This window comes from Tepidisphaeraceae bacterium (assembly GCA_035998445.1).
Lineage (GTDB): Bacteria > Planctomycetota > Phycisphaerae > Tepidisphaerales > Tepidisphaeraceae > DASYHQ01.
The window spans coordinates 455,518-671,121 of sequence record DASYHQ010000018.1; the positions used below are offsets into that span (position 1 = coordinate 455,518).

The window sequence follows — 215,604 nt, forward strand, 5'->3', positions numbered from 1 at the left end:
ACGGCCAGGAACAAGCCGCCGGCAAATCCTTCGCCGGCACCATTGCGGTGACTGGCAGCGGCGATCGTAGCACGATCGACATCGGCATCACCCGCGCGTACCCCGCCGAGGCCAGTTGCGAGCGGTGCCTGCGCCAAATCGCGATTGATAAGCGCTCGGGACGCATCGACATCACCGATCAACTCACCCTCGCCCCCACCGCGACGACCGCTGAGTCGGCGGTGGTGACGGAGATGCCGGTGACGCTGATCGACGGTCACGCGTTTGTCACCAGCGGCAAGAACACGCTGCGCGTCTCCCCGCTACCAGCGACGATTATCCGCGAGATCCAACGGCTGCCGTTCAACCACCACAACGGCTCGCCGGGCGAACTGTTCCGAATCGTGCTGGAGCCGAAGGCGTTCGATCACGAACTGACGATCGGTTGCTGGGTTGAACTGGCAGCGCCTTAGTGGATCGCCTGCACCGTGGCATGGGCGTCTCGCCCATGCATGAGGATTGGAACGGAAAGCATTATTAACTGGTTGCTGCGCCGGCCATGCGGCGGCCACAAATTCGATCTTATAACCTCATCACATGCATGGGCGAGACGCCCATGCCACGGTCAGGCCACGCCAATTTTCACACTCTCACATCGACAAAACGAGATGCGACTCGCGGTAAATCCGGCCGCCGAGATATCCCGCGCTCCGCTCACCGTTGATCCCGCTATCCTGCTGATGCGATCCGCATAGAAACTGCACCGAACTCGTGTATAGGCAGCGGATCGGTATAATCCCGCGGACCAACCCATCGCCTTAACCGGCGACATGCAGATGTCCGCAGCGCTCAGCAGCCACGATATCGGATCCACGCCATGGCCATTCGCGTTGCACTGAACCACAAGACACGCTACCGGTACAAGAACAACGTCTGGCTGTCACCGCACGTCGTACGGCTGCACCCGGCGCCGCACACGCGCACGCCGATCGTCAGCTATTCGCTGAAAGTGACGCCCGGCGACCACTTCCTGAACTGGCTGCAGGACCCCTACAGCAACCGGCTGGCGCGACTGGTCTTCCCAAAGCAGACGCGCGAGTTCGCGATCGAGGTCGACCTGGTCGCCGAGTTGACGGTCATCAACCCGTTCGACTTCTTTCTCGAGCCGTACGCGGAGACGTTTCCCTTCACGTACGACGCGATGCTGCAGAAGGAGCTGGCGTCCTATCTACATGTCGACCCCGTGTCGCCAAAGCTCGCGTGCCTGCTCAAGCAGGCACGCCAGGCTGAGATGCGCACCGTCGACTACCTCGTCAGCCTGAACGCGTTGGTTCAGCAGACCGTGAAGTACACGATTCGGCTTGAGCCGGGCATTCAGACGCCAGAGGAAACGCTGGCGCTGGGCACCGGTTCGTGCCGCGATAGCGCGTGGCTGCTGGTGCAGTTGCTGCGCAACCTTGGTTTGGCGGCCCGCTTCGTATCGGGCTACCTGATCCAGCTGGCGCCGGACGTGAAATCACTGGACGGCCCGAGTGGCACGGAAGTCGACTTCACCGATCTGCACGCCTGGACTGAAGTCTACCTGCCGGGCGCCGGCTGGGTCGGCCTGGACGCGACGAGCGGATTAATGACCGGCGAAGGCCACATCCCGCTCGCCTGCAGCGCCGACCCGCTCTCGGCCGCGGCCATCACAGGTTTTATTACGGTCGATAAGGACACGACGATCGCCGAGCTTGAGCAGTTGCCCGATGCCACCTACGGCAAGTTGGAGGACGACGCGGGCGATACGTTTGAGTTCGCGATGACCGTCACGCGCATCCACGAAGACCCGCGCGTTACCAAGCCCTACACCGACGAGCAGTGGGCCGAGATCGAATCGCTCGGCCATCAGGTGGACGCCGACCTGAAGCGCAACGACGTACGGCTGACCATGGGTGGTGAGCCGACGTTCGTGTCCATCGACGACATGGACGGCCCCGAGTGGAACAGTGACGCCCTTGGCCCCATGAAGTACAAGCGCGGCGATGAGCTCGTCCGGCGCTTGCGCGACCGCTTCGCGCCGGGTGGCTTCCTGCATCACGGGCAGGGCAAGTGGTATCCGGGTGAATCGCTGCCGAGATGGGCGTTCGGGTTGTACTGGCGCAAGGACGGCCAACCCATTTGGACCGATACGTCGCTGGTGGCGGACGAAACGAAGGACAACCGGTTGACGGAGAACGACGCCCGCGCGTTCATCATCGCGCTGGCCGAGCGGTTAAACGTCGACCCGCGGTTTGCGCTGCCGGGGTACGAGGACGTCTGGTACTACCTGTGGAAGGAACGCCGGCTGCCGGTGAACGTCGACCCGTTCAACAGCAAGCTGGAGAACAAGCAAGACCGCGAGCGTCTGGCGAAGGTATTCGAGCAGGGGCTGGATAAGGTGATCGGCTACACCCTGCCGTTGCGACGCGACCGCTATACCGACGGCACCGGCGTCTGGACGAGCGGCGCGTGGTTCTTTCGGCCGGAGCGCATGTACCTTATTCCCGGCGACTCACCGATGGGATACCGGCTGCCGCTCGATTCGATCCCGTGGGTGTCGAAGACCGACTACCCGTACGTGCACGAGATGGACCCATGGGCCGACCGCGCCCCGTTGCCCAGTCGCGAGGCCTTTGAAAAGCAGCAGTACCTCGTGGGCTCGCCTGAGCCGCGCCATCCGAGCGGCTACTTGGAGCAGACGCTCGAACCGGAATATACGATCGGCGACCGCGACGAGATGAACGCGGTGGACGCGTTCGGCTACAACGCCGGTGCCGACACACGTGGTCGCAGCACGGGGCCCGGCCGAGGTCCGACGGCAACGCCACCGTTGCCGCCGTTGGACCCGTCGTTCCGCTCGCGCACCGACGAGCCGAGCCAGCGGCCAGCGCCGGGCCAGTCGGCGCCGTGGATCGTCCGCACCGCGCTCTGCACGCAGGTGCGCAACGGTGTGCTGCGCGTCTTCATGCCGCCGGTGCGACATCTTGAAGATTACCTCGAGTTGGTGACCGCGCTCGAAGACACCGCCCGCGAGTTGAAGTTGCCGATTCTGGTCGAAGGCTATACGCCGCCGTACGACCCGCGCGTGAACGTGATCAAGGTGACGCCCGACCCGGGCGTCATCGAGGTGAACACGCATCCCGTGGAATCGTGGGACGACCTCGTGCGCAACACGACGGCGTTGTACGAGGAGGCTCGCCTGACGCGCCTTGGCACGGAAAAGTTCATGCTGGATGGCCGCCATACCGGCACGGGGGGTGGCAATCACATCGTGGTGGGCGCATCGCGGCCGTCCGACTCCCCTTTCCTGCGCCGGCCGGACTTGCTGAAGAGCCTCGTAGGTTATTGGCACAACCACCCGTCGCTGTCGTACCTGTTCAGCGGCACGTTCGTCGGGCCGACCAGCCAGGCGCCGCGTGTCGACGAGGCGCGCAACGATCAGGTGTACGAGTTGGAGATCGCGTTCAAGGAAACCCGCCGCCGCGATGGTGACATTCCACCGTGGCTGGTCGATCGCCTCTTCCGCCACCTGTTGATCGACGCCACCGGCAACGCGCACCGGGCGGAGTTCTGCATCGATAAGCTCTACACCCCCGAAGGTGGCGCCGGCCGGCTTGGGTTGCTGGAGATGCGGGCTTTCGAGATGCCGCCGCACGCACGCATGAGCCTCACGCAGCACCTGCTGCTGCGAGCGCTCATCGCTCGCGTCTGGGCCCAGCCGTACGAGGCGCCGTTGGTGCGCTGGCGCACGGAGATCCACGACCGCTTCCTGCTGCCACATTTCGTCCGTCAGGATCTGGAAGACGTGATCGCCGACACGAACGCGTTCGGCTACGGCCTGAAGCCCGAGTGGTTCAACGCCCACTTCGAGTTCCGCTTCCCGCACTACGGCAACATCCAGAAGCGCGGTGTCGACGTTGAACTGCGCCAGGCGATCGAACCGTGGAACGTGCTCGGCGAAGAACCGGGCGGTGGTGGCACGGTGCGCTTCGTCGATTCGTCGCTGGAGCGTCTGCAGGTCTTCGTGAAGGGCATGACCGACCCGCGGCACGCGGTTACCGTCAATGGCGTGCGCGTCCCGCTGCACCCGACGGGCGTGAACGGGCAGTTCGTGGCCGGCGTGCGCTACCGCGCGTGGCGGCCACCGGAATGCCTGCACCCGACGATCGGCGTCCACTCGCCGCTCGTGTTTGACCTGGTGGACACCTGGGCGGGCCGGTCGATTGGTGGCGGCACGTACCACGTCTCGCATCCCGGCGGGCGCAGCTACGACACGTTCCCAGTGAACGCCTACGAGGCCGAGAGCCGCCGGATCGCGCGGTTCTTCAACTTCGGCCACACGCCGGGGCCCATGACGGTCGGTGAGCCGCGCGTCAGCAAGGAGTTCCCGTTCACGCTGGATCTGCGGACCGTTTGATCGGCCTAAGAGATTGCACCGGTCGCTGGGTATACTTGGCACGGCGTCCGCATTACCGTGGCATGGGCGTCTCGCCCATGCGTCGGCCCGGAGCGGTTGACACGATTTGCGACGGAAGTTGAATCGACGGCGCCAGCAGAAAATCTTGCTTCGAGTCCTGCTGAAGTGCATGGGCGAGCCGCCCATGCCACGGTAAGAGCAGTCGCGACCACAACGAACGAGGTTGTTTTATTGACGTTGTCCGAACAAGCCACCCTCGCCAAGCCCGCACCCGAGGTCGCCCACAGCTTTACCGAGGCCTACGCCGCCATCGCGGATGTGCCCGACGAGATGATGGAGCGCGACGGTTCGCTGCGCGCCCACTGGTGGCCGTTGGTCAACGGGTTGAACGATTTGGGCCCCGACGAACTCCCCCGCCGATGGGAACAGGCCCGGCGGTTGATTCGCGACAACGGTGTCACGCATAACGTCTACGGTGACCCCGACGGCATGGAACGGCCGTGGAGCCTCGACTTCGTCCCGCTCGTCGTGTCAGCGGCCGAGTGGCAGAGCGTCGGCAAGGCGCTCGACCAACGTGCCCGCCTGCTGGACATGCTGTTGGCCGACCTGTACGGCCGCGCGCGTGTCGTCACCGAAGGCCTGCTGCCAGCCGAAGTGGTCTACGCCAACCGATCGTTCCTGCGCCCCTGCCATGGCCTCGACCTGCCGCACAGCCGCCGGCTGCACCTGTACGGGGCCGACCTCGCCCGCGGGGCCGATGGACGGTTTCAAGTGCTAAGCGATCGCACGCAGGCGCCGTCCGGCGCGGGCTATGCGTTGGAAAGCCGCATCGTGCTGTCGCGCGTGCTGCCGACCGTCTTCCGTCAATGCAACGTGCAACGGCTGGCGCCGTTCTTCGTGGCCCTGCGTCAGACGCTCGCCTCGCTGGCGCCGGCCAACCGCGAGAACCCGCGCGTGGTCGTGCTGACGCCCGGGCCGTACAACGAGACGTACTTCGAGCATGCCTACCTGGCCCGTTACCTCGGTTACACGCTCGTGCAGGGCAACGATCTGACCGTGCGCGACGCGAAGGTCTTCCTCAAAACGCTCGGCGGCCTGCAGCGCATCGACGTGATCCTTCGCCGGGTTGACGACGATTACTGCGACCCACTCGAACTGTTCGCCCGCAGCTACCTCGGCGTACCCGGCCTGCTGGAAGCCGTGCGCGAGGGCACCGTGGCGATCGCAAACGCGCTGGGCAGTGGCATCCTGCAGGGCCCGGCGTTCCTGCCGTTCCTGCCGGCCCTTTCGCGGCGGTTGCTGGGTGAAGACCTGGCGATGCCGTCGGTGCAAACCTGGTGGTGCGGTGACGCGGCGTCGCGGTCGCACGTGCTGGCCAACTTGAACCGCCTGGTCATCAAGAACGCCTTCCCCGTGCGCGGCAACGACCCCCTATTCGGCCAATCGCTGACGCAGGCGGAACTGGAACAACTGGCGACGCGCATCAACGCACGGCCGACCGACTTCGTCGCACAGGAACAGGTGACCGGTGGCACGGCGCCGGCGCTGTCGCGCGGCAAGGTCGAACCCCGCCGGTTCGTCCTTCGCGCGTTCCTCGCTGCCACGGGTGACAACTACACGATCATGCATGGCGGGCTGACGCGCATCACTGAGTCGCCCGATTCCGTCGTTGTATCCCTTCAGAAAGGAGGCGGCAGCAAGGACACGTGGGTGCTGGCCGACGGCCCGGTCAGCGAGGTGACGCTGCTGCCGTCGACGTCGGCGCCGATCGAGCTCAGCCGCGGTGGCAGCGCGCTGCCGAGCCGCGTCGCCGACGACCTGTTCTGGCTCGGCCGATACATGCAGCGGGCGGAATCGACCGTGCGCATCGCCCGCTGCGCGTTCAACCGCTTCGCCGACCAGAGCGGCGCCGAGAGCGCCCGCACCGCCGCCGTGCTGGCCCGCGAGGTGCTCGGCCGCGCGCCCGACCGCCACGAGACCGGCGACCGCGACCTGCTCATCGGCGTCTTCGGGCGCAACCAGCGCTACAGCCTGCGATCGACCGTCGAAGGGGTGGACGGCCTGGCCCGCGTGCTGCGCGATCGCATCTCGATCGACGCGTGGCGCATCCTGCAGGACATCGAGCACGACGTCGAATCGTTCGATCCCGACCTCGATGCGCCCTACGCCAGCGTGCTGGAAATGCTCAACAAGCTCGTGGTGAACATCGCTGCCTTCGGCGGGCTGGCGATGGACTCGATGACGCGCGGGCAGGCGTGGCGCTTCCTGGACCTCGGCCATCGCATCGAGCGCGCGACGCTCGTCACGCGGCTGCTGCACACGACGATGACCGACGCGCACGCCGGCAGCGCCTCGCTGCTGGACGCTGTTTTGGAAATCACCGACAGCACGCTCACCTACCGCCGGCGATACCTGACGCAGTTGGAAGTGGCGCCGGTGGTCGACCTGCTGCTGGCCGACGCCGATAACCCCCGGGCCGTGGCGTTCCAGGTGGTGGCCATCCAGGATCACCTGAGCCACCTGCCGCGCGAGTCGACGCATCCGAACCGCGAGCCCGACCGCCAGGCGGCGGTTAAACTGCGCACGACGCTTCAGCTGGCCGACGTGCAGCAGATCTGCCAGCCCGTCGACGGCAACCGGCCGGCGCTGGCCACGCTGCTGAATGAGACGACCGACGCGCTGGCCACCATCTCGCAGCGCGTCGGGCAGATCTACTTCAGTCATGCGCAAGTGCCGCGACACCTCATGGCGCCGGCGCAGAAGGAGGGGCCGTGAAGTACCGCGTCTCCCACGTCACCGAATATGGCTACGGCGAGGTCGTGCCGCTCAGCCACAACGTGCTTCACCTGAAGCCGCGCGACACGTGGCTGCAATCGACCCTGTCGAACACAATCGAGGTCGAGCCCGAACCGGCGGTGCTGCGGGAACGGCAGGACTTCTTCGGCAACCACGTGACGTGGCTGGCGATCCAGGAACCGCACAGCCGCCTGCGCGTCGCCAGCATTAGCGAGGTGGACGTGGTGAAGTTCGGCCTGCCTGCCGGCTACGACGGTGGCGGTCCATGGGATGCCGTGCCTGCGGCGCTAACGGACGGTCGCCGCGATGCCTACGCGCTGGACGCCGTGCAGTACACCTACGACTCGCCTTACATTCCGCGCAGCGCGGAACTGGCCGATTACGCCAAGGCCAGCTTCCTGAACGGCCGGCCGTTGTTGGAGTGCGTTACGGAGCTGACGAATCGGATCTACAAGGAGTTCACGTTCGACTCGAGCGCGACGTGCATCGGCACGCCGGTCGTCGACGTGCTGCGGCACCGCCATGGCGTGTGCCAGGACTTCGCGCACCTTCAGATCGGCATGCTGCGATCGCTGGGCTTGGCGGCCCGGTACGTCAGCGGCTACATCGTGACGAACCCCTCGCCCGGGCGCGAACGAATGGTGGGATCGGACGCGTCGCACGCATGGCTGAGCGTTTTCTTCCCGCGCTTCGGCTGGATCGACTTCGACCCCACCAACGGCTGCCTGCCCAGCGACGAGCACGTCACCGTCGCCTGGGCGCGCGACTACGACGACCTGAGCCCCGTCAAAGGCGTCATCATCGGCGGCCAGCGCCACTCGTTACGTGTGGGGGTGGATGTGATCCCGATCGTCGAGCCGACGCCGGCGACCCACGCAGACGCCGCGGCCACCACCGATGCCGTGGCGCGGGGAGCGTGAGCCACTACAGCGTATCACCTTCAATCGTAGCGACGTTGAGCCGCGGGCTTGCCCGCGATGGATTGCTTCCGAAACAATCGCGCGCAAGCCCGCGGCTAAACGTGCTACGCTGGGTCTCGCTTACGCGTAATGCGCAGACTGGAAGGGGCTGCTGATCAACTGCGTGCAATTGATCTTCACAGCGCCCTCGCTGGTGGTGCACATGCCTTGGCCGATGATCTGGTTGCGGCGCTTGGCGCTGACGATCTCGAAATCGTTCCCGAGGAACGCGCGCCAGTCCGTCTTGCCCTCGTAGGTCGTCGACCCGTTGGCACCGGCCATCAGGCGGGCGATCTCGGGTTTCTCCAGCGTGCTCTGGGGATCAAAATCGAAGACGTAGTGCCATTCCCCCTCGTGCTTCACGACCTGGGCGTTCCACAGCACGAGGTACTTCCCGCCGCTCACCCGCAGATTATTGGCCCCAGCGGATCGCATGACACTCCACGGCTTCAACGGCGTGGCCGACTTCTTGTAAACGTGTACCATGCCCGAAACATACGACGCGTTTTTCGCTCCGGGAGCGCAGAAACCGCCCACCTGGCCTAAGAAATTTCGAATTTGATTCAAGTTGTAAGGATTGTTCGGCCGAGGCGGTTGGGTGCGGTTGGGAGGACGCCCGGCAAATTGCGGAGTTCGCTACCGGTGTCTGCAATGTAGGTCCAACCGTGGCATGGGCGCCTCGCCCATGAGTGTGATGTGGCCGGAAGAGCTTCTTGTGACCAGTTGCGCAGTCGAAGTGGATAGTCACGAAAACGAGCTTCACGTCTGATTGACCGCCCTAGGCAAGGCGTCCATGCCACGGCGAGACCGGCCGGACGTTCTACTGCTGGCGAAGGGGGAACTGGCTGGAACCCACGCGCAGAGTGGTAATGACCACCTTGTCGCCCGCCTCGTTGCCGGCGCTCTTCAGAATTTCCTGTCGGCGGCTGTTGTCGATGATCGTCCAGTCGCTGCCGAGCCACTTGCGCCAGTCGGCGCCGTCGGGGTAGCGCGTGGCGGTGGTCGCCGAGCCGGTGAAGATCTGGGCCAGTTCAGTGATCTCCAGCGAGTCGCGGTTGTCGAACTCGAACACGTAGTGCCACTGGTCATCCTTGCGGACGACGTCGGCGTTCCAGAGGACGAGGTAGCGTTGCTTCACGTCCGGCGCGATGTTGTTGCGCCCGCCGTGACGCATGACGTCCCAGGGATGCATCGGGGAATCCGAACGCTTGTAGACGTACAGCATAGTTTCAATGTACCACGAAAGTTGACCCGAAGTCGCCCGGGATTGGTCGCTTGTAACAGGATCGGCATTCCGAGCGTTCAAAACGCATGAAATTCACCGGCCTCAACGATGGCGTCGCCTACAATGCCGACATGGACATCGTAACCGGCATTACCGGCGCCAGCGGCGCGCTCTACGCCCAGCGATTCATTCAAGGCTTGGTGGCGGCGGGTGTCAACGTGCACCTGGTCGTTTCCCCCTACGGCCGGCGGTTGCTGCACGATGAAATGGGCATGGAGACGCTCGACCTGACCGAGCTGGCCGGAACGCCGAACCACGCGATCACGCTCTACAACTACAACGACGTGGGCGCCAAGCTCGCCAGTGGCAGCTTTCTGCACGATGGGATGGTAATCGTGCCCGCCAGCAGCAACACGCTTGCCGAGGTCGCGCACGGCCTGGGCGACAACCTGATCAGCCGCGCCGCCGCCGTCACCTTGAAGGAACGCCGCAAGCTGGTGATCGCGCACCGCGAGATGCCGCTGTCACCGATCGACATCAACAATTACAAGACGCTGAGCGACGCCGGCGCCATCGTCTGCCCCGCCAACCCCGGGTTCTATCTCAACCCCACGACGGTCGGCGAGGTGGTCGATTTCGTCGCCGGCAAGCTGCTGGATCTGATTGGCGTCAAGCACGCGTTCGACACGCGCTGGGACCCGAAGAACATGCGCCCGCCGGTAAAGCGTGGCGAAGTCGTGTGATCGCCTGGTTGCCTTGCCCGGCAAGCCACGACATCACCGCTTCGTCATCGCCAGCGTCGTGCGGATTTCCCGTACCATCTCGGCTTCGCGCGCATTCACGAACGCCATCGCGCGGGCGACCTTGGCGCGGGACAGTTGGGGGTCGTCGTCGATGCGGCGCAGCGCATCCACCATTCGGCTGGCGGGCTCGGCGTCGATGTCGATCAGCCACTCGGGCAGGCCGATGTCGCGAAACATCCACGCCTTCAGGCCGTGCCGACGGCTAAACGTGTGAAGGATCGGCGTTCCCGCGGCCAGCGCGATGATGCACGAGTGCGGCTCGGCCGACACCACGCAGGCGGCCCGCGCGTAGACCGATGCCGCTTCCTCCACGGTCCAGAACGTGTCGCGGTGCACGACCTGCGCCTGCACGTCGGCCGGCAACCGGTCGAGCAACAGGCGCTTGGCGGCGCTGATCTCCTTATCCACCTCCGGCGCCAGCAGCACCTTGCCCCGCCCGTCGCGCACCCAAGCCTCGATGATCGTGCGCAGCTGCGCCGCCCAATGCTCGTCCTGCTCCACGTGCGCCGCCGTCGGCACGCCGGGGTTCAGTGGGTCGCCGTTCCCTGACTTCCCGAGCTTGGGCGTGTTCGTGCGGATGGTGACGGTGATGAACCGGCCCGTTTCGAGACCGTGATGCGCCAGAAATGCGCCGGCGGTGGCTTCGTCGCGCACGTCGATGCCGAAGCAACCGTCGGGGCCGAACTCAAGCGCGCCCGGCTGCGCGCCGGCGCGGCGCAGGTAGGCAAGAGATTCGTTATCGCGACAGAAGATGAACCGGGCTTGCGACAGCAGCGCGATGCGTTCGGCCTCGTCGCCCGGCTGAAAGGCATCAAACGATTGTCCGAACAAGCCGAACGGCAAACCCCGGCCGACACAGGCGCGCAGCAGATCATCGGGACCTGGCCAGAAGCCGGTGAAGAGCATGCCGGAGTTCATCACGAACAGGTCGGCATCGTCGAAGGCCCGCTGTAGTTCGGGATCGGTGGCTCGGCCATTTGCATCCATGTCACCGCTGACGATCGGCACGTTCAGAAACCGCCGCTGCAGCATCGCCGTCACCGCAGGGCTGGTCACCGCGAGCCAAAGCGTGACGCGCGCCTCGGGCAGGTTTTCAGCGAGGTATCGCAACGTGCCGGGCGTATGGCCGACGTCGCCAATGTTGGAGGTCGCCCACCCGCTCCGCAGCAGGATCGAGTTTCGTGACGAAGCGGGATCGGCAGATGCGGCCATGAAATCGAGCCCCGGTTAAAGCGAGCATGTCACATTCGCGACGCCGGCCCGTTATACCCCGTATTCCCCCCACCGTCGCGACACCAGCGCTTTCGTCGTCGCGTCCATCCCCAGTTCCGCCGGCCACGGGCGCACCTTGCTGCCGTAGCCCTCGACCGGCAGTTTCACCGTCGCATCAAACCCGATCTTGCCGCCCACCCCCAGTTCGACGCTGGCGTGATCTAAAATGTCCACCGGTCCGCGTACGTTCTCAATATCTCGACTCGGGTCGACGTTGGCGAACAGGTGGAACAGCACGGCGTCCACATCGTGCACGTCCACATGTTCATCCACCACGATGATGAACTTCGTGAAGCTCATCTGCCCCGCGCCCCAGATCGCGTGCATCACCCGGCGGGCCTGGTACGGGTATTCCTTCTTAATCTTCACGAACACGCAGTTGTGAAACGTGCCCGCCATGGGCAGCGAGTAATCGATGATGTCCGGCACCAGCATCTTCAACAGCGGCAGGAAGACGCGCTCGGTCGCCTTGCCGAGGTAGTAGTCCTCCATCGGCGGCTTGCCGACGATGGTGGTCGGGTAGATCGGGTTCTTGCGCGTGGTGATTGCCGTGACGTGAAACGCCGGGTAGCGGTCGGCCAAACTGTAGAAACCGGTGTGGTCGCCGAACGGACCTTCGAGCAAAGTCTGGTGCGGGTCGACGTAGCCTTCGATCACGATCTCCGCGTTGGCCGGCACCTCGAGATCGATCGTCTTGCACTTCACCAGTTCGATGCCGCTGCCGTTCAGGAAGCCGGCGAAGAGCAGTTCAGACACGTTCGGGGGCAGTGGCGCCGTGGCGGCGTAGGGCAGGATGCTTTCGCCCCCGAGCACGATCGCAAGCGGCATCTTTTCGCCGCGTGCTTTCCAGGCGCGGAAGTGTTTGGCGCCGTCGTGGTGCATGTGCCAGTGCATGGCCGCCAGGCGCGGGCCGTGCATTTGAACGCGGTACATGCCGATGTTGCGGTGCGTGCTCTCCGGGTCGCGCGTGTAGATGCCCGCCAGCGTGATGTATCGCCCCGTGCCGGTCTGCGTCTTCACCGCCTCCGCCGCCGCTGCCGGGTCGAACACCTGCCCGCTGCGCAAGTCGCCATCCAATGGCCAGCACTGGATAATCGGCAACCGCGTGAGGTCCGCCCGCTCCCCTTCGTACACCACTTGCTGGCAAATCCCGCTCTTCACCGACTTCGGCGGAATGCTTGCCAGCTTTAAGAAGTCCAGCCCCTTCTTCATCTTCTCCATGAGCCCCGTCGGCACCTCGGGCTTAATCAGGTTCTGCACCCGATCCGCCAGCTCATCCAGCGAGTTCGTCCCCATCGCCCGGCAGACGCGCCAGTAGCTGCCGAACGTGTTGATGGCGACGGGGATGTCCGACCCCGCGACGTTCTCAAACAGCAGCGCCTTCCCACCCAGGCTGGCGGCGGCGCTCTTGTCCCGCTCGTTGTGCGGCTTGGCCGACGGCGACTTCCCGACACGATCGGTGACCTCGGCGATCTCCAGAATCGGGCTGACCTTCGTCTTCACCCGCGCCAGTTCGCCGTTGGATTCAAGGTCGGAGATGAAATCGGAGAAAGTTGCGCTCGGCATTGACCCAATCCTAGGCGCGGGCGGTGCGGCGAACAATGGATTCGGGCAGCTGGTAACAAGCGTCACCAGCCGTGCATTGGCAACGCCCCAGGTGGAGCGCTATCAGCCCCCGACCGGAAACCAGTCCTCGATGGCTGTCCGGAGCGCGTTACCCCATCGGTCGACGTGATCCGGCGACGGTGGCTCGTCGCCTGCCGGGTCCCCTGATCTGTCGATCATGCCCAGAAAAGCGACCGCCGGTCGTCGATCGTGGAAGCGCACCAAGATTCGCTCATCCCCCTCGATGAGCAACTGCGTGCTACGAGCGTCCAAGCTCGGGGGAAAGTACAGCAAGACGGATAACGGGAGCGGGTCGGTTGAGGCGAGGTTGCTACCGGTCGTGCCGGCTAACCGCTTGTGCCCATGGGTGATTAGATGAGTCACCGTCGGCGCGAGGTCCGCGTGCGTGGTTGGCGTGGTAATCCGTCGCGGCCCAAGGGTGCCACCAGTTAGGAAGCACGGTGTTGCACACTGCGCTTCCGAGGGCTTGCTCCCGTGAAACAGCGCGCCATCGTCCCAAAGGGATTCACCGTGATCACCCGTGACGATGACGATCGTCTTAGTCAGGTCGATCGAATCGATGAGGTCAGCAATCACGTCATCGATGAATGCCACCGCATTGAGGTACCGGTTGTTCAAGAGCTCTTGATGTTCGTCCCGCCGCAGTTTCAGCAACAGCGATTGACGGTCAGAAATCACCGGCCGGTGTCGCTCGTACGCGGGCGGGTACAGGTACGGGTAGTGAGTACTTGCAATGAAGAGGTTGACGAACTGCGGCGACGTGGCCGTCCAAAGTTGCTCACGCGTTGCAGCTGCAACATCGCGATCGAGTTGCGGCCATTCCAGATCTCCCAAGTGCCACTCCTTCTTGCCTACCTGCTCAACTCGATCGAACGTTAGCCCTACCTTGATGTACTCGTCCATCCGCGCGAACTTTTCGTGCCGCATGCCCGACCGATACGTTCGCTCGTAGCCCCACGTGCGCAAGGCATTCATCCACGGCGAGGGTGCCCCCGCATTCAACGTCGCGTCGAAGAACAGCGAAGCACGACCATAGAGAAGCGTGAACAGCCCCATGTGCGACAAGTTCGACCCGGCATAGTGACGGTCCAATCGCCAGCCACGATCGGCGATCGCCGACAGACGGGGCATGTGCTGGGGCGTCAGCATGTCGTGACGCCAGCTCTCTACCGTGATGAGAAGCACGTGGGGCGGCGCGACATCCCCGGGTAACGGGCCGACCGTTTCCAGAAGCGGAGGCACGCTCAGCATGGGGAACACGCGCTCCGCCTCTGCCTTTGTGGCGTTAGTGAATGCAAGGCCGAATGGACTGTACTGCATCCGTGATTGCGCGTGCTCCACGTAGACAGGAGCCAAGGAAGCCATCGCCTCATCGAAGTGGGCGGGCCGTACTGATGTCACGAAGGCGACTGCCAACCGAACCACGAATAATGCAGCCGCCAAAGTTATGATGGTGGTGACGAGTCCACGACGATAGGCCGGACGGGCGTATCGCGTGACCGCCCGCGTCATACCAAAACAGAGCAGCACTACCAAGATGGCCAAGGCGATAGCTTGGACCACCGCGATTGCGAGTTCTCGCAGCAGTTCCCGCGTGCCACCCGCCCATTCGCCGACGTCCGGCTGCGTGAGCAAGGTGGCATACGTCATCACGCTGCGGCCGGTCAGCGTTTTGATCCGCACATCGATCCCGAACCAAAGCAGGTAAAGCGACAATCCGGCCACTAGAAATGTCAAGGCAGTACGCCGCCGATGTAACCCGAATAATATGCCGCAGAGAATCATCAGCGGAACAAGACGCACGATCGCGTCGCAGGCGAGACTGGCGATCGCCAACAAGCTACCGCTCATCGATAAGTGGGGCAGTCTCAGGTTGTTGGCAACATGTTCGATGTGCCAGTGCGCGCCCACCGTCGCCACCAACAGCACTACCACAACAACTGCAACAATGTCATGTTTCGCTGCCCGGATAGCGGCGAGCAGCTTGTGGAACGCAAAATAAACTTGGCCCTTGGACAGAACAGGTATCCTATTCCGCAGATCGTCGGCCACAACGCGTACCCCAGTAAAGCAAAAGACCCCGAATCCCTCGACTAGTCGAGGTTCGGGGTCTTTCTTATGCGGCTGAGAGGAGTTGAACCTCCACTCGGTTACCCGAACTAGAACCTGAATCTAGCGCGTCTGCCAATTCCGCCACAGCCGCGGCAGTTGGAGGGACGAAGATAATCGATTCGTTAAAAGTGTCAAGGCGGCGGTAGGCAACGCCTGCGTCTACTTCGCCGGGGCCATCGTCTTGAACAGATCGGCGTTGCACTTGGTCTTCTGCAAAGCGTCGATCAGCGATTTCGTGGCCTGAGCGGGCGGCATGTTCATCAAATGCCGGCGGATCGTGCGGGTGGCGGCCAGGGTGCGCTCGTCGAGCAGCTTTTCCTCCTTGCGGGTGCCGCTGGAGGAGACGTCGATGGCGGGGAAGATCCGCTGGTCCGACAGCTTGCGGTCCAGCGTCAGTTCCATGTTGCCGGTGCCCTTGAACTCCTCGAAGATCACCTTGTCCATGGCGCTGCCGGTGTCGACAAGGCAGGTCGCGATGATCGTCAGGCTGCCGCCGTTCTCGATCTTGCGGGCGGCGCCGAAGAGCTTCTTGGGGATTTCCAAGGCGCGATTGTCGAGCCCGCCCGTCATGGTGCGACCGCCCTGCCGACCGCCGCTGTTGAACGCCCGGCCAAGGCGCGTCAGCGAATCCAGCAGCACGACGACGTCGTGGCCAAATTCCACCTGGCGCTTGCAGCGTTCGATGACCAGCTGGGCCAAGTCGAGGTGCTTCTCGATTGAATTGTCGTTGCTGGAAGCGTAGACGGTGCCCGGCACGTTGCGCTTCATGTCCGTCACCTCTTCCGGCCGTTCGTCGACCAGAAGCAGCATCAACTGCACGTTCGGGTAGTTGGCCGCGATGCCACGGGCGATGTTCTGCAGCAAAATCGTCTTGCCCGTGCGCGGCGGCGCGACGATCAGACCCCGCTGGCCGAAGCCGATAGGGGTCAGGATGTCGATTGCGCGCGTCGTCACCTCGTCGGCGGAGTGTTCGAGCTTCAGCTGGGGCTCGGGGTCGAGCGCGGTGGAATCGTAGATGCCGATCTTGTCGTGCCACTCGTCGACCGGGCGGTTCTCGATCGCTTCGATCTTGCTGAGCGCCCGCCCGCGCGGCGTGCCCTTCAGCAGCAGGCCCGGCTTCAGGCGTAAATCGCGAATCACGTTGCGCGGCACCACGTAGTTGCCCTTGGCGGGGCGCAATGGGAAGGCCGGGTCGCGAAGCTCGCCATCGCGGCGGTCGTCGACGACGGACAACAGGCCTTCCACGACGGATGACGAGACGGCGGACGGTTGAGTGGTCTGCATGAAGCGGTACTCTTGCGGAAACGGGAATCTGCGGCGCGTGGTGGCGACCCCCGATGAGGACGCTACGATAGTCGCAGCACAGCGCTATCGCCAATCACCGCCATTTACATGGACGCCGGAGGACAAATGGACCTGCTCGCCAAGCTAACCGAAGACATGAAGGCCGCGATGAAGTCGGGGCAGAAGGACCGGTTGTCGGTCATTCGTATGCTTCTCGCGGACGTCAAGATCATCGACCTCTCCCCCAAGCCGATCACGCCCGAGCAGGCCGTAGAAGCATACGCCAAGAAGCTGCGCAAGAGCAAGGACGAGTACGAAAAGATCGGCCGGACCGAAGAGGCCGCCAAAATCGCTACAGAAATCACCGTAGTCGAGGAATACCTGCCCAAGCGAGCCGACGCCGCCCAAACCGAACAGCTGGTCGACACCTTCCTGGCCGCCAATAGCTTCACCGAAAAGCAGGTCGGCCAGGCGATGGGCGCGTTCATGAAGCAGCACGGCACCGCGGTTGACCCGGAAATTGTCAACCCGATCATCCGGCAGAAACTGGCCGGCAAGTGAATCCCTCCGGCCCCTCTCCCGGTACTCCGGGGGAGGCTGGGTGGGGGTGATTCGAATGGGCAAGGCCCCAAACCCGAACGACCAATCAATGACCAAGCCCCAATGCCAAACAAATGACCAATTCCCAATGACCCATGAAGGCCGCGGCATCCGCTTGGTCATTGGGCATTGGAATTTTGTTGGTCATTGGGGCTTGGTCATTTGATCGATTACAGTCGCACCTTCAACACGGAGCTACCAACAATGTCCGAATCCAACCTCCCCACCGTCGGTTCGAAAGCTCCAGATTTCACGACATCCTCCAGCACCGGCAAGCCGATCTCCCTCTCCGATTACGCCGGCAAGCAGGCGGTCGTGTTGTATTTTTACCCCCGTGCCGACACCCCCGGCTGCACGAAGGAGGCCTGCGGGTTCCGCGATGCGCTGGCGGACTACGACAAGGCGAAGATCGCCGTCTTCGGCATCAGCCCCGATCCGGAAAAGGACGTGACGAAGTTCGCCGAGAAGTTCCACCTGAACTTCCCCCTGCTGGCGGACGAAGATCACGCCATCACTGAAAAGTACGGCGTGTGGGGCGAGAAGAGCATGTACGGCAAGAAGTACATGGGCGCCAACCGCACCACCTTCGTCATCGATAAGGCCGGCAACATCGCCCACGTCTTCGAGAGGGTGAAGCCCGAAGGGCACGATCAGGAAGTGCTGACCTGGCTGAAGGAACATCTTTCGATCTAAATCCTGCTTTTTCGTTTGCTATTGTCTCGATTTGCGGGCGAGCTTTCGTATAGTGGTGCGGTCCGGGTGTCATGCCCGTCTTAAACGCAAACGAACAGACCGAATCAGGAGTCATCATCATGGCCAAGAAAGAACCCGCAAAGAAGCCCGCCGCCGCCGCCAAGGCCGCCCCCAAGAGCACCAAGGCCAGCACGACGACCGTGCGCAACACGGCCGTCCCCAAGGCCCCCAAGGCCAAGTCCGCCGTCGCCGTCGCCGCCAGCACCACCGCTGCCACGATCGCGCCGACGTACGACCAGATCTGCAAGCGCGCCTACGAGCTCTACACCGCCGGCACCCCCGGCACCGAAGCCGACCACTGGTTCCAGGCCGAGCGCGAGCTGAGCCAGGGCGTGTAAGACGCCTCGTCCAGCGACAGTTGTAATCCTGAGAGGGTGTAAAGAAGATTGCCGCGTCCGCTCCGACCGTGGCATGGGCGTCTCGCCCATGCATGTCGCGAGGCCAGAAGACTGGATTAACGTCTGCGGCCTGGTCGGCGCAGCGGCCCACAAATGTCGCATTCCGTGCCAGTCCACAAGCATGGGCGAGACGCCCATGCCACGGTAAAGGCGAGCGAGAGTGTGCTCTCCCACACCCTTTCAGGATGACAATCGAGCTTGGGGCGAGCGTCCTACAAAGTTAGCAGCGCGTTCAGGGGAATCACCCATACCGCTTCCTTGTTGAACGGCGGATCGTTTCGCCGATGTCTACCGCATGGCCGGCGCAGGTGAACCTGCGGTTGTGGTCGCGATGCGCCACCCGTGGCCGGCCATGGAGCCTTCGCGTCCACCGGGTCACCGGTGACCGTCCGCCTCACGGTTGTGCCCGCTTCCTTTGCGTTCTCGGCCGATTTCGGGAGAATGCCTCTGCCCGACCCCGACGACCGCGTCGCAGATCGGGCCAAACGCGCTGATGTGGTACTTCGCCTACGGGTCCAACCTCAATAGCCGAGCCGTCGCGGAGTGGTGCCGACATTTCGGGTACCGTCCGCCGTCGCTTAAGCCCGGCCGGCCGGCGGTCCTGGACAACTACCGCCTCAGCTTCCCCATCTACAGCGACTACTACGGTGGCGGCATCGCCGACATCGTCTACGACCCCGGCAAGTACGTCGCCGGCGCCGTCTTCGAGATCACCGACGCCGACGCCAAAATCCTCGACCAGAAGATCGACCGCCGCCTCGAAGGCGACCGCGAGGTCGGCCTCTACCAGCGCATCGAGATCAAGGTCGCCCTCCTCGGCAAGCCTGACAAGATCACCGCCATGACCTACCAGGGCGTGAGCGTCGAACGCTACCACATCCCGCCGACCAAGCATTACATGGACCTGGTCATCCAAGGGGCTTATGGGTTTGGCTTATCGATGATGTGGATCGCGTATTTGCAGAGCTTCAGCACCCAGGTGGGACGAAAGCCCAGACCGCCTGTGTAGGCGCAAGTCAGCAAAACTGCCGTCCCGGCCATTCGTCGAAGCGAAGACGTGGGCTGAAGTTCACCTTACGGGATTGGCACGTCGGGCGCTGTCCGTGGTGAACCCATGCAAGTTCCGTATGATGCGAACAGAGGTTCGTTTCTTCGGGTGAATCAGGATCAGGAGCCGCATGAAGTACTTAGCGATCACGTTGCTTGGATTTGGTTTAGTAGCCTTGTTCGCGTTCTACCTTGGGGCGATCAAGGGCGAGATCAAGTGGGACGCCGACAAGCCGCTCACCGGCCAGCAAGCCCGCACGGTCGGCATCATCAGCCTCATCGTGGGCCTCATCATGATCGCGGCTGGCGGTTTCCTGGCGATGCGCGTTCTTGGCGCATAAGTTTGTACTTTTGCACACCGCTGCCGGAGGCACCGCCCGTCAATCCGCGGGCCACCGGCGACTGTTGCACTCGATCTGACACCTCCCTCCAAAACCGCCGCGCCGCGGCGTCAAATTCCCTTACAAGCCCTTCCGGCGCCCACGGCCAAACGTCTGCGGCATTGAAGTTATGGCCCGTCGCCTCAGGGTAGATCACCCATTAGAATCGCCTCGGCGGGACGTGCGGGACGTCCGATCCAAGTCGAAGGGAGCGACGTGATGAGCGCGGGCAAGAAGGAACGCGACCGGATCAAGCGGCGGACGAAGCAGCAGCAGTTGCGCAAGGCGCGCCAGCGCAGCCCGCTGGACGGGCTGCGGCCGGGCGAGGGGACGCTGCGGATGTACATGCAGAAGGATTGGAAGCCGTACCGACAGGCCTCGATCTTCGCGGTGCGCGAGGTGAAGGGAAGACGGATCACCGTCGGCTTCCTCGTCGACCAGGGCGTGGCCGGGCTGAAGGACGCCTGGATGATGACCGACGTGACGACGGCCGAGTTCAACGACATCCTGCGGCAGGCGGGCGAGATCACGCCCATCGGCCCGTGCGACCCCGACGCCGCCCGCGCGTTGATCGCCGGCGCGATCCGCTTCGCGACGCAGTACGGGTTTCGCCTGCCGGCCAACCTGGACAAGGCACTGAAGGTGATCGACGGCGTCGGCGACTGGCGGCAGGCGGACGTGTCCGAGTTCGTTCCCGAGTTCGCCGGATCGATGCGCGACCTGCGGGCACGCTGCATCGGTGAGTCGCCCGAGTCGTTCCTGTCGCGCGACGACGTGACGTTCATCATCGACAACGCCGCCCCGAGCCTGATCGACGAGGAAGCGGAGTACGCCGACGACGCCGACGAGCTGGACGCGGTGAAAGAGATGGTCAAAGCGATGCGGGCGATGAACGACGCGATGGTCGCCTCGGTCGAGCGGTGGTGCGACGAGACCGGCCAGACGCCCCACCCGCAACTGGCCGACGCGGTGAACCTGAAGTTGATGGCGGCGTTCGACCAACTTCGGCAAATGCCCCCACCGGCGGAGGAGGAAGCGTTCGATCCCGACGCCATCCCGTTTCCCGACCCCACTCCCGCGCTCGAGCGAGAGCTAATGAACATCGCCGAACCCGAGCGCCCGGCCCTGCGCGCGGCGCTCGAGCAAATCCGCCAATTCAACGAGGCGAACCCCGAGCCTTTCGACATGGACGGGGACGGGGAAACGGCCCCGTGGGATCGGAACTGAAAGTGCTTTCAAGAAACAACCGTGCCACCGGCGGCTTGCCTGCCCGTGTCCTCGTGATGCAGAGACTTGCACGGGTGGCGCACGGATGGTGGCGCCCGCCAAGGAAACAAGAGCGAGTTAACCATGCGACTATCGAAGATTCTTCTTGCCGCCATCGTCGGCGCTATCTCAGTGGTTCCGCAACAGCTGGCGGTCGCGCAGGCGCCGACGTCGCAACCAACGACGTCCGCCGTCGTGTACGAGACGCCCGAAGCGGTCGTTCTTGCCGCTCGGAATGCGAATAAGACGGGCGACCACGTGGCCGAGATCGATTGCTATAGTCCGGCAGGTCACGCGGCCATCGCCCGGGTGCTCATGTGGATGATCGCGTCGCCGCCGACGACGCAGTCGGCCACGCAACCGATCAACCCCGACCGAGCGGCGTTCGAGGCAAGGCATGGCCTTGATCGCCGGGCACAGAAGCCGGGCGAATCGCGTGACGACTTCGCCAAGCGCCTCGTGGATGAACTCCCCGACAAGCGCGCGTTCCTGCTCGACTTCATGACTAAACAGCCCCCCCGCCGCCGCCCGACCAGTCAGCCCGCCGGACCGCTGCAACTGCAGGACGTGACGATCGACCCTTCCGGCACCACCGCCACCGCAAAGCTGGTCCGCAAGGGCCGCGACGGGTCGACGATGTCGCAGGAGGTCAAGTTCGAGAAGATCGACGGCTCCTGGCGCATCGCAACGATGATGATGTACTGAACCCGCTGGGTGCCATAGGCGGTGCGCCGCCCGTGTCCCCGTGGCACGGGTTTTCAACCCGTGTCTTCGCTGCAGAACACGGGATGCAAACCCGTGCCACTTCAAACTGACCCACTACCGGCAGCCGAGTGCCACGGGCGGTACGCCGCCCGTGTCTTCGATCTGAGCTCGGAACACGGCGGTCACCCCACCCGCTTCGCCACCACCTGCAGATGCCCCGCCCTCGCGGCGGACGCGGGATCTTTCGCCAACGTCGCCTCCAGCTTTAACAGCCGTTCCACGGCGTTCTCGGCTTGCAGTAAAAACTTATTGGAACGCACCGGGATGATCGGCTTTCCCGCGACCGTGATCACCTCGAACCCGGCGTGCTCGAAGAGTTTGCGCAAACTCGTCGGCGTGAACATTGTCAGTTCGAAGCGTTCTTCCTTGGCGGCCGTCAGCCAGCGGGTTTTGCCGGTTTGGATGAAGTCTTCCAACGCAGTCAGGTTGCCGCGTTCGACGAAGTGGTCGACGGCGGCGAGCTTGCTGTCGGCGGTGGCGATGACGTGGCCGCCGGGGGCGCAGATGCGGAACATCTCGCGGGCGGCGCGGACGGGGTCGGTGCAGATGGACAGGGGGTCGCCCATCGCCAGGGTCAGGCCGAAGGTGTCGCTGGGCAGCTCTGGCATGTCGACGATGTCGGCGACGGCGAGGGTGGCCTTCTTCGCCCGCGCGGGGGGCATGTCGGCCAGCTTCAGGCGCGTCTGCTCGATCATGGCGGCGGCGTGGTCGGCGAAGGTGGTGGCGTAGCCGCTCTTCAACAGCTTCAGGCCCCACTTGCCGGTGCCACAGCCTAGGTCGCAGCACTGGGTGGCGAGGTCGCGCGGCAGATAGGGTTTGACCATCCGCCAGGTCAGCTCATCGTGGAACGCCCAGTAGGGGTCGTCGTAAATCGCGTCGTACTGCCGGGCGACGCGGTCGTGGTATTTGCGGGAGGGATCGCGGGCCATAGTAGCTGTCGGTTGTACGGGGAAGGGATGGGAGATGACAAGGTGAGGGGGTGTCTTACGTTCTCTGGGCCATTGAATCTTAAAATGAAATCCCAAGCCCCAATGACCAACAAATGACCAAGCACCAAATCCCAATCGGAAATGCGTGCTCGGTGTCTGCCTTTGTGGGCTCGGTGTCCTCTGTGGTTCAATCGCTTTGATTCACTGAACCCGCCTGCATCGATAGGATACCGCCCAACAGGAGAGACCATGACCGACGAGGGCAGCGTTCAACGGCACAAACTATCGCACGCGGTCGCGGAGCTGCCGTCGTGGAAGAAACGCCTGCTGGCGCTGGCGATGATGGCGGCGTTGATCGGCGGTGGCGCGCAACTGGCGACGATGTTTACGGCCACGCAGCGGTCGGTCACCGAGACGCCGCCGCCGGCGCGGGTGGAGGCGTCGGAGCGGATGCCAGATGGGGCGTCGGGGTTTCTGAATGGGCAGCCGAGTTCGGGCTCACGAACAGAAGTTGTTCACACTGTCGACATCGACGAGGTTGAACTGTCCCACACCGAACGCATCGCGGGCTGGATGTTCCGCGTGGGCTTAGCGGTGTTCGTGGGCGTGATCGTGGGGACGGTCTTCCGCATGTTCATCAAGACGATGGCCGCGTTGGCGGCGATCATCGTGACGGCGATCGTGGTGCTGTCGTACTTCAAGGTGATCAACGTCGACTTCACCACGATGAAGGACAACTACGACTCGGTCGCGGGGTGGGCGCAATCGCAGGCGGTGAAACTAAAGGACCTCGTGCTGGCCGCCCTGCCATCGACGACGTCGGCGGCGATTGGGTTTTTCCTGGGGTTCAAGCGGTGAGGTGCACGGGATAACGGGACGGAGTTCCATCCGGTCCCTCTCGCGGTACGCCGGGAGAGGCTAGGTGAGGGTGATTTCGATCTGCCGACGACACTCGGAGGGACGAATCACCCTCACCTAACCTCTCCCATGAGTATGTGGGAGAGGGGACAGGAGGAGTCACTCCCCCTCCCTCTCCCGTCCTCCGCGTCTCCGCGGTTCATCCGCCTCCCCCTGCCCGCATTGTTCAGTTCGAATGGAATTGCATTGATTCCAACCCCGCCACCTTTATAATTTGCCTCCATTCCCTCGCGGGTGAAGGTGGGTGAAGCGCCATCGTTATCCGTAAGTGAACGGCACACGAACGCGTCCCAAGAGCGCAAAATGGCCCTGAACCAGCCAGGCTCCACCGGGACGCTATGATTCCGACAGCGATAAATCTCACCCGCCGCGGGGTGAGACCAAGCGATGTGGACCTTCCGGGCTGACTTTCGGAAGCACCGGTGGGTGCGCCATCGCCCGGTGATCCTCGTAAGTTTTACCCCACCGCCAGCGCGTAAGTCCGCGTGTGGCGTGGAGATGCAACATGAGCAACGCAAACGAGCAGCAGTGGTTGAGCGACCTGTCGGCCTGGCAACAGCGGGTGCAGACGGGTGAACTGATGTACGACGACGCCGTCGGTCACGACGCGTGCGGCATCGGTGGCATCGCGGCCAAAGACGGCAAACCCACGCGCCTCATCATCGAACAAGCCCTCGAAGCCCTCGTCTCGCTCGAACACCGTGGCGGCATCTTTGGGGAAAGCGGCGACGGCGCGGGCATCCTGCTCCAAATCCCACGCAAGCTGTTCGATCGCGAGATAGGGAAGCTCAGCAAGGTGTCGCTAAAGGCGGACGACAAGCTCGTCGTCGGTACGTTCTTCGTGCCGTTCGAGCCCAAGAACCTGATGACCGAGCTGAAGGCGTTCGTCGCCAGCGAGATGCGCGACGCCCCCGTCGAGCTGCTCTGCTGGCGCGAGGTGCCGACCCAGCCGGACAAGATCGGCCCTGAAAGCCGCGCCAGCATGCCGCAGATCTGGCAGCTGTTCCTGAAGGCCAACATCGCCGACAGCGATCTGGAATACTGGACCTACCGGTTCCGCATTCGGCTGGAGAAGGGCTTCCTCGACCGCAAGTGGACGGGCGTGTACATCCCCAGCCTTAGCCATCACATGGTCTCCTACAAGGGCCTGCTGACCAACCCGCAGCTGATCGCGTTCTACGACGATCTGCGCGACCCGGAGTTGGAAACGGGCATGTGCATCTTCCATCGCCGGTTCAGCACGAACACGTTTCCGAACTGGGCGCTGGCGCAGCCGTTTCGCATGCTGGCGCACAACGGTGAGATCAACACGGTTTCCGGCAACCGGCAGGCGGTGCGGGCGTTTGCGCCGCAGATCATTCCGGACATTGATCGTGAACACGCCCTGGCCGCCGGCATGAGCGACAGCGCGTCGCTCGACCAATGGCTGGAACACCTGGTGCGCCACGATCATTCCGCGCTGCGCGCCTTGCGCATCAGCGTTCCGCCCAGTTGGAACAGCGAACCGGAAAAGTGGGACAAGGGCGCCCACGACTTGTTCACTTACTACACCCGCGCCTATGGCACCCTGTGCGCCTGGGACGGCCCCGCCGGCCTGATGAGCACCGACGGCCGGTATCTGATCGCCGGCGTCGACCGCATGGGCCTGCGCCCGGTGCGCTGGTCGATCGACACGAAGGGCAATTTGTTCGTGTCGAGCGAATCGGGCACGTTCGGGCACAAGCCCAACGAGATCGTGCTGCAGGGCCAGCTTCAGCCAGGCGAGATGATCGCGCTGGACACAAAGACCGGCGAGTTCATCGACTCCAAGGCGTTCGTCGCCAAGGTGGTCGAAGAGGCCGAGGCCGAGCTGGGCCCCATCGACGAGTTGAACGCCAGCCAGATCCTCGTCCCCACGGCCTTCGGTTACAGCGAAATCGCCAGCGCCCACTCGGGCGATCTGGAGGAAAAGAGCGGCCTGGAACTGAACCAGCTGCTGATCGCGCACGGCTGGGACCTGGACCGCGTGCAGTTCGTGAAGGACATGGCCCAGCACGGTAAGGAGCCTCTTGGCTCCATGGGCTTCGACCGCGTGCTGTCGGTGCTGTCGAACGAACATTTGACGCTGTTCAAGTACTTCCAGCAGATCTTCGCGGAAGTCACCAACCCGCCGATCGACCCGTACCGCGAAGGCGCCGCGATGGACCTGACGGCCTACATCGGTCGTCGGCCGCGCCGTCGCAGCGAAAAGAACACGCTGCCCCCCCGGCAGGCGGAGCTGAGCATCCCGGTCCTAACCGATGCGCAGGTCGACGAGTTGATGCAGATGGAAGTGCTCGGCCCGGCGGTGGTGCCGGCGGTGTACGACCTGAACAAGGGCGTCGAAGGCTTCAAGGCCGCGGTGGAAGAGTTGAAGAGTCGCGTCGAGCAGGCCGTGAAGGCCGGCAACAGCGTGATCTTCCTGAGCGACCGCACCGCCTTCATCGAGAGCGCCGATGGCTCCGTTCCCGCCCCCCTGCCCGCGATCATCGCGCTGGCGGTGGCCGATGGGCACCTGAAGAAGCTGGCGCTGCGCGACCGCTGTTCGCTGGTCGTGCAGTCGGGCGAGGTGCAGGAGGGCCACGACGTCTGCGTGCTGCTCGGCTTCGGCGCCGATGCGGTCCATCCGTACAACATCCTGCGCCTGGCGTACGAGGGCGTGATCTACCGCGACAAGGAACTGAAGCAGGACGTCAACATCACGCCCGAAGAGGCGGTGGAGAACGTCTACCATGCCCTCGACGACATCCTGAAGAAGGTGTACTCGAAGATGGGCATCACCACGACCAACGGCTACCGCGACGCGCGGCTGTTCGAGGCCGTGGGCCTTGGCGCCGACATCGCCGAGCTGATCGGCCCGGTCGTCACCCGCATGGGTGGCATCGGCATCGCCGAGCTGATCGAGGACAACAAGGACCGCTGGAAGCGTGCGACCGAACTGCGCGAGCTGCGCAAGAGCATGGACTATCGGATGTTCAACCCGATCGTCCGCAAGGCCATGCAGGCGGCGTACGAGACGGGCTCGCAGGACAAGTTCGAGAAGTTCGCCGACCTGGTCAACAGCCGCCCCGCCACGCTGCCGCGCGATCTGATGCGCGTGCGCTTCGACGAGGCCGCGCAGTTGATCGGCCCCGAACTGCAACCGACCGAGGTGGAAAGCGCCGCCGAGATCATCTCCAAGCGCTTCCGCGGCGCCGCGATGAGCCACGGCGCCCTCACCCGCGAGGCCGTCGAGTGCATCGCCATCGCGATGAACGAGCTGAACGCCCGCAGCAACAGCGGTGAGGGTGGCGAGGACCGCAGCCGTAACAAGGGTGGTGAGAAGGTCCACGCGCGCAGCCCCACCCGGCAGATCGCTTCGGGTCGGTTCGGTGTGGATAGCGAGTACCTCGTGAACGCCGACGAGATCCAGATCAAGATCGCTCAGGGCGCCAAGCCCGGTGAGGGTGGTCAGTTGATGGGCAAGAAGGTGACGGTCGAGATCGCCAAGAACCGGCACGCCAAGCCGGGAACGGACCTCATCTCACCGCCGCCCCACCACGACATCTACTCGATCGAGGATCTGGCGCAGCTGATCTACGACGTGAAGTCGATCAAGCCGAGCCTAGAGGTGTCGGTGAAGCTGGTGGCCGTCCACAACATCGGCACGATCGCCGTGGGCGTGGCCAAGGCCGGCGCCGACATCATCGAGATCGATGGCATGTCCGGCGGCACCGGCGCGGCGCTGGCATCCTCGAAGGAACACACTGGTCTGCCCGTCGAAATGGGTCTGGTGGAAGTCCACCAGGCGCTGACGATCAACGGCATGCGGCACGCGGTGAAGCTGGCGGTGGGCGGTGGCAACAAGACCGGGTTGGACATCATTCGCATGGCCATCATGGGTGGCGAGATGTTCGTGTTCGGTCAGACGCTGATGGTGGCCGAGGGGTGCGTGATGTGCCGCACCTGCCACATCCCACGCTGCCCGACGGGCGTCGCCGGCTATCAGGGCCCATTCAAGGGTGAGGTTGAGCACGTTAAGAACTACCTCATTCAGGTCGCGACGGACGCCAACAAGCTGCTGGCCAAGCTGGGCGCCAAGCGGCTGGACGACATCGTCGGCCGGACCGAACTGCTGTCGAAGATCGACAAGCCCGGCCGCGCCGGGAAGCTCGACTTCAGCCGCATGCTCGTCAACATGCCCAAGAGCCAGGCTCCGAGCTGGGGCCATACGGGTGAGATCGCCCGGCGAACCGTGCAGATGAAGACCGAGAGCCTTAACGCCAAGCTGGCCGTCGCGTGCGGCGACGCGATCGAGACGGGCAAGGACCTTCAGCTGTCGTTCGCGATCACCAATTACGACCGCTCGGTCGGCGCCCGCATCGCCGGCATGATCGCAGAGCGATGGAAGCTGGAAGGCATGCCCAATGCCGGTCTAATCAGCCTGAAGTTCCGCGGTCACGCCGGGCAGAGCTTTGGCGTCTGGACGATGACCGGCATGGAACTGACGCTGATCGGCACCGCGCAGGACGGTGTCGGCAAGGGCCAGTGCGGCGGCATCATCGTCGTCCGCCCTGATCCCGATTCCGCGTTCGACCGCGAGTGGTCGAGCGTGGTCGGCAACAACGTCTGCTTCGGCGCCACGGGTGGCCGCTGCTACATCGGTGGCCGGGCCGGTCAACGATTGGGCATCCGCAACAGTGGCGCGACGATCGTCGCCGAGGGCGCGGGCAAGTACGCCTGCGAGTACATGACCGAGGGCCGCGTGGTCATCCTGGGCCGCACCGACAACGAGATCGGTTCCGGCATGACCGGTGGCGAGGCGATCCTGTACGACCCCGAGGACAACGCCCCCCGCCGGGTGCACAGCAAGAGCGTGTCGTTCACGTCGATGACCTACCAGGACTTCCAGTGGCTGCGCCCGCTGCTTGGCGAGTACGCGACGATGACCGACAGCGAACGAGCCAAGCAGATCCTGGCCAACTGGAGCGAGTGCCGCCGGCACTTCAAGAAGCTGATCCCGATCGCTGAAGCGCGCAAGCTGGAAAGCTTCGTGACCAGCGGGGCGAACGCGGGGTAAGTTTTTAGGGCTGACCGAAGAGAGAGAGAACCACGAAGGCACGAAGACACGAAGCGGGCCACGAAGGAGATCGATTAGTCGATTTGCCTTCGTGGCCTGCGTGTTTTCAGCAATTCAACCTCACCATGCTCTTCCCGTAGCATGGGCGTCCCGCCCATGGCCCGTCAGCAGGATGAGAATCAAGATGAGTTGCCGGGGGCTTCATCTCGTTCACTGCTCTAACACCGCCTTCCGCTTCGGCCGCACCCATGGGCGAGACGCCCATGCTACGGGAAGCGCGGACGCGACGAATCGCGACGGGTGTTGCGCCAGACCGACGTTGATCGCGCAGCGCGAGCGTAGAAGTGGATAGTGTGCTCTTTGACAACCGAATAGCTGACGTGCGAGCCGTCGTGGATCGTCATCGCCATCACCCGATGGTGCACAATGGTGCATAATGGTGCACGAACTCGCGTTTTGCCTTACCCAGACCGCCGCAAGGAGAACGCCGGCCACTCTTCTTCGCGGTTTTTCGCCCTCCTTCGCGACTTCGCGTTCTCTTCCACGTCGCACATTGCGCGAGGAGAGATCCGTCCGCGTACCTCAAGCCACCAATGGTGAAACCCCCACCCGTCCCGTAGAATCCGGCCGCGCGAAACCGAAAGATCGAACAGCGAAAGGACCGACATCGTGACCGTACCCGCCAAGCGCCCGCTCGTGTTTATCGTTCGTGATGGCTGGGGGATGAACCCCGACCCCACGCGCAACGTGACGAATGCCGTCCATCTGGCAAACCACCCCGTGCACGACCGCATGCTGGCCGAGTACCCGCACGCATTGGTCGCCACCAGCGGGTTCGACGTGGGCCTGCCCGAAGGCACGATGGGCAACAGCGAGGTGGGGCACCAGAACATCGGCGCGGGGCGCATCGTGGATCAGGAATCGGTGCGCATCACCAAGCAGGTCCGCAACGGCGAGTTCCTCAGCAACCCGCAGATGAACGCGGCCGTCGACAACGCGCTGGCCAGCAACAGCGATCTGCACATCTTCGGCATCGTCAGCGACGCCGGTGTCCATGGGCTGCTGGAACACCTCTACGGCGTGCTGCGGCTCTGCAAGTCGCGCGGGCTGGAACGCGTCTACCTCCACGCCTTCACCGATGGTCGTGATACACCGCCGAACAAGGGCCTGGAGTTCATCCGGCAGACCGAAGTGGCGATGAGCGAGATCGGCGTCGGCCGGATTGCCTCGGTCAGTGGTCGCTATTACGCGATGGACCGCGACAACCGCTGGCCACGCGTCGAGACCGCCTACCGCGCCATCGCGTTCGCCGACGCGCCGAAGTACCCGTCGGCCACCGCGGTCGTGCAGGATTACTACGCCAACCCCACCGCCAGCAACATGACCGGCGACGAGTTCGTCACGCCGTCGGTCGTCGTCGACGCCAATGGTAAACCCCTGGCAACCGTGAAGGACGGCGACAGCGTCGTCTTCTACAACTACCGTGGCGACCGCCCGCGCGAGTTGACCAAGGCCTTCGTCCTTGAAAATTTCGACGGCTTCGACCGTGGCCCGAAACTGCGCCTGCACTTCGTCACCATGACGGCGTACGAGACTGGCCTGCCCGTCCACGTCGCCTACGCCAAGCCGCCGAAGATGACCAACATCCTCGGCGAGTACATCAGCAACCTGGGCCTGCGGCAGTTCCGCTGCGCCGAGACCGAGAAGTTCCCGCACGTCACGTTCTTCTTCAACGACTACCGCGAGTCGCCGTTCCCGGGCGAGGACCGCCAGATCGTGCCGTCGCCCACCGTCAGCACGTACGACCAGATGCCCGAGATGAGCGCCTACGGCATTGCCGACGAAACGGTCCGGCGGATCGAGTCGGGCCTGTACGACCTGCTGGTGGTGAACTTTGCCAACTGTGACATGGTCGGCCACACGGGTGTGCTGCCGGCCGCGGTGCGGGCGGTGGAACACACCGACCTCGTCGTCGGCCGATTGCTGGAGGCCGTGCAGCGCGTCGGTGGCGTTGCGATCGTCGGCGCCGACCACGGCAACGCCGAGCAGATGGCCGACCCCGAGACCGGCCTGCCCCACACCGCCCACACGACCTTCCCGGTCGAATACTTCCTGATCGACGACCGCCTGAAGGGCATGCGGATGACCGAAGGCGGCCGTCTTGCCGACCTGGCCCCCACCGCGCTGGAGATGATGGGCCTGCCCATCCCCGCGGAGATGACCGGGCGGTCGCTGATCAGCCGATAGCCGCTGCTGCTGGACAACTTCGCCTACGAAACCAGCCGGCCGGCCGCGCGTTCAAGCGTGGCCGGCCGATCTCGTTCATTCGTTCTGGCATCTTCGAGAAGACGAAATCCCAAGCCCAAATGACGAACCAATGACCAAGCACCAGATTGCAATCGGAAGGACTTGCCGCTCTGCGTCTGCCTCTGTGTTCTCAGTGTCCTCTGTGGTTCAACCTCTTCTTCGCGCCACCTTTCGCGACTCCATCGCGCTCTTCGCTTCTAACGCTTCTGTCTTATGCATTGGATACGGGGGGAGAACGGGGGGAGAGACAGGCAGGAATGCCTGTCCTACAGAAGAGGACCAACCGACTCGGAGCGACATCGCTCCGAAAAATCTCGCGACACCCATTGAATTCAACAGGCGCTTTGTCGTACGTTCGCATCAGGCGCGCATCGCAACGCATCGCGCGACCCCATCGAACGTCGCTCGCGAAATCAGGTGTTTTCGCTTTGGCCGCATCGCAAGTCACGCGAAACGTGTCACAGTCATTTCGAAAAACGCACTCACAACGAAAAAATTTAATTGACTGTAAAATTAGCGCCACGTAGATTTGACGATCAGGAAAGGAGGTGACGTTTAACCATGGCAATGAAGAAGACCGCTAAGAAGGCCACGAAGAAGGCGACCAAGAAGACGACGAAGAAGACTACGAAGAAGAAGTAGTCCTTCGCGGAGGGCCCAACCGGTCCTCCTGCTGGAGCGCGTGGCACTTAGAAGTCTCCGGCGTCTTTCAGGTTTAATCGAACCCGTCACCCTTAACCGTTTTGGACCCGGCTCCAACTTGGGTCACGAAACAACAGAAGCCTTCCGCCTGCCACGGCGGAAGGTTTCTTTTTTTTGCCTACTAATTCTGCGAATCGCCCTCCCACTCGATTTCCATCCTGTGATACTGTCGCCGTACCTAATCGAAAGGAACTGCGATGATCGAGAACGTACCCACCCGACGCGACGTACTGACCAAGGCCGTCCCCGCACTGGCGCTGGCCGGCATCATGGCAAATGCCTCCGGCGTGCTGGCCCAGGCCGATGGTCAGGCTGGCGGCGCTCCGGAAGTCGACGTGCCGCGCGGCGGATCACCCATCGCCAACGCCATCGGCGCCGGCTACAAGGACGGCAAGTACACCCTGCCGCCACTCCCGTACCCGTACGAGGCGCTCGAGCCGCACATCGATCGCCAGACGATGCAGCTGCACCACGACGCGCACCACCAGGGTTACGTCGACGGCTTGAACAAGGCCCTGGCCTCGGTAGCAGAACTGCAGGCGGGTGGCGATGTGGATACGGCCAAGCTGGAAGGACTGCAGCGCAACGTCAGCTTCAACGCCGGTGGGCATATCCTGCACACCGTCTTCTGGGCGACCATGGCCCCCAACACCGGTGGCGACCCCGCCGCCGGATCGGCGATTGCCGACGCGATCAACAAGCAGTTCGGTTCGATCCAGGCCTTCAAGAGCTATTACTCCAGCGTCGCTGGTGGCGTGAAGGGCAGTGGCTGGGCGATCCTGGCCTACGAACCGGTCGGCGACACGCTCGTCGTCACCCAGTCGGGCGATCAGGACCTGCGCATGGTTCCCGGCGCCGCTCCCCTGCTGCCGTTGGACGTGTGGGAACACGCCTATTACCTGAAGTATCAGAACAAGCGTGCCGACTACATCAAGGCGTGGTGGAACGTGGTCAACTGGCCCGCAGTGGACGCCGCGTACGTCGCGACGAGGAAGATGTACGGAAGATAGGCAGGGTCCGAGCGGCTGAAGGCGGTGGCGAAATCGCTGACGGTCTCGGCGATAATGCCCATCATCGACCCTCGTCATCCTGAGGTATTGCGAAGGATCTCTGCTGTCTCCGTGGAAGACGAAGAGATCCTTCGGAGTACCTCAGGATGACGAGTACGCTTGGGGCGCGTTCTTCGTATTGGCCCGAGTTTGGTCCTTGGCCCACACCGCGCATCGAAGGTTACCCATGGACGAGATCGTCGTTCAATCGTGGGCGGAACTGCACGATCGTCTGTTCGCCGACGCGTGGCGCGAGCCGTTGGGTCGGTTTCGATCCAGCCTTGCGTTCCGGGGTCGGCAGGACGTCAGGGAATCGCTGCGCACCGGCTTGGTGCGCCTGGGATCGCAGGCGCCAAAGCAGGAGTTGCACATCATCCGCAACTTCCGCAAGTACGCCCACCGCGACGCCTCGGTCAACGATTTGATCTGGAACTGGCTGTCGCTCGGCCAGCATCATGGGTTGCCCACGCGATTGCTCGACTGGACGTTCTCGCCCTACGTCGCGCTTCACTTTGCGACGGAGAACCTGGAACTGTTCGACCGTGACGGCTGCGTGTGGTGCGTGGACTACATCAAGGCCCACACGCTGCTGCCACCGGCACTAAAGGATCTGCTGTCGCACGAGGGGTCGGACGTCTTCACGACCGAGATGCTGCACCGCGCCGCCCCCACGCTCGGCGACTTCGACGGCTTGGCCGACCCCAGCAACCCGTTCGTCTGCTTCTTCGAGCCCCCCAGCCTCGATGACCGCATCGTCAACCAGTTTGCGATGTTCAGCGTGCTGTCGAACCCCACCTACTTGCTGCAGGACTGGCTGGCAAACCGCCCGGAACTCGGCTTTCGGCTGGTGATCCCGAAGGAATTGAAGTGGGAGGTTCGCGACAAGCTCGACCAAGCGAACATCACCGAACGTGTGCTGTTCCCGGGCCTCGATGGCCTAAGCCGGTGGCTGAAACGGTATTACACCCCACGGCATGCCGCCGAGAACCTCGATCCCGCGCTGGCCGAGAACGGCACGGCGTCACCAAAGATGTAATCCGGCTTTGTACCCAGCGAGAGACGAGGAAGTTAACTCGTCATCCTGAGAGAGTGTTTAGGAACACCGTCGGGCTCGCTCGTCACCGCTCCATGGGCGTCCCGCCCATGGAGCCGCGGTACCCCGCGATGTCGGACCGTACTCGGCCCGAGCTAACGAGCGCAAGCGATCTGCTCCTCGGGCTTTTCAGCAATTTCTTCGCTGACGCGATTGCTGATTCGGATGGCGTACCATCCGACGTGTCGGCGTACCGACACCATGGGCTCTGGCGCCCATGCTACGAGAAGCGCAGGCCCTTCCGTCTTAATAAACACCCTCTGAGGTACTCCGAAGGACCTCTTCGTCTTGCGCGATGTCGTACGGCGCAATGCGCCGGATCGCTCTGAAGACTTGCTGAAGGCGGACCGCATCCGCTCGGCCCGTGGCATGGGCGTCTCGCCCATGATCGTGGGCGGCAGGAAGACAAGATTTGCAACAGTGACTCGGTCGGCGCGCCAGCCCACAAATTACATTCTGCATTCCAGTCCACGCGCATGGGCGAGGCGCCCATGCCGCGGGAAGGCAGTCGCGACCTTATTGCTTAACACCTTTCGAGCTGACGATCCTTCCAGACGCGCGGCACCCCTTCACTTCCCAGTCGAGTCCTTCGTCTTATCCCCCGCCTCCGGGGCATTGCGAACGTCGTCCTTGGCTCCGCCCCCGGTCGGCGTACCCCGGCGGGCGTTGCGATCCTCGGTTTCGCCGGCCTCCGGGGCGCGGGTGACCGTATCCTTCTTGTCGTCCGATGCGTTGTTCTGTGCCATTTGAAGCTCCTTTGCCTGCACTGTAGTGGCGACCGCTGGCCGGTGGGAACCCCCGATCTTGCCTGATCGTCGCGATCGTTTACCCGGTACGGACCACCCGCGTTCGGGCGAAACAATCTCCTATTGCCGCCATCCCGAACCCCCCTATAATCGTGCGCGACAGCCGACCTGTAAGGAGAATCGTTTTCATCATGGCCCACATCATTGCCCAGCCCTGCATTGGCACGAAGGACACCGCCTGCGTCGCGGTCTGCCCGGTCGATTGCATCCACCCTACGAAGGACAGCCCGAACTTCGAGGCGGCCGACATGCTTTACATCGACCCCGACGTCTGCATCGACTGCGGCCTGTGCGTCGACGAATGCCCCGTGCAGGCGATCTTCCCCCAGGAAGACCTCCCGGCCGAGTGGGCCGAGTTCATCGAGAAGAACGCGGCGTACTTCAAGAAGTGATCGCCAACCACTCGCCTCCAGTTCAATACCCAGGAACCGTATGAAAATGATGATTCCCGCGTTCGCGATGACCCTGCTGCTTTCGGTGACCGCCCTGACGTTCGCCGAGGACAAGCCCGCCACCCAACCGGCGGCTGCGCCGGTCAACAAGTTCTGCCCGATCCAGACCGAAAACCCGGTCGACCCCGACGTGACCACCGACTGGAACGGTAAGAAGGTCGCCTTCTGCTGCGCCGGCTGCATCGACGAGTTCAAGAAAGACCCGGAAAAGTACGCCGAGAAGATGAAGTAACCTCAGCGGTACAACTCGAAAGCAAACGGAACCCGATGGCCCCACCGGCCATCGGGTTCTTCGTTTATCCATGGAATCGGTTTGACCTTATACCCCCCGGGGGTATAATGATGATGTAGATGGAGGCCGCAATGAAGACGACATCCCGATCCTCGGTTGAAAAGCGATTGAACCGTATCGCCGGCCAAGTGGCCGGGCTGCAGAAGATGGTCGCCGAGGATCGTTACTGCATGGATGTGCTCACCCAACTGGCGGCCATCCGATCGGCGTTGGATGCGATGGGCGTAGAATTGCTGGCCAACCATCTCGAGACGTGCGTGGCGGGCTGTGCCGGTGCGCATCCGGAGTCGAAGAAGCGCACCCCCGAAGAACTGTCGGCCGAGGTGCGGCAGTTGCTCATCCGCTTCTTATAAGCGCTTTCGTTCAACGGCGAGATCCTCTCGCCCTTCCTTCGATTAGAAAGGACATCCCCATGACCAAGACCTTCACCACCCCCGGCATGAACTGCGGCAAGTGCGCCGCTCGCATCACGACCGCCCTCACCACCAAGCCCGGCGTTGCCGAGGTGAAGACCGACGTGCCGACCAAGCAGGTCCACGTCACCTTCAGTGAGCGCGAGATCTCCACCGGTCAGATCGCTACGGCACTGGCCGAGGCAGGCTACCCAGCCAACGAGTAGCAGCCGACGATTGAAGGCGCGACGTTTCGTTCTCGAAGGATCGTCACCATGAGTTCCCAAAGCACGCTCGCCCCAACGGAACCCCAGAGCGCTGACGCCGACGTTTGCGAGATCGGCATCGCGGTTAACGGAATGGACTGCGCCAGCTGTGTGTCGCACGTGCAGCACGCGATCGACAAGGTGCCGGGCGTGCGATCTGCGAACGTGAACCTCGCCCGTGGTCGGGCGGCGGTTTCCTACGACCCCAAGCTGACCGACGCGTCGAACATCGCCGATGCCATCACGAAGTCCGGCTATTCCGCGACGCCGGAAGACCCCGCGTCCGACGCCGCCCAGGCTGAGCACGAGCGGTTGGAACGGCAGGCCCACCACGCCAGTGGCTGGCGCCGCCGGGCAATCGTCGGCACGCTGCTCTGGCTCCCGGTCGAAGCGACGCACATGGCAATGTACTTTTGGCCCGCGGATCCTCATGCGGCCCACCGCGGTGGCGCGCCGGCGCACCTGTGGCTGGAGTACGTCGCCGCCATCACCAGCACGATCGCGATCACCTACGTGGGGTCCAGCTTCTTCCGCAGCGCCTGGGGCGCTCTGAAACGGCGCACGAGCAACATGGACACGCTCATCAGCATGGGCGCGTCGGTCGCGTACGTCTACAGCATGGTCAGCCTCATCGGCTACCTCAGTGGCGCGTTCGGTACGCTGCCGCACCTGTACTTCGTCGAAGCGACCGGTCTGCTGGCCCTCATCAGCCTCGGCCACTGGCTGGAGGCCCGCGCCCGGCAGTCGGCCGGCAGTTCGATTCGCGAACTGCTCGATCTGGCGCCGGCCAAGGCGCTGAAGCTTGTGGACCTTCAACCCGTGGAGGTAGCCGTCGCCGACCTGTCCATCGGCGACCACGTCCTCGTTCGCCCTGGCGACAAGGTGCCGATCGACGGCGTCGTAACCGCTGGCCGGGCGAGCGTGGACGAATCGATGCTGACGGGTGAGCCGTTACCGGTCGCCCGTGCCGTTGGCGATAAAGTCATCGGCGGCACGGTCAACCGCGACGGTCGGCTGACCGTACGCGTCACCCAGATTGGTTCGCAGACGGCGCTGGCGCAGATCGTGAAGCTCGTCGAGCACGCGCAGTCCAGCAAGCCCCCCGTGCAGCACCTGGCCGACCGCATCAGCGCGATCTTCGTGCCGAGCGTGCTGGTGATCGCGCTGATCACCGGAGTCGGCTGGTACGTTTACGGCACGGTGCAGGGCCATGAATCGGCCGTCCTTTGGGCGAACCTTGCCAAGGCGGTCTGCAGCGTGCTGATCATTGCCTGCCCCTGTGCTCTCGGGCTCGCGGTGCCGGCGGCACTGATGGTCGGCACCGGCATGGGCGCCAAGCGCGGCATTCTCGTGCGCGACATCGACGGCCTGCAAGCCGCTGAGAAGCTCGACGTGGTCGTGCTGGACAAGACTGGCACCGTCACCGCCGGCCGCCCGGCGGTGAGCGAAATCCTAGGGGCTGGTGGCGCCTCGGCAGATGACGTTCTGCGATACGCCGCCGCCGCCGAGCAGTTCAGCGCCCATCCCGTTGCCACCGCGATCGTGGAAGCCGCCAAGGCGCGCAAGTTGACCATCGCCGAGCCCACCGATTTTGCCAGCGAGCCTGGCGCCGGTGTGACGGCGACGCTGGACGGCCAGTGTCTGTTCGTCGGGTCCGCAGCATTGCTCGAATCGCACGGCATCGCGCTCCCTCCCGCCGCCGGGAACGACCCGCGCACGATCGTGCACGTCGGCGTGCAGGATGCGCGCGCCACGACCGGCCGCCACGTCGGCACCATTTTGATCGTCGACCCCGTGAAGCCCGACAGCATCGCCGCCATTAGTGCGTTGCACGCGATGGGGCTGCGGACCGTTATGCTCACCGGCGACAACGAGGCCACCGCCCGCGCGATCGCGCAGCAGGCCGGCATCGACACCGTTCATGCCAACGTCAAACCCGCCGGCAAAGCCGCGCAGATCGCCCTGCTTCAAAATCCGAACTCCGCAATCCGCACTCCGAAATCTCAAAAGGTCGCCATGGTCGGCGACGGCATCAACGACGCCGGCGCGCTCGCCGCGGCCGACCTCGGCATCGCGATCGGCACCGGGTCGGACATCGCCAAAGAAGCCGGCGATATCGTGCTGGTCAGTGGCAGTTTGCGCGGTGTTGCGCAGGCGGTGCGACTGTCGCGCGCCACGATGCGCACGATCCGCCAGAACCTGTTCCTGGCCTTCATCTACAACGTGCTGGCGATCCCGTTGGCGGCGTTCGGCTTCCTGAACCCGTTGATCGCTGCTGGCGCCATGGCGCTGTCGGACGTGACGGTGATCGGCAACGCGTTATGGTTACGTAGGGCCAAGATCGACGAGGATGCAGCGCCGTCGGCTCCATCGAGTAAAGCGTGATGACCGATAGTGGGAATCGAAGACCGTGCCGCTAAGGCGGCAAGGCCGGTGCTGGCGCGGGAGCGAGCGCGGACGACACGATCAAGGATTTAACGACCGTCCTTCTCCCGCTATCTCCGCGTGCTCCGCGTCGCTGCGGTTGCATTTCCTTCCGTGAACGCTCGCGACCCGCGCAAAGAACCTTACGTCCACTTCACCATTTCTTCCCGTTTCGCGCTTGACGCTGCCAGACGCCCTCGCTTCAATACCGCCACTTTCACCGGCCACGGGAGAAGCGGTGAGAGGAGAACCGGCGTTGACAGCGACGCCGGGTTCGGGTTCAACTCTCCAGCCGCACGGCCTCGTTGTGCCGTGCGGTGTGACCCACGGCCCCTCAGGGAAGACGCTCATGACAACCGCACTGCACTGTGCCGACTTCGCCGCCCTGCCCGACTACCTCCGCCAGGCAGTGGCTTCCACGCTCTCGGGCCTGATCGCCCCGGCCCGCCCCCTTGGCTTCCTCGACGACGACGCGCTTCCCTCGGCCGCCAAGCGCAAGGCCAAGGATGAGGACGCGGAAGACGAAGAAGACGAGGATGAGGACGACGAGGACGAAGAAGACGAGGATGAAGACGACCTCGATGAGGACGAGGACGACGCCGACCTCGACGACGATGAGGACGAAGACGAGGATGAGGACGAAGACGAGGACGACGACGAGTTCGACGACGACGAGTCCGACGACTTCGACGATGACGATGACGACGACGATGATGACGATGACGAATTCGAAGAAGAAGACTGATCGTCACGCGTAACGCGATCGATCCCAGCAGCAATCCAACGAGGGACGCCGCATGGCGTCCCTCGTTTCGTTTGACGATTTGCGGTTGAATGCGACGCCGCGTCGCGTTTGATCATCGGGAAGAATATCCGCGAAGGAGCGTAGCGCCCGCATAGGCGTAGCACGGGCGGCCCGCCCGTGGAGCCGCGGTACCCCGCGGTGTCGGACGGTACGCCGTCCGAAGTAAAGAGCGCAAGCGACTCCTACTCGGTGTAATCAGAAAGTGGGTTCGCTGGCGCGATGGCTGATTCGGATGGAGTACCATCCGACGCGTCGGTGTACCGACGCACATGGGCGGGCCGCCCATGCTACGGTGGCTCGTTCGACGCTTGGCCGCCCGCCGTTTACCCCTCCTGCACCCGCCCCTGTCGTCTGGCCTTAACGTCCCCGCGATTTCGCTTCGCTTCCACCCGCCGACGTTTGGCGGCCCGCGAGGGCTTAGTCTTCTTCCGGACCTTCGGCTCGTGCATCGCCTCGACGATCAAATCGCGCAGCCGGCCAACAACGGCCTCGCGGTTGCCCTCTTGCGAGCGGTGCTCGTCGGAGGCGATGTGAACGAAATCGTCCGCCGTCAGGCGCTTTCCCGCGATCTGCCGCAGCCTGCCCGCAGCCCGTTCGGTCAGACCGGTGATCGCGCTGACGGCGACCCACAGTTCGGCCTTCGTGTTAACCTTGTTGACGTTCTGCCCGCCGGGCCCCGAACCGCGCGCATACTGCCACCGCACGGCCGCCGGCACCACGGTGACGCGCCCCACCGCGATCAGCGGTTCGACGCCGGGCGAGGTTGGCAGATCGGCGCTCATGGGTGGGTCGTGGGCATCGTGCCGGGCAATAGTGCCGGCCCGGTGGCGCCGATGCCAGCGGCGTCGTCGGCGCCCGGACCTTCGTCGACGTCGGCGGCATCATCTTCGTGAGCTTCGGCGAGGGCCGCGGCGGCGACGGCATTGGCGGCGGCGGTGACGGCGTTGAACCGCGCGATGTTCAGGTCCGCCGCCTTGCGGTCTTCCCGGAACTGCCGCACGTGTCGCGTGACCGTCGCCAGGAAGATCACGATCAGCAGGATCATGAGGTTCACGCGCATCCACTGCACCGGCCGCGCCGGTGGCGTGGCGCCGGTGGTCAGGCTGAACGCGATCAGCACCGCCAGCGTGCCGGTGCTGGCGTGCGCCACCCACCACCAGTCGGCCCGCATTGCCGCGCTGCCGTTGTCCACCACGGGTCGCGTGCTGGCCTCGGCCATCTGCACCGCGGTGGGCAGGGTCGTGCCCGAGGCGCGGTAGCTGCCCCAGTGGTCGACCGTGGAGGCGATGCCCGTCAGGATCAGCACGACGCCGCTCGTCCAGACGATCGACCGGAACATCCACCGGGCTCGCCCGAACACCAGTAGTTGCTGCTCGCTCTTGAGCTCGCCGATCGCCACCGGCACCACCATCTCATAAAACAGCGTTCCACCGACCAGCAGGGTGGTACAGACGATGTGCAGGTAGCGGTTGATCAGGAAGAAGAGGTTGTCCCAGAGATCGAGCATTAGATAATGGTGTACCACGGCAGGCGCGACGGTGGCAACCCGCGACCCTTTGCATTGAACGCAGGCATCGACTAAATTACTGGACTTTCCCAGGTTCGGACGCGAGCGCGGCCCGCCGGGTTGTACATTGAAACTTGAAGGATCTGTCATGGCCGAAGAAAACACCGCCGTCGCCGAACAGGAAACCGACGCCTACGAGTACGCGATCAAGGTCGAGGACGCCGGTCCGGCGACGAAGAAGGTCTCGGTCGAAATCCCTCGTGAGCGCATCGACACCAAGCTGGCCGAGCAATACAAGGAACTGCGCACCCAGGCCGCCATCCCCGGCTTCCGCCCCGGTCGCGCCCCCGCGAAGCTGATCGAGAAGAAGTTCGCCAGCGACGTGAAGGACCAGGTCCGCCGCACGTTGATCAGCGAGAGCTACCAGCAGGCCATCGAGAAGAACAACCTTCAGGTCCTCGGCGAGCCCGAGATCGAAGATGCCGAGAAGCTGGAGATCACCGACGGCAACGGCCTGAACTACACGTTCAGCGTCGAGGTTCAGCCAGAGATCACGCTGCCCGAACTGAAGGGCATCAAGGTCAAGAAGCCCAAGATCGAGATTAAGGACGAAAACGTCGAACAGGCCATGACCAACCTGCGCGAGCAGCAGGGCGCGCTGGTGCCGGTCGAGGATCGCGGCGTACAGGCCAAGGACTACGTCACCGCCGACGTCCACGTGAAGGTGGGCGACGAGGTGATCGACCATGGCCATGATAGCCAGATCGTCGTGCGCCCCGGCCGCATCGCGGGCATCCAGATCGCCGATCTCGATAAGCAGCTGGAAGGCACCAAGGCCGGCGAGACCAAGACGATCACCGTGACCGCCCCCGACACCCACCCGAACGAGAAGATCAAGGGCAAGGAAGTGGCGATCGAGGTGATGGTCAAGGACATCAAGAAGCTGGAGGCCGCCGAGATCAACCAGGAGTTCCTGGAAGGCCTGGGCTTCGAGAACGAGCAGGAGCTGCGCGACGCGCTGCGTGAGCAGATGGTCGAGCGCATCAACTTCGACGTTCAGCAGAGCCAGCGCGAGCAGGTCAGCAAGTACCTGAGCGAGAACGTGAACTTCGAGCTGCCCGCCAAGCTGAGCGACAAGCAGGCCGACCGCGTGGTTCAACGCCGCGCGATGGACCTGATGCAGCGTGGCGTGCCGCAGGAGAAGATCATCGAAAACATCGAACAGCTCCGCGGCGGCGCCAAGGACGAAGCTGCCCGTGAACTGAAACTGTTCTTCATCCTCCAGAAGATCGCCACCGACCAGAACGTGGACGTGGACGAGGCCGAACTGAACGGCCGCATCGCTATGCTGGCCGCCCAGCGCGGCGAGCGCCCCGAGAAGATGAAGCAGCAGATGAGCAAGGACGGCTCGCTGTCGAACCTGTACGTCACCATGCGTGAACAGAAGGCCATCGACACGATCCTCGCCACCGCCGAGATCGAAGAGGTCGAGGTGGGCAAGGAAGAGGAAGCGGCCAAAGCCGAGTAAGCAGGCGAGCTGGCGATTGGATTTAGCGCCAAGATCGCCAAGGACATCAAGAGCGCCAAGGAATACAGAGACAGAGGATAGAAGCTGGAGGATCGAGGCGCGACAGCGCCTTCTGTATCCTTCACCTTCTATCCTCTTTTCTTTCTCCCCTTGGCGTGCTTGGCAACTTGGCGGTCTTGGCGCGCAAACGGAACTACGATGAGCGCGACGAAGATTCAGGCCCCCAAAGGAACGACCGACCTTCTCCCGCAAGACGCCCCCAGGTGGCACTTCGTCGAGCGCATCGCGCGCGAGACGGCCGCGCTGTACCACTACGGTGAGATCCGCACGCCGATCTTCGAGTACACCGACTTGTTCCACCGCGGCGTGGGCGAGACGAGCGACGTGGTGTCGAAGGAGACCTACACCTTCACCGATCGCGATGGGTCCTCTATCACCCTTCGCCCCGAAGGCACCGCTGGCGTCGTGCGGGCGGTGATCGAGAACGGGTTGCTGAACGATCAGGGTGCCCGCGCGAAGGTCTACTACATCGGCCCCAACTTCCGGCACGAACGGCCGCAGAAGGGCCGCTATCGCCAGCACCACCAGTTCGGGGTTGAAGCGTTCGGCGTGCCCGACCCGGAACAGGACGTCGAGTGCATTCAACTGCAGATGGAGTTCTACAGCCGCTGCGGGCTGAAGGATTTGTCGCTGCGCGTGAACAGCTTGGGTGATGCCGAGAGCAAGGCGCGGTATCGCGAAGCACTCGTGTCCTTCATCGGCCCGAAGGCGGCGACGCTGAGTGAAGACTCGCAGCGGCGCCTGACGACGAACCCGCTGCGCATTCTTGACAGCAAGGACCCGCGCGACGTGGAGGCCGTAAAGGGCGCCCCGCCGGCGGTCGATTCGCTGTCGGAGAAGTCGCGGAAGCACTTCGATCGGGTGACCGCCCTGCTGTCGGCCATGAGTTTGCCGTACACGGTTGATGGCGCACTCGTGCGCGGGTTCGACTACTACACCGACACGCTCTGGGAAGTAACCGCCGGCGGGCTGGGGTCGCAGAATGCCGTCGGTGGTGGCGGGCGGTACGACAACCTTGTCGAACAGCTTGGCGGCCGGCCGACGCCCGGCGTGGGATTCGGCAGTGGCCTGGAACGGTTGCTGATCGCGCTGGAAGCCCAGCAGGCCGCCCTGCCGAGCACGGATCGCCCGCTCGTCTGGCTCGCCCAGCACGGCGACGCGGCGAAGGATCATAACCTGAAGCTGCTGGCCGAGCTGCGGGCCGCGAACGTCGCTGCGGACATGGATTTGTCTGGCCGTGGGATGAAGGGCCAGCTAAAGCTCGCCGACCGCGAGAAGGCGGCGTTCTGCGTCGTCGTTGGCGATGACGAGCTTGTTAATGGAACGGTGATGCTGAAGGACCTGAAGGCCAGTCAGCAGAGTGCAGTGGCACGCGGGGAGATTGTTTCGAAACTGCGCGAACGGTTGGGCAACGTCTGATGGATCGAGCGTCTAAGAAAGCGTTTGTCATTTCGAAGGGAGCGGTAGCGACCTGAGGGATCTCCATTGACTGGGAGTCGCTAAGTAGCTCGAGATCCCTCGGGTCGCCAGGGCTCCCATCGGGATGACAGCGTATTCTGCGCCCGCTATAGCGGAATCGAAAATGCTCTAGGCACGCTGCGCCGAGGCGTGGGCGTCTCGCCCTTGCTGGTGAGCAGGACTTGAATGCGAATCACTTGCTTGCCGCTTCGGCCGCTCCGTCCGATCCAAATCTAATCTTCTGGCCTAACTGCATGCATGGGCGGGACGCCCATGCCACGGCGGCTACTTCCGATACTGGGCGTACTGGGCCATCACCCAATCCTTAGCTATGGCGAAGTGTTGGACGGTCCAGTCCCACGCGATCTGCCGTTCCGCGGGGAACTGCATGGCGGCGACGACGAGGCCCGCGATCAGCAGCAGGAGCGCCAGCGCGAACCATGGGAACCGCCGGGTGGACCGTTGCTCGGTCAGGAACTCGGCAACGGGCGTAAACCTCATGTGGAACGCCGCCTCGATGTCCGACGGGGACATGAGGGCGGTCGACGCGCTGCCGTTGGAGTGCGCCACGCCATTACCGTTCATGGTCGCGGGCCCGGCAGTTGAGACGTAGCTGGCGCCGTTGGTACCGCGATCTTCCACCACGCTGCTCGAGCCGTTCGAGGCGGCCCCATTCCCATTCGGGTGGCCGTTCACCTCGTACGACGTCTTTGTGGCGGCGGCGGCGGCATCGGGCTCGTCTTCCGGCTCGGCCAGTTGCGGCGTCACCTCGATGATCGGCTCGATCACCACGCGCGTCGCCTCGCGCACCGGCGCCGCGGCACGCGGTTCGTCCAGCACGACCTCGGCGTCGACCATGTCGGGCACGTTCTGCGATTCACTGGCCGCGATCGCGGTGGAACCATTCGTTCGGGCCGCCCCACCGGGCGTCGCCGCCGCTTCCAGCAGCAAATCGGGCTGGGCCGGCGGCTCCTGGATCTTGCCGCAATGCGGGCAGAGGTGCGATTCGGTCGAGATGTCGAACCCGCAGGAGTAGCAGAGGCCGAACTCGCGCGAGAGCCCCTTCACGTGGGCGGCGTAGCGCCAGAACTGGTGCGTGGTCGGGCCGCGCACGATCGACCGGGCGGTGACCTGACCCTTGCGGATGAAGGCCAGCAGCACGTCGAACTTCATTCCCGGGGCCGCGGGATTGCGCGACTGCATGACGTACCACGGCCCGATGCGCCCGCGCGTGACCCGGCGGGTCTGCGGGGTGTTCATCATCGTGCACTTGCCGCACGGCTCGATCGCCGAGTCGTTCAACGTCCCGCAAAACGGACAGACATGGCGCGCCTTGGGCGTGCTGCTGGCACCAGTTCGCGGCGCATCGCTTACCCTACTCATTTACACTGTTCCTTGGATGAACCTGAGGTCGTCAATCGTCTAATGATCATCTATCGCTTTATGCCCGTGGCTCCCCGACGTATATGCCAGCGGTAGTGGCAGGTTATCGCCCCGCCACGATAGGGTCCATCGTTATCTCCTCCCTTAGAATTAAAATTTATTGGAGTTAGTGGACACCATACGCCGACAACAGGTTATCGGACGCTATTCTGGCAGGTTCTGCGCTACGGTTGGCGATTGGGGTGGTTTGCCGCGGGCAGACCAGCGGGGTACGATTCCCAGCCCGATGTCTTCCGCGACTCTTCCGATCCTGCTGTCCGAAAAGGCTCGCCGTACGCGCGAGCAGCCGATCAGCTACCTGATTACCACAGCGCTGCGGAACCCCCATTTGATCAATTTTGCGGCTGGGCTCGTTGATGCCTCTACGTTACCGGTTGCCGAGACCCGCGCCATCACCGGGCGCATTCTGTCCGACACCACACGCGGCCGTAGCGCCCTGCAGTACGACACCACCGCAGGCCTGTCCACCCTGCGGGCCGCGGCCCTCGAACACATGGCCGCCATGGAAGGCAAGGCCGCCAGCGCAATGGGTCTGACGAGCGACGATCTGCTGGTAACGACCGGGTCGCAGCAGGCGTTATACCTCGTGGGCGATGCCCTAATTGACCTCGGCGATATCGTAATTGCCGCTAATCCGAGCTATTTCGTCTACAGCGGCACGCTATCGTCGCTTGGCGCGAAGGTGATGACGGTCCCGATGGACGCCGACGGCATGAACGTCGACGCCGTCGAGGCTTTGCTGACGCGCCTGGAAGCCGATGGCCGAATTGCCAAGGTCAAGCTGATTTACTGCACCAGCTACTTTCAGAACCCCACCGGTCTCACCCTGTCGGCGGAGCGTCGGCCCCGGTTGTACGAGTTGGCCAAACGGTTCAGCAAGCGGCATCGGATTCTGATTCTAGAAGACGCCGCCTATCGCGAATTGGTTTATGACGGCGACGCCCTGCCGTCGATCAAGTCGTATGACACGGACAACCGGCACGTGGTGATCAGCCACACGTTCAGCAAGCCGTTTGCGCCGGGGCTGAAGCTCGGCTACAGCGCGATGCCGCACGACCTGCTGCACGCCGTCGCCCAGCAGAAGGGCAACCACGACTTCGGCTCGGCCAACCTCACGCAGCACATCGCGCTCGAATCGCTGCGCGACGGCAGCTACCTGGCCCACGGTCACACGCTGCGCGACGCCTACCGCAAGAAGCGCGACGCCATGACCGGCGCCCTCGACCGCTACCTGCCCAAGGCCGCCGGCCTGCATCGCACGCACCCGCACGGTGGGCTGTACGTCTGGCTGACGCTACCCGTTGGCATCAACACCAGCCGCGACAGCGACTTCTTCAGAACCGCCGTCGAGCGCGGCGTGCTGTACGTGCCCGGCGACTATTGCTTCCAACCCGACGAGGCCGGCCACACCCCCACCAACCACCTTCGCCTTAGCTTCGGCCAAGTGCCGATCGACCAGATCGATCCCGGCATCAAGATCCTGGCGGACGTGATCGCAGGCGCACTGTCTTCCAATCCGCAGTCGGCGGAGCCGTCCCGATGAGCCGTACCCTCTTCTGGTACATCTTTGCCGACCTGTTCAAAGTCTTCATGATGACCAGCGGCGCGCTGGCGGGCATCATGAGCTTTGGCGGCATGCTGCGCCCGCTGATGCAGGGTGGGCTGGACGCGGCGCAGGTCGTCACCATCCTGGGCTACCTAAGCCCCGCGATGACCGCCTACAGCTTTCCGATCGCGGCGCTCTTCGCCTGCACGGTGGTCTACGGCCGGTTGAGCGCCGACAACGAAGTGGTCGCCGCCCGCGCCGGCGGCGTCAGCCACGGTGCGCTGGCGGTGCCGGCAATCGTGCTGGGGCTGGTGGTGGCGATCACCAGTCTGCTCTTCCTCTACTTCCTCGTGCCGAACTTCACGCTGAAGGTCGAGCGGGTGATCAAGTCGAACATCGCGCAGATCGTCGCCAGCCAGATCGAGCGCAACCACCAGTTGGAGGTCTCCAAGGACGTCGCCGTCTACGCGCAGGAAGCAATCGTGCTGCCGCAGGCCGACGAGGGACGCGAGCAGCGCTTGCGGCTGATCGGCCCGATGATCGTGCGCTACGGCATCGCCCCGCACGACCCGAAGCTGCGCGTGCCCATCGAGTTCTTCACGGCCAAGCAGGCGACCGTGTACATCAAGCAGTTCGAGGACGACGACCAGGTGCAGTTCAGCTTTACGCTCGACGAGGGCATGCGCCTGCCGCGCGTGGCCGCGGGGCAGGTGCTGGCGGGCATTGGCGCGACGCAGTTCGGGCCGATCATTCAGCCCCCCATGATCAAGGAGAACACGAAGTTCATGGTGCTGGAGGACCTGAAGCGCCAGTACGAGAAGCCCTGGACGAGCCGGCGGGTGCGCGAGACGCTCAATGGTTTCATCAGCGAAGATCAACAGATCGCGATGGCCAAACTGATCGAGACGCAGCTCAGCGCGACCGGCCGTGTGGCGTTCAACGGTGAGACCGAGTCGTACGAGCTGGCCGGCATGAACGGCACCGTCGTCATCAACCGCGGGGCGGATCTGGTCCTCTCCTCGCCGCCCGACCAGTCGGCGATCACGCTGCGGCAGACCAGCGGTGCCCCCGAACCCTTGTCGGCGACGGCCCGGTCCCTCCGCGTGCGGTCGTGGCCGTTGTCGGACGGGAAGTCGATGCTGATCGACATGCGCCTCAGCGATCTATCGCTCACGATTGGCAACGACACGTCGCCCGGCAACGAGCTGTCGCGCACCGTGGTCGTACCGATGCCGGCAGAGGTGAAGGCGATCGAACAGAACCGCTCGCGCCCCGACCTGTACGCCGGTCAGGATGCGGCCGCGACGCGCAATCAAAAGATCCTCGGCCGCAGCCTCGTCGTGTTGCGCCACGACATCATCGCGGAGCTGAACAGCCGGGCCGCCTTTGCGGTAAGCTGCCTCGTGCTGGTGATCGTCGGCTGCGCGATGGGCATGATCTTCAAGAGCGGCAACTTCCTAACCGCCTTCGCGATCAGCTTCATCCCGGCGTTGCTCTGCATCACGCTCATCATCGCCGGCCAGCGCACCGCCGGTAACGTCTCGTGGACGTTCTGGGAAGCGGGCGAGTCGCTCCGCACCGGCATCATCCTGATCTGGACCGGCGTCAGCCTCACCTTCCTGCTCGGTGCGGGCATGTTGTGGAGATTGCAGCGAACTTGAAGAAATGCCGAATGCCCATTGCCGAATTCCGAAATGGAAGACGAGATGGCAGCGGCATAGACAAGCATTCGGCATTCGGCATTCGGCATTCGGCATTCGGCATTCGGCATTCGGCATTCGGCATTCGGCATTCGGCATTCGGCATTCGGCATTCGGCATTCGGCATTGCTCTATGAAGCTCCTCGACCGATACGTCATCTCCTCGTTCCTGAAGAACTACGCGATCGCGCTGATCGTGCTGATCGGGCTGTACATCGTGCTGGACATGGTGTTCAACCTCGACGTGCTGACGAACGTGAAGACCGACGACGCCGCCGGTGGCGTGCAGTCGCTGTTCGCTGTGCTAAGCGAGATCGGGTCGTTCTACTTCCACAAGGCGTTCGTCTTCTTCGTGCAGCTGTCGGGCGTCATCCCCGTGGTGGCGGCGGCGTTCACGCTGATGCGGTTGGCGCGCTTCAACGAGCTGACGGCCGTCATGGCGGCGGGCATGCCGTTGCAGCGCATCGCGCTGCCGGTCGTGTTGATCGGGGTCGTCGTGAACATCGTCGTGCTGCCGATCAACCAGGAACTGGTCATCCCGCGCATGATCCCCCAGCTGATGCGCGACGTCGACGATCTGTCGAAGTCGACCCGCGGCTCGTTCACGGTGACCGGCATCAAGGACGACGACGCCCGCGTGCTGAACATCGGCCGGTACACGCCCGGCTCGCCCGGCACGCCACCGCGGATGGAGTACGTGTCGGTGCTGGAGTACGACGCGCAGCTGCGCGTCGTCGCCCACCTCGCCGCCGACGAGGCCGTGTGGGACGAGCGAACGCAGGAATGGTCGCTGATCAACGGCCGGCGGTTGAGCGGCATTCGCCCGGAGGACAACGACCCGGTCGAACAGCTGATCGACACGTACAAGGGCAGCGTCACCCCGCAGGAACTGGCGATGTACCGCCGCGGCGGCTACATCGATCTGCTGTCGACGTCGCAGATCAACGAGATGCTGCAGCGGCCCAACAGCTTCGGCGCCGCCAGCTTGCAGCGCGTGCGGCACATGCGGTTTACGCAGCCCTTAACGAACATCATCCTGCTGCTGCTGGCGATCCCCTGCATCCTCACCCGCGAGCCCGGCCGCCTGAAGCACGCCGCGGGGCTCTGCTTGGCGATGACCGGCCTGTGCATGGGCAGCGTCTTCCTGTTCCAACAGCTGGCGAACCAAAACCTGCTCGGCCCCGACTGGACCGACAAGTGGCCGGCGTTAATGGCTTGGCTACCCATCCTCATCTGGGGCCCGATCGCGGTGTGGTTACTGGATCGTGTGAAGACGTAGGGGAAGTGCGGAATGTTGGAGTTCCCTCTCCCGGTGCGGCGGAAGAGCGTGAGTCGACGTTTGACGGATCCCGCGCCAAGGTCGAAGGATGTCATCCCGAAGGGAGTGGAAGCGACCTGAGGGATCTCGATGGGCAAGAACCGTCCCCTGTGCCGATCCCTCGGGTCGCTTCCGCTCCCCTCGGGATGACAGGTTGGCCCCTCCCGAAGTACCCGGAGAGGGGCAGAAACAGAATCCGTCTTTCTCATTTGGCATTTCCCACGATCGAATCGTAAATCATTCCTGTCAGGTTAAACGCATCCGACCGAACGCGTCTTGTAGGGACACGCGGCGGAAAGCCTGACGCGGAAGCCGCTTCTAGACACGGCGACTTTCGTGACGCTCCCCTTCCATTTTCTGGCGATGCCGGCCGGGCCCCAAAGCCCGGCCGGCATTTTTTTCGCGTCAACCTTTTGGCGTTGGCGGCGTCTAACTGGGAGTGAACGAGGATTGAACCACCGAAGGACCGCCCAGTGACGAAGTCGTCGCTCCGGTCCCTCTCCCGGTACTCCGGGAGAGGCTAGGTGAGGGTGATTTGTTCTCGCGAGAGTTGTCAGCAGTTCGAAATCACCCTCACCCTAACACTCTCCCGGCGTACCGGGAGAGGGGACAAGGCTCGCCAGCTTCTCTCTTGGCGTCCCTGGCGGGTAAACTCGTTCAACCAGACATTCAAAAGCCGGAGACCTTCATGAATCGCATCGCGCTTGCCTTGGCCGTGTCGCTCGCCGTCCCGATGTTCACCTTTGCTCAGCAGGAGCAGCCCGCCCCGGCCGCTACCAACAACGCTGCGGACGATGGCGTTGCCGACACCGGCTTCGCCCTCACCATCTACAGCAGCGCCGACCCCGCGACGTTCGATCCGCAGGAACTGGCCCGCCAGCAGGTGCAGAACCCGTACGGCAACTTCCCCAACCAACTGCCCGGCTACGGCGTGGTGCGCGAGGTGCGCAAGGTCAACATCGACAAGGACGGCACCATCCGCTTCAGCGACGTCGCCAGTGGCATCGACCCCACCACCGTTACCTTCGAATCACTCACCGATCCGAACGGCACCAGCGTGCTCGAACAGAACTACGAGTACGATGTCGTCAGCGGGAACAAGCTGATGGAGAAGTACCTGGGGAAAGAGGTGACGATCGTCAAGCGCGCCAGCGGCAACGAGGGCGTCACCACCGTCACCGGCAGGCTGCTGTCATCCGACGGGGCCACGGTCGTCCTGCAGAGCGCAGAAGGCGTGCAGGTCATCAGCCGCAGCGACATCACCACCGTCACGCTCGCCGACGCCGCCAACCTTATCACCAAGCCAACGCTCGTCTGGAAGCTGGACGCCGACAAGGGCGGTGAACACTTGGCAAAGGTGACGTACCAGACCGACGGCATCACCTGGCGAGCCGACTACAGCATCATCATGAACGCCAACGACACCGCCGCCGACGTGGGGGCGTGGGTGACGATTCTGAACCAGTCGGGCGCCAACTATCCCGACGCGAAGCTGAAACTGGTCGCCGGTGACGTGCAGCGCGTGCAGCCGCAGCAGGAGCTTTACGGCGGCATGCCGCGTGCGATGGCGATGGCCGATGCGAAGCGTGCGGATATGGGCTTCCAAGAAAAATCCTTCTTCGAATACCACCTGTACACGCTCGGCCGCCCGACGTCGCTCGGAAACAACTCGACCAAGCAGATCGAGCTGTTCCCATCAAAGAAGAACGTGCCGGTGAACAAGACGTTCGTCTACTACGGCCTGCCCGAGCAGATGCGCTACTGGATCAGCCCCGAGCCCAACCGCGACCGCAACCTGGGCACGCAGACGAACAAGAAGGTCGACGTCTACCTTCAGACGACCAACAGCGAGCAGAACGGCATGGGCATTCCCCTGCCCGCCGGCCGGATTCGCGTCTACAAGGCCGACGACGCCGACGGCAGCATGGAGTTCGTTGGTGAGGACGTCATCCAGCACACACCCAAGGACGAAAAGGTCCTCGTAAAGCTCGGCAGCGCCTTCGACATCGTTGGCGAGCGTAAGCAGACCGACTTCCAGGTCGACCGGAACGACCACTGGATCGAAGAGGAATTCGAGATCACGCTGCGCAACCACAAGAAGGAACCGGTTGACGTGATCGTGAAGGAGAACCTCTTCCGCTGGGCGACGTGGGAGATCATCAAGAACAGCGACGACTTCGAGAAGCAGGACAGCCGCACGGTTCACTTCCCGGTACGCGTCGAACCGGACGGCGAGAAGAAGGTGACGTATCGGGTTCGGTATACGTGGTAGGACCGAGGGAGGCACGAAGACGCGAAGGAGAACGGCACACAATTGTCATCCCGAGCGGAGCCTAGAGATGAGCGGACAAAGCCCTGTCGCCTCGCGCACTTGTCATCCCGATCGGAGCCTAAGGCGACTGAGGGATCTCGAAACCCGGGCGATTCTCGGTTTGGGAGATCCCTCAGGTCGGCAAGCCTCCCATCGGGATGACAATTGGTACGGTGCAGATTCCGGAAATCGCCCTCACCTAACCTCTCCCGGCACCTGCGGGAGAGAGACCGGAACCACGGCCCGAAGATGGCCGTCTTCTTCGCGGTCCTTCGCGTCCGCCCTTCGCGACCTTCGCGTGCTCTTTCCTTAGCCCAATTCATGCAACGGCATCCGTCGACGCCTCAGATTACCCATCTTGCCACCATCTCAACGTTGAGCTCGGCTTATATGGCGAAAGCGAAATGGATTACTCAACAACCCGCTCATTTTCCCGTATACTCTCGACCGTGAACCATCCTGAACTTCGTCCTTCTCGCGGCAGATCGCGGGGCGCTTCGCTCGTCGAGGTGACCGTCGTCGTCGGCATCATTGCGCTCCTCATCGGCATCCTTATCCCCACGGCCCAGGCGGTACGGCATCAGTCGTTCATCACGCAATGCGCGTCGCACCTGCAGCAGCTGGGTGGCGCGATGACGATGTACATCAACGAGAACCGCTCGCTGCCGCGCACGACCTATTCGCAGGGCATGCCGCTAACGGCCGGCACCGGCATTGAATCGACTGACCCGTTCGGTGTGGACGGCCCGCGCCCCAACGACGTGACGGCGTCCATCCACCTGCTTCGCCGGACGCAGAAGCTGCCCGCGACCATCTTCGTCTGCCCGTTCAGCGACGCCGAGCGCGCGATCCCGGACAAAATCGACGCACGGTTGCAATCGAACTTCAGCAACTACCGCCAGAACCTGGGCTACAGCTTCGCCGTCCCCTATCCGGACCACGGCCCGTCGCCCCGGCCGTCGCGGTTGCTGACCAAGAGCTACATCCTCGCCGCCGACATCAACCCCGGCTTCGCGGGCGCCGACGACAACGCGGCGCTGGCGACGATCGAATCGCCCGCCCGCATTGCCACGATGGCCAACAGCGCCAACCACGCCAAGGACGGCCAGAACGTCCTCTACGGCGACGGTCACGTCGACTGGGTCACCACCGCCTTTGCCGGCCCGCTGGAAGACAACATCTTCACCAACCGCCGGAACGAAACGTGGTCGGGCCCGATCGATGACCTCGACGTGATGCTGCTGCCGACGGACGATTAGGGGAATTGCCGATTTTCGATTTGCGATTTGCGATTCGCGATTGAAGGCGTTGGTCGATCGCACTCCGCCGCGTTTTCAATCGCAAATTGGCAATCGAAAATCGCAGATCCATGAAAGACCTTCTCCTCAAACTTTGCCGCCGCGAGGACCTGACGCGTGACGAGGCGCGGAACGCGTTCCTTCACCTGATGTCGGGCGAGGCGACGGAGGCCCAGATCGGTGGCATGCTGATCGGGCTGGCGGCCAAGGGGACGACGGTCGATGAACTCGTCGGCGCGGCGACGGTGATGCGCGAAAAGTCGGTGCCGATCGATTGCGCGACCGGTGACGTCATCCTGGACACCTGCGGCACCGGTGGGTCGAAGCTGCGGGCGACCGGGCTGTTCAACATCTCCACCACCGCCGCCCTCATCGCGGCGGCGGCGGGGGTGAAGGTTGTGAAGCACGGGAACCGATCGGCGAGTTCCAAGTCCGGGTCGGCGGACGTGCTGGAGAAGCTGGGCGTCGTGCTGGAACGCACGCCGGGCCAATTGGCGACCTGCCTGGAGAAAGCCAACATCTGCTTCGCGTTCGCCCGCAGTCATCATCCGGCCATGAAGCACGTCGCCGGCGCCCGCACCAGCCTTGGCGTGCCGACGATCTTCAACATGCTTGGGCCGCTCTCGAACCCCGCCAAGGCGCGCCATCAGCTGCTTGGTGTGTTCTCTCCAGAACTGACCGACCGCTTCGCGCAGGTATTGCGCGAGCTGGGCAGCGACCGGGCCTGGGTCGTTCACGCCGAAGACGGGCTGGACGAGCTATCGACGCTCGGTCCGACGCGCGTCGCGGAGCTGCGCGACGGCCAGGTGAAGAGTTGGACGCTCGACCCGGCAGCGGTCGGTTTGCCCTACGGCCGACTGTCCGACCTTCAGGTTAACGGCGTCGACGAGTCCGCCGATGCCATCCGCCGGATCTTGGACGGTGAGACCGGCCCCCGACGCGACATCGCCCTACTGAACGCCGGCGCCGCCTTGGTGGTCGCCGGGAAAGCCACCGACATCCGCGCGGGGATCGCCACCGCGGGGATCGCCATCGATTCCGGTCGCGCCCGCGCCACGTTGGACGCCTTGGTCGGCGCGTCCAACGATCAACTTTAGAAAATGACGGACCTTCCCGTCACCCCGTTTAGCCGCGAGCTTGCTCGCGATGGGTTCGTCACCAATCGCGAGCAAGCTCGCGGCTAGAGCGTTGAACGTCTGGTCCCCTCTCCCGGTACGCCGGGAGAGGGGACCAGACAGGCTTCACTCGGGTCGTTCAACTGTTAGACATCCGGGACGTTTTCGTTCTTGCCCCCAAGTGTTCTGGAGAAGCGGTCTCCAAACCCAAACGCTTCGCTTATCCGTCGCAAATCGAAGGTCGGTTGGATCGGGGCGCCACGCTAGGGGTGGTGTGTTACCGAAAAATTTGCCATATCGCTGGACGCCGCGATACGGTAACAAGTGGAATGTCGGGCGCTCGGTTCCCGTGCTCGCGAAAGGTACGCAGATGCAAAACAACTCCTCGCCAGTCAGCAGCAGCGCCACCCGGCGGGTCGATCTGCACTGCCATTCCAGCGCCAGCAACAAGCCCGCGGAAGCCATGCTCGGGGCCATTAAGTGCCCCGAATGCTATAGCTCGCCCGTCGAGGTCCACAACCAGGCCAAGGCGCGCGGCATGCACTTCGTCGCCCTCACCGATCACGATTCCCTCGACGGCGTACAGCAGATCGTCCACCTCGGTGACGTGCTCATGGGCGAGGAGATGACCACCTGGTTCCCCGAGGACAACTGCAAGCTCCACCTGCTCGTCTACGGCATCGGCCCGGCCCAGCACGAAGCGCTTCAGGCGATGGCGAGGAACATCTACGACGTCGCGACCTATATCGAAGCCAATCAGATCGCCCATTCGGTCGCGCACCCTCTGTACCGCCAAAACGATCGGCTGGAACGCTGGCACCTCGAACGGCTGCTGTTGCTGTTCAAGGGTTTCGAATGCCTGAACGGCGCCCACAGTTCGCTGCACCGGGAGGCGTTCGAGCCGGTGCTGGACAGCCTGACCGAAGCGCACATCCAGCGACTGGCCGACAAACACAACTTGCCGGCAAAGTGGCCCCAGCCGTGGGTGAAGTCGCGCACGGCCGGCAGCGACGATCACGGCCTGCTGAACATCGGCCGGGCCTGGACCGAGTTCCCCGAGGGCACGCAAACCGTCGCCGACGTGCTGCAGTGCCTGCGCGAGGGCCGCTGCGCCCCCGGTGGTGAGGCGGGCAGCAGTCCGAAGCTCGCCCACACGTTCTACAGCGTGGCCGTGCGGTACTACGGGCGCTCGCTGCTCGAGCCCAGCGGTGGCACACCAAACCTGGCGGCGTCGCTATTGCAGACCTTCGCCGGTGAACGCCGCATGCCCGGCAAGGCCGAGATGGCCTCGCTGGTGATGCGCGGCAAGATCAAAAAGTGGAAAGGCGACCTCGCCAACCGCCTGCGGTTGAACCGGCCGGAAGTCGCCCAGCCTGCCCCCGCGCCGATTGTGCAGGACGCGAACGCGATTCAGCCGTCCGTCGGGCCGTCTTCCACGCCCGCGACCACCGACCCCAACAGCAGCACGAAGCTGCTTCAACGCCTGTTCCTCAACAGCGCCCGCGAGCGTCTGAGCGATCATCCCGACCTGCGCGACGCCTTGGCCAAGGGCCTGCCACCGCTCGGCGAGCACGTGCCGATGTTCGACTTCGTGAACGCCGTCAATCGCGACGTGTCGCGCGGCATTGCCGACTACATCAGCACGTCGCTCGACAAGGCGAGCTTCTCCGGGCTGTTCGAGGGCATCGGCGCGATCGCGGCGCAGCAGTTCGTGTTGTCGCCGTACTACTTCGCGCTGTTCCACCAGAACAAGGAACGGCACCTGCTGCGCGAGATCACCGGCCGCACCGCGTGCAAGTCGGCCGACCAACTGAAGATCGGCCTGTTCACCGACACGCTCGACGAGACCAACGGCGTCGCCCGCTTCATCCGCGACATGGCCGCCAAGGCACAAGCCCGCGGCCTGCAACTGCACGTTCACACGAGCGCCAACGACACCCACTACCACGTGCCCGGCCGGCGCAACTTCAAGCCGTTGCTGTCGCGACCCATGCCCTGTTACGAGTCGCTATCGCTCAACCTGCCGCCCTTCCTGGAAGTGATGGAATGGGCCGACCGCCAGCAGTTCGACGCGATCCACGTCTCCACGCCGGGCCCGATGGGCCTCTGCGGCTGGATCGTCGCCAAGATGCTGCGCGTGCCGTTGCTCGGGACCTACCACACCGACTTCCCCGCGTACGTCGAACGCCTGACCGGCGACCACCGTGTGACCGAGGGGGCGACCACCTACATGCAGTGGATGTACCGAAGCATGGCCGGCGTGTTCACGCGATCGAAGGCCTACCGCTTCAAGCTGCAGGACCTGGGCATTGCCGACGACAAAGTGCTGGCGTTGCCCGCGGCCATCAACACCGACACGTTCAACCCCGCCGGGCGCGACATCAACGTCTGGGCCGACCTGAACGTCACGCAACCGAAGCAACTGCTGTACGTCGGCCGGATCAGCAAGGAGAAGAACCTGCCGCTGCTGGCCGAGGCGTTCAAGCGTCTCTGCGCCACCCGCAACGACACGGCCCTGGTGATTGCCGGCGACGGACCGTATCTGGACGAGATGAAGCAGGAACTGATCGGCCTGCCCGTGCGGTTCCTCGGCAGCTGCGACGACGCCAAGCTCGTGCCGCTTTACTCGTCGGCCGATCTGTTCATCTTCCCCTCCCGCACCGACACGCTCGGCCAGGTGGTGATGGAAGCCCAGGCCTGCGGCCTGCCGACGATCGTCAGCAATGAAGGCGGCCCGAAGGAATCGATCGAGGACGGCGTGACGGGTGTTGTGGTTGCCAGCGACGACGCGAACCGTTGGTGCCAGACGATCGACGAATTGCTGACCGACGACGCCCGCCGCTCGCGCATGGCCCGGGCGACGGTTGCCCGCACGAACCGCTTCTCGCTCGACACGACGCTGGACGCCTTCTGGGCCGCCCATGCGACGGCCGTCAGCAACTGCGCCAGCCATCCCGATGTCGCCCACGACTTGCCGCACGTCGGCGGTACCTTGGCAACGGGACTGTAAGACTGTTGAGACGACAGACACCGGCACCGGCGACCACCCCTGACCGCGGTGCCGCCCGACGCGGTCTTCTGTAGGACAGGCATTCCTGCCTGTCTCTCCCCCCGTCTGCCTCTCCCCCCGTATTCGCTCTGTGGCACAGGCATTCTTGCCTGTGTCTCTTTTATTCTTCGCTTCCGGCGGGACGGACATTCTTGTTTGTCTCTCTTTCGCGTTGCGCTTCCATCAATAGAGAAGAGACGCGAAGGCACGAAGGCGCGAAGTGTTCGCGAAGGGGATCTTTGCGACTCAGTGCCGCGACGGCGGTTTGGGTAAGCGGAAAGCTGAATTCGTGCACCATTATGCACCATTTTGCACCATCGGGTGGTTGAGTTGGACGAAGCGCTGGCTCGACAGTCCGCTATTTGATTGTCAAAGAACGCGCTCTCTATCTCTACGCCCGCGCTGCGCGATTCAGGCGTGATTGGCGCAACAACCACGGCCTTTCTTCGCGTCCGTCTTCGCGTCTTCGCGCCTCTTTTCTGCTGATGGAGGCGCGACGCAAAGAGAGACAGACAAGAATGTCCGTCCCACCCAATGCAAAACCGAAGGCAGAAAGAGACACAGGCAGGAATGCCTGTGCCACAGATGAGAAGCAGAAGAAATTCGGGGGGAGATAAGACGGGGGGAGAGACAGGCAGGAATGCCTGTCCTACAGAAGATTGGAAGTCCGAATCGGGCTCGCCACCCCCGTCCCCGGCTTTCGCGGCTACGCCGCGGCTTCTTCCAGCATGTCGGCGTCAGCCTCGGCGATCGCAAGGTCGTCGGCATCGGGAAGGTCCTGCGACATGGCGGACGACTCCGTCGCGGCTTCTTCCTTGAACATCTGTTGCTGTTGCAGGCGCTTCATCCGGCGCGCTCCCGCGCCGTTGAACAACACGTTCTCGGCCCCCAGCAGGCGGTCCAGGTCATCCTTCAGATTCTTCGACGGCCGGACGGCCAGTTCCTTCAGCCAGACCACCACGCGGCCCTTGGCGGTGGGCACCTGCAGGTAGACCTTCATCGGGCCCTTGTGGGCGGCCAGGATGGGCTTCAGTTGCGCCAGCGTGTCCGGGGCGTGCTTAACAGGATCGATCTTCAGGCCGATGTCGGTCGTGAGCTTGCCGATGGCATCCTTCACGGGCGTCACTTCGTTGATCATAAGGCTCGGGGTCTCGCGCTTGCGGTCGACCTTGCCCTTCACGAAGACGATCGCCTCGGCCGACACGGCATCGGGGTAGACGCGGATGATCTCGGCGAACGTCTCGGCGAACATCGTGCCGTCGATCTGGCCGTCCATGTCTTCCAGCGTGATCATCGCCATCGGCATGCCGGCGCTGCGGCCGTTCTTGGTGACGACCTTCTTCACGCGGTTGATCATGCCGCCGATCATCACCTCGGTGCCTTCCGGCAGGTTCATCGCTTCCTTGGTGCTGGCGGTGCTGTAACGCTCCAGCGCGGTCTGGTGTTCGGTGAGGGGATGGCTGGTGATGTAGAAGCCGAGCAGTTCCTTCTCGAACTTCAGCAGATCGGCGCTTTGCAGATCTTCGATATCCGGCAGCGCATCGCCCAGCGCATTGGCACTCTGCCCCGCGCTGGCCGCGGGCGCGCCGAACATCGCCATCTGGCCATTGCGGCGGTCGGCCTGCGCGCCGGCGCCGGCCTCGTACGCCGGCTCCAGTGCCGCCAGCAACTGCGCGCGGTTGCCGCGCAGCGAACCGAACGCGCCGCACTTCACCAGCGCTTCCACCGTGCCGCGTTGCACGGTGCGGGCGTCGACGCGGTCGCAGAAGTCGTACAGCCCGCTGAACGGGCCCTTCTCCTTGCGGTTGGCAACGATGGCCTCCACGGCCTTGGCGCCCACCCCGCGCACCGCGGCCATGCCGAAGCGAATGACGCCCTCGGTCGGTGGCTTGCCGGTGGCAGCGGTCTTCGGAAGCTTCTTGCCCTTGGGGCCTTCCTTTTCCACGTAGACCGGCGTGAAGTCCATCGCCGACACGTTCACGTCCGGCGGCAGCACCTTGATGCCCTTCGTGCCGTCCGCCAGCGTCATCCGGCGGCATTCCTCGATGTACTCGACCATCTTTTCCGTGCTGCCGATTTCGTACGTCAGCAGCGCGGCCATGTATTCCACCGGGTGGTACGTCTTCAGGTACGCCGTCTGGAACGCCACCACGGCGTAGCGCGTGCTGTGGCTCTTGTTGAAGCCGTACCCGCCGAACTTCAGGATGTGCTCGAAGATCTGCTCGGCCTGTTCCTTGGTGATGCCCTTGGCGATGCAGCCCTTGAGGAACTCGGGCTTAAACTTCGCGATGACGTCGGTCATCTTCTTGCTGATCGCCTTGATCAGCTTATACGCGGCCGACAGCTCGATGCCGCCCAGCTCGTTGAAGATCTGCATGACCTGTTCCTGGTAGACCATGATGCCGTAGGTCTCGCTCAGGAGCTTGTCCATGATCGGGTGGACGTTCGGCACGGGCTCGCGGCCGTGCTTGCGGTTGCAGTAGCTGGGGATCAGTTCCATCGGGCCCGGGCGATAGAGCGCGTTGGCGGCGATGAGGTCTTCGAGGCGGTCGGGGGCCATCTTCATCAGAAGGTCCTGCATGCCGCCCGATTCGAACTGGAACACGCCGCGCGTCTCACCGCGGCAGAAGAGGTCGAGCACCTTGCGGTCGGTGATGTCGATCTTCTCGATGTCGAAGTCGTCCGGCAGCCGGCCGTTCTCCTTGGCCAGCTTCACCGCCCGCGTGATGACCGACAACGTGCGCAGGCCCAGGAAGTCCATCTTCAGCAAACCGCACTTCTCAGCGATCGGGCCTTCGAACTGCGTGAGGATGTTGTCGTCGGAATCCTTGTACAGCGGCACCAGCTCGTCGAGCGGCATGTCGGCAATGATGACGCCGGCCGCGTGCATGCCGGCGTTGCGGCAGAGGCCTTCGAGCTGCTTGGCGAGGTCCATCACCTGGTTGATCACCGGGTTGCTGTTGACCAGTTCGCGCAGCTCGGGCACGTCCTTGATCGCCTTTTCCAGCGTCATGCCGGGCGTGCCGGGGATGAGCTTCGTCAGCTTGTCGATGTCCGCCAGCGGCACGCCCATCACGCGGCCAACGTCCTTGCACGCCGCCTTGGCCGCGAGGGTGCCGAAGGTGATGATCTGGGCGACGTGGCCGTACTTGTTGCGCACGTAATCGATCACGCGCCCGCGGCCGTCCTGGCAGATGTCGATATCGATATCGGGCATTTCCTTACGGCTGGGGTCCATGAACCGCTCGAACAGCAGCCCGTACGTCAACGGATCGACGTTGCACAGCCCCAGCAGGTATCCCACCATCGTCCCGACACCGCTACCGCGGGCGCCGACCGGAATGCCGTTGTCGCGCGCGTAGTTGCAGAAGTCCCAGACGATCAGGAAGTAGCTGCAGAAGTTTTTGCTGATGATGACGGTCAGCTCTTTTTCCAGCCGATCGCGCACGGCCTGAGAGACGTCGGTGGTGCCGTAGCGCCACAGCAGGCCATCTTCGCAGAGCTGGCGGAGGTAAAGTTCGTCGTCGGATTTGGTCGGAGTGGCGAGGGCACCATCGATGCCGTCTTGCATGGCCGTGGCATGGGCGTCTCGCCCATGCGGGTCAGCAGGCAAAGAAATTCCATTTGTGGCAGCGGCTTGATCGGTCGGATCGGCTAAAACAACGCCTTCCGCGCCGGCCACATGCATGGGCGAGACGCCCATGCCACGGTTGCGCAGCTTCTCCGTCGGCACCTTGTAGACCGGGGCGTACTGCTTCGTGAAGTCCAGCTCCACGTTGCACATCTGGGCGATGCGCACCGTGTTGTCCATCGCGCCGGGGAACTGGCCGATCGCGGCCTGCATTTCGTCGGCGCTCTTCAGGTACAGTTCGGTCGGGTACTTGAGCCGGTTCTCGTCGTTCAACAGACGGCCCATGCTGATGCAGCAGAGCACGTCGTGCGCGTGATGGTCTTCCTTCTTCAGGAAGTGGACGTCGTTCGTTCCCACCAGCCCCACGCCGAGCTTATTGGCGACCTCGACCAGTTCGGGATTGACCTGGTCCTGTTCCTTGATGTGCTTCTGAACTTCAATGAAGAAGCGATCGGGCGCGAAGATCTTCGCGTACGTCTCGGCCGCCTCTTTGGCGAACTTCCAGTCGCGGCGCTTCAGCAGTGCGCTGGCGACCTCGCCACCCAAACAGGCGCTGGTGCCGATCAGGCCACGGCTGTGTTCCTTCAGAATCTCTTTGTCGATGCGCGGCTTGTAATAGAACCCCTCGCGATACGCCCGGCTGCTGAGCCGGATGAGGTTCTTGTACCCCTCGAAATTCTCGGCCAGCAGCAGCAGGTGGTACGCCGTCTCACCCGCGTTGCCACTGCGGTCATCGCGGGCGCCGGGGGCGATGTAGGCCTCCATGCCGATGATCGGCTTGATGCCTTCCTTCCTGCAGTCGTTGTAGAACTCGATCACGCCGAACATGTTGCCATGGTCGGTGATGGCCAGGCTGTCCATCCCCAGCTCTTTGGCGCGCTTGGCGAGCTTCGACGTCTTGCAGGCCCCGTCGAGCAGCGAGTAATGCGTGTGAACGTGCAGGTGACAGAACTTCGAGCTCATGCGGCCATCCGTGGTGTACAACGTCTTCGTCCCACCCACACGCAACTCCAGCGCAGGCGAACGGTTGCCAATCGAGTTATCACGCGTCCTTGAGACGTCCCTGAGCAGAGCGGCCGAGAGGAACGACACGACCGCGGGCGACGCCATCCTTGGCCCATGCCCAAGGTGCGTTATAGCAGGTGAACGGTTACCGAACAACGGGGGATCGAATCCGCGACAACACACACGCGCAGGATCCAGCAAATCCGGCCAGCGATTGCGGGTCCCCACTCCCGATCGTATCTCGCGTGAGAACGAGGGACGGCGACGCCGGGAAACATTCCCTTGGCGGCGTTGACGCGAATGCGCGCCTCCAGAACGCCGTCCGTCAGCTTCAGCCTTCCCGCCTTCACACCAGCGGAATCAGCGCTGAAGTCGGCACGGTTTGCTTGCTCATCGTCGGGCTGGACCATAGCAGGCGCATGATGGCGTGGCCCGTGCTTTCCATGTAGTCGATGCGGATGTCGTTCTCGATGCCGGCGGCCAGCGCGATGGTGGCCGAGCGTTCTCGCACGGAGCCGTTGGTCCAGAGGTCGATCAGCAGCTTGCCGTTGATCCAGAGGCGCACGCGATCGTCGGCCTGCGTGTGGAACGTGTAGGTCTGCGACGTCGGCGCGACGATCTTGCCGACCCAGCGCACGGCGAACGTGTCGCCGCCGATGTCGGGGGCGGGCGAGTTGTAGCCCCAATTGAAGTTCACGGTGGAATCGAGGCGCGTGATGCTCTTCCCGGTGAAGTCGGCGTTGTCGTAGTAGGTGGCCTGCAAGCCACTGGGGCGGAGCACCGACGGCGTCAGCCGGCTGCTGGGGACCGCCTGCTTCGACTGCGACGAGCTGGACCAGAGCAGTCGCATCACCGCGTGGCCGGTGTTCTCCACGTAATCCACGCGAATGGGATAGGCGACGCCGGCGGTAAGCGCGATGGTGGCCGAGCGTTCGCGTACGGGGCCGTCGGTGGAGAGGTCGATGAGCAGCCTGTTGTTCACCCACAGGCGCACGCGGTCGTCGGACTGCGTATAGAAGGTGTACGTCTGCGAGTACTGCGGCGTCACCTGGCCCGTCCAGCGCACGCTGAACGTGTCGGCGGCGATGGGCGCCATCGGCGCGCCGCGGTCCCAGTCGAAGTTGACGGCAGCATCGAGCCGCGACGCGGACGTGCCGGTGAAGTCAGGATTGTTGTAGTACGTCGCGTGCAGCCCGGACGTCGCGGCCGCGTACGTGGCGGTGTAGGTCGTATTGGCCGTGGGCATGGTGATGTTATGCGTGGCCGCCCCACCGTCGGACCATCCGGTGAACCGGTACGTGACGCCGTTCAGCGTTTGCGTCTCGGGCGCGCCGAGTTGCCGCAGCATGCCACTGACGGCCTGCTGCGTGACGGGGGACTTGATCGGCTGCCCATCGAGCGCCAGCGAGAGGCCGGGCACGCTCGTCTGAAGCGACAGGTTGACCTTGCGCGGCTGAAGGTCGCGCGTGGTGGTGTGGGTGAGGCCACCGGAATCGGTCACGGTAAGCGTGATGCGGTAGAAGACGTTCGTCTCGGTGTGGCCGGTGTTGGGAATGGTGAACGTGCCGCTGGTAACGCCGGTGCGCGTGGCGACGAACGGGTGCGTGTGCGAGTCGTGGTGCAGATCGACCCGCCACGCGAAGCGCGACGCGCGCAGCGCGCCGTCCTGCGAATCCGTCGCGCGTCCGTTGAAGGAGAACGTCTGCCCACCATTGTAAATCGTGCCGGCGGCCGGCGAGGTGATGGTGCCGATCGGTGCGGTGTTGCTGGTGACGGTCAGCGTGGCGGCGTTGCTGCCGGTGGTGCCGAAGGCGTTGGTGACGAACGCGCGGAAGACGGCGTTGTTGTCGGACGTGCTAGTCGCGTTGATCGTGTAGCTGCTGCCGGTGGCGTTGGGAATGGTGACATTGTTGCGCGTCCAACGGTACGACAGTGTACCGGGCCCGGAAGCGCCGACCGTGAAGGTGACGGGCTTTCCACTCGTCACCGTCTGGCTCTGCGGCTGCGTCGTGACGCTCGGCGGTTGCGAGGGCGCGTAGTTCACGCGCACCACGCGCCCGCCGTTGCCGCGTTCGAGGTAGTACAGCGAGCCGTTGTCGCCCACCGCCAGCGCGATGGGGGACGCCAGACCCGTGGCGAACTCTTGGACGGTCGGCGCGCTGCCACCCAGGTCCAACCGGCGCACGTAGCCTGCGACGTAGTCGGTGAAGAAGAAGTCACCGACGTTGTGGCTGGGGAACGCGACCGTCTGCGGATTGTAGAACGCCGCCCCGGCGATCGCGGCGCCGTTGAACGTGCTGCCGATGTAGTGCGGGTAGGCGAACAGGGGCGACTCGTAGGACGCGTCGTTCGTCGGCCCTTCGGTGCCGGGCCAGCCGTAATTGGCGCCTGCGGCGCCGAGGTTGATCTCCTCCCACGATTGCTGTCCGACATCATTGATGAACATCTTGCCGGTGCCGGGCTGCACGCCGAACGAGAAGGGGTTGCGCAGGCCCAGCGCCCAGATGGCCCGGTTGTTGCCGGTGGTTTGGTTGTAGAACGGGTTGTCGGTCGGAATGGTGCCGTCGCGGTTCAGGCGCAGCATCTTGCCGTGCAGGTTGCTAAGCGACTGCGCCTCGATCGGACGATTGTTCTCACCCACGGCCACGTACAGCTTGCCGTCGGCCCCGAAGTTTATCGCCCCACCGTTGTGGTTGCCGGCGCTCAGCGGGTCCAGTTCCAGCAGGATCGTCTCGCTGCCGGGCACCGCGACGTTGCCGTTGGCGGTGAAGCGCGACAGGCGGTTGTGCGTGTTGGGCGTGGAGGCGGTGTAGTAGACGTAGACGTGCTGGTTCGATTCGAAGTCCGGATCGAACGCGACGCCCAGCAGCCCGCGCTCGCTGTACGCGACTGTGGGAACGGTTACGAACGGCGTCGACAGCAGCGCGCCGCCAGCGGTGATGACCTTCAGCGCCCCGCCTTGTTCGGCGACGAACAGCCGGCCATCGGGGGCGAACTGCATGGCGGTGGGCTTCTCGAGCCCGGTCGCCACCAGTTCTTCCGTGAAGCCTGCAGGCACGCTGGCGAGCAACGTGCGGCCTTCAAGCGTCTCGACCGCAAAGGAGGGGCGCCGGTACGACATAGGTTGGTTTTCCGTAGGAGTGAAACGGTGCGGAGCAATCGTACCGCCGGGCGACGGTTACACAAATTTCCGTTCCTCATACCAAACTCATCCAGCGAGCGCCGTTGCCAGCTGCTTCGTGGTCGGCCCTGGTCGATCGTCGCCGATCGCCGACCGCTCGATGCGGCAGACGGGCATGACGTCCATCATGCTGTTGGTCAGAAAGACCTCATCGGCGGCCAGCAGCGCGTTCACGTCGATTGCGGCGGTCTTCACGGTGATGCCCTGCGCACGGGCGGTGTCGATGACGGCCTGCCGCGTGATGCCCGGCAGCACGCAGCTGCGCGGGTATGGCGTGGCGGCGTCGATCGCTTCGTCCCGCATGTCAGCAGGTGTAGGGGGCGTGATCAGCACGCGGTCCTTCACGATGAAGACGTTGGAGATGCTGCCGGACTGCAGGTAGTTGTGGACGTCGAACCAGAGCGCCTCGCCCGCCGACCGCACGTTGGCCGATCGCAGCGCGGCCAGGCGGCTGAGGTAGTTCAGCGTCTTGTGGCCCGCCTGCACGTCGTAAGGATTGAGCTTCTGATCGTCGATGAGGACGACCGTCATGCCGCGCTCGTACAACACCTGCAGGTACGGCGCCTGTTCGGCGGCGGTGAAGAACACGGTGGGCGATAAACCGTCGCCGGCCGTCGCGGCACTGCCCCGCGTAACGGTGAGCCGCATGCGGGCGTCGGTGAGACCGTTTTGCGCCAGCAATTCCCCCGCGATCGCGATTAGCGCCGCATCGTCGTACGGCAGCGGAATCGCAAGGGCCTCACAAGACTGCCTCAAGCGCGCCAAATGTTGCGGCAGCCGCACGACCGCCCCACCGACGGCCTTCATCGTGGTGAACACACCGGCGGCGTGCAGCAGGCCGGTATCGCGGATCGGCACGTGGGCGGTGGCATCGGAAACGTAGGCGTCGTTGATCCAGACAATGCTCATGGGCGAGGAGTATAGCGATTGATCCTAAATGCAAAGGGCCAAACCACGATGCCAAAGAAAACCCCAAGCCCCGATGCCAAACAAATGACCAAACACCAAATCCCAATCGGAGGGTTCTTCTCTCCGTGTCTGCGTCTGTGTTCTCAGTGTCCTCTGTGGTCCAAACTCTTCTTCGCGCCACCTTCGCGCAATCTTCGCGCTCTTCGCGTCTAACTCTTCTACGAGCCCGTTATTCAGGTTGCCGCGGCTCACCGTCCATGTCGACCTGGCCCTCGTCTTCCACCTCGATATGCATCAGGCTATCGGCGGCGGCGTCGGGGTCGTCGTTGAAGTCGGGTTGGACCTCGTCGTCGATCACGTTCAGATCGGGCTCGCCGGTGGCATCAGCATCGGTCGCGGCAATGGATTCGGCGTTCTCCTCAGCTTCCACGTTGCCGTCGACGAGGCTGGGGGGCACCTTCGATTTGTCGATGCCCTGGTCGCCGAGATAGCGGTTGCCGGCGCCGCGCATCACGTTCTCGCTGTTGGGGTCGAATAGGCCTTGCGTCATGACGTCTCCCAATCCTGAAAGAGTGAAGGAAATGCGCTGGCCGTCCGCTTCGTGATCGGTGCCATCGCACGTACAATCGTGGCCGGCCAACACGTGCAATCTTAGCCGCTTATGACCGATCTCACCACGTTCTTTTCCGGCAAGCACACCTCTCCCTGGCAGGAGCGGCTGGCGTTCGTCATCAGCATGATGAAGGACATCAGCAGCCAAGCGGACGCCAAATCGCTAGTGGCCGCCTACAGCCGCTATATGAACCAGGTGATGCCGATCGACCGCCGGCTATCGCTGTCGCGCCGCGGCTTGCCGCACGGTTCGGTGCGCATCACGCGATCGAGCACGTGGACCGACGAGATCGACCCCTGGGGCAGTGACGCGCGGCTGCCGATATTCACGTCCGGCCTGCTCAGCGAGATGATCTACCGCGACGGCCCGACCGTCATTAACGACCTTCAACTGGACCCGAACGATCCGGCGTGCGAATACCTGGAAGGCATGGGCTCGCTGACGGCGTTGCCGTTGTACGACCAGGGCGAGGCGCTGAACATGGTGGTGTCGCTGCGCCGGGCGCGCGACACGTTTACGCCCGACACGCTGCCCGAATACGTGTGGACCGCCAACCTGTTTGGCCGGGCCACGCACAACCTGGTGCTGGGCGACGAGGTGCGCAAGGCGTACGACGCCATCGACCGCGAACTGCAAACGGTGGCGGCCGTGCAGCACTCGCTGTTGCCACAGGAACTGCCCAAGCTGGCGACGCTGGAGATCGCCGCCCACTACGTCACCAGCCGCTGGGCGGGTGGCGACTACTACGACTTCTTCCCGATCGACGCGCACCGCTGTGGCATTTTAATCGCCGATGTCAGTGGTCATCGCACCCCGGCGGCGGTGTTCATGGCGGTCACGCACTCGCTCGCGCACACCGCGCCCGACCCCGCCGACCCCGACGCGTTCCTGCGGCACATCAACCGCGGCTTGTGCCGGCACTACACGCGCGAGACCGGCCGGTTCGTCACCGCGTTCTACGGCGTGTACGACGACGACGCCCGCACGATCACCTTCGCCAACGCCGGTCACCCCCCGCCGCACGTGCGGCGGTCGAGCGCCAACGTCTTCGAACTCGATGGCAACAGCGGCATCCCACTCGGCATCCTGGACGACGAGACCTATGCCGTCGACACCGTCCACCTCTGCGAAGGCGACCTCGTCGTGCTCTACACCGACGGCGTCACCGAGACCCGCAACGGCGCCGACGAACTCTTCGGCACCGAACGCCTCGACGTCGCCATGATGCAGGCCGAGTCCACCCCCCCGCTGATGCTGGCCGCCGTGCTGGGCGCGATGGACGCCTTCCGGGCTGGCGTAACGCACATGGACGACGTCACCCTGCTCGCCGCCCGCGTGCGGTAGAGCGCGAGGGACCGGCTCCTCTTTCTTCTGTAGGACAGACATTCCTGTCTGTGTCTCTTTACTCTTCCTCCTGGTGGGACGGATATTCTTGTCTGTCTCGATCTTTCTGCGCAACAAATGCGAACACGAAGGTCACGAAGGGAGAGCACGAAGACCACGAAGAAGACCGGTGACCCTTACCTGCGGCGGTCTGGGTAAGGCAACACGCGAATCCATGCACCATTTTGCACCATTGTGCACCATCGGTTGATGGCGAACGGACTTAGACTGGCTCGCGCGTCGTCTATTCGGTTGTCAAAGAGCTCACTATCCATCTCTACGCCCGCGCTGCGCGGAAGAGATGGTGTCGGCGCAACGCGCTTCGGATTCTTCGTGTCCTCCTTCATACCTTCGCGCCTTCGTGGCTCCCCTCTTTGATCGCGGCTAGCACCACGTGGCAGACAAGAATGTCCGTCCCACAGGGAGAGACAGGCCCGAATGCCTGTCCTACAGCAGACGCCCCCCGGCGGCGGCGGCGCGGTTACTGGTCTTTTAGGATCACGGCCTGCATTACCAGTTGGATGAACTCGCCGCGGTAGCCGTTCTTGTCCTCGCCCTTGGCGCTCGTGGCGATCTTCAGCACATGGCCGAGCGTGGCGTCGCCCTTGTGCGGCGAGTCGCGCAGAACCATCCCGAACGCCGCCACCGCGGTGGCGAACTTGAAGTCGGTCGACGCCGTGGCGAACGCGTGGCCGGCGTCGGTTACCGGGAACTGCAGCAGCTTGCTCGTGCCCTGCTCCAGCGGCGCATCGGGGGCCTTGTAACGCAGCTTCAGTGTCAGCAACTCATCACCCCCCGCGACCGGCTTGGACGCGTCCACCTGCGGTTGATACTTCAGCGGATCGACCCCCGGCAGCGTCGTCGGTGGCTTCACGCCGACCGGTACCACCTCGTACAGCGCCGTCACCGTATGACCCGCGCCGATCTCGCCGGCGTCCTTCTTGTCGTCGTTGAAATCCTCCTTGGCCAGCATGCGGTTCTCGTAGCCAATCAAGCGGTACGAATCCACCTTCGCCGGGTTGAACTCGACCTGGATCTTCACGTCCTTGGCGATGGTGACGAGCGTGCCGTTCATCTGCTCGACGAGCGTCTTCTTCGCCTCGGCCAGCGTGTCGATGTAGGCGTAGTTGCCATTGCCCTTGTCGGCCAGCTTCTCCATCGTCGAATCCTTCACGTTCCCCATGCCGTACCCGAGCACGGAGAGGAAGACGCCAGATTTCGCCTTCTCCTCGATCATGCGAGTAAGGTCGCCCTCGTTGGTGACGCCAACGTTGAAGTCACCATCGGTGCAGAGGATGACGCGGTTGACGCCGTTCTTGATGAACGCGCTGGCCGCCTGCTCGTACGCCAGCGTGATGCCCGCGGCCCCGTTGGTGCTGCCGCCGGCCTCCAGGCGATCGATGGCGGCGAGGATGGCGTCACGGCCGGCAGACGCCTCGGCCGGCAACCGTTTCACTTCGTCAAGAAAGTCCGATTCGACCTGCTTCTGGTTCGCAGGTTGGCCGTTGATAGTGACGATCTTCGGCTGGTATTTCTCGTTCCACAACCGATTCGCGCGGTCGATAACCGATCCGTCAGTCTTCGTCCCCACCGTCGTCGGTGGCAACACCAACCCACTGCTGCCCGCGTACACCGCGATCGTCACCTTGTCCTGTGCGTTCAGTTCGCGAACGAGCATCTTCATGCTCTCCTTCAGCAACGGCAGCTTGTTTTGCGATTGCATCGAGCCCGAGACGTCGATCAGAAAGACAAGGTTCTTCGGCGTCTCCTTGATGGCCTTGTCCTGCGACGCATCCTTGCCGCGCAGCGCCACCCGGACGAGCCGATGGGCCGGGTTCCACGGCGTCGCTGCGATTTCGACGTTCGCCGCGAACGGTGCATCGCCGTCGGGCTGCGGGTAGTCGTACGGGAAGTAGTTCACCAACTCCTCAATCCGCACCGCATCCGCCGGCGGCAGTTGCCCGTCGTTCAGGAACCGCCTGACGTTCGAGTACGACGCGGTGTCGACGTCGATCGAAAACGTCGATAGCGGGTTCTGCGCCGCGGCTAAGAACGGGTGGTCGTGAATGCGGGCGTAGGACTCGGTGTTGAACGAGCCATCATGGCGAACTGTCTCTTTCAGCCCATCTGCAATCCATCCGTTCGGTGGGCTCTCTAGCCGAAACATCTCGTCCGCTGCAATTGCCATTCTCGGATGCTGGTTTACGCTGAATTTGCTATCCGAGGGATTGGGTCGACCCGCGGCCAGCGCCGGTGGCGGACCTGCAGAGGCCAGCGACGGACGCCACGCAAGCTGCTGCGGCTGCTGCTGCCCGCTATTCCCCGGATTCGGGATGCCGCCTACTTCCGCACCTTCGACAACTCCAGCCAGAGTTTGACCACCCAACAAAAGCGTCGAGTCATCCGACACGTTCGCTTGAGTTTGCACATCGGTTCGCACGCCCCGCTGCGGAGGGGGGGCACCTACCGCCATGCCAGTGTTCGGCACCGCGCCTGGCTCTCGGGCCGCAGGGGCGGCGGCGATCTCCCCCTCCCGTGTGATAACCATGTTGCTAGGTGGAGCGCCGAGTGAATACGCAGGCTGCTGATGCGCCAGATACGAATGTCCGTTGGGGGCACGCTGTTCGTTGTACGTCATCACCGAAACCGCCACCGTCGCCGCCAGGACGATGCTGGCGGCGGCGGCGATTGTGGTGGGCCGGCGGTAGAAGGCGGGCCGCCCCTTGTTGGCCCCGCCCGTTACCGTCGTGGTTGCATTCAGGATCGCCGCCCGTTGCGGGAGCGTGAGGGAGGTCGCGGGCTCGACGGCCAACGCGGCCTGCAGTTCCACGGCGGTGGCGCGGATGGCGGTGACGGTGTCACGGGCGGCCGGGTTGGATTCCAGGTACGCCTCGACCTTCGCGGTGGCTTCGGGCGAGAGCTCGCCAAGGGCGTAGGCGGTCAGGGTGGCGTCGTCGATTTCGTGTGACATGGGGATGTCCTTGTTCTTCCGTGGCATGGGCGTCTCGCCAATGCGTGCGGTAAGGCGGATAGTTCCGTTTCTAAGTGCCGCTGGGTCATCGTGGTTCGGCACCAATCAAGTCTCTCGTTCCAATCCAAAAGCATGGGCGAGACGCCCATGCCACGGTTGGACCTAAGTCACGCACTTCTCGCGGATCGTTTTCAAACCGGTGCTGATCAGAAAACCGACGTTCGATTCGCTGAGCTGCGTGACCGCGGCGATCTCGCGGTAGCTGAGGCCGTGCTGGAACTTTAAGCGGATCGCTTCCTGCTGGTTCGGTGGCAGCGTCGCCAGCAGTCGAACGATGCCGGCGGTCGATTCGGACCGTTCGGCCGACTCGGGGGGCTCCGGCACGGTGCTCGTGAACTCGGCGACCGCGGCGTCATCCAGTTGCGTCATCCGACCCTCCTTGCGTTTGGCGTCCAATGCCTTGTTGCGGCAGACGGTGTAGAGCCACGCCTGCAAATTGCCGTTGAGCTCGTGCGGGCGGCTGCGGCACAGCTGCAGGAACGTCTCCTGCACCACCTCGCGGGCATTCTCGACCCGCCCGACGATCCGCAGGGCGTACGCGATCAGCGGCCGCTCGTAGCGGTCGATTGTGTCGCGCAGGCCGGGGGCGTCGTCGGGTGGGGTTGGTGTCATTGCATGGGCTCGCCGGTTGCGTCTGCAGGTATAACGGACGAGCGTGGGATTCCTTAGTTTCGAATTATTTCACTGTAGAGGCGCGCGTGTGGTGGGTTCATCCGTGCGGCAGGCAAACGCATGTCATCCCGAAGGCAGCGGTAGCGACCTGAGAGGTCTCAAACGACGGAAGCTCCAGTTCGTGGGAGATCCCTCGGGTCGCTACAGCTCCCCTCCGGATGACTACAGCGCGCAGTTGCATCCTCGAGCCGACGAGCCACTGCAGCACATAGAAGCCAGTTGACGGGCATGCTATACTCTGCCACTTACGTTATTTCAGACGTTGACAGGAGCTTGCTACATGCCCGGTATGACGATGACGGAAAAGATCCTCGCGAAGCACGCGGGGAAAGGCCATGTGACCCCCGGTGACAACATCTGGGTAGACGTGGACGTGCTGATGACCCACGACGTCTGCGGGCCGGGCACCATCGGCATTTTCCACGAGAAGTTCGGCCGTGAGGCGAAGGTTTGGGACAAGGACCGCGTGGTGGTCATCCCCGATCACTACATCTTCACCGCCGACCAGAAGTGCCATCGTAACATCCAGATCCTTCGCGACTTCACGAAGGAACAGGGTCTGAAATACTACTACGACCCCGAGTTCGTGAAGGCCGAGGGCATGCCCACGCCCTACCGCGACCCGACCAAAACGAGCTACAAGGGCGTCTGCCACAAGGCCCTGCCGGAAGAGGGCCACGTGCGCCCCGGTGAGATCATGCTGGGCACCGACAGCCACACCTGCACCGCCGGGGCGTTCGGCATGTTCGCGTCGGGTGTCGGTAATACCGATGCTGCGTTCACGCTTGGCACCGGAAAGACCTGGCTGAAGGTGCCGCCGACGATGAAGTTCACCTTCAACGGGCAGATCCCCCCCTACCTGACGGCCAAGGACCTCATCCTGGCGGTGATCGGGCAGATCGGGGTCGACGGCGCCACCTACCGCACGATGTACTTCGCCGGCGACGGCATCAGCAGCCTGACGCTCGAAGACCGCATGACGCTGACCAACATGGCCATCGAGGCCGGTGGCAAGAACGGCGTGTGCGACGTCGACGAGAAGACGCTGCGCTATGTTCGCGCCCGGTCGAACCGCCCGAACTGGGAAGTGTTCACCGACGACAAGGATGCCAGTTACTTCGCCGAGTACGAATGGGACCTGAGCACCATGGAACCCATGGTCGCCAAGCCCCACAGCCCCGACAACAAGGACACGGCCTACAACTGCCGTTCGGTGAAGCTGGACCGCGCCTACATCGGCAGCTGCACCGGTGGCAAGATCACCGACATGATCTTCGCGGCCAACCTGCTGAAGGGGCACACCGTCAAGATCCCGACGTTCGTCGTCCCCGGCAGCACCGAGGTGCACGCCGACATGCAGCGCCTGAACCTGCGCGGCGTGCCGAAGGACACCAACGAAAAGAGCATCGAGGACGTCCTGAACGACGCCAACTGCCTGATCGGCCCCAGCGGTTGCGCCGCCTGCCTTGGCGGGCCCAGCGACACGTTCGGGCGATTGAACCAGGCCGAGGTCTGCATCAGCACGACCAACCGCAATTTCCCCGGCCGCATGGGCAGCACGAAGAGCGCGGTCTACCTGGCGTCGCCACTGACGGTGGCCGCGAGTGCATTGACGGGCTACGTCACCGATCCGCGCGAGTACGTGAGCGCCCCGATCGAGACCGGCATGGCTGGCGTGATGTAGATCGCACCGGCATTTGAAACAGACGCCTGCGGTTCCGCTGAAGAGCTGGGCCGCAGGCGTTTTTCTTGCGCGGCACGTCACGGCCGCGCCCGCGTTGCTCGCTTGCGGCTTGGCTTTCCCGCACGTACCTTCCCCGCACCATGCAGATCGACACCAGCGACATCAAGCAACAGTTCACGAAAGCCTTCGGCACCGAAGGCGGACGCGTCCACGTCTTACGCTCCCCCGGTCGGGTCAACCTGATCGGCGAGCACACCGACTACAACGATGGCTTCGTCTTCCCGATGGCGATCGAGCCGCACGTGTTGTTCGCGTTTCGGGCGCGTACGGATGGGCTGGTCCGCATGGTCAGCACCGTCTACCCCGACCAGTTCGTCGAGTTCTCGGTGAACGAGCCAATCGAGCGCGGCGAACCCAAGTGGTCGAACTACCTCCGTGGCGCCGCGGCCGAGCTGGTGAAGGCGGGCATTCCGCTGGTCGGCATGGATCTGCTGCTCGACAACACCCTGCCCATGGGTGGCGGGCTCTCCAGCAGCGCTGCCTTGGAAGTCGGCACGGCCCGTGCCCTGCTGGCGCTTGCGGGGCTGGAGATGGACGAGACGCGCATCGCGCTGCTGGCCCAAAAGGCCGAACACGAGTTTGCGCTCGTGCCCTGCGGCATTATGGACCAGACGATCGTCACCAGCGGCCGGGCGGGCCACGCGATGCTGCTGGACTGCCGCGACAACTCCAAGACGTTCATCCCGCTGGACTCGAACGAGCTGCGCGTCGTCATCGTCAACAGCATGGTCAAGCACGAGCTGTCCGGCGGTGAATACGCCGAGCGCCGCCATCAGTGCGAGGAGGGCGTCGCGTTCTTCCAGAAGATCGACCCGAACGTGAAGGCGCTTCGCGACGTGACGATGAAGCAGGTCGAGGACGCCAAGGGCCAGCTGCGCGACGTCGTCTTCCGCCGATGCCGGCACGTGGTGGGTGAGAACGCCCGCGCGACCCGCTACGCGACGCTGCTGTCGACCAAGGGATACGAACAGGCCGGCGAGCTGATGGTGCAGAGCCACAACTCGCTGCGCGACGACTACAACGTATCGACGCCGGAACTGGACCTGCTGGTGGTGGAATCGATGAAGGTCAAGGGCGTCTACGGCGCCCGCATGACCGGTGGTGGCTTCGGTGGCTGCATCGTCGCGCTCGTTCAGCCGCGGGCCGTGCAGGCGTTGACCGACCACCTGAACAAGGTCTACCCCGAGAAGGTCGGCGAGCAACCCGGCATCTACGTCACCACCGCGACCAACGGCACCGAGTTGATCGAGTAGCATCGATCTCCACCTGTTACACTTCCATTGTCCGTGAACGAAAACCGTCACCCATCCAAAGAAGGGGAACGCACTCATGGCCCAACCGCAAACCGACCGCTTCTCGCACGACCGCTACCTCATCCGCCAGAAGGTCTTCAAACTCTTCGGCGAGGCATTTCACGTCTACGACGCGGCCGACAACGTCGTGCTGTACTCGAAGATGAAGGCCTTCAAGCTAAAGGAGGATCTGCGCCTCTACACGAACGAGGACATGAAGACCGAGGTGCTGCGCATACAGGCCAAGTCGATCATCGACTTCCGCGCCGGCTACGAGGTGTACGACTCGCTCGCCGGCCAGCGGGTGGGCTCGCTGCGCCGTCACGGGTTCAAGAGCATGATTCGCGACGAGTGGTCGGTGATGGACGCGAACGAAAACGTGATCGCGACCGTTCGCGAGGACAGCCAGATCCTGGCGCTGATCCGCCGGTTCATCGAGGCGGCCTCGATGTTCCTGCCGCAGAAGTACCACATGGAGATGAACGGCCAGACCGTCGTCACCTACCATCAAAACTTCAACCCGTTCGTGAAGAAGCTCGAGGTGCACGTGATCGACCCGCAGTGCAAGCTGGACCGCCGGCTGGCGCTGGCGACCGGCATCCTGCTGAGCGCGATCGAGGGGCGCGAGGGGTAACAGCGGAGCGCCTGACCCATGCACACCCCATCCGCCGAGCGATTCGCGGAGCAACAAGGATGGCGGCGGCGGTTCGTGCGGACGAACGCGGTAGCGCTGCACTGCGTGGAGGCGGGCGACCCGATTGCGCAGCGCGTCGTGGTGCTGCTGCATGGATTTCCCGAGTTCTGGTACGCCTGGCGGCGGCAAATCCAACCACTGGCGGACGCTGGGCTGCGGGTGCTTGCCCCAGACCTCCGCGGCTACAACCTGTCCGACAAGCCACCCCGTGTGCGGGACTATACGATCGCGCAGCTGGTCGGCGACATCGCCGGACTGATCCGTAACACCGGCGGTTCGCGCGTCACCCTCGTCGGCCACGACTGGGGCGGCATCATCGCCTGGCACGTCGCGATGCGGCACCCGCAGTTGCTGCATCGACTCGCGATCCTGAACGCCCCCCACCCTACCGCCTTCCAACGGGAACTGCGCCAGCGGCCGAGCCAGTGGCTGCGGTCGGCGTACGTGCTGTTCTTTCAACTGCCATGGCTGCCGGAGGCGCTGCTGCGCGCCGGTGACTGGCACGTGCTCCGCCGAATGCTGCGGGTTGATCCAGTCGTGCCTTATGCCTTCCGCCGGCAGGATGTGACCCGCTACGTCACCGCCTTCGCCCGGCCGCGGGCACTGGCATCGACGCTGAACTACTACCGTGCCCTGTCGCGCAAGCCCGATGAAATGTTTCGCGCCCAGCGAATCGACGTGCCCACTCTGGTGCTATGGGGCGAGCAGGATCGGTATTTGAATTCGTCGCTGACGGACGACCTGTATCTATGGGTCCCCAGCGTTCGCATGGAACGGCTGCCCGACGCCTCGCACTGGCTTCACCACGAACGGCCAGCCCGTGTGACGGCGCGGCTGCTTGAATGGATGCAGTAAGGCGCACAAGCTGCGCCACCGACGCGTCGCGGCGTCGATCCGACCGTGGCATGGGCGTCCCGCCCATGCCTGTGGATTGGAATGCAAGATTGAATTACGGCCGGGCTGCGCCGACCAGGCGGCAGCCACCAATTCTAGCTTTTGACCTTACCGCATGCATGGGCGAGACGCCCATGCCACGGTAGGAGCGGACGCGGCACTGGTCTTCAACACCTTCTCAGGTACTCCGGAAGATCTCTTCTGTCCCGAAGCGGAATACTGGGGGAGATCCTTCCGAGTACCTCAGGATGACGAGGCTAGAAGCTGTTGCGCTGAAGTACATCGTCCCGGAAAAGAAAGTAGGGCAGGCACGGAGGCCTGCCCCTACAGAAGCTATTGGAAGTCGAGAATGTTTACCGCATGATCGTCGCCGAGCGCTCGGCGCCGACGCTGACCATCTTGATCGGCGCCCCCACGAGCGTCTCCAACCGCTTCACATACGTCTGGGCCTCAGGCGGCAGTTCCTCCCACCGGCGGCAGCCGCTGATGTTGCCGCGCCAGCCGGGCAGGGTTTCGTAGATCGGTTCGACTTCCGCCAGCGTGTCCATGTCGGCGCGGAAGTAGTCCAACCGCTGGCCGCGGCACTTGTAGCCGGTGCAGATTTGCAGGTGATCGAGGCCGCTGAGCACGTCCAACAGCGTTAACGCGATGTGCGTGACGCCGCAGAGGTCGACGCTGTACTTCACCGCCATCGCGTCGAACCAACCGCAACGCCGCGGGCGGCGGGTGGTCGTGCCGTACTCGTTGCCGCGCTCGCGGATGTAGTTGCCTGTGTCATTGGCCTGTTCCGTCGGGAACGGCCCGCCACCCACACGCGTGCTGTAGGCCTTCATGATGCCGTAGAAGTTCTGCACGGTCTTCGGTGGCGCGCCGCTGCCGGTGTACAGGCCCAGCGCACTGCACGAACTGCTGGTAACGTACGGGTACGTACCGTGATCGATGTCCAGCAGCACGGCGTGGGCGCCTTCGAACACGATGCGCTTGCCCGCCTTGGCGTACTGTTGCAGCAGGTGACCGACGTCGTCCACGTACGGCAGCAACCGCCGGCCGTAGTCGCGGTAGGTCTCGAAGATTTCCTGCCACTTCAACGGTGGCGCGTCGTACAGCACCTTGAGCACCTTGTTGCGCTCGTCGACGACGCGGTTCACCCGCTCCTTCAGCTGTTCCTCATGCTGAAGATCAGCCACGCGGATCGCGGTAGCACGTTGCATTTTGTCGGCGTAGGTCGGGCCAATGCCGCGCTTTGTGGTGCCAATGCCCTTGTCCCCGGCGGCGCCTTCGCGGGCAGCGTCCTCGGCCATGTGGTAGGGCATGACCAGGTGCGCCTTGTAGCTGATCTTCAGCGTGTCGGGCGTGATGACGATGCCGCGGCCGGTGAACTCGTCGATCTCGCGCAGCAGCACCGCGGGGTCCAAAACCACACCGTTACCGACGAGGTTGATCACGCCCGGACGGAAGATGCCGACCGGCAGCAGGTGGGTGGCGTACTTCTCGTTGCCGATGCGCACGGTGTGCCCGGCGTTGGCCCCGCCGCAATAGCGGACGACGACCTCGGCGTTCTCGGTGAGGAAATCGACGATCTTCCCCTTGCCCTCGTCGCCCCACTGCAAGCCGACGACGCAGGTATTGCCTTCCAATTGCGGTGTCACGGAGCTGCCTTTCAGGTGTGTGCGGGTCAAAGGGTGGAGCGTATTTTGATGCCGCAAGGGTGTCAAGAAGGGGGAAGGAAAGTGGTTAGCCGCCCGTGGGCAGTCGGTAGTGGAACGGGCACACCGTTCCCGTCCTAACGGCCCCCTCTCCACTGTCCACAGCCCACTCCTCCCTGCCCTTGCTGTTTTTCGCTGCGTCGCTATACTTTCCCCTCCCTTTGATCGACGGAGTAAGTTTATGGCAATCGAAGCAACCCCCGGCCAGACGGTTCGGGTAACCATCAGCAAGCACGTGAAGCGCGACGCGGCCCGCAAGACGCTCGAGCGCCTGTTCATGCAGGACCGCGCCGTGGCCCGCCCCCTGGAAGTGCGCAGCAAGAACTTCAAGGAACTGCCGAAGCGTCGCGGTGGCCAGATCTGGACGAAGCGTCCGAACAAGATCCACCCGATCCTCAGCCAAGGCGCCGCCGCCACGATCCTCGCGACCCCGCAGAGCATCAAGGACCTGGGCAGCGTTGAGGACTTCGTCCAAGTGACGTCGGCCTAAGTTCTGGCCAGCTAGTCATTTAAAACGATTCAACCGGGGACGTAAGCCATTGGCTTGCGTCCCCGCTTTGCATGGTTCACCCGCCTCGGAGATTCGATCATGGCCGACCTTCACCTTCTGTCACCGAAGGGCTTTCGGGCCGCCGGTGTGTACGCGGGAATTAAGCGGAAGCAGACGCCGGACGTCGGCCTGCTGATCGCCGATGCCCCAGCGGCCGCGGCGGCGGTCTTCACCACCAATAAGGTCTTTGCCGCCCCGGTGAAGATCGGGCGCCAGCACGTGGCCGGGGGTCGCTTGCGCGGCGTGGTCATCAACAGTGGCAACGCCAACGCTTGCACGGGTCGACAAGGGGAGCGGGATGCGCTGGCGATGTGTCGGCAGGCGGCAGCATTAGTCGGGTGCGAACCGACCGAACTGCTGCCGTCGTCCACCGGCATCATCGGTCACATGCTGCCGATGGAGAAGGTGTCGGCGGGCATCGCCGACGTGGCAACCAAGCTCGGCGATAGCCAGCAGCATGCGCTCGATTTCGCCGCAGCCATTTTGACTACCGATACCAAGCGCAAGGCTGCGGCTACGACTGTGAAGATCGGCCGGCAGACGATCACCCTTGCGGGCGTCTGCAAGGGGGCCGGAATGATCGGCCCACGCATGGCGCCGGCCACGGCAGCGGAGATGCGCGGCAACAGCCCGCTCGGCCCGACGCGCACGCGCAACCTGAAGGGCCGGCACGCGACGATGCTCGCCTATCTCACGACCGATGCGAAAATCGCGCCGCGGCTGCTGCAAACGCTGATGACCGGTGCCAGCGACGTTAGCTTTAACGCCGTCACGATCGACGACCACACCAGCACTAACGACACTGCCCTGCTGCTCGCCAGCGGTGCCAGTGGCACATCGATCGCGTCGCCCGCGGACGTGAAGAAGTTCCAAGCCGCGCTGCTGGAGGTGACGCAGTCGCTCGCTTACCAGATCGCCGCGGATGGTGAGGGCGCGACGAAGGTGGTCGTCATCCGCATCAGCAAGGCTGCGAACGAAGCCGCCGCCAAGACGATCGCCCGCGCGATCGCCAACAGCCCGCTGGTGAAGTGCGCGATGCACGGCAACGACCCCAACTGGGGCCGCATCGTCAGCGCCGCCGGTTTGTGCGGCGCGCCGTTCGACCCGGACAAGAGCCTGCTGAAGCTGCAGGGCACGACGGTCTTCAAGGGCGGCCGCCCCATCCCATTCAACGACGCCGCCGTTAGCAAATCCTTGGCAGTCGCAGAGGTGACGATCGACCTCTCCTGCGGCCTGGGCACCGCCGAGACGACGCTGTGGACGTGCGATCTGTCGAAGGAATACGTGACGATCAACGCCGACTATCACACGTGATCCCCTCCCGTACCACGGGCGGCCCGCCCGTGTTCTTCGCGTGACCGTGGCATGGGCGTCTCGCCCCTGCGTGTGGCTGGGACGAGTATATTGATTTGTGGCGGACGACTTCGACGAAAACGGTCTGCAACAAACAACATCTTCCAGCCTCACCACCGTCCTGGGCGAGACGCCCATGCGACGTGCGGACATGGGCGGGCCGCCCGTGGTACGGCGAGCCCTCGGCCGTGCGAATCTGATACAATCCCAACCGATGACGTCGCCGGAACCAACCGTGCCGTACCCGCCACCGTTCTGGTGGACGAAGCGGCTGGCGGTCGCGGCGGTCGTGATCTTGATCGCGATCGGCATCACCCGCTACTGGTGGGGCCGCGTCGCCGAGCGGCGGTTCAACGAGATGGTGGCCGCCGCCCACGCGCGCGGCGAGCCAATCTTGGTCGACGATTTCCAATTGCCCGCAGTGCCGGACGAGCGCAACGCCGCCTTCTACTTCAGGCGCGCCGCAGCGGCCACGAGTACGACGGTCGACTCGCCATCGATGAGCGCTCTCGAGTTCCCCGACTACCTCCCCTACCGCGACGTCTGGCACACGATGGCCGACAAGGCGATCGCCGCCAACGCCGCGGTTTATCCCGATTTGCGCCGCGGGCGCGAGTTGCGCGAGTTCGACTGGGGCGTGAAGTGGGCGACGCCGATGATCAATGGCGTGATGGGGTTTGGATTTAACGACAAGCGGCACTTGGCAAACCTGGCCGGCGACACGGCACTGCGGAAGCATTTCCTCGGCGATGATGCGGAGGGCCTGGAACTGGTTGCCGATACGCTCGCGTTGAGCAACGCCGTCGCGCAGCCCCCTACGCTGGTCAACTATCTGGTCGGCGTGGGCATCGAAGCGCTTGCGGTCGATCGGGTGCAGAAGATGGCTGGCGGGCTGACGGTCGCCGGGGCCGCTCACCCCTCCACTCTTCCCTCCGCGCGTCCCGCGACCCGACAGCAAGTGCAGGCGATGATCGCCGACTTGCTGAACGATGCCGCCTCGGTTGGCACGAAGCGCAACGGCTTCATCGGTGAACGTGCGATGCAGGTCGATTCGATCCTCTTGCTCAGCAGCGAATCGATGTTGCTACGCCCAATGTATGTTCTGGATGCGGAATGGACCGGCCGGAAGAACGACCGCTATATCAAAGCCACCGCCGCGACCCATTGGACCGCGGCGAAGAACATCATGGGGATCGAGCGGCCCCGCGATCCGTTTGATCTGTCGCGCGTCGCCAGCAACATGTTCAGCGGACCGTTGGATCGCGCAGTACTGACAGGCTTTCGCGTTCTCGTCGATCGCAGGATCGCTGCAATTGCCCTGGCGATGCGTTTGTACTGGCTGGACCACGGGCGGTATCCCGACACGCTCGACGCGCTGGTACCCGCGTACCTGCCAGCGGTGCCGATCGATCCGTTTTCACCCGCAGGCGAACCGTTCCAGTACATCCTCGCGGCCAACGGCACGCGTCCGATCGCTTATAGCGTGGGCGAGAACGGCATCGACGACACGCCCGACGAATCGGTCCTGCCACCGTTCACCGCCTGGGGTTGGCAATCCACCAACCTTGCGTTCAACGCCCCGCGGAACCGGAAGCCGTTCGACCAGTACCGCGATTTGTCACGATGGATGCCCGCGACGCCTCCGCCAAACTACCTGCCACCGGCAGAATTGAAAGACCCAGAAATGGGTATAAACGTGTCTGACTAGCGAACGCTTCGGTGCGATCGCTATTTCAAGCTCGCGATCACCAGCTTGAAGAATCCCACCACCGCGGGCAGGACGATTAGCGACAGCACGGCGACCACGATCCACCCGGTTGGCAGGAACAGCCCCGCCAGCAGAAGCGCGCCGCCGGTGGGCTGCGTCGCCCAGCGCAGGATTCTCAACGTACCAAGCCACCATTTAAACAGGATCGCCACCAGCATCAACGCGCCCAGAACAGTGAGGAAGCCGATGACGGCTTGGAGGTCGCTGTTGAAGCTCTGCGGATCCATTGAGATCAACAGCAGTACGATCGCGAGGACCAATACGGGGAAGAAGAGTAGCGCCAGCGGCGCCGCCGCGTAGCAACTCAAAGCGACGGCGCGGTTCTGTTGTTGGACCGACAATCGATCTGGACGAAACAAGTAGCTGGCCACTCCCGTGCAGCCGATCAGCATCACCAGCACGTAGATCGGCGCCAGCAGCCACACCAGCCACCCCGCGGCGACCGGTAGAAGCAAGTCCATCCACGGCGACAACGTCTGCGAGGACGGGTTGCCGAATAGATCGATGTCGAAATCGATCTGGAACGGCGCGGACAACCGCTCGATCGCGTCCGCACCCCACCAGACAACGCCTACCGTCGACAGCAGAATCAGCAGGACCACCACCACCGTCAACGCGCGGAAACGTACGGCGTCGGCATACAGCACGGGCTTGGCCACCTCGCGACCCACTTCGGCTGGTCGGCGGACGACCATCCACACCGTACGCACGTAGGCCCGCACTAAACCGGTCTCACGGCGGTGCGTCCACGGAATAAGTGAGATGCCCGACGTCGTGCGGTCGATCGGTTGGCCGCATTCGGGACAGCGGTCGCTCGTGGTGCCGCGGAGGTCGTAGCCGCAATGGGGACAGAGCAGGTCGAACTGGGTCGGAACGATCGGTGGCGACGTGCTCATAAAGCGGTAGTGTCGCTGCGAGGATACCCGCGACGCAAGACGGGCGCGGGAGGACGTTGCCGTGACATGGCCGGATCGCCCAACCTTGTGATCGAAACGAAGATTTTGTTTGCTGCGGGCTTCGTCCTGAGTCAGCTGAACAAAAACTAGCTTTCCGTCCTACTGACGTGCATGGGCTAGACGCCCATGCCACGGCCAACGCGAAGATACGGGCGGGCCGCCCGTGGTACGGCGGGCGCATGAAGAACGCTTGCGGCTTGGCGTCTCCGTCCCATCTAAGGGCCGAATAGACAACCAAACCGCAAGCGTTAGTTTGAACTGCGTTGCGCGTCATCGCGATGAACGATGAAGTGCGAAATTTACTTCAGCAGATCGTCCAGCAGCTTGTCGACGGCGACGTCCATCTTCTCGGGCGTCTCATAGTTGCCTGCCGCGATGGCGGCCTTCATCTCGGCGACCTTATCGACGCGGATGTCATTCTGCTTGGCGGCCTTCAGCAGGCCCGACAGGCCCGACAGCTCCAACCGGTCCGTCGCCGGCTTGGGGGCGGCGGCGTCGGTGCCGATGGTTTTGCGGATGGGGTTGTTGGTGATCTGGTTGACCGGGTTGCTACCGCCGAGACCGTTGATGCTGCTCATGATCTAATGCTCCACCGGCCCTTGGCGAGGGCCGTCACTACGACTTCCGGGCTGGCGATTCCATCGCCGCTCGCCCCACTGTCCCGGCCGCCACCAGGTCAGGTCGAACGCGCTGTTTCGACACTTTTACTATCGACGCACACTTTGCCGAATCTTGAACGACATGAATGGGGCTAAAAAATTCGTAACTGCCTCCGATTACACGTCTTGCGAGACTAGAAGCATTGAACCGCGCAAAAACTTCTCAAGTGACCGCGATTTCTGCCGACATCCATTTACCCCATCTTACCATAATCGCACTTCGCGTCACAAAGGATTTACGTCACCGTCGGCGATCAGATTCCTATCGGACGTGTGATGTCCTCAACGTACGACATTTCGTCCAGCCAAGATCGCTTCAACCAGACGGGCCGTCATGGCGGGGTTTCGGTAAATCATGGGCAGCAGGAAGCGCAAATTCTGCTGGGGACCCTGCAGGTAAAGCCCGAGGTTGGTCCGCCAGCAAGCACGGTAACGGTCGAGCGCATCCTGCAGCAATGGTTGGCCCAAAGCCTCTGTGAGCACCTCGGCGGCGTGGGCGGCGGACCAACAGCACGGATAGGCCTCTTCCAGGCACGCGCTGACAAATCCGCCGGCGGGGCCGATCAACAGGGTGCGGTCGGCGACGCTGTCGTGCGACAGCGCCCCGGTGACGGGCATCAAGGACGACGCGATCACCGCGGCCGCTGGATCGATGGCGTCCAGCACCTGATGGTCCGCCAGCACGCGGCTCCATTCGTGTACGCTCGGACTCGGGCTGCGCTCGGGCGCTTCCGGCGGTTGTTCGACGATCAGGTGATACGCGTCGTCCGTCGACAGCAACCAGGCCCACTGCAGCGTGCCGTGCAAGTCGAGCGACATCGACACGATCGAACCCTCCGCATCACCGCTACTGCTACTGCCGCGCTTGCGCTTACGCGGCAGCTCGGCATAGCACACCCGGCGTTGGACGCCCTGCTCCCAGTTGGCGGAAATGCCGAGGCATCGCTTGTCGCGCGCGGGCAGTTCGCCACCCACGACTAGCGCGCAGGCACGCTTGGCGACGCCGTCGATCGACAGTTGCACGCCCTGCGGATCCGGCCGATGCACCTCGAGCGTCGCGGGCGTCAGCAGTGTCACGCCCGCCTGCTCGGCGAGCTGGCGAACGGTCTGCGTGAGGTCGCCGATGCGCGCGACGTACGCGAGCGGTTCGTCGGCGACGTGCTGGCTCGACGTCGCCGGATCATCGCTCAGGAACCGCATGCCGTGCACGGGCACGAGGGGTTGAGCATCGCGCCAGCGCGCTAGGGATTTATGCAGTTCAAAGAGCTTTGGATTAACGAGTACCGCGCGGTTCGGCGTGGCGTCGGTCGGAATGGTGACATGCTGCACGCGCGCGACGCCGCCCTGCTTCAACAGCAGCGCGGCGACGTAGGTGCAGGGATGGTCGCCGAGCACCATCACGTCGCAATCGCGCGCGAGTTCCACCATACCGCCCATCATACCAATCCAATGCATCGATCGCGACGCGAGAAGCGACGGAACACAACCGAACCCTGCGGCACGACAGTTGCTTTAGGAACAACATCTACAACTGCCCCTCAGGGGCAAGGAGCAAGTCATGGTTCGCGCAATTTTGCTGATGGGCGTCTGTGCGTTGTTCGCGGCCGGAACGGTCGGCTGCAAGGGCGGCGTCGAGGTCGACCCGGACATGGTCTCGCACGTCGCGCTGTAACGGCGAACGTGTTCGACTCTATCTAATGTTGTAAAAAGACCGACGTGTCGTGGCTCCGCAAGCGCAAAGTTGTATCGCGTCTGCGGGTGCTACGGTACGTCGGCTTTTTCTGTTGCGCACTTGGGGAGAGTTTAGGTGAGAGTGATTTCGGACGGCAGGACCGCCCTTGAATGAGCACGAAAGGTCATAAATGGCGGAGCGAATTTGCCTCTTTTTCTTATTCGTGATTTTTCGTGCGCATTCGTGGGCGACGCCTTTACGGATAGCCCGCGCTTAGGGGCCGATCTAATCACCCTCACCTGACCTCTCCCGGAGTAACGGGAGAGGGACCGGAGGCGGTCGGTCCGACTGAATGACGCGCCGTCGAACGACGCCCGTTGTATTTCCCGTTGAACGCCGATAGCGTCCGCCGATATATGCAGCCGCCGGCGTGGCCCAGTGCGATCCTCTTCGACTTCGACGGCGTTATCGTCAACAGCGAGCCGCTGCACTTCCTTGCGCTCAACGAAGTGCTGTCGCAGCATCGCATCGGTCTGTCCGAAGCCCAGTACTACGACGAATTGCTCGGCCTGACGGACCGCGATGCCGTACGTCGCATCTTCGAACTGCATGGCCGCCCCCTGGAGCCCAAGACGTTTCTGGCCGTGCTGGCGCGCAAGAGCCGCGCGATGATGGACCTGATCGAACAGCGGCGCTTCAGCGCGCTGCGCGGCGCCGAGCCGTTCATCCGCGGGCTGTGGCGCAACTATCCACTTGCGATCTGTTCGGGCGCGTTGCGCGACGAGATCGACGCCATGCTGCTCGGCGTGTCGCTGCGCGACTGCTTCGACGTCATCGTGTCGGCCGAGGACGTCACCGTCGGTAAGCCCGACCCTTCCGGTTACCTGCAGGCGATGGACCAGCTCGGCCAACGCCACCATCGCAAGTTCAAGCCGGCCGACTGCCTGATTGTGGAAGACGCCCCCAGCGTAGTTCGATCGGTGAAGGCCGCGGGTTTCTCCGTGCTGGCCGTCACCACCAGTTCCCCCGCAGCCAAGCTGGCGGACGCGGATTACGTCGTGCATTCCCTAGAGCCTGCGGTGGTGCTTGAGCAGTTGCCGGGACTGCGGATCACGATGTGATGGTTCTGGTCCCTCTCCCGGTACTCCGGGAGAGGTTAGGTGAGGGTGCCTTTTGAACTGCCGACGACTTCAGCAGTTCGAAATCACCCTCACCCAGCCTCTCCCGGGGTACCGGGAGAGGGGCCGGAGCACGCCTAACGAACCGGCGGCAATGATCCCGATGAATCCGGACTCTTGAACGCGCGCCACGTCGCCAGGCCGGTGCGATGGCCGGTCAACGGCGCGGTGGTCGGCTCGGCGGCTTCACGGGCGATGGCGTCGATGACGGCTTGCAACTCCTCGTCCGGCAACCACCCCGCAGCCAGAATGTCCGCCTCGGTCGTCACCCGGCCGCGGTCGGCGTTGTGGGTGGCGTACAAGCTGTCGAAGATCAGCCGCGTGCCCGGCGGTGGCGTGGTGATGGTCTGCACGTTCAGGTCGCGCACGCGCGTGCCATCGATCGGGCTGACATCCAGGAAGTAGAAGATGCCCGGGTGCGACGCCATGACGAGCGGGTGCGCGCCCTCTCGGATGGCGGGCTCGTCGAGCCGTGTCGCGACGGCGCGGGCGGTGCGCCAGTTGTCGTCGAGCTTCAACGGCAGCACGGTGTAGACGAACGCGTTCATGAAGACCGGCACCAGGCACGCCACCCCTGCCCACGTGTAGACGCGGCGCATCTGCAGCCGATCGCTCGCCCACGCCCAACCGCGGGCGGATAGCACGCCCCAGAACCCTGCCATCGTCAGCAGGTAGCGCAACTCACCGTTGCTGGCCATCAACCCGCGCCAGTAGAGCAGGCTGTGAACGATTAGGATCGACAGCGGGATCGCGGCAATCAGCAGGTCGCAGCGATGGCGATGGTCTGCGAAGAAGGCACGCAACCCGTCGCACCCGCGCAACACCACACTTCCGCACAGCACGATGCCCGCGACCGTCGCGGGAAACAGCATGGGTGAGACGACGGCCGGCAGCGCCGCGACGAAGTGCAGCAAATAGCCCGGCGCGTACGTGCTGGCGGCGGCGTAGGGCCAATGGTCGGGCAGCCATCGCCACCACGCCTCCTGCCTTCCGAACAGTTCCCAGCCAACGTGGTTCCACAACACCATGCCCACCGGCAACAACAGCACGGTCGCCCACCGTCGATGCAGCAGCAGTGCCGCCAGCGCCATCACCATGAAGCCGAAGCCTTCGGGCCGGCTCAGCGGCATGAAGGCGACGATCAGCGTCATCACGACGAACCGCCTGGCTTGGTACGCGAGAAACGCCGCCCCCACCAGCAGCGCGAACGGCAGTTCCGTCAGCTCCGAGAACGAATGCGTGAAGACCATCGGCTGCGCGAGCGTGAAGATCAGCGCCAGCGCCGGCCACCGATACCCCTGCCGTCGCGCGATCCCCATCGCCACGATCGCCACCGCCAGCGCCAGCACCAGGCTTGCCAGCCGTGTACCCGTGCGACCCATCAGCGCCGCCGGCAACGCGTAGTACGCCGTGCAGATCGGCCGGCCCCACACGTCCACCAACCGGTACGGCTCGGCCAATGCGAACCGCGAGTACAAGTAATGCAGGCACGCATCCGCCTCCAGGAAGGCTTCGGATGCGAAACCGGTCGCGATCGACAAGGCCGCGAAGAGCGCAATCGCTATGACGACGGGCAATCGGTCGATCACAGACGAAGTTGGCGGCGGCAGCAGGGAAGCGTCGGGCATTGGGCGGGATTATGGTTGGTTGAGATGAAAAGGAAACGGAGGGGCAGCGGAAATCCCGGGCTTCGGCGTTGAACAGAACCCAAGCCTCACGAATACGAGGGGAGATCTTTCGGAGTACCTCAGAGTGTGTCAAAGAGCACACTCGCGTCCGCCTTTCACGTGGCATGGGCGTCTCGCCCATGCGTGTGGACTGGAATAGGAAATGCCATTTGCGGGCGACTGCGCTGACCAAGCCGCAGGCTCTAAATCGAGTCTTCAGGCCTCACGACACGCATGGGCGAGACGCCCATGCCACGGTCGGAGTGGACGCGGCACTCTTCTTCAATACCCTCTCAGGATGACGAACCGCGCGACACGCTCGCCAAGCAACTAAACAGGTGCTTCGCTTCTCCGTGTCTGCCTCTGTGCTCTCTGTGTCCTCTGTGGTTCAACTTCTTCTTCGCCTCCCCTTCGCGGCTTCGCGCCTTCGCGTCTCCTCTACCCCTCCCCACTCCCCGGCGACACGTTCGCCTGGAACGACAGCTGCTCCAACTGCACCGCCAAATCCACCGCGTTCAGCGCCACGGTCGGCGGGACGGTGATCGTGGCCGGGGCGAAGTTCAGGATGCCGTGGATGCCGGATTCGACCAGTTGGTCCGCCACGTCCTGCGCCACGTCGCCCGGCACGGCCAATATCGCCAGCCGGATGTTTAACCGCCCCACCGTCTCCCGCAGTTCAGATAGTGGCTGAATGATCAGATCGTCGTGCGTCTTCCCCACCTTGGCCGCATCTGCGTCGAAGATGGCGACGAGCCTAAAACCCTTGTTGTTGAACCCCCGGTACGACGCCAGCGCCCGGCCGAGGTTGCCGAAGCCCACCAGCATCACGTTCCAGGTCTTGTCCGTCCCCAGGATGTGCTTCACCTGCACGATGAGGTCGTCCACCCGATAACCAATGCCGGGATGCCCGAACTGCCCGAAGTAGGCCAGATCTTTTCGGACCTGGGCATCGGTCAGGCCCAAACTTTCCCCGAGTTGCTTGCTGGAGATGGTGCGCCGGTCCTTGCGCCCGAAGGCCTCCAGTTGGCGCAGGTACAGACTAAGCCGGCGGATGGCGGGGTTCGGGATTCCTTCCGGCGATCGGGGCGACTCCATGCAGCTCCTATATATAGTGGCGGTCGGTCCGATTATTTCCGCATTACCCGTCCGGAACAAGGCGCACGCCACGACACTTTTACGCGGCGAGCCCTGCGCACGGAAGGCTTTTAACGCGAGATCAGTCAAGAAACGTGCCTCTATGAGCACTGCGGAAGCTTCTGCGCATCGTTTGGAAGCTTCTGCACGCCGTTTGGACGCGTCCGCGCGGGGTTTGGACGCGTCCGCGCGAGGTTTGGACGCGTCCGCGCGCAGTTCGGACGCGTCCGCAGGCCGTTTCGAAGCTTCGGCGCACCCCGCGGAAGCTTCCGCCCGCCGTGCCGAACCTCTGGCGGCACCCGCCGAAGCTCTGGCAGCCCGCGCCGAAGGTTATTCAGATCGTGGGGAAGCGCCCTCAGGCCGTGAGGATATTGCTGCCGATCTCAGAGGGTGTTAAAGAACGACGCCGAGCTCGGTTTTCACCGTAGCATGGGCGGCTCGCCCATGGCGTCGGTACGCCGACGCGTCGGATGGTCCGCCATCCGAATCAGCCATCGCGCCAGCGAAGGAACGGCCTGAACTCTCTCAAGAGCGGATCGCTTGCGCTCGTTACTTCGGGCCGAGTACGGCCCGACACCGCGGGGTACCGCGGCTCCACGGGCGGGCCGCCCGTGCCACGTGGAGCGAACACGAGCAGGTTCTTTAACACCCTCTCACGAATGCCTCCTCAGTCGCCGCCGCCGGGGGAAGCGATCGCGCGCAAACGTGCGGGGGCGACCGCCCCAAGCGGTCGGCGCGATGTCGTGCAGCTATCGGACCTTAGCGAACATAAACCCCGTCGGTGGGCCGAGGAAATCTTGACACCCTGCGCCCCCACGGTTACGGTGCCGAATGACACTTAGATAGCGGCGGACAATAGTCGGTAGGGCCGGCTGCACGAGGCTGGCGGCAACGCATCCATCACACCCCGGAGATACGCCTGATGAAAGCGCGCCTGGTAGCATTGGTTCTGACGGGCGCGATGACATCGGCTTCAATTACGCTGGCGCAACCCGCGCCCGCCCCCGGTGGCGCCGCCGCCGCCGCTGCGGTGTCGATTCCCCGCGCTGCCCGCGGCGCCGAGTCCGCCGCCGGGGTGTCGCAACACAATGCCGCCATCAACGCGTTCATCGCCGCCAACGTGAAGGCGTTGATGGGCGACGACGCCAAGGCCCGGTCCGATGCGCGCGACGCGATTATCGCCGAGGCCCCCACCAATGGCGCGACTCCGATCTACCTGCGCACGTACGCCGGCGCGCTCGAAGCCGCGCTGCTGCCAACCCTGGCCAACGCATCACCCGTGGCGAAGCTGAACCTGGCGATCACCGTCGCCCGCGTCGCCGAGCGCGCCAACAACACGCAACTGGCGGGCATCACGCGGCAGCTATTGAAGGACCCATCCGACGCGATCGTGCTTTGGGGCATGAAGGCCGCCCAGTCGATCGTGCCGGTGCTGGCCGCCACGCCGCTGGACACGAACCTGCCGTTGATCGGCGAGGTGGTGGCGTCGGCCAAGGCGCACAACACGTCGTACATCATCGATGAAGCCTACATGGCGGTGAACCTGTCGAAGAGCGGCAACACGACGAAGGCGATGGTCACTGCCGTCCTGCCGCACATGCAGGACCTGTTGGCGCACCGCGTCGGGCTGTACGCCAACGGCGTGCCCCCCCTGCCCGCTGCCGAGAACCGCGCAACGGCGTTCCTCGTCCATAGTAGCGTTTGGTCGCAGATGGATGAGGCCCAGAAGCTGACGGCGCTGCAGACCATGGTCGACCTGCTGAATGCTGCGTCGCGGCAGTACGCTGCCCAGCAGCAGGCGCGTGGCGAGCTGTCGCCATTGCTCAAGCTGACCGGTAGCGCGTTTCAGGTGGTGGCGTCGAACGTCGGGAACGAACCCATGCGCCGCGCGGCCCAAGCGGTATCGAGCATCAACCCGTCCAACGCGCCAACGCAGGTGAACGCCGCCGTCTCCGAACTGCTTACCGCTACCACCGCCGTCCCCGCCTTCAACAAGCTGAAGATCAGCGGCAGCGCCAACGCCGCCACCCAGCCCGCCGCGACGGCGCTGAGCGGGAACGAGTAAGCTACGCGGGCTCACCAATCGCGCAGGGTTGGCCTTCTCTTCTGTAGGACAGGCATTCCTGCCTGTCTCTCCCCCGTCTGCATCTCTCCCCGTATTTCTTCTTCTGTCTTCTGTGGCACAGGCATTCTTGCCAGTGTCTCTTCGTCTTTGCCTTCTCGGGCGGGGCGGGACATTCTTGTCTGCCACGCGGCGCTAGCCACGATCGACTAGCGGAAGAGACGCGAAGGCGCGAAGGGGAACGCGAAGAAGAGGTTGAACCACAGAGGACACCGAGAGCACAGAGGCAGGCGCAGAGCAGAAATTCTCCGGCTTGACTGAGATTTGGTGCTTGGTTGCTTGTTTGGCATTGGGGCTTGGGATTTCGCTCTCACGAGTTCCAAGGACCCACCCCCACACCGCGGTTGCTTTCCCACGCGTACCCCCGATAATTCGCCCTTCCCCCGCGGGCCGCACTGCGGGGACTGGAGAGCACACGCATGATCCGAGTCGGCATTGTTGGCGTCAGTGGGTACGGCGGCGGCGAGGTGCTGCGTCTGGCGCTGACGCACCCGCAGTTCGAGGTCGTCTACGTCGCCGGCGAGGGCAGCGCGGGCTCGCGGCTAGTCGAGAAGTTTCCCGGCATCGGCAAACTCGGCGACCTGGTGATTCAGAAGTGGGACCCCGCCGCCCTACCACCGCTGAACGTGCTGTTCGCGTCGCTGCCATCGGGTGAAAGCTCCGCGGCGTTGGCGGCGGTGCCGGCGGGCGTGAAGATCGTCGACATTGGCGGCGACCATCGCTTCCTGGACGGCTGGACCTACGGCCTGGCCGACGTGTGGCCCGACCAGATCCGCAACGCCACCCGCGTCGCCAACCCCGGTTGCTATCCCGCGGCGTCGCTGGCGGCGCTGTCGCCGTTGGTCGCAAATGGGCTCATCGACCCCGCGAGCATCATCATCGACGCCAAGACCGGTGTGAGCGGCGCCGGCCGGGGTGGTGGCAGCACGTTCGGTTACGCCGAGGTGAACGAGGACGTCTCCCCGTACGGCCTGCTGAAGCACGTGCACGTGCCCGAGATGACCAAGGCCCTTACGCAGATCGGCAACGCCGCCGCGACGCTCGTCTTCACGCCCCACCTGCTCCCCATGACGCGCGGCATCCTGGCCACCTGCTACGGGCGCGGCACCGCGACCACCGAGCAGTGCCTCGACGCGGCCCGCAAGTTCTACGAGGGCCGGCCCTTCGTGCGGGTGATCGACCGGGCGCCGCACTCGAAGTGGGCGACGGGCTCGAACCTGGCCTACGTTTCGTACGCCGCCGATCCGGCGCGCAACATCGTCATTGCGATGGCGGCGATCGACAACCTCGGTAAGGGCGCCGCGGGTCAGGCCGTGCAGAACGCCAACCTGATGATGGGGTTGCCCGAGACGGCTGGCCTTGAGAGCGCGCCGTTGTGGCCATAGGGATTGTTGAGCAGGTTGGAAGAGCAACTGGCCTCTGAAGTGGCCAGTCCGGCGATGGAATAGTGCGTCGCTAGCCGTTCATGAAGTTGAACACGTGTGGAGCAACGGAATGCAGTCGTCCCCTCAATCGATCATGGAAGCACTCGAGCCGCGCCGTCTGATGGCGGCCACGGTTGAGGGGCTGCGCGTGCTGATCATCACCGCCGACGACACGCCGACCACGGTCGACATCAACGTCGTGAGCCGGACGACCTTTACGCTGACGATCGACGGTGGCGCGCCGGTCGACTATTCGCTGCGCCGCGTGCGCGGCGTGCGGTTCTTCGGTGGCGCCGGGGACGACGTCTTCCGCATCAATTCCCTGGCCACCGACCCCGCCAATGGCATCCGCCGCGCCGTGCTGTTCAACCGCAAGGCGGTCATCTGGGGCGGCGACGGCAACGACACGATCTACGACGGGTACGGCAACTCGCGCATCAACGGTGGGCTCGGCAACGACACGATCTACGGGGGCGGTGGGTCGGACAACATCGTCGGCTCGGCCGGTGACGACATCATCTTCGGTGGCCCGCGCGACACCGAGCCCAGCCTGCGCGACGGCAATGACGTGATCTTCGGTGGCTCCGGCAACGATACGATCGATGGTGGCCGTGGCAACGACGTGATGTTCGGCCAGGACGGGGACGACATCCTCATCGGCAGCACCAGCCGCGACGCGCTCTACGGCAACGCCGGCAACGACACGCTGATCGGCGGCCCCGATCGCGACATCCTCTATGCCGGTGGCCAGGACGGCGACATCCTCCAAGACGTCCAGGATCGCGACCGTGCGAACCGCGGTGAGCTGAAAGGCATGACGCTCTACCTGTCCCGCATCGTCCGCGCCTACGTGCCGGCCGCCATGCAGGCCGACGCCCGCCTGTAGGCGGAGCGCTGATCTTCGCTAGAACGACCTATCCGAGCGCGTTCATTGCCTTCCGAGGGTTTGAAAGAAGATTGAGCAGCGTCCGCTGCGACCGTGGCATGGGCGTCTCGCCCATGCATGTCATAAGGCCGGAAGGCGAAATTCATTTCAGCGGTTCGGTCAGCGCGTTACCCAACAAATTGAATCTCCCATTCCCGTCCACACGCATGGGCGAGAGACGCCCATGCCACGGAAAGACGGCCGCGAGAGTTCACAGCCCTGGTCTCTGACCTCAGTGCCGAGCGATACTTTGATTTGATCGTCGAACGTGCAGCCCGCCGTCACTTCGCCTTTTCATCCAGCCCGATCGATGTGGCAGCCCCGATTGCCTTTAGCGCCTCTTTCACCGGTTCCGCGGCCAGCGGCTTTTCCAACAGCGATGCGACGTTCGTCGCGCCGGTGCCGTTGGTCGGGTCGACCGAAAGCTTGGCCGTCGCCGTGGGCACGTGAAGTTTGCCATCGACAAGCGCCACGACCCCGGCCGGCGGTTCGGGCAGCGCGGCGGTCCAGCGGTCCACGCCCGTTGCGGGGTCAAGCGCGACTAGCTTTCCACCGGTATAGATCGCGTTGTTCCCCGTGACGGCGATCAGGTTCGGTGGGTCCATCTCCGTGCGCGTCCAGAGCACCTTGCCGGTCAACGAGTCCAGCCCAAAGGTGGCCGGCGTGTCGAGCGGCGCCACCACCAGCGCATTGCCCGAGCGGCCGAGACCGGCGGCGTAGCGCTGCACCTGTAGCGGGTGCACCGGGGGCGTCGCGTACTGCCGGCTGCGCAGTTGGTTGCGAAAGCGCTGCACCTCACCGTCGTCGGCTTCGTTGACGGTGTATGGCCGCGCCCAGAGAAACCGGCCGTTGAACCGGTCGAGCGCGAAGACGTGACCCACGCCCGGCGCGACGAACAGCGCATCGCCCGATACGAAGGGCGCACTCTGGTGCCAGTGATGCTCCAGTGGCCGACGGTTGCCGCTGCGGGCGGTATCGGTGACGTTGCCCAGTGGGGCCAGCCACAGCGAACGGCCACTGGTGATGTCGATGCAGGCGACCATCAACGTCGTGAGCATACCGTTCGTCTGCACCCCCGGCGCGTAGACGTAGCGCCCGACGATCGTCGCCGGGCCAACGAAGCGCACGCCATCGTGGGCGCTGTCGCCGTTCGACTGCCACACCGTGCGGCCATCACTGGCGCGAATCGCGCGCAGCATGCCGGGCAGGTCGGCGGTCGCGGGCGTGTTGACGACCATGATCTGCGCCGTGCCCATACCGCTCAGCACCGCAGGTGACAGGACCGGACCCCGGCCCGCCCCACCTGGAAGTGGCGCGCCGGCGGCGATGTCGTCGGGCTCGCCCCAGGTGTTCGTCCAGAGCACGGCGTCGCCCTTCAGCGCCACGACACCAGCAGGCCCACTGATGAACGTCGTGTCGCCGACGGTTACCGGTAGCACGCGGGCCAGTTGCAGCTTCTTCGGATCACCGAACCAAGGCGTCGCGACCGCAACAGGCGTCGCCGTCGCCGCGGGCTGCTTGCCCGATGCGCCCGATTGGCGAGGGTCGTTGGACCAACCGGCCTGCCTGGCCATGTCGTAGAACGCGTCGGCATTTGCCGGATCGCCCCACGCCAGCGCTCGATCTCCGACAAGCGCCAGGGCGGCGCCCATATCGGCAGTGAGCGGCACCGCGCGGATGCGGGCGTACAACTCCAACGGTGACGCCGTCCCCCCCTCGGCCGCCGCCCGAACCGCCGGCAGCACCGCGAACGATGGGCCGTCGAGGTTCCTGTTCGGATCCACCGTGCTCATCAACGCGGTCCGTTGCTCGGCCGGCAGGCCGTACAACCACCCCGCCATTGATTGCACTGACCCATCTTCCTGATGCACGATGCCCCCACCGGAACCTGCCCAAAGGTCGTTCAGCCGGGCGACGGCCCCGGCGCTGGCGTCCTGAGCCTCCAGCGACAGCACCGCGATCTGATTCATCAGGCCCGGCGTCTCCTCGACCGGATCGAAGCCGGCAAAGGTGGAAGTGGACGCGTTGGCGCTGATGACGCTGGCAATGATGGCAAAGCGGAACGTGCGCTTCATCGGGTGCTGCTTCCTTGTTGAATGCTGATGCGAACGATCAACCAGACCTATGACAGTACCCGTTTCGTCGGCATCGGTTGAATGACGTCGATGCGCCGCGAAACAGAAATGCCCCGGGAGTTAGTCCCAGGGCATTCCAGGTCAATGAATTTAACCGTCGCGCGACGCGATCAAGTCCTACCGCCCACGGCGACGGTCCAGCGCCATGCGGCGCCAGCGGGTGGGCGTCTGGCCCGTGGCCTGCTTGAACCGGCTGGTGAAGTGGCTCTGATGCGCAAATCCACCGTCGGCGGCGATCGTCGCGAGGTCCTTCGACCCGGCCAGCAGTTCCTTCTTCGCGTCGGCGATCTGGCAGTCGAGCATGTAGTGCTTCGGCGTCAGGCCCAGCAAGTCGCTGAACCGGCGATGGAAGTGGAACGGGCTCAGGTGCACCGTCTTGGCGGTATCGACCAAGGTCGGGCTCTTGCGGAACTCGTTGTACATGAAGCGCAGCGCCGGGATGAGCCGAGACAACTCGGGATCGGCCACCACGTCGGCGGTGCGAAGCGAGGCCAGTTCGGTCGGTTCCGGTTGGGCAAAGAAGCCCACGAACCGCCCGCCACCCAACGCGGGATAGTTGTTATACGTAACAGCGCGATACGTCAGGGAATCACCGTCGGCGTCGGTCACCAGGATGCGATCGCCAACGATGTCGTCAGTCGTCGCCTGCGCCAACCGGTTGATGGCCAAGTGGGCCATGCGCGCCCGCGACTCCTGGTCAAACTGGGAAGGCTGGCTGAACTCCAGTGGGACCCCGTCGGCGTTAAATAGCGCAAGACGCAGGCCGTTTTCCGGAATCTCGGTCAGCTCAACCGTCGCCATCCGCTCGACGCGGGTACCGGCGGCCAACTCGTCGAGGCGGCCCGCAAACTCAGCAAGGCACTCGAGTTCCTCTTCGGTGAATGGTCCCTCTTCTGAACGGTAAATGTGCAGCGCCCCGGGATACCCCACCAGCAACGGCGCCTGCAGCGGCAGGATCGCGACGTGGCGGAAGGCGAGTGGCGTCATGAACGCCGTGCTGAAGTCGTCGGACTCGGCCGAGCGAACGACCGTCTCACGCGTGCGCATCGCCTGCCAAGTGTAAACGTCCACCCGCTGCCCCGCGCGGTCGTACGTCCGCTGGACGGCCTCGTTAAGGCGTTGGGGCTGAATGATTTGCAGCGTGCCGCGCAACAGCGTTGCCACGACGAACGCCTCGGTGAACGAGACGCTTCGACGCAAGTGGTCGAACAGTTGACGGTACGAAACCTGATCGGGCTTGGTCGACTCAAGGTACTGAATAGCTTGCACGGGGCGACAGCGTGTGATTAGCGAAGTCATGATTATTGAATTACGAACCTATTCGGGCCTGAAAATGCTTTTATGCCTAACTACTTTGTAGGCACTAAGAAACTTGCATCAAGTGACGGAGACAAATTAGACAACATTACAATAAAGCCCCCGTCTTCACATCTTGATGCACTGCACTAAATGATAGGCATGATGCAACGTACAAAGTCGCCATATATCTGAAAAAGTTAACCTATAGCTGAGCTCGCCTTCAACGCGCTCGGGCATTACGCGAACGCCTAAGATAGATTCAAATAAAACTACGGCAATACCAAGCCTGTAGCTTTGCTGCATCATTTTTCGAGCTTGGCAGCCACGCAGTGTTGCACGAACGCCACATGCTGAATAATCGGTTTTCTAGGGATGTTGGGAACAGGGCGAATCCACCCATGCTCGGCACATTTGGCGGTACACTTTACCGGCCAAAGCCACGGCACGTAAATTGTTACTGCCGAGCGGAGGGTTTTATGCTCAACTCAACTCTTAGCCCGCTGTTCTGGGACAAGAAGCTCCGCATCGCTGTGCTCACGCTCGCGACCTTCGCCGCTTTGTGCTAAGTCGCCACCCGCAGGCGCCTGTTACGCCACCCACTGGTAATGGCAAGCTGGGTCGGGACGGGCCGCGCCTTACCCCCTGCCGGCTTTAGTCTTTGACAGCCCCTTTTCCCTTCTGCTCGGCCTTGCCTTCCGGACTTAACCCGAAGATATGGAACTGGTGCGACAGCGGGTCAAACCCATGTTGGGCGCAGATCTCGTCGCGCAGCGCCTTGAGCCGATCGCTGCTGAACTCGATCACTCGCCCCGTGGCGACGCAGATCAGGTAGTCGTGCGTCTGCCGACCGACGATCACCTCGTAGTAGCTCTGCTTGTTGTCGAAGAAAACCTGCTTCAGGATGCCGGCGTCCTGCAGGTGGCTGAGCGTACGGTACACGGTCGCCCGGCTCACATCGTGGCCGAGGCCCTTTAGATCGTCGGCCAACTGATCGGCCTCGAATAGGCCGGTCCGCCGTAGGACGGTGTCGAGCATGGCGGCGCGCTCGGGGGTAAACTTGAGCTTCTGCCCGTGCAGGTATCGCCGAAAGAGCGCGCAGACCGGTTCGTACGGCAGCGCTTCCTGTCGGGGCGTCCGCATCTTCGGAAGATTGGGCAGAATGTGGGGTGCGTTGGCCATGACGACAAAGTGTAGGCGTGCGTCGACATTGCAGCAAACCGCGCGGGATGCGGACGCGCCTGCACGACCGGGAAAGCGATTCGGTCGTCTCGTGGCGGGGGCGTCTCGCCATGCATGCGGGCTGAAATGAAAGATGCGTTTGGTTGGCTGCAGCGCCGAACAGGCGACAAGTCACAAGATCAATCTTCTGGCCTCACAGCATGCGTAAGCGAGCCGCTCTCGCCAAAATCGAAGTTTCAACGCACGTCATCCCAACAAAAAAGCCGTCCCTGATTTCAGGGACGGCTTTCGGTTCTGTCGATCTCGATTGCTCGCTTACCGATTCGCCGGCTCGGGCTCCGGCCGCGGGGTCGCGGGGGCGATGGTCGGGCCGGTGGTGCCGCGCGGGGCGACCGGCAGGTTGGCGACGGGGTTAACCGACTGGCCCGGCCGGGGCGCAACGGGCAGGTTGGCAACAGGGTTGGCCGATTGCCCGGGCCGTGGGGCAACCGGGGCATTCACCTGACCCGGGCGCGGCGGCAGGTTCAACCCGCTGCCCGTGCCACTGAACCCACCACGCGCCGCCTGCGGGGCCGTGCCGGTGTTCACCACCGGGGGCTTGGCGCCGGGGGCCTTGTGGTCCGGCTGCAGCACAAGCGTCATCCGGCGCCCTTCCATCTTGGCGTCGCGCTCGATCTTGCTCACCGGCCAGAGTTCCGTCTTGATCTTCGTGAAGATGTCGCGGCCCAGGTCGATGTGCGCCATCTCGCGCCCGCGGAACTGCAGTGTGAACTGCACCTTGTTCCCTTCCTTCAGGAACTCGCGGGCGTGGTTGATCTTGATCATCAAATCGTGGTCGCCGATCTTCACCGTCTTGAACTTCAGCTCCTTCAGCTGACCGGCCTTCGAGCTGGCGCGCGACTTGTCTTCCTTCTTCTGCTGCTGGTAGCGCCACTTCCCGTAATCCATGATGCGGCAGACGGGTGGACGCGCGGTCGGGGCGACCTCGACAAGGTCCAGACCCGCCTCGTTCGCCATTCGCAACGCGTCGGCGGTCGAGACGATGCCAACCTGTTCTTCTTTGTCGTTGATCAGGCGAATCGGCGAAATGCGGATCTGGTGGTTGTGTCGGAATTGGGTAGAAATGGCGAAGCTCTCCTAAGGGCAGTCAGTTTGGCCTAAAAGCGGCCCGCATGACCGAACATCGGCACACGCGACTCATTCTAGGCACAAATGCACCTAGCGGACGGCCCCGTGGGACGCCCGTGTCAAATTAAATATGCTCCCGGGTTCGGAAAAGTTCAAGGTTAATTTCCGGTTCCTGCCGATTTGCACAAACTTTCTGCGTAAAGCGACCAGCTTCCGACCATTTTCGACGCCCTGCCGGAACGACCTTTGCACCTCGTGCGAGCCAAAGGAGTTTCCCATGCATCCTGCCCAACTCAGCTATGAATTGCGGAACGAGACGAGCCCCGACTTGACGCGTCGCCGATGGATCATCGGGCTGTCGTTGCTGGGGGTCGCGGCCGGAAAGATCGTCGGCGCCTACCAGACCGGCATCCTCAGGCGGTTGCCCGACCTGCCCTTCTGGCCGTTCGATTCCAATCGCGTGAACGCCTCCGACTACGCCTACAGCCGCGGCCAGATGCCCGACGGGTTGCCGATGATCGTGAACCTCGGCATCACCGCCTGCCTCGCCGGTGCCGGTGGGAAGTACCGCGCCGAAGATAACCCTGCGTTGCCCATCGCCACCACCGCCAAGGCAATTGCTGACCTCGCGGTCACTGCAAAGCTCGGGCAGGAGGAATGGCGTGAGAACAAGGCCCTGTGCGCCTACTGCCAAGCCGCTACTGTGGCGTCGGCCGCGGTGCTGGTGTTGTCGTTGCCGGAGACGATTCGGGCGCTGAAGTCGATCACCGGTCCGAAACCAGCGCAACCGGCGCGGCGTACGGTTCGCGCCATCGTCGGCCGCACCCGAGCTATGATGAACGCTTAACACCCCAAGATTGGCGGCACGCTCTTCCCGTGGCTGGGCGTCTCGCCCATGCCACGGGAAGAGCCGATTTGGTCGGACCTCACCATTTCTGATGCACCTGCCCGCGCACGTGGCGATCATAGATCTGCTCGATCGCCTTCATTTGTAGATCCGACAGAGCGGGTAGATCGCTCGCCGATACGTTGTCGTCGACCTGGTCCGCCCGCTTGGCGCCGGGGATCGCGCAGCTGACCGCCTCGTGCATCAGGATCCACCGCAGCGCGAACGCTGCCATCGAAACGCCGGGCGGCAGGAGCGACTTCAACTCCTCCACCGCGGCAAGGGCCGCGTCGAAGTCCTCCAGGCCGCTGAACGTTTCGCCGACGTCGAACGCCTTCCCATGGCGGTTGAAGTTGCGGTGATCGTCGCGGGCGAACTGCGTATCGCGCGTGATCTTGCCGGTCAGTAAGCCGCTGGCCAACGGCACGCGTGCCAGAATGCCCACGTTCCGCCGTTGCGCTTCCCCGAAGAACAGTTCCACCGGCCGAAGGCGGAAGGCGTTGAAGATGATCTGCACGCTGGCGACGATGTCGTAGTTGATCGCCTTCAGCGCTTCCTCCACCTTCTCCACGCTAACGCCCCAGTGCCGCACCTTCCCCTTGCGCGTGATGTCGGCCAGCCCATCAAACAGGGCAGGATCGTAATAGACGGCCGTCGGTGGGCAGTGCAGTTGCACGAGGTCGAGACAGTCCGTCTGCAGGTTCTGCAAGCTGCGGTCGACGAACGCCTCGATGTTCGCCGGCGTGTACCCCGCTGGCACGTGCGGGTTCAGCCGCCGACCGGCCTTGGTGGCGACCTTGAACTGGCCGGGGCGTTCCTTGGCCAGCTTGGCGATCAACCGTTCGCTATGACCGTCGCCATAGACGTCGGCGGTGTCGATGAAGTTCACGCCAAGGTCGAGCGCGCGGCGCATCGCGTTCAGCGACTCGTCGTCGTTAACGCTGCCCCACGAGCCGCCCACGGCCCAGGCGCCGAAGGAGATCGTCGAAACGGAATAACCGGTCCTGCCAAGCGTGCGATACTGCATGCGCGGCATGGTACAGCGATGCCGGCGGGTTGTCGTTGGCGCACTTGTTCAAGTCACGCAAGCACATCGTCATCCTGAGAGGGTTTAGGAACACGTTCGCGTTCGCCTTTCGCGTGGCATGGGCGTCTCGCCCATGCCTGTGGACTGGAACGGGAAGTTCCATTTGCGGGCGACTGCGCTGACCAGGCCGCAGACGCTAATCGTGTCCTCCGCCCTCACGACACGCATGGGCGAGACGCCCATGCCACGGTCGGCGCTGACACCGCCGTGTTCGCAAAGATGACGGCTTATAAGCAGTCGAGCGCTCACCTCCAAGAATCCTAAACCCCCGCGCGCGGGCGACCTGTAAGTTGGTCCATGTCGACCACGCCTTGGCCGCGCTTGCCGGAGGTGGCCAGCAACAGGCCGCCCACCACCGCCGCCAGCACCGACGCCGCTAAGATTCCCACCTTTGCGGCCGTCAGTCGCTCTGCGGACGCGGGGAAGGCCAGGTTCGCCACCAGCAGTGACATCGTGAAGCCGATGCCGCACAGCACCGCGACCCCGGTCAGGTGCCGGACCGTACCACCGGTCGGCATCGACGCGATGCCCATCTTGATTGCGATCCACGACGCCACCAGCACGCCCAGCGGCTTACCCACGAACAGGCCGACCAGAATGCCCCACATCACCGGACTGCCGAACGCCGCCGTCCCACCACTACGCAAATCGACGCCGGCATTGGCCAGGGCGAACAACGGCACGATGATGAAGTTCACCGGCCTCAGCAGCGCGTGCTCGACGCGCGCCAGCGGGGTCTGCACGGCCTGCGAGGCCTCCTCCATCGCCAGCAGCGAGTGGCTCTGATCGTCGGTAATGACGTCGGGCGCGGTGTCCACCTCGCGCTCGAAGGTCGCCAGGTGTTGCCGTACGTAGTCGACGTACGGCCGTTCTTCCGTCTGGCGCGTCGCCGGGATCGTGAAGGCCAGCAGCACACCGGCGATCGTCGCGTGGATGCCGCTGTAGAGCGTCGCCGCCCACATGCCCAGGCCCAGCAGAATGTAAGGCAACGGTCGATGCACGCGTAGCAGATTTAGCGCCACCAGTGCCGCGAGGAACCCACCGGCAACCCCCAGCGCGCCGGTGTTGATGTCACCGGTGTAGAAGAACGCGATCACCATCACGGCCCCAAGATCGTCGACGATCGCGACGGCCAGCAGGAAGATCTTCACCGACGTGCTGACCGACTTCCCCACCAGCGCCAGCACGCCGATCGCAAACGCGATGTCGGTCGCCATCGGCACGCCCCACCCGTGCGAACCCTCCCCACCGGCGTTGAACGCCAGGTAAAGCCCCGCCGGCACCACCATGCCCCCGATGGCCGCCACGAGCGGCAGCGTGGCGCTGCGGATGGAGGCCAGTTCGCCGATCACCAGTTCGCGTTTGATTTCCAGCCCCACCAGCAGGAAGAAGATGACCATCAGGCCGTCGTTCACCCAGTGTTCCAGCGATAGCGCGTGCTTGTAATCGCCGAACGTGATCGCGAGCTTCGTGTGCCAGAAGTGCTGGTACCCATCGCCCCACTGCGAGTTGGCCCAGAACAGCGCCACGATCGCCCCGATGATCAGCAAGATGCCACCGGCCGACTCGGCCGAGAGAAACCGGTCGATCGGGCGCAACAACGGGGCCAACTTCGACTTGACGATGGGGCTCTGAGGTGCTTCCATGCGGCGCAATATACTCGGATCGCTCGATACCGTAAGTGGCGGAAGATCGCGCCAAGGACGCCAAGATGCCAACTGCGCCAAGGCGATCCGCTTTCACGCAAAAACCGCTTAGCCCAATTTCCGAACCATGCCCGTCCTTCCTCGCTTGGCGCACTTGGCCACCTGGCGAACTTGGCGCGCGACAGATGCCGCGCCGCAAATCGCAGGCAGAAGCTCGGGCCAACGGTCCATCTCGCGACGGCGCCGGTTGCCCGGTATAGTGGCCCGCCCTTGCGAAAGAACGTCGCCATTCTCGGGTCTACGGGGTCGATCGGTTGCAACGCGTTGCAGGTGGTCGAACACCTTGGCTTGCCATGGCGGGCGAGCGCGATCAGTGGGCATCGGCAGCCGGAAAAACTGCTGGAACACGCGAAACGCCACCGGCCGGACGTCGTCGTTGTTACGGACGATTCGTGTCCCGCCAGTTGCCTGACGCAGTTGCGCCAGCACGCCGACGAAGTGCTGATCGGCGGCGCGGCCCTCGTGGAGGTCGTCCAGCGGCCCGACGTGGATATCGTTTTATCAGCAGTCGTCGGCGCCGCGGGATTGCCGGCGACCCTCGCGGCGGTGCGGGCGGGTAAGACGCTGGCGCTGGCGAATAAGGAATCGCTCGTGGTGGGTGGCAGCGTGGTCATCCCCGCGGCCAAAGCGTCGGGCGCGACCGTGCTGCCGGTCGACTCGGAGCACTCGGCGATCTTCCAGGCGATGCTGGCCGGTCGGGCCGGTGAAGTGAAGCGCGTCATCCTGACCGCCAGTGGTGGGCCGTTCCGCACTGCAACAATCGATGAGTTGAAGCGTGCTACGTATGCCGACGCGCTCAACCATCCCACCTGGCGAATGGGGAACAAGGTCAGCATCGACTCGGCCACGATGTTCAACAAAGGCCTGGAGTTGATCGAGGCCTGTTGGCTGTTCGACTTGCCCGCGGAGAAGATCGAGATCGTCGTTCACCCGGAATCGATCGTGCATTCAATGGTGGAGTTCATCGACGGCTCGACGCTCGCCCAACTGTCTCCCCCCGACATGCGCACCCCCATCCAGTACGCCTTGACCTACCCCGACCGGCGCACCGGACTCGGCCGGCCGATGGATTTGGCGCGCCCGTTCAGCCTGAACTTCGAGCCGCCCGACCCCGTACGGTTTCCAGCCATAGGCCTGGCATACGAGGTGGCACGGCTCGGCGGGACCGCCGGCGCGGTGTTCAACGCTGCCAATGAGGCCGCCGTTACCGCATTTGCCGCCGGTCGGATCACCTTTCCGCAGATTTCCGAACTGGTTGGGCTTACAATTCAGTCGCACCGGGTTCAGCCGAATCCGACAATAGACGATCTGCTCGAGACGGATCGATGGGCCCGGTCCGACGTGGACGCGCGGGTCGCAAAGCTGTCGTAGGCGGATCGACCGTCACGACCTGTACTTACGAAAGTTCGCCTCATGGATGCATTCTTCGCGTGGCTTCAGACGCCGTTGAACTGGCTGTTGCTTGGACTGGGTTTCGGCTTCGTCATCTTCTGGCACGAGCTGGGCCACTTCCTGGCCGCCAAGTACGTCGGCATTAAGGTCGAGCAGTTCGCGGTCGGCTTCGGTCAACCGTTGCTGGCGTGGCGCAAGGGCCTGGGCCTGCGCTTCGGCTTTGCCGGTACCAATCGCGACTACGAGCACGCCCTGAAGACCCACCTCGCCAAGACGCATAGTGACGCCGTGCAGCTGAAGGAACCGAAAGAGTTTTCGGAGATCGAGTTCAGCAAGGCCGCGCAGGAACTGGGCATCAGCGAGACCGAGTACCGCTTGAACTGGATCCCGCTGGGTGGCTACGTGAAGATGCTCGGCCAGGACGACATGAAGCCCGGCCAGCAGGTTGAAGACCCCCGCGCCTACAACCGCAAGAGCGTCGGCGCCCGCATGCTGGTCGTGGTGGCCGGCGTCATCATGAACATCATCCTGGCGGCGATCGGGTTCATGATCGTCTTCCTCGTCGGCTTCAACTCGCCGCCCGCCGTCGTTGGCGCAGTGCAACCCGGTTCACCGGCGCAACAGGCTGGATTAACGCCGGGCGACCGTATCTTGACCTTGGACGGTACGTATCAACACGATTTTACCAAGGTCCAGCTCAACACCGCGCTGGCCGACCCCACCAAGCCTAACCCGCTCACCTACCGTGCCCCCGACGGCACCGAACACACCGCAGAGATCGCACCGGCACGCAGCGAGAAGACCGGCGTCGACTTCCTGCTGCTCGGCATCGAGGCCCCCACCGAACTGCGCGGCCAGAACCCGCGCAGGTTCAACAGGGACAAGGCTGCCCGCGCCGCGTTCGAAGCGTTGCCGGCGCACTACAAGCACGTTCGTCCCGGTGACGTAATCACCGCGATCAACGGTAAGTCCGTCAACGCGACCAACCTCGACGACCTCTCCACTGCGGCCATCGAGGCCAAGGTGCGGGACGTGGCCGCGCTTAACACCGCGCTGCAGCAGTCCGGTGGTAAGCCGGTCGAGCTGACGATCCGCAGCGAAGAGGGCCAGATGCGCACCGAGCAACTGGTGCCCATCCTGCCCGAACCGTTCGTGGGCAACCTGCACATGTACGGCGTGCAGATGCGCCCGAGCATCGTCAGCGTGCCCGAAGATTCGCCCGTGGCCGGTAAGCTGATGGAGCGGGACGTCGTGCTGGCGGTGGGCGTGGGCAACGACCTGCGGCCCAACCCGTCGCAGCAGACCTTCCGCGACATCGTCGCCGACGCAGGCGCCAACGATCAGAAGATCACCGTCCGCGTGCTGCGCGACGGCAAGGAAGTCGAAGTGGCCGGCATCGAGCCGTCGTACCCCATCGGTAACGGCAGGCGTGGCCTGGGCGTAGGCCTGAACTACGCACAGGACGTGCCGATGACCAGCGAGCCCGTCGCCAACAGCACCGGCGCCACGCTACCGGCCGGCACGACGATCCAGACCGTCAACGGCCAACCCGTCGCCAACTGGCGCGACATCCGCGAGGCCCTTCGCAACGTGAAGGCTGGTCAGACCGTCGCGATCACCGGTGAGGTGGACGGCAAGCCCGTCGAGCAGACGCTTACCCCGACGGCCGAGGACGTGAAGCAGGTCGAAAACCTGCGGTACATTCACAACCTCCAACTGCACGAGATGCGCCAACCGCGCGAGACGAGCAACCCGCTCGTGGCGGCCGCCTGGGGCGTGGGTGAGACGCGCGACGCGGTGCTGCAGGTCTACCTGACCGTGAAACGCATGGTGCAGGGCAGCGTGAGCTACAAGAACGTCAGCGGACCGGTCGGCATCTTCGCCGCCGGCTACCGGTTCGCCGACCGCGGCACGGTCTGGCTGATCTGGTTCCTGTCGATCATCAGCGCCAACCTGGCCGTGATGAACTTCCTGCCCATCCCGATCGTGGACGGCGGCCTGTTCACGTTCCTGGTGATCGAGAAGATCAAGGGCAAACCGGTGTCGCCGCGCGTGCAGGCGGTGGCGCAGGTCGTTGGCCTGGCGATCCTGCTCAGCGTCTTCCTCCTGGCGACCTACCAGGACATCACCCGCCTGCCGATCTTCATGCGGTAACCCGCCTGAACGGCAGCGTACGCTCGAAAAAGTTGGGCCGGTGCGCTTCGCGTCATCCGCGATTCGCACCGGCCCTTCTTCTTGCGCAAGACTTGCAGTTCACCTCTTCTGTAGGACAGGCATTCCTGCCTGTCTCTCCCCCCGTCCGCCTCTCCCCCCGTATTTCAATCAAGAAGAGTTAGCCACGAAGGTGCGCGAAGGTGGCGCGAAGAAGAGGTTGAACCACAGAGGACACAGAGAGCACAGAGAGCACAGAGAGCACAGATGCAGACACGGAGAAACGAGGCAGCTGTTCACTTGGCGAGCGTGTCGCGCAGTTCGTTATCCTGAGGTACTCCGAAGGATCTTCCCTCGTATTTTTGCTTCGGATAGAAGAGATCCTCCGAAATATCTCAGCATGACGATCTACTTTATTGGGATTTGGTGCTTGGTCATTTGTTTGGCATTGGGGCTTGGGATTTAGGATCTGTCCCTTCCTCCCCCCGAACAACAAACGGCATCCCCACCACTTCCCCTTCCCGCATCTCCCCCTCCGCCGGCAGTCTCAATTTGGTCCCGAGGGCAAAGTGCGGCTTCTTCACGTACGCCATGCAGATCGCCACGCCACCCAGCAGCGGTGAGACGGTGCTGCTCGTTACCGCGCCCACCGCGTTGTCGGCGGCGTCCAGTACCGGGCTGCCGGCGATGGGGAGCGCATCGGACGGCATGCGAATGCCCACCAGCTGCTTCGCCATCGCGTTGCGCGCGTGCATGCGGGCGACGATCTCCTGACCGACGTAGCACTTCGAGTAGTTCAACGCCCGGGCGGCCTGCCCCGTCTCGGCGGGCAGGATGCCGGCGCCGGGATTGGCTGGCTCGGCGGCGGTCTCGGCATCCGCGGGGTTCAGCTTGGCGCCCGGGCGATCCGGCGCGGCGCTGGGCATGTCGATGTCGAGCAACGGTCGCCCCGCCTCGATGCGGGCCGCGTTGTACGCCGCCCAGCCGATCGGGCGCAGCAGGTGCTTGCCGGTGTCGGTGAAACCGAGGCGTTCGATCAGCGTCGTCCAGAGCGCGGGTGCGTGTTCGATGGGAACCAACAGTTGGTAACCCGGCACGCCACAGGCGTCGTCGCGGAAGATGGTCACTGCAATGCCGAACAGGCTGACCCGCGAAACCGCCAGCGGCGACTCGAGCCTGAAGCGCGAGCCGGTCGCGTGGCGAAGCACCTCTTCGCTCTTCGGGCCGTGCAGCGCGATGCTGTGCAGGTGCCCCACCTGCGAGGTCATCTTCACCTTCTCGACGAACAGGTATTTGTCCCACGTCGACCGCAGCAGTTCGACCTTGCGGATGTCAGTCTCGACCAGCGTGCGCTCGCCGTCGTCCAGGATGTTCATGTCCGCGACGATCCGGCCGCGCAGGTTCAGGAAGAACGCGTACACGCCACTGCCAGCCGGCATCGGCTTTTTGCTGGACGTATCCCACGTCACGTTCGAGACGAGGTTGTTCAGGAACGACAGCCGGTCGACGCCGGTCAGTTCCAGCACGCCGCGCTGGGGCAGGTCCATCAGCCCGCACCCTTCGTGGATCGCCCCATATTCGCGCCCGGGATGACCGAAGGTGGTCACGATTTCCAGCGCGTCGTAGGCCTGCGTTTCGGCGTCGGCCCGTTGGTGCAGTGGCAGCAAGGGGTTGGGAAATAACGTGGGCTCTGCCATGGGATTACCGTTCTAAACGCCTGTGCCGAATGTAACGCCGGCACCGATGGCTGGGTTGTAACTTCTGGTGGCGGCGCGCCTATCATGTATGTGGACCACCCGCCGACGCCGGATTAACTTCTTGGTGCCGACCGACGCTTTGGGGTAATCCTAAGCGTTCGGCGAGACAAAAGCAGGTGTGGTCGCAAACGTGAGACAGAGAAACGAATGAACGAACCAACACCCAAACCGCAACGGCGAACCGAACGCGGTCCGACGAAGGACATCGCCCCCGTCATCAAGGGGTGGGACTACGAGCCGGGCACCATCAACGTGCGCAAAGTGAGCGGCGTCGATGGCGTGCCCAAGCTTCAGCTTCGCCTGGACCTTGGCCTCTTACAGATGGAACTCACCGGCCGCCCCGACGGCGCCCGGCCGCACGGTCACGAATCGCTTCTGGAGTACTACGAGACCAAGCTCGGCGAGTACCGCACCAAGGCCGGTACCGAACTGGGCTTCCACCTCACCGGGTCGCAATGCCAGTCGCTTCGCGAAGAGGCGGCGATGTACTACCACCGTTACCTGAGCCTCTTCGTCCTGGAAGAATACCCCAGTGTGGTGCGCGACACCGACCGCAACCTGCGCGTGCTCGACATGTGCCGCCGGTTCGCCCAGAGCGAGGCGGACCGGGTGGTGATGGAGCAGTACCGCCCGTACATCACGATGATGAACGCGCGGGCTCGTGCGTCGATCCTGTTCAAGGATGAGAAGTACGCCGACGCGCTTGAGGCGATTCGCGCCGGCTTGAAGGCGATCAAGAAGTTCTTCCGCCGGTTCGGGCAGTTGGAGGCGTACAAGCACGCGAACGAGGTGCTGGTGCTGAAGCGTTTCGCCCGCGACATCAAGAAGAAGCTCCCGGTCGACCCGATCGAGTTGCTCCAGCGCAAGCTGGACAAGGCGATCGCCGCCGAGCGCTACGAGGACGCCGCCAAACTGCGCGACGAGCTGACTTCGCTGCAACAGCAACGCCCGGCAGGTGATGAGACCGCGGCGATATAGAATGTCCGGCTAATTAGAACGACGAAATTAAGGCCTGCTCGACGAACGTCGAGCAGGCCTTTCTCGTGGCATGGGCGTCTCGCCCATGCATATTGGTTGGAATGGGAAATTAGATTGGTGGCAGACTGCGTTGACCAAGCAAATAGCCAAAAATTGAATTGATCCGCCTCCTCACATGCATAGTCGAGACGCCCATGCCACGGTCAGAGCATCTACCCCCGCATCACCGGCAGCGCCAGGCGGTCGTTGCGCACCTTGCCCCAGCCGCTGCCAAGTTCACCGATGGGGTCGGGGGGTTTGATGTTGACCTTGGCGTTCTTCAGCGTCGCCTCGCCGCGCTCGACCTTGGCAGCGAACTTGCGCACCTCGTCGAACAGCGCATCGAGGATCTTGTCCTCGCTCACCGTGGCCACCTGTTCGCCTTGCACGTAGATGACGCCCTTGTGCTTGCCCGCGAAGACCGCGACGTCGCTGCCCTCGGCCTCGCCGGGGCCGTTCACCACGCAGCCCATGACGGCGATCTTCACCGGCACGGCGATGTCGGCCATGCGCTTGCGCACCTCGGCCATCATCGCGATCAGGTCGATCTCGATGCGCCCGCACGTCGGGCAGGCGATCAGTTCCGGTTCGGTGCGCAGCCGCAGGCCCAGCACCTGAAGCAGTTCCTTCCCGTCAATCACCTCGTCGATCGGGTCCGACGCATAGCTGATGCGGATCGTGTCGCCGATGCCGTCGGCCAGCAATCCCGACAGCGCCGCGACCGAGCGAATGCGGCCCGTCTCGGGTGGCCCCGCGTGCGTGACGCCAAGGTGCAGCGGGAAGTCGAACCGCCGCGACGTTTCGCGGTAGGCCTGCAGCACGATCTGCGGGTCAACGCTCTTTGCGCTGAGTACAACGTCGTAAAAATCGTTGTCGGCGAAGATGCGCAAATACTCCTCGAGCTTGTCGCACATGATCTTCGTCATCTGCCCGCGATAGTCCTGTTCCAACGCGGCCATCTCCTCGGCCCGGGCGCCCTTGTCCTTGCGCTCGACGATGCCCCCTTCGTTGGCGCCGACGCGGATGGGGATGCCGCGCTCCTTGCACGCGGCGATGACCTTTTCCACCTTCGGGCGATCCTGGATGTTGCCGGGGTTCAAGCGGATCTTGTGCACGCCGGCCGCGATCGACTCCAACGCCCGCTCGAAGTGAAAATGCACGTCGGCGGCGATCGGCACGCGCACCTGGTTCAGCACTTCCTTCAGCGCTTCAGTGTCGCGCTTGTCCGGCACCGCCACGCGCACGAGATCAGCGCCGGCGGCGTGCAGCGCGTTAATTTGCTTCACAGTGGCGTCGATGTCGTAGGTGTAGGTGCTGGTCATCGTCTGCAACGCGACCGGCGCATCGCCCCCGATGCTGACGAACCCATGCGCCCGGTCCCCCATCGTCACCTTGCGCGTCTTACGGCGTTGGATCATGCCGTAATGGTACGCGCGTGGATGGGGGCCGCCAAGGAGGGGGTGGAGGGGGTTACGGGTCAGGGGTTAGCAGATCAGAACGCTGGTGCACCGGCCGAGTCGTCATCCTGAGGTACTCCGAAGGATCTCTTCCTTCCCGGAGCGAATACGGGAGAGATCCTTCGGAGTACCTCAGGGATGACGATTGTCGACTATGACGACTTCTCTAACCTCAAACTCCTGACCCCTGCCCCTAACCGCACTTTCCCTCTTCTCGCGTAACGTTGGCCGTGATTAACTAGCGGCATGATCGTCACCTGTCCCAACTGCGGTCAGAAAAATCGCGTGGATGAGCGGCCGTCGCACCTGCAGCCGGTCTGCGGCAAGTGCAGGACGCCGTTAGACGCGTCGCGCGTGACCGACGATGGCAAGCCAGTCGAGGTGACGGACGCGACGTTTGCCGAACGGGTTCTGAACGTGCGCGGCAAGCCGGTGCTGGTGGACTGCTGGGCGGCGTGGTGCGGACCTTGCCGGATGCTCGCACCCACGATCGACGCGCTGGCCCAGGCCGCGGCCGGCCGGTATGTCATCGCTAAGCTCGACACCGACGCCAACCCGCGCACCGCCAGCGCCTATCGCATCAGCAGCCTGCCGACGATGCTCATCTTCCGCGACGGCAAAGTCGTCGACCAACTGGTCGGCCTGCAACCGCAGCCCGCGATCGCGGCGGCGCTATCCAAGGCGAGTTGACCCGCCTTCTCCATCCGCCCCAAATAATCCGAACATTCTCACTTTTCGTTTGACCCTTCGCGGATCCCGTATTACCTTTGCGGTGTTGGTTCACGTCGATTTCGTTGTCGAAGTCGTACACGTCTTTCGCGGTAACAGAGAAGTCGTAAAACTGAATAGCAGCGTTCGATGGCGAACGGTGGTTGGCGGGCATTGACAGCAAAGCATTCGTGCTGAAAGTCTGTCATGTATGCGTCTGCTTGCCCCGGCGAAGATCAACTTGCACCTGCGCGTCGGCCCGGTACGGGCGGACGGGTTTCACCCGTTGCTGACGTGGATGTGCACGATCGGGCTCTTTGACACTTTGGACTTTCGGCGTGCGGGTGGTCGTGGAACCACCCTGACGATCGAGCCCACGGACAGGGTGCGGACCGACCTCGGTGCGCCGCCGTCGCCTTACGGCGCAGCGGCCACTGCGGGGGGTGTTTCAGATGCAAGGGATGGCAAAGTCGGGGAGACGTTTGCCGTTCCCGCAGATGGAACCAATCTGGTCGCCCGTGCCGCGTCCGTGTGGGTGGACGAGCAGTCGCGGACGGGGGAAGCCTCCGTGGCCGGCTCTGGGCTGTCGATCGTACTGGGGAAGGAGATTCCCGTCGGTGCTGGTTTGGGAGGCGGTAGCAGCGACGCTGCCCGCACGCTGTTCGCACTCGATCAGCTCGACGGCGCGCGCCTCTCGGCAACGCGCTTGAGCGAGCTGGGCGCGTCGCTCGGTAGCGACGTGCCGTTCTTCTTCCACGGCCCCAGCAGCATCTGCACGGGTCGTGGTGAAGCGGTCGTGCCCGCACCGGCGCCAGCGCCGAAGTGGGTGCTGCTGTTTCTTCCCGCGATGTCGCTCTCGACCGCACACGTCTACCAGCGGTTCGACGCGATGAAGCTGGGCACGCCATTGGATGGCGAACCGTTGCCCGACTGGGCCAACTGGGCCACGTTGCCCGCTGGCGCGTTACTGCAACGGCTGGTGAACGACCTGGAAGCGCCGGCGTTCGATGTCAGTCCGCAACTGGGCGCGTTGCGGGCCGATCTCGAGCAATCGCTCGGCCAGATCGTCCGCATGAGCGGTAGCGGCAGCAGTTTGTTTACGCTGTTCGACAACCGCGCTCAGGCAGACGACGCCAGCTCGAAGGCCCGCGCCAGTTGGACTGGCCGAGTTGAGGTCGTCGAGCTGTGTCCGGAAGTAGATCGGCCAGCCGCTGATTCGTAGGTCGGCGTCTGCTCCGGCCGTGGCATGGGCGTCTCGCCCATGCATGTGGACTGGAATAAAGAATTGGATTTGTTGGGTATCGCGCTGACCAAGGCTGCCTAAACAAATCTGTTCTTCCGGCCTTATGACGAGCATGGGCGAGACGCCCATGCCACGAGGTACAACGCAGATCGTTCAGTTAGACGTTTACCTGATCCTGTTCATTGTTTGTTGTTGGTTCGTTACACGTCTCTGTTGTTCATTATTCGATCGTTCGTTTCGACCTGACCACAGGGTCACGAACATCGTTATTTGTTGTCTCACATCTGTCCGGAGTTCATCTCAACGCATGGGGTACGCATCATGGAACTGACTGAAATTCGCATCAATCTGTCCGGTGGCACCGGCGGTCGTCTCAAAGCATTTTGCTCGCTTACGTTCGACGACACCTTCGTCGTGCGCGACGTGAAGCTGATCGACGGGCACGACGGCATCTTCCTCGCCATGCCTTCGCGCAAGCTCAGCGACCACTGCGGTCGCTGCAACGAGAAGAACCACCTGCGCGCCCGATTCTGCAACGGCTGTGGCCGGCGGCTCGACGAGCGCCGCGGCAACGCCAACGGCAACCATTTCGGTAGCGCCCGCCAGAAGCTGCACACCGACATCGCCCACCCGATCAACGCGCACGCCCGCCTGGCGATCGAGCAGCAGGTGGTGGCCGAGTATCACCGTGAGCTGGACCGCGCCCGCCAGCCGGGTTACATCGCGCCCGACCTTGACGGCGAGTACGACGACGACTACATTCATGAACCGATGCGCCGTCACCCCAACAACGACGGGGTGCATAGCGTGCTCCGGCGCCTGCAGGATCAACCGGCCGTTGCCTTTCGGCAACCCGAACCTGCGGTCGCGGCGCACCCGGCTGCGTCCAACGCGATATGACCACCGCCACCGCACTTAGCGAACGCAACCTCGCCCTCACCCTTCCGGTGGTCGTACGATAGCCGGCAAAGGGCCTACGTGCCCTTTGCCGGCCCCCCATTCACCCGGTTCAGTTCCGTTCGGAACCCACCGGGCTGCCCTTATATCCGTTACGACACCCGATTTACGATAATTCAATTGAACGCCGGCCGTCCGCCCGTTACGCTAGGCCGCCCGTTTTTCCACAGGAAATCCAACATGACGCTCATCGATTCGACGCCCCCGTCCATCCAATCGCAGCCCGCCAAGCCCCAAACGGATAAACCCCGGTACAAGGGCAAGACCGGCGCCCGCATCCTTCATGAGATGCTGGTCGGACCGCACAAGGTCGAGGTGATGTTCGGCTATCCCGGTGGTGCGATTCTGCCGGTGTTCGACGAGCTCTACAAGACCCCCGCCAAGTTCATCCTGAACCGCCACGAGCAGGCCAGTGGTCACTGTGCCGACGGGTACGCGCGCGTCACCGGTAAGCCCGGCGTCTGCATCGTCACCAGTGGCCCCGGCGCCACCAACACCGTTACCCCGCTGGCGACGGCGCAGATGGACAGCGTGCCGATGGTCATCTTCAGTGGTCAGGTGCCCACGAAGGTGATCGGCAACGACGCCTTCCAAGAAGCGGACGTCACGGGCATCACGCGCCCCTGCACGAAGTGGAACTACCTCATCAAGGACATCCGCGAGCTGCCGCGCGTGGTGAACGAGGCCTTCGCCGTCGCCACGAGCGGCCGGCCGGGCCCGGTGCTGATCGATTTGCCGAAGGACATCTCGGCCGGCATCATGCCCGAGGAAGTCGACGACACCCCGCGCGAGCACATCCTCAACCGCCGCAAGCAGGCCCCCACGCACGCCGGTCACGCCCGTCAGGCCGAAGAGGCCGCCGAGGCGATCAACCGCGCCGAGAAACCCGTGCTGTACGTCGGCGGTGGCGCGATCATCAGCAACGCCGGGCCGCTGGTGCGCAAGATCTCGGAAAAGGGCAACATCCCCTGCACCACCACGTTGCTGGGCATGGGCGCTTACGACGAGCTGGACCCCAAGGCGCTGCACATGCTCGGCATGCACGGCAGCGCGTACGCGAACTACGCCGTCCAGGAGTGCGACGTGCTGATCGCCGTCGGCGCCCGCTTCGACGACCGCGTCACCGGCAACCTCGCCAGCTTCGCGCCGCACGCGAAGATCATCCACATCGACATCGACCCCAGCAGCATGGGCAAGACCGTCGACGTCGACATTGCCGTCAGCGGCGACGCGAAGATCAGCTTGGAACTGATGCTGCCGCACATAGAGCATCGCGACCGGCATGCCTGGTTCAGCACGATCAACGCGTGGAAGAAGCGCTACCCCTTCCACTACCTGGACGACACGAAGAACAGCAAGCCGCAGTACGTGATCGAGGAGATCAACCGCCAGACCAAGAGCGAGGCGATCATCACCACCGGCGTGGGCCAGCACCAGATGTGGGCCGCCCAGTTCTACCGCTGGCGCCACCCGCGCCAGATGGTCACCAGCGGTGGCCTGGGCACCATGGGCTACGGCCTGCCCGCGGCCATGGGCGCTCAACTGGGCGCGCCGGGCAAGACCGTCATCGACATCGACGGTGACGGCAGCTACCTCATGACCTGCTACGAGCTGGCGACGATCGCCGAGTACAACATCCCCGTGAAGATCGTCATCCTGAACAACGACTTCCAGGGCATGATCAAGCAGTGGCAGGACTTGTTCTACGAGAAGCGCTACAGCAACAGCATCATGCGCAACCCCAACTTCGCCGCGATGGCCGAGGCCTTCCACGTGAAGGGCATCCGCTGCGACGACAAGCGGGACGTGCCAAAGGTGGTCGACCAGATGCTGTCGCACCCCGGCCCGTGCGTGGTCGACTTCTTCGTCGAACCCAACGAGCACGTGTATCCCATGGTCCCCAGCGGCAAGGGCCTGCACGAGATGGAACTGGGTTCGCTGGCGTAAGCCGCAGCCGCATGTCGCATGTCGAACCCCCACGGCGTCGATGAACAATCGACGTCGTGGGATCGCGACCAGTCCCGCGAAGGCGTCGAAGAAGTAGCTAAGGCGGGTTGTTAGCGTGACATGGCATCCTGCCCAAGGTGTGTCGGTACGCCGACACGTCGGACGGTACTCCGTCCAAATCATGGATCGCGCCAGCAAAAAACCTTCCTGACCAGTCGCAAGAGTAGATCGCTTGCGCGCTTTACCTCGAACCGGGTACGTCCCAACACCGCGGCTCCACGGGCAAGATGTCCGTGCCACGGCCAGTGATGTTTCTTTGCGTTCGTCACCCCACCCGCCCCAATCCTCGGCTCCGAGGGCGTTCGCGTGTCGCAATCCAATAGATGATTATCGCAAATCCGCAGTCATGCGCGTGTATAGTCAATGCACGCAACTGATCGCCGTCTGACCAGCGAATGCACCTCCGAACGCTGGGATCGCGATCACGACACGTTGTCGGTTGCGGGGCTGTCAGTCACTTCGTTCAGGTTTGCCGGATCACGACTTGTGATCCAGGCGTGGGAGAAACGCATGAGCATGTCGTTGAAATCACCGGCCAAGCACCGGTCGGGCACTGGGGCCAATGTGGTGTCTTCCAAGGCTACGTCGCAGACGCGCATCGCGCTGGCGACCATCGCGGCGCTAAGCATCGCGGCCGCGGTGCCGTCGTCCGCATCGGCGGCGGATGGCACGTGGAACGTCGATGCGAACGGGGTCTGGAGCCTCGACACCAACTGGCTCGACAGCATCGTCGCCGACGGCGCCGACAGCACCGCTAACTTTGTCTACAACATCACCGGCGGTCGCACCGTCTCGCTCGACTCCAGCCGCACGATCGGCAACCTGAAGTTTCAGGACATCACGAGCGTCAACAACGATTGGACCCTGACCAGTGGCCCGATCGCTGGCAACGTGTTGACGTTGGACACCACGGCAGGCGTGCCGCAGATCAACGTCGTGAACCGAACGGCCAACGTCAACCTCGTGCTGGCAGGCAACGACGGTGTGGAGAAGCTCGGAACCGGCACCCTGCTGCTCCGGGCAGCCAATACCTATACCGGCGGCACCACCATCTCGGCCGGTACGCTTATCGTCGCCAACAATTTGGCGCTGAGTACCAGTGATATAACACTGGGCAATGCCAAGCTCGAGGGCAATAACAGCTTTGGCACGACGTACGCCCTCAGCAACGCCATCAACGTAACCTCTGCCAACAGCAGGCTCGGAAGCGGCGATAACGGCACGCTTCGGCTCGACGGGCCCATATCAATCCCGACCGACATGAAGTTGGCAGCCGACGGGCGGAATGGTCCGGTGGTCATCAACGGGCAGATCAGCGGCGCCGGTGAGTTCCTCGTCAACGCGGGCAGGGCAACGCTCAACAGCGTCAACACCGTTTCGAAGGTCAGCCAAGCGGCCGGCACGCTGTTCATCGGTAACGATGGCGCGCTCGGCAGTGGCGTTTTCACGTTGGCTCAGCGCGACGCGTCCGCTACGATCGCCAGCAGCAATAGCACCGGCAGGACCATTGCGAACGGGTTCGTCCTTAACGGCAAAGCCCCATTCAACACTAACAACTACAACACCACCTTCGGTGAAGCCGCCGGTGGTACGGGTGCGCTGACGTTTACGGGCAACGGCAGCATCTCTTCGATGCGGATGGTGGTGCACACTACCGCCGAGTTCACTGGATCGGTCTCCGGCACCGCTGCCGTCAACATGGCCGTTGGCAACGGCACGCTGATCCTCAGCGGCGACAACACCTTCGGCGGCTCGATCACGGTCAATGCCGCCAAGCTCCTGGTGAATAACACCACCGGGTCGGGCACGGGCACCGCGACGATCAACGTCGGCGGTGGCACCCTGGGTGGCGACGGCGCGATCGCCGGCGCGGTCAACGTGACCGGCGGCACGCTGTCGCCCGGCAACAGCCCCGGTCAGCTCACCGTCGGACCGTTGTCGCTCGGCTCCGGCGCCACCACGCTGATGGAGATCGGTGGCGCGACGCTCGGCGAGGATTACGATAACCTGACCTCGACCGGCAACGTCACCTACGGTGGAACGCTCAACATCGTCTCGATCGACGGCTTCGACCTGACGCAGACTGGCATCTACGACCTGTTCAGCTTCATCACGTCCACCGGTGGCTTCAACGCGGTGACCCTCGACGCGATGGCGCTCACGAACATCGGCGGCATCTGGACCGGCGCGTCCGAGTCGACGATCTTCACCTTCACCGAGTCCACCGGCGACCTCGTCGTCGCCGCAGCCGTACCCGAACCGGCCTCCATCGCCGTCCTCGGCCTCGCCGGCCTCGCCGCCCTTCGCCGGCGTCGGCGTTAGGCGACCCAACGTCGGTGGCACCGGCGGACCAGTCCTAACTCTGTCACCATCACCAGCCTCCGCGGCATTCGCCGCGGAGGCTTTCTTTGATGGGTCGTGAAGCGGATGGCGGCCCGGTATGCTTTCGTAGCAGCGCGAGCGGTTGCCGCCTCGCATAGGGCCGCTATCGAGACGCAGGATCGAAAGAAACCGAATGGCCGGATTTGAAGAAGAAGTGAACTTGGTCGGCTTTCTCGCCGTGAATGTCATCGTGCTGCTGGGGGCATGGCGGCTCGCCCGCCGAACGGCGTCGGGCGACGATTCGATGCGATGGCTCGACACGCTCACGCTCTGGTTCCTCGTGCAGTACGCCACGATCGGCGTCGCCGGCCTGCTGCATGGCCTGAACGTGCCCGTCGTTTACACGCTTGCGATTGGCTGCGGTGGCGCGATGGCGTGGGCGGGCGGGCGCGGGGCGTTCACTCCCAACGCCCCGCTGTCGGACACGCCCCCGAAGCCGTTGTGGCATTCGCTGATCACGGCAGCGCTACTCGCGTTACCCATCGGGTTTATAGCAGCGTACATCTACGAACAGCGGTTCGTGCCCGTGCTGGCCAACGACACGCTCGCCTACCATCTGCCGGCCGCCGTGCAATGGCTGCAGGAGGGTCGGCTGTCACTGTACGACGTTTGGCACTGGAACCCGGCCAACACGTACTCGCCGCTGGCAGGGTCAACGTTCATCGCCTGGCTGGTGCTGCCGTTCGGCCATGACGTGCTGGCGCGTTTCGTGCAGATCCCGGCGGTCGCGCTCATCGGGGTCGCGACGGTTGCACTTTGCACGGCGATGTCGGTGCCGCGCATGCTCGCAATTGCCATCGCGGCAACGGTCGTCCTGTCGCGGCCGACGATCAGCGAGGCAACGCTGGCGAAGGACGACCTGTTCGTCGTCGCGCTCTTCATCGCGATTATCGCCACGTGCGGTATCGATCGGTTGCGTGCATCCGCGGGCCCGGTGCGCGTCGGCGTGCTGATCGGGCTGTTGCTGGCGATGAAGTACACGGTGCTGCTGATCGTGCCCGTCCTGCTGTTGCTGATCGACGCCCCGCTGCGCGCGGGATGGCGACCCCGTCACTGGCTGACCGCTATCGGGGTCGCGACACTGCTGGCGGGTCCGTGGTACCTGCGAAACTGGCTGCTGACCGGCAACCCGCTCTTCCCGATCGACGTGCGCCCGCTGGGCATTCCGATCTTCGAGGGCATGTTCGCCTCCAGGCGCGATGATGCGCTCGTCTCACCGGCCCTCGTCTGGCGCGTCCTGACCGGCACGTACTTCAGCCTGCCTGCCATCCTGCTGGTGCCGGCGGCCCTGCTGGCTCTGTCAATGATCGCATTCCGTGCCCGTCAACTGCTCGCCAATCCGATGGAGCGCACGCTCCTGATCGGCCCGTTCATCGGCATCGCGCTCTTCGTCGCAGCCGCGCCGTTCGCGGAGTCGCGGTTCCTGTTCCCGCTGTTCGCAATGCTGCTGATCGCCGCCGGCGTAACGATAGCGCGACTGCTGCCGAGCGTCGCGTTCTCGCTACCCGCGGCGTTGTTTCTGCTGGTGCTTGCAATCGCCACTGCGTTCGAGCAATCGCACGTCGGGTCGATCGTTCTATTCGCCACCGCCGGCCTGTTGGTGGCCGTCGCTGCGATGGCGATCGTGGTCGCACGGCGGTTCCTGCCGCGCGTGCAGTGGTATCCGTCGTCGCCGATCGTCGGCGCGGTGGTGGGATCGCTGGCGATCTACGTCTGCTGGCACGCATACGTCGCCGACTACCTCACCGATCGCCCCAACGCCTGGCGCAACATTTTCGGCACCCCGGCCGACGCGTGGGCGTTCGTGAACATGGAGATTCCACCCGAAGCGACGGTCGCGATCGGCAACACGGTGAACGTCTACCCCCTGTTCGGCGACGACAACGCGCGCCGTTTGACGTACGCGCCACTGCGGCCGAACGTGTCGCACGTGCACGATCTGCCACCCTTATACGGCCAAAGCCTGAACGGGGCAGATATCATCCGCCTCATACCGCCGTACACGGTGGCGGGCGCCGAGCGGCACGTGTGGCTGGAGAACCTGCGCGGTGCGGGCGCGCAGTACTTGTACATTGCTAAGCGCGAGGCCATCGCCGAGCCGGTTGAGTTGCAATTCGCGAACGGGCTTGGAGACGTGTTCGTGCCGATCTTCGAGAATGCCGATGCGGTGGTCTACCGAATCGCGTTTCCGACCCAGGACGATTGATGGCGCTTTACTCGCGGTTGCTGTGGTTGTTCGTGCTCGTCTGCCACGCGCTGGCAGCGGGCGCGTGGCTCGCCATGATGCCGGGCGGCTTCGCGATGGCGCACGTTCGCTTCTGGACGAACCGCGCGATGCCCGCGGTTGTGCTGATGGTCATCCTGATCGCGATGGTCGCCGGATTTCGCAAGCGTCTTGGAGTAGCGTGCAGCGTGCTGGTGGGCCTGATGGCGATGTATCTCGCGGCGGCGGTGTGTTGCGTGGGACTGTACCCAATCTCCGGCCGCTATCCAGCACTTGCGTGCATCGTGGCGGCGGGCGTGGTGGCGTTGGCATTGGCACAGTTGCGGCGACACGGGCCGGGCCGAGTTGGGACGGCGATGGCTGTGGCAACCGGTGTCGCCGTGGGCGTGGTGATGACGACCGCGCTGCGGGCGCCGCTGGCGTCGACACGTGCCAGCACTGCCGCGGCGGCGGCGGAAGTCAGCGCAACGACGTTGCTGGCCTTGCCCACGACGACACAACCGTCGCGCGCTGTCGTACGACTGACGAACCACGTGGCGGTGCATCCTGGCGAAGGTTCGCTCGACGTGACGGCCGGCCGGGGGATCATCAGCGTGCACCCGCTGCTCACGTTCACCAGTCGTTCGCCCGACCGGTTCTGGACCTGCTTCGCGCTGCGGGCGCTTCGCGTCGGTCCGCCGCGTCATTTGATGATCCGTGATGCTTCGCACAGCCGCGCCGCACTGCATTACGCCGACGACGGCACGTCATCGCTGCAAGTCGACGCGGCCACCGATGGCGCAGCCGTCCACATCATGGCGACCAGCACGCTGCCGACGGCGATCTACTCGCATCTGAACACGTTCACCGAGATCCACATCGCCGGCCACCGTCGGCTGTCGGTCGCGTTCTCACCATGCCCGCAGGAGCGCATCGCGTTCACGTCGCAGGACGATGCGCCCGCGCGGTTCGCGTACATCGATGCAGATCGACGGTTTCACATTGTGCAGGCGCGGGCGAGCGAGAAGGGACCATTCCGAACGCTGGCGACGGGCCGGTTGAATCCCGACGCGCCATTGACGATGTCCCTGTTCGATGAGGACGGCGACCTGCCGCTGGCGCGCATCACGCTGCACGATTGGGCGGCGCAGGCAAGTACCGCGTTATCGCCGGCGGGCGGCTGGGGCGTGCCGCAGAACGCGATTGAGTTTTCACTGGGCGGACGGGGTGAGCGATCGGTGGCCAGCATGTACATCACGCTCGCCGCAACGAGCGTTGGCCGCGGGTTCGAAAGCGCCGGCCACGTTGCTGGCACGTACGTGAACCGCATCACGCTGGAGACGCCCGCGCCCACTGCAGCGGCCGCTCGGTGAACGTGAGCCCATCCACCGCTTGACAGCGTGCGCGCGTGCGGTGCTAATCGCCGCCTCGCATCCTGCATCTCCGGGAGTTTGAACATGCCGCTACCGCAACCGTTACGTCTTGTTTCGATCGCCGCCCTTACGCTGGCCAGCCTTGCCGCCCTCAACACCGTTCATGCTCAAACCAAACCCGCGCCGCCGCCGCCCGCCATCGCGCTGCCGCAGGTGGGTCAGATTCAAATCGACGGCGCTACGGACGACTGGGCCGACCGCGGCTTGCGGGCCAACGTGCTTACTGAAGCAGCCCCCGATCGCCGGCCGTACGGTGATCATGATGCCACGGTACGGCTGGGCTGGGACGATGAAGGATTGCTGGTGCGCGTGGACGTCATCGACGGCACGCTCGCCGAGTCTGACCGCGACAACACCCTGTGGCTGCGCGACGGCATCGAGCTGTTCATCGCTAACGGGGATGGCACGCGGCGCGTGCAGTTCATCTACGCGCCTGGGCTGGACCCAAATCACCCGCAGCCGCGTACGCAGACGATCGATCACCGCCCCGCCGAAGCGCGTGCCGACGCGCCGACGCAGACCAGCGCCATTGGAAAAACCGATCAAGGTTATGTGCTTGAGGCGCGGGTGCCGTGGGCGCAGCTAGGCATCACCCCGGCGGAGGGCGCCGAGGTGCGCGTGCAGGCGCAGGTGAACGATGTGGACGAGGAATCGCGCAAGCGGCAGCTGCGCCTCTACCCGATCGCCGGGGCGAACAGCGATTCATCGAAGATGATGCTGCTTCGCCTGGCGGACGCGAACGCCGCCCCCACAGTGACCGCGGTCGCCAGCAGTGGCGCGTACGAGCGATTCCGCCGAGCCCGCGTGAACGTCGGCGCGCCGGCTGCGCTGGCGGGCAAGGCCGTAGAAGTGCGCGACGCCGGGAAGGTCGTCGCCACGGGCAAGTTGACCACTCAGGGACGATTGGCGACCGCCAGCCTTGTGCTGCCGATTCCGCGCGATGAGTACGGCACGCTAGAGGTCGCGGTCGATGGCGAGGCTGCCAGCAGCGTCACGCTGCCCGACCTAACCGAGAGCCGCACGAGCGCGATTGAGAACCTGGAGGTTCGCTTTACGCCGTTCGTGTTTCACGGCAAGCAATTCCCACAGGTCGACTTCGAAGACTTCCGCTTCGCTGAAGACCTCATCGGCCCGTACACGATCGAGACGACGTTCTACGATGCGAAGTTCAATCCCGTTACGTCCGCCGAGGCACCTGGGCGCTACGGCGCAGTGGTGTCGATCGTGCCGGACGACGGCCAGCCGCTGAAGCGGTACGTCACGCTGTACCGCGCGCCCGAAGAGGTGAAGTGGCGCAAGGAGACGCTACAGGCCACGATCGAGCTGCCGCCGGGCCTGGGCATCGATCCTGCGGTGGGACGCGATCGGTCGGAAGAGATCGTGGATAACGTGAAGTGGTCGCTGCGGCAGATGACCTCGCAGAACGGCCACCTGGCGATCCTATTGGCCGGCCTTCATGAGATGCAGCCCGGCGAGCCGGCGCTGCAGCGCAACGGCCCGCAGGCGCGCGACGATGCGTACTGGTACGAACTGAAAAAGCGCATCGATCAGCTCGAGCCTTACGAGTACGTTGCGACGCTACCCCATAGCTACGAAACGTCGCCGGACAAAAAGTGGCCGCTGATCCTGTTCCTGCACGGCAGCGGTGAGCGTGGCAGCGACGTGACGAAGGTGCTGAAGCACGGCCCACCGAAGGAGGCCCGCGCCGGCCGCGACTTGCCGTTCGTCATCATCAGCCCGCAGTGCCCCGCACGGCATCGCTGGAACGTGCAGATGGTGCGCGACCTGCTGGACGAGGTGAAGGCCAAATACCGCATCGACCCCGACCGCGTCTACCTCACCGGCCTGTCGATGGGCGGCTTCGGCAGTTGGAGCGTAGCGACGGCATACCCCAACGAGTTCGCTGCCCTCGTGCCCGTGTGCGGCGGGGGTGACCCGAAGGACGTGGCGCGCATCAAAGACATTCCCACTTGGGTCACTCATGGCGGGAAGGATGAGGTCGTCTTCCCTGAAGACAGTTACCGAATGGTGGCGGCGTTGCGGGAGATCGGTGGCCGCGTGCGCTTCACGTTGTTCCCCGAGGCCGACCACGACTCCTGGACCGCCACCTATTCCAACCCGCAACTGTACGAGTGGATGCTGCAGCAGCGCCGCGGCGCGCCGCAGCAACCCCCTGCCACCACGGCCGGCACGCAACCCAGCGAGTAGTCAAAACGTGGGCACCTACGTTACGATCCCGCATCCGGACAGAACAAGCAACGACCGTAAAGGACCCGAATCATGGCCGACCGAATCTCCGTTCTGCTCGACACCGATCCCGGCAGCGACATCGACGACGCCGTCGCTTTGGCCTACCTGCTTCGCCAGCCCCGCTGTGAACTGGTCGGCGTCACCACGGTTAGCGGCGACGTCGCCAAACGGGCCGCGCTCGTTCAGATGCTCTGCGAGACCGCCGGCCAACCAAACGTGCCGATACATGCCGGCCTCAGCGGTTCCCTGCTGCACGGCACGGGCCAACCGAACGTGCCGCAGTACGAGCCGGTGAAGCACCGCCCGCACCGCACCGATTTCCGCAAGGGCACCGCCGTCGAGTTCATGCGCGATACGATCCGCAGTCGGCCGGGCGAGATCACGCTGCTCAGCGTCGGGCCGTTCACGAACGTGGCGACGTTGTTCGCGCTCGATCCAGAGATCCCGTCGCTGCTGAAGGACATGGTCTCGATGGCCGGCGTCTTCAGTCGCCCGCACCCGTGGGGCGACAACGAGTGGAACTGCAAGGTGGACAGCATCGCGACCGCCATCACCTACGCCCGTGTGCCCAAGGGCCACCTGAGCGTCGGCCTCGACGTGACGGCCAAGTGCCAGCTGGACGCCGACGAGGTCAACCAGCGCTTCACCGGGCCGCTGCTCGAGCTGGTCCGCGAGATGAGCACCGCGTGGTTCAGCGGCGATCATAAGCACATGACCTTCCACGACCCCCTGGCCGCGGCGCTGCTGTTCAAGCCCGAGCTGTGCCAGTACGCCACCGGCACGATCACCGTCGAGGTGAATGAAGACAAGAAGCTCGGCGGCCGCACGCCGTTCGTCGCCTCGGCCGACGGCCCTCACCGCATCGCAATGGAAGTGGACCGCGAGGCGTTCTTCGAGGAATACTTCAGCGTGTTCAAGTAAGTGATAATCAAAGGGGAATCACATGAGCACAGAGTTCGCGAAGACACCGGCGATGCTGGATGGCGAGGCGTTGGTTCAGTACCTGCAGACGCGCGATGTGCCATGTCCAGGGTGCGGCTACAACCTGCGACAATTACAATCGGTGATGTGCCCGGAATGTGGGCAACAGCTGAAGCTATCGGTGGGGTTGGTGGACCAGCGGCTGGGCTGGTGGATCACGTGCCTGTTGGGTTGCTGCATTCCCGCAACGTTCGGGGCGTTCACGCTCATTTTTGTGGCCCCTGATGTTCCAACGCGCGAACTTGCGCGCATTCCGTGGCAGATCCTGCTGCTATGGACGTACTTGATCGCGATGATCCCGACGGTGTTCATCCTGATCGTGCGTCGCCGAACGTATCAGCGCATGCCGCACGACCGACAGATCGTGCTCGGGGCCGCGCCGTGGTTCGTGCTGGTGGCCACCGTGCTTTTCATGATGATGCGATTCTAACGTGAGTACGGTGCAGCCAGCGCGTTGACGCGCGGGCGTCACGCTATGCTGTTAATTCCACCGGCTCCACGCCAGCCTTGAGCGCCTGTTCCACCATCGTGTTGTACAGCGCATCCTCCTCGCCGTTCTTCCACGCACCTCGGCGGCGGATGTCGGCCAGCGTCTCGGTGGCGCCGGTCTTCAAATCAATCTCGCAGCGGAACTCGGGCACGTCGCGCTTGGCCTTTTCCGAACTGTACGCGCCGTGGAACGCCGTGATCTCGCGCAGCAGGCCAAACCGCGCCGGATCGTGCGCCGCCACCCACTTGGCAGGCATGTACAATACCTGCGCCGGCTTGCCGATCGCGCGGGCGATCTCGCGGATGTTTTCCGTCCAGGTCATGTTCTGATCGCGCGTGGCGTTGTACGCCTGGCCGTAGGTTTTCGGATTGCCGGCGGCGTAGGCGAACAGCTTGCCGCAGTCGTCGCGGTGCGTGTAGACCCACAGGCCCAGGCCGCCCTCGGTGCAAAGGATCGGCAGGCCCTTACCCACGCGGTCCCAGGAGGCCGGATTCGATTCGAGGTTGTCGATCAGCGGATTGCCCGGTCCGTAGGTGCAGCTGGGCCGCACGATCGTCGTCTTGAACTTGCCCGCCGCATGGGCCTTCATGAAGATCTGCTCGCACTCGAGCTTACCGCGGCCGTAACCGCTGATCGGCTCCTGCGGAAACGTCTCATCCACCAGCACGGTCGGCGGCACCTTCGTGCCGTACGTGCACACGGTCGAACAGAAGATGAACTGCTCGCACCGCCCGCCGAACGCCGCGACGCTGGCGCGGGCCTGGTCGGGATTGAAGCAGATCATGTCGATGACGACGTCGTAGCGGTCATTTTTGAAAGTATTGACAAATTCATCCACCGCGTTGCGATCGCCGACCATCGTCTTCACGCCCGCCGGCAGCGTGTTTTCCCGCTTGCTGCGGTTGAAAACGGTGACGTCCGCCCGGCGGTTCAGCAGGTGCTTGACGATGCCGGTACTGATCAATCCCGTGCCGCCGATGAGGAGTGCTCGCATGCCTCAAGCATACGCCCGCACACGCCCATGCCGCAACCGCCGACCGCTTGGCCTATAATGCCGCACAGGAGAGATTCGATGAGCCTTCCCACCAGCAACGACAAGCCCACAACCGACATGGCCCACGACGACGTGCTCGACGACGCCAGCGACGCCGCGCCCTTGCCGGTCGCGCCACTGGACTACCCGCGCATCGAAAAGGCCGTGCGCGAGATTTTGATCGCCATCGGCGAAGACCCCGACCGCGAGGGCCTGCTGAAGACGCCCAACCGCGTCGCCCGCGCCTATGGCGAGCTGATGGCCGGCCTGCACACCGACCCGCGCCTGCACCTGAAGACCGTCTTCACCGAACAGTACGACGAGGTCGTGCTGCTGCGCGACATCGAGTTCCACAGCCTCTGCGAGCACCACCTGCTGCCGTTCACCGGCCGAGCGCACGTCGCTTACATGCCGCAGGGCAAGGTCGTCGGCCTCTCGAAACTCGCGCGATTGGTCGAAGGCTACGCCCGCCGCCCGCAGGTGCAGGAACGGTTGACCACGCAGATCGCCGACGCGTTGATGTCCGAACTGGCCCCGCTGGGCGCCGCCTGCGTCATCGAGGCCGTCCACACCTGCATGACGATCCGGGGCGCCAAGAAGCACGGCAGCACCATGGTCACCAGCGCCCTCCGCGGCAGCTTCAAGCGCGACGCGCGCAGCCGCGCCGAGGTGCTCTCGCTGATGCATGGGGGAAGTCCCGGCAACCGTTAGAATGGGCCGCACACGCACATGGTCGTCCGTCGGTCGCGCGGGCGGCACTGGTTTCGCCGTGGCCGACCAGCGCTAGTAGGCACAACGGGGGCGGATGGAATGGTGATGGCATTTCCGAAGGTGGCAGCTTGGACCCTGCGGGCCGTGCTGTTGTTGGTGGCGGTTTGGTTTGGATCCGCACTGAACGGCACCGAAGGCGCGTCGCGTTACCTTCCGCTGATACCCATCCTTTTGATCGGGATGCTGCCCCAGGTCTCGTCGCGAATCTGGAAGGTCCAGCAACGGTTGCGCGATCCGTCCCGCGACGCGACGCGAATGACGACCATAGCGATCGGGGCGCTGACGTGCATCTATCTCTACGCGAACGCGGTCTACATCGACCGCGAGTTGCATCCGCGAATGCACGATGAGTTCATGCACCTCCTGCAAATACGCATGATGGCGCACGGGGCGCTTTGGCTACCGTCGCATCCGCTCGCCGACTTCTTCGAATCGTTCCACATCTTCGTGAAGCCGGTCTACGCCTCGATGTACTTCCCGGGTGGCAGCCTCTTCTACCTCCCAACCATCTGGTTTGGGCTCGATCCGTGGCTCATGCCCTTACTGACCGTCTCCGCGATCGTCGCGATAACCTATTGGGTCGTGCGAGAACTGATCGACGGTGAAGCGGGCATCCTGGCCGCCATGTGGATGATCGCGCTGGCACCCTTCCGGATGACCGCGTTCATGGTCATGTCGCACCAGGTCATGCTAATTCTGGGTTTGCTCGCGTTCGTCGCGTGGATCCGATGGCGCCGCACGATGCACATGGGTTGGGTGGCGGTGATCGGGGCCTTGGGCGGATGGGCGGCCATCACGCGCCCGGTCGACGCGCTGTGCTACCTGGTGCCGATCGGCATAGCGATGTTCGTTCGATTGGTGCGCGAACCTCGTGATGGCGTCGAGGTCGCTCGCGTCAGTCGCATCGCGCTCACCGCAGGCCTGCTTGTCGTCTCTGCGGCGCCGTTTCTGTCGCTGCAGTTGGTGCTCAACCATGGGTTGACCGGTTCGTGGTCGACGATGCCGTGGGACGAGTACGTGCGCATCAACCAGCCCCAGTTCGGGTATCTGGAAAGCACGTTCGACCCCACGGTGCGCCCGCAGACGGCGCTGCTGCAAAAGGTTGAGTATTACGATACTGGCGTGGTCCCGCTGATTCGGAACCGTGCCGAGCTAGGACACGCGAAGATCTGGTGGCGAGAGAAGCTGTCCGTGTTCGTGGGTGCAACCCTGCCTGCTGCGCCGCTGCTCGTGCCGCTCTTCCTGGGCTTCACCGGGCTCACCACCGCGCGTCGCTGGACGCTCTTGGCAGCGTTGCTCCTGTTCGTCTTGCTGTACACACCGTACGCGCACCTGTTGCCCCAATACTCGAACCTCGTCGTGCCGGCGATCGCAATGCTGGCCATGCTGGGCCTGCGTGACGTTGAGCAATGGTTCCCGCGTCACCGCGCGACCGTTGCCACGCTGTTGTTCCTGTCGACGACGTATGCGCTGATAATCGCGCTGCCGCAAACAAAGTCGAACAACGAAGCTGAGGCCATGGACTGGCCCACCATGCGGGCCGTTCACTACGCCCTGCCCGACGCCGTCGACGCCCCCGCCATCGTCCTCTTTCGCTACACGCCCGGTTATGCCACGCCCCACGAGGAACCCGTCTACAACGTCACCACCGCCTGGCCAGACGACGCCGCCATCATCCGTGCACACGATTTGGGCGATCGCAATGCCGAGCTGTTCGCCTACTATGCGCAGCGGCAGCCCGACCGGAACGTCTACCGGTTCGACCGCGCCACAGGCCAGCTCACGTTCCTCGGCCGGGCGCGCGACCTTGCACCGACGTCGGGCTCGCCCCTAAAGTAGCCGCTCAACACGAAGGACCAGCCCATGCCGACCTCACAGGAACGTATCGATCAATTCAAGAAGATGGCCGCCGACGACCCGAAGAACGAGCTGGGGCACTTCTCGCTCGGCCGCGCGTATCTGGACGCGGGCCAGTACAACGAGGCCGTCAAGTCGTTCGAGCACACGCTCGTGCTCAACAACAAGCTCTCCAAGGCCTACCAGCTCATCGCCACCGCTCTGCTCAAGCAGGACCTCAAGAGCGAAGCCATCGACCGCCTCACGCAGGGCGTGCTGCTCGCCGACGAGCGCGGCGACGTGCTGCCGCGCAACGAGATGGTCAAGATGCTCGAGGAACTGGGCGCCCCCGTGCCCATGCTGAAGAGCGCCAACCGCACCATCGAGGTTGGCGAAGGCCAGGTGCTCGACCGCCGCACCGGCCAGCCCGGCACAAAGCTGCCGCGGCCGCCGTTCAGCAACAAGATGGGCCAGATGATCTACGCGAACGTGTCGGCCGAAAGCTGGCGCGAGTGGATCGGCATGGGCACGAAGGTCATCAACGAACTCCGCCTGCCCCTCTCCGATCCGCAGGCCCAGAAGGTCTTCGACGAACACATGCTCGACTTCCTGAACCTGAAGGACGTGTGGGAGGAATGGCGGGCCAAGCCGTAACGCGTCGCCCGCACGAGCCGGACGCGTTAGCGACGAATTCCAGATCCCGGTCGCTCACGCTCGCGGCTCGTCAGTACGGAGCGCGGAAGGACCAACAAAGAAGCGGCGCGCCACACAGGCCGCGCCGCTTCTTCATTCAGACTTCATCCTTCTGCCACTCACGCCGCCTTCGCCCCCACGCCGCCGAACTGCACGCGGGTAGGTACGGGCAAACTCACCGGCCCCGCCTCCTGGCGGCGGGATACCCAAGCCGCGCACAGCCAAACCATCGTGCCGGGCGCCACGCTGTCGGGCAGGGTGATTTTGTAGCCCGGCCGCGTCGCGGCACCGGCAAATTCCCAGTCGCCAGGGTTCTGCGAGTACGTCTCGCCCGCGAACCAGTAGACCCACGCCGCCACCGCGCCGGCCGCCTTGCCGCGCTTCGTCGTCTTGTCGTGCACGTCCACGGTGATCGTCCGGCCCGTCGTGTCCGTAATGTCCACGCCAGGCGACACCGCGATCGGCGGCTGCGGGCTGGGCTGCTTGTAGATCGGCAGGCCCAGCTGCGTGCGCATCGGGTCGGTCGTGCCCGGGTGCCGCTGCACCACGCCCGCCAACGCCCGCAAATCGGCGGTCAACTGTCGTTTGGCGATGTGAAGCTCGTCGACCTTCACCGGCGTGCGAAACTCGTTGTTCTCGCATTGCGCGAGCAGCTCATCGAACACGGTGAACCGAGCACCGAACGTCGCGACTTGCAAAGGAGCCAGCCCGGCCGCTGCGCCCATCGTGTCGATGCCGGTCTTGAACGTCAGGCAGTACGCGCGAAACTTCGCGTTGCCGGTTGGGAAGAAATTGCCGCTCATGGTGTACCTCGGGTCAGGCGTCCGCCGTCCCGTCGCGCGCACCACCCGGACCACCCGGACGAGCCACGACATCGCGAGGACACCCCTCCCATCGTCGTTCGGCCTGCCCCACTTAATCGGAATTCGCCAGCCCCCGCGCGGATCGATGCACGTCCAAGAATACCGCCCGTCCCACCCTCCCCACCCCCCTCGCGCCGCCCCGCGCAACTCCGCACGCCCCCTGCGGAACGCCGCACGCCCCCCTGCGGAACTCCGCTCACCCCCGTTCGGATCTCCGCACGCCCCCCTGCGGAACTCCGCTCGCCCCCGTTCGGATCTCCACACGAGGGCGCGCGCATGTCCGCCTGTGTCCTTTAGAGCAGGGCGCACCTTGCCGTAGCGTTCGGGTGCCACGGTTTGGTACGCCAAGCCGTGTCTCGGGCGTGCGGCAGGCACGGCTTGGCGTACCAAACCGTGGCACCCAGCGGGCTCTCGCGACGCGAAAGTGTCCCACCCGGCCATGGTTAGACCACGCCAAACGGTTGGACGGTAGACGTTTGTTTATCAGGTGGATCGACCAGATAATGGAGGGCATGCCGCAGGAAGCCGAAAACCGACCGGTGCTGGATTACGCTCGATCCCGCACTCGGCTCGCGATGCACTGGCCGACGGCCGCCGCTGTCGCCGCTGTCGGAGTTGCGCTGAACGCTCTTCCGCTCTTCCGCACTAGCATTCCTCCGATCGGGGAGCGGCGGATCTCGGTTACCATGGAGGACATGCTCGGGTGGCCGTGGGTGTTCCTGTGGTACGGCGGCGGGTACAGCAGCGAGGTCGTCATCCTTTGGCCGTACCTCCTGTTCGATGTCACGTTGCTTGCGGGCCTCGCCCTTGCCACGGGCCACGCGGCCTGTCGCATAACCCGCCGCAGCAGCGGACCGGTGACGATAGTAAACTGAACGGAGCCGGGTGCCACGGTACGATACACCGTGCCGGGGTGAGGAAAAGGGGACATCCAGAATATCCACGCCCGACCGTTGACGGCCCAACACCGCCCACGGATATTCTGGATGTCCCCTTTTCTGGTCCCCCTTTTCTGGTCCTCCGCCGCGTCAACGACCTGCGTCCCACCCCCCGCCCCTGCCCTAACGCCCCGACGTTTGACATTCCCCCCACCCGCGCCGATTATCATGCCAACGGCCATGCGCCGGTCGGCCATTGCACCGCCCCCCGTCGGGGCCCCGGCCCGTAACCCCGTGCGGCGCACGCGTTGGTCAACCCATCGTCCCGACCCCGGCCGGCATGCTAATTTGCGCCGTCGGTCAGGCTAATAGTAGTTATCCCGCCTCACGATGACGCTCATTGAGACCCATTCCGGCGAGAGCGATGCCGAGTTGCGGGTAGTCACCGACGGCATTCTGCAAACACTGAACCCCGAGAAGCCCAACTGGTGGCATCCCTACGAGCTACGCGGGACGTATCGCCGCGACGGCAAGATGTTTCGCGAGTTCTTCTGCGTCGCTGGCAGCGTTCAGATTTGGCTCTGGAAACTCGCGGGTGAGAATCGGACGCGCGAAGTCCTGATGGTCGAAGACGACGCGGCGGAACGGCCGGCGGTATAACCCGGCAATGCAACGGACCGTGCCGGCGGTATAGTTACTGGTGGTCGCGAGTCGCGCGTGCGCCGGCCCGGCCGTTGATCGCCATCACGTTATACCGCACAAATGTCGCGTCCTTACAAAGTCGCAATCGTTGTTGACCGTGAGTTCGGTAGCCGGCTCGACGCGGTGGCGAAGCAGCTCCACGTATGGATTTGTGATTCGCCAACCAATCGAGCGGCTTTCGATGCGGTGCATCGTTCAAGGGGGGAATGGCGTTATGATCTTGAATCCGGTGTGACGATTTTCAAGTGCGATCCCATTGAATCTGCCGAGGACGCGCTGATCGCCGTTCTTGGTGCGGTTGACTTGCATCACGGCGGTTATTCGCACGACCCTCCTTGGTCGGGTATCGACGTTTTTGGTTGTGCTGCTACGCCGCGCGTGCGAGACGCGTTTGCGGAGTATGGCGCGAATGTAACCAGTGAGACCGCAGATGGATTCGAAGCGCGGCGGCCATCCGGCAGTGCGGTATAACCACCCGACTATGAATCCCGTTTGGGGTCAAGGGTGAAGTTGGCGCGCACCGCATTTGGCCTCCCTCTCTTACCAGACGCATTTCGCTTCCGTGGTCGGGTTCGGTGCTTCACCTTAGCGGCCGGTGCGCTTCAGACGACTATTCGATGTTCATCGAAACGCCTTCATCGGTTCCGAGCCTCATTCACCCAGGCAAAAGCCCGTCGCCTCATTCGCTGCATCGGACGTCCCCGTTGCTTGCGCACGGGATATCCCGCCCGTGTTGATGTGCGTTGCGTCATTTCGAATCGTTCCGCCCGCACGGCTTCTGCCCTATACTTCCCGCTCGTCAACGAACCTTCGGAGAACTGAAACATGAACGTCCTTGTCGCGGGTGGAGCGGGTTATATCGGGTCGCACACGGTGAAGCGGTTGAAGGAGGCGGGGCACAAGCCCGTCATCTACGACAATCTCTCGCGCGGGCATCAGGCGGTGGCGAAGATTTTGGACGTGCCGGTCGTCTGGGCGGATCTGAACGATTCGCTGGCGCTGATGGATGCGCTGCGGACCCACAAGATCGACACCGTCATGCACTTCGCGGCGTTCGCGTACGTGGGCGAGAGCGTGGACGAGCCGCTGCGCTATTACCAGAACAACGTGGCCACCACGGTGAACGTGCTGCGCGTGATGCAGGAGGCGGGCGTGAACCGCTTCGTCTTCAGCAGCACCTGCGCCACCTACGGCGACCCGCCGAGCGTGCCGATTACCGAGGACATGCCGAAGAACCCGGTCAGCCCGTACGGCCACAGCAAGCTGATGGTCGAGCGCATCCTGATGGACCTGGCCAACGGCAAGTGGACCGACTTCAAGTTCGCGGCCCTCCGCTACTTCAACGCCAGCGGCTGCTCGATGGATGGCAGCATCGGGGAGGACCACGATCCGGAGACGCATTTAATCCCCGTCGTGCTGCAAGCCATCATGGGCGTGCGGCCGGGCATCACCGTCTTCGGCACCGACTACCCCACGCCCGACGGCACCAACGTGCGCGATTACATCCACGTGGAAGATCTGGCCGATGCCCACATCCTGGCGATGGAGAAGCTGGACAGCATTAAGAAGGTCTTCGCGAACCTGGGCACGGGCAAGGGGTTCAGCGTGAAGGAGATCATCGCGACGGCCGAGCAGGTGACGGGGAAGAAGGCCCCGGTGACGTATGGCCCAAGGCGGCCGGGCGATGCGATCGCGCTGTATGCGAATCCGAAGCTGGCGAAGGACGTGCTGGGCTGGGAGGCGAAGCACAAGGACCCGCTGTCGATCGTGCAGAGCGCGTGGAACTGGCATAAGGATCATCCGCGCGGGTACGAGCGGTAAGGCAGAGATTAGAACAAAGATTACGCAGATGACGCAGATTTGGGTTCAACCAGTCTGCGCAATCTGCGTAATCTTTGTTCCCTGATGCTTATTCTCCTGAATTCACGATGTTCCTCGCTGTTCACCCTCTTTCCCGCGTCCCTGTCGTAGACGACAATTACATCCATGGCCCGCCTGCGTGATGTGCCGACGATCGTGCGCGAAGTGGGCGTCGTGCCGTTCGCCAAGCGCGTCTGGTTCGAGACGCTGGACGATCACCTGCCGATGTTCGCCGGCACGCTGGCGTACGCGTGGCTGCTGGCGTTGTTTCCGTTCGTCATTCTGATCTTGAACGTCGTGCCGCTGTTGCCGGGGGCCACGCATCGGGATGTGGCGGTGGATACGTCCGTCATCCTGCACGCCCTGCTGCCCGACCGACTGGCCGACGCCGTCTGGAGCAACGCGACCAATCTCGGCGCTGCCGACCGATCGCGGCGAAGCACAGGATGGGTGGTGCTCGGCAGTTTGCTGGCGACGCTGTGGATCGCCAGCGGTGGCGTGACGGCGACGATGGCGGCGCTGGACAAGTGCTACGAGCTGAAGCAGGTGCGCGCGTACCACAAGCGCCGGCCGATGGCATTCGGGCTGACGATCGTCATGGCGCTGCTGGCCATCGGCGTGACGACGCTGCTGACCACCGGGCCCGCCGGCCGGCAATGGATCGCCGACCAGTTCAGCCGTGGCGTGGCGATCCCGCTGATCTTCTGCTTCGACCTGATTCGCGGAGCGATCGCGCTCGGGGCCGTGATGTTCCTGGTGGGCCTGATGTACCACTTCGGCCCCTGCGTGAAGCGTCCTTACCGCCCCGCCACGCCGGGCGCCATTTTCGTGATGGTCGTCTGGCTCCTGCTGGGCCTGGCGTTCAAGGAATACGTGAACCGCTTCAGCGGCAGCCGCTACGAGGAGAACTACGGCGCCGCCGGTTGGGTCGTCATCCTGCTGGTCGTGCTGTACCTGGACGCGCTGGTGCTCTTGATCGGCGCTGAGATCAACAGCGAGATGGACTTCGCGATTCTGAAGGTGCCGCGCGGTTCCAGGAATTACATGCAGGCCGAGCGGGCGCGGACGAATGGAACCGAAGCAGCGGTGCCGTCGAAGGGAACGGAAGCGGACCTGTGCCTGCCAGACGCCCCGCGGCCGACTCAGGACAGCGCGCCGGTATCGTGACGCCTGCGGAACGGGTTCGGCACGCGATGCCACATCCAGAGCCCGCCTGCGACCGACGCAGCGCCGAGGGTGACCATCAGCGCGATCGGCACACCCAGCGCACGCAGTTCACCTGCATCGCCGGTGGGTTCGAGCCAGCCAACACCGATGTACGCGCCATTGGCGATCAGGCAGAAGCCGCAGAAGAACCGCAGCCACGCCGGCAACGATTTGCGGATGCCCCGCACGACGCCGCAGAGCATCACCGGCAACAGCACGCCCCACACCGGCCCGCCGGCGACGATGAACGTCCGGCTGGCGCCACCCGTGACATCGGTTCTCGAGAACCCCCAGAGCGGCAGGACGACGCGATCGACCGTGCCACCAACGAGCCACGCGTGCAACACGTGCCCCGCCTCGTGCGTCGCCATGAACGCCAGCCACGACGCGTAGATGCCAGCGAGCGTCGCCAGCATCCGCCGAACCAACCACCCGTTGATGGGATGCCGAGATGATCCAGAAGTCACTTCGTGCCCAGGCGGTTCTGCAGTTCGTCGATCAGCTCCTGGTCACCCGTAAACACGCGGTCGTACGGTTCCCACATGCCGGGCACCTCGGAGCGTTCGGAGACGATCTTCACCTTGTAGACCAGCGGCTCGGCTTGGGCGATCGTGCCGATGAAGTAGGTGCGGACCGAGAACTCACCGCGGCCCGGGGTGCGGAAGGTGCGCGTGAGGCCGACGCTGCGCAGGTAGCCGCTGGCCTGGTCCATCTGTTCGAGGTTGGAGTAGCGCGTGGTGACGGAATCGATCATGCGCTGCCACGCCGCCGCCTTGTCGAACTGCTTGTCGACCTGGATGCGCCGCCAGTTGTTGGCGGCGTCGGAGACGGTGGTCTGCGTGTAGGCCTGATCGGGGATGAGGTCGAAGTTGACGTACCCTCGCTTGGCGATCGCACTGCCCGAGGCCACCGTCTGCGACGCGCCGATGTAGCCGACCTTGTTGGCCGACACCTCGTAGAAGCTCTTCTTGCCAAAGTCGAACTTGGCCGGCGTGGGGGTGGTGCCGACGGCGTTGCCATCGACCATCACTGTTGCGCCGGGCGGCGTGCTGCGCACCTGCAGCGTCGTCGGCCCGCACCCGATCGCCAGCACTAACATCGACAACACGACCCCGCAACGCAGCGCAACCATGGCGCCTCCCTTGAACGTAAGATAAGGATGCGAATCCCTCGCGTCGCGCCAGGCCGGCGCGACGGCGATCGATCACTTGCCCGGCTTCAGGTCGGACGGCAGGTCGCCGGCCTTGACCTTCCGCACCGCCGCCGACGACAGCATGACCGTGTCGGCCGTGCGCAGGTCGACGAACGTCACGCTGCCGGAGCTCACCTTGTAGCTGTTGGTATAGTACGGCCGATCGGGCGCGCCCGGCTCGACCACGCGGTAGTACGTCGGCGCGCAGCCCGCGCCGATGCAGATCATCACGCCGCACATCAGTCCCGTCACTCGCTTCATCGAATACCTCGGTGATTTGATGGCCCCAAACGATGCGCCGTCGCAACCCCATTGCGCTCGGCCGGCACAGGTGCTACCCCGACTTCCGGCGATCGCCGTCGTCGGCCCCGCGCGAGTAGAAGTCGAGGTAGAAGTATGACATTTCCTTGCCTGCGATCGTTTTACTCCGATTCAGGCGGAAATGGAATTTTTCCAGAAGTTTCACTGCCGGCAGCGTGCCCACGCTGGTGCCGAGGGCAACCTTCAGGTGGCCGATCTCCTGGCAGAACGCGATCGCGTGCACAAGCAACTTCGACCCGATGCCGCGCCGCTGCGCGTCGGCCCGCACGCGCAGTCGGCGGATCTCGCCGACGCCCTCTTCCAAGTGCTGCACGCCGATCATGCCCACGATCTCACCGACCTCGTTCACGGCGACCCAGAACCCATTGCCGCCATCCACCGCGTAGGCGCGTTCGATGTCGTCGATGTCCAGCCCCGTATCGTTCGCCGCAAGCTTCGCCCCGGCGACCATGCCGTCAAGATAGAGCCGTCTGCACGCCACCTGATCCTGTGGTTGATAAGCACGAATGGTGACGGGAATGTCAGGAAGGTCGGCCACGATCCACATTGTAACAAGGAGCGAACCGATGGGGAGGAAAGTGGGACGGAAATGCGGAGTGCGGATTGGAAAACAAAGCGTCACACTTCAGGCTCCGCTCCATTCCGCACTCATCACTCATCACTCATCACTCATCACTCATCACTCCGCATTTCCCCCTTCACCATCAGCATCATCGGCCAGATCAGCAGCAGCGTGGCGGCCGCGCAGGCGGTGACGCCGACGTTGATCAGCAGGCCCAGCGACTGCACCGCCGGAATGCTCGCGGGCACCATCGAGCCGAAGCCGATGAACGTCGTCGCGCAGCAGGTCAGCAGCGCAGTGGCCAGCGGCGCGAAGTGTTCCTCCAATTCGCGGCGGTCCCTCGATTGCCGCCAGACGGTGGCGACGAAGATGCCGTAGTCGACGTTGATGCCCAATAGCAGCGGCGCCATCACGCTGTTGACCAGGTTCAGCCGCGTGTCGGTGATCGACATGAACGCCAGCACGCAGAGCAGGCTGAGGCAGGTCGGCAGCATCGCCAGCAGCGCCAGCTTCAGCGATCGAAACTGCAGAGCGAGGTAGATGCCGATCGCGCCCAGCGCCGCAGCGATCAGCCGCGGCAGATCGCGCAGCACCGCCGCTTCGACGTTGGCTGAGATGGGCGTCATGCCAGTGATGGTGGCGCCCGGCATGCCGGCCAGTGCCGGGCCGATTGCGCGGAGCGCCGCGTCGCGCGTCTCGCTGCGGTCGAGCGGCTCGCGGAAGAAGAGCACCGTCACCGCTTCGCGAATCGGCCCACCGGCCAGTGCGTCGCGCGGCAGCAGCAGCTGGCCCAGTTCGGGGTACCGCACGAGCGACGCGGCCGTCGGCGCATCGCCCGGCGACAGCAGCTGCGACAGGAACGTGCGATAGCCCGCGAAACCGGCAGGGTCGAACGAACTGGCGGCGATGGCGGTTTGAAAGTCGGCCGTGACGCGGTCGGCCAGTGCTTCGCTCAGCATCGGCTGTCGCTGGGCGACCACGGCGGGATCGGGCACGAGCGACGCCAGCCCGAAGACGCCACTGATGCCCGCCGCCCGCACGGCCGGCGTATCGAGGCGGCGCTGCACGTCGTGCGAGAGACGCACCAGCTCGTCGGCTGAAGGTGCGTTCAAATAAATGACGATCGGGCCCGCAGCGCTCTGCATGCGCGTCGCGATGAACCGCTGGGCATCCAACGGCGGGTTGGGCCGCGGGTGGAGCGACGTCAGGTCCGCCTCGGACCGGTAAGCCGCCCCACCGACCGCCAGGCACGCCGCCGCCGCCAGCAGCACCAACGATGCGGCAGCGATGAAGGTCCGCGGCCGGTTCGACAGCGCGCCACCCAGCATCGCCGCGACGGGCAGGCGCAGCGTGACGATGCCACTGGTGCCGTTGTCGCGCCACGCCAGCAGCGCCGGCAGCACAACCGTCGCCGCCAGCCACGAGCCGGTAAGGCAGAGCGTGCCGACCATCGCGAAGTCGCGCAGTACCGGCACGGGTGAGATCGCGATCGTGATGAAGCCGATGATCGACGTCAGGCAAGCCGCCACCATCGGCGACAGAAGCCGCCGCGACGTGGCGATCGCGACGGCGGCGCTGTTGGCCTGCCCCTGCCGTCGCGCGAAGTAGGCGATGACGTAGTGGATCGTGTAGTCGATGCCGATGCCACCGAGCGCCCCACCGACAACGGCAGCGAGCGGCGTGATCGTATCGCGGAAGAGGGCGTAGGCGCCGAATCCCCACACGATGCCGCACGCCACCGGCGCGAACGCCAAGATGAACAGTCGCACCGGTCGGCGGTAGAGCAGCGCGAAGAGCACCGCCAATCCGACGACCGTCGACACGACACCGACGATCGAGTCGCGCCGGATCATGGTGGCGCTGTGCGACGCCACCGCGTAGCCACCGGCGATGTCGATGCGCAGCCCGTCGGCGTTGGCCGCCGCTGTCAATCGTCGCACGGCTGCGGTGATGTCGGTGGCAAAGCTGAAGTCACCCGTCGGCTTCACCCCTTCGATGCGGATGAGCAGGCTGCGATTATCGGGCGACAGGAACGCGCCGTTGCTGCCGGGCGTCGCGCCACCGCCACCGCCGCCGCCGCCGCCACCGCCCGGCACGTTCAGAGAGGAGAGCCGTTGCAACAGAAACTCGTACAACCGAAGCGGATCGCGCGCGATCGCCTTGGCCAGTGCCCCGATCGCCGGCCCCGGCGCCGCCAAGGCGGCCTCGTTCTGCGCGATCTGCTCGCGCATGCCCGCGGGCGACAGCCGCTGCATGACGGCCGCAAACTGCTCGTCGTTCAGGTAGTACAGCCCGGCCGGCACGACGACCTTCTCGATGTACTGGCGCTCCTGCGTGCCGGCGCGGTACCGCATACGCGCGATCAACCGCGCGCCATCGGCATCGGTGGCGGCGGTGCGTTGCAAGGCTTCAGCGAACGCGATGAGCGGCTGCGCATCGGGTTGAGCACCTTCAGGCAGCGTCGCCAGCACCAGCAGTTCGTTGGCGACCGGAAACTGGTCCAACACCCGCCCCATCGCCGCTACGGCCGGCTGCGATTCGTCGAGCAATCCCTGGATGCTCGTCTCCGGGCGCAAGCGCAGCATCGACAGGACCGCCGCGATCGTCAGCAGCGCCGCCAGGATCAACGTGGTGCGCGGGAAGCGGGCCGGCCACTCGGTGAGCAGCCTCATGGCAATCGCTCCGCACGCGGCGGAGGTTCGAACGCCGTGGGGGCTGCGACGTTCAGCTCGACGTCGCGCAGTTGAATTACGATCTTACCCGATGCGCTCGTGGCGACGATGCGCCCCGGCCAGACCGTCGGCCCCACCTGGCGGTACCGGTCGAGCGTCAGGCTGAAGTGCTGCGTGCCGTCGCGGTCGGACATGGTGTAACTGCGGGCCGTCAGGGTCGGGCGGTCGATCTCGCCGCGAGTGATGAGCTCCTCGTGCCGCGTCACGATCAGCTTCTGGCCGGTCAACTGCACGCTGCCCCCCGCCTTGTCACCGGCCAGCAGTTGCAGCCACTGGCGGATCGCCCGCCCTGTGCCGGCCGAAGCGCTGCGCACCTGATCGGCCCGCGCATCTTGCCGGGGCAGGAAAAGCCACAAGCCGTCGGGATTCACGGTCAAGTCAAGCACCGCCTGCCCGAACTTATACGCCCGCACGCGCGCCCGATCGGGTGGCCCGAAGACGAACGCCGCGTCGAACTGCACGGTGCCGCCGTTGGGGTCGGTCAGCGTCACCGTGCCCTGGCCCGAGATGTCCTGCACCTGCTCGGCCCGGGCGCGCATGGTGGCGAGCGAGGCGCGCGAGTCCATCAGCGGATAGGTCGGGATGTCCTCCTTCGGCGCCGCGCAGCCGCACGCGAACGCGAGGCAGGCGAGGATGATCGTTCGCAGCATCACGGTGCCTCCAGCAGTTGTCGCTTGATCTTGCCGGCATCGTTGCGCGGCAGCGACCGCGCGAACTCGAACAGCCGTGGCACTTTGTAACTGGCCAGGCGTTCCTTGGTGAAGCGACGCAGTTCGATCACGTCGGGCGGCGTCGCGACATCGCGCGGCACGATGATCGCCTTCAGCCGCTGCACCGTCTCACTTTGCCGTACGGGCACCACGACGCAATCGGCCACCTGCGGATGCTGGCCGAGCACGGCTTCAACCTCCAGCGGGTTCACCTTCAGCCCACCGGTGTCGATGAGCAAGCGCACGCGCCCGGTAATGACAACGTTGCCCGCGGCGGTTAGGTGCCCCAGGTCGCCCGTGCGAAAATGGCCGTCGACCAAGGCCGCGCCCGCCCCCACGTACCCGCGGAACATCGACGGCGCCCGCACGGCGATCTCGCCTTCCTCGCCGGGGGCGACCGACTGGCCGGCGTCGTCCACGTTCAGCACGCGCACCGATACGCCGCGCATCGGTCGTCCCACACTGGCGGGTTCGAACGTCTCGGACGATGGCGACCCGAAGGTGACCGAGCCAATCTCCGTCATGCCATACAATTGGCCGACTCGCACGCCGAAGCGCGACTGGAACCGATCGTACACCGCCCGCGGCAACGGCCCACCAGCCGAGTAGACGACGCGCAGCGACGGCATCGTCAGCGATTCATCCCCCACCGCCGCCAGCATCTCGATCATCGACGGAACCGCCGGCCAAACGGTGATCGGTCCGGCCAGCGCCCGCGTCACCTGCGGCAGATCGAGCCCGTCGCACAGGTGCACCGTGCTGCCCGCCCACAGCGGCGCGAGCAGGCCGTGTTCCAAGCCGTACGAGTGCGACAACGGCACGCACGACAGCACATGATCGCGCCGGCCGAACCCGATCGCCTCGACCATGTTGCGCGCCACCGCGTCCAGCGATGCCGCGGTGCGGTGGACAATCTTAGGCTCGCCGGTGGTGCCGGAACTGGACAGCAGCAGGTCACCCCAATCACCAGCAATCGGGCCGTTCATCTCTTCGTCAAAAACTTCCGGACTTCCGTTCCAGCGATGAACGTCCCAACTGAGGGGCAAGCACTCCTCCATCGCAATTCGCGTGCTGACGTCGGCGACGATCGCCGTCGCTCCGGCGCGCGTGGCCATGTTGCGGAGCTCCGTCATGGTGAGTGCAGGCGCGACGGGCAAAACCCGGGCGCCGCAAGCGAGGATCGCGAGAAACCAAGATGCGAAGTCAACGCGATCGTCGCACCGCAGCATCACGACATCGGTGGCACCAACGCTGGTACACAACTCCACAAAACGCCCGCGCACCTGTCCCAATAGATCTGCGTACGAGATCCACCGCGAGGACTTAAGCTCGACGTACGCGATCCGGCTCGCGGCCGCATGGCATTCGATACGTCGGATGAGCTGAAGGTCGGTCATGGCCTGCATCCACTCATGCATCCCGCGCGACCCCGACGGTACGCGGCTCCGTCACGAGGCGACATCAGGCAGTCACGCCTGCAATGGCCGGCGCGTCGATCTGGGGCAACTGCACCGGCGCCTCGGCCACCAAGCTAAACCGGGCGCGCCGCGGCACCATGGGCACGTAGCGGTTCAGCACCTCGCACACCTCGAACAGCCACATGCGCCAGCGGAGGGCCCACACGGGTTTGGGGAACACCTGGCCTGCCAAGATCGAGATGATCGCGCGGTGCACCTGGTGCGGCCCGGTGCCGTGCAGGAACAGCTCGCGGAACGAATGGCGGTAGTACCGGCGGATCAGCCGCCACAGGACGAACGTGCTGCCCTTCACGAACCGCACGTACGCCGCGTGCGCCTTGGCCGGCGCCATCTGCCCCTTCATCACCGCGATCGCCAGCCGTGCGGCCTCGCAGCCGCCGTTCATGGCCAGCGTGACGCCGGTGGAGAAGATCGGGTCCAAGAATGCACCAGCGTCGCCGATCAGGAAGAACCCCGGCCCCGCGTGCGGCGAACAGGTGTAGCTGAAGTCGGCCAGCACGCGGTTCGTCGGCTCGCCCACCGCGTTGCGCATGCGGTGCCGCACCACCGGGCACCGCGCGACCGCCCACTGCAGCAGGCGGTCCGGCGCGACGTTCAGTTCCTTCACAAAGCTCGGTCGGGTGACGAAGCCGACGCTCGTCTTGGTCTCGGTCAAACCGATGATCCAGAACCAGCCCTCGTCGCACATGATGATCGTCGGGTGGCCGGTGGAGTCGCCGGGCAGGCGTTCGACGTGGTCGAAGTGCTGGAAGTAGGCGACCTTTTGCAAATGCGGGTCGTCGAAGTTCCGCCGTTGGCCCAAATGCCGACCGACCACCGTGCCATGGCCCGACGCGTCCATCAGCACGCGGCCGCTATACGTGCGGTCGGCGGTGGCCACCTCGCAGAAGCCCTCTTCCAGCCGGTTGATCTTCTTCACCGTCACCCCCTCGCACACCTCGGCGCCGGCCAGGCGGGCCTGGTCGATCAGCATCTTGTCGAAGTGTGAGCGTTCGATGTTGAAGACCGGCGAGCCCTCCACCAGCCCGTCGGCGAAGCGGAAGCGCATCGTGTTGTGATCGTTGCCCATGCCGAACTCGGCGCCGAGCTTCGTCAGGTGCGGCAGCTTCTTCAGCTCGTCCTCCAACCCAAGCTCGCGAATGATCGCCATGTTGCGCGGCAAAATCGATTCACCGATGTGGAAGCGCGGGTGATGGTCCTTTTCCAACACGATCACCTTCAGCCCCGCGCGGGCCATGGCGATCGCGGTCGTGCTGCCGCCGGGGCCGCCACCGATGATGACTGCGTCGTACTCGGGAGAAGCGTTCATAGCTCAGTCGATCCTTCGATTGGGGCGTATCCTTCGATTTCCACCAGCAGGTCCGGCCGACACAAATCGGCATGCCACACCTGCACATCGTCGCTGAATGTCTCACGCGACCATTCGGCGATTTGCGACCGATCCTCGGCCCGCGGCACGTATATTCGCACCTGCGCGAGGCGCGACAGGACATCATCCGCATCGCTGCGCGCGACGCCATTGGCGGGCACGGACTTTAACAACGTACGCAGGTGGTCCAGCGTTAGCTCGAACTGCCGCCGCAGCACGCCGGCGTGTCGGGTCTGCTCACCGGTGATGGCGGCGGTGCCGGAGATCAACAGCGCCTGTCGCGGCGCGCGCGTGAGCGTCGCCCGCGCAAAGCAAGGTGGCAATGGGCCGTACCGCGTCGAATAGCGGTACGCCGGCACCTGGTTGGCGTTCTCGATCGGCCGACCGGGCTCGTGCGTTGCCAGGGCGTGGATGACCAGATCATCCCCATCATGCCCCACCCCCGACGCCGCCGGCGCCAGCGAGGCAAGGCTCGGCCCGAACCACCGCGTCATGGCGGCGTGCCGGCCGGCGTTGAAGGTCATGTAGCGGTCGACCGCGTCGCCCATCGGGTCGCCAATACCTGGGACGTGGTTCCACATCCGAACGACGTGCGCGTGCGGGCCTGCGGCAATCGCGCACCGAATAACGTCGTATGCCGAGACGACGCGCGACCGGAACATGTCGGCATCAACGGCGGCGCGGGCGTCGACCACCCGAGCGGTGATCAGCGTGGCGTCGCGACCGGTCCGGATGGTCAACTGGACCGGCGCGGTCGATTGAACAGTCGATTCCGCTAACCCAACCCACGAATCCACCCACATCGGTGGCGCGCACTCGCGCGCCGCACTGACGCGAGCGGGCAGCAGAGGTTGTCGGATCACGTTCTGCATGAGAATTCAGAGTCGATGGCAACGCTTCCGGTCCCTCTCCCGGCACTCCGGGAGAGGCTAGGTGAGGGTGATTTCGATCTGCTGACGACCCTCGTTGTTCGAAATCGCCCTCACCTAGAGCGTGTTATGCACTTTCCAGCTCAGATGCTGGCTTGGGTGCCACGGTTTGGTACTCCAAGCCGTGCCGGTACACGCAGACACGGCTTGGAGTACCAAACCGTGGCACCCAGCGTCGTCACGCCTGCGTTACGGGCCCCCGAAAGCGCCTAACACGCTCTAGCCTCTCTCATGGGTACATGGGAGAGGGACCGGACTTCGCAAGTCTCACCTACATCGTAATCGTTCGCTCGGGCGCCAGCGAGATCGTGGCCGCGGTGGCGTTGCCGTTCCAGTCGGTGCAGAGCGTGGTGAACCGGTCGACGCGCTCGCCGGGCCGCGCGAACGTCAGGTCGCTGTTGATCGGTGGCCGGGCCAGTGTGGGCAGCGAGCGACTGAGCATCGCCGCGGCCATGCCGAGCAACGGGCCGGCGCTGAAGGTTTCGCCGCATAAGTCGTAGGTTGCGCCGATGCGAGCGTTGGGCGCACCGCGCGACAGCGCGTTCGCCTCGATGCGGTCGATCCAGGTGGCGCAGGCGCTGCTGATGACGTGCGGCGCCGTCGGCGACAGCTCCAGCAACCGCGCCAGCGTGCGCGGCAGCAGTTCGCGATCGCCGCTCAGGGCATGGGCGGATTCCATGCGGGCGTAGGGTTGAACACCGCGTGCGCGGGCCGAGTCGGCCGACTCCATCACGAACGAGACCGCCCCACCGGTTGAGTTGAAACCCGTGGTCTCCGTGAACGGCCCGGCCGACACGGCGTGCGTCAGCAGGCCGCATTGTTCGTAGGCCTTGTCGATTGCGACGTGGCCTTCCTCACCGCCGCTGACGATCGTGCGGTCGCAGGCGCCGGTGGCGATGCGCAGCCACGCGAGGCGCAGTGCATCCATGCCGGCGGTGCGGGCTCCGATGATCGTCTGGCAAGCGTTCTTCAATCCCAGCATCAGGCTCAGCTGGGCCGCGCCACCGTTGGGCACGCCTTCAGCGAACAGGACCGGGTTGCCTGCCAGTACGCCCTCGCGAACCACCTGGGCGTAGTAGTCGTTGCAGTAGGTGCCTGAGCCGTGCGTGGTGCCGAGAATGGCGCCGGTGTCGGCCAGCAGGTCGGGCCGGTCGCTCAGTGCTGCATCCCGACACGCCATCGACGCCGCGGCGAGCGTGAACTTCGCGTAGGTGCTCATGCGGCGTACACGCCGGGCGTTCAACAGGTGCTCGTAATCGGCATCAACTAAGGGCGTGCGCTGGCGGTTGTAATGGTCAGCGCGCGTCGCGTGAAAGAAGGCGTCGTTCCCGATGATGCCGGGAAGAAGGACGCCGATGCCCGTGATCCAAACCTCGCGTGTACCGTGCCCATTTAGCCCCCGGCTTGCCGGGGGGGTTTTCTCGATCGTGGTTTCCCCCGGCAAGCCGGGGGCTATGGGGGACTGGGGCGTACCCAGCACGATGCACGTGTTGGCGCCGCCAAAGCCGAGGGACGTATTGAGCGTGGCGTTGATGGTCGCGTTGCGCGCGGCGCCGGTGGTGACGCGCAGGGACGGGTACTCCACATCGTCGGGGCCGATGTTCGCGGTCGCGGGCGCGACGCCGTCGCGCATGGCCATCGCGGATAGGATCAGTTCCGCCGCCCCGGCGCCGCCGAGGGTGTGGCCGAGGTGACTCTTGAAGCAGACGACCGGCACGTCGCTCAGCTTGTCGCCCAGCAGGCTGGAGAGGGCCGCGAACTCGGATGCATCGTTGTCGGGCGTGCCGGTGGCGTGGGCGGCGATCAGGCCGAGTTGGGCCGGTTCCAGCTTCGCGCGGTTCAGGGCCGCACGCATCGCGCGTTGCGCGCCGTCACCGGTCGGATGAGGTTGCGTAAGGTGATGCGCGTCGGCCGACTCGCCGTAGCCCAGTACGGTCGCCTGAACGCTCGCGCCTCGCTTAAGCGCATCGCTGCGACGTTCGAGCACCACGATGCCGTACCCCTCGCCGAGCTTCATCCCCGTGCGCCCGCGGCTGAACGGACGCAGCGGCCCCTCGGCGACCAGCCGCAGCGCGTTGAACCCGGCCCAGGCGTACTCACTGACCGCGTCGTATCCACCGGCCACCACGAGGTCCGCCTGGCCGCTCTCGAGCAGCGTCATTGCCAGCGCGATGCTACCCAGGCTGGACGAACAGGCCGAGCAGGTCGTCGCGGCGCCGCCGGCAAAGCCAAGGCCGGCGGACGCAAGGCGCAGCGTATCGCCGGCGAGGAAGTCGCGCAGCTCCGTGTAGTTTTCGTTACGCAGGAACCGCCCCCCCGCCCGCATGCCGTGCAGCGTGGTGCCGAGCATGAACGCGCAGCGCGTCGCGTCGTACGGCAAGCGATCGCCGTCGATCTTCGCATCCCGCAGCGCAGCCGACAGCGTCCAACGCAGGTAGCGCGCCTCGCGCGGCAGGTCAGGCTCGTAATCGGCCGGCAACGGGGGCGCCTGGCAGCCGTCGCGGCCCGGTGGCAGCGGCGATTCCATATCGACCATCACGCCCGCGCCGCACCGGTTGGCGCGCACGGCGGCCCACGTGTCGGCGACCGATAGGCCGAGCGCCGTCACTAGGCCCATGCCCGTGATGACGATCGGTTCGCTGCTGATCTTCAGGTCAGTCGGCACGTTGCTCATCCTCTGTAAAAGCAGGTTCCAGCACCAGCCACTGTTGTGGGTACTTGGCGATAAACGTCTCGATGCGGTTCGCCAGCGCCCGCAGCGCAACGTCGACCGGATCGCCACCCGCGACGGCGTCGGGGGATTCAACCTCGATCGCCTCGCACAGGTGAACCTCGTACCGCCCGCCCGCGGTTCGCACGACGAAGACAGGGACGATCGGGCTGCCGGTCAGCTGCGCCAGCTTCACGGGCCCGGTGGGCAGCCGCACGCTGCCGTGCAGCAAGGGGACGACTTGCGACCGCTGGCCCGGCATGGCGCGATCGCCTTGCATGACGACGACGCCGTCGGCCAGCAGCGCGTCGCGCAGGCGCACGAGCGACGGCCAGCCGTCGTCGATCGGCGCTTCGTGCACGCCCAGCAGTTGCCGCACGGCGGCGCGCAGGCGCTCGAAGCTGGGGAACGGGTCGCGCTTGAAGACGACGTGCACGTTCGATTCCACGCCGCGCAGCGCAGCCAGTCCCACCTCGAACGCGCCCATGTGAGCCGTCACCAGCACCGCGCCGCGCTTGCGCTGCCGCTGGGCCAGGTAAGCGGGTTCGCCAATGACGCGTTCGATGCGGCTCGCCAGCGATTGCCGCGTCTGCTGCGCGCTGCGGCCGGCGTCGGCGACGAAGTCGTAGAAGTTGGCGACCACGCCGCGCGTGAACCCGCTTTGTTCACTGCGTGACAGGCGCTTGCCGAAGATGCGCAGCGCGTTGGCGCGGGTCGCATCGCGCAACGGCCTGCAGAACAGGATCGCCAGCCGCACGCCGGCCGGGCGAATGAGGCGCAGCAACCACGGCGCGCGGGCGGCGACGAAGAAGAAGGTCCGCAGGGCGTTCGTGACGAGCGCGCTCGGGCCGGTGGCCGCGGCGTCGGGGTGGACGTTGCGCGCGGCGGGCAGGGGCGCGATCGGGATGGCCTGTTCGGTCTGCGTCATCACTGCTGTGGAGCGGGCATCGCATCGCCCACGGGTCGTACGACCTTCGTGCCGGCCGGCGTGTCGAGCATTAGCGCGTCGTCGCTCAGCCCGCGGTCGGGTTGCAGGTTGGAAAATCGAACGAGCGTACGCTCGCCGTCCGGATCGGTCACTTCAAACGCCAGCACCAAGCCACGGTCGGCATCGAGCAGCACGCGCACGAAGCCGACGTATGGCCGCAGCGCCTCCACCGGCTCCAACCGCAACGCCCGCGTGTTGCCGGCGGGCTCGACGGGATCTAGACCCGCGCCGGCGTCGGGCGATAGCGTGAAGTTTTTGCGGATGTCCTGCAGCGCCGGTAACGGCGACGATGCCATCGCGCCCAGGCGACCGTCCACCGGATATTCCTCGACGACCTTCTGCTTCGGATAGTACAGCCGCACCCAGCGCGAGTCGATCGACATGCGGCTCGGCTCGGGCTCGGCCGTCACCCACAACGTGAGCGGCCCCTTCGCCATCACCGTGCCGCGGCTGACCAGTGGCTTGCGCAGCAGTGGCGAGTGCTTCTCCTGCACGAAGTCGGCGGTGAGATCCTGGTGTGCCAGCGCCTTGCGGTCGATCGCATCGAGCTCGGCATCGAACGCCGATGCCGGCGCGGTCGCCGGTGCCGGGGTGCGCGCGGGTTGGGTCGCGTCCTGCGCGTGCGCATGTGACGTGACCGCGACCGACGACAGCAACATTACAAAGAAAAAATGCTTCATCGATGCCCAAACAGTCGACCACCGATCTTGCCGTTTTCGCGGATCGCGAATCACCAATAATACGGAAGAAGGCGCAGAATTACGCGTTTTTACCCAAGCCGCAACGCGACCGATCCTCGCGCCACCACGGTCCCCGCGACCGTCGCGGCGACGTCGCATTGGTGCAGATCGCCCATCTGGCGCGTCACCGTCGCCGACAGGTCGATCGTCGCCGGTGGCGCCACGGGCGATTCGAACCGCACGTCGGCGTGCACCAGCATGCCACCCTGCGTCTTCGAGCCGGCGGCCAGGGCGATGCCGGCGAGCTGGGCAAGGCTTTCGATCAACAGCACGCCCGGCACGATCGGGCGGTTCGGAAAATGACCCGCGAAAAACGGTTCCGACCCATCGACCGTCCATTGCCCCAGCGCGGTCTTCCCCGGCTGCACGTCGGTTACCTTCGACACGTACCGAAACGCCGGCCCGTGCGGCAGCATGGCGAGGTAGTCGACCGGTTGCGCCGCCGCTGTCGATTGCCCCGTCGTCGCCCCACCCGCGGCGCGGTCGCGGCTGTCCTGGATGAACTGGGCCAGGGTGTATACGTCGGCGAACATGGTTCGGCCGACGGCTTCGTTGGGAATCTTGATGCCGAACTGCTTTTCCACGCTGGAGACCAGCAGCAGGATGTCGAGCGAATCGAGGTCCATCTGGCCCCCGATCAGTGGCATGTCGTCGGCGATCGTCGCATTGGGGCCGAGCTTTAAGTCACGCCTTAGGATCAACTTCAGCTGCTCTAGCAAGGCACCGTCCACTGCACGGTTCATCCGCGTCCTCGGTTACGTCAAACTTGATAAACACCAGAGCGGAGCGATCATAAGCCCAACCGCGCCGCCCGCAAGCGAACACGGCCGCCACGATAGAGTCGCCATGCCCACGAAATATTACCGGATCGGTTGCTATCTGTCGGCGTTCATCAAACAGCAATGCATCCGCGAGACCGTGCTCCACCGCGACCGGTTGAACCTGCCCGGCCCGTTCCTGCTGGCCTGCACCCACCTCAGCCACATCGAACCGATGATCATGTCGCCCATGGTCAAGCGGCCGATCCACTGGATGGCGCGAATCGAGTTCTACCGCAACCGTTTCCTGGGCCCGCTGTTACGCAATACCGGCACGTTTTGCGTCAACCGCCAGGGCGTGCCGGTACAGGCCATCCGCACCGCGATCGGATTGGCCAAGGCCGGCAAGATCGTCGGCATCTTCCCCGAAGGCGGCTGCCGCAAGGGCAAGCAGTTGGCGTTTCGCGGTGGCAAGATCAAGGGCGGTACTAGCGCGATCTCGTTGCAGGCGCAGGTGCCGATCATCCCCGTCGCAATCGTCGGCACCGACCGCATGACCGACGTCGAACGCTGGCTGCCCGGCAAGTACGGCCAAGTATGGGTGGCAATCGGTGAACCCATCTACCCGCCACCACGTCCGACACGAACCCAGCGGCGGGCGGCGAGGCATGCGCTGACCGAACAACTAGAGCAGACTTACGTGGCGTTGTATCAGGAGATATTAGAAACGACCGGCCTCACCGACGACTACACCCCATGATCGCGCGGCCACCACCGCAACATTGAAATGCGCCGTACGAACCGACGAACCTTATGAGCGACCCGTTCTACAAAGCCATCCGGTTCAGTGGCCGTCACGTCTTCTGGCTCACCAGCAACAGACGCAGGGTGATCGGCGCCCACCATGCACAGCTGCCCGGCCCGTACATCCTCGCCGCCACGCATGGCAGCCCCTACGACATACCGCTGCTGATCTTGCACACGAAACGAAACTTGGACTTCGTCAGCAGCGCCGAGGTGTTCAAGAACCGGTTCGTCGCGTGGTTCTATGGTTCGATGAATGCCTTCCCGCTCGATCGGTCGCGACCCGACACCTCCGCCGTCCGCATTATCCTCGACCGATTGAAGCGCGGCCGGGCCGTCGCGATGTTCCCGGAAGGCCGCATCTGCAAGGGAAATGCCTCCGTCGTCTTTTCCCGACGAATCCGGCCGGGCATTGGCCGCATCGCGCAACTGGCGAACGTGCCGATCGTGCCGGTGGTGATCGTCAACTCCATCGCCTACTCGCGGGTCATCAACTGGCTGCCGCTGAAGCGGGTCCGTTACGGTTTGATCTACGGCCCGCCCATCGCGCCCGAAGGTGACGCCAAGGCAATCGAACAACAGCTGATCGACGCCTACGTCGCTCTGCACGCCGAGCTGATCGCGCAAATGCCCCCCGCGGCTCGCGATGCGGTATCATCCACCGCGTGAAGTCGCGCGATGAAATCGTTCTGGAGTACGTCGACCAGTTGCCCTACCCGCCCTACCCGGTGCAGGAGGAGGCGCTGTTCGCCTGGGCATCGTGCGACGGTGGCGTGCTGATGTCGGCCCCCACCGGCACGGGCAAAACGCTGGTCGCTGAAGGGGCTTTGTACGAGGCGCTGCACACCGGCAAAGCCGCGTACTACAGCACGCCGCTCATCGCGCTTACCGATCAAAAGTTCCTCGAACTGCAGGACACCGCCGAGCGCTGGGGCTTCGCCCGCGACAGCGTGGGACTCGTCACCGGGCATCGCACGGTCAACCCCGATGCGCCGGTGAAAGTCGTGGTGGCCGAGGTGCTGCTGAACCGCCTGCTGCATCCCGAAGCGTTCGACTTCGCGAACGTGGGCGCGGTGGTGATGGACGAGTTCCACAACTTCAACGACCCGCAGCGCGGCATCGTGTGGGAACTGGCGCTGTCGCTGTTGCCCGGCCACGTACGCGTGATGCTGCTGTCGGCGACGGTCGGAGCCGCCAACGAGTTCGTCAGCTGGATGGCGCGCAGCCTGAACCGGGCGGTGACGCTGGTCGAGGGAACCGAGCGCAAGGTGCCGCTGGTCTTCGAATGGATCGGCGACGAACTGCTGCCCGACTTTATGGAGCGCATCGCCCAAGGCACCGAGGCGCAACGCCGCACGCCCGCGCTCGTGTTTTGCTTCGACCGCAGCATCTGCTGGGACGTGGCGGAGGTGCTGAAGGGAAAGGACCTCTTCGCAGAAGGACAGCGCAAGTTGCTCCTCGATCGCTTGGAGGATTTCGACTTCTCCATCGGCTCCGGCAACAAGCTGCGCACGTTTTTGGCACGCGGCATCGGCATCCACCACGCGGGCCTGCTGCCGCGCTATAGGCGGGTGATCGAGACGCTGTTTCAGGAAAAGCTGCTTCAGGTCTGCGTCTGCACCGAAACGCTCGCTGCGGGCTTGAACCTGCCGGCACGATCGACGGTGCTAAGCACGCTCGTGAAGGGCCCGAAGGACAAGAAGAAGTTGATCGACCCCAGCACCGCCCAGCAGATCTTCGGCCGCGCCGGGCGGCCGCAGTACGACACCGAGGGGCACGTCTTCGCGCTGGCCCACGAAGACGACGTGAAGCTGGCCAAGTGGCAGGTGAAATACGACTCGATCCCCGAGGACACGAAGGACCCCAAGCTGATGGTGGCCAAGAAGGCCCTGATGAAGAAGAAGCCCACGCGGCGCAGCGGCTTCACGTACTGGAACGCCGAGCAATTCGTGAAGCTCCAGACCGCCCCACCGGCGCGCCTGACCAGCCGTGGGCGATTGACCTGGCGCTGGCTGGGCTACCTGCTGGATGCCAACCCCGCCGTCGAGCCGATCCGCGACGTCATCCGCCGGCGGCTGATGGACCAGCCGACGATCGAGGCCGAGATCAAACGGCTGACGAAGATGCTGGTGACGCTCAGCCAACTGAACGTCGTCACGCTCGATCCACCCCCGCCGCTCAGTTGGCAGCAGGCCGTTCAACCGACGGCCGTGCCCGTCGTGTCGACCGCACCCGCAAACGACGATTCGGACGAAGACGACGCGCCTGAAACGAAGTTGGCAGAACCGAAGCAAAACGTCACCGAGCTGATGGGCCGTCTGACGATCGGCGATCAGATGAGCGCCGCCGTCGCCACCGCCAAACCAGTCGCGGGCAAAGGTGGCGCGAAGGTAGGCCCACCACAGCCCGAGCCGTACGAGCCGCGCACCGCCACGCCATCAGACAAGCTGAAGCAGTTGATGGTCTTCCGCGCCGTGCATCCGCTGTACGGCCTGTTCTTAATGGACTACGTCGCCAAGGCCGACGATCGCGAGCTGATCCAGATCCTCGAAAGCCTTTTAGAGATGCCGGGCTCGGTCGCGAAATCGCTGCGCGTGCCGCGGCCCGACGATCTGCCCCCCGGCCCGCTCACGCTTGAAGTGATCGACCCCGCGGTCGTCACGCGTGGGCTGGCGGCGCACGAGGATTTGTATCCACCGCCGCCGCACGAGCAGGAAGATGTGCCGCCGGAGCTGCGCAAGTACCCGATCCCGCTGGCGCAGAAGGTGCGCATGATCTTCGAGGCCGACGTCGACCACGCCGGGGGGTTGTTCGTTACCCCCGTCTGGGCCGCGGGCGACCTCATCGAACATGGCGGCGACTTCGACAAGTTCGTCCGCTCGCGCGAACTGGTGAAGCAGGAAGGCGTGCTCTTCAAGCACCTGCTCCGCATGATCCTCCTCTGCGGCGAGTTCGCCCGCCTTACGCCGCCCGGCGTCGATTCGCGGGACTGGAAGGCCCGTTTGTCGGCCATCGCGGATGTGCTGACCAACGCCTGTCGCACGGTCGATCCGCAGTCGACGGATGAGACGTTGGAAGAGTTGCTGGATGAGTTGTGATTTTGCGAAGAGGGATTGCCCACGAATGGGCACGAAGAAACACGAATAGGAGAAGGAGCCTCCGGTCCCTCTCCCGGTACTCCGGGGGAGGCTAGGTGGGGGTGATTTCGAACTGCTGACGCCTGAGGAAGAACAAACCCCCACCCCAACCCTCCCCCGGCGTACCGGGAGAGGGGGCAAGAGCGATCACGCTCGCTGTAGCACGTCGACGGCCGCCTTCATGTCGGCGATGCGCGTCGCTCCGGCTTCGCGTTCGATGACGAGCGGGCCGCGATAGTCGATCGCCTTTAGCGCATCCAGAAACTTCGTCCAATCCACCGCCCCGCTGCCCACGGGCACTTCCTCGCCCCACGTTTCCCCAGGGCGATCGGAGGGCGTGGCGTCCTTCACGTGCACCTGACCAATGAATCGCCCCAGCGTTCGCACCGCGCTAATCGGGTCGCCGGCGCCGTAGAGGATCATATTCGCGGGGTCGAAGTTGGCCTTCACGTTGGGGCGGTTCAGGTCGGTCAGGAAATGGGCCAGATGGTCGGCCGTCTCCTGGCCGGTCTCGAAGAGCAGTTCCACGCCTTCCGCTGCGAAGGCGTCGGCGACGGTGCGCAGGCGTTTCATCACGACGGCGTACTGCGGCGAATCGCCCGTGGGCAGGAAGCCGGCGTGCATGGAGACGCGCGTGATGCCGAACGCGCTCTTCCCGATCTTCGCTGCACCAATCGCCCGGGCGATGCGCTCGTCGGCCAAGTCGTCGGGCAGAAAGCCGCCCGTCTCACGGATGCGGTCGATGGTCGCGTAGTCCTCGCCGGCGAAGCCGATCATGCCCGATGCGATCGTGATGCCCGCGGCCTTGAACGCCGCCGCGTCGCGCGTGGCCGTCGTCTCATCCTCCACGTAAGGCGACAACCCCAACTGCACGTGCGACAGGCCGACGGCCTTCAGCGCGTCGATGATCTCCCCCGCCGTCGTCGTGCCGAGGGACCAGCTGCAAAGGCCGATGTCGTGTTGGTGGATCTGCATCGCGTCGCTCGTACCCCGGGCCCGGGCGGCCCGCAGCCCATGTTTTGCATTACTCCCTCTCCCGGTACTCCGGGGGAGGGTTGGGGTGGGGGCGCTTTACCCATGCGGAGGATACCACCACCCGATGAAGACCCCCACCCCTGCCCTCCCCCGGAGTACCGGGAGAGGGGGAAGGCGCGTGGTCTCGTCTCCTACGCCCCGCCGCCCTTTGGCACTTCGCTGAACTCCGCGGCGTGGTAGCGTTTCTTCATCCAGCGCACGCCGAACAGATCGAAGATGCCCACGAACGCGCGGTTGCCGAAGCCGTACTTGGCCGTACCGGCGAAGCGATGGCTGTGCTTCACCGGCGTCTCGTACACCTTGTACCCGCGCATCTTCACGAGCGTGGGGAAGTAGCGGTGCGCCCCGCGGAACAGCTTCACGCCCTTGATCGCATGCGCGCGGTAGACCTTCAGTGACGACGCGCTGTCGTTCACCGTCTCTTCGGTCACCCAGTTGCGAATGCGGTTGGCCTGCCGGCTCTGCCACTTGCGGAAGTTGGTGTCCTGCCGGTCCTTCCGCCAGCCGGTGATCATGTCGACCTGGTGCTCGTCGAGCATCGGGATCAGCCGCGGGATTTCTTCGGGATCGTTCTGCAGGTCGGCGTCGATCGTCGCCAGGATCTCGCCGCGTGCCGCGTTGAACCCCGCCTCGAACGCCGCGCTCTGCCCGCCGTTCTTCTTCATGCGCAGCACGCGCAGCCAGGGGTATTTCGCCATCCCCTCCGCCAATAGCGCCGGCGTGCGATCGGTGCTGCCGTCGTCGATGAGGATCACCTCGAACGGCCTGCCCATCGGCGACAGGGCTCCCTCCACGCGCGTGAGCAGCGTGGGGATGTTTTCCTCTTCGTTGTAGGCCGGGATGATCAGGGACAGGTAGGGCGCGGTGTCGTCGCTCATGGGACGGGGAATGATACCGCAATCCCCGCCCCTTCAATAGCCAACGAGCCGGACGCGTGAGCGACGGTTTTCTCACATCCCACGCGCGGTGAAGGTTATTGCAAATGAATGCCGGGGAATCCGTCGCGCGGTGAAGGTTATTGCAAATGAATGCCGGGGAATCCGTCGCTAACGCGTCCGGCTCGTGTGGGTCGTTGGGCGCGCCGCCGCCATGGCCGCCCGCTCGCGCACCTCGGCGAGCGTGGGGATGACGAACAGCGGCGCCACCGGCGCGGGCAGCGCCAGTTGTTTGTGTGGCTGGAACATCGCGACCGGCGCCTCGGCCTTGGCCAACGCCTTAGCCGGCGCCTTCGTGCCGTACATCGCCTCAAGCGCCGCCCGACGCCTGATCTTGTACAGCCGGTTGTAGTCCGGGTTGCGCCGCCGGAACTCTTGCGTCCGCTCGGTGCTGGTCATCGGCGGACGCCGTTGCACGACGAAGGAGGGTGGGCATTCCATACGTTCCCATCATCGGCCCCGCCGAAGAGCGACTTGACGTCAGAATCGGTACAACCCCACCCATTCCCCCGCGGGGCGATAAAAACGACTCACCCTCACTGCCAAACGCCCCGCCGCACCCAATTGGCGAAACGAGAACCCGAGCAGGCGAAACGTGTTCTCGAGCAGGCGAAACGTGTCGTGGTGTTTTCGTTTCGCCGGCTGGTGTTTTCGTTTCGCCTGCTGGTGAATTCGTTTCGCCTGCTGGGGTTCTCGTTTCGCCTGCTGGTGGATTCGTTTCGCCTGCTGGTGAATTCGTTTCGCCTGCTGGGGTTTTCGTTCCGCGTTATGGGGATTTCGTTTTGTCGCAGGGCCCCCTCTCCGGCCGGGTGCCACGGGCGGTACAACAAACGCACCGCGACGAGCCGGACGCGTAAGCGACGGTTTTCTTATACGCCACCCGGGAAAACCGTCGCTTACGCGACGAGCCGGACGCGTAAGCGACGGTTTTCTTATACGCCACGCGGGGAATCCGTCGCTTACGCGTCCGGCTCGTTGGGGCGTTGGGGGGATCGGCCGTCGTAGCGGGACATTGGTGCGCCCTGCTCATCCAGCACGTACGTGATCGCGGCGGTCAGCGACGCTTCGGTGTTGAGCCAGCGCGTGCTGCCGTGCTGCGTCCACCGGTCGCAATCGGGCGGCTCGGCGAACGTCTCGCGCAGGCGACGGCTGGTCCAGGCCTTCAGGTCGGACATCACCCGCTCGGGCCGCGCCGCGGTCGCCGACACGACGATGTGGACGTGATTGGCGCGCACGTGGACGGCGTGCAGATGCCAGCCGCGATGATCGGCGACCTCACGGATCGTGCGCACCGCGACGTCGCGCCGCGGTCCGTCGAGCAAGTAAGGGGGGTGTCGCATCGCTTCGGCCCGCGCTCGTTCGAGCGCCGGATTCGCCGATAGGAATGGCGTGCCGGGCCGGTTGTGCTCGCGGTCGACCGAACCCGCGTCGCGGCCATGGAGCCAGGTACCGTACGTCGTAAACGTGATGAAGTACGCCAGCGGCGCGCCCATGCCCTCAACCTACCACGAGCCCGACGCGTAAGCGACGGATTTCCTCATCGAGCGTACGAGCCGAACGCGTAAGCGACGGATTTCCCCAACGAGCGTACGAGCCGGACGCGTAAGCGACGGATTTCCTCAACGCATTCAAAACGGTTCCATCCGCACGTGGGACATAAAAAATCCGTCGCTTACGCGTCCGGCTCGTTGCTACCTTTGACTTTTCCGCCACATCCTCATAATGACAACCCGTCCTTTTAACCCAAGCGGAGAATTGAAATGCCCACCGGCCAGAAGATCACCATCAGCAACGGCAAACTGAACGTCCCGAACAACCCCGTCCTCCCCTTCATCGAGGGCGACGGCACCGGGCCGGACATCTGGCGGGCGAGCGTGCGCGTGTTCGATGCGGCGGTCGAGAAGGCCTACGGCGGGCAGAAGAAGATCGACTGGCTCGAGGTGTACGCGGGCCAAAAATGCTTCGACAAGTTCGGCACCTGGCTGCACGATGACACCGTGAAGGCGTTCGAGGATTACCTCGTCGGCATCAAGGGCCCGCTAACCACGCCGGTGGGCGGCGGCATTCGCTCGCTGAACGTGGCGCTGCGGCAGATGCTGGACCTTTATGTCTGCCTGCGTCCCGTGCGCTACTTCACCGGCGTGCCCAGCCCCGTGAAGCACCCGGAGAAGGTGGACATGGTGATCTTCCGCGAGAACACGGAAGACATTTATGCGGGCATTGAATACGCCGGCGGCACGCCCGAAGCGCAGAAGATGCTGGACTTCATCGCCAAGGAGTTCCCGAAGGACTTCAAGAAGATCCGCTTCGGCACGAGCGAGGCATCGAAGAAGTGGGCCGATCAGGTGGACGATGCCGAGAGCAAGGTGGAGGTGGGCATCGGCATTAAGCCGGTGAGCCGACTGGGGACCGAGCGGCTGGTGCGCAGCGCGATCCAGTACGCGATCAAGCACAATCGCAAGAGCGTGAACCTTGTCCACAAGGGCAACATCATGAAGTTCACGGAAGGCGGCTTCCGCGACTGGGGCTACGGCATCGCCAAGCGCGAGTTCGGCGCGGTGGAAATCGACGGCGGGCCGTGGTGCAAGCTGCCGAACGGCATCGTCATCAAGGACAGCATCGCCGACATCACGCTGCAGCAAGTACTGACGCGGCCCGAGGAGTTCGACGTCATCGCGACGCTCAACCTGAACGGCGATTACCTGTCCGACGCGCTGGCCGCCCAGGTGGGCGGCATCGGCATCGCGCCCGGCGGCAACGCGAACTACGTGACCGGCCACGCGATCTTCGAGGCCACCCACGGCACGGCTCCGAAGTACGCGGATAAGGACGTGGTGAACCCCGGCTCGGTCATCCTGAGCGGCGTGATGATGTTCGAGTACATGGGCTGGCTGGAAGCCGCCAACCTGATCGTGAAGGGTTTGGAGGCCGCGATCGGCGCCAAGACCGTCACCTACGACTTCGAACGCCTGATGCCCGGCGCGAAGAAGGTCAAGTGCTCGGAATTTGCAGACGAGATGATCAAGCACATGGGATGATTCCGCCGAACTTAGCTCAAAACGCAAAGGGCGGCCGCCGTGGCCGCCCTTTTCCCATTTTCAGCATCAAGAGTTTTAACTGAACAGGTTGACCCCATGATCCCCAACATCAACGACGGTTCCTCCGCCCCGCCACGCTTGCGCTGCTACCTGAACGGTGGCGGGCTGGCTAATCTGCCGTCGTTCTCGACGGTGCCGAAGGGGGAGGGGGACGCGCTGCTGCAGGCGATCAGGGCCGCCGGCTTCGACGGCATGCAGGGTGGGGACGTGGTGGCCTGCAGGCGGCTCGGTTTGGGCATCGCAGGAGATGGCCGGGTCGATTCGCCGGCGGATGCGTTTCGGATCGCGGCCGATAGCAAGGCCAAGGGGCTGGAATGCGCCACCGTCCACGCCGGCACCGGGTTTGAGTCGGACGCGGAGATCGACCGCCTGGTCGGCGCGATCCTTGAGGCGTCGGCGAAGGAGCAGTTTCCGATCTACCTCGAGACCCACCGCGCCACCATCACGCAGGACATCTGGCGAACGGTCGAGCTCGTCAAACGCTTCCCCGAGATCCGCTTCAACGGCGACTTCTCGCACTGGTACACCGGCCACGAGATGGTCTATGGGAACCTGCCGAAGAAGCTTGAGTTCATCCAACCCGTGTTCGATCGCGTGCGGTTCGTTCACGGGCGCATCGGCAACCCCGGCTCGATGCAGGTCGACCTCGGCACGCAGACCTACGGCCCCGCGGTCACGCCTGCCAGCGGCCAGCCGTACATCGATCATTTCCGCCAGATGTGGACGCTGTCGTTCGCGGGCTTTCTGAAGACGGCCAAGCCCGGTGACTACCTTATTTTCGCGCCAGAACTGCTCTTCAGCTCGATCTACTACGCCCGCCTCTTTCCCGGCCCGGACGGCACGCTTCGCGAGGAGGGAGACCGCTGGCAGCAGGCCCAGCTGTACTGCCGCATCGCTCGCGACTGCTTCGAGGCGGCGCGGCAGACGGTGTGAAATAGAAGCGGATCGGATCGGAAATCGCCGTGCTCCCAGATTCGCTATCCCCGCTCGGCGTGATCGTTGCTACTGTCACCGCTCGTGGAAGGTGACCCGGCCGACATCGACGCCTCGTTTTCGCGGAAGCTTCGGCGGACGACTTACTCGCCCGTCATCAGCCTCGCCGTGCTCGTGCTGAGCCTGCTGCTGCTGGTCGGCTTCCTCATGTGGACGTTCGGCAAGGTCAACCACACGAACCGCGTGATCGCCCAAGGGCTGCGTGCCGAGAAGCTGCTGCTCGATCTTCAGGCGGCCACGCGTGGCTTCTACCTCACCGACGACCCGAGCTTTCTCTCGGCCTACGGCAATAGTCGATCGGAACTGCCCGAGGTGCTGGCCGACCTGCGGCGAATGGTGCGCGATAACCCAGCTCAAGCCGAGCGCGCCGTGGAGATCGAGCGCGCATCGCGCGTCTGGCTGGCCTGGACCGCCACCGCGATCGTGCCCAAGGCCGCGGGGCTGACGACCACCGAGCCCACGACGCAGGCCGTGCAGGAGGATCGGGCGCGCTTCGACCACCTCAGTGGCGACATCGCCGCCTTCCTGCGCACCGAATACGAGCTGCGCGACCAGCGCGCCCGGCGGGCGGTGCGGACGGGATGGTGGTCGCTTGGCCTGGCGCTTGCGGCCTCAACCATCGTGGCGCTGCTGCAGTGCCGCGGCATTCGCAGGCAGGTGGAATCGATCACGGCGGCCTATCGCGAGGTGCTGCGACTGGCGCGCGATCGGCGGTTGCGCGCTCAGGAAGTGCTGCAGGAACTGGATCACGAGCTGAAGGCCGTCGGCGACATTCAGCGATCCCTGCTGCCACTGCGCTTGCCCAGCATTCCCGGTTTGGAACTGGCGGCCAGCTACCAGACGAGCCGACGCGCCGGTGGCGATTATTACGACTTCTTCCGCCTGCCACCCGAACACGCCGACGACCCGCGCGTGCGATACGGCATCCTGATCGCCGACGTCAGTGGTCACGGTACGCCCGCGGCGGTGTTGATGGCGGTGACTCATTCGATCGCGCATGGGTTCGAGCGTCCCACGCATCCGCCGAGCGATCTGCTGGAGTTCGTCAACCGTCGGCTGTGCGACAGCTACACCGTCAACACCGGCACGTTCGTCACCGCGTTCTACGCGATCTACGACCCGGAGACGCGCGAGCTGACCTACAGCAGCGCCGGCCACAACCCGCCGCGCCTGCGCCGGGCAGGCAGCGATCGTTTCGAAGAGCTACCCGTCGAGCCAGGCTACCCGCTCGGCGTGGACCGCGACGAACGGTACGCGACCGCCACCCACGTGCTGGCCCCGGGCGACATGCTCGTGCTGTACACCGACGGCATCACCGAGGCCCGCAACGACCGCGACGAACAGCTGGGCGTCCAACGGCTGGACCAGGCGATGCTCGGCGCCTGCTGCGAGCCGAACGAGATGCTCGCCAGCACCCTGGCGTTCGTGCGCGACTTCGGTGGCGAGGTGCCGGAGGACGATCGCACGCTGCTCGTGATGCGCGTCTGCGACTCCCCCTGCGCCGAGGCGACGCACGAGGTGCAGCGGCAGACGATCGTCGTCGACACGCCGATCAATCCACTGGCTGGCCTTCGGGCATAAGTCGGCCGTGGAACGGTCGTGCCGCTCCGAACAACGATGTCTCGCAGGACTGATGAAAATTCGTGCAACATTCAAAAGATTCACCGCGAAGTTTCACGGTGAACATTTCGGTGTTATATTCCGGACAGGTCAGCCAGCGGTCGCGACAAGTTACGACCGCCGTTGCCTGGCTCATTCCGTAAGTACGTGTCGCGCGTCGGTCGGGCAAGCACATCGCTTACGACCGCATCGTCAGATCGTTAGTCGTACAGTGCGTTCGCTGCAAATCGCGAGCTGATCTGGGAGGCATTACATCCGATCAACGGGATGAACGGCCCGTTCACCCGCTTCGCCTATGGTCGTCGCACTATTGCGGCCACAGCAATGGCAGCAATCGCAACTCTGGTGTGAGCAAGCGTTCGGCCTTCTACGCCACCACCGACCCCTACGTGACCTAGCCAGAAATTATGTCCAACGTCATCCGTGCCGCAATTCGAGTTCTAGTGGTATGCGTGGGCATCGTGGTCGCGCTGTGGGTCTGCGCGTGGCTGCTCCGCCCGAACACCAGCGACCGTCCGGTCGCCGTCGCCCCCGAGGTTGCCGCCGAGGCCGAACGTGAGCGGGCGGCGCTGTTCGACCCGAACAACACGCCATCGCTGCACCGGAAGGAGCACGTCGAGCCGACGGGCGAGTCGCCGTTGCTGGCCGACTTGGTGAAAGACGGCAAGCTGCCCCCGCTGAAGGAACGCCTGCCCGACGAACCGACCGTAATGGCGGGCGTCGACGGCATCGGCAAGTACGGCGGCACCTGGCTGCGTCTGGCCAACGGGCCGGAGGACGTCTCGATCATCTCCTACCGGTTGAGCGGCGCGTACCTGGTGCGCTGGTCACCGTTGGGTTACCCGATCGAACCGCACATTGCCAAGTCGCTGGAATCATCGCCGGACAAAAAGGAATGGACCGTCACCCTGCGCAAGGGCATGCGCTGGTCCGATGGCGCCGCCTACACCGCCGACGACATCATGTACTGGTGGGAGGCCGAGGCGAACAACAAGCATCTGAATGCGATCCCACCCACGTGGATGCAGATCGGCGGGAAAGCGGGGCGCGTCGAGAAGCTGAACGAGTACCAGGTGAAGTTCGTCTTCCCCTTGTCCAACGCGTTGTTCGCCGAGACGTTGGCGAGCACGGGCGTGGTCTGCGACACGCCGAAGCACTACCTGAGCCGCTATCACCCCGACCCCGCGATCGGTGATGCCGATCTGATCGCGCGCGACATGGCCGCGTACAAGATGCCGAGCAAGCGGTCGCTGTACGGGTTCATGAAGTCGTGGAACAACCCGGAGCATCCGCGGCACTGGCCGTGGGTGTACCGGTCGTTCAAGGGCAACCCACCGCAGGCGTTCGTGCGCAACCCGTACTACTTCGTGGTCGACACGGCGGGCAACCAGTTGCCGTACGTCGATCGAATGCAGTTCGACGTGCAGGACGGCAAGCTGCTGGCGTTGACGGCCGCCAACGGTGGCGCGTCGATGCAGGGGCGGCACATCCGCTTCGGCGACTACACCGAGTTGATGAGCCGCCGCGAGATCGCCGGCACGCGCGTGCTGCACTGGTACCCTGCCAGCAGCAGCGTGTGGGTGATCAACCCAAACCTGAACCGTCGCGTGGACCCGGCCGAACCGTCGACGAAACACAAGGCCGCGCTGCTGTCCGACAAGCGGTTTCGTCAGGCGATGTCGATCGCGATCGACCGGCAAAAGATCATTCGCGCCGAACAGTCTGGCGTCGGCACGCCGTCGCAAGTCACCCCCCCGCCTGGCTCACCGTTCTACAGCGAACGTCTCGCCAACGCGTTCATCGAATACGATCCCGACCGCGCCCGGGCAATGCTCGACGAGATCGGTTTGACGCAGCGCGACAGCGAGGGCTACCGCACGTTCCCCGATGGCTCGCGGATGACGTTCTACCTCGACTTCACGGCCTACACGGGCATTGGCCCCGCGCAGTTCGTGGTGGACGACTGGGCCAACGTGGGCGTGCGTACGGTGATCCGCGAGCGGGCGCGCCCGCTGTTCTACACCGAAAAAGACGCGATGAACTTCGACTTCAACGTCTGGGGCGCCGAGAGCGAGTACTTCCCGCTGGTCCTCAGTCGTTATTTCATCCCGTACAACACCGAGTCGTTCTACGCGGTCGGCTGGGGCCGCTGGTACCAGCGCGGCGGGTTCTACGGCAACCCGAACGCCAACATCGCCGGTTGCATTCCGGTGCCGCGCGATCACCCGATGTTCGAGTCGATCAGCCTCTTCGAACGGGCGATCCAGACGCCCGACCTGGCGACGCAGAAGCAGCTGATGTCTCGCGTGTTCGAGATTGCGGCCGAGAATACGTGGTCGATCAACATCGCCAGTGCGCCGCCCGTACCGATCGTGGTAAGCAAGGACATGCGCAACGTGCCACGGGTCGCGCTCTGGGGCAACGCCTTCTCCACACCGTCCAACGCGGGCATCGAGACCTACTACTTCGAGAACCCGCGCATGTCGCCCGGTGCGGTCGCCGACGCGCGGGCGTCGATCGTTACGCCCATGCTGCGTCCCGGCAGCGTGAACGCCAGCGGGGCCGCGACGACGGGTTCCACCGTCGGTACGACCGTGCGCTGGCTGATCATCGCCGGTGGCCTGCTACTGCTGACGATGGTCGCGGTGCGGCATCCGTTCATCGGGCGGCGACTGCTGATCATGGTGCCCACGCTGGCGATCATCTCGGTCGTCGTCTTCGCGATCATCCAGATGCCGCCGGGCGACTTCCTGACCACGCGCGTCATGCTGCTGCAGGAAAACGGTGACCCCGCCAACGAGCAGGCGATCGCCGACCTGCGACAGCTGTTCCACTACGACGAACCGCAGTGGAAGCTCTACGCGCGCTGGAGCGGCCTGATGTGGTTTACCACCTTCAACCCCGCCGACCAGGGCCTCTTGCAGGGCAACCTCGGACGATCGATGGAAACCCAGCAGCCGATCAACAACATGGTCGGCGACCGCATCATGCTCACGATCGTCATTTCGCTGGCGACGATCGTCTTCACCTGGCTCATCGCTTTGCCGATCGGCATCTACTCGGCCGTGCGGCAATACTCGCTGGGCGACTACGTGCTGACGCTCGCCGGCTTCGTGGGCATGTGCATTCCGGCGTTCCTGCTGGCGCTGGTGCTGATGGCGATCAGCGGCGTGTCGGGCCTCTTCTCACCCGAGTTCGCGGCACAGCCCGAATGGGACTGGGCCAAGACGCGCGACTTGCTTAAGCACATCTGGATCCCGATCCTCGTGCTGGGCGTCGGCGGCACCGCAGGCATGATCCGCGTGATGCGGGCCAACCTGCTCGACGAGTTGAAACGCCCCTACGTCACCACCGCCATGGCCAAGGGCGTACGGCCGACGAAATTGCTGCTGAAGTACCCCGTTCGCCTGGCGCTCAACCCGTTCATCAGCGGCATCGGTGGGCTGTTTCCACAGTTGATCAGCGGTGGCGCGATCGTGTCGATGGTGCTGGCGCTGCCGATGGTTGGCCCGCTGTTGCTGCAGGCGCTGTTCAACGAAGATATGTACCTCGCCGGCTCGATGTTGATGGTGCTTAGCCTGCTCGGCGTGGTCGGAACGCTCGTCAGCGATTTGCTGTTGCTCTGGCTCGACCCCCGCATTCGCTTTGAAGGAGGCAGCCGATGAGCCTCGCCACGCCCCCCACCCCACCGCCGACCTCCACCCCGATCGCCACCCCGCCGGCCACCGGTCTAGCGACGGCGGCGATCGACCGTAAGAAGGACGTTGCGCGGCTGAGCCAGTGGCAGTTGATCCGCATCAACTTCGCCAAGCACAAGTTGGCCGTCTGGTCGCTGAACCTGCTGGTGTTGCTATACGCCGTGGCGGCGTTCAGCGAGTTCGTCGCGCCGTCGACCTCGCAGCACAGCGACCTCGCCCATCAGTATTGCCCGCCGCAACTGCCGCGCTGGAACTGGGAACACGGCCTGCACGCGCGCGAGATGCGCCAGCACCTGGACCCGGTCACCCTGCGTCGCACTTATACCGAGTCGCCGGATGACGTGATCCCGCTCGGCTTCTTCGTAAAGGGCCAGTCGTACGAGCTTTGGGGCTTGGTCAACGCCGAACGGCATCTTTTCGGGGCCAAGCCCGCGCCCGACGGCACGCCGCGCAACGTTTACTTCATGGGCGCCGACCGCTACGGCCGCGATCTGCTGAGCCGCATCGTGTACGGGGCGCGCATCTCGCTGTCGGTCGGACTGATCGGCATCGCGTTCACGTTCGTGTTCGGCATGGCGATCGGTGGCGTCTCCGGCTACATCGGCGGGCGGGCTGACACGGTCATCCAGCGCGTGATCGAGGTCATCAACGCCTTGCCGCAGCTGCCCCTCTGGATCGCATTGGGCGCGATGATGCCGACCGACTGGTCGCCGTTGACCGGTTACTTTGCGATCACCATCGCGCTGAGCCTGCTCGGCTGGACCGGCCTGGCCCGCGTGGTGCGCGGCAAGATCCTCTCGCTGCGCGAGGAGGACTACGCCATGGCCGCCCGCCTGCTGGGCGCCAGCCATACGCGCATCCTGGCCCGCCACCTGCTGCCGGGCTTTACCAGCCACATCATCGTAGCGCTGAGCCTGAGCGTGCCCGGCATGATCCTCGGCGAAACTTCGCTGAGCTTTCTGGGCCTGGGCCTGCGTCCGCCGATCGTGAGCTGGGGCGTGCTGCTGCAGGATTGCATGGACGTGCAGGCCGTGCGCTACTACCCCTGGCTGTTGACGCCCGTGCTGACGATCGTGGCGACCGTGCTCTGCTTCAACTTCGTCGGCGATGGCCTCCGCGACGCGGCCGACCCTTACGCGTCGCGGTAGAGCGAAGCACTTTGAAGCACGAATGCACGAATCGCACGAAGAGATTGCTGATTTACTATGGCCGACCCAACCGACAACGTCCTTTCCGTTCGCGACCTGCGGGTGGTTTTCAGTGGCATTCAGGGTGAGACGCAGGCGGTGCGCGGCGTCAGCTTCGACCTGCCTCGCGGCAAGACGCTGGCACTGGTCGGTGAGAGCGGGTCGGGCAAGAGCGTCACGAGTTACTCGATCCTGCGCCTCATCCAGCCACCCGGACGGATCGCCGGGGGGCAGATCTTGTTCCGGTCGAAGGACGGCAGCGCGCCGATCGATATTGCGAAGCTGGATGCCAAGAGCGACGCGCTCTACCAGATTCGCGGCGACAAGATCAGCATGATCTTTCAGGAACCGATGACCGCCCTGTCACCCGTGCACACGATCGGCAACCAGGTCACCGAGGCGATCCGCCTGCACCGCAAGGTGACCCAGAAGGAGGCCGACGACATCGCCGCCGACATGCTGACGCGCGTGGGCATCACCGAGGTGCGCCGCCGGCTGAAGCAGTATCCGTTCGAGTTCAGCGGCGGCATGCGGCAGCGCGTGGTCATCGCGATGGCGCTGGTCTGCCGACCGGAAATCCTGATCGCCGACGAGCCGACCACCGCGCTCGACGTCACCGTGCAGGCGCAGATCCTGCGGTTGATCAACGAGCTGCGCGAGCAGCTGAACACGAGCGTGCTGTTCATCACCCACGACCTCGGCGTGGTCGCGCAGGTGGCCGACGAGGTGGCCGTGATGAAGCACGGACGCATCGTCGAACGCGCAGGCGTGCGCGATCTGTTCCGCAACCCGATGCACCCGTACACGAAGCAGTTGCTGGCAGCGGTGTCGCTTGAAAAGCCCGCGGACCCCATATCGCCAGCAGCGTGCGACATCGATTTGCCGCCCATCACCGGTTGGCAGTTCGACGAGCCCGACCACGCCGCCACCCCCGAGTTGCACACGATCGACGGCACGCGGCACCTGCTGCTGTGGCCCACCCAGGAAGTGCAGGAGCGATCGGTATGACGACGATGACCACCCCCGCCGCCCCGCCGCTGCACAGCAACCGCCACGCCGGCGACGACCCGCTGCTGCTGCGCGTACGCAACCTCAGCAAGCACTACGGCAGCGCCAAATCCGGCAACCTGATGAAGGCGCTCGACGACGTCACGTTCAACGTCGCGCGCGGCGAGACACTCGGCATCGTCGGTGAGAGCGGCTCGGGCAAGACCACCTGCGCCCGCGCTGTCCTGCGTGCCGTCGATCCCACCGCTGGCGAGGCGCTTTTCAACAACCGCGGCCGCACGGTCGACCTGGCAAAGCTGTCGCACCGGCAGCTCAAGCCGTTGCGCCAGGAGATGCAGATGGTCTTCCAGGACCCGTTCGCCTCGCTGAACCCCCGCATGACGGTCGGCGACATCATCGCCGAGCCGCTGGTCATCCACGGCATCGGCAGCAAGGCCGAACGGCGCGACCGCGTGGCGGCGATGCTCGAGCGCGTCGGTTTGATTCCCGACCATGCCAGCCGATACCCCCACGCGTTCAGCGGCGGACAGCGGCAGCGCGTCGGCATCGCCCGCGCGCTAATCATGCGTCCCGCCCTGCTCGTGGCCGACGAGGCCGTCAGCGCGCTCGACGTCTGCGTGCGCGCCCGCGTGCTCGAACTGCTGCGCGAGCTGCGGGCCGAGTTCGGCCTGACCATGATGTTCGTCAGCCACGACCTCAGCGTCATCCGCCACATCTGCGACCGCGTAATGGTCATGTACCGCGGCCGTATCATGGAGATGGGCGACGTCGAACAGGTCTTCAACAACCCCCAGCACGCCTACACGAAGGTGCTGCTGTCGGCCATCCCGCACCCCGACCCCGACCGCAAGATGCAGCCGCTGACGGTGGAATCGCTGACGCCCGAACAGCTTCAGCCACTGCCGATGATGGGCTGACGACCTGCGTGCGTTTGCGTTTTACGCGCTGGCGCAATCGCTTGGTCCGGTTATCCCAGTATCATGAAACCCCGCGACGGCATCACCCGGCCCAACTGGTACGACACCGCCTCCGTCCCGCAGTTCACCCCGCCGCCGCCCGGCGAAACGCACGCCGACGTCGTCATCGTGGGCGCCGGCATCTCCGGCCTGACGACCGCTTACCTGCTCGCCAAAGAGGGCCAGCGCGTGATCGTGCTGGACGAGGGCCCCATCGCCTCCGGCCAGACCGGCCGCACCAGCGCCCACTTGGCCAGCGAGAACGACGACCGTTTCTACGAGATCGAACGAATGTTCGGCGAGGCCGGCGCCAAGGTCGCCTACGAGTCGCACGCGGCCGCGATCGACCTGATCGAACAGATCGCGCGCGACGAGAAAATCGACTGCGACTTTGCGCGCGTGCCCGCGTACCTCTTTTCCCTGCCGACCGACCCGCCGGACATTCTCGAGCGCGAGACCGCCGCCGCCCACCGCGCGGGGCTGACGGATGCTCAGCGGTTCGAGCGCATCACGCTCTGCGGCTACGAGACGGGCCCGTGCATTCGCTTCGGCAACCAGGGGCGATTTCACCCGCTGAAGTACATCGCCGGTTTAGCTCAGGCGGCCGAGCGACTTGGGGTGCAGATCTACACCGGTTGCCGCGTGACCGACGTCAGCGGCGCCAACCCGTCCAAGGGCGAGCCGGTGCGTGCCACGATCGACACCGGTGGCCCCACCGTCACCGCCAACGCCGCCGTCGTCGCCACCAACACGCCATCGCCCATCAACGACTGGCTCGGCATCTACACGAAGCAAGCCGCCTACCGCACCTACATGGTCGGCCTGCGCGTTCGCCGCGGCCTGATCGACGACGCGCTCTACTGGGACACCGGCGACCCCTACCACTACGTTCGCCTGCAGGGCCAGGGCATCGACGACGACTACGACGTGCTGCTGGTGGGCGGCGAGGACCACAAGACGGGCCAGATGCCGCCGGGCGCCATTCCATTCAAGAAACTGGAGGACTGGGCGCGCGAGAAGTTCCCGATGGTCGAAGACGTCGTCTACCGCTGGTCCGGCCAGGTGCAGGAGCCGAGCGATGCGCTCGGCTACATCGGACGTGCGCCGACGAAGGGGCAGAACGTCTTCGTCATCACCGGCGACAGCGGCATGGGCCTCACCCACGGCACGCTCGGCGCCAAACTCGTCACCGACCTCATTCGCGGCCGCGAGAACCCGTGGACGGAGACCTACGACCCCACGCGCAAGCCCACCCACAGCCTCGGCGAATACGTCAGCGAGAACCTGAACACCGCCGCCCAATACGTCGACCTGGTCACCGGTAGCGATGTGCCGAACGAGGAAGCAATCGCGCCCAACAGCGGCGCCGTGATGCGCGACGGCCTGTCGAAGACGGCCGTCCATCGCGACAACCTTGGACAGATCCATAAGTGCTCGGCACTCTGCACGCACCTGAAGGGCGTCGTCCAGTGGAACGAGATCGAGCAAACCTGGGACTGCCCCGCCCACGGCAGCCGATTCGACCCGAAGGGGAAAGTCGTCATGGGCCCAGCGGTGGATGATCTGCCGAAGGCATAGAGACAGCTATCAAACCTGTTCTCTTTGAGAAGATGAATTGGGTTTGGAACCACTGCCAGCCCGTCACCGGGCCGCGTGCAGGAAGTGAACGCGCCAGGCACTCTCTGATGGATCGCGCGCTGGCGTAAAGCATGTCATCCCGAGGGGAGCCTTGGCGACCTGAGGGATCTCCCACGGCCGTGAATCGCTCGTCGTTCGAGATCCCTCAGGTCGCCTTAGGCTCCCTTCGGGATGACAATCACCCAAATGGGCATTCGCTTTGATCCGACAGTCAGTACCTAACGTGCGCCGACCGTCCGAGCTGTCGATAAATCAACGACTCCCAGCACCTACGCCGCCACAACGGCCGGCTGGTAGCCACCGTTGGCGATGTAGGCCTTCAACGCGTCCAGCACCGTCGGGCAGATGCCGCCGCTGAGGGCGTTGCGGTTGAGGATGTCCATCACCACGTCATCCGCCAAATCCGGGCGGTACGGCCGTTTGGCGGTTAGCGCTTCGAACATATCCGCCACCGCCAGAATACGGTCGGCGGTCGATAGCTGGCTGGCGGTCAGCCCGCGGTGATAACCGGTCCCATCCAGCCGCTCGTGATGCGCCGCGGCCAGCGATGCCAGATGGCGGAAGCCGGCGACCTGCTGCAGGATGTGGAAGGTGTAGCCGGTGTGCTTGCGCATCAGCACGGTCTCCTCGGCCGTCAGCTTCGCAGGCTTGTCCAGGATCAAGTTCGACACGCCGAGCTTCCCCACGTCGTGCAGCAGCCCCGCCCGTCGGATGTCGCGCGTCTCGTTGGCGGTCATCCCCATCGTGGTCGCCAGCCCGGTGGCGATCTTGCTGACGCCTTCCGAATGCCGGAACGTCCACGGGCTCTTAGCGTCGATGACCTGTGCGAACCCGTACGCGATGCGGTCGAGCGTCGGCTCGTCCACTGCCAGCGTCTGCTCCGCAGGCTCGAACGCCGTCACGGCACCGCTGATGTCCTCGCGCGCGAACGTGCGCCAGAACGTCTCGTCATTCCGAAACGCATCCATCGCGTCGACCAACTCAGGATCGAACCATGTGCCCCGCCGGGCGTGGGCCATATCGTACGCGGCGTCAATTCCGTGGGAGGTCGCAAACACCTCGACGGTCTGCGACAGACCCAGGATGCGCGCCAACAGCGGGATCGCGTCGCCGCGCAGTCCGTCCGGGTGCCCGCGGCCATCCCAATGCTCATCGAGTGCGCGAATCGCGACGGCGGTGGCGTCGGGCAGGTGCAGGTCTCGTGCAATCTTGGCGCCGCGCTCGCAGCGCATCTCGATCAGCTCGCGCCCGATGTTCAGCCCCGCCATCGCGACCTTCGTCAGCTGCGTCGCCTTCTGCAGGATCGATCCGCCCGGCGCCACGTTGCGCGCGATGTACCCCAGCCGTGGGCCGACGCTGGCGATGTCGACGGTCTTCGACGCCATCTTGGTCACGTGATCGTCGGCCCCGAACAGGTAGCACATCTTCGACGCGTTGGTCGAACAGCCCAGGTCCTTCAGCAGCAGCCCGTAGAACAACGCCGAGCTCTCCGCCACTGGCAGCCGAAGCTGTTGCGCGATTCGCATGCCAAACAGGCAACTGCGACTGGCGTGCCCCTGCGGCTGCCCGCCGGTCAGGTCGAGCGCGTACGAGAGCGACGCGATGACCTCCGACAGGCGAATCAGCGTGGGATCGGCTTCCTGCAGCAATGCTTCGATGGGTACGGCGTTCATCGCGTTGCGCTCCTGTCGAACCGGTCGCGCAGCGCGTCCGGTAATAGCGGAGACGCTCGAGACGTTGGCCCTAGACCTGAAATCGACTGGCCATGAGGGTGACGCGATACAGCGGTCGCCTTTTCGCCCCTGAAGGTGCCAAACCGGCACGCGACGCGGCAGGATGTACCGGCTATGCCGGGCGTGCGCCTTTTAGGCTGGCGGACAGAACCCTGTCGACTCGCGCGCACTTGTCAATCCGAAGGGAGCCTAACGGCTACGAGACAAAACCTCGGCGCACTTCCAAAGCTGTCATCCCGAGGGGAGCGGTGGCGACCCGAGGGATCTCCCAATCTCCGGCGACGTCAGACAGATGAGATCCCTCAGGTCGCTACCGCTCCCTTCGGGATGACATCGGTGAATAGTCTCGCGACAGGGCTCCGTCCGCTAGCCTTATGGCGACCTGCGAAATCTCGAAACACGGAGGGTTCTCGGCCTTGGGAAATGGGTCAGGTCGCCAAGGCTCCCATCGGGATGACACGTTTTGATCAGTGCAGGGGCTTTGTCCGCCAACCTTCAGGCACGTTCGTTGTTCCGCACCGCGGCCTGATCCGTCAGCCGACCCAGCACCGATCGCGAGAGCGGGGTCTCGGCGTCGCGGCCCTTCACGGGGCGGTCGCCGGTGGCGTCGATGGGGTCGGGCAGGGCGCGGTTCATCAGGTCGCCGGCGAACGCGGCGAAGTTGGGGAACAGCTGTTGGACGGTCGCCCCGAGTTTGGCCGACAGCGTGAGCGTGAGGTCGGCGTCGCCGTGGACCAGCGCGTCGATGATGTTCGACGCGGCGCGTTCTGCCGACATGCTGGTGAACGGTAGCGAATCACTGATCTTGAACCACGCGTACTCCGCCGGCGCATTGCCACGCACCGTCACGTTGCGCGGGCTGCCGGTGCGCACCAGGCCGGGGTGCACGGTCGTCACGAGGATGTTCTCGCGGGCCAGCTCGTTGCGCATGGCGCGCGAGTAGCCGGTCAGCGCATGCTTGCCCGCGACGTACGACGCCATGTGTGGCGCTGGTATTAAGCCACCGATCGAGCTGATGTTCACGATTCGGCCTCCGCCGTTGGCGCGCATGTCGGGCAGCACCAGCTCGGTCAGCCGATACGCGGCCCAGAACGTGGTGTCGAGCATCGTGCGGTAGTCGGCCTCCTGCTGGTGCGCCGCCGGGGCCACGATCAGCTGCGATGCGTTGTTGATCAGCACGTCGATGGAACCCAGTTCGTTCCGCACGCGATCGACCAGGTTGGCCAACTGCTCCGGCACTGCGACGTCGCACGGCACCGCGAGTACTGCCGGCGCCACGGCCGACAGTTCCGCCTCCGCGCGCGACAGTTCATCCGCATCGCGCGCGCAGATTGCCAGCTTCGCGCCGCGCTCGGCCAGTTGGCGGGCCATCACCAGCCCCAGGCCGCGCGAGCCACCGGTGATCAGCACGACCTTGCCGTCCAAATCGAGCCGCCGCCCGCGCCGGGCCAGGAGCTTGGCCCCTTCCGCCGCGATCGCGGCGGCGCCGAGCGTGATGACGGCAGATCGCAGGAAGGAAGACGAGGAAGCGTTGTGGTGGCGTCGCATACTTGAACTCCGTTTCGGCCGCCGGGTCATGGGTGACGCTCTGGCCCCTCTCCCATGTACCCATGGGAGAGGTTAGGTGAGGGTGATTTGAACTACTGACGATTCAGTCAGTTCGAAGTCACCCTCACCCAAACCTCTCCCGGCGTACCTAGAGAGGGACCGGATCGCCCCGATGGGCGTCGTAAACACCGGGCACGTCGATCAGCATCTTGAGGCGCTTCCCACTCGGGGGGAACGGAGGATTTTCGCGCAGCGCCGAACCCCTTTGATTTCAGATTTTGCCGCACGTTCTCCCACCGCTCGTGACTAATCGCCGCCGTGCCGTCACAATCTCCGCCCATGGCGGTCAGTCAGGCGACGCAGCAGCAGCAGGCAACGGGGTTCGATCCGGACGTTTACCGAATGTCCGTCGGCGAGCACCTCGACGAGTTGCGCTCGCGCCTGATCAAGAGCTTGGTCGGCTTCATCATCGCGCTGGCGGTCTGCCTGTTCTTCGGCGCGACGGTGGTCAGCATCTTCTGCAAGCCGTTGATCGACGTGCTGCTGTCGCGCAACCTGAACGCGCAGCTGTTTTACAACAACGTCGCCGACGGGTTCGGGGTGTTCATCCAGATCAGCCTGATCTGCGCCGCGGTGCTGGCGTCGCCGATCATCGTCTACCAGCTCTGGCAGTTCGTGGCGGCCGGGCTGTACGCGCACGAGCGCAAGTACGTCACGCGCTACATGCCGCTGAGCATCGGGCTGCTGGTGAGCGGCATGGCGTTCGTCTACCTGTTCGTGCTGCCGTGGACGCTGCTGTTCTTCATCGAGTTCGGCAACGGCATTCCGCTGCCCGACGTCTACGCCACCGGCCAACGCGACGCCACCACGCAACCGATCGACGCGGCCTTCCCGTCGCCACCGGTGTTGGATGGTGACCCGATCAACCCACAGCGCGGCTGGATGTGGTTCAACGTTGCCGAGAGCCGCTTGAAGCTGTTCGTGGCGGCCGGCGACGTGCGCGTGATCCCGTTCGGGTCGAACAAGCTGCTGTCGCCGATGATCACGCTGCCGGACTACATCGACCTGGTGCTGGGGATGCTGCTGGCGTTCGGGCTGAGCTTCCAGTTGCCGCTGGTGGTGCTGGCGCTGGCCCGCATGGGCATCATCGAAGTGGCCTCGATGAAGTCGGCCCGCAGCTACGTCTACTTCGGCCTGGTGATCGCCGCGGCGGCGATCACGCCGGGGTCGGACCTGCCGAGTTTGATCGGGCTGACGGTGCCGTTGATCCTGCTGTACGAACTGGGGTTGTGGCTCGCCGTGCGGGGCGAGGCGAAGGCGGCAAGAGACGCATGATGGACTTGCCGGGGACGCAGTTGCAATGCGACTGAATGTGCCGCCGGTGGTATCCAGCCTTATCGGTTAAAGCCGCTAGAGCAACGAACCTATTCCTGTAGAGCTTGTTCTCTGGGTGCCACGGTTTGGTACTCCAAGCCGTGCTGTAGGGTTGACGCAGCCGACACGGCTTGGAGTACCAAACCGTGGCACCCAAACGCTACGGCGAGGCGTCCTCTACTGGAGAACATTTCCATTTCAGCTGTAGCGGGTGCAGGGCACGTTGTTATCCCGATGAGAGCCTTGGCGACCTGAACTACGCCGACGTACCGAGCGCTTACTTCGTACCGATCCCTCAGGTCGCTATCGCTCGCTTCGGGATGACAGTGCCTTGGCCCGCTACGAATGAAGTGAAAGTGCTCTAACGGCTTCTACATCCGTTCCTGATCCGGCCGCAGCGCCTTCGGCGGCTGCAGGATTTCGGTCAGGATGAACTGCTGCCGCAGCGTGCTGGGCTTCATCCACTGCTGAATGCTCGCGGCCGTCGCGGCGGCGGGACGGGCGGCAATGGGCTGCACGGCCTCGATCGGAGGCGTGCTCACGCGAAGCGGGGCGGCCGGTTCTTCAAAGACCTGCACCGGGCGCGCGGCCGGCTTCTTTTTCTTCTGCACCTTCTTGGGCAATTGCGGTGGCAACGGTGTGCGACGGGCAGACTGCGGTTGCGGCCGTTGCTGGCGCTGCTGCTGTTGCCGCTGCGGGGGCACGGGCATCGGCATGGGGTTGGGCAGTTGCCGCAGGATTGCGTCCGGCAACGGCGGTGGCCGTTGCGCGGTTGGCTGCTGGCGACCGAGATGTTCCTCGACCTCCATCTGCTGGCGCCGCTGGCGGTCCTTGCTCTTGTTCACCGCCGACATGATCGCGCTGATGATCCAGATCAACACGAAGATGATCGGGAAAATGAACCGGCCGATGTTGTCGTCATTGGCCTGGGCGAGGAAGTATGGAAGCATGGAGATCCTCGATTTACATGAACGCGGTCCGACGCACCAGGTCCTAACTGCGAACCCGGAATCGTCAGACACAGCTCGGCCAACCGCGCCGGAATTTTACGCCCGCGGACCGGCGTCGGGCTTGGCGATGCTCTCGCGCATGCTCGTGTCGGCCTGCACGTTGCGCAGCTTGTAATAATCCATCACGCCCAGGTTGCCGCTGCGGAACGCCTCGGCCATCGCGCGGGGAATTTCCGCCTCAGCCAGCACCACCACCGCGCGGTTCTCGGCGACCTTAGCGACGTTCTCCTGCTCGAGCGCGATCGCCATCGCGCGGCGTTTTTCGGCCTCCGCCTGGAAGCGACGCTTGTCCGATTCCGCCTGGTCGGCCTGCAGCTTGGCGCCGACGTTTTCACCGACGTCGATGTCGGCGATGTCGATCGACAGGATCTCGAAGGCCGTGTTGGCGTCCAGGCCCTTCACGAGCACGGCCTTGGAGATGTGGTCGGGGTTCTCCAGCACGTCCTTATAGTCGCGGGCCGAGCCGATGGCCGTCACGATGCCTTCACCCACGCGGGCGATGATCGTCTCTTCGGTGGCGCCACCGACGAGGCTCTTGATGTTGGTGCGTACGGTCACGCGGGCCTTCACCTTCAGCTGAATGCCATCCTTGGCGACGGCGTCGATCGTGTGGCGGCCGAGCGAGGCGTTGGGCACGTCGATCACCTTCGGGTTCACGCTCGTCTGCACGGCTTCGAGGATGTCGCGGCCGGCGAGGTCGATCGCGGTGCTGGTCTTCCAGGGCAGATCGATGTTGGCCTTGTTGGCGGCGATCATCGCATTGATGACGCGCTGCACGTCACCGCCGGCCAGCACGTGCGATTCCATCTCCGGCGTGCTGACGTTGATGCCCGCCCGGCTCGCCTGAATGCGGCTGTTGACGATCGCCGTCGGGTTCACCGCCCGCACGCGCATGCCGATCAGGTCCAGCAGGCTCACCGACGCGCCGCTGACCAGCGCGCGAACGTACAGGCCAACGAATTGGCCGATGATCGCCAGGAAGACGAGCACGACGATGACGACGACGATGAGAATGCCGATGACGAGTGGGTCCATGAGGGTTCCTTAAAATAGACGCAAAGCAGGCTGAAATACGTGCTAATAACGACAAATAGCCAGCTATACCGCCACCACAATGGGACGGTTGTTTTCGATCGAAACGACGCGCACTTTCGTGGCCGCGGTGATGATGCCGAACTCGCTGGCGACCTCGAGGCGTTGGCCGTCGAACTCGGCGGTGCCGGTGGGGCGCAGTTCACTGACGGCAATGCCGGCCTGCCCCACCGCCACGCGCGGGCGGGCGACGCTGGCGTCGACCGGTTGCAGCACCATGTGCCGCCCCACCGGGCTGCGCGGCCAGTACTTCACGAACGCGCTCCACAGCAGCGGCGTGATGGCCAGCGTGAACAACAGCGCCCCCACGCCCAGCCATTGGTTGATCCAGAAGCACGCGCCGATCGCCACCAGCAGGCACGCCGACGCCAGCACGCCCAATAGGCCGTGCGAGGGCAGCGCCAGTTCCAGTGCCGTTAGCACCAGTGCCGCGGCCAGCATGACAAAGATAAAGAACGCCACGTTCATGCCGTCCCTCCCACCGGCCGCACGACGACCCGGTTGCCGCCCACCTCGTGCACGGCGATCGCCGAGCCGGCCGACACGAAACCACTGTCGCTGACGACGTTCACCGTGCGTTCGGTGCCGACGGCGTCATCGTGAAACTTCGCCACGCCACCGGGCCGCAGGTCGCTGACGGCGTAGCCCCGCGCCGCGATGGTGGGCCAGGCGGTGGCATCATTACCAAGCGTCGGATTCGTACCCATCACGCCACCACCACCGGCGACGTCCGTCAGGATCAACCGGCTGAAGTACGGCATGCGCGGCAGGAACCGGCGCATCCAGAACGATAGCCCGATCGACGCCAGCATCGCCCCCACGATCGCCATCAGCCCCGTCTGCACCGCCTGCCACGTGCCGGCCAGCGATGGGATGAAGATCGGCGCGCTTCCCGGTTCCAACGGTACGAAGGTCATCAGTAAGCCGCACAACACCAGCACCAGCCCCGTGATGCCCGGAATGCCGAACCCGGGGATCACGAAAATCTCCATCGCGATCAACACCAGCCCCAGCAGGATCGCGATCACCTCCCACCACTGCGCGTAGCCGGTGAGCAACGGCACGACCAACAGCGACGACAGGCAAATCGCGGCGACCGCCTCGGGGCCACCGGTGCCGGGCGTGTTCAGGGCGGCGTACAGCGACAGCATGAGCACGACCATCAGCACGCCGCGCAACGCGTCACTGCTGAGCCAGCCCATCACCTTCTCACCAAACGCCGGTTGCAGCGTCGCGATGACGGTGAGGTTGCGGTCGGCCACCATCGCCGGGATCGACGGGTAAACCGCCTTGGCCAGCCCAAGCTTGGCAGCGAGGTCAGTGCCGACGGTCAGCAGCGTGTCGGCGGCGTCGACCGGCACGGGGACGCCCGGCACGTCGGTCCAGCCCGCGTCCTTCAAGCTCTTGTATTCGTCGGGCCCGACGAACTTTCGCTGCCCTTGGCCGTTCTCGACCCAGTACACCGCCCGGCCGACCGAGACCATCGCCTCGGCCAGCAGCGGCTCGTATCCGTTGCGGATGGCCGAGTCGTAAAAGTCGGCCAGAATCGGGCTTTCGGCTTTGGCACGCTCGGCGGCGGGCAGAGGCTGCATGCCGCCCCCACCGCCCATGGCGATGGGGGCCGAATCACCGATCATCGCGCCGGGCGCCATCACCAGTTCGTCCGCCGCCATCGCGATCATCACGCCGGCGCTGATCGCCTTTTCGGAGACGAACGCGATCGTGTGCAAATCGTTCTGCTGTTTTAGGAACCGCGAGATGTCCAGCGCCGCCGTCACCGCGCCACCGTAGGTGTCGACTTCCAAGATGACGGTGTGCGCGCCCAGTTCGCGCGCTTCCTCGAAGCGCTTCTTGAGCGTGTCGCGATTGTAGTTGTCGACCGTGCCGCTCAGGCCGATGACCACCGCCGACCGTTCGACCGGCGCCGTTGTCGCCGGCATCGTGGTGGCGGCCGGTGATGTGGCCGCGGGCGCGGTCTGCGCGACCGCGTGGCGCCCGAAGCAGAACAACATCAGCACGAGGATGGCGAAGCACGCGTTTCGCATGACTTTATTGTAGGCGATCGCGGAGCCCTAGCGAAACGTCGCGTCCGCTATAACCGGCCGGCTTTATTGGAATTCGATTCCACCGGCGGCGTTTGCGCCGGTTCCCTTTTCGTGCGGCGTCGCTACATTGGCCCGCGGCACCCGATCAGGAGCAACATGGCCAGCATCAATGATTTCCCCGCCCGCGGCAAGGTGATCGCCGCCGCGCCCGACCGCGTCACCTTCATGCCCACCGGCACCAACTACGAAATGCACCTCGCTACCGGTGGCGTCGCCTACGCGGGCCCGCTGAACGTGCCGGTGTCGGCGATCATTCGAGTGGAGGCGCGCAAGCTCTGGACGGTGCCGAGCGGTGGTGGTTTCGTGTCGCCCATCTTCGGGCCACCCAAGAGCATCCAGGGGCGCGTGAGGCACGTCGGCGCCAGCGAGATGGTGGTGACGGCCGGCACGAATTTCGTCGTCTCGCTGCCGGGCAAGGAACATGCCTTCGACCTGAGCAGTGGTGACGTGGGCGTTGGCGCGCTGGTGAATATCGTCGCGCTGCCGGGCGCCCGGTTCGAATGGGTGCAAACGCCGGGGGCAACCACGACGGCGCAACCAGTGGTAGCGACACCGGCGGCAACGGATTCGACCGTCACAATCACCAAGATTGTCACGCCGGCGGGCACCACGACGGTGTCGGCGGAGTAGTTCATCGTGGCGATCCTTCGCGTCAACCAACTCGATCCCGCCACCGCCGACGGTGTCGCTGGCTGGAGCAATGGGCTGGGGCAGCTCCAGGTGAGCATGCCGAGCGAGCTCCACGCGTTCGAGCTGCGCATCGTCGCCCAGGAAGGTAACAGCAACGGCACCGAGGCCGACCAACGCCACCGCTTGCGCCAATTGATTATCGCGGCCGCGGCGGGGCTGATGCCGAATGGTCATCACCTCGTGCTACGGCTGGACGGCCCGCTGATCGAGATCGCCAGCGCGTTGGCATGGGCGATTGATCGGCCGCTGGGCATGTCACCGGTTCGGCGGTTCGATACGACGGCCCCTTCGCCGATCGTCAGCCTGCGCGTCGCCGACGAGCCCGCCGGCCTCAGCGGCTTGTTCGACGCCGTCGGTCCCGCTTTGGGGCGCAGCGTGCGATTGCGACTGTTCGCAGTGCCGCTGGGCATCGTGGGACCGCTGCTGGACATGGACGAGCTCGACGACGAGCGCTGGCCGGAAGTGCTGGAAAAGGCCGACTCCACGATTGACACGATCGCCGGCCTCGGCGGCCTGATCGCCTTCACCCATCAGTCGGCCGACACGGTAACCAGTGCCCTGGCCTCGCGGTTATCCCGATAACCTCGTTCTTACCGCTTTAGCGGCCAGTCTTCGCACGCCCCGCCAACCCAAATTTCCAGTCGACCCATCGCGACGGTTGGCAAACGCGCGTCAACCGGCTTACCATCGGCCCATCCCATGATTTCGTTCCCATGCACGGTTTGCCGCTCACCCTTGCAGGCCGAGGACCATCAGGCGGAACAGCTGGTGCGTTGTCCGAGCTGCCGCACCGCCATCCGCGTGCCCAAACCGGAAGCGGTCACAGCGGCGTCGAGCGCGCGTTCGATGGCGGGCGCTCCGTCGCGCAACCGTCCGCCGATCGCCCCAACCACGCCACCCCTGACCGCCGGTTCGCGGGCCAGTGGCAAGCGGTATGGGTTTAACTGTGCCCACTGCTCCAGCCGACTTGAAGCGACCGAGGCCCAGGCCGCGCAGGAAGGCAGTTGCCCAACGTGCGGCAACACCATCACGATTCCGATCCTCGACCGTTACGGCCGACTGATCGACCCGATCACCCGGCAGATCATCAAGCAGGACCCCCACCCGGTTCACGCCTACGCCGCTGCCGGTGATCGGGCGCCGCGCATCGTGCGGAAGGAGAAGGGGCAGTTCATCATCTGCCCCCGCTGCGCCGCCCAGAGCGCCATCACCGCCAACAACTGCAAGAGCTGCGGCATGCCGTTCACGATGGAAGGCACCACGCTGGAAGCCTCCGGCAGCAGCAACGGGTTCTGCGTCGCCGCGCTCGTGCTCGGCATCATCGGCATCCCGGCCTACTGCGCGGTCTTCCCGCCGGCGCTGGCGATCATCTTCGGCGTGATCGGCTTCAATCAGGTGGTCCGCGGTGGTGAGGGGGCCAGCGGCAAAGGCATGGCGATCGCCGGAATTATTCTGGGCATCATCGGTGGCGCGATCGCGGTGCTGACACGGTTGTAGGACGGGCGCGGCTGATGGTGCGGTCGACCATTCCGCTCGCCTGAAAAATGTGTCTTCCCGATGGGAGCCTTGGCGACCTGAGGGATCTCGGCTCGACGAGCGTTCACGTCATTGGGAGATCCCCTCAGGTCGCTAAAGGCTAATGTACTAAACCTAATGTCATCCCGAGGGGAGCGGTAGCGACCTGAGGGATCTCAAATGTCGGACAGTGCTAGCCATGAGAGATCCCTCGGGTCGCTACCGCTCCCCTCGGGATGACAAGTTTGCTTTTCGCGCAGAGGTTTTGTCCGCTGGCATTTAGGCTCCGCTCGGGATGACAACTCGCCTTGCTGGGGGCCGAGCTCAATCCGGCAACCAACGCCTAAAACGTGCCCTTCTCAGCAGCCTCCTTCGCATCGGCCTTTTCTTCCGCTTCCGGTTTTCGAATGTACAGCGGCACCAGCGTGAACACGTCCGCGAAAGCCCCCTGCTCGGCCAAGGCATACCCCAACTTCGCTACCATGGCCGCGGTGGCGCGCCAGGCGTCTGCGGGTGTTACGACGATGCCCGCATCCTTCCGATCGATGAACTTCTCGTGGTACGGAATCCCCTCGCCGATCAACTGCACCGGCCGCGGCGATCGCTGAAGCATCGCGGCGAGGGAATCGACGTGGGCGGGCTCGCGCTCGATCCAACCATCACCGCTGCGCTCGAAGCGGGCTGTGAAGATCTGGTCGCGCTTGGCGTCCAGCACCACGATGGCGTGCCCCGCGTCCGCGGGCACGTTTTCCACCAGCACGCGGACGGATGGCACCGCCACGACCTTGGCGCCGATCGCGAAGGCCAGCGTCTTGGCGAGCGTGACGCCGATGCGCAGGCCGGTGAATGAGCCCGGGCCGATCGATACGTAGATCTGCTTCAGATCCGTCGGCTTCCATGCACGCGCGTCGCAGGCGCTGGCGATCAGCGGTAGCAACCCCGCGGCGTGTTGCAGGCCGTGCGCGAACGTGCGTTCGTCCAGCACCTGGCCCTGTTCGACCAGGGCGATCGACCCGATCCGCCCCGAAGTTTCGATTGCGACGGCACGCATGGCTTAAACGCCCTTCGGCAGCGTGAGCCGTGCGATAAAGACCTGTGGCGACCCATCCGGCGACTTCCGGGCCGTCCAGAGCAAGTACCGGCCATCGGGCGACACCACCGGGGCCGTGTCGCTTGGGCCGGCGAGCGTGACGTCGGTTCGCATCGAGCCGTCGGCCCGAATGACGCGCAGCCGGTAGCCCTCCTGATCGCGCAGCTTTGACGCGTACAGAACATGCTTTCCGTCCGGGTGCCACGTCGCCTTGCGGGCGATGCCGACATTCTTTGTCAGTGCCCGCTCACCGCGGCCGCCGGTGATGTTTCCCTTCTCGTCGACGGTCAGTTGGATGACGTAAACGTCGAGCGTGCGGTCATCGGCACGGGCGGCGCTGTACAGCAGGCGTTTGCCATCGGGCGAGAAGGCGGGGTAGCCGTCGAAGCCGGGGCTGTGGGTGATGCGCACACGGTCGGTCCCGTTGGGCCGGGCGACGTGGACGTCGACGTTGTCGCCGTCCTGGTTCGCGAACGCGATCCACTTCCCGTCCGGCGACCACGCCGGTTGGGCGTCGAACGTCGCGGGACCGGGGAACGGGTAGCGTGCGAAGTCCACGATCGATCCCGGCTCGGCACTGGCGACGGCCGGCTGCCAATTGTCGGCCCGGAACAGGCGCGTGGGGGCCGATGTCGCGGTGGGTCCCGTCGTGGTTGTGGCCGAAGGTTCCGGCGTGCCAGTGGAGGCGAAAACAACCGAATTGCCGTCCGGTGACATCGCCACGCCAGCGTTGGCCGAGCCCTTGGGACTGATGCGGATCGGTCGGCCGAGCCCCGTGATCGCCTGCCCGTCGCGCTGCAGCGGCGCGACGAACAACTGGTCGGCCCGCTCGCCCGGGACGGCAGCGTGGAACGCGATCCAGCGCATGTCGGGCGAGAAGATCGCGTCGCCGGCGCGGGTGAAGCCGCGCGTCAGTTGCGTCACGTCGCGCAGCACGTCCGATTCGCTTGCGGGCTGTTGCGGGTTGATCGACGGCGCCGCGCAACCACCGGCGCTGGCGAGCAATGCGACGATCAGGGTGCAAAGCATTAATCGGACGGCGCAAGCGGTTGGGAAAGTTGATGCCATGTTACGTATTCCAATTTACGCGAACTTCGATCATACTGCCGCGCAAGTGGGAGAAAAGGTTTGGGTGGCGCGGCCACCCAAGGGGAAATCGCCTCGGTTCATCCTGTGGACGTAGGGCACGCGCTGCCGCGCAGGCCATTGCTATGGCCAGCGCCACTGGTTCGATGTCCCGACCGACCCAACCCGTTTTGAACGATGCCGGTCGATAAGCAGATCATGGTTCCGTTGGAGCGTGCGCTCCGCGCGCTGGATGATGCGCCCACCGGTGGGCCGCGCCTCGTCGACGACGCGGCGCGCCTGTGGCGACGCGCGCAGAAGTTCCTGACCATGAACCTCGCCAACCCCAACGACGTGCAGTTGGACTCACTGGAACTCGCCTGCTACGCCGTCCATCTGCCCTTGCGCGGCGGCAAGAATAGCGTGCGGGCCAAGCTGGGCCGCACGCCCCTGCGCGATCGCACCGAGCAGGCCGCCGAGATGCTGCTGGGCCTGGTAAGCGACGTTGCCGAGGAAGCGCTGCTCGACCGCACCGCCCGCGTACTGCACGAGGTGCCGCAACGGCAACCCGCGCTGGACGAGGCCAAACTGCTCGCCGACGCGATCAACCTCGAAGACTTCAGCGTCGTCGGCCTGTTTACTCAGACCGTGGAACTGGCGCGCAACGGGGACGGGGTCCACCAGCTGGTCGACGGCGTTCAGAAGCGCGAGCAGTACGGCTATTGGAGCGCCCGCCTGAAGGACGGCTTCCACTTCGAACCGGTCCGCCAGATCGCCCAGCAACGGCTGGAGCGCGTGCGGAACGTCGCGATGCTACTATCAAAGGAACTGGCCGAGGACTCCCCGTGACCCTGCCCCAAAAGCGCCTGCTGACCGCTGCGTTCGTCGCGCCGATGGACGGGCCGTTAATGCGGGACGCGGGCGTGGTGATCGCGGGCGGCACCATTCTAGCCGTGGGCCCTGCCGCGGCGCTGCGGGCGGGGTATCCGGATGCGACCGTCGAAGATTGCGGTGCGGTCGTTCTGCTGCCAGGCCTGATCAACGCCCATGCTCACCTGGAGCTGACCAGCATCGCCTGCGGCCAACCGCCTGCGGGCTTTGTGCCGTGGGTGCAGAACCTGATGGGCGCCACGGGCGCGACGCCCATGGATCAGGTACCGGCCGCGGTGGCCGCCGCGGCGCGCGCGGGCGTGGCGCAGTGCCTTCAGTACGGCGTGACGACCATCGGCGACATCAGCAAGCAATGCGCGTTCACGCGACCGGTGCTGGTGGAGGGGCCGCTGCGCGTGGTGAGCTTCGGGGAAGTGCAAGCGATGGCGCAACGGCGGAGCCTGCTCGACGAGCGCTTCGCGACGGCGACCGACCTTTCGTGCGACAGTGAGAGGCTACGCATCGGGGTGTCGCCGCACGCGCCGTATTCGATCGAGCCGGACGGATACCGCCAGTGCTTGGAATGGTCGAAACGGACTGGCCGCCCGATCGCAACGCACCTGGCCGAGACGTCGGATGAGGCGACGTTCCTCGCCGACCACACCGGGCCATTCCGCGAACTATGGCGGTCGCTGGGGCGTTGGGACGACGCCGTCCCGCGATTTAGAGGTGGGCCGATCCGCTATGCGGAATCGATGGGCCTGCTGGATCACCCGACCCTGCTGGCCCACGTGAACTATTGCGATGACACCGAGCTGACCCTGCTGGCGCGCGGCCGTGCGAGCGTCGTCTACTGCCCGCGCACCCATGCGTTTTTCGGTCACCCGCCCCACCGCTGGCGCGAGATGCTGGCGTCCGGCATCAACGTCGCAATCGGCACCGACAGTTGCGCCAGCTCGCCAAACCTGAACCTGGTGGACGACCTGCGGCTGGTCCGTCGAGCCCATCCTGAAGTGCCAGCCGCCCAGCTTTGGGAACTTGTGACCGTTCGCGCTGCCAAAGCGTTGCAGATGGATCGCGAGATCGGCCAATTGACGGTTGGACGATTCGCGGACCTCGTGAGTTTTGCGGCGCACACCGACGAACCATTAGGGAATATCCTCGACCGAGTTGATCTGCCAAACGGTGTCTGGATCGGCGGGACGCGAATCTGTTGAAATTGTCCGCTTCCGCCTCAGAAGCGCAGCGTCATCACCGCGTGCCGAACCCATTCTGCTTCGCACGGCTGATCGCTGCAGTCACGGTTTCATGCACCTCGACTGGGCGAGCGATCATCGACCACACCGTCGCCGGCATCTCCCCATCAGCGGGCACGATCTCGATCGACCCCAGCCGCAGCAACCGCTCGCGAATGGGAAAGCTCAAGCGGGTCCGCGCCACCTTGCGCAGCGGGCAGTCGAAGACGTCGACCGTGAAGACGCCGGACAGCCGCAGGATGCGCATGTCGGTCAGCACGTACAGCCGGCCCATCCACGCGACGATCGCGTACATCAACCGGCCGACGATCGCGACGGCGGCAATGTCGATGTAAACGCGGTCGCTGATGGCCCGGCCCCACAGCTTCATGCCGATGACCGCGATCAGCACCGCGGCGCTGAACCGCAGGCTCGACAGCAGGATGAACCAAAGCGACGGCCGAAGCACCAGCAGGACCAGTTCACCATCATTCAAGATGTGTGACGACAGCAGCGTCGCCATCGAGCTGCGCGCCGGCGCCACCGCCGACCCCGACGCGGCCCGCAACTCGCTGGCCCGGCAATCGGCCTCGGCGAGGTCGGCAGGCGTCGGTCGCGCCGCCGCCGCGACGCGATTTATGGCCAGCGGCTGTGTCCGCATCAGGCCCGCCTTTCGATCGCTTCGCTGCTGAGCGTCACGATGTCGGGCAGGTTGCGGTAGTAGTTGTTGTAGTCCAGCCCGTAGCCGACCACGAACTCGTCTGGAATGTCGAACCCGACATAGTCGGCGTGCACGTCCTTGGCCTCCGGACGGTTCTTCCGCAGCAGCACGCAGGTCTTGACGCTGACGGCCCCGAGGTCGCGCAAGATCGGCACCACCAACCGCAACGTGCCACCACTGTCGAGAATATCGTCCAGCAGCAAAACGTGCCGCCCGCGCACGTCGCCCAGTTGCTGCGACAGCACTTGGCTGCCCTGCGACCGCACGCTGGACCCCGGGTAACTGCTGACCGTCAACAGGCCGATGCGCATCGCGATCGGGATCTGGCGGATCAGGTCGCAGGTGAAGATCATGGCGCCGGTCAGGATGGGAACGATGGTGATCTCGTCCCCATCCGGCATGGCCGGTGGTGAATGGTCGGCGGTGATCTGGGCCGCCATCTCCGCGATGCGGGCGGCGATCTGGTCGCGGGAAATCAGGACTCGTTCTATGTCGCGTCGCATCGTCGCGCAGTGTAACAGGTTCGCGCGCGACGCGTAAACGTAATGACCGACCCGGATGTGGGCTCGCTTCTCGTACGGGCGACACTTGTGGCGCCCGCACTGCCTCACCCCTAAAGCTAAAGGCTGGCGGACAAAACCGCAGATCAATGCGCTACCTGTCATCCCGAGGGGAGCGGTAGCGACCCGAGGGATCTCCCATGGCCACGAACCGTCAGCCGGTCGAGATCCCTCAGGTCGGCAAGCCTTCCATCGGGATGACACGTCCCTAGCCGACGCAGAGGTTTCGCCCGCCAGCCTTTAGGCACAGGGCAAACAAGTGGCGCCTCTACGGGCCCGCGCGGTTCCCGGTGACGCCCGGCGCGATTAAAATGCCCGCGCAATTCCATAACGGGCCGCCATTTCGCGCCGTTGCTCGCGATGCTAGTATGTTGGGCTTGAACGGCTGGACATGAATCAATCGACGCGCGGTAACAACATCTCAAAAGGCGGCTCGACGAGCCACTTTGAATACGGCCGTCGGTTGCTGATGACCTACGCCTGGATCATCGGCAAGAACCTGCTGGGCTGGCTGCTGATCCTCTTCAGCCTGCCGGCCGGTGCGCTCATTCCGGGGCCCGGTGGGCTGCCGATGTTCCTCATCGGCTTTGCGATGGTCAGCTTCCCCGGCAAGCGCATGCTGACGGCCCGCGTGATGCGCGGCGTGCCGATCCCGCGGGAAAGCACGTTCTACAAGTGGGGCACGGTCGTCGCCTGCCTGCTCGCGCCGTTGGGTGCGTTGGTGTACATCTACGTGCAGCGCGATGACCCGTGGCTGCGCCGCCCGCTGCATTGGTTCGGCGCCGACAACCTTGGCTACGTCTACCTGATCGCGTACGTGCTGCTGGTGGTGGCGCTGTGGCTGCTGTTGTGGCCGGGCCGCACGATCATCAACAAATCGCTGCAGCTTGCGCCGAAGGTTAGGCGGAAGGTGCGCCCGTGGTTGCGCCGTCAGGGTATCGATCTGCTGCCCCCCCGCCGCCGGCGTCGCCGGTTGATTGCGGGCGGCCCGTTCGAGCGCGAGCCGGACCCGGAGATCCTCGCGATCGACGAACGCCACTACCGCCGGGCCCACCTCATCTGGCGGCGAGGGAAACCGTGGCTGCGCCGGGTGGGTGGGCTGGTGATCACGATCGCGATCTTCTATTGGATCAGCAAACCGATCATCCAATCGTGGCCGGTCGTTCGGGCCGAACTGCTGGACACCAACCCCGTCCGCTTCGCCGCGGCGGCGATCATGTTCACGCTGTTCCTGGCGTTCCGCGCGATCTCCTGGCGGCGCATCCTGATCGGGCTCGGTCACAAGTTGCCCGTTGCGCCGGCCGTGCGCATCTGGTCGACCAGCGAGCTTGCCCGCTACCTGCCCGGCGCCATCTGGCAGATCATGGGACGCATTTACCTCGTGCGGCCGTACGGTGTCAGTGGTAGCGTGTCATCCACCAGCCAGGTGCTGGAACTGGCGGTCTTCCTGCTCGCCAACGTCATCATCGCGGCGGCCTGCTTCCTGTACTTCGGGATCAAGATTCACCCCGATGCGCGCATCTGGCTGTACGCCTGCGCCGCGCTTGTACCGTTGCTAGCGCTGTTCCTGCACCCGAAGGTCTTCTACGGTCTGGTCGACGCGCTCATGGTGCGGCTGAAGAAGCCGAAGTTCGTCGAACGCCTTAGCGGCTGGGCGCTCATCCGCATGCTCGGCCGCACGCTAATCGCGCTCATCTGGCAGAACATCGCGGTCTTCCTGCTCGTGCAACCCGTGCTGGGGCTGGAGTTCGACCACTGGTGGACCGTGTCCGGCGCCTACTGCCTCGCTTGGTGCGCCGGCTTCTTGGCCTTCTGGGCCCCCGGTGGCATCGGCGTGCGCGAGTTCGTCTTCATCGCGGCAATGCAGCTCGTCCTGCCGGCCCACATCACCGAACTGCACGGCACCGATCGCACCGCGCTGCTGGCGTTCCTGGCGATCCTGCTTCGCCTATGGACGGTGGTTGGCGAGGTCGTGCTGGCGACCGTCGCGTACGTGTTGGACATTCGCGGCGCCTTAGACATGCCCGGCGCCCAAGGCCGGATGATCCGCTCCCGCGCCGAATCCGGCCGCGACCCGTTGCGCGTCGGTCACATCGAAAGCGTGTGAGGGCGTGCTTGTCGCGCCTCACCATCGACCGCGATATCTATACCGTGCCAAACCTTGTCATCCTGAGAGGGTATTAAAGAACACGGTCGCGGCTGCCTTGCCGTGGCATGGGCGTCTCGCCCATGCGTGTGGACTGGAAATAGAAGCTTCATTTGTTGGCCGCTGCGCCGACCAAGCCGCTGCAACCAATGATGTCTTCCGGCCCCTCCACACGCATGGGCGAGACGCCCATGCCACGGTCGGACCGGACGCGCCACTGTACTTTAATACCCTCTCAGAATGACGCGTTGTGCTGGGTGCCAGGGTCTGGCACTCCATGCCGTGTCTTTCATCAGCAGCGAAGACACGGCTTGGAGTACCAGACCGTGGCACCCAAAAGCTGCTGAACGATGGGCTCTGCTCCAGGCGCCGGGGCCAGTTTCCAATCAACCCAGCTGAACCGTCTTCCCCGTCCGAGCGCTCTCGTAGATCGCCAGGATGATCTCCACCGGTTTCCGCGCCGCGCGCGCATCAATCAGCGGCTGGCGGTCTTCGCGAATGGCGGTGATGAAGTCGCGGATCTGCTCGCGGTGGGCGTCGCCCCACACCGCGCCGGGGTCGGCAGCGGCGCTGCGCGTGGCGGCCTCGTCCTTCACGCTGGCGGTGCCACCGCCGGCGACGGCCAGCGCGTGGGCGCTGGCGCCGGTGCCGCGCAGCGTCTCCTGCCCCTTGATCGCCAGCAGTTGCAGCACGTCGCCCTCGATGCTCATGCCGCCATTGGTGCCGAAGATGTCGACCTTTACCGGTAGCGCCGGATAGGCGGCCGTCGACGCGACGAACGTGCCGACGGCGCCGTTGGCGAACGCCAGCGTGGCGACGGCGATGTCTTCAACTTCGATGCGTTCGTGCGCGCTCGTGCGGATCTGCGCGTTCACCGACCGCACGTCACCGGCCAGCCACTGCAGCAGATCGACCGTGTGCACGCCCTGGTTCATCAGCGCCCCACCGCCGTCCATTGCCCAGGTTCCGCGCCAATCGCCACTGTCGTAGTAGGCCTGCGTGCGCCACCACTTCACGTCGGCCGTCGCCAGGATGACCTTTCCCAGTTCGCCGTCGGCAAGCTTCTTCTTGGCCAGCTGGCTGGCGGCGTCGAAGCGGTGCTGGCTGATGACGGTCAGCTTCTTCCCGGTCTCATCGACCGCGGCAATCATGCGATCGCAGGCGGCCAGCGAGACCTCCATCGGCTTTTCCACGATCACGTGCTTACCCGCCCGCAGCGCCGCGACGGCGCCGTCGGCGTGCATGCCGCTGGGCGTGCAGAGGCAGACGACGTCCACGTCTGCGTCAGCCAGCAGTTCCGCATCGCTCGCGTACACCTTCGGAATGCCGAACTTGTCGGCCAAGGCGCGGGCCCGGTCGGCGACGGGGTCGGCGCAGGCCACGATCTGCATGCCGGCGAGCTGCTTGATAGCGCCCGCGTGCGTGGGCCCGATGCTGCCACAGCCAACGATTCCGAAACGTAACGATCCGTCCGTCAAGGTGCAGTCTCCGTTAAGTCCGCTCGCCGCGTCGTAGCCCGGTTGAACTGGCCACGCAGGCGCGCTTGGCAAAACATACCGCCAAACGCCGCTCCAAGCATCCCCGGCGTTCGCGGAATCGCCGTCAGGTCGATTGCCAGCCCTCGCGAGATGACGCTCTGTGCCGCGCATGCCGGGTGTGCAGGGCACCACTGATGCAAAATGGTGAAAATCCACTTCAACTTGTTGCGATTCCGATTGCGTCCGCGTTGACGCGACTTACAGTTGCCGCCTGTTGCAGGTTTTAACAGTTTTATGGGAGGATCGATGCGTCGTAGTTCTAAACGGGTGCGGGTGGGTTCCAGGGCCTTGGCGGTCGCGATCGAGGCGATGGAGCGGCGGGTGCTGATGAGCGCATCGTACGCCGACGGATTCCAATTTTCGGTCGGCGCCCGACCGACCGACATCGTTGTCGCCGACCTCAACGGTGACGGCCAGCCCGACGTGGCCACGGCGAACTCGGCGGCCAACGGCATCAGCGTGCGGTACGGCAACCCAGGCACCAACGGCTCGTTCAGCTCGGTGTTCACCTTCCCCACCGGTGGCGTCGCGCCGGAATACATCGCTGCAGGCAAGCTCGACGGCGACGCTGACATCGACCTCGTCGTCGTATCGACCGACGGCACCTACGTCGTCTACCTCAACAGCGCAGCGGCCAACAACTTCGCAAACCTAACCGCGCAAACGCCCGTCGCCACCGGCCTGGCCGCCGGCGCCGCGAAGCTGCGCGACATGAATAACGACGGTCTGAACGACCTCGTGATCGTCGGCAACATCGCCGGTGACGCGCGCGGCTATCGCATCTACGCGGGCCTGGGCAACGGCGGGTTCGCCAGCGTGCCCGTCACCGGCGCGCTGAACATCACGTCGGCCGAAACGCTCGCGATCGACGACTACGACGGCAACGGCACGCTGGACATAGCGACGGTTGACGACGCGTCGGCGGGCAGTCGGCAACTGGCGGTCGTGTTGAACCCGATGACTGCGCCCAGCACGAACTACACGCAGTTCGTTAACGTCCCCAATTCCGTGGCCGCTGGCGACTTCAACAAGGACGGCAAGGCCGACCTGGTCGTGGCGCTGTCGGGCACCAACGTCTTCACGATCGACTACCTCCAGAACAACGGTGACGGCACGTTCGCCGCCCCGGTCGTGCCGGACTTCCCGACGTTCTACCATCGCGCCGTCGCGACGGCCGACGTCGACGGGGACGGCAACCTCGACGCGCTGGCACTGGGTGGCCAGGACAGCCTTTACACGCTGCAGGGCAAGGGTGACGGCACATTCGTGACGGAGCGCGACTACGCGACCACCGGCGCGTTCCCGTATGCCATGGCGCAAGGGGACTTCAACGGCGACGGCAAGGTTGACCTGGTCGTGGCCAACTACGATGCCGACGCCTTCACCGTTCACCTGAACACCAGCACGCCCGGCCTGCCCGGCGACACCACGTCCCCGCCGACTGACCCTGCGCCGGCCAACCCGCTGACGGCCGAATTTGGTCGGGTGACGCTGCCGAGCGTGTTCGTGCCCGGCGATCGCGCGACGGCGCAGGTGATCATCAACAACACCTCGGCGACGGCCGTGCGCGGCAAGGCCAACGTGACGCTCTACGCCTCGCTGGACGGCACGCTGGATGCGAGCGACGTCGCGCTGGATACCGGCGCCACGCTGTTCAACAAGACCGTTAGCGCCCGCGCCGGTGGCAAGGTCACGTTGACCGGCCGGTTCGTCGCGCCGGCATCGCTGGCTAACGGCACCTACTTCCTGCTGGCCAAGGTGACGCCGAGCGGCATCACCGACGCGACCGAGATCACCGCCGCCACGCCGACCGCGTTCGAGAAGACGACCAGCTTCGGCCAGGTCGGCACGCGGCGGAACGTCCGCTACTCGTTCACCGACGCCGACGGCACGCTCGTCACGTTCTCGCTGAGCGGCCCGGGCACCGGCATCGCCAGCACCGGCCTCGACGGGCTGACGTTGACCCTGAACGGCACCACGACCGCCTCGCGCCTGAATGCCACCGCACGCGGTGGCGAGGGTGATGGCGCCAACGAGGTGTTCGTCACCCACCTGAACGTTAACGGCCCGATGGCGGCGGTGAACGGCAAGGCGATCGAGATCACGGGATCGATGACGATCGGCGACGTGCGCACGGTGACGCTGAACGACGTGCACGGCGTTCACGGCAACATCGACGACGCGGCCGTGTCGTTCAACGGCACCACGCCGATCACGCTCCGGCTCGCCGACGTGCGCGACGCGACAATCACGTCGACCGCGCCCATCCGCAGCCTGCGTGCGCTGGCCTGGACGAACGTCGGCTTCGACGCCGACTCGCTCAGCGCCCCGTACATCGGCAGCATTACGATCGACGACAACTTCGACCCCAGCGTTACCCTGACTGGCGCTGACGCCCCTCGCGGCACCGCGCTGGCCAGTGTCCGCATTGGTAGCAATGTGGGGGCGCAGCCTTGGGCGATCGGTGGCAACGTGGGCACCGTGACGATCGGCGGTTCGGTGCCGACCGGCTGGGTGGGCAACGTCGCCGGTTCCGTCCGCTCGCTGACCGTGAAGGGCGACTTTGCCGGCAAATTGGCCGCGGCCAACGTTGGGTCGCTCGCGGTGACGGGCAACGCGACCAATGCCAGCGTTCGCGCGGGCTGGAGCTACGGTCCGGACAACGTCCCCAACACGCCCGACGACACGAGCGCCGCCGGCATCATCACGCGACTGTCCGTTCGCGGCAGCGTGACCGGCTCGGAGTTCTACGCCGGCGCCGACGCGATCGGCGCACCGATCGCCGGCGGGTTGATCCGCAGCATCGCTATGACCAACGTGGACTCCGCCACCCGCTTCGTCGCCGCCAGCCTACCGCCCACAGTTCGGTTCGATGGGACGACCATCATCACCGCAGAAGACCCGCGGTTCGTGACTACGGTAGTCTAAGGGCGAGCGGTTAGAGAACGGCAACTACGCCAAACGCTTGGAAGGCACGGGCATGATCTGCCCGTGCCTTCTTTCGTTGAAAGCCGCGAAGGAGGACGCCAAGGAAAACGAACGACGTTGCGCCGTAGCCCCCTCAATCGCGCAGCGCGAGCGTAGAGATGGATAGCGTGCTCTTTGACAACCGAATAACCGACGCGAGTGCGATCGACACCCCGCACGCCGATCACCGATGTTGCACAATGGTGCAAAATGGTGCACGAATTCGCGTCTTGCCTTACCCAGACCGCCGCACCGGGCATGCTTTGCCTTCTTCGCGGTCCTTCGTGTCCGCACTTCGCGACCTTCGCGTTCTCTTCTGGTGCGCAAGAGGAGAGCGCAATAGAGACAGACAAGAATGTCCGTCCCACCCAATGCGAAGACAGAAGACGCCCTGAGAGACAGGCAGGAATGCCTGTCCTACAGAAGAAGGAAGGACGCGGCGAGGCGCGTGCGCACTCGCGTTGCGGTTAGACGGCGGCGTGGGCTTGGACTTGCTTCTCGGCGTGGTAGCTGCTGCGGACCATCGGGCCGCTTTCAACGTGGCGAAGTCCGCGGGCCTCGCCCTTCACCTTCCACTCGGCGAACTCGTCGGGGTGGACCCAGCGGTCGACGGGCAAATGCTTGGCGGTGGGTTGCAGGTACTGGCCGAGCGTGAGGATGTCGCAGCCGATGCTCACAAGGTCGTCGATCGCGCTGTCGATCTCGTGCGGCTCTTCACCGATGCCCAGCATCATGCCGGTCTTGGTCGTAAAGCCCTGCTCCTTGGCGATCTGCAGCAGCTTCAGGCTGCGGTGATACTTCGCCTGCGGGCGCACGACCTTGTACATGCGCGGCACGCTCTCCATGTTGTGGTTGAGGATGTCGGGCCGGGCGTCGAGCACGAGCTGCAGCGCGTCCCAGTCGCCGCAGAAATCGGGGATGAGGACCTCGATGCTCGTGCCGGGCGACTGCAACCGAATCTCGCGGATCGTTTCCGCCCAGATCGCCGCCCCACCATCGGGCAGTTCGTCGCGGTTCACGCTGGTGATGACCGCATGGCCCAACTGCATCTGCGCCACCGCGTAACCCACGCGCTTGGGTTCTTCCAGGTCCAAAGTCGGCGGGCGACCCGTGGCGATGTGGCAGAAGCCGCACGATCGGGTGCAGACGTCGCCCAGGATCATCACGGTGGCGGTGCCGGCGCTCCAGCACTCGCCCATGTTGGGGCACTTGGCGCTTTGGCAGACGGTGTGCAGCTTCTGCTCGTTGACGAGCTTCAACAGCCGCGAGTATCCCTCGCCGCCGGGCATCTTCATCTTCAGCCACGACGGTTTACGGCCCATCGTGTTGCTCGCGGGCGAAGAGGCGTTGGGCGTCTGAATGAGATGGGACAGGGAGAGTGCCATGGGCAGCGGAATTGTAGGGACGACCCCACACCGAGGCAACGCCCCCCAATCCCCTGGCCGGACCGACGACACCATTCCGACTCCACCGGGCGGGCCGCGCGCGGCCGTCCCATAAGCGCAACCGGTGAGGAAGCGTCTTATCAATACAGATAACGGCGTTCCGCCGACCCTGGAGACGGCATTGCAGCGCTGCAATGCCCCCCTGCACCACTGCAACGCCCCTCTGCACCGCTGCAGAGCCCCTCTGCACCACTGCAACGCCCTTCTGCAGCGCTGCAGCGCCCCTCTGCAGCGCTGCAGCGCCCCCCTGCACCACTGCAGCACCGCCCTGCAGCGCTGCAACGCCTCTCTGCACCACTGCAGCGGCCCTCTGCCGCGCTGGGGCGACCCTGTGCAGCGCTGGGGCGCCGCTCCATCGGCCTCGCACGCGCCTTAGGCGACGGCGTTCAGTCAGTCCGCCGGCACGCACCGCCCCGCCGCCCACTGCCGCAGGGAAGCCAGCTTCTCGGCCATCGTCACGCTCAGCGGTGGGCTGACCTGCAGCGCTTCGACGATCATGCGCGTGCTGAGCAGCGAGCCGCTCTCGAAGGCGGTGTAGATCGACGCCTTGATGCCGGCCTCAATCTCGGCCCCGCTGTAGCCGTCGCACGCCGTCACGATCGCGTCCAGGTCGAACAGTTCCGGGTCGCGATTGCGTTTCTTCAGGTGGATCTCGACGATCTGCCGCCGCGTGGTGTCGTTGGGCAGGTCGATGAAGAAGATCTCGTCGAAGCGGCCCTTGCGCAGCAGCTCGGGTGGCAGCGCGCTCACATCGTTGGCGGTGGCGATGATGAAGACCGGCTTGCGGTGTTCCTGCATCCAAGTCAGCAGCGAGCCGAACATGCGTTTGCTGAGGCCGCCGTCGCTGCTCTGGCTGGCGGCCGAGGCGAAGGCTTTTTCGATCTCGTCGATCCAGAGGATGACCGGCGCCATCATCTCGGCCTGCTGCAGCGCGTCGCGCAGGCGGCGTTCGGTCTCGCCGATGAAGCTGTTGTAGAGCGCCCCGACGTCCAGCCGCATCAGTGGCCGCTTCCACGCTGCTGCCACGGCCTTGGCACTCAGGCTTTTGCCGGCGCCCTGCACGCCCAGCATCAGCACGCCGCGCGGCGGTTCGATGCCGAACTCGGCGGCCTCGTCCGACAGCGCCCGGCTGCGCAGGTTCAGCCACGCCTTCAGGTTCGTCATTCCGCCGATCTCCTCCAGCGTGGCGAACGATTCGACCGGCTCCAGCACGCCCATGGCGCGCAGGGCCCGCTTCTTGAACGCGATGATGCCCGGCACGTCGGCCGAGTCCAACCGCCGATCGTCCACGAGCGTCTCGATGATCGCCTGCCGCGCCGACCGGCGCGACAGGCCCTGCAAGTTCTGCACGATCGCCTGCAAGTCCTCCTTGCGCAGCTGGACATCGACCGACTGCTTGCGATGCGCCTCGCGCACGGTTCGCCGCACGATGTCCTCCAGTTCCACGGGCCCCGGCAGCGACAAGTCGAGCCGCACCGCGACGGCGGCAATGGCGGCGGGCAGGTCGCTGCTGGCGGCGTCAATCAGCATTAGCGTCGAATCGGTCCGCTCGACCTTCGCGATCAGCTCGCGCAGGCAACGCAGCACGCGGTCGTCCTTCAGGTGACCTGCCAGGTCCAGCATCGCGATGACCGTGTGCGGCTTCAGGTGCATCGCCAAGTGCGTGAGCGCGCCGGCAGGGTTGGCGGTGTCGGCGATCGGTGGATCGTCGGCCAGCATGCCGTCGGACACGCCGCGCGTGACCGACCACATCAGCAGTTCCCGCCCCTGCTCCGCCGCCGACGAGCGCACGACGTTCATCGCGTGGTCCTCTTCAAACGTCGGCAGGTAAACGCACGCGTGGCCGGCGGACAGCAGACGGTTCAGGCAGTCGAGATCGGTACGTGGCATGATGCCTCGCATGTTATCCGCAGATTGCGGGAAGCGGGCGTTATGGGATGAGGGAAGTCTTGTAAGGCCAGACGAACGTGCTCCGGTCCCTCTCCCGGTACTCCGGGAGAGGCTAGGTGAGGGTGCCTTTCGTCCAAACGAGAGACTTCAGCAGTTCGAAATCACCCTCACCTAACCTCTCCCATGGGTACATAGGAGAGGAACCCAATCACCCCCCTACAATCCAAATCGCCCACCCCGTATGATGCCAGCCTGATCAAGGAGGATCATGTTGCCGGTTCGTCTGCTGCTTGTGCTGTCCGTCATCTGCCTGTCCGTCGGTTGCCGCCCGAAGAAGCCGCCGCTGGTGAACACGATTAACTACAGCGAAGAGCTGGCCCCGGGCCAGTTGGCGCTGCGGAAGATCTCGCCGGCCGAGTACCCGACCTTCTCGCTGCGCCAGAGCAACCCCGCCGACCTGACCAAATCTATCGACCACAGCATTCAGTACCTGAACCGCGCCAGCAGCAAGACGTTCTACCCGTACCTCGACATCACCCACGACCGCGCCAAGGCCAGTTTGCTGGCGCTGCGCGAGACGATCGCCGGCAGCTCGATGGGCGTTTCCGACGAGGAGTTCTCGCGCACGATCGCCGACAAGTTCGAGGTCTACCAAAGCATCGGCGGGCGCGACCCGCAGACGGGCGACTTCACCAACCGCGTGCTCTTCACCGCCTATTGCACGCCGATCTACGACGCCAGTGTGACGAAGACTGGCCCTTACCTCTACCCGCTGTACAAGCGGCCCGCCGACCTCGTTTCCGATCCGATCAGCGGTGAAGTCGCTGGCCGGCGGACCGAGGAGGGCTCGCTCGTGCCCTACTACAGCCGCCAGCAGATCGAGCAGGAAGGCGTGCTGGCGGGGCAGGAGATCGTCTGGCTCAAGAGCAAGCTGGACGTCTACATCATCACCATCCAGGGCAGCGCCCGCCTGCAACTGCCGGGCGGCGAGATGCTCGAGATCGGCTACGCCGGCGCCAATGGGCTGGAGTACGTCAGTCCCGGCCGGCAGATGGTGGACGATGGGAAGATCACTAAGGAACAGCTCAGCCTGCGCGGCTTAAAGGCCTACTTCGCCAACCACCCGGAAGAACAGGATCGTTACCTGTCGATGAACCCCCGCTACGTCTTCTTCGCCGAGACCGCGGGTGGCCCCTACGGCAGCCTGAACGTGCCGGTGACCGAGATGGCGAGCATCGCGACCGACAAGTCCGTCTACCCGCGCGCCATGCCCGCGTTCCTGGACGCGCCCGTCGTCGACCAGGCCGGCACGCCACTGCCCTACCGCGGGTTCATGATGGACCAGGACACCGGCGGCGCCATCCGCGCCGCCGGTCGAACCGACATCTACATGGGCATCGGCCCCGCCGCCGAGGCGCGGTCGGGGCAGCAGTTGAACCCCGGGGCGCTGTACTACGTCGCGCTGAAGCCGGAGCACATCGAGACCTACCTTCAGCAGATGGACACGACCGGCGACCACTAGGTTCTGTCTGAAAAGGTCTCGTAGGGGCAGGCCTCCGCGCCTGCCCGCCTCGTCTTCTGCCGAAAAAACGGGCAGGCACGGAGGCCTGCCCCTACGGGCGATCGCCCCAAATTGGGTTTTCAGACAGAACCTAGAGCAGGGGACACTTTCGCCTAGCGAGTGCCCTCTGGGTGCCACGGTTTGGTACTCCAAGCCGTGCCTGCCGCACGCCCGAGACACGGCTTGGAGTACCAAACCGTGGCACCCAAACGTTACGGCAAGGTGTGCCCTGCTCTAGCGGACCAAACCCCCGCGTTGATCAGGGACGTGTCATCCCGATGGGAGGCTTGCCGACCTGACCCATCTCCCACGGCCCGCATCGTCTGTCGATCGAGATCCCTCAGGTCGCCTTAGGCTCCCCTCGGGATGACAGTTCGCGCATTGCGCGGCGGTTTTGCCCTCTAGACTTAACGCCCCCCTCGTGAAGACACCTTGCGTTCAACGCTCGCACGTGGCGGCTGTGGCATCAACCGCCTTTGCATCACGGGCCGACAGGTCGGGATGGGCCGGATCGCTGCCGACGTCCGGCCGGCGCTTCCAGCTGCGGGCGCAGGCGGGGTAGTCGTTGCGACGATCGATCACCTTCACCGCTGCGGCATTGCCGTCGACGATCGTGTGATAGCCGGCGCCGACGATGTCTTCCAGATCGACACCGTACGCGGTCAGCTTCTCGCGTAGGCCGGCGGGCAGTTCGTAGATTACTTCCGCTTCGGATGCCTTGTTCAATCCGGCCGACTTTTTCAAGCCGTCTAATTGCTGCAACGCGGACTCGCGCAGCTGGAACAGCGCGTCCCACTCGTCGGTGGCCATGGGCGACTTCGCGTCGGTGTCGGGCCACAGCGCCAGATGCACGCTGAAGCTATCGCGGTCGCCCGCGGGCTTGTGGGGAATGTAGCCCCACGTTTCGTCTGCGGTGAAGACGAGCATGGGGGCGAGCATCTTCGTCAGCGCGATCACCGTGCGGAACATCACCGTCTGACTGCGCCGGCGCAGCGCCGAGTCGGGGGACTCGCAGTACAGGCGGTCCTTCATCGCGTTGCCGTAGATGCTGCTGATCTGCACGCTGCAGAAGTCGTGCAGCAGGCGGAAGACGCGGTGCGTCTGGTAGGCGTCGTAGGCCGTCGTCACCTCGGTGATCAGCTTGTCCACTTCCGCCATCGCCCAGCCATCCAAGCTGCTGGCGGGTACGGCGACGCTGTCGACCGCGGGGTTGAAGTCGTACAGGTTGCTGAGCAGATACCGCAGCGTGTTGCGGATCTTGCGGTACTTGTCGCCGAACTCCTGCAGCGCTTTGGGCGATGCGGGGATGTCGTTCTGGTAGTCCACGCTGCAGCACCACAGGCGCAGCAGATCGGCGCCGTGCTTGTTGATCTCCTGCGTCGCGGTGACGTATTCCTTGTCGCTTTTTGAAACCTTCGTGCCGTCGGGCTTCACCACGAACCCATGCGTCAACACCTGCTTGAACGGCGGCTGCCCCGTCGCTCCCAGCGCAGGCAACAGCGACAGCTGAAACCACCCGCGGTGCTGGTCCGACCCTTCCAGGTACAAGTCGGCCGGGTACTGCAGGTAGCTGCGGCACTGAAGCACCGCGTGCCAACTGCTGCCCGATTCGAACCACACGTCGAAGATGTCCTTTTCCTTCCTGAGGTTCGTCTTGTTGAACCCCGGCGGATAGGCGAAGTCAGCCCCCAGCAGTTCCGACGGCTCCTCGAGGAACCACGCATCGCTGCCACGCTCGGCGAACCGCTTGGCGACGGCGCGCACGCTCTCGGGCGTCAGCAGGGCCTCGTCCCTGTCGTTGTAAAAGACCGGGATCGGCAAGCCCCACGCCCGCTGACGGCTGATGCACCAGTCGGGGCGGTTGGCCAACATGCCAGTCAATCGGGCGCTACCCCACTCGGGGACGAACTTCACCTGTTCGTTGACCACTGCAACGGCCGCAGTACGCAGGCAATATGTGCCTTGGAACGCCGGATGCCTAGCTTTGAACGTAGAAGCATCCTCATTCTCGATAGCGCGGTCCATCCCCACGAACCACTGTTCCGTTGCCCGAAAGATCGTGGGTGTCTTGCTGCGCCAGTCGTGCGGGTAGCTGTGGCTGATCGTCTCCTCAGCAAACAAGACGTTCAGCTCCTTCAGCTTCTCCACCACCTTCGGATTGCCCTCCCACACGGTGATGCCGGTCAACCAGTTCGGCACGGTGCTGTCGTATCTGCCGTTCGCCAGCACGGGGCAGTAGATCTCGATGCCGTTGGCGATGCCGGTGGCGTAGTCTTCCTCGCCGTGGCCGGGGGCGGTGTGGACCAGGCCGGTGCCGTCGGTGGTGGTTACGTAGTCGGCGGCCAGGATCTTCCCGATGCGGTCGACGAACGGATGGCTGTACTCTTGGCCCAGCAGTTCCTTACCCGTCACGCGCTTGAAGATCGTCACGTCGCTGGCGGCAGGGTTCTTCGCGAACACGCGTTCGACGAGGTCGGTCGCGACAATGCTCAGCCGCCAATCCTCGTTCTGCTTGTACTTCACGAACGCGTACTCCACCTCCGGGTTCACCGCGATCGCCATGTTGGCGGGCAGGGTCCAGGGCGTGGTCGTCCAGATCAGGAACGAGACGCGCGCGTTCAGCTTCAAATCGAACGTCGCCTTAAACGCCCCCGGATTGGCCACCGGGAACTCGACGAAGACGCTCGTGTCGGTCTTGTCCTTGTATTCCAACTCCGCATCGGCCAATGCCGTTTGATTGGAGATGGACCAGTGGACGGGCTTCAGTTGCTTATAGACCAGCCCGGCTTCCACAAACTTGGCGAACACCTCAAGCGTGGCCGCTTCATACGTCGGCTTCATCGTTAGATACGGATCGTTCCACTCGCCCAGGATGCCCAGGCGTTGGAACTGGGTCGACTGGATATCGACGTATTTTTGAGCGTACTGGTGGCACAGCTTGCGCACCTCCACCGTGCTCATGTCGCGGATCTTCGATCCCAGATCCTGTTGGATCTTGTGTTCGATCGGCAAACCGTGGCAGTCCCAGCCGGGCACGTAGGGCGTCTGATAGCCGCGCATCGTCTTGTAGCGCAGCACGACGTCCTTCAGCGTCTTGTTGATCAGATGCCCGATGTGGATATCGCCATTGGCGAACGGCGGGCCATCGTGCAGCAGAAACTTCTTGCCACCCGCCCGCGCGGTCAACATTTTTTCGTACAGCCGTTCGTCCTGCCACTGCTTCAGCCGGGCCGGTTCGTTGGCGACCAGCTTGGCCTCCATCGGAAACGCGGTCTGCGGCAGGTTCAGCGTGGTCTTATAATTCTTCTTCTCGGCCGGTGGTTGCGGTGTTTCTGTCGACATTGCCTTGCTCTGATAAAAAACGTGAACGTCCGAGTTTATGCGAAGCGAACGAGAGATTAAACCGACGACCGTCCGATAGAAACTGTCGCGATCGACCCCCATCGCGATCCACCGCCGCGACGGCCTCGCGTTCACGCCGATTTGACGAGGAAAGGGCGCGTCTTAACTCTCTTGGAACACTTCTCCCCCGAGGGAGAACACTTCTCCCCTGGGGGAGAACACTTCTCCCCTGGGGGAGATCACTTCTACCCCGGGGGAGAACACTTCTACCCCGGGGGAGAACGCTTCTACCCCGGGGGAGAAGCCCGCTCCCCCGGGGGAGAAGACTGCTCCCCACGGGGAGAACGGCGCGTGCGGGGTCGTCTTTCCCCCTCTCCCGGTACGCCGGGGGAGGGTTGGGGTGGGGGCTTCTTCCCCATCAATCCCCTACCCCAAAACCCTGATGGATGAACGCCAAGACGCCAAGGACGCCAAGAGAAGACACGCCAAGAAATCCTCTTTAACTCTTCTTTCCTACCTTGGCGTCCTCGGCGTCTTGGCGTTCATACCGCTTTATGAAACGTCCTCAATAAACCCGCGCGTTCCAAGCGTGAAGAGCCCCCACCCCAGCCCTCCCCCGGGGTACCGGGAGAGGGGGAAATGCCAGTTGGCTTTCTAGCCACTCTACGTCGTCTGCGCCGCCACCAACTCCACATCAGCGGGCGGCGATGCGGGATCCTGAACGGGCGCGTCCTTCGTCACGATGGCCTTCCAATTTCCCCGGCTGAACCGGATGAGCAAAATGCCGCCGAGAATCACACCGTACGTGACGGCCATCAGCCAAGGCCCCAGCGGGCCGAAGCTGGGCCAGCGGTTGGCGACAAGCGCCCCGCCACCGACGACGATCGACCAGCAGAGGATGGCGGTGATCCAGGCGGGCACTGCCGTGTCGCCCACGCCGCGCAACGCGCCGATGTAGATGATGTAGAGCGCATCCACCAACTGGTACACCGCTGCCAGCGCCAGCAGAATGGCGCCGATGCGGACGACCTCGGGATCGTCGCTGAACAGTTGGATCAGGTGGTGCCTGCCGAACCAGAAGACGAGCCCGCAGCTGATCATGTACGTGGTGGCGACGGCGAAGCCGAGATGCGCCCGCCTGCGGGCGAGGTCCAATCGCCCCATGCCGACGTACCGGCCGACGAGCGCGGTGACCGCGCCGCTCAAACCAAATGCCGGCATAAAGCTGACCTTCATGTACTGCATCATGTAGTTGTTGGCCGCCATGGTGGCTTGGCCATACATCGCCATGATCCACATCATGAAGACGAACCACGCAGCGATCTCGGAGACCACCTGAATGCCGGATGGAAAGCCGATGCGGATGAGCTGTTTGATCGACGGGCCGTGCAGCTTGGCCCGCATCGTCTGGTACACGCCGCGCAGCTTCGGCCCGAAGGCGAAACCCGCGATAATGCCCGCCTCGACACAGACGGCTGCGTTCGTCGCCCACGCAGCGCCGGCGACGCCGTAAGCCGGGAAGCCGTACCGGCCGGTGATGAAGATGAAGTTGAGGCCCACGTCGACCGCCACCGCGATCACCGCAGCAAACAGCGTGATGCGCGGCCGGCCGATGCCGAGCATGAACTGCCCCAGCGCCAGCCCCGCCAAACGGACCGGCAGCGCGAGCACTTCAATCGAGTAATACGTGTTGGCGTCGGCAATCAGTTGCGGCCCATGGCCCATGTATTCCAGGATCGGCCGGACGAAGATCATCGTCGGCACGAGCACCAGCCCGCCAATGATGCCGAACCAGATCCCCTGCCACAGGTATCGGCCGCAGTCCGCATTCTTCCCCGCCCCCACGCTTTGGCTGACGAGCGTGTTCACGCACATGAGCGCGCCGAAGCACCACCCCTGCACGCAGAAGACCATAAACCCCGCCAGCCCCGCCGCCGTCGCGGCCACATCGCCGGCGCCGACGGCCAGCTGCAGCGTGTCGGCGAACTGCATGGCGGTGTACGACGCCATCTGCGCGATCGTCGGCAACGCCAAGGCCAACAGCTCGACGATCGGCCGCTGCGGTTTGCCTTCCAACGGTAAATTCGATTGATGATTGAGCGCTTCGCTCATGACCGGATGCTCCAACAAAAAACCCCAAGGCCGGGCCTCGGGGTCGTCTTATTCTTTGTCTAGAAGAAGTGCCCTAAGCGCGGCGAATGACTCGCGACTGAATGATGACGACGGTGGGAGCAATGGGCTTCATGGATTTATCTCTCGGTCGACAGAATATTAGCGGGCGATTGCGGATCGTCAATATGCGAGGCCGTTCGGTAGCGGGTCAGCTTGAACTACCCCCTCTCCCGGTACGCCGGGGGAGGGTTGGGGTGGGGGCTCTTCGTCCTGCGCTGGACTCATCGCCATCCAACGAAGACCCCCACCTAACCTCCCCCGGAGTACCGGGAGAGGGACCAGAGTGATCGCTTAAGCCTCTTTGTCCTTCTCGATCTTCGGAAACAACGGCTGCCCCTCGCCAATCACATGGCCCACCGACGGCTCGCGGCTCATCAGGCTGTCAAAGGTCTGCCCCTCCAGAATCGCGTTCAATTGGAACAGGCCCTCGGTCGCCTTGTTCGGCAGGATGGGCAGCAGGCCGATCAATGCCTTGCGAATGGCCCGGGCCGACAGGTGCAGCACCGTGTCGAGGCGGTCGCTCTTGGTCGGATCCTTGGCCAGTTTGAACGGCTCGGTGGCGTCGATGTAGCCGTTCGTGGCGCGGGCCAACTCCACCGGCAGCATCGCCGCGGCCTGCAGGTCCAGACGCGCGTAAGCGGCCTTCAGTTCGTCGGCAAACGCGTCCGTCTTTGCGATCAATTGGCGGTCCAGATCATCCAGCGGTTCAACGCACGCCGGAATCGCTCGGGCGCGATATCGGCCGATCATCTTCACCGTGCGGTTCAGGCAATTGCCCACCACGTTCGCCAACTCGTTGAACGACTTTTCCAACTCGACATCGCTCCACTCCAGGTCGCTGCCGAACGGCGCGGCCCGCAGCAGGTGATAGCGGATGGCGTCGAACGTGTACTTGGACGCGTAGTCGCGGATCTCGGGCATTGTGGTGATGCCCCCGGTCGACTTGCCCGCCTTCTTCCCGCCGCGCACCCACCAGCCGTGGGCGGCCACGGTCATGGGCAGCGGCAAATCGAGGCTCATCAGCATCGCAGGCCAGTAGACCGTGTGGAACCAGAGGATGTCCTTGCCGATCACGTGCGTGCCGGGCCAGAACTTCTTGAACAGCGACGCATCGTCGCGCTCGGGCGGATACCCGAGCGCGGTGATGTAGTTCGTCAGCGCGTCGATCCAAACGTAAATAACGTGGGCCGGATCGTTGGGCATCGGGATGCCCCACTTCAGCGTCGCCCGGCTGATCGACAGATCGTCCACGCCCGCGCGCAGCTTGCTCAGCACCTCGTTGCGACGGGTTTCCGGCACGATGAAGTGCGGGTGCTGCTCGATGTAACCGATCAGCTTCGGCACGTACTTCGACAGCTTGAAGAAGTACGTCGGCTCCGAATACCGCACCAGCGGCTTGCCACTGATGGCCGACTTGAACTCGGCCAGCTTGGCCTCGGTCTCGGTGACGAACTGCTCCTGCCCTTCGTCGTACCAGCCCTCATAGCCACCGAGGTAAATGTCGCCACTATCGAGCATGCGCTGCACGATCTTCGTGACGGCTTCTTTATGGCGCGGCTCGGTCGTGCGGATGAAGTCGTCGTTGCTGATCTCCAGCTCGCGCCAGACGTCCTTGAAGATGTCCGAGTACTTGTCCGCCAGCGCCTGCGGCTCGGCGTTCGCCTCGGCCGCGGCCTTGGCCATCTTGGTGCCGTGCTCATCGGTGCCGGTGAGGAAGTAGGTGTCGTCGCCCAGCAGGCGGTGATATCGCGCCAGCACGTCGCAGATGACGGTCGTGTACACGCTGCCCAGGTGCGGCTCGCCGTTGGGGTAATAGATCGGCGTGGTGATGTAAAAGCGGTCGGCCATAGTCGGGCGATCATAAGCGAGGATGGCGGACCGAGGATAGAGCCTCGCCGGCCGGCGGTTCGAGTATCATGGGTTGCGATGGTGCCCCAACTCACCTGTCACCTCTGCGGCGTCGCGATCAAGCCCGGGGCGCACTACGTCGTGCGCATCGACGTCTTCGCCGACGCGGAAATGCCGATCGTGGACATCGACGGATTGGCTGATGCAGACATGGCCAAACAGATGCAGTCGCTGCTGGACCAGATGAAGGGCATGACCGCCGACGAACTGCAGGACGACGTGCACCGGCGGTTCGAGTACCGATTGTGCCATGCCTGCCAGCGGCGGGTGCTTGCCAACCCGCTGGGCACGCCGCGCCTGCGCCGGGAGGGGGAGAATTAGTTTGGTCCCCTCTCCCGGTACGCCGGGAGAGGGTTAGGGTGAGGGTGATTTAGTACTGCTGGCGACTCTCGTCGTTCGAAATGCACCCTCACCTAGCCTCTCCCGGAGTACCGGGAGAGGGACCGGAGCGCGTCCTCACGCGTTCAGCACCTTCGACACGTCATCGAACGCCTTGCGCACGTCCAACTGCTCCGCGGCCGTCAGTTCGAAGTCCATCGCGCCAGCGTTATGCTTGGCCTGCTCGGCATTTCGCGCGCCCACCAGGGCGGCGGTAATGCCGGGCTCGTTGATCGTCCAGTTGATGACGACCTGCGCCAAGCTCGCCTTGTGCGCCTCGGCGATCGGCTGAATCTTCGCCAGCGCCGCCTGCACGCGCTGGCGGTTCTCTGGCGTGAAGTACTTGTGCTTGGCGCGGTGGTCGCCTTCGGGGAAGACGCGGTCGGGGCCCACCTTGCCGGTCAGCAGGCCGCGTTCCATCGGGGAATAGACGATCAACCCGATCTCTTCCTTCCGGCAGAACGGCAAAATCTCCGGCTCGATCTTCCGCTGAATCAGCGAGTAAGGCGGCTGCAGGCTGGCCAGCGGCGCGACGGCCTTGGCGCGCTTCATCAGGTCGACGTCGTAGTTGCTCACGCCGATCGCGCGAATCTTGCCGGCGTCCTTCAGCTTCACCATGGCCGCCATCGAATCCTCGACGGCCGTCGTGCTGTCGGGCCAGTGGATCTGGTAGATGTCGATGACGTCGGTTTGCAATCGCTTCAGCGACTGCTCGCACTCGTAGGCGATGCTGTCGGGCTTGCTGTTCTTGCGGACCGTGACGTCCTTGCCATTGTTGTCCTTGTTCTGCCACGGGTCGGAGCCTTGATCACCGCTGGCCGGGCTGTCCCAGCGCATGCCGCACTTGGTCGCGAGGACGACCTTGCTGCGTTGCCCGGCGATCGCCTTGGCGACCAGTTCTTCGCTAAAGCCCATGCCATAGATTGCCGCGCTATCGATGGTGGTCACACCGTGGTCGATGCTGGCCTGGATGGCTTTGATCGACTCCTCCACGTCGGTGCCGCCCCACATCCACCCGCCGATCGCCCAAGCGCCGAAGATGACAGGAGAAACGTAGACGTCGCTGGTTCCAAGTTGTCGCGCGTTCATGACTGGGGGCTCCGTAAAAGACGCGGGCAATGTAGCGGAGCGCTACCCGTTGCGACAACAGGTGGATTCGTCGGCGGCGGATTGCCGAAAGTGGGCCGCCGGTGGCACAGTCCGGCACGTTGAAATTCCCGCCGGTTCGACTACCGTTTCGGCCTTTGAAACTGAAAGGCGCAGACGCAGATGGCGGACAAGCTGAAACTGGGCGTGGTGGGCATTGGTGGCATTTTCAATGGCTGTCATGCCAAGCCGTGGCTGGAACATCCCGAGGTCGAGATCGTCGCGGTCTGCGACGTGGTGCGAGAGAAGGCCGAGAAGTTCGCCGGCGCGCATGGCATCAAGCACATCTACACCGATTACCGGCAGATGCTGGCCGAGGTGCAGCTGGACGCGGTCGACATCTGCACGTCGAACCTGTTCCACTCGGAAATCGCGATCGCGGCATTGGATAAGGGCCTGCACGCGTTCACCGAGAAGCCCGACGCCGTCAGCCCGGCCGAAGCGCAAAAGATGGCCGACGCGGCCAAGCGTTCGGGCAAGGTGCTGATGGCGATGCGGAACAACCGCTTTACGCCCAACGCGCAGTTTTTGAAGAAGTACATCGCCGCCGGGCATATGGGCGACATCTACACCGGCCGCTGCGGTTGGATTCGCCGCCGGGGCATTCCGGGCAAGGGTGGGTGGTTCACGACGAAGGAACTATCGGGTGGCGGCCCGCTGATTGACCTTGGCGTTCACATGCTGGACGTGGCGATCTGGCTCATGGGCAACCCCAGCCCCGTCGCCGTCGTGGGCGCCACCTACCGCAAGTTCGCCGAGGGCAGCGATACGTCCGACTCGGTCCACTCCAGCTTCGGTGAAGCCAAGACCGGCGGCACGTTCGACGTGGAGGACCTCGCCAGCGGGTTCATCCGCTTCGACAATGGCGCGTCGTTGCAGATCGAGTTCTCGTGGGCCAGCAACATCGAGCAGGAAGTGAACTTCGTCGAACTGCGCGGCAGCAAGGCCGGCTTCAACCTCAGCAACTCGCACGGCACGCTGAAGATCTTCACCGAGATCGAAGGCGCGTTGGCGGACGTGACACCGAAGCCCACGCTGGCTGGCCCGCACCAGCACGGCGCGAATCTGCATCACTTTATCGACGTGATCAGGGGCCGCGCCGAGCCAACCACCCGGCCGGAACATGGGGTGGAGATGATCAAGATCCTCAGCGCTATTTATGAGTCGGCACAGACGGGGGCTGAGGTGAAGCTGTAGGAAGGCGCGCCAAGAGGTTGTATAGGGCAGTTCGCTGAGCGGCCACGCAGAATGTCATCCCGAGCGGAGCCTAAGGCGACGGGAGGGATCTCGAATGACGAGCGATTCACGCCCGTGGGAGATCCCTCAGGTCGCCAAGGCTCCCGTCGGGATGACAATTGGCGCGACAGCCGTAGCGGGGGACGCGTCCCTTTCGGCATTGGTCATTTGGGCATTGGTCATTCATTGGTCATTCGGGTTTCGTCATTCGTCATTCATTCACCCCCCATGCCCACCTTCGTCTCCCGTGCCGGCCTGAAGCTTGAACACGCCCTGGCGACGTTCGGCATGGATGTAACAGGCCTGACCTGCGCCGACCTCGGCTGCAACGCGGGCGGGTTCACCGATTGCCTGCTGCAACGCGGCGCCGCCAGGGTGTACGCGGTGGATACCGGATACGGCGTGCTGGACTGGAAGTTGCGGAAGGACCCGCGCGTGGTGGTGATGGAACGCACGAACGCGATGCACGTCATCCTGCCAGAACCGGTGGCGTTCGTCTGCATCGACGTCGCCTGGACGCGGCAACGGAACATTCTGCCGGCGGCCCATCGGTTGCTAGCACCAACGGGAGAGATCGTGACGCTGCTGAAGCCGCACTACGAATCGCCGCCGGCGATCCTGAGAAACGGGATATTACCGGAAGACAAGCTCGACGAAGTGCTTGCGAGCGTCTACCCCACCATGGAGGCGGCCGGGTTCGAGGTGGTGGAAACCGTGCAATCGCCGATTAAGGGGGCCAAGGGAAACACCGAAGTTCTATGTAGGCTGCGCATGCGGCCTCAGGACGCGACCGACCGTTGATCGTGGCTATACTTGTGTCGGGTAGCCGCGGGACGAGGTTTGCAGTACTAGGAAGAATATGTCGTCAGGACGCATCAGGATCGCGATCGCCGGGGTGGGGAATTGCGCCAGTTCGCTGGTGCAGGGGTTGGCCTTTTACGCGCATTGCCGGGCGATCGGTCGCGAGCCGGTCGGGTTGATGCACGTCGAACTGGGTGGCTATCGCGTGGAGGACATTGAGGTCGTCGCCGCGTTCGACATCGACCGCCGCAAGGTCGGCCGGCCACTGGAAGAGGCCGTCTTCGCGCTGCCGAACAACACGAAGATTTTCTGCCATGACATGCCCAGCAGCGGCGTAACCGTGCAGATGGGCGACGTGCTCGACGGCGCCGCGCCGCACATGCTGAACTACCCGGTCCACCAGCGGTTCGACGTCGCGACCGACCCGCCGGCCAACATCGCCAAGGTGCTGCACGAGTCGGGCGCCGATTTGCTTGTGAACTACATGCCGGTCGGTTCGCAGCAGGCGACCGAGCGATACGCCAAGGCTTGTCTGGAGGCCGGCGTCGGCTTCGTCAACTGCGTGCCCTGCTTCGTCGTCTCCGATGGCGTTTGGGCCAACAAGTTCCGCGACGCAGGCCTGCCCTGCGTGGGGGACGACATCAAGGCGCAGGTCGGCGCGACGATTACCCATCGCACGCTCGCCCGGATGTTCGCCGACCGCGGCGTGTCGATCGACAGCACGTATCAGCTGAACACCGCCGGCAATACCGACTTCCTGAACATGCTCAGCCGCGATCGGCTGGCGAGCAAGAAGGTCAGCAAGACCGAGGCGGTGCAGAGCCAGCTCGACGTGCCGTTGGACCCGGACCAGATCCACATCGGCCCCAGCGACTTCATCCCGTTCATGAAGGACAACAAGGTCTGCTTCCTGCGCATCGAAGGCACCGGCTTTGGCGGCGTGCCGATGCACATGGAGCTGCGCCTGAGCGTCGAGGACAGCCCCAACAGCGCCGCTGTGGTGGTCGACGCGATTCGCTGCTGTAAGCTGGCTTTGGATGCCGGCATTGCCGGCCCGATCGACGCCGCCTGCAGTTGGACGATGAAGCACCCACCCCGCCAGATGGACGACCGCGCCGCTAAGTTTGCGGTCGAGGAATTCGTGACTGAAGCGCAGTCACGCCGGCGCGAGGCAAGTTCATCGCGACAGGCGTAGGCGCTGTCGCCGTACCAAATAAGGATGGCGATCCAAAGGCTACGGGTGTCATCCCGATGGGAGGCTAGCCGAGCTGAGGGATCTCGTTCAGTCGAGTGTCTTACGCCAAGTCGAGATCCCTCCCGTCGCCTTAGGTTCCGCTCGGGAAAACAACTGGCGCGTTCGGGCGCCGAACCTTCTCCCCGAACATTGCCCATGCCACGACCGGGCGGTCGCCGAATACTGGGCACACCGATAAAACAAAACTCCCGCCAGCAGCCTATTCGGGCCGCTGGCGGGAGTTTTTCTTGATCGATGAGATATTGCGAGAGATCGCCGGCGGTTACTGGTTCCGGATCGTCGGTCCCGGCACCACGCCGAGCTTGCGCAACGCGTCGTTTACCTGCTGATCACCGGCGTTCAGCGTGTAGGCCTTCCGCAGCATCGCCTCTGCCTGTTGGTTCTGACCGAGCTGGGCAAGGTACAGGCCGTATTCCTTGTGCGCCAGGAAATTCTTCGGGTCGGCGAGGGTCGCGCGGTTGTAGGCCTCCAGCGCCGCGTCGGCGTCGCCGGTAAGGCGGTGCACCTTGGCGACGATCAGCACGTTCTGCGCGACGTCCGCCCCGCCGGCGGTCTGAGAGGTGATCTCGGCCTCGCGGTTCTCGCTCTTGGCAATCGCGTTGGCCAGCCCGTCCATGATCTTCATGCGGAACTGCTTATCCAGCCGGCCGGTGCGCGTGATGTCGATGGTGTCGAGCGACGAGCGGTACGCCTGGATTGCCTGCTGGTACGACTTCAGCGCGCTGTAGCTCTCGCCGAGGTAGTAGAACGAGACGTAATCGCGGGGGTCCTGCCGTACGGCGTTCTGGAACGAGCCCGCGGCGTCGGTGTACTTGCCGCTGTCGTACAGCTTGATGCCTTGCTTTCGCGCGTTGTCCGGCAGTGGACCGGCGTCGCTGTTGCAGCCACCGGCGATTAGCGTCGTACCGACCAGCACCACGGAGAAAACAAACCGAGAAAACGCCCGAATGGAAGATGTCATCGCCACGTCCCTGTAGCCAAAACCGACGGCCCCGCGGCCCTCCGGCATCGGCCGGCGCGAGGTGTTCCTGCTGTGCTTGATACGATAGCCGTCAAAGGCAGGTTTGCAAGAATTGCGCGGTCGTGACACCCGCCGGTTCAATCGACAGTGACGGTCTGGCCCGCGGCCATGCGGGCGCGTTTCGCTTCGATCGCTTCGCGCGTCGGCACCTTCACCTTGCGCACCAGCCCGCAGATCTCCATCAGCCGGATCATCAGGTAGGTGAAGTCGATCTGCCACCACCACAACCCGTGCCGGGCCGATGTCGGGAAGGCGTGATGGTTGTTGTGCCACCCCTCGCCCATGCCCAGCAGGCCGAAGATCGGGTTGTTCCGGCTCTCGTCATCGCCCGCAAAGGGGCGGCTGCCCCAGAAGTGGCAGACCGAGTTAATGCTCCAAGTCACGTGGTGAACAAAGAACGTGCGAACCAGCCCGCCCCAGACGAAGCCGAGCAAGGCGCCGTGCCACGACATCGTCAGCAGCCCACCGGCAATGGCCGGAATCGCGAGACCCAGCAACACGAGCGCGGGGAAATAACGGCTGATCGTCCGCACGACCTTGTCGCGGCGAAGGTCGCCCACATATCGGCGCAAGTCGGTCGGTTGCGGGGCAAACAGCCATCCCACGTGCGAGTGCCACAGCCCCTTCATCATGCCCATAAACCCTTCACCATGCAGGTGCGGCGAGTGCGGGTCGTTCTCCTGATCGGCATGCTGATGGTGCCGGCGGTGCATCGCGACCCACCACAAGATCGGCCCTTCGACGGCCATCGATCCCAGCACACCGAGGATGCCCGTGACCACCGGACCCGCCTCGAACGACCGATGCGTGAACAGGCGGTGGTAGCCCATCGTGATGCCGAACGCGACCATCAGGTACATGCCGAGCATGATGCCCAGGAACAGCCAATTGAAATGGCTACCCCAGAGTACTGTCATGGCCGCAATCAGCCCGAGGAACGGCAGCACGACCATCACCAGGTTGATCGCCTTGAGTGCAGGCGAGATCGCCTCGTGCGTATGACCATGTGCATGGGTGTGTGCATGGGTGTGCGACGGAGAATGGGCATGAACCGGCTCGACTACCGTTTGCGTCATCGACGTAACCACCGAAGTATCAATTGACTGTGAGATAACCGTGCCTCGTGTGCCGTCCCATCGCACACGGCACTAAACCGCGATCCGGGCTGGCGTGAAGTTGAACTGACTGCCTATCTTGCCCGTGGCGCACTGCCACATGCAGAGAAGTCAGCCATAGTACGACCGCCGCAGATTACCGTTCGGCACCGCGTTAAGCCACTTAGAAATAATCTCTTAACGGCCTAGCGGGCCCATCCAATTGCGAACGGATATTACGCGGTCTACCTTCGAACAGCAATCGACCACCACGCGGTACGGCTTACCCATCTTCCGCTTAATCAAACGCGGAACGCCCTTGCGACGAACCGGTCCGACTCGCGCGCGAAGTCGGTCGGCACCGGCGGCAGCGCGATCCACTGCGATGATCGCCCTAATGCTTTACCGATCTCACGTTCCAGTTGCCCCGGCCGGCACAGCGCTCCGGTGTTAGTTGATGCAAAGATCACGCCTCCCGGCCGAAGCAGCGCCGCGGCCTCCTTTACCAGCCGGTGATAATCGCTCTCGGCGCTCCAAGGGCGAATGCCCTTCTTCTTCGATCCCGACCCAAAACTAGGCGGGTCCAGCAAAATGAGGTCGTACGTCAGCGACTTCCGCCGGGCGTAACTGAAGAACTCGAACGTATCCATCTTCGCAAACCGGTGCGGCTGGGGGTCGATCCCGTTGTGCACGAGGTTCCGCTTGCCCCACTCCAGGTATCGCCCGGAAACGTCGACGCTGGTCGTGACCGCCCCACCGATTGCCGTTGCCACCGAGAAGGCACAGGTGTACGCAAACGTGTTCAGCACCGCGGGTGGGTCGCCTTCGTCCCGTTTTGTCGCAAGACGGGCCACGTACTCACCGGCCCACAATCGGTTGTTCCGCTGATCCAAAAACAGCCCGGTCGACAAGCCGTCGTACAACCGAACTTCCAGCGTGCAGCGGCCCTCGCGGATCAGCAGTTCCTCCGGCAGGGGTTCACCCGCCAACGGCTGCGCCTGCGTGACGACGGCCGGCAACTCACCACCCAGCCGCGATCGGTCTCTCGCGAACGGTTTGAGGTAGATCGCCTGCACGCCCAGTGGTCGCAGGACGTCCAGCAACGCCGGCGCATCCCGGTTGGCGTCGAACGAGCGCGGCGGGCGTCCCTCGTACAAGATCAGCACCGCCCCCGGGCCGTAGACGTCGATGAACACCCCGTCGATACCGTCCGCAGCGCCCGAGAAGACCCGGTACGCCTGTGTCTGGTCAGCCTCGACCACCGCCCGCCGTCGCTCGATCGCGGCGCGCAACAGCGCCGCGGGGGCCTCTCCAGTTTCGCGTGTACGCGGGTGGTGCTGCATGGACGCGTTGTAGTACACCCGGCTGCCGGGAAAGTCACGGCAGTCTATACTTCAACGGCGCGCAACACCGTCGGCGGAACCCCTATGGCAAACATCGAACAATACTGCGACCGCTGCAGCAAACGGTTGGTCACGTTCTACAACATCCAGCCCGACGGCACGTGCGAGCACCTGAAGACCCACAGCGCTCCCGAGGCCAGCCAGATGCAGTTCAAAATTGACGAGGGCCACGACGGTGTCCGTTACCTTCACCCCATCTGCCCCAAGTGCGGCCACGAGCAGCCTACCGGCATCACCTCGCCGGGCTGAGGCATCGCGATGGAAGGCCAATGTCCTGCCCGCCGGCAGCGCTATGGCAGCACGCGAAGGTTGACGCTACGCTTTCCACACCTACCGCGAGATCATGATGATCGGCAGCAGTCGGGTCGAGACGTACATCAGGACATCAGGCAAACACCCATGAAAGTTGTCGTGACGGGCAGTGCGGGCCTTTTGGGATCGCGCGTGACAGCGGCGTTGATGGTGGACGGACATGACGTGGTCGCGACGGACGTTCGCGCCCCAGACGGTGAAGCCGCCGCCACGACGCGGGTGATCGACCTTTGCCAGATCGAGGCCGTCCGCGAGCTGGTGACCGGCGCCGACGTCGTCTGCCACTTGGGCAACCTGCCCAGCACGGTCCCGAGCGGGCGGTCGAAGGGGTACATCAACAACACGGCAGCCAACTACAACGTCTACCTGGCGGCGACGGAGGCGGGCGTTCGGCGAATCGTGTACGCGTCGAGCGTGCAGGCGTATGGGTGCTTCGGTTTTACCTCGGCCCCGGGTGACGGCAACTTCACGCCCCCGCGTTATCTGCCGCTAGACGAGGACCACCCCCTTCAGCCCGCCGACGCCTACCCGCTGAGCAAGGCCACCGGCGAGTGGATCGCCGCCAGCTTTTGCCGGGCCATTCCGGATCTAACCGCCTGGTCGCTGCGCTTCACCGGCATCCGAGTCCCCCAGCCACCACGGCCTCCCCACTTCGGCCCGCGCAATAAGCACGGGGTGTCGCCGCGATTAATGCTGGGCGGGATGTGCACGTGGGTCCACATGGACGACGCCATCCGCGCCACCGTCCTGGCCTGCGCCGCCGACCGTCCCGGGCACACGCCGTTGAACATCGTCGCGCAGACGAGCCGCCCGGCATGGACGCCCGAAGCGCTGGCCGCGCTCTATGGGTCCGTACCCGAGTTCCGGCGTCCCGTACTGCCCGAGCAATCGCTGGTTAGCGGCGATCGGGCCGAACAGCTGCTGGGCTTTCGCGCCGCACATGATGAGCCGACGATGGAGCCAGCCCAGCCCACGGTTGGTGGCTAAACCACGGGTACGCTCTCCAACCGACTCGTTCGAGGACCGTCATGCTCTGCCTCGACCCTATGTTCAAGCAGTTCCTGTAGTGGCGACCCCTGCGTCGCCACTACAGGATGATGACGGAAACCAGGGTCAAGACGGAGCCGGTTGTCACGCGTTCCAACCGAGTTTGCACCGATGCCAATTGCGTTCGCACCGATGACAACCGAGTTGCACCGATAACAACCGGGTTTGCACCGATGCCAATCCAGTTTGCACCGATGACAACCCGCTTTGCACCGATGACAACCAGGTTTGCACCGATGACAATCGAGTTTTCACCGATGCAAACTGAGTTTGCACCGATGCCAATCGAGGTTGCACCGATGCCAATCGGGTTTGGCATCGCCTGAATTCGGGAT

General features: G+C 64.3%; 163 protein-coding genes and 1 tRNA gene (1 of these 164 only partly in view). 92 read left to right on the top strand and 72 right to left on the bottom strand.

All coding sequences use genetic code 11. The features are described 5' to 3' along the window. The 4 genes from VGN72_08630 to VGN72_08645 form a co-directional block, all read left to right on the top strand. Window positions 1–452 carry the final stretch of a heparinase II/III family protein gene (locus tag VGN72_08630; GenBank protein ID HEV7299413.1) on the top strand. The gene continues 1,411 nt to the left of window position 1, outside the view, so the window shows 452 of its 1,863 coding nt (coding positions 1,412–1,863); its start codon lies off the left edge, out of view; it ends in the stop codon at window positions 450–452. Between the two features lie 404 nt (window positions 453–856). Continuing rightward, window positions 857–4,417 (top strand): transglutaminase family protein, encoded by a 3,561-nt coding sequence (locus tag VGN72_08635; protein ID HEV7299414.1) that lies wholly within the window; start codon window positions 857–859, stop codon window positions 4,415–4,417. A gap of 231 nt (window positions 4,418–4,648) precedes the next feature. Beyond that, window positions 4,649–7,192, top strand: coding sequence for a circularly permuted type 2 ATP-grasp protein (locus VGN72_08640; protein HEV7299415.1), 2,544 nt, complete (start codon window positions 4,649–4,651; stop codon window positions 7,190–7,192). After that, on the top strand, window positions 7,189–8,133 hold the full coding sequence (locus tag VGN72_08645; GenBank protein ID HEV7299416.1) for a transglutaminase family protein: 945 nt from the start codon (window positions 7,189–7,191) through the stop codon (window positions 8,131–8,133). Before VGN72_08640 ends, VGN72_08645 begins: the two co-directional genes overlap by 4 nt. A gap of 120 nt (window positions 8,134–8,253) precedes the next feature. Here the strand turns inward: VGN72_08645 and VGN72_08650 are convergent, their stop codons facing one another. Both VGN72_08650 and VGN72_08655 read right to left on the bottom strand, forming a co-directional pair. Beyond that, window positions 8,254–8,658, bottom strand: a complete 405-nt coding sequence (locus tag VGN72_08650; protein ID HEV7299417.1) for a hypothetical protein — start codon at window positions 8,656–8,658, stop codon at window positions 8,254–8,256. Window positions 8,659–8,992: 334 nt separating this feature from the next. Then, complete coding sequence (locus VGN72_08655; GenBank protein ID HEV7299418.1) at window positions 8,993–9,397, bottom strand: hypothetical protein; 405 nt, start codon at window positions 9,395–9,397, stop codon at window positions 8,993–8,995. Window positions 9,398–9,483: 86 nt separating this feature from the next. On the opposite strand from VGN72_08655, the gene VGN72_08660 reads away from it, so the two are divergent. Then, a complete protein-coding gene (locus VGN72_08660) occupies window positions 9,484–10,140 on the top strand; it encodes a UbiX family flavin prenyltransferase (protein ID HEV7299419.1) in 657 nt (218 codons plus the stop codon). A gap of 33 nt (window positions 10,141–10,173) precedes the next feature. On the opposite strand, the gene VGN72_08665 is transcribed toward VGN72_08660, so the two are convergent. From VGN72_08665 to rho, 5 genes are all read right to left on the bottom strand, one after another. Further along, the gene (locus VGN72_08665) at window positions 10,174–11,412 is read right to left on the bottom strand and encodes a polysaccharide pyruvyl transferase family protein (GenBank protein ID HEV7299420.1); all 1,239 of its coding nucleotides are present in this window, start codon (window positions 11,410–11,412) and stop codon (window positions 10,174–10,176) included. 51 nt (window positions 11,413–11,463) lie between these two features. Next, a complete protein-coding gene (locus VGN72_08670) occupies window positions 11,464–13,038 on the bottom strand; it encodes a UbiD family decarboxylase (protein HEV7299421.1) in 1,575 nt (524 codons plus the stop codon). Window positions 13,039–13,140: 102 nt separating this feature from the next. Next, window positions 13,141–15,150 (bottom strand): sulfatase-like hydrolase/transferase, encoded by a 2,010-nt coding sequence (locus VGN72_08675; protein ID HEV7299422.1) that lies wholly within the window; start codon window positions 15,148–15,150, stop codon window positions 13,141–13,143. A gap of 67 nt (window positions 15,151–15,217) precedes the next feature. After that, window positions 15,218–15,301 (bottom strand) — tRNA-Leu (locus tag VGN72_08680). A gap of 68 nt (window positions 15,302–15,369) precedes the next feature. Continuing rightward, window positions 15,370–16,494, bottom strand: a complete 1,125-nt coding sequence (gene rho, locus VGN72_08685) for a transcription termination factor Rho (GenBank protein HEV7299423.1) — start codon at window positions 16,492–16,494, stop codon at window positions 15,370–15,372. Window positions 16,495–16,620: 126 nt separating this feature from the next. Between rho and VGN72_08690 the strand changes: the two genes are divergently transcribed. From VGN72_08690 to VGN72_08720, 7 genes are all read left to right on the top strand, one after another. Next, complete coding sequence (locus VGN72_08690; GenBank protein HEV7299424.1) at window positions 16,621–17,055, top strand: GatB/YqeY domain-containing protein; 435 nt, start codon at window positions 16,621–16,623, stop codon at window positions 17,053–17,055. A 243-nt stretch (window positions 17,056–17,298) separates the two neighbouring features. Next, entirely contained in the window at window positions 17,299–17,787 is a 489-nt protein-coding gene (gene bcp, locus VGN72_08695; protein ID HEV7299425.1) for a thioredoxin-dependent thiol peroxidase, read from the top strand. Between the two features lie 119 nt (window positions 17,788–17,906). Further along, window positions 17,907–18,185: a DUF2934 domain-containing protein gene (locus tag VGN72_08700; GenBank protein HEV7299426.1), complete on the top strand. Its 279-nt coding sequence runs from the start codon at window positions 17,907–17,909 to the stop codon at window positions 18,183–18,185. 553 nt (window positions 18,186–18,738) lie between these two features. Then, window positions 18,739–19,254, top strand: a complete 516-nt coding sequence (locus VGN72_08705; GenBank protein ID HEV7299427.1) for a gamma-glutamylcyclotransferase family protein — start codon at window positions 18,739–18,741, stop codon at window positions 19,252–19,254. A gap of 169 nt (window positions 19,255–19,423) precedes the next feature. Then, complete coding sequence (locus VGN72_08710; protein HEV7299428.1) at window positions 19,424–19,633, top strand: hypothetical protein; 210 nt, start codon at window positions 19,424–19,426, stop codon at window positions 19,631–19,633. Window positions 19,634–19,891: 258 nt separating this feature from the next. After that, complete coding sequence (locus VGN72_08715; protein HEV7299429.1) at window positions 19,892–20,899, top strand: hypothetical protein; 1,008 nt, start codon at window positions 19,892–19,894, stop codon at window positions 20,897–20,899. Between the two features lie 123 nt (window positions 20,900–21,022). Then, entirely contained in the window at window positions 21,023–21,643 is a 621-nt protein-coding gene (locus VGN72_08720) for a hypothetical protein (protein ID HEV7299430.1), read from the top strand. 182 nt (window positions 21,644–21,825) lie between these two features. On the opposite strand, the gene VGN72_08725 is transcribed toward VGN72_08720, so the two are convergent. Beyond that, on the bottom strand, window positions 21,826–22,632 hold the full coding sequence (locus tag VGN72_08725; GenBank protein ID HEV7299431.1) for a class I SAM-dependent methyltransferase: 807 nt from the start codon (window positions 22,630–22,632) through the stop codon (window positions 21,826–21,828). A 249-nt stretch (window positions 22,633–22,881) separates the two neighbouring features. On the opposite strand from VGN72_08725, the gene VGN72_08730 reads away from it, so the two are divergent. From VGN72_08730 to VGN72_08750, 5 genes are all read left to right on the top strand, one after another. Continuing rightward, a complete protein-coding gene (locus tag VGN72_08730) occupies window positions 22,882–23,490 on the top strand; it encodes an FUN14 domain-containing protein (protein ID HEV7299432.1) in 609 nt (202 codons plus the stop codon). Window positions 23,491–24,055: 565 nt separating this feature from the next. Then, the gene (gene gltB, locus VGN72_08735) at window positions 24,056–28,627 is read left to right on the top strand and encodes a glutamate synthase large subunit (GenBank protein ID HEV7299433.1); all 4,572 of its coding nucleotides are present in this window, start codon (window positions 24,056–24,058) and stop codon (window positions 28,625–28,627) included. A gap of 669 nt (window positions 28,628–29,296) precedes the next feature. After that, entirely contained in the window at window positions 29,297–30,874 is a 1,578-nt protein-coding gene (gene gpmI / locus VGN72_08740) for a 2,3-bisphosphoglycerate-independent phosphoglycerate mutase (GenBank protein HEV7299434.1), read from the top strand. Between the two features lie 959 nt (window positions 30,875–31,833). Then, entirely contained in the window at window positions 31,834–32,646 is an 813-nt protein-coding gene (locus tag VGN72_08745) for a superoxide dismutase (GenBank protein HEV7299435.1), read from the top strand. A 226-nt stretch (window positions 32,647–32,872) separates the two neighbouring features. After that, entirely contained in the window at window positions 32,873–33,721 is an 849-nt protein-coding gene (locus tag VGN72_08750; GenBank protein HEV7299436.1) for an FRG domain-containing protein, read from the top strand. Between the two features lie 626 nt (window positions 33,722–34,347). Here the strand turns inward: VGN72_08750 and VGN72_08755 are convergent. After that, window positions 34,348–34,524: a hypothetical protein gene (locus tag VGN72_08755; GenBank protein ID HEV7299437.1), complete on the bottom strand. Its 177-nt coding sequence runs from the start codon at window positions 34,522–34,524 to the stop codon at window positions 34,348–34,350. Between the two features lie 191 nt (window positions 34,525–34,715). Here VGN72_08755 and VGN72_08760 point away from each other — a divergent pair, with 191 nt between their 5' ends. The 6 genes from VGN72_08760 to VGN72_08785 all read left to right on the top strand — a co-directional run bounded on the left by VGN72_08760 (window position 34,716) and on the right by VGN72_08785 (window position 39,155). After that, window positions 34,716–34,976 carry a ferredoxin family protein gene (locus VGN72_08760; GenBank protein HEV7299438.1) on the top strand — a complete coding sequence of 87 codons (261 nt, stop codon included), beginning with the start codon at window positions 34,716–34,718 and terminating at the stop codon, window positions 34,974–34,976. 40 nt (window positions 34,977–35,016) lie between these two features. Next, a complete protein-coding gene (locus VGN72_08765) occupies window positions 35,017–35,268 on the top strand; it encodes a YHS domain-containing protein (protein HEV7299439.1) in 252 nt (83 codons plus the stop codon). Window positions 35,269–35,399: 131 nt separating this feature from the next. Further along, the gene (locus tag VGN72_08770; GenBank protein HEV7299440.1) at window positions 35,400–35,681 is read left to right on the top strand and encodes a metal-sensitive transcriptional regulator; all 282 of its coding nucleotides are present in this window, start codon (window positions 35,400–35,402) and stop codon (window positions 35,679–35,681) included. Between the two features lie 59 nt (window positions 35,682–35,740). Further along, a complete protein-coding gene (locus VGN72_08775) occupies window positions 35,741–35,947 on the top strand; it encodes a heavy-metal-associated domain-containing protein (GenBank protein ID HEV7299441.1) in 207 nt (68 codons plus the stop codon). Between the two features lie 48 nt (window positions 35,948–35,995). Then, window positions 35,996–38,371 (top strand): heavy metal translocating P-type ATPase, encoded by a 2,376-nt coding sequence (locus VGN72_08780; GenBank protein HEV7299442.1) that lies wholly within the window; start codon window positions 35,996–35,998, stop codon window positions 38,369–38,371. A 295-nt stretch (window positions 38,372–38,666) separates the two neighbouring features. Beyond that, window positions 38,667–39,155, top strand: a complete 489-nt coding sequence (locus VGN72_08785) for a hypothetical protein (GenBank protein HEV7299443.1) — start codon at window positions 38,667–38,669, stop codon at window positions 39,153–39,155. A 383-nt stretch (window positions 39,156–39,538) separates the two neighbouring features. Here the strand turns inward: VGN72_08785 and arfB are convergent, their stop codons facing one another. Together arfB and VGN72_08795 are read right to left on the bottom strand one after the other, a co-directional pair. Beyond that, window positions 39,539–39,997 carry an alternative ribosome rescue aminoacyl-tRNA hydrolase ArfB gene (gene arfB, locus VGN72_08790; GenBank protein HEV7299444.1) on the bottom strand — a complete coding sequence of 153 codons (459 nt, stop codon included), beginning with the start codon at window positions 39,995–39,997 and terminating at the stop codon, window positions 39,539–39,541. Further along, window positions 39,994–40,722 (bottom strand): hypothetical protein, encoded by a 729-nt coding sequence (locus tag VGN72_08795; GenBank protein HEV7299445.1) that lies wholly within the window; start codon window positions 40,720–40,722, stop codon window positions 39,994–39,996. The genes arfB and VGN72_08795 overlap by 4 nt, the downstream gene beginning before the upstream one ends. A gap of 148 nt (window positions 40,723–40,870) precedes the next feature. Here VGN72_08795 and tig point away from each other — a divergent pair, with 148 nt between their 5' ends. After that, the gene (gene tig / locus VGN72_08800; protein ID HEV7299446.1) at window positions 40,871–42,250 is read left to right on the top strand and encodes a trigger factor; all 1,380 of its coding nucleotides are present in this window, start codon (window positions 40,871–40,873) and stop codon (window positions 42,248–42,250) included. Window positions 42,251–42,448: 198 nt separating this feature from the next. Continuing rightward, a complete protein-coding gene (gene hisS, locus VGN72_08805; GenBank protein ID HEV7299447.1) occupies window positions 42,449–43,729 on the top strand; it encodes a histidine--tRNA ligase in 1,281 nt (426 codons plus the stop codon). Window positions 43,730–44,053: 324 nt separating this feature from the next. On the opposite strand, the gene VGN72_08810 is transcribed toward hisS, so the two are convergent. After that, window positions 44,054–45,151 carry a hypothetical protein gene (locus VGN72_08810; protein ID HEV7299448.1) on the bottom strand — a complete coding sequence of 366 codons (1,098 nt, stop codon included), beginning with the start codon at window positions 45,149–45,151 and terminating at the stop codon, window positions 44,054–44,056. Between the two features lie 286 nt (window positions 45,152–45,437). Between VGN72_08810 and VGN72_08815 the strand changes: the two genes are divergently transcribed. From VGN72_08815 to VGN72_08845, 7 genes are all read left to right on the top strand, one after another. Further along, window positions 45,438–46,754, top strand: a complete 1,317-nt coding sequence (locus VGN72_08815) for a PLP-dependent aminotransferase family protein (protein HEV7299449.1) — start codon at window positions 45,438–45,440, stop codon at window positions 46,752–46,754. Continuing rightward, window positions 46,751–48,418 carry an LptF/LptG family permease gene (locus VGN72_08820; protein ID HEV7299450.1) on the top strand — a complete coding sequence of 556 codons (1,668 nt, stop codon included), beginning with the start codon at window positions 46,751–46,753 and terminating at the stop codon, window positions 48,416–48,418. Before VGN72_08815 ends, VGN72_08820 begins: the two co-directional genes overlap by 4 nt. Window positions 48,419–48,590: 172 nt before the next feature. Next, window positions 48,591–49,736 (top strand): LptF/LptG family permease, encoded by a 1,146-nt coding sequence (locus VGN72_08825; protein ID HEV7299451.1) that lies wholly within the window; start codon window positions 48,591–48,593, stop codon window positions 49,734–49,736. Window positions 49,737–50,463: 727 nt separating this feature from the next. Beyond that, window positions 50,464–52,047, top strand: coding sequence for a hypothetical protein (locus tag VGN72_08830; protein HEV7299452.1), 1,584 nt, complete (start codon window positions 50,464–50,466; stop codon window positions 52,045–52,047). Window positions 52,048–52,595: 548 nt separating this feature from the next. Beyond that, the gene (locus tag VGN72_08835; protein HEV7299453.1) at window positions 52,596–53,345 is read left to right on the top strand and encodes a hypothetical protein; all 750 of its coding nucleotides are present in this window, start codon (window positions 52,596–52,598) and stop codon (window positions 53,343–53,345) included. A gap of 110 nt (window positions 53,346–53,455) precedes the next feature. Then, window positions 53,456–54,481, top strand: a complete 1,026-nt coding sequence (trpD, locus tag VGN72_08840; protein HEV7299454.1) for an anthranilate phosphoribosyltransferase — start codon at window positions 53,456–53,458, stop codon at window positions 54,479–54,481. A 388-nt stretch (window positions 54,482–54,869) separates the two neighbouring features. Then, window positions 54,870–57,509: a glycosyltransferase gene (locus VGN72_08845; protein ID HEV7299455.1), complete on the top strand. Its 2,640-nt coding sequence runs from the start codon at window positions 54,870–54,872 to the stop codon at window positions 57,507–57,509. A gap of 745 nt (window positions 57,510–58,254) precedes the next feature. On the opposite strand, the gene dnaE is transcribed toward VGN72_08845, so the two are convergent. The 4 genes from dnaE to VGN72_08865 form a co-directional block, all read right to left on the bottom strand. Further along, window positions 58,255–62,142: a DNA polymerase III subunit alpha gene (gene dnaE, locus VGN72_08850; GenBank protein HEV7299456.1), complete on the bottom strand. Its 3,888-nt coding sequence runs from the start codon at window positions 62,140–62,142 to the stop codon at window positions 58,255–58,257. Between the two features lie 388 nt (window positions 62,143–62,530). Further along, on the bottom strand, window positions 62,531–65,305 hold the full coding sequence (locus VGN72_08855; protein ID HEV7299457.1) for a PQQ-dependent sugar dehydrogenase: 2,775 nt from the start codon (window positions 65,303–65,305) through the stop codon (window positions 62,531–62,533). A gap of 87 nt (window positions 65,306–65,392) precedes the next feature. Next, a complete protein-coding gene (locus VGN72_08860; protein ID HEV7299458.1) occupies window positions 65,393–66,274 on the bottom strand; it encodes an aminotransferase class IV in 882 nt (293 codons plus the stop codon). A gap of 229 nt (window positions 66,275–66,503) precedes the next feature. Continuing rightward, window positions 66,504–66,824 (bottom strand): hypothetical protein, encoded by a 321-nt coding sequence (locus tag VGN72_08865; protein ID HEV7299459.1) that lies wholly within the window; start codon window positions 66,822–66,824, stop codon window positions 66,504–66,506. A 111-nt stretch (window positions 66,825–66,935) separates the two neighbouring features. Here VGN72_08865 and VGN72_08870 point away from each other — a divergent pair, with 111 nt between their 5' ends. Further along, window positions 66,936–68,231 carry a PP2C family protein-serine/threonine phosphatase gene (locus tag VGN72_08870; GenBank protein ID HEV7299460.1) on the top strand — a complete coding sequence of 432 codons (1,296 nt, stop codon included), beginning with the start codon at window positions 66,936–66,938 and terminating at the stop codon, window positions 68,229–68,231. 520 nt (window positions 68,232–68,751) lie between these two features. Here the strand turns inward: VGN72_08870 and VGN72_08875 are convergent. Together VGN72_08875 and VGN72_08880 are read right to left on the bottom strand one after the other, a co-directional pair. After that, window positions 68,752–71,241, bottom strand: a complete 2,490-nt coding sequence (locus VGN72_08875) for a von Willebrand factor type A domain-containing protein (protein ID HEV7299461.1) — start codon at window positions 71,239–71,241, stop codon at window positions 68,752–68,754. Window positions 71,242–71,403: 162 nt separating this feature from the next. Continuing rightward, on the bottom strand, window positions 71,404–71,913 hold the full coding sequence (locus VGN72_08880; protein ID HEV7299462.1) for a sigma-70 family RNA polymerase sigma factor: 510 nt from the start codon (window positions 71,911–71,913) through the stop codon (window positions 71,404–71,406). A gap of 340 nt (window positions 71,914–72,253) precedes the next feature. On the opposite strand from VGN72_08880, the gene VGN72_08885 reads away from it, so the two are divergent. The 4 genes from VGN72_08885 to VGN72_08900 all read left to right on the top strand — a co-directional run bounded on the left by VGN72_08885 (window position 72,254) and on the right by VGN72_08900 (window position 76,558). Beyond that, window positions 72,254–73,657 carry an aconitase/3-isopropylmalate dehydratase large subunit family protein gene (locus VGN72_08885; GenBank protein HEV7299463.1) on the top strand — a complete coding sequence of 468 codons (1,404 nt, stop codon included), beginning with the start codon at window positions 72,254–72,256 and terminating at the stop codon, window positions 73,655–73,657. A 140-nt stretch (window positions 73,658–73,797) separates the two neighbouring features. Beyond that, complete coding sequence (gene galK / locus VGN72_08890) at window positions 73,798–74,970, top strand: galactokinase (protein HEV7299464.1); 1,173 nt, start codon at window positions 73,798–73,800, stop codon at window positions 74,968–74,970. A 76-nt stretch (window positions 74,971–75,046) separates the two neighbouring features. Continuing rightward, window positions 75,047–75,643, top strand: coding sequence for a hypothetical protein (locus VGN72_08895; GenBank protein HEV7299465.1), 597 nt, complete (start codon window positions 75,047–75,049; stop codon window positions 75,641–75,643). Between the two features lie 18 nt (window positions 75,644–75,661). Next, entirely contained in the window at window positions 75,662–76,558 is an 897-nt protein-coding gene (locus VGN72_08900; protein ID HEV7299466.1) for an alpha/beta fold hydrolase, read from the top strand. A 392-nt stretch (window positions 76,559–76,950) separates the two neighbouring features. Here the strand turns inward: VGN72_08900 and VGN72_08905 are convergent, their stop codons facing one another. After that, entirely contained in the window at window positions 76,951–78,246 is a 1,296-nt protein-coding gene (locus tag VGN72_08905) for an adenylosuccinate synthase (GenBank protein HEV7299467.1), read from the bottom strand. A 238-nt stretch (window positions 78,247–78,484) separates the two neighbouring features. On the opposite strand from VGN72_08905, the gene VGN72_08910 reads away from it, so the two are divergent. The 3 genes from VGN72_08910 (at window position 78,485) to VGN72_08920 (ending at window position 81,914) form a co-directional block, all read left to right on the top strand. Continuing rightward, window positions 78,485–78,793, top strand: a complete 309-nt coding sequence (locus VGN72_08910) for a hypothetical protein (GenBank protein ID HEV7299468.1) — start codon at window positions 78,485–78,487, stop codon at window positions 78,791–78,793. 99 nt (window positions 78,794–78,892) lie between these two features. Then, a complete protein-coding gene (locus VGN72_08915) occupies window positions 78,893–80,167 on the top strand; it encodes a bifunctional ornithine acetyltransferase/N-acetylglutamate synthase (GenBank protein HEV7299469.1) in 1,275 nt (424 codons plus the stop codon). 253 nt (window positions 80,168–80,420) lie between these two features. Then, window positions 80,421–81,914, top strand: coding sequence for a hypothetical protein (locus VGN72_08920; GenBank protein HEV7299470.1), 1,494 nt, complete (start codon window positions 80,421–80,423; stop codon window positions 81,912–81,914). Window positions 81,915–81,934: 20 nt separating this feature from the next. On the opposite strand, the gene VGN72_08925 is transcribed toward VGN72_08920, so the two are convergent. From VGN72_08925 to VGN72_08935, 3 genes are all read right to left on the bottom strand, one after another. Continuing rightward, the gene (locus VGN72_08925) at window positions 81,935–82,870 is read right to left on the bottom strand and encodes a zinc ribbon domain-containing protein (protein HEV7299471.1); all 936 of its coding nucleotides are present in this window, start codon (window positions 82,868–82,870) and stop codon (window positions 81,935–81,937) included. A 359-nt stretch (window positions 82,871–83,229) separates the two neighbouring features. Beyond that, a complete protein-coding gene (locus tag VGN72_08930) occupies window positions 83,230–83,508 on the bottom strand; it encodes a flagellar biosynthesis anti-sigma factor FlgM (GenBank protein HEV7299472.1) in 279 nt (92 codons plus the stop codon). Window positions 83,509–83,871: 363 nt separating this feature from the next. Next, entirely contained in the window at window positions 83,872–85,017 is a 1,146-nt protein-coding gene (locus VGN72_08935; GenBank protein HEV7299473.1) for a hypothetical protein, read from the bottom strand. Window positions 85,018–85,650: 633 nt separating this feature from the next. Between VGN72_08935 and VGN72_08940 the strand changes: the two genes are divergently transcribed. Next, window positions 85,651–86,382, top strand: a complete 732-nt coding sequence (locus VGN72_08940; GenBank protein ID HEV7299474.1) for an HAD family phosphatase — start codon at window positions 85,651–85,653, stop codon at window positions 86,380–86,382. A gap of 134 nt (window positions 86,383–86,516) precedes the next feature. Here the strand turns inward: VGN72_08940 and VGN72_08945 are convergent, their stop codons facing one another. Continuing rightward, window positions 86,517–88,067 (bottom strand): hypothetical protein, encoded by a 1,551-nt coding sequence (locus tag VGN72_08945; protein ID HEV7299475.1) that lies wholly within the window; start codon window positions 88,065–88,067, stop codon window positions 86,517–86,519. 477 nt (window positions 88,068–88,544) lie between these two features. Further along, window positions 88,545–89,201 (bottom strand): redox-sensing transcriptional repressor Rex, encoded by a 657-nt coding sequence (locus VGN72_08950; GenBank protein ID HEV7299476.1) that lies wholly within the window; start codon window positions 89,199–89,201, stop codon window positions 88,545–88,547. A 1,000-nt stretch (window positions 89,202–90,201) separates the two neighbouring features. On the opposite strand from VGN72_08950, the gene VGN72_08955 reads away from it, so the two are divergent. The 3 genes from VGN72_08955 to VGN72_08965 all read left to right on the top strand — a co-directional run bounded on the left by VGN72_08955 (window position 90,202) and on the right by VGN72_08965 (window position 93,672). Further along, window positions 90,202–91,305, top strand: coding sequence for a hypothetical protein (locus VGN72_08955; protein ID HEV7299477.1), 1,104 nt, complete (start codon window positions 90,202–90,204; stop codon window positions 91,303–91,305). 476 nt (window positions 91,306–91,781) lie between these two features. Further along, window positions 91,782–92,747, top strand: a complete 966-nt coding sequence (gene argC, locus VGN72_08960; GenBank protein HEV7299478.1) for an N-acetyl-gamma-glutamyl-phosphate reductase — start codon at window positions 91,782–91,784, stop codon at window positions 92,745–92,747. Between the two features lie 109 nt (window positions 92,748–92,856). Next, complete coding sequence (locus VGN72_08965) at window positions 92,857–93,672, top strand: calcium-binding protein (GenBank protein ID HEV7299479.1); 816 nt, start codon at window positions 92,857–92,859, stop codon at window positions 93,670–93,672. A gap of 320 nt (window positions 93,673–93,992) precedes the next feature. Here VGN72_08965 and VGN72_08970 read toward each other — a convergent pair whose 3' ends face one another. The 4 genes from VGN72_08970 to infC all read right to left on the bottom strand — a co-directional run bounded on the left by VGN72_08970 (window position 93,993) and on the right by infC (window position 99,449). Beyond that, window positions 93,993–95,786 carry a PQQ-binding-like beta-propeller repeat protein gene (locus VGN72_08970; protein HEV7299480.1) on the bottom strand — a complete coding sequence of 598 codons (1,794 nt, stop codon included), beginning with the start codon at window positions 95,784–95,786 and terminating at the stop codon, window positions 93,993–93,995. A 177-nt stretch (window positions 95,787–95,963) separates the two neighbouring features. Further along, on the bottom strand, window positions 95,964–97,145 hold the full coding sequence (locus VGN72_08975; protein HEV7299481.1) for an AraC family transcriptional regulator: 1,182 nt from the start codon (window positions 97,143–97,145) through the stop codon (window positions 95,964–95,966). A gap of 651 nt (window positions 97,146–97,796) precedes the next feature. Continuing rightward, entirely contained in the window at window positions 97,797–98,324 is a 528-nt protein-coding gene (locus tag VGN72_08980) for a transcriptional repressor (GenBank protein ID HEV7299482.1), read from the bottom strand. 315 nt (window positions 98,325–98,639) lie between these two features. Beyond that, window positions 98,640–99,449: a translation initiation factor IF-3 gene (gene infC / locus VGN72_08985; protein ID HEV7299483.1), complete on the bottom strand. Its 810-nt coding sequence runs from the start codon at window positions 99,447–99,449 to the stop codon at window positions 98,640–98,642. A 280-nt stretch (window positions 99,450–99,729) separates the two neighbouring features. On the opposite strand from infC, the gene VGN72_08990 reads away from it, so the two are divergent. Then, window positions 99,730–100,299 carry a vitamin K epoxide reductase family protein gene (locus VGN72_08990; GenBank protein HEV7299484.1) on the top strand — a complete coding sequence of 190 codons (570 nt, stop codon included), beginning with the start codon at window positions 99,730–99,732 and terminating at the stop codon, window positions 100,297–100,299. Between the two features lie 79 nt (window positions 100,300–100,378). Here VGN72_08990 and VGN72_08995 read toward each other — a convergent pair whose 3' ends face one another. Both VGN72_08995 and nhaA read right to left on the bottom strand, forming a co-directional pair. Then, window positions 100,379–101,374 carry an aldo/keto reductase gene (locus VGN72_08995; GenBank protein HEV7299485.1) on the bottom strand — a complete coding sequence of 332 codons (996 nt, stop codon included), beginning with the start codon at window positions 101,372–101,374 and terminating at the stop codon, window positions 100,379–100,381. Between the two features lie 311 nt (window positions 101,375–101,685). After that, entirely contained in the window at window positions 101,686–103,071 is a 1,386-nt protein-coding gene (gene nhaA, locus VGN72_09000) for a Na+/H+ antiporter NhaA (GenBank protein HEV7299486.1), read from the bottom strand. 270 nt (window positions 103,072–103,341) lie between these two features. Between nhaA and dxr the strand changes: the two genes are divergently transcribed. Together dxr and rseP are read left to right on the top strand one after the other, a co-directional pair. Next, window positions 103,342–104,502, top strand: coding sequence for a 1-deoxy-D-xylulose-5-phosphate reductoisomerase (dxr, locus tag VGN72_09005; GenBank protein ID HEV7299487.1), 1,161 nt, complete (start codon window positions 103,342–103,344; stop codon window positions 104,500–104,502). Between the two features lie 42 nt (window positions 104,503–104,544). Then, window positions 104,545–106,677, top strand: a complete 2,133-nt coding sequence (gene rseP / locus VGN72_09010; GenBank protein HEV7299488.1) for an RIP metalloprotease RseP — start codon at window positions 104,545–104,547, stop codon at window positions 106,675–106,677. Between the two features lie 431 nt (window positions 106,678–107,108). Here the strand turns inward: rseP and VGN72_09015 are convergent, their stop codons facing one another. Further along, window positions 107,109–108,371 carry a glycine cleavage T C-terminal barrel domain-containing protein gene (locus VGN72_09015; GenBank protein ID HEV7299489.1) on the bottom strand — a complete coding sequence of 421 codons (1,263 nt, stop codon included), beginning with the start codon at window positions 108,369–108,371 and terminating at the stop codon, window positions 107,109–107,111. Window positions 108,372–108,578: 207 nt separating this feature from the next. On the opposite strand from VGN72_09015, the gene VGN72_09020 reads away from it, so the two are divergent. Beyond that, on the top strand, window positions 108,579–109,409 hold the full coding sequence (locus VGN72_09020) for a UvrB/UvrC motif-containing protein (GenBank protein HEV7299490.1): 831 nt from the start codon (window positions 108,579–108,581) through the stop codon (window positions 109,407–109,409). A gap of 212 nt (window positions 109,410–109,621) precedes the next feature. Here the strand turns inward: VGN72_09020 and ispG are convergent, their stop codons facing one another. Beyond that, window positions 109,622–110,866 carry a flavodoxin-dependent (E)-4-hydroxy-3-methylbut-2-enyl-diphosphate synthase gene (ispG, locus tag VGN72_09025; GenBank protein ID HEV7299491.1) on the bottom strand — a complete coding sequence of 415 codons (1,245 nt, stop codon included), beginning with the start codon at window positions 110,864–110,866 and terminating at the stop codon, window positions 109,622–109,624. Between the two features lie 285 nt (window positions 110,867–111,151). Between ispG and trxA the strand changes: the two genes are divergently transcribed. The 10 genes from trxA (at window position 111,152) to VGN72_09075 (ending at window position 125,499) form a co-directional block, all read left to right on the top strand. Beyond that, window positions 111,152–111,595 carry a thioredoxin gene (gene trxA / locus VGN72_09030; protein HEV7299492.1) on the top strand — a complete coding sequence of 148 codons (444 nt, stop codon included), beginning with the start codon at window positions 111,152–111,154 and terminating at the stop codon, window positions 111,593–111,595. A gap of 229 nt (window positions 111,596–111,824) precedes the next feature. Continuing rightward, window positions 111,825–112,835 (top strand): 4-(cytidine 5'-diphospho)-2-C-methyl-D-erythritol kinase, encoded by a 1,011-nt coding sequence (gene ispE / locus VGN72_09035; GenBank protein HEV7299493.1) that lies wholly within the window; start codon window positions 111,825–111,827, stop codon window positions 112,833–112,835. Window positions 112,836–113,177: 342 nt separating this feature from the next. Continuing rightward, entirely contained in the window at window positions 113,178–113,756 is a 579-nt protein-coding gene (locus tag VGN72_09040; protein ID HEV7299494.1) for a SpoVG family protein, read from the top strand. Window positions 113,757–113,993: 237 nt separating this feature from the next. Next, on the top strand, window positions 113,994–115,760 hold the full coding sequence (gene ilvB / locus VGN72_09045; GenBank protein ID HEV7299495.1) for a biosynthetic-type acetolactate synthase large subunit: 1,767 nt from the start codon (window positions 113,994–113,996) through the stop codon (window positions 115,758–115,760). Window positions 115,761–116,330: 570 nt separating this feature from the next. Continuing rightward, the gene (locus tag VGN72_09050; protein ID HEV7299496.1) at window positions 116,331–118,142 is read left to right on the top strand and encodes an autotransporter-associated beta strand repeat-containing protein; all 1,812 of its coding nucleotides are present in this window, start codon (window positions 116,331–116,333) and stop codon (window positions 118,140–118,142) included. 193 nt (window positions 118,143–118,335) lie between these two features. Next, window positions 118,336–120,408, top strand: coding sequence for a hypothetical protein (locus VGN72_09055; GenBank protein HEV7299497.1), 2,073 nt, complete (start codon window positions 118,336–118,338; stop codon window positions 120,406–120,408). Beyond that, window positions 120,408–121,778 carry a hypothetical protein gene (locus VGN72_09060; protein HEV7299498.1) on the top strand — a complete coding sequence of 457 codons (1,371 nt, stop codon included), beginning with the start codon at window positions 120,408–120,410 and terminating at the stop codon, window positions 121,776–121,778. Before VGN72_09055 ends, VGN72_09060 begins: the two co-directional genes overlap by 1 nt. Before the next feature lie 84 nt (window positions 121,779–121,862). Then, the gene (locus VGN72_09065; protein HEV7299499.1) at window positions 121,863–124,046 is read left to right on the top strand and encodes a sugar-binding protein; all 2,184 of its coding nucleotides are present in this window, start codon (window positions 121,863–121,865) and stop codon (window positions 124,044–124,046) included. A gap of 72 nt (window positions 124,047–124,118) precedes the next feature. Next, window positions 124,119–125,009, top strand: coding sequence for a nucleoside hydrolase (locus VGN72_09070; protein HEV7299500.1), 891 nt, complete (start codon window positions 124,119–124,121; stop codon window positions 125,007–125,009). Between the two features lie 22 nt (window positions 125,010–125,031). Beyond that, the gene (locus tag VGN72_09075) at window positions 125,032–125,499 is read left to right on the top strand and encodes a hypothetical protein (protein ID HEV7299501.1); all 468 of its coding nucleotides are present in this window, start codon (window positions 125,032–125,034) and stop codon (window positions 125,497–125,499) included. 43 nt (window positions 125,500–125,542) lie between these two features. Here the strand turns inward: VGN72_09075 and VGN72_09080 are convergent, their stop codons facing one another. Beyond that, on the bottom strand, window positions 125,543–126,553 hold the full coding sequence (locus tag VGN72_09080) for an NAD-dependent epimerase/dehydratase family protein (GenBank protein HEV7299502.1): 1,011 nt from the start codon (window positions 126,551–126,553) through the stop codon (window positions 125,543–125,545). Between the two features lie 78 nt (window positions 126,554–126,631). Between VGN72_09080 and folE the strand changes: the two genes are divergently transcribed. From folE to VGN72_09095, 3 genes are all read left to right on the top strand, one after another. Then, window positions 126,632–127,303 carry a GTP cyclohydrolase I FolE gene (gene folE / locus VGN72_09085; protein HEV7299503.1) on the top strand — a complete coding sequence of 224 codons (672 nt, stop codon included), beginning with the start codon at window positions 126,632–126,634 and terminating at the stop codon, window positions 127,301–127,303. A 105-nt stretch (window positions 127,304–127,408) separates the two neighbouring features. Next, entirely contained in the window at window positions 127,409–129,202 is a 1,794-nt protein-coding gene (locus tag VGN72_09090; protein ID HEV7299504.1) for a hypothetical protein, read from the top strand. A 24-nt stretch (window positions 129,203–129,226) separates the two neighbouring features. Beyond that, on the top strand, window positions 129,227–129,853 hold the full coding sequence (locus VGN72_09095; protein HEV7299505.1) for a Fe(2+)-trafficking protein: 627 nt from the start codon (window positions 129,227–129,229) through the stop codon (window positions 129,851–129,853). A 158-nt stretch (window positions 129,854–130,011) separates the two neighbouring features. Here VGN72_09095 and VGN72_09100 read toward each other — a convergent pair whose 3' ends face one another. After that, entirely contained in the window at window positions 130,012–130,695 is a 684-nt protein-coding gene (locus VGN72_09100; protein HEV7299506.1) for a hypothetical protein, read from the bottom strand. A gap of 746 nt (window positions 130,696–131,441) precedes the next feature. Here VGN72_09100 and VGN72_09105 point away from each other — a divergent pair. The 5 genes from VGN72_09105 to VGN72_09125 all read left to right on the top strand — a co-directional run bounded on the left by VGN72_09105 (window position 131,442) and on the right by VGN72_09125 (window position 135,362). Then, window positions 131,442–131,630, top strand: a complete 189-nt coding sequence (locus VGN72_09105; protein HEV7299507.1) for a hypothetical protein — start codon at window positions 131,442–131,444, stop codon at window positions 131,628–131,630. 393 nt (window positions 131,631–132,023) lie between these two features. Next, window positions 132,024–132,293 carry a hypothetical protein gene (locus tag VGN72_09110; GenBank protein ID HEV7299508.1) on the top strand — a complete coding sequence of 90 codons (270 nt, stop codon included), beginning with the start codon at window positions 132,024–132,026 and terminating at the stop codon, window positions 132,291–132,293. A gap of 102 nt (window positions 132,294–132,395) precedes the next feature. Next, window positions 132,396–132,806, top strand: coding sequence for a hypothetical protein (locus VGN72_09115; GenBank protein HEV7299509.1), 411 nt, complete (start codon window positions 132,396–132,398; stop codon window positions 132,804–132,806). Between the two features lie 354 nt (window positions 132,807–133,160). After that, window positions 133,161–134,156: a UDP-glucose 4-epimerase GalE gene (galE, locus tag VGN72_09120; GenBank protein ID HEV7299510.1), complete on the top strand. Its 996-nt coding sequence runs from the start codon at window positions 133,161–133,163 to the stop codon at window positions 134,154–134,156. A 165-nt stretch (window positions 134,157–134,321) separates the two neighbouring features. Continuing rightward, window positions 134,322–135,362, top strand: a complete 1,041-nt coding sequence (locus tag VGN72_09125) for a YihY/virulence factor BrkB family protein (GenBank protein ID HEV7299511.1) — start codon at window positions 134,322–134,324, stop codon at window positions 135,360–135,362. On the opposite strand, the gene VGN72_09130 is transcribed toward VGN72_09125, so the two are convergent. From VGN72_09130 to VGN72_09190, 13 genes are all read right to left on the bottom strand, one after another. Beyond that, window positions 135,338–135,817, bottom strand: coding sequence for a hypothetical protein (locus VGN72_09130; protein ID HEV7299512.1), 480 nt, complete (start codon window positions 135,815–135,817; stop codon window positions 135,338–135,340). The genes VGN72_09125 and VGN72_09130 overlap by 25 nt on opposite strands. 47 nt (window positions 135,818–135,864) lie before the next feature. Continuing rightward, complete coding sequence (locus tag VGN72_09135; protein HEV7299513.1) at window positions 135,865–136,533, bottom strand: PEGA domain-containing protein; 669 nt, start codon at window positions 136,531–136,533, stop codon at window positions 135,865–135,867. A gap of 72 nt (window positions 136,534–136,605) precedes the next feature. After that, window positions 136,606–136,854: a hypothetical protein gene (locus VGN72_09140; GenBank protein HEV7299514.1), complete on the bottom strand. Its 249-nt coding sequence runs from the start codon at window positions 136,852–136,854 to the stop codon at window positions 136,606–136,608. 73 nt (window positions 136,855–136,927) lie between these two features. Further along, window positions 136,928–137,452 (bottom strand): GNAT family N-acetyltransferase, encoded by a 525-nt coding sequence (locus VGN72_09145; protein ID HEV7299515.1) that lies wholly within the window; start codon window positions 137,450–137,452, stop codon window positions 136,928–136,930. Between the two features lie 134 nt (window positions 137,453–137,586). Next, entirely contained in the window at window positions 137,587–140,148 is a 2,562-nt protein-coding gene (locus VGN72_09150) for an MMPL family transporter (protein HEV7299516.1), read from the bottom strand. Continuing rightward, window positions 140,145–140,858, bottom strand: coding sequence for a hypothetical protein (locus VGN72_09155; GenBank protein HEV7299517.1), 714 nt, complete (start codon window positions 140,856–140,858; stop codon window positions 140,145–140,147). The genes VGN72_09150 and VGN72_09155 overlap by 4 nt, the downstream gene beginning before the upstream one ends. Then, on the bottom strand, window positions 140,858–142,336 hold the full coding sequence (locus tag VGN72_09160) for a class I adenylate-forming enzyme family protein (protein ID HEV7299518.1): 1,479 nt from the start codon (window positions 142,334–142,336) through the stop codon (window positions 140,858–140,860). Before VGN72_09160 ends, VGN72_09155 begins: the two co-directional genes overlap by 1 nt. A 43-nt stretch (window positions 142,337–142,379) precedes the next feature. Further along, window positions 142,380–143,705, bottom strand: a complete 1,326-nt coding sequence (locus VGN72_09165) for an NAD(P)/FAD-dependent oxidoreductase (GenBank protein ID HEV7299519.1) — start codon at window positions 143,703–143,705, stop codon at window positions 142,380–142,382. Beyond that, window positions 143,702–144,628, bottom strand: a complete 927-nt coding sequence (locus tag VGN72_09170; GenBank protein HEV7299520.1) for a hypothetical protein — start codon at window positions 144,626–144,628, stop codon at window positions 143,702–143,704. Before VGN72_09170 ends, VGN72_09165 begins: the two co-directional genes overlap by 4 nt. A gap of 337 nt (window positions 144,629–144,965) precedes the next feature. Further along, on the bottom strand, window positions 144,966–147,359 hold the full coding sequence (locus tag VGN72_09175) for a beta-ketoacyl-[acyl-carrier-protein] synthase family protein (GenBank protein ID HEV7299521.1): 2,394 nt from the start codon (window positions 147,357–147,359) through the stop codon (window positions 144,966–144,968). Beyond that, window positions 147,349–148,332 (bottom strand): lysophospholipid acyltransferase family protein, encoded by a 984-nt coding sequence (locus VGN72_09180; protein HEV7299522.1) that lies wholly within the window; start codon window positions 148,330–148,332, stop codon window positions 147,349–147,351. The genes VGN72_09175 and VGN72_09180 overlap by 11 nt, the downstream gene beginning before the upstream one ends. Continuing rightward, window positions 148,332–149,072, bottom strand: a complete 741-nt coding sequence (locus VGN72_09185; protein ID HEV7299523.1) for an outer membrane lipoprotein carrier protein LolA — start codon at window positions 149,070–149,072, stop codon at window positions 148,332–148,334. Before VGN72_09185 ends, VGN72_09180 begins: the two co-directional genes overlap by 1 nt. Window positions 149,073–149,161: 89 nt before the next feature. Further along, window positions 149,162–149,875: a 3-hydroxyacyl-ACP dehydratase FabZ family protein gene (locus VGN72_09190; GenBank protein HEV7299524.1), complete on the bottom strand. Its 714-nt coding sequence runs from the start codon at window positions 149,873–149,875 to the stop codon at window positions 149,162–149,164. A 103-nt stretch (window positions 149,876–149,978) separates the two neighbouring features. Between VGN72_09190 and VGN72_09195 the strand changes: the two genes are divergently transcribed. Genes VGN72_09195 through VGN72_09205 form a run of 3 tightly spaced genes read left to right on the top strand, consistent with a single transcriptional unit; the run spans window position 149,979 to window position 153,792 of the window. Next, window positions 149,979–150,650 (top strand): lysophospholipid acyltransferase family protein, encoded by a 672-nt coding sequence (locus tag VGN72_09195; GenBank protein ID HEV7299525.1) that lies wholly within the window; start codon window positions 149,979–149,981, stop codon window positions 150,648–150,650. A gap of 53 nt (window positions 150,651–150,703) precedes the next feature. Then, window positions 150,704–151,363, top strand: a complete 660-nt coding sequence (locus VGN72_09200; protein ID HEV7299526.1) for a lysophospholipid acyltransferase family protein — start codon at window positions 150,704–150,706, stop codon at window positions 151,361–151,363. After that, window positions 151,360–153,792 (top strand): DEAD/DEAH box helicase, encoded by a 2,433-nt coding sequence (locus VGN72_09205; GenBank protein HEV7299527.1) that lies wholly within the window; start codon window positions 151,360–151,362, stop codon window positions 153,790–153,792. The genes VGN72_09200 and VGN72_09205 overlap by 4 nt, the downstream gene beginning before the upstream one ends. A gap of 186 nt (window positions 153,793–153,978) precedes the next feature. On the opposite strand, the gene VGN72_09210 is transcribed toward VGN72_09205, so the two are convergent. The 4 genes from VGN72_09210 to VGN72_09225 all read right to left on the bottom strand — a co-directional run bounded on the left by VGN72_09210 (window position 153,979) and on the right by VGN72_09225 (window position 157,294). Then, complete coding sequence (locus tag VGN72_09210; GenBank protein ID HEV7299528.1) at window positions 153,979–154,806, bottom strand: sugar phosphate isomerase/epimerase family protein; 828 nt, start codon at window positions 154,804–154,806, stop codon at window positions 153,979–153,981. A gap of 191 nt (window positions 154,807–154,997) precedes the next feature. Next, window positions 154,998–155,744, bottom strand: coding sequence for a glycosyltransferase family 2 protein (locus VGN72_09215; GenBank protein HEV7299529.1), 747 nt, complete (start codon window positions 155,742–155,744; stop codon window positions 154,998–155,000). A 168-nt stretch (window positions 155,745–155,912) separates the two neighbouring features. Next, window positions 155,913–156,200: a hypothetical protein gene (locus VGN72_09220; GenBank protein HEV7299530.1), complete on the bottom strand. Its 288-nt coding sequence runs from the start codon at window positions 156,198–156,200 to the stop codon at window positions 155,913–155,915. A gap of 560 nt (window positions 156,201–156,760) precedes the next feature. Then, window positions 156,761–157,294: a transposase gene (locus VGN72_09225; GenBank protein ID HEV7299531.1), complete on the bottom strand. Its 534-nt coding sequence runs from the start codon at window positions 157,292–157,294 to the stop codon at window positions 156,761–156,763. A 267-nt stretch (window positions 157,295–157,561) separates the two neighbouring features. On the opposite strand from VGN72_09225, the gene icd reads away from it, so the two are divergent. The 8 genes from icd (at window position 157,562) to VGN72_09265 (ending at window position 169,939) form a co-directional block, all read left to right on the top strand. After that, window positions 157,562–158,839: an NADP-dependent isocitrate dehydrogenase gene (gene icd, locus VGN72_09230; protein ID HEV7299532.1), complete on the top strand. Its 1,278-nt coding sequence runs from the start codon at window positions 157,562–157,564 to the stop codon at window positions 158,837–158,839. Between the two features lie 96 nt (window positions 158,840–158,935). Next, window positions 158,936–159,832, top strand: coding sequence for a hypothetical protein (locus VGN72_09235; GenBank protein HEV7299533.1), 897 nt, complete (start codon window positions 158,936–158,938; stop codon window positions 159,830–159,832). Window positions 159,833–159,898: 66 nt separating this feature from the next. After that, window positions 159,899–161,473 (top strand): SpoIIE family protein phosphatase, encoded by a 1,575-nt coding sequence (locus VGN72_09240; GenBank protein ID HEV7299534.1) that lies wholly within the window; start codon window positions 159,899–159,901, stop codon window positions 161,471–161,473. Window positions 161,474–161,919: 446 nt separating this feature from the next. Then, the gene (locus tag VGN72_09245) at window positions 161,920–165,177 is read left to right on the top strand and encodes an ABC transporter substrate-binding protein (GenBank protein HEV7299535.1); all 3,258 of its coding nucleotides are present in this window, start codon (window positions 161,920–161,922) and stop codon (window positions 165,175–165,177) included. Beyond that, on the top strand, window positions 165,174–166,358 hold the full coding sequence (locus VGN72_09250) for an ABC transporter permease (GenBank protein HEV7299536.1): 1,185 nt from the start codon (window positions 165,174–165,176) through the stop codon (window positions 166,356–166,358). The genes VGN72_09245 and VGN72_09250 overlap by 4 nt, the downstream gene beginning before the upstream one ends. A 57-nt stretch (window positions 166,359–166,415) precedes the next feature. After that, on the top strand, window positions 166,416–167,405 hold the full coding sequence (locus tag VGN72_09255; protein ID HEV7299537.1) for an ABC transporter ATP-binding protein: 990 nt from the start codon (window positions 166,416–166,418) through the stop codon (window positions 167,403–167,405). After that, window positions 167,402–168,322, top strand: a complete 921-nt coding sequence (locus tag VGN72_09260; protein HEV7299538.1) for an ATP-binding cassette domain-containing protein — start codon at window positions 167,402–167,404, stop codon at window positions 168,320–168,322. Before VGN72_09255 ends, VGN72_09260 begins: the two co-directional genes overlap by 4 nt. Window positions 168,323–168,385: 63 nt before the next feature. Beyond that, window positions 168,386–169,939, top strand: coding sequence for an FAD-dependent oxidoreductase (locus VGN72_09265; GenBank protein ID HEV7299539.1), 1,554 nt, complete (start codon window positions 168,386–168,388; stop codon window positions 169,937–169,939). Between the two features lie 329 nt (window positions 169,940–170,268). Here the strand turns inward: VGN72_09265 and VGN72_09270 are convergent, their stop codons facing one another. Together VGN72_09270 and VGN72_09275 are read right to left on the bottom strand one after the other, a co-directional pair. Beyond that, complete coding sequence (locus VGN72_09270; protein HEV7299540.1) at window positions 170,269–171,672, bottom strand: HD domain-containing phosphohydrolase; 1,404 nt, start codon at window positions 171,670–171,672, stop codon at window positions 170,269–170,271. Window positions 171,673–172,227: 555 nt separating this feature from the next. Continuing rightward, window positions 172,228–173,280, bottom strand: a complete 1,053-nt coding sequence (locus VGN72_09275; protein ID HEV7299541.1) for an SDR family oxidoreductase — start codon at window positions 173,278–173,280, stop codon at window positions 172,228–172,230. A gap of 339 nt (window positions 173,281–173,619) precedes the next feature. Here VGN72_09275 and VGN72_09280 point away from each other — a divergent pair, with 339 nt between their 5' ends. Next, window positions 173,620–174,615: a twin-arginine translocase subunit TatC gene (locus VGN72_09280; protein HEV7299542.1), complete on the top strand. Its 996-nt coding sequence runs from the start codon at window positions 173,620–173,622 to the stop codon at window positions 174,613–174,615. Window positions 174,616–175,025: 410 nt separating this feature from the next. Here the strand turns inward: VGN72_09280 and VGN72_09285 are convergent, their stop codons facing one another. The 4 genes from VGN72_09285 to VGN72_09300 form a co-directional block, all read right to left on the bottom strand. Next, the gene (locus VGN72_09285; protein HEV7299543.1) at window positions 175,026–175,604 is read right to left on the bottom strand and encodes a hypothetical protein; all 579 of its coding nucleotides are present in this window, start codon (window positions 175,602–175,604) and stop codon (window positions 175,026–175,028) included. Between the two features lie 96 nt (window positions 175,605–175,700). Next, window positions 175,701–176,699, bottom strand: coding sequence for a flotillin-like protein FloA (floA, locus tag VGN72_09290; protein HEV7299544.1), 999 nt, complete (start codon window positions 176,697–176,699; stop codon window positions 175,701–175,703). A gap of 63 nt (window positions 176,700–176,762) precedes the next feature. After that, on the bottom strand, window positions 176,763–177,224 hold the full coding sequence (locus tag VGN72_09295; GenBank protein ID HEV7299545.1) for an NfeD family protein: 462 nt from the start codon (window positions 177,222–177,224) through the stop codon (window positions 176,763–176,765). Continuing rightward, window positions 177,221–178,801 (bottom strand): hypothetical protein, encoded by a 1,581-nt coding sequence (locus VGN72_09300; GenBank protein HEV7299546.1) that lies wholly within the window; start codon window positions 178,799–178,801, stop codon window positions 177,221–177,223. Before VGN72_09300 ends, VGN72_09295 begins: the two co-directional genes overlap by 4 nt. Window positions 178,802–178,957: 156 nt before the next feature. On the opposite strand from VGN72_09300, the gene VGN72_09305 reads away from it, so the two are divergent. The 3 genes from VGN72_09305 (at window position 178,958) to VGN72_09315 (ending at window position 181,048) form a co-directional block, all read left to right on the top strand. Continuing rightward, complete coding sequence (locus VGN72_09305; GenBank protein ID HEV7299547.1) at window positions 178,958–179,491, top strand: hypothetical protein; 534 nt, start codon at window positions 178,958–178,960, stop codon at window positions 179,489–179,491. 6 nt (window positions 179,492–179,497) lie between these two features. After that, window positions 179,498–180,133: a hypothetical protein gene (locus tag VGN72_09310; protein HEV7299548.1), complete on the top strand. Its 636-nt coding sequence runs from the start codon at window positions 179,498–179,500 to the stop codon at window positions 180,131–180,133. 117 nt (window positions 180,134–180,250) lie between these two features. Beyond that, on the top strand, window positions 180,251–181,048 hold the full coding sequence (locus tag VGN72_09315; GenBank protein ID HEV7299549.1) for a DUF4190 domain-containing protein: 798 nt from the start codon (window positions 180,251–180,253) through the stop codon (window positions 181,046–181,048). A gap of 361 nt (window positions 181,049–181,409) precedes the next feature. On the opposite strand, the gene tsaB is transcribed toward VGN72_09315, so the two are convergent. Both tsaB and VGN72_09325 read right to left on the bottom strand, forming a co-directional pair. Continuing rightward, window positions 181,410–182,117, bottom strand: coding sequence for a tRNA (adenosine(37)-N6)-threonylcarbamoyltransferase complex dimerization subunit type 1 TsaB (tsaB, locus tag VGN72_09320; protein ID HEV7299550.1), 708 nt, complete (start codon window positions 182,115–182,117; stop codon window positions 181,410–181,412). 3 nt (window positions 182,118–182,120) lie between these two features. Next, complete coding sequence (locus VGN72_09325) at window positions 182,121–183,224, bottom strand: DPP IV N-terminal domain-containing protein (GenBank protein HEV7299551.1); 1,104 nt, start codon at window positions 183,222–183,224, stop codon at window positions 182,121–182,123. 195 nt (window positions 183,225–183,419) lie between these two features. On the opposite strand from VGN72_09325, the gene VGN72_09330 reads away from it, so the two are divergent. Continuing rightward, the gene (locus VGN72_09330) at window positions 183,420–184,070 is read left to right on the top strand and encodes a hypothetical protein (protein HEV7299552.1); all 651 of its coding nucleotides are present in this window, start codon (window positions 183,420–183,422) and stop codon (window positions 184,068–184,070) included. Continuing rightward, window positions 184,067–185,308, top strand: coding sequence for an amidohydrolase family protein (locus VGN72_09335; GenBank protein HEV7299553.1), 1,242 nt, complete (start codon window positions 184,067–184,069; stop codon window positions 185,306–185,308). The genes VGN72_09330 and VGN72_09335 overlap by 4 nt, the downstream gene beginning before the upstream one ends. 34 nt (window positions 185,309–185,342) lie before the next feature. Here VGN72_09335 and VGN72_09340 read toward each other — a convergent pair whose 3' ends face one another. Together VGN72_09340 and hpt are read right to left on the bottom strand one after the other, a co-directional pair. Further along, window positions 185,343–185,987, bottom strand: coding sequence for a PH domain-containing protein (locus VGN72_09340; protein HEV7299554.1), 645 nt, complete (start codon window positions 185,985–185,987; stop codon window positions 185,343–185,345). Then, on the bottom strand, window positions 185,987–186,550 hold the full coding sequence (hpt, locus tag VGN72_09345; GenBank protein ID HEV7299555.1) for a hypoxanthine phosphoribosyltransferase: 564 nt from the start codon (window positions 186,548–186,550) through the stop codon (window positions 185,987–185,989). The genes VGN72_09340 and hpt overlap by 1 nt, the downstream gene beginning before the upstream one ends. A gap of 448 nt (window positions 186,551–186,998) precedes the next feature. On the opposite strand from hpt, the gene VGN72_09350 reads away from it, so the two are divergent. Further along, window positions 186,999–188,714, top strand: a complete 1,716-nt coding sequence (locus VGN72_09350; protein ID HEV7299556.1) for a lysylphosphatidylglycerol synthase domain-containing protein — start codon at window positions 186,999–187,001, stop codon at window positions 188,712–188,714. 425 nt (window positions 188,715–189,139) lie between these two features. On the opposite strand, the gene VGN72_09355 is transcribed toward VGN72_09350, so the two are convergent. Next, the gene (locus tag VGN72_09355; GenBank protein ID HEV7299557.1) at window positions 189,140–190,231 is read right to left on the bottom strand and encodes a Gfo/Idh/MocA family oxidoreductase; all 1,092 of its coding nucleotides are present in this window, start codon (window positions 190,229–190,231) and stop codon (window positions 189,140–189,142) included. Between the two features lie 306 nt (window positions 190,232–190,537). On the opposite strand from VGN72_09355, the gene VGN72_09360 reads away from it, so the two are divergent. After that, window positions 190,538–193,219, top strand: a complete 2,682-nt coding sequence (locus VGN72_09360) for a VCBS repeat-containing protein (protein HEV7299558.1) — start codon at window positions 190,538–190,540, stop codon at window positions 193,217–193,219. 506 nt (window positions 193,220–193,725) lie between these two features. Here VGN72_09360 and lipA read toward each other — a convergent pair. Both lipA and VGN72_09370 read right to left on the bottom strand, forming a co-directional pair. After that, window positions 193,726–194,643 carry a lipoyl synthase gene (lipA, locus tag VGN72_09365; protein ID HEV7299559.1) on the bottom strand — a complete coding sequence of 306 codons (918 nt, stop codon included), beginning with the start codon at window positions 194,641–194,643 and terminating at the stop codon, window positions 193,726–193,728. A 450-nt stretch (window positions 194,644–195,093) separates the two neighbouring features. Further along, window positions 195,094–196,593 (bottom strand): AAA family ATPase, encoded by a 1,500-nt coding sequence (locus VGN72_09370; GenBank protein HEV7299560.1) that lies wholly within the window; start codon window positions 196,591–196,593, stop codon window positions 195,094–195,096. Between the two features lie 268 nt (window positions 196,594–196,861). On the opposite strand from VGN72_09370, the gene VGN72_09375 reads away from it, so the two are divergent. Next, entirely contained in the window at window positions 196,862–198,115 is a 1,254-nt protein-coding gene (locus VGN72_09375) for an MltA domain-containing protein (protein ID HEV7299561.1), read from the top strand. 477 nt (window positions 198,116–198,592) lie between these two features. Here VGN72_09375 and ileS read toward each other — a convergent pair whose 3' ends face one another. The 3 genes from ileS to metG all read right to left on the bottom strand — a co-directional run bounded on the left by ileS (window position 198,593) and on the right by metG (window position 205,516). After that, window positions 198,593–201,496, bottom strand: a complete 2,904-nt coding sequence (gene ileS / locus VGN72_09380) for an isoleucine--tRNA ligase (protein ID HEV7299562.1) — start codon at window positions 201,494–201,496, stop codon at window positions 198,593–198,595. A gap of 663 nt (window positions 201,497–202,159) precedes the next feature. After that, the gene (locus VGN72_09385) at window positions 202,160–203,608 is read right to left on the bottom strand and encodes an MATE family efflux transporter (GenBank protein HEV7299563.1); all 1,449 of its coding nucleotides are present in this window, start codon (window positions 203,606–203,608) and stop codon (window positions 202,160–202,162) included. Window positions 203,609–203,959: 351 nt separating this feature from the next. Further along, window positions 203,960–205,516 carry a methionine--tRNA ligase gene (metG, locus tag VGN72_09390; GenBank protein ID HEV7299564.1) on the bottom strand — a complete coding sequence of 519 codons (1,557 nt, stop codon included), beginning with the start codon at window positions 205,514–205,516 and terminating at the stop codon, window positions 203,960–203,962. A 78-nt stretch (window positions 205,517–205,594) separates the two neighbouring features. On the opposite strand from metG, the gene VGN72_09395 reads away from it, so the two are divergent. Then, window positions 205,595–205,897 carry a hypothetical protein gene (locus VGN72_09395; GenBank protein ID HEV7299565.1) on the top strand — a complete coding sequence of 101 codons (303 nt, stop codon included), beginning with the start codon at window positions 205,595–205,597 and terminating at the stop codon, window positions 205,895–205,897. A gap of 135 nt (window positions 205,898–206,032) precedes the next feature. Here the strand turns inward: VGN72_09395 and VGN72_09400 are convergent, their stop codons facing one another. Then, window positions 206,033–207,043, bottom strand: coding sequence for an aldo/keto reductase (locus VGN72_09400; GenBank protein HEV7299566.1), 1,011 nt, complete (start codon window positions 207,041–207,043; stop codon window positions 206,033–206,035). 180 nt (window positions 207,044–207,223) lie between these two features. Here VGN72_09400 and VGN72_09405 point away from each other — a divergent pair, with 180 nt between their 5' ends. The 3 genes from VGN72_09405 to VGN72_09415 all read left to right on the top strand — a co-directional run bounded on the left by VGN72_09405 (window position 207,224) and on the right by VGN72_09415 (window position 210,332). Beyond that, window positions 207,224–208,297, top strand: a complete 1,074-nt coding sequence (locus VGN72_09405; GenBank protein ID HEV7299567.1) for a Gfo/Idh/MocA family oxidoreductase — start codon at window positions 207,224–207,226, stop codon at window positions 208,295–208,297. Window positions 208,298–208,564: 267 nt separating this feature from the next. Then, a complete protein-coding gene (locus VGN72_09410) occupies window positions 208,565–209,137 on the top strand; it encodes an SAM-dependent methyltransferase (GenBank protein HEV7299568.1) in 573 nt (190 codons plus the stop codon). Window positions 209,138–209,195: 58 nt separating this feature from the next. Continuing rightward, the gene (locus VGN72_09415; protein HEV7299569.1) at window positions 209,196–210,332 is read left to right on the top strand and encodes an inositol-3-phosphate synthase; all 1,137 of its coding nucleotides are present in this window, start codon (window positions 209,196–209,198) and stop codon (window positions 210,330–210,332) included. A 322-nt stretch (window positions 210,333–210,654) separates the two neighbouring features. Here VGN72_09415 and VGN72_09420 read toward each other — a convergent pair whose 3' ends face one another. The 3 genes from VGN72_09420 to VGN72_09430 all read right to left on the bottom strand — a co-directional run bounded on the left by VGN72_09420 (window position 210,655) and on the right by VGN72_09430 (window position 213,850). Continuing rightward, window positions 210,655–211,353 (bottom strand): tetratricopeptide repeat protein, encoded by a 699-nt coding sequence (locus VGN72_09420; GenBank protein ID HEV7299570.1) that lies wholly within the window; start codon window positions 211,351–211,353, stop codon window positions 210,655–210,657. 137 nt (window positions 211,354–211,490) lie between these two features. Next, window positions 211,491–212,489: a fatty acid desaturase gene (locus VGN72_09425; GenBank protein ID HEV7299571.1), complete on the bottom strand. Its 999-nt coding sequence runs from the start codon at window positions 212,487–212,489 to the stop codon at window positions 211,491–211,493. Between the two features lie 320 nt (window positions 212,490–212,809). Beyond that, complete coding sequence (locus VGN72_09430) at window positions 212,810–213,850, bottom strand: class I SAM-dependent methyltransferase (GenBank protein ID HEV7299572.1); 1,041 nt, start codon at window positions 213,848–213,850, stop codon at window positions 212,810–212,812. An 84-nt stretch (window positions 213,851–213,934) separates the two neighbouring features. Between VGN72_09430 and VGN72_09435 the strand changes: the two genes are divergently transcribed. Both VGN72_09435 and VGN72_09440 read left to right on the top strand, forming a co-directional pair. Next, complete coding sequence (locus tag VGN72_09435; GenBank protein HEV7299573.1) at window positions 213,935–214,159, top strand: hypothetical protein; 225 nt, start codon at window positions 213,935–213,937, stop codon at window positions 214,157–214,159. Window positions 214,160–214,309: 150 nt separating this feature from the next. Further along, window positions 214,310–215,209: an NAD(P)-dependent oxidoreductase gene (locus VGN72_09440; protein ID HEV7299574.1), complete on the top strand. Its 900-nt coding sequence runs from the start codon at window positions 214,310–214,312 to the stop codon at window positions 215,207–215,209. Between the two features lie 100 nt (window positions 215,210–215,309). Here the strand turns inward: VGN72_09440 and VGN72_09445 are convergent. Further along, on the bottom strand, window positions 215,310–215,604 hold a 295-nt coding region (locus VGN72_09445), incomplete at its 5' end, for a hypothetical protein (protein ID HEV7299575.1).

Bases quoted from the DNA above. Each gene is read 5' to 3' on its own strand.
- VGN72_08860 (HEV7299458.1), bottom strand. From the start codon at position 66,274: ATGAGCATTGTCTGGATCAACGACGCCTACGTTTCCGATGCCACCGCC.
- VGN72_08870 (HEV7299460.1), top strand. From the start codon at position 66,936: ATGACCGATCTCACCACGTTCTTTTCCGGCAAGCACACCTCTCCCTGG.
- VGN72_09270 (HEV7299540.1), bottom strand. From the start codon at position 171,672: ATGAACGCCGTACCCATCGAAGCATTGCTGCAGGAAGCCGATCCCACG.
- VGN72_09015 (HEV7299489.1), bottom strand. From the start codon at position 108,371: ATGGCAGAGCCCACGTTATTTCCCAACCCCTTGCTGCCACTGCACCAA.
- VGN72_08730 (HEV7299432.1), top strand. From the start codon at position 22,882: ATGACCGACGAGGGCAGCGTTCAACGGCACAAACTATCGCACGCGGTC.
- VGN72_08950 (HEV7299476.1), bottom strand. From the start codon at position 89,201: ATGGAGTCGCCCCGATCGCCGGAAGGAATCCCGAACCCCGCCATCCGC.
- lipA (HEV7299559.1), bottom strand. From the start codon at position 194,643: ATGGCACTCTCCCTGTCCCATCTCATTCAGACGCCCAACGCCTCTTCG.
- hpt (HEV7299555.1), bottom strand. From the start codon at position 186,550: ATGCGACGCGACATAGAACGAGTCCTGATTTCCCGCGACCAGATCGCC.
- VGN72_09350 (HEV7299556.1), top strand. From the start codon at position 186,999: ATGAATCAATCGACGCGCGGTAACAACATCTCAAAAGGCGGCTCGACG.
- VGN72_08855 (HEV7299457.1), bottom strand. From the start codon at position 65,305: ATGTCGTACCGGCGCCCCTCCTTTGCGGTCGAGACGCTTGAAGGCCGC.
- VGN72_09040 (HEV7299494.1), top strand. From the start codon at position 113,178: ATGGAACTGACTGAAATTCGCATCAATCTGTCCGGTGGCACCGGCGGT.
- VGN72_09300 (HEV7299546.1), bottom strand. From the start codon at position 178,801: ATGCGAAACGCGTGCTTCGCCATCCTCGTGCTGATGTTGTTCTGCTTC.
- VGN72_08660 (HEV7299419.1), top strand. From the start codon at position 9,484: ATGAAATTCACCGGCCTCAACGATGGCGTCGCCTACAATGCCGACATG.
- VGN72_09150 (HEV7299516.1), bottom strand. From the start codon at position 140,148: ATGAGGCTGCTCACCGAGTGGCCGGCCCGCTTCCCGCGCACCACGTTG.
- VGN72_09220 (HEV7299530.1), bottom strand. From the start codon at position 156,200: ATGACCAGCACCGAGCGGACGCAAGAGTTCCGGCGGCGCAACCCGGAC.
- argC (HEV7299478.1), top strand. From the start codon at position 91,782: ATGATCCGAGTCGGCATTGTTGGCGTCAGTGGGTACGGCGGCGGCGAG.
- VGN72_08920 (HEV7299470.1), top strand. From the start codon at position 80,421: ATGACGTCGCCGGAACCAACCGTGCCGTACCCGCCACCGTTCTGGTGG.
- rho (HEV7299423.1), bottom strand. From the start codon at position 16,494: ATGCAGACCACTCAACCGTCCGCCGTCTCGTCATCCGTCGTGGAAGGC.
- VGN72_08995 (HEV7299485.1), bottom strand. From the start codon at position 101,374: ATGCCGCGCATGCAGTATCGCACGCTTGGCAGGACCGGTTATTCCGTT.
- VGN72_09190 (HEV7299524.1), bottom strand. From the start codon at position 149,875: ATGAACCGTGCAGTGGACGGTGCCTTGCTAGAGCAGCTGAAGTTGATC.
- VGN72_08910 (HEV7299468.1), top strand. From the start codon at position 78,485: ATGGCAATCGAAGCAACCCCCGGCCAGACGGTTCGGGTAACCATCAGC.
- VGN72_09295 (HEV7299545.1), bottom strand. From the start codon at position 177,224: ATGAACGTGGCGTTCTTTATCTTTGTCATGCTGGCCGCGGCACTGGTG.
- VGN72_08955 (HEV7299477.1), top strand. From the start codon at position 90,202: ATGACATCGGCTTCAATTACGCTGGCGCAACCCGCGCCCGCCCCCGGT.
- trxA (HEV7299492.1), top strand. From the start codon at position 111,152: ATGATCGTCACCTGTCCCAACTGCGGTCAGAAAAATCGCGTGGATGAG.
- VGN72_09410 (HEV7299568.1), top strand. From the start codon at position 208,565: ATGCCCACCTTCGTCTCCCGTGCCGGCCTGAAGCTTGAACACGCCCTG.
- floA (HEV7299544.1), bottom strand. From the start codon at position 176,699: ATGGACCCACTCGTCATCGGCATTCTCATCGTCGTCGTCATCGTCGTG.
- VGN72_09315 (HEV7299549.1), top strand. From the start codon at position 180,251: ATGATTTCGTTCCCATGCACGGTTTGCCGCTCACCCTTGCAGGCCGAG.
- VGN72_09415 (HEV7299569.1), top strand. From the start codon at position 209,196: ATGTCGTCAGGACGCATCAGGATCGCGATCGCCGGGGTGGGGAATTGC.
- VGN72_08710 (HEV7299428.1), top strand. From the start codon at position 19,424: ATGAAGTACTTAGCGATCACGTTGCTTGGATTTGGTTTAGTAGCCTTG.
- VGN72_08775 (HEV7299441.1), top strand. From the start codon at position 35,741: ATGACCAAGACCTTCACCACCCCCGGCATGAACTGCGGCAAGTGCGCC.
- icd (HEV7299532.1), top strand. From the start codon at position 157,562: ATGCCCACCGGCCAGAAGATCACCATCAGCAACGGCAAACTGAACGTC.
- VGN72_08895 (HEV7299465.1), top strand. From the start codon at position 75,047: ATGGCCCAACCGCAAACCGACCGCTTCTCGCACGACCGCTACCTCATC.
- VGN72_09395 (HEV7299565.1), top strand. From the start codon at position 205,595: ATGGTGCCCCAACTCACCTGTCACCTCTGCGGCGTCGCGATCAAGCCC.
- VGN72_09340 (HEV7299554.1), bottom strand. From the start codon at position 185,987: ATGCGGACACAGCCGCTGGCCATAAATCGCGTCGCGGCGGCGGCGCGA.
- VGN72_09055 (HEV7299497.1), top strand. From the start codon at position 118,336: ATGGCCGGATTTGAAGAAGAAGTGAACTTGGTCGGCTTTCTCGCCGTG.
- VGN72_09330 (HEV7299552.1), top strand. From the start codon at position 183,420: ATGCCGGTCGATAAGCAGATCATGGTTCCGTTGGAGCGTGCGCTCCGC.
- VGN72_08975 (HEV7299481.1), bottom strand. From the start codon at position 97,145: ATGACTTCGCTAATCACACGCTGTCGCCCCGTGCAAGCTATTCAGTAC.
- VGN72_08885 (HEV7299463.1), top strand. From the start codon at position 72,254: ATGCCCGGTATGACGATGACGGAAAAGATCCTCGCGAAGCACGCGGGG.
- VGN72_08880 (HEV7299462.1), bottom strand. From the start codon at position 71,913: ATGACACCAACCCCACCCGACGACGCCCCCGGCCTGCGCGACACAATC.
- tig (HEV7299446.1), top strand. From the start codon at position 40,871: ATGGCCGAAGAAAACACCGCCGTCGCCGAACAGGAAACCGACGCCTAC.
- VGN72_09400 (HEV7299566.1), bottom strand. From the start codon at position 207,043: ATGAACGCGCGACAACTTGGAACCAGCGACGTCTACGTTTCTCCTGTC.
- galE (HEV7299510.1), top strand. From the start codon at position 133,161: ATGAACGTCCTTGTCGCGGGTGGAGCGGGTTATATCGGGTCGCACACG.
- VGN72_09275 (HEV7299541.1), bottom strand. From the start codon at position 173,280: ATGCGACGCCACCACAACGCTTCCTCGTCTTCCTTCCTGCGATCTGCC.
- VGN72_09065 (HEV7299499.1), top strand. From the start codon at position 121,863: ATGCCGCTACCGCAACCGTTACGTCTTGTTTCGATCGCCGCCCTTACG.
- VGN72_08945 (HEV7299475.1), bottom strand. From the start codon at position 88,067: ATGCCCGACGCTTCCCTGCTGCCGCCGCCAACTTCGTCTGTGATCGAC.
- VGN72_08935 (HEV7299473.1), bottom strand. From the start codon at position 85,017: ATGGTGGAACTCGCGCGCGATTGCGACGTGATGGTGCTCGGCGACCAT.
- VGN72_09225 (HEV7299531.1), bottom strand. From the start codon at position 157,294: ATGGGCGCGCCGCTGGCGTACTTCATCACGTTTACGACGTACGGTACC.
- VGN72_08900 (HEV7299466.1), top strand. From the start codon at position 75,662: ATGCACACCCCATCCGCCGAGCGATTCGCGGAGCAACAAGGATGGCGG.
- VGN72_09070 (HEV7299500.1), top strand. From the start codon at position 124,119: ATGGCCGACCGAATCTCCGTTCTGCTCGACACCGATCCCGGCAGCGAC.
- metG (HEV7299564.1), bottom strand. From the start codon at position 205,516: ATGGCCGACCGCTTTTACATCACCACGCCGATCTATTACCCCAACGGC.
- VGN72_08760 (HEV7299438.1), top strand. From the start codon at position 34,716: ATGGCCCACATCATTGCCCAGCCCTGCATTGGCACGAAGGACACCGCC.
- VGN72_09100 (HEV7299506.1), bottom strand. From the start codon at position 130,695: ATGAGCGGCAATTTCTTCCCAACCGGCAACGCGAAGTTTCGCGCGTAC.
- VGN72_09360 (HEV7299558.1), top strand. From the start codon at position 190,538: ATGCGTCGTAGTTCTAAACGGGTGCGGGTGGGTTCCAGGGCCTTGGCG.
- VGN72_08970 (HEV7299480.1), bottom strand. From the start codon at position 95,786: ATGAAGCGCACGTTCCGCTTTGCCATCATTGCCAGCGTCATCAGCGCC.
- VGN72_09165 (HEV7299519.1), bottom strand. From the start codon at position 143,705: ATGAACGCTTCTCCCGAGTACGACGCAGTCATCATCGGTGGCGGCCCC.
- VGN72_09370 (HEV7299560.1), bottom strand. From the start codon at position 196,593: ATGCCACGTACCGATCTCGACTGCCTGAACCGTCTGCTGTCCGCCGGC.
- ilvB (HEV7299495.1), top strand. From the start codon at position 113,994: ATGACGCTCATCGATTCGACGCCCCCGTCCATCCAATCGCAGCCCGCC.
- nhaA (HEV7299486.1), bottom strand. From the start codon at position 103,071: ATGGAAGCACCTCAGAGCCCCATCGTCAAGTCGAAGTTGGCCCCGTTG.
- VGN72_09265 (HEV7299539.1), top strand. From the start codon at position 168,386: ATGAAACCCCGCGACGGCATCACCCGGCCCAACTGGTACGACACCGCC.
- VGN72_09125 (HEV7299511.1), top strand. From the start codon at position 134,322: ATGGCCCGCCTGCGTGATGTGCCGACGATCGTGCGCGAAGTGGGCGTC.
- VGN72_09050 (HEV7299496.1), top strand. From the start codon at position 116,331: ATGAGCATGTCGTTGAAATCACCGGCCAAGCACCGGTCGGGCACTGGG.
- VGN72_08720 (HEV7299430.1), top strand. From the start codon at position 21,023: ATGCGACTATCGAAGATTCTTCTTGCCGCCATCGTCGGCGCTATCTCA.
- VGN72_08635 (HEV7299414.1), top strand. From the start codon at position 857: ATGGCCATTCGCGTTGCACTGAACCACAAGACACGCTACCGGTACAAG.
- VGN72_08650 (HEV7299417.1), bottom strand. From the start codon at position 8,658: ATGGTACACGTTTACAAGAAGTCGGCCACGCCGTTGAAGCCGTGGAGT.
- VGN72_08670 (HEV7299421.1), bottom strand. From the start codon at position 13,038: ATGCCGAGCGCAACTTTCTCCGATTTCATCTCCGACCTTGAATCCAAC.
- VGN72_08655 (HEV7299418.1), bottom strand. From the start codon at position 9,397: ATGCTGTACGTCTACAAGCGTTCGGATTCCCCGATGCATCCCTGGGAC.
- VGN72_09140 (HEV7299514.1), bottom strand. From the start codon at position 136,854: ATGAAGCGAGTGACGGGACTGATGTGCGGCGTGATGATCTGCATCGGC.
- VGN72_08830 (HEV7299452.1), top strand. From the start codon at position 50,464: ATGAATCGCATCGCGCTTGCCTTGGCCGTGTCGCTCGCCGTCCCGATG.
- VGN72_08825 (HEV7299451.1), top strand. From the start codon at position 48,591: ATGAAGCTCCTCGACCGATACGTCATCTCCTCGTTCCTGAAGAACTAC.
- VGN72_08770 (HEV7299440.1), top strand. From the start codon at position 35,400: ATGAAGACGACATCCCGATCCTCGGTTGAAAAGCGATTGAACCGTATC.
- VGN72_08845 (HEV7299455.1), top strand. From the start codon at position 54,870: ATGCAAAACAACTCCTCGCCAGTCAGCAGCAGCGCCACCCGGCGGGTC.
- VGN72_09020 (HEV7299490.1), top strand. From the start codon at position 108,579: ATGAACGAACCAACACCCAAACCGCAACGGCGAACCGAACGCGGTCCG.
- VGN72_09325 (HEV7299551.1), bottom strand. From the start codon at position 183,224: ATGGCATCAACTTTCCCAACCGCTTGCGCCGTCCGATTAATGCTTTGC.
- ileS (HEV7299562.1), bottom strand. From the start codon at position 201,496: ATGTCGACAGAAACACCGCAACCACCGGCCGAGAAGAAGAATTATAAG.
- bcp (HEV7299425.1), top strand. From the start codon at position 17,299: ATGTCCGAATCCAACCTCCCCACCGTCGGTTCGAAAGCTCCAGATTTC.
- VGN72_09110 (HEV7299508.1), top strand. From the start codon at position 132,024: ATGACGCTCATTGAGACCCATTCCGGCGAGAGCGATGCCGAGTTGCGG.
- VGN72_09215 (HEV7299529.1), bottom strand. From the start codon at position 155,744: ATGAGCGACGACACCGCGCCCTACCTGTCCCTGATCATCCCGGCCTAC.
- folE (HEV7299503.1), top strand. From the start codon at position 126,632: ATGAGCCTTCCCACCAGCAACGACAAGCCCACAACCGACATGGCCCAC.
- VGN72_08820 (HEV7299450.1), top strand. From the start codon at position 46,751: ATGAGCCGTACCCTCTTCTGGTACATCTTTGCCGACCTGTTCAAAGTC.
- VGN72_09430 (HEV7299572.1), bottom strand. From the start codon at position 213,850: ATGCAGCACCACCCGCGTACACGCGAAACTGGAGAGGCCCCCGCGGCG.
- VGN72_09405 (HEV7299567.1), top strand. From the start codon at position 207,224: ATGGCGGACAAGCTGAAACTGGGCGTGGTGGGCATTGGTGGCATTTTC.
- VGN72_09305 (HEV7299547.1), top strand. From the start codon at position 178,958: ATGGCCAGCATCAATGATTTCCCCGCCCGCGGCAAGGTGATCGCCGCC.
- VGN72_09155 (HEV7299517.1), bottom strand. From the start codon at position 140,858: ATGCTGCGAACGATCATCCTCGCCTGCCTCGCGTTCGCGTGCGGCTGC.
- gltB (HEV7299433.1), top strand. From the start codon at position 24,056: ATGAGCAACGCAAACGAGCAGCAGTGGTTGAGCGACCTGTCGGCCTGG.
- VGN72_08725 (HEV7299431.1), bottom strand. From the start codon at position 22,632: ATGGCCCGCGATCCCTCCCGCAAATACCACGACCGCGTCGCCCGGCAG.
- VGN72_08795 (HEV7299445.1), bottom strand. From the start codon at position 40,722: ATGCTCGATCTCTGGGACAACCTCTTCTTCCTGATCAACCGCTACCTG.
- VGN72_09075 (HEV7299501.1), top strand. From the start codon at position 125,032: ATGAGCACAGAGTTCGCGAAGACACCGGCGATGCTGGATGGCGAGGCG.
- VGN72_08700 (HEV7299426.1), top strand. From the start codon at position 17,907: ATGGCCAAGAAAGAACCCGCAAAGAAGCCCGCCGCCGCCGCCAAGGCC.
- trpD (HEV7299454.1), top strand. From the start codon at position 53,456: ATGAAAGACCTTCTCCTCAAACTTTGCCGCCGCGAGGACCTGACGCGT.
- VGN72_08925 (HEV7299471.1), bottom strand. From the start codon at position 82,870: ATGAGCACGTCGCCACCGATCGTTCCGACCCAGTTCGACCTGCTCTGT.
- VGN72_08745 (HEV7299435.1), top strand. From the start codon at position 31,834: ATGATCGAGAACGTACCCACCCGACGCGACGTACTGACCAAGGCCGTC.
- VGN72_08665 (HEV7299420.1), bottom strand. From the start codon at position 11,412: ATGGCCGCATCTGCCGATCCCGCTTCGTCACGAAACTCGATCCTGCTG.
- dnaE (HEV7299456.1), bottom strand. From the start codon at position 62,142: ATGAGCTCGAAGTTCTGTCACCTGCACGTTCACACGCATTACTCGCTG.
- VGN72_09095 (HEV7299505.1), top strand. From the start codon at position 129,227: ATGCCGACCTCACAGGAACGTATCGATCAATTCAAGAAGATGGCCGCC.
- VGN72_08715 (HEV7299429.1), top strand. From the start codon at position 19,892: ATGAGCGCGGGCAAGAAGGAACGCGACCGGATCAAGCGGCGGACGAAG.
- VGN72_08810 (HEV7299448.1), bottom strand. From the start codon at position 45,151: ATGAGTAGGGTAAGCGATGCGCCGCGAACTGGTGCCAGCAGCACGCCC.
- hisS (HEV7299447.1), top strand. From the start codon at position 42,449: ATGAGCGCGACGAAGATTCAGGCCCCCAAAGGAACGACCGACCTTCTC.
- VGN72_09425 (HEV7299571.1), bottom strand. From the start codon at position 212,489: ATGACGCAAACGGTAGTCGAGCCGGTTCATGCCCATTCTCCGTCGCAC.
- galK (HEV7299464.1), top strand. From the start codon at position 73,798: ATGCAGATCGACACCAGCGACATCAAGCAACAGTTCACGAAAGCCTTC.
- VGN72_08765 (HEV7299439.1), top strand. From the start codon at position 35,017: ATGAAAATGATGATTCCCGCGTTCGCGATGACCCTGCTGCTTTCGGTG.
- VGN72_08690 (HEV7299424.1), top strand. From the start codon at position 16,621: ATGGACCTGCTCGCCAAGCTAACCGAAGACATGAAGGCCGCGATGAAG.
- VGN72_09080 (HEV7299502.1), bottom strand. From the start codon at position 126,553: ATGCGAGCACTCCTCATCGGCGGCACGGGATTGATCAGTACCGGCATC.
- tsaB (HEV7299550.1), bottom strand. From the start codon at position 182,117: ATGCGTGCCGTCGCAATCGAAACTTCGGGGCGGATCGGGTCGATCGCC.
- VGN72_09245 (HEV7299535.1), top strand. From the start codon at position 161,920: ATGTCCAACGTCATCCGTGCCGCAATTCGAGTTCTAGTGGTATGCGTG.
- VGN72_08980 (HEV7299482.1), bottom strand. From the start codon at position 98,324: ATGGCCAACGCACCCCACATTCTGCCCAATCTTCCGAAGATGCGGACG.
- VGN72_09105 (HEV7299507.1), top strand. From the start codon at position 131,442: ATGGAGGACATGCTCGGGTGGCCGTGGGTGTTCCTGTGGTACGGCGGC.
- VGN72_09285 (HEV7299543.1), bottom strand. From the start codon at position 175,604: ATGCTTCCATACTTCCTCGCCCAGGCCAATGACGACAACATCGGCCGG.
- VGN72_09420 (HEV7299570.1), bottom strand. From the start codon at position 211,353: ATGACATCTTCCATTCGGGCGTTTTCTCGGTTTGTTTTCTCCGTGGTG.
- ispE (HEV7299493.1), top strand. From the start codon at position 111,825: ATGCGTCTGCTTGCCCCGGCGAAGATCAACTTGCACCTGCGCGTCGGC.
- VGN72_08750 (HEV7299436.1), top strand. From the start codon at position 32,873: ATGGACGAGATCGTCGTTCAATCGTGGGCGGAACTGCACGATCGTCTG.
- VGN72_09280 (HEV7299542.1), top strand. From the start codon at position 173,620: ATGGCGGTCAGTCAGGCGACGCAGCAGCAGCAGGCAACGGGGTTCGAT.
- VGN72_08990 (HEV7299484.1), top strand. From the start codon at position 99,730: ATGCATCCTGCCCAACTCAGCTATGAATTGCGGAACGAGACGAGCCCC.
- rseP (HEV7299488.1), top strand. From the start codon at position 104,545: ATGGATGCATTCTTCGCGTGGCTTCAGACGCCGTTGAACTGGCTGTTG.
- VGN72_09115 (HEV7299509.1), top strand. From the start codon at position 132,396: ATGTCGCGTCCTTACAAAGTCGCAATCGTTGTTGACCGTGAGTTCGGT.
- VGN72_09255 (HEV7299537.1), top strand. From the start codon at position 166,416: ATGGCCGACCCAACCGACAACGTCCTTTCCGTTCGCGACCTGCGGGTG.
- VGN72_08875 (HEV7299461.1), bottom strand. From the start codon at position 71,241: ATGTCACACGAAATCGACGACGCCACCCTGACCGCCTACGCCCTTGGC.
- VGN72_09235 (HEV7299533.1), top strand. From the start codon at position 158,936: ATGATCCCCAACATCAACGACGGTTCCTCCGCCCCGCCACGCTTGCGC.
- VGN72_09385 (HEV7299563.1), bottom strand. From the start codon at position 203,608: ATGAGCGAAGCGCTCAATCATCAATCGAATTTACCGTTGGAAGGCAAA.
- VGN72_09180 (HEV7299522.1), bottom strand. From the start codon at position 148,332: ATGACGCAGACCGAACAGGCCATCCCGATCGCGCCCCTGCCCGCCGCG.
- arfB (HEV7299444.1), bottom strand. From the start codon at position 39,997: ATGAGCGCCGATCTGCCAACCTCGCCCGGCGTCGAACCGCTGATCGCG.
- VGN72_08915 (HEV7299469.1), top strand. From the start codon at position 78,893: ATGGCCGACCTTCACCTTCTGTCACCGAAGGGCTTTCGGGCCGCCGGT.
- VGN72_09130 (HEV7299512.1), bottom strand. From the start codon at position 135,817: ATGCTGGCGACGCTCGCTGGCATCTACGCGTCGTGGCTGGCGTTCATG.
- VGN72_08815 (HEV7299449.1), top strand. From the start codon at position 45,438: ATGTCTTCCGCGACTCTTCCGATCCTGCTGTCCGAAAAGGCTCGCCGT.
- VGN72_09195 (HEV7299525.1), top strand. From the start codon at position 149,979: ATGCCCACGAAATATTACCGGATCGGTTGCTATCTGTCGGCGTTCATC.
- VGN72_09440 (HEV7299574.1), top strand. From the start codon at position 214,310: ATGAAAGTTGTCGTGACGGGCAGTGCGGGCCTTTTGGGATCGCGCGTG.
- VGN72_08755 (HEV7299437.1), bottom strand. From the start codon at position 34,524: ATGGCACAGAACAACGCATCGGACGACAAGAAGGATACGGTCACCCGC.
- VGN72_09210 (HEV7299528.1), bottom strand. From the start codon at position 154,806: ATGCAGATCCACCAACACGACATCGGCCTTTGCAGCTGGTCCCTCGGC.
- VGN72_09250 (HEV7299536.1), top strand. From the start codon at position 165,174: ATGAGCCTCGCCACGCCCCCCACCCCACCGCCGACCTCCACCCCGATC.
- VGN72_08930 (HEV7299472.1), bottom strand. From the start codon at position 83,508: ATGAGCAGCATCAACGGTCTCGGCGGTAGCAACCCGGTCAACCAGATC.
- VGN72_09135 (HEV7299513.1), bottom strand. From the start codon at position 136,533: ATGGTTGCGCTGCGTTGCGGGGTCGTGTTGTCGATGTTAGTGCTGGCG.
- VGN72_09200 (HEV7299526.1), top strand. From the start codon at position 150,704: ATGAGCGACCCGTTCTACAAAGCCATCCGGTTCAGTGGCCGTCACGTC.
- VGN72_09060 (HEV7299498.1), top strand. From the start codon at position 120,408: ATGGCGCTTTACTCGCGGTTGCTGTGGTTGTTCGTGCTCGTCTGCCAC.
- VGN72_09185 (HEV7299523.1), bottom strand. From the start codon at position 149,072: ATGAAGCATTTTTTCTTTGTAATGTTGCTGTCGTCGGTCGCGGTCACG.
- VGN72_09260 (HEV7299538.1), top strand. From the start codon at position 167,402: ATGACGACGATGACCACCCCCGCCGCCCCGCCGCTGCACAGCAACCGC.
- VGN72_09375 (HEV7299561.1), top strand. From the start codon at position 196,862: ATGTTGCCGGTTCGTCTGCTGCTTGTGCTGTCCGTCATCTGCCTGTCC.
- VGN72_09160 (HEV7299518.1), bottom strand. From the start codon at position 142,336: ATGCATGAGTGGATGCAGGCCATGACCGACCTTCAGCTCATCCGACGT.
- VGN72_08865 (HEV7299459.1), bottom strand. From the start codon at position 66,824: ATGACGCAAGGCCTATTCGACCCCAACAGCGAGAACGTGATGCGCGGC.
- VGN72_08705 (HEV7299427.1), top strand. From the start codon at position 18,739: ATGTGGTACTTCGCCTACGGGTCCAACCTCAATAGCCGAGCCGTCGCG.
- ispG (HEV7299491.1), bottom strand. From the start codon at position 110,866: ATGATCCAACGCCGTAAGACGCGCAAGGTGACGATGGGGGACCGGGCG.
- VGN72_09435 (HEV7299573.1), top strand. From the start codon at position 213,935: ATGGCAAACATCGAACAATACTGCGACCGCTGCAGCAAACGGTTGGTC.
- VGN72_08965 (HEV7299479.1), top strand. From the start codon at position 92,857: ATGCAGTCGTCCCCTCAATCGATCATGGAAGCACTCGAGCCGCGCCGT.
- VGN72_09090 (HEV7299504.1), top strand. From the start codon at position 127,409: ATGGCATTTCCGAAGGTGGCAGCTTGGACCCTGCGGGCCGTGCTGTTG.
- VGN72_08780 (HEV7299442.1), top strand. From the start codon at position 35,996: ATGAGTTCCCAAAGCACGCTCGCCCCAACGGAACCCCAGAGCGCTGAC.